Raw genomic sequence first — 196,165 nt, forward strand, 5'->3', positions numbered from 1 at the left:
AGAAAAACTTCTGCGGTGTATCGGTGAAAACCCACGCTCGCGAATCGCTTGCAGATGCTCGGCAGTCAGGTATCCTTTATTTTTATCAAAGAAATAGCCGGGAAAATCCTCTGAATAGCCGTACATCAACGCATCTCGTGAAGTCTTTGCGAGGATAGACGCCGCAGCGATTGAAAAAACATCCCGATCACCCTTGATAATGGAGACGCATGTGAAATTTCTTAGGTTCAAGAATTTTCCGTCGATCAGAACAACTTGCGGCTTGATCTTCAGCGACTCGATTGCTCTTAATACTGCAAGCCGCGTCGCATTTAAAATGTTTATCGAATCGATTGTTCCATTAGTGATATGAGCCACCGAGAAGTCAAGTGCGCTGTCTTTGATTATTGCCGCTACGGCTCCGCGTTGTCTCTCCGGAATTTGTTTGGAATCGCAAACGCTTCCGACAATCTCTCCGGACAAATTTTCGATCCGGGTCCTATGAAAAATTACGGCAGCTGCTGTTACTGGTCCTGCTACAGGTCCCCTTCCGGCTTCATCGACGCCCGCAACATATTCCACGCCCTCCCGTAAGAACATTCTTTCTAACTCGACCGTGGGGAATTGCTTCATTTCGCACCTAATTTAACTAATATTCCTGAGATTATTCCCCGGCATTTCTCAATCTACGGTTGATAATTGAGGCGCCGTTTGTTAAGATACTATCGTGAAAATGACACTGGCAGCGTGTCTGATATTTTTTTTCTTCTGCAGTGCTTATGGCAGCAGGAAAATTTTACTGATACGCGTCGATCGAACGATTAATCCTGCTACGGCAGAATATATAATCAACTCCATCTCGAAGGCTGAAGCTGAACATGTTAGTGCGTTGGTGATTGAAATGGATACCCCCGGCGGATTGCTCGAAGCTACAAGAAAAATCGTTCAGGGGATTCTCGGTTCGTCCGTTCCTGTAATTGTCTACGTTGCGCCGAGCGGTGCACGAGCGGGCTCTGCTGGTGTTTTCATTACCCTTTCCGCAAATATCGCTGCCATGGCGCCGGGCACCAACATAGGTGCAGCGCATCCTGTTGGTGCGGGAGCGGAGGACACATCCTCCGTGATGTCGGAGAAAGTGACGAATGACGCAGCGGCGTTTGTCAGGGCAATCGCGCAGAAGCGGCATAGAAACGTAACGTGGGCTGAACGCGCGGTCCGCCGCAGCATATCGAATTCAGAATCGGAAGCTCTCAAGCAGAAAGTTATCGATTTGATTTCGCCAAACTTGGACAGCCTCTTGAAAGGAATCGATGGGAAAATGGTCGAGACGAGTGAAGGCTCAATTAAACTGGAAACTGCGGATGCGCAAGTGGAATTTGTGCCTATGAATTGGCGCGAGAAATTCCTGGGAACGATAAGCGACCCGAATATCACTTATATTCTCATGATGATCGGCGTTTTCGGAATTATGTTCGAGCTTTTCAATCCGGGCGCCATATTACCCGGTGTCGTCGGCGCAATTTCCCTCATACTCGCGTTCTATTCTTTTCAGACGTTGCCTATAAATTATGCCGGCCTCGCATTGATAGTCCTGGCGATCATTCTTTTCATTGCCGAGGTCAAAGTGATGAGCCATGGTCTCCTTGCTATCGGAGGAATCATCTCATTATTTCTTGGTTCGGTGATGTTGATCAGCTCGCCGTTTGAAGTCGCAAGCGTTTCGCTAAGCGTTATAGTAACTACAGTCATCGTAGCTGCAGCCTTCTTCCTTGGAATAATCGGTCTCGGTTTAAAAGCCCAACGGAAGAAATCTGCAACGGGCATCGAAGGAATGATCGGCGAGGAAGGAGCAGTTATCTCGGAGATCAGACCCGGAACAGTCGGCCAGGTTCTCGTTCACGGAGAAATATGGAAAGCCTCTTCCGACGAAAAGCTGAAAGCTGGTGAGAAAGTTGAAGTCGAATCATTTTCAAGCTGGATCTTAAAAGTTAAACCAAAAAAGTAGAGGGTTGTATGGAGTCAAGTTCCCTGTTAACCATTGTAATAATAGTTGCAATTTTCTTGTTTTTCCTCGCAGTGAGTGCAATCAAAATTTTGAGAGAATACGAGCGCGCAGTGATTTTTAGACTCGGGAGGCTTCTGGGATCGAAAGGACCGGGCTTGATCATTCTCATACCGATAATCGATAAGATGGTACGCGTGAGTTTAAGAACCATCGCCTTAGATGTTCCGCCGCAGGATATCATTACGCGCGACAACGTTTCCATAAAAGTCAGCGCCGTAATTTATTTCAGAGTGATCGACGCAAAGAAAGCAATTGTCGAGGTGGAAGATTATCTGTTCGCCACGAGCCAGATGTCGCAGACAACTCTGCGCAGCATCCTCGGTCAGTCGGAACTCGACGATCTGCTGTCGCAGCGCGACAAGATAAACAAGGAGCTACAGGGAATTATCGACAGCCACACTGAGCCGTGGGGAATAAAAGTATCGAATGTCGAAGTCAAACAAATCGACCTGCCGCAGGAGATGCAGCGGGCGATGGCGAAACAAGCCGAAGCGGAGCGCGAGAGGCGCTCGAAAGTCATTGCGGCAGAAGGCGAATTCCAGGCTTCACAGCGTCTGGCGGATGCCGCAAAAATCCTGAGCGATCAGCCGAGTGCACTGACGCTTCGTTACCTCCAAACTTTACGAGAGATTGCAACGGAAAACAATTCAACCACGATTTTCCCCGTGCCGATAGATTTGCTCGCTCCATTTCTCGGGAAGAAATTGGATCCGAAGAAATAAATAATTTCTCGTCTTAATCTGCAGTAATAAAAAGCCCGTTCACGTAAAATGTGATCGGGCTTTTTGACGACACAAAATTATTTGCTTACGACCACGTTCCCGTGGCAATAACGTTAGTACCAGTATCGTCCCACTCCGTGTAATGTCCCGACCCGTTGGATAGCCACACTATGTCCGCGGTCTCCACCGTGCCTGTGTAAACTACTAACTCGCCGCTTTTATCCTTATTGTCCGTGAAAACATATTTTCCTTGTTGCGCACCTGTGTCGTCATTGAGGACAATCGTTCCGCTCATATTTCCACCGGCGTCCGTCGTCCAGGTAATTGTGAACTCGACCAGCGTGGTTCCTGGAAAATAAGCTGTCCAGTTGCCATTCTTACCGTCGCTGCTTTCATGTCCGCTTATTGCGGTCCAGTTACTCACGGTGACGTTTGTACCATTTGAGCTCCAGGTGCCACTGACAACAAGCTTCCAATCGTAACCGCTTGATCCTGCGGTGGCAGTCCAAGTCGCCGTCGTTCCATTGTTGGTCGCCGTCCATGTCCACGTACCGTTGTTTTGCGTGCTCGTTCCTGTCATAAATCCCAAATATGAAGCAGACGTCGCATTGAAAAGACCCGCGACGCTGACAGCGGTCTGTGCCCCGAAGCTTGTGTCTGCAGTCGGTGACGTCGAGCTCGGGCCGGCAAAAGTCGGTGCGGTAAGCGTAGGCGGTGTATTATTGCTCGATGTGCTGCTTTTCGAACAGCTTGCCACAAGCACCGCTAACATCAACACCAGTGTAACACGGGTTAAGTTTTTCAACATCAGAAGTTCCTCCTTCGTTTGTTTTAAGATTTGTTTAGACTCAGCTTCTCAATCTCTGTTGAGTAATAAGCTAAAACTTCTTGTCGTCATTGGCAAGGGATTTCCATCACAGCCCTGAAATTTATTATGCATTGTTCCTAACCGGCAACGGATGTTATTGATGTGTTTTACATCATGGTTATGCCGGAGATTTTTCGGCGTCCGGTTTTGAGACTGCGATCCACCCGGGGAGTGGGGCGACAAACTGGTTTAGTACCAATGGATTTGTATTCGATTCCTTATGAAGTTAAATTGCAAATGGAGAATGATCCTATGAAGCGGACGGTTTTACTCGTTTTTTTTGCGCTTATGTCCACTGCGATGGCGCAGGAAATAGATTGCACAGTTACACTGAATGCGGATGCGATGAATCCCTCCGACCGTGTTGACATCCAAAATCTCGGAACAGCTATTCAAAACTACATCAATAGCTACAGATGGACGGGTGAGGAATTCAAGGGACCGAAGATTAAAGTCACTCTGACGATTTATCTGATGTCCATCTCGACTCCAACCTCTACAACCGGAAAAGTCTACACCGCGCAGGCTTTTGTTGCGAGTCAGCGCCCGATTTACAGGTCGACCAATGTTTCCCCGATGGTACGTGTCATAGATAACTCGTGGCAATTTGTCTATCAGAAAGACCAGCCCATGCGCCATGATGAGTTCCACTTCGACCCGATGGCAGGATTCATAGATTATTACATGTTTGTGGTTCTCGGCTTCGATTACGATTCTTACGATCCGTTAGGAGGGTCGAAATTTTTCCAGCGTGCATCGAACATCGTGGCACAAGCACAGAACAGCGATTATTCGCAGGGATGGACGCCCGGGGGATCGGGTACTTACTCAAGGTATGCAGTCGTCAATGATGCGCTGTCCGGGCAATATGAGACTTTCAGAAAAGCATTCTACGATTACGAGTACAACGGCATCGATCTTCTCTCGACTCAAAAAGATTCGGCGCAGGCAACAGTCGCCAGAGCGTTGGACAAGATGGCTGATTTAGTTATCCAGTCAGGGACCCGCAGCGCTTTCGTCAAGGCCTTCTTCGATGCAAAGTACCTCGAAATCGCCGACGCTTTGAAAGATTACCCCGACAAGGCAATCCTCCAAAAGTTATCGATCGCCGACCAGGCACATCAATCTACCTACTCAAAATATTTGAACTGAATTATACTATAAATATTCTGTCACCGTAGGGCAGCCGGGCTGTCTATACTGGTTCCGAAGTTATATTCCGAAACAACAAGCGAAAAACAGCAGGAGTTGTTGTGAGGGAGGTAGGTTATGTGCCTCGGCATGATGTCGAAATAATAAAAGGATGTTGTTTCCCCCTTATTGCTTTCTCGCTGATCGTTGTTCTATCGTTTCACGATTCATTTGCCGGTTTTGAACGACGATATGCTGGAACACGCTCAATCGGCACAGCCGGGACTCTATGCTCCTTCGGCGAAGACCCGTGGTCATTTTATTACAACCCGGCACACGCCGCGGACATAAAAGAGCTAAGCGTTTTTTTCATTCCTTCCGTCTTAGGTATTCCGGAAATCAAATCGACGGGGATCGCTTACCGCAATAATTTTGAAGGGATGGATTTCAGCGGCGCTGCCCAAACTTTCGGATTCGACCTCTACCGTGAAAATATTTTTACACTCAATTTATCCGTACCGCTGTATGATTTTTTCTTCCTAGGCGGAAACATAAATGCGAATCACCTTTATATAAAAGACTACGGTACCGATTTATCCATCAGTATCGATGCGGGGGCAAAAATGTTTTTGTCGAGAAATTTCTCGCTGGGATTCAGTGTGACAAATCTAAATTCTGCTTCAGCGACACTTTCAAACGACAGGCTCCCGCAAACTCTTTCTGGCGGAATCGCATTCGTGTCCGATGAATTGAACGTTGGTTTAGAATACTTCAAAGAGCTTGGATTCCCTTCATCCGTAAGGATTGCTGCCGAATACTCACCAATAAAATTTGTCACCGTTAGGGGAGGATCGGCCAGCGGAACCAGCTCATTCAATACGGGAATTGCCGTGAAATTCCTGTCGTTTGAATTGGAATACGGAGCGGCTTTCCATCAAGTCCTCGGTGTCACCCAGTCTTTTGGTCTTTCATTTAACTTTTCCCATGATGGAAAGACGGAGTTTGAAAAGGTCGATGATTATCGCGAAGAAGTGAGAAGAAGGTGATAGAACCTCATACTGTAGATTCCCAATCCTGTTCCGGATTCCTGTCAGGAAATTCTTTATTGGACATTTGTAATTCAATGTTTGCCGCCCATTATTCTGTACAAGAAAATATCTGTGGTTGCCGCCTGGCATCACGCACACCTTATCCAGAATAATTGAGCGCGATAAATAATTTTTAGGGGGCAGTGAGAAACACTAGGAAAATTCGATATTTAAAATTTCTCAGGACTCTAATTCTCGCCATCGTGCTCATATTGAACCATAACTCGGTTCATGCACAAACCTTTTCCTCAGATACGACGTCCGGAGAAAATGAAACCGCAAAGGAAAATATCTTAGAATCTCTTGCGAGTTACTCGGACGACATTTCTGGAGTATTCGAAAAAATAAACTTAAACTCGGCCTCACCGGAAGAACTCCTTTCGATTCCGGGGATGACTACTATCTTTGCTTCGTCGATCATCACATACCGCAACAAGGTGAAACTCATCCGGGACATCGACGAGCTTTCAACTCTTGGTGGAGCAACCCCGGAACTAATACTGTCACTGAAAACCCGCACAGAAACTTCGCCGGCTGGATTTCAACTGTCCGGCTTACAGTCGAGACATAATGACAATCTTTCACTAAATCTCCTTTCATACGCAAGCTATTCGCCTCAAAAAGTTTCGCTTTACCGAACCTCGTACCATGATGAAGGGATAAGAAATTTTCAGAAATTTTCTCTCGATTATCATAACGCTGAATTAGATGCGATTTCCGACAAAGATCCCGGTCAAAACAACTATTTAAATTTTTACTCGCTCTCACTGTCGATAAGGGACATCTCGATTTTCTCCACGATAAATCTTGGAGACTACAACATCAGTCTTGGCAACGGTATGCTGTTCTCCGCTCCCGGCAATATATCGAAGTCTGCCGGACCGATTTCGCCGCTCTTCAGCAGACGAGCGTATTCGCTAAGACCCGATCGGTCGCTTTCCAAGAGCGGTTTTCTCAGAGGGGCAGCATTCGCAATTCCAATTAATGACTTTGAGTTCACGGGATTCGCATCAGAAAACAACCTCAATGTCCACATAGACCCCTTCGGAGAAGTGACATCGGTCGATTACTCGGGCTCCGATTTATCGACCGGCTACGCGAGTCTCGTGGAAAAAATTGGCGGCGGAATTCTGCGGTTTGATTCCCCCGGCGTCGACTGCGGAGCATCGGCGGTTTATTTCTCTTACGACAGACCTTTTGCGAATTATTATCTGCAGCACAGATTTCTCGAAGATATCTTCATGCGTACACAATCGGAAGGAGGAGCTTTCTCGGGTGAAATGCTGATCGATAAAGTGGTTTCGGTTTCAGCGAACGCGGACCTTGATTACAAGGTGGCACAGTTCGCAGTCGGGGTGCGTAACCTCAGATCGCAGAAAATTCCTAATTATTCCGGTGTGCTCTCTGAAAGTTTCCCGACCCTGCCGGAACAAGGAATCTATTTCGGCGCGACGTTTCATCCGGAGAAAATTGCAGAATTGGGCTTTTATTATGATCGTTTCATTATCGCTTCAATATCGGGCGGCCCGGATCGAAATGGCGAAGAGATTTTCATCGACTCCCGTGTTAGTATGAACCATGTGGAGGATCCGGTATACGGGGAGAAGTTGTTTGACGGCACGGCCACCGATATTTACCTCCGATACAGGTATAAGACAAAAGAAGATTTTTACGTCCCGGAATCAGAGTTTCCGACGGCGCAGTCGACGCTTGCCGGCTACAAGCAGAATTTCAGAGTCGATCTCAGACACAATTTCTCTTCAGCATTTTCGATCCGGGCTAGATTCGAGAAAAATTTTCTTTCTTCCGGTGAAACCGGCGAACTGTTCCTGTTGGACGCTGCATCAACAATCAAAAGTTTTTCAATCAATTCAAGAATTTGCTTTTACAGCACCGGCTCGTATAACTCGGCTTTCTATGAAGTGGAAGAAGACCTCCCGGGAATCGGAAAGTACTCGCTACTCTATGGAGATGGCGCACGTATCATGGCGCTGCTGAATTTGAAAATCATGCATTCCCTTTCAGTGGGGACAGAAGTCTCCAGAGATATTTACAGCCGGGTCAGACAAGTCACGGTCGGCTCAGCATTAGAGTCTTTTCCGGGAATTACTTATTTTAGCTTAGAGTTAAATTATTGCATGGATTGAGGTCCGTGCGGGGAATTCCCCATTATTTACATCGTTACCAGGAAGAATTCGTGAAGTAAAAACATGCAAAAATATTCCGTAATAGTTTTCGACTTAGGGAATGTTCTTTTACCCTTCGACTACGATAAAGTCATCAGAGGTTTTGACCAAATTGAAAACGGTCTGGGATCGAAATTTGCAGATTACTATAAAAACAATTACGACGTCCACAGAAAATTCGAGCGTGGAGAATACACGGTCGAGCAGTTTACCGAAATCATGCTCGACGTTCTCGAACATAAGGTGAGCAAAGAAACATTCTACGAGATTTATTCGAAGATATTTGAAGTTAATGAGAGGCTTGCCGCGGTTTTGCCGATACTGAAAAAGAATTACCGCCTGATACTTTTGTCAAATACAAATGCTATTCATAAGGAACATGGATGGGAAAACTATGGGTTCATCAGGTATTTTGACAAGATGGTCTTGTCCCACGAGGTGGGTGCTGTGAAGCCGGAAGAAAAAATTTACAGGGTCGTTGAAGCGTTTACGCAAAAGGCGCCTCGGGAACACTTTTATGTCGATGATATTTCAGAATATGTTTCGGCCGCAAAAAAATTGGGATGGACCGCCATTCAGTTTGTGGGTAATGAGAATCTCTTTGATGAATTTACACAAAAGGGGATCAAGTGGAATGATGGAATAGCAGGTTAATAAACCGATGGAGTGATGAATTGGAACTCCTGTAGGGTCATTTCAGCAACTCACCAAATTTTTTCCAGTCGAAATTCCACGGGTCCGTCTTCCTACCTGGAGCTATAGTGCTGTGGCCTAGCACATATCTTATCCGATATTCTTTCTCCAAACACCTGACAAGATTCGCAAGGGAATTGTATTGCTCCTCCGCGGGCGAACTGTTTTTGGAGTTAATTATTTCTATTCCGATAGAAACTTTGTTCACGTCAGAGGTTCCATCGGGCAGTCGACTCTTGCCCGCGTGATAAGCAATTTCTTGATCAGAAACCAACCTGTAAATCACCCCACTTCGGTCAATGATATAGTGGGGAGATACGTTTATCCGTCTGTACTCATCTAAGATTCCATTCATGTCAAATGAATCAGAGGTAAGCGCGTTGTATGACGAATGAATTATTATTGCCACGATTTTTCTCGGATGGCTCGCTTTCCCGTGACCCCAGGTGATAAAACTGTTCTTAATATCGATTTGGCTGCATGGTGACGTCGGTTTGTCCTGGGAGAACGTGATCAGCAGACTTAAGACGATAGCTAAAAACATCGACTTATCAAGATTGGAAATCGCAGTGAAATAAAAAAGCCGCCTCGAATTGGATAGGCGGCTTCGTTGTGATTTCCGGAACTTATCTCAGGAGCATCCACTCGTCGATCCGCAGTTCAGGCATTTATAGCATGCTCCATTTCTAATCATGATCGATCCACATTCATGGCACGGCGGCGCATCCGACTGCTCTTTAAACACCTTCTTCTCGGTTTGCTCGAGAGAGATGTTAAACTGAGTTTTCTGATCGGTTTTCGATTCGCCCGAAATTGAGTCCATGATTACCGACGCCGGCTGGTCTTCGCGTGGAAGGAATTTCAAACCCATCCACCTGAATATATAATCGAGAACCGACTTTGCGATCGGCACTTCTTTGCTGTTGGTGAAACCGGAAGGCTCGAATCTCATGTGGCTGAACTTATCGACCAGGACTTTCAGCGGCACGCCGTATTGAAGAGCGAGAGAAATTGCGGTGGCAAACCCGTCCATCAATCCGCTGATGGTCGAGCCTTCCTTGGACATCGTGATAAAAATTTCACCGGGTGCACCATCTTCGTAAAGTCCGACAGTGATATAACCCTCATGTCCACTGATGCTGAACTTGTGCGTGATCGCTTTTCGCTCGTCGGGAAGCCTGTGTCTGGAAACCCTTGGCGCTTCCTTTTCCGCATGGGTGGCGTTTCCCTCGTCTTTCTTTGTGCTCAGCGGCTGGGTTCTCTTCGAGCCGTCTCTATAGACCGCGATCGCTTTCAATCCCAATTTCCAGGCTTCGATGTACGCCTGCTCTATATCTTCAACGGTCGCGTCGGCCGGGAGGTTGACCGTCTTTGAAATTGCTCCCGATATGAACGGCTGGACTGCCGACATCATCTTTATATGGCCCATGTAATGAATTGAGCGAGTTCCGTTGATTGCCTTGAATGCACAGTCGAAGACAGGCAGATGATTATCCTTCAAATGCGGAGCACCTTCAATGGTCTCGTTCGCATCTATGTATTTGATAATTTCATCGATTTGTCTTTCGGAATAACCGAGAGTCTTTAATGCGAGTGGAACGGTGTTGTTGACGATCTTAAGATAGCCGCCGCCAACGAGTTTCTTGTATTTTACAAGCGCGATATCAGGCTCGACACCGGTCGTATCGCAATCCATCATGAACCCGATCGTACCAGTGGGAGCAAGTACAGAAATTTGTGAGTTTCTATAGCCGTATTCTTTTCCGATTGTCAGCGCATCATCCCACACTTTTCTCGCAGACTCAACAAGATACTTGGGCATCAGCTCCGAATTAACCTTGTCGACGTGAGCACGGTGCTTCCTTATCACTCCAAGCATCGGCTCACGGTTGACTTCATAACCGTCGAATGAACCAATCGTCTTCGCGATCAGAGCGCTCTGTCTGTACCCTTCGCCTGTCATCAGAGCGGTGATTGCTCCGGCGTAGGTTCTCCCCTCTTCACTGTCATAAGGGAGTCCGAGCGACATGAGAAGTGCGCCCAGGTTCGCGTATCCAATTCCAAGCGGACGGAAGGCAACGCTGTTCTTCTCAATTGCCTTCGTCGGATAGCTTGCGTTGCCGACTATGATCTCCTGAGCGGTTATTACGATCTCAACGGCATGCATGAACGAATCGACATCGAATGAACCATCTGCATTTCTGAATTTCATCAGGTTGAGCGAGGCAAGATTGCACGCGCTGTCGTCAAGGAACATATACTCGCTGCATGGGTTCGATGCGTTGATCGGCGATGTGTTCGGAGACGTATGCCAGTTATTCACGGTAGTATGGAATTGCATTCCCGGGTCACCGCTGATCCATGCTGCATCCGCGATTTCATGCATCATGTGGCGAGCCTTGTACGTACCGGCAGGCTTGCCATCTCGAACATTCTTAGTCACCCACTCTTTATCTTCCAGCACTGCGCGCATAAAATCATCGCTTGCGCGGACGCTGTGATTCGCATTTTGAAATTGGACTGAGTCATAAGCCCCGCCTTGCACATTAAAACCCGGGTCGTAGCCTGCCTCGATTAATGTCCAAGCTTTTTTCTCTTCATCAGATTTGCTCCTGATGAATTCAAGTATATCGGGATGATCCGCATTTAAGATAACCATCTTGGCGGCGCGGCGTGTTTTTCCGCCCGACTTAATTACTCCTGCAAACGAATCGAATCCTCGCAGAAATGAAACAGGGCCGGATGCTGTACCACCACCCGAAAGCTTTTCTTTAGATGATCGAAGAGTTGAAAAGTTCGTTCCTGTACCGCTCCCCCATTTGAACAACATGCCTTCGGTTTTTGCGAGATCGAGAATCGACTCCATGGTATCTTTCACTGAGTTGATGAAGCATGCTGAGCATTGCGGCTTTTCTTCAATACCCACGTTAAACCAAACGGGGCTGTTGAAGGAAACATATTGGTTGACAAGAAGGTATGTGAGTTCATCGTAAAATATCGAGGCATCTTCCTTAGATGCAAAGTATCCACCTTTGATTCCCCACTTCGTGAACGTTTTCGCAACACGATCTACAAGCTGCTTTACGCTGGTTTCCCTTTCAGGGGTCCCGAGTTGTCCGTGAAAATATTTTGAAACCACTACATTTGCCGCGGTCATGCTCCAGAAATCCGGAACCTCAACGTTCTCCTGCTGAAATATGGTTTCGCCCTTTTCGTTCGAGATCGATGCCGTTCGATTCTCCCAGCGAATTTCATCGAATGGATGCAGCCCCTCCTTCGTGAAACGACGCTGAACGGTCAGCCCCCCCCATTTGGATTGAGCCTTTGTATCTTCAGAAACGAAAACATCCGTATATCCCATATATATCACTCCTCCTCTTGCATTGAAATTTTAGCCATCAGCCAGATTCCGTTCAAGTCTCCGACGCTTCCAAACAACTGGCACTCATGTCAATAAGAACATTGTCAAGTAATTCCCTTCATCAATGAGAATCGGCGTTTAAGTTATCTTTGCAACTCAGCAAAGTCAAGCATTTAAGCTCAAGAATTGACTTTAGCTCAAATTTTGTTTGGTGTTTTAAGGGTTTTTCTTCCTCAAAATCAAAGGGGGGCTAGAATTTAGTTTAAGTGGGGGTATCCTCTTGAATTGCAACTTTTTGTCAAAACGCAGAGCTTTTCAAGATGTTTTCTACGGCGGCAACCAGCTCTCCAGTGCTGTATGGTTTCTGCAACAAACCTTCAGCATATGTTCCCAGAATTGTTTTGAGATCGGAAAGCTCACTGAACCCCGTGCATATCAAAACTTTCGGTGCGTTTTTCATCTTCTTTATTTCTACGCATGCTTCTTTGCCTGTCATCACTGGCATAATCATATCCAAGATTGCGAGTTGAATATCCGGGTTCTCTCTCAATTTCTCCAGCGCGTCTTGGCCATCGTTTGCCGTGATGACTTTGAATCCATGTTCTGTAAGGATATCGAATCCAAGCTGACGGACATTTTCCTCGTCGTCGACGATCAATATTTTGAGTTCTTTCAACTCGAGAGTCTCAGGAATTTTTTCCTTTGACGTGCGGACAATTTCCTCTGTGCAAACGGGGAGATATATCTTGAACTTCGTTCCAACGCCAGGCGCAGAATCAACCGCAATGGTGCCGCCGTGCTGTTTCACTATAACGTAAACCTGGCTTAAACTTAACCCCGTGTATTTTTTCTCGGGTTTGGTGGTGAAAAATGGCTCAAAGATTTTTCGTCTGATTTCCGCGTCCATCCCCGTACCATGGTCTTCAATTTCTATGAAACAGTCACTCGAATTTTCCGGCAAGCCGATCGAACACTTAATTGTCCCTCCGGTTTCCATAGAGTCTGCGGCGTTGTCCATAATTGCAACGATAACTTGCTTGAACTGCAAAGTACTTATCTTTACCGGAATCTGCCGTGATGCCATGGACACCCTAACATCGTATTTGCCCTTTCGGAGGACTTCGAAATCCCTAGTGACATTTTCTACAAATTGTCCCAGGTCGACCACCTCAACAGATTTGGTATCCAGGTGTGAAAAGCCGAGGACGTGTTTGACCAGTTCCGCCATTTGCTTGGATGAATTTTCAATTATTTCCGCATAATGAAATTCTTTCGAGTCTGGTTGAAGCTTCTTCTTCAGGAGTGAAGCATAGCCCATTATGTTCCCTACGATGTTGTTCAGGTCATGCGAAAGAGAAGACGCCAACTTAGCCAAAGTTTCTATCCCCTTCTCGTGAACCAAGGATGAATTATCAGAACCTGTTTTAACGCTGCCCGAGACCGATTTCTTATTTTCAGTTGATCTATCCAAAGAATTCTCAATACTCGAAGCGTGCTTTGATATCGGGCCACGAAGTCTGGACGACAACCTGGTTATCTTTGACCGCAGCAGATAATTGAGGACGGTTAGAAGAATGATGATCGCAACCAGAACGCCAATTACGTAGTACAGGTAGTAATGAACATTGAAATCCAAAAGCGACTTAACGTCACGGAACATGATGGTCCCAAAAGCCATGAGAGATCCCCCAGACGGGACATGCACCTTGAATGGCATCATGATATTCCCTTACCACCGAGCTCTTCACCGGACAGAAGATCGAGGACAGAATGAACTAGTTCTGCGGACGAAATTGGCTTAGCCAGCCACCGGTCTGCCCTCGACCTCTTGAGCCGTTCGATTGACTGCATGGTAAGATTACCGGAGAGGATAAGGACTTTCAAATCGTAACTTGATTTCCGGTCTGCAATCAGATCGAGAACCTTGAACCCGTCGATTCCCGGCATCATCAGATCCAGAACAACAAGGTCGGGCTTGAGTTCTCCTAACATTATGAGCCCGTCGTAACCATCCTGTGTTATCGCTATCTCACAGTTGGGTAGCTTATCGTGAAGCACTTCTCTAACCATTTCTGCATAAGCTTCATCGTCGTCCACGATAAGTACTCTCTTCGGTCGCTCCCCTCTGAAATCAAAAGTGATGTCCATATTGTGTGCTTTCAGAAATTTTTTAAGATCAGAGGGCCATATTCTGAAATGCCCGCCCGGGGTTGCATACGCCTTCAACTTACCCGCCCTGATCCAGTTATTTATGGTGCGTGTAGTTACCCGGCAAACCTGTGCAGCTTGCCCCACACCAAAGGGTCTAGCTACGGCTATTTTTTCAAGGAGCATTTCCTGTTTTTCCGATTTTTCTTGTTATTCTAATTTTAGCAAATTCGCTCAAGAATTCCAATTGATTGATATCACTTCTCGTCTTCGGAACAACGTCATCTTTCAAATGGTGAAATCCTCCGTTGCCTGATTTTGGAAAACAGCACCCTTCAACACCCGACTTGACTTATCATTTCATAAGCATTAAATTTCGGATAGAAATGTCTGATATATGTCGTTAATATTTAGCAGGCAATGCGAATATGCCCTTCAAGCTGTGCTTTACATGTCGGCACAGCCGAACGTAAAATATACAAACATAAACGAGATCAGTGAAAAGCTGGGAATTCCGATGCCATTTCTGGGCAAGACGCTTCAGCTTCTCGTGAAAGGAAAAGTGCTCTCCTCACTGAAGGGACCGAACGGTGGATTCAAACTTGCAAAGCATCCCGACGAAATTGCGCTCTTCCATGTTGTCGAAGCCATAGATGGGACCGATTTTCTGACCTCTTGTGTGCTTGGTTTTCCGGAATGTTCAAGCAAAAATCCCTGTCCGATGCACCCGGAATGGGGACCTCTTCGAGATCGCGTCTACCAAATGCTCGCGAATAAAACGATCGCAGATTTCTCCAGGGAAATCACCGAAAGCAAGCAGCTTCGATCCAAACTAAAGGTCGGCTAATTTTTTATGAGTGTATATAGGATAAAATCATCCGAAATATCGTGTGCCCATCGTAAACCTGCGGAAGATGGACCGGTCAATGTGGTGAAGCCGCAAGACGGAACAAGAATTAGGAAGCTCGCCGACAAGGGGCTCCTGCGAAGTCTGCCCGATCAAATGCACTCTCAAGGCGGCGCTTGCCCCGAACTCCAGCGGGTTGTCCCAGAAACAATACGCCACTTCACTGCTCGCAGCTTATTTCAGGACCATCGGCATTGCCATATTGTTCGGACTCTGGCAGAACAATATTTCAAACAGCGAGTATATCCGCCTTTCCAAGAACATTGATGTGACAAATCATGGATTCTGATCTTCGTCCCTCACATCCAATTGCAATCCTAAAATGGGAGCATAAGAAACTCGAAGAAAGATTTGACAAGCTACCCAGTATCGTGGCACGTTCCCTTAACGGAAACACGAGAGAGTTTTGTGACAAGTTAAATCTGGCTCTCAAGTTGCTCGAAGCTCATCAGGAAGCTGAGGAACGTTTTCTCTTTCCGCTAATTCCAAGAATGGAGGACTTCATATTATCGAATTTAAAGAAGGAACATCTCTCCATGCTTGACAGAGCGGATATCATTGTATCGTCAAACTCAATCGACGATTGGGCAAACTTGCACCGCGTGATCTTGAGCCTGAGTACCGATCTCAAAAGTCACTTCTTCAGCGAAGAGGCAACCGTATTCGCGGAAGCCGAAAAGAATTTAACCGTGGCGCAAACAGATATATTGAAAATTAAGTTTGCCACAAGAGGATTTATCCTGTGATGAAACTGAACGATCTCTTACCGCGCGAACATGGCACATGGGCAATGTGGATCGTACCGATGCTCTCGGCGGCACTTGTCACGCACCTTTCGGCGAGCTTCGTGCTTCTGTTCACCTGTTTCGCTCTTTTCTACATAGCTCACCGTCCGATCGCGGCCTTAACAAAAGATATGCGCCGTCCCGAGTTGAAGAAGTTTCTATTAATAATCGTCCCGCTGGCGATTTTTCTGGCCATTCTTCTCGTGGAGGTGTACAGACTACCGTGGTTGATCCTGTTTTGGGGAATTGAATTATCTTTGTTTGCCTTCAGCGTGAGGACGTTCCTCCATAAAGCGCAACGGAGTTTTATCAATGAACTGACGGTATTAGCGGCGCTAACTCTGTCCGCTCCTGCTGCCTACTACACAGTCACAGGCCGCGTCGACGTTATGGCAGTCTGGCTTTTTATCTTGAATTTCCTGTTTTTCGGGAGCAGCGTTTTCTACGTAAAGGCGAGAATTGAATTCCTGCGCTCAAACGGAAAATGGCTGAATGGCGCGCGAAAATCATTAACTATGGTAATTGCTTATCATATTATCTTGATTGCAGTGATAGTTTTGCTCGGCATCTTCAGTTCGATTGACATTCTGATTTTGCTGGGCTTCACCCCCATGATGGTACAGGTTGCAAGCGGCATTCTCTCAAAGGACACAAGAGTAAATTTTAGACTCGTCGGAGTTTTGCTGATTGCACAGTCATTCGCATTCCTTGTTGGAATAAAACTTTTCCTGAAATAACTACCCCATATTGTTTTGAATTAACCGTGATAGGCGTCGCAAAGGATATAGAAATATGAGCATCTCGAGTCTTCAAGCGGTTTGAATTTTTTCCGAGGATTTTTCGCCGGGCGATTACCACAAGCCAAGACAAATCTTTGAACTTCTACGTCTCCTTATTAAATTGAGTTTCGCGATTCATTCACAACGGAGAAACTATGAGTCTACTTGTCGTTGGGTCGATTGCGCTCGACACCATCGAAACACCTTTCGGACGCGCCGACCGCGTGGCCGGGGGAAGTGCCGTCTATATTTCGGCGGCGGCGTCCTATTTCACCGCTCCGATCAGACTTGTTGGGGTTGTCGGCTCGGACTTCCCGGATTCGGAACTCAAGTTTCTTGAATCCCGCGGAATAGATCTTGCCGGCATTCAGGTTGTTGAAGGAGGAAAAACATTTTTTTGGAGCGGCCGGTATCATTACGATCTGAACGAGCGCGACACTATAGATACCCAGCTGAACGTTTTTGAAAAATTCAATCCGGTTCTCCCAGAATCGTATCGGAAAAGCAAGTACCTCATCCTGGGCAACATTGATCCTGTTCTGCAGCTTCGAGTAATCGATTCAATGGAACAAAGGCCAGAGCTTATCGTCTGCGATACGATGAATTTCTGGATAAAGGGAAAAAACAAAGAGTTGATGGAAACATTAAAGAGAGTCGATGTCTTGATTGTGAACGACTCCGAGGCGAGACTGCTCGTCTCGGAACCAAACCTCGTCAAAGCAGCAAAGAAAATAACGAAACTCGGGCCGCCGATCGTAATTATCAAGAAAGGTGAGCATGGAGCGCTGTTGTTTACAAGCGAATCGGTTTTCGCTGCTCCGGCTTTCCCGCTCGAATTCATTTACGATCCTACGGGGGCGGGAGATACATTTGCGGGAGGATTTATCGGACACCTCGCTCGCACGGAAGACTTATCCGATCACAACCTAAGGAAAGCAACTGTTTACGGAAGTGTAATGGCGTCGTTCGGTGTAGGAAAGTTCGGCACGGAAGCATTGAAGAATTTATCGGATATGGATATTCACAGGCGCTACCGGGATTTCATAGAACTGTCGAGATTCGATGAGTGATCCACAACCAGATACTTCAAGAATGAGACAACTCCCCGACCCCATAAGATGGGACAAAGGAAATGTCGTGATCATCGACCAGACACTCCTCCCGCACAAAGAAAAATTCATCTCGTCAAAAAATTACAGAGAGGTCTGTGAGTGGATAAAGTCGCTCCGCATTCGCGGAGCACCTGCTATAGGAATAGCGGCCGCGTATGCAGCCACGCTTGCCGCATTTGAATTGAAGTCGAAAGATAAAATTGATTCCCGGCTGGACCAGGCCTTGAGCGAAATTCAAAAGACACGGCCGACGGCTGTCAATTTGAAAAATATTCTCGTTCGACTGAAGAAAATAAGTTTATCGGGAAATATCGCTGAGATCTTTCTAAACGAGTCAAACAAAATTCTGAACGAAGAAATCGAAGCGTGCAAAAAGATCGGTCAATTCGGGCTCGAGCTTGTTCCCGAAAAAGCCACGATTCTCACACATTGTCATACCGGCGGACTTGCCACCGGTGGTTATGGTACGGCGCTCGGAATCATCCGGGCCGCGCATGAAGCGGGCAAGGATATTCTCGTTCTTGCCGACGAGACGAGGCCGCTTCTTCAAGGCGCTCGGCTGACCGCCTATGAGCTTCAGAAATTAGGAATAAAATTTAAATTGATCGTTGACGGAGCCTCCGGAATTGCTATGAAGAGATTTAGAGTTGATCTCGTCGCCGTCGGCGCGGACAGGATCGCAGCGAATGGCGACACCGCAAACAAGATAGGTACCTATAATCTTTCCGTGCTCTGCAAAGAAAACAAGGTTCCATTTTACATTGCCGCGCCCAGCTCAAGTTTCGACTTGACTGCAAAATCCGGTCATGACATTCCGATTGAGGAGCGAAGCGCCGACGAGGTTACTAGTTTTCAAAGCTGCCGCTCGGCACCGGAGGGCGTTTCCGTTTACGCGCCGGCGTTCGATGTTACTCCCAGGGAAAATATAAGTGCGTTCGTGACGGAAAAGGGAATCATCAGGAATCCGTTCGAGGAGAATATTGGAAAGGCAATGGTATCTCCTTAGCTCGGCTTTGGACGTAACGACAGCTGCCGGACCACATCTGGAAATCTTATGAGATTGTGCTGGCATCATTGGGTGAAAGTATGACGATTCGTTCTTCCAAGAGTTCATATATCATGCTGTTTTGGACTTGGACGTTGCTTCCGATTATTAGAATAGCAACCATGATATTCAGGAATATCGACAAAGGGATATTTGAATCGCGCATCATGATAGTCGCTGCTTGGATCGTCGTCTTACTTTCGCTGTTTTGAGTGAGTTTGCCAGTTGAACATGGCATCATTACCTAAAGAAGTCTTTTGGGGACGAAGACCGTCAGAGTTGACGGCGTCAAGACCGCGAGAACCGAATCAAGAGGCGATAACTACAGCGAACGACGTCATTCTTTCCGCCCCCTCATAAGACTCGTGCTCGAGTCGGAATGGAATGAGCAAAAGATATACGTCAATATGAAAGTCTTTGACCTAAAAGACCTCAGGGAGTTATACGAAATTCTGCAAAAAGCAGGGATAGAAGTAAAGTAATTGTCGCGCGTTCGGCTAAGCACTCTGATGCGTGGCCGAGCGTGTTGCTGGACTCGATTGTAAGGAACGGACGATTGGCCTATTATTCGTGGAGAGAAGGCATCATGGCAGACCCCCAGTCTCTCCATGGGAGCGCTTGATGAACTTCATATCGACAAATTCAAAAAAGATCCCTTAAGCCGGTGAATGACCCTTTGTCTCCCTTTTACTTTTTGTTAAATTAAGTCGTGTCAATCGAAAAAACTGAAGCCATCGTACTTAGAGCGGTAAACTACCGCGATACGAGCAAGATCGTGACGTTTTATACGAAGCGTTACGGAAAGATGAGCGCGATCGCAAAAGGCGTTCGCAACCCCAAGAGCAAGTTCGGCTCCCTGTTTCAACCGCTCAACTACCTCCAGATAGTCTTCTACCACCGCGAGAGCCGCCAGCTTCAGTACGTCTCGTCCAGCGACTTCGTTAAGTACTTCAAGTCGTTGACGGCGAGCGTCGAGAAACTTTCTGTCGCGATGTCGCTAATCGAGATCGTAAATCTTGTCATGCATGACGAAGAGGAGAACGAACAACTTTTCGGACTTTTGGTGGATTCGCTGGCCGAACTCGACACGCTGGAGATGCCAGATGTTGCGTCCCCGCAGCGTGCATTGAATGTTTTCATACATTTCGGCCTTCATCTTGCAATTGAGCTTGGCTTCGCGCCGAATTTCGAAAATTGCCTGATATGCCGTAAACCTATCCGCATTGAGAAACAAACGAAAATTAATTACGTTATAGAAAAAGGCGGGCCTCTGTGTGAGGAGTGTTCCTCGAAAGTCAACGGCACTTTCCTGATATCAAGCCCGGGATTTCTAATCTTGCGCAGTTTCGCCCGTCTAAACTCAGAAGCAGCTGCGAAGTCGAAAATTGAACCGGCAGTTCGACATGAACTTTCAAATTTTATTTTTGTTTACTTAAGAAAGCACTCGGACAGCCTGAAGGATATAAAGTCTCTTAAATTCCTGTCTGCACTAAAATGATTTGGAGGAACTAATTATGCGGCGGAGAACAATAATCGGAGCGGCATTGCTTGTCGCCGTCGGAATCGTGTTCGGCGCGTTTCTCGTGATGAGTTTCAACGGCGTGGGCACAAGCTTAAGCTTTCAATCCGAGAAGATAAAACTCGGCGGCGCTCCTCCCCTCGTTAACACCGATATGAATTTGATGTCGACACAGCGGGCATTTGTTGCTGTATCAAAGGCCGTGACTCCGACCGTCGTCAGCGTTACCGTCACCACGAAACCGAAAAGCAGCATACCGTTCTTTCATAACTTTCAATTCAATTTTCCCGAGCCTGAGCCCGAACAAGGAATGGGATCGGGAGTCATCGTAACTTCGGATGGGTACATCATAACAAACAATCACGTCGTCGACGACGCGGAGAAAAACGGAATCAAGATTACGCTTCATGACAACCGGGAATTTAGCGGAAGAGTCGTTGGAAAAGACCCAACCACGGACGTCGCGGTAATCAAAATAGATGCGAACAGTCTTCCGATTGCGGCGCTCGGAAATTCTGACAGCATTGAAGTTGGGGAGTGGGTTCTTGCTATCGGAAATCCGCTCGGTCTAACCTCGACAGTAACTGCGGGCATTGTGAGCGCACTCGGCAGAAATATCGACGTCGCCACATCGCGGGAAAAATACGGTATCAGCAACTTCATCCAGACGGATGCTGCGATCAACCCCGGCAACAGCGGCGGTGCCCTCGTAAATATCCACGGTGAAGTTATCGGAATCAACGCCGCCATCGCAACGAGAACCGGTTACAATCAGGGATACGGCTTTGCGATCCCGATAAACCTGGTGAAGAAGATGGCTGAGGACCTGATCGCGTACGGGAAGGTGAGAAGACCATGGCTTGGTATCGCAATGAAATCCGATCTCGATGAAACCGACGCACATGCTCTTGGAATGTCAAAACCGTCCGGAGTATTGGTCCAGGACGTTTACCCGGGGACGCCGGCGGAGAAAGCCGGTATCAAGGCAGGCGACGTCATCCTCTCCGTCGACGGGAAAGACGTTAATGCCGCAAACGAAGTTCAGATAATAATCGCAGAACATAAACCGGGCGACATGGTCTCGGTGAAGGTTTTCAGAGACGGTGGAGCAGGAGAGAAGAAGGTCACCTTAAGTGAGTTGCCCGAACAAAACCTGGCAAGCGCCGATCAGAACGTCGATCAGGATGAGGAAGAAGAAAACCCGAACGAAACCGGGCAGATAAACGTTGCCAAGCTTGGAATATCCGTGCAACCTCTCGACGAGGGCACAAAGAGGCAGGCGAATGCCGAATCTGGAATTCTGGTCGCAAGCGTTGCTCCGAACGGACCTGCAGCGGATAGGACACTACTGCAAGGCGACATCATCACGGAAGTGGATCACCAGAAAATCAAATCACCCGGGGAATTCACAAGCGTTTTGAAAAATAAAAAGAGCGGGGATGCGGTGATGCTGAGAGTGCTCACAAGACAGGGGAACAGCTTCGTCTCAAGGTTCGTAGCTGTGGAAATAGGCGAGTAATTCAGGTAAATATTTTCAACAGAAAAAAGCCCACGACTCAAGGCGTGGGCTTTTTAGTTTTCACTCCGCCGCAATTTTTCTTATATTTAATCCGACATGTTAAGACTTCTTACCGCAGGTGAATCACACGGCAGGGCGCTCGTCGGAATAATAGAGGGTGTTCCATCAAATGTGGAGCTCGCCGCCGAATACATCAACCGCCAGCTTTACCGTCGTCAGCAGGGTTACGGCCGCGGCGCCAGGATGAAAATAGAGACCGACAAGGTTGAAATCCTGACCGGAGTCCGGCAAGGCAAGACCGTCGGTTCCCCGATCTCTCTCGTTATCTGGAACCGCGACTTCGAAAACTGGGGAGAGAAAATGGCGGTCGAATCCATAGAGAAAGAAATAGAAAGAGTTGTTATCGCGCGGCCGGGTCATGCGGATTTTGTGGGAAAGTACAAGTATGCATTCGATGACATCCGGAACGTGATCGAGCGCGCTAGTGCCCGCGAGACTGCCATGCGAGTTGCGCTCAGTGCGGTCGCGAGAAAACTTCTAGACGACCTCGAAATCAAAATCGGCAGCCACGTGTTTTCCATAGGTACCGCAGGTTACAAAAGCAGAGAGGCTCTCGATCCCATCCTGCTGAAGATGCTCGCCAGGAAAAACGGTGCCGAGGAGATTTCCAACGAGGCGGATAAATCCGAAGTAAGATGCCTCGACGATAATATTTCTGATAAGATGGTACAGCAGATCAAGCGCGCGAAAAAGTCGGGTGACACTCTCGGCGGAATTGTCGAAGTATATATCACGGGATTGCCCATCGGACTTGGGAGCTACGTTGAATTCGACAGGAAGCTTGACGGGCGGCTCGCGCAGGCGGTGATGTCCATACATGCGATAAAAGGTGTTGAGATTGGCGAAGGATTCAGGAATGCGACAAAATTCGGCTCTGAGGTTCACGATGAGATCTTGCTCAAAGGGAAACGAATTGTCAGGCCCACAAACCGTGCAGGCGGACTGGAAGGAGGCGTAACGAACGGTCAGCCGTTATGGATCCGAGCTGCCATGAAACCGATCTCGACTCTCATGAAACCGCTCCGAAGCATAGATCTTTCAAAGATGAAAGCCGTCCAGGCAAGAAGGGAGCGTTCCGACTTTTGTGCCGTACCGGCAGCCGCAGTGGTCGCGGAAAACATAGTAGCACCAGTGTTGGCTGACGCAATTTTAGAAAAATTCGGGGGCGACAATATGGGTGAACTAAAAGAAAGATTCTCCAGAGAAGCGTTCTTCGGTTGAAAACATAAAGTGGCTAAAGAACGCATCGGGTATATCGATCAATTCAGGGGGCTCGCAACGATATTCATGGTGGAGACGCACGTTGTCAATGCGCTTCTTCGCGATTCACTCAGGGGGAGTTTCATTTTCGGGACACTCGATTTCATAAATGGTTTCGTCGCTCCGTCTTTTCTTTTCGTCGCGGGTTTTTCTTTTACACTCGCTTTGAATAGAAAAGGAGATGCCTACCGGAGTTTTTCTCCGGAATTGTGGAAACATCTGAAGCGGCTTGTTTTCATCTGGGCCACCGGTTATCTCATGCACATTCCGTACTTCTCGCTTCTCAAAACCGTGCATGGCTCAACACCGGAAGATATGACGGCATTCTTCGCAATTGATATCCTTCAGTGCATTGCCGCCACCTTGATACTGGTACACCTGATTAGAACTATCGTAAAATCCGACCGGACATTTAATATAATCTTATGGGGACTCTTCTGGCTATTTATACTTGTCGCTCCTGTCTTCGGAATCTTCGATCCATATCAGGCCACACATGAGTTTATAGGGCAATACTTCAATAGACTTCACGGTTCACTCTTCCCGCTCTTCCCGTGGTCAAGCTTCCTGATCGCAGGAATTATCTCCTCGCAGAAAATCACTTTCGAGAAAGTTGTGGATGCCAAAAGCGGGAAACGCAGGTTTGGACAAAGGCTGCCCCTTATCGGCGGGATTCTTATAACAGCAGGAATCCTGCTCGTGCTCGTCCACAAAACTTTTCTCCCGCAGATAAACCTATACGACTATGCACCCGGGTGGTTCCTTCTCAGGCTCGGAGTGTTACTTTGGATTCTGAGTGCAATTATCTGGTACGAAACTAAACGGAATCATGGCTGGTCGTCGGTAAAAATATTCGGACGAGAATCGTTTCTGGTCTACGTCGCCCACATCCTTTTCGTTTACGGATCGAGCATGAGAAACATATCGCTCGTGGAATCAGTCGGTGAAACTTTGAACTATCTGCAATGTTTCGGGGTATTTGCAGGATTGACAATGGCCATGTTCCTTCTCGCGTATGCATGGTCAACTTTGAAGAAGCGAAACTACGATCTCTCGCGGCTTGTACAGTACGCGTTCGTCGCAAGCTTCTTCTATTTGTTCATAAAGAATTCGTACTAAATCAATGTTGAATTCTGAATTCCAATCTAGAATTCATTATCGGCAATTCTCATCCGCTTAGATATTATTGTCCTTCAAAAAACCCACCAGCGCCGAGTTGAACTCGCTGGCGTTCTCAAGATTTGAAAGATGCCCGGCACCACGAACCAATACGAACTTCGAGTTTTTTATCTTTGACCGCATCAACTCCGCATCCGCTTGAGGAGCCACTTTATCCTTTTCTCCCGTGATAATCAGCGTCGGCACGGATATTTTTTCGAGGCTCTCCGTCATGTCCATCCTCGCGGCCAGCGCGATCTGTGTGCCGATGAGGGCGGTTTCATCGGTCGACCTCATGATCGAAACAATTTTGTGAACTGCGGTCTTGTTTTTCCGGAAACTTTCCGGCGCGAAGAGAGCTTGTGCCATATCGTCGGCAAATTGGGATTTCCTTCGCGCGAGAATCATCCTTATCTGGTTCGCGCGATTTAATTTTGATGCATTTGTGTCGGCCGAGCTTTTCGTATTGCAGAGAATCAGCCCGGAAATCCGGGTTGGATCGCGATCTGTTGCCCTCATTGCCGCGTAACCGCCGATAGAAAGTCCGCAGACGACAGCTTTCTTCAAACCAACGTGATCCATGACTTCGAACAGGTCATCAACTATGAACTCGACGAGGTACTGTCCGCTTCCTACGTCGCTTTCGCCATGTCCTCTCAAATCGAACGCAACACCGAAATGGTCGTTTGAAATGAGTCTTCCCTGCTCGTGCCACATCGACTTGTCAAACGGGAAACCGTGGATGAAGACTATGCCGCGGTTTTTGTTCTCGCCATAAGTTTCATAGGCAATTTTTCCATGGGCGGTTTTTACAAACATCTTATCTCCTTTAAAATGCTTTACAAAATAATAACCTGGACGCAAAAAAATATAAAAGATTAGATGGTTTTAGAAAAGCATCGTAATTTTATCCGAGAGTGCACCGGCTGGTTCTCGCATTGAAAAAGAGCTGGAAGAAAATAGATATGGTGGAGCGTCTTGAATAAATCTATACCGCGTTTCTGGCAGAATAGCCTGAGCGCAATTCCTCAAGGAGAACGCCGCGAATTTCTGCAGGAAGCCTATTAGACAAACTGCTTCCGCGCAAGGATATTGGCGGTCGCAATATTTCTAATTCACCTTTTCCTTCTGTACGTCGACCTTCGGCACAAGGCCGCGGGCCTGTGGACGGCGATGCCGGGGTATCTGTATCTTTTTTATTCGCATATCGTACTGGAGACCGGTCTTCTCTTTTTCATATTAATCATGACAATTTCAAAACCTGCGTCCGCCAAAGATGTGCGCGTCTCCCACATGGCCGTTGCTGTATCGTTCATGCTTTTCTTTCTGGCATGGAGCGCCGCTTTATCCTCGGTTGATCAGATGATTCACGGATTGATTGCTGTCCATATCATGGCCGTATTCGGAATCGCTGTTGCATTTTACGTGACGGGAGCTACGAGCCTGATGATGTACGTTGCGGCGCACGTGTTTTTCGTTGTCGGCATCTCTCAAACACAACCAAACCACGATGTGTTGCTTGGACATTATATCAACGGGTCAGCGCTCGCAGTTGTAGCTTGGGTTCTGTCACGTTTGGTTTTCTCCGCAAGAGTACGTGAATTCCTGAACACGAAGACAATCGAGCGCCAGAAAATCGAGATCGAAGACACGAAGAAGAAAATAGAATCGATCCTTAAGAATATTTTGCCTGAAAATGTCGTGAAACAAATCGACGGCAGAGATTATCCGCCGCCGGAATATAACCCTTCCACGACCATCGTGTTTGCAGATTTTGTATCATTCTATAAAATCGCGGAAACCTCAGACGCGCGGGAGGTGCTTAAAATCCTGGAGGAGATGTCAAATGCGTTCGACGAGTCAGTGAGGAAGCACAGGCTTGAAAAATTAAGAACTATCGGCGATTGTTATATGTTCGCGGGCGGCCTCTCCACAGAAAATAACCAGCTTGTCGATACAGTGGAGGGAGCACTGGAAATTCGAGATATTGTATGCAAATTTGCGAAAGGTATTAAGACGAAAACGGGACATGAATGGGCGCTGAGGATCGGTGTCCATACGGGTCCCGCGATAACCGGAATAATCGGGACATGGCGGTTTATTTACGATGTGTGGGGTCCGACGGTAAATATCGCATCGCGGCTCGAAGCAGCATCCCTGCCGAACAAGATCAATGTTTCGCAGCGCGTGTTCGACCAGCTTCTCGAAACCGATCGTTATACACTTGAGCCGCGGGGTGCTCTAGCTATAAAAAATATGGAACCGGTCGATATGTATTTTGTCGAGAGAAAAGTTTAGCCCGGACGGGATCGAAACCCGGTCCTGCATCATTCCCTCTTTTTCTCAAAGAATTCCCTCAAAAGCAATTTTGCGTCGTCATCCATTATGCCGGAAATTATCTCCACTCGATGATTCAACCGTTCATCCTGCACGATGTTATACAAAGTGGAACATGCTCCCATCTTTGGATCGAACGATCCGAACACAATCCTGTCGAGTCGTGAAAGAACGATCGCTCCCGCGCACATCGGGCACGGCTCGAGCGTTACGTAGAGCGTGCACCCTTTCAATCTCCAGCTCCCGAGATGGTTTGCCGCGGCGCCGATCGCAATTATCTCCGCGTGAGCCGTCGGATCCTGAAGCCTTTCAACCTGGTTGTGCGCCCGCGCTATAATAGCATCGCTTTTGACTATCACCGCGCCTACCGGCACTTCGTTATTGCTGTAGGCTTCCTCCGCCTCTTTCAAGGCGGCAAACATGAAACGCTGATGGTTACTCAATAATTCTCAATCCTAATTTTTGGATTTCAGATTGAGTCTAAGGGTTCAGAATTCAATACCAAAAATTCAACCTTCAAAGTTTTTCATCATCCTGCTATTGAAACGTGTACGTCGACGCCGGCCTCATTTGTCGTCGTGCCGGGAACCTGCGAAGCCTGAACCGTCGGAATAATTTTCGTGTTCCGGTAATAAATCGATGCCGTCACTCGCTGGCTCACTTCGTACCTGAATCGAATCTCAAGCGTAGTCTGAGTGGTTCCACTGAGCGGACTGCCGCTCCCGCTAAAATTGTTCATGTCAAAGTTGAACTGCGTCGATGAGGCGGCTGAATAGCTTGCGCTTATGTCGACGTCATTTTGCAGATTTAATCCGAATAAGGGTATAGAAAACCCTCTCTTTGCATAGTCTGCCGTGATTGTGAGTTGTCCTGTATGCTGCTGTGCGATCGAAAAATTATTCGGATTCAAGCTATACTGGTCGGATGTGTTATACAGAATCGAACCCGATATTGTCGCGTCGCCTATGCTTTTGAATGCGATGTTGAGTCCGGCCAAGGGCTGAAAACCGTAAGACACCGTCTGTGCATCTGTGACCTGAGCAGCCCCGTTTGTGATGTGCCAGTTTTCTGAGTATGTCGATTGGTATGCATGATTGAAACTTACGTGAGTAGCAAAACTTTTGAACAGCGGAAACTGTTCGAGACCGTCCCAGGTAAACGAATAGTTCATTCGCGGCATGTACTGTCCGAATATTTTGTCAAGAATTGGAAGTGTTTCGAATCCTTTGACGAACGCCTGTGAAAGCTTCTGCTGGTCTGAGACCGTATTTGTCGGATCGTTTTTATTTGCTTGATAATCCGTCTCGACCTGATTTATTCCGCTCTTAAACGCGGAAAGGAACAGCACCGGCGGGATTGTAAAGAAGCTCCTGTTGATTTGCCCGGAAAGCGCAATGTTGGCAGTGGCGGAGTCATATATCGGATTACCGCGTGTGTCGGTCGCGTATTGGATGTTGCGATTATAACTCCACCCGACGTGCCACGAGAGATCTATTCTTGCGCCCTGCCATAAATTTCTCGAGGTCCTAATGTCCATTGAATTAGTATTTGTAAAGATATCATTGATGATAAATCTACTTGAATCGGACGGACTGGCAATTCTCACGGTCTGAGTCTCCCCGAAGCCAAAGAAGGGAAAGCCTTTCTTTGTGAAAAAGACGAGCTTGCTGTAAGGATCGGAAATAAGTCCGAGTTGATACAGTTGTGAGGGGCCGAGCGCCGGATTATTCTCCTGGATGAACGGTACTCTGAAAAAATTCGCCATACCCGGTCTTAGAGATGGCAGTCCGTTGTTCTGCGACATATCAGCGGAAGAGAAATTTATCGAGACGCTCTCGAAATTCAGGAACGGGACCTTTATCAGGATATTTGCAAGATTGCCGAGTTGGTTTCCTTTTCCGCCGCTTGCAGTGACCGTTGATGTCGTGTCTGCAGGAAGCTCGAATTCCTCGCGTCCATGGCCGCGTCCCCGTGCATTTGAGGAAGGTGGCTGTGGTTGAAGAGTATCGGGTGTGGTGGATATTGCCGCGCTCGTACTTCCACCGAACAAAGGATCGGTAAGCGCCTTCAAACGAATGGTTGAGCCTAACTGCAAAGTGCCATTGACGCCCGATGTTTTCGCAAGCTGTGCTTGTTGCAGGTTATTGCTCCAATGATATGCGGAGTTATAGCTCGCCTGCATATCAATATATTGCTGTATATTGAACGGAAGTTTCGGCTGTGTCGTGAGCGAAAATTGCTGAGAGTAATCGTAATCGGAGCCGAAGTTTATAAGCCCGTTGTTCAGGAATATCTGGCGGAACACATAAGAGTCCGGGCGCGGTATGCTTTTGCCACCGGCCGTATCTACGTCGATCAAATAAAGCGAGCTGTTTACTGAAAACCGATAGTCGATAGTAGGATTCAGTATTCCATTATTGGTCAGGCGCCAGTTGAAACCTCCCGATCTCGACGACGAGAAATTCGGCGTAATTCTAGGATTAATTTGCGTCCAGTAATCCTCCACCGCGAGCATCCTCGATGCACTCATAGACAAGTTAAACGAGCTCGGCAAATACCTGATCTGGAAATCCTGGCCTGGAGAATTTGTCGAAGGAATGTTCCCGGGAGGGTTAATATTTTCGGGACCTCCACTGGGAGGATTGAAACCTCGTGGATTTGGATTGGAAATCGGCGAGCTGCTTGTTGTTGTCTTGCTCTTCGACGGAAAAGGTGTAAACCATGCCGCAGGATCAAGCTGGACCGAATACCCGCTTGAAAAATTCCATGTCCATTGATTTCCGCTCTTGACCTGGGTGTCTCGATACTGTGAACCAGACCAGCTGTATCCCATAGTGATATTGTTGAGGATATCCTTGAAATACCATTTTGTGGAAGGAACGGCTATACGCAGCGTAGGAATCGACCAGGAATTCTGAACTCTCAGCACCTGCGAACTGGTCTGCAGGCTATCCGCCAGGGATGCGGCGGCTCCCGGTGCATATCCCAGGGTATCCAGGTACTGCTTCCTTTTTGCAACGGCTTCGCTGACGAGTATGTCGCTTCCGGCAAGGTACAACGGATTTGAAAAGCTTTCGCTGTGAGAATAAGCAAATGGTATGCTCGTCCCTTGCCATTCGCGCGGCAGGAGTCTCTCGAGACTGAGGGAAGCGTTTACTCCCCAGTTCTGCTGCGTATTCAACGATCCAAACTGGGTTGTAAGTCCGTGAAAGTACGGATCTGTCTTAGAGAAATTGAATGCAAGTGCGCCAAAGTCGGCGAGCTGGAGATTTGCGCTGAAACTATAAGCACCGCCTGGAGTATTGTCGGCGTCCGTGAGCCTGAGTTCATCGACCCAGACAGACCCGTGAAGCACTGTCGCGCTTCCAGCCCTCTTGTTCGTGATCCCGATCTGGAAATATGAAACACTCATCAACGACGGGTTCCCTTGAAGCCAGTAAGTCGAGCCGGGAATTCCATTGTCGGTGGGAAGAGGCACGACGTTTGGTTGATTTACAGAGTCCCGCCGCTGTTTGATCGCAGTGAGTTCCGCAAAATTGATAGTTATATCCTGCCAGCCGGCCCTTATGGGGGGCACAGGATTGTTTATGTACCTAAGAGGTTGTCTATATTCATAAAAGTTCAGCGAATCGCTGCCGAATCTTATGTAAATGTCCGCATCATGATCAGTGGAATCAACGTAACGGAAATTCGGATCTCCATGAACAAAGAACTTCATGTCTTTATAGTGGAAAACGTTTAGCGAAGTCGGAAGATACTTGAGCACATATCTCGAATCGCCACCATGCAAGCCATTGAGGATCAAATCCAGAGACTGCTCGTTGAGTGTAAGGGGAGTCGTCGGATTTGAATGATCGACCGGCTGAAGACCCGGAACAGGCGCATTATAACCGGGATTATCGAAGACATCGACGACGGAAGCTTGCATTGTCGTGTCCTTCACGTCCGGTGTCCGCCAATAGTTTCCGACGAGGTCCATCTCCGCTATATTTACCAGCATGGGTGAAGTCATTCCATCGAACCAGACTCTGACGGATTGCACCACGGAAAGGCTCGGCTGCCCGATAACTTTCGAAGTATCTTTAAGCGGGATCAGGTATTCGTACCATCCTTTCGAGCCAACACCGGCGACATACTTATTGTTCGTCGTGTCCAGCTTTACGTCGTACTCGTAATAACTGTTCGTCTGATCTAAGAATCGATTGTGGTTAAGATCCTCGCCATCTGGAAGAAGCCCAGTCGCGGAGACGGAATTATACTTTGTACCGTTGACTCTAAGATAATTATGACCGTTTATGTCTGCGAAGTAAGCACCTCCGTCGGGATCCGCACTGATGGAATCATTAACGTTCCACCATGGTCGGTCCGGCTTGTCTTTGATCCACGGAAATAATGAATTCTCCTCCGCAATCGAAAACTGGTCTATTCCAAGATCGTTATTGCGCACTCCTAAACCGGTAGTGTCCTCCGAGCGAAAGACTCCATCCCCAAAGACATCCTCTCCGATCTGCCCGATATCGACGTGCATAGTGCCGTGGGGATGCGTCGATGGATCGATCTGCATCCAAACCTCCAGGTAGTTTATGTTTTGCCCGACGAGGTCGCTGGCGTTGGACGAGAGATCCACCATCATGCCACCCCATGCCAGTTTTGCCAGGTTTGGATTGTTGTTCTTGGTATCCAAAGTCGTGTCTATGTCGCGGGCTCTATTGTATTGACCCCTCACGGTGTCGAGGAAACCAACATGGAGCACCGTCACCGTCTGCTGATCGACGGAAACCTGTTTGCTGGGCCATATATCCTTAGAAAGTGTAGTCGGCGGAATATCGTTGTACCAGTATGCCCATCCGCGATAGTCGTTCTTCGTTGAGTCAGGCACTTCCCGGTTTAACACCGAATCTATGGCGGTGTTCTTTGGCGGACTTGCTATCGACCATGAAGAGAAGTTTATCGGCAGAGGGATAGTTCTTTTCGCTCCCTCAAAGTCGTCAATGTACGCCACGCCCTGTCCGTTGTCATCCGGGATCGGGCTCGTCCTTGTGTTGGGATTCGGAAGCATGTAAGCGGCTTCACCGTGCAACGTTAACCTTGATGGAGCAGCCGTCTGGATCAAAGGAAGCGCATCGAGAGCTTTCGTAAGGAATGGAAGATCGGCGGAGGTTCCTCCATCGACTCCAAGTATCAAATTGCTCATCGGTTCTTCCCCAACCTGGACTTTATCGTTTGGCGACTGGAGCGAGTAGTTCATCAAGGTAAATCCAAGACCGGTCTGGTCGTTGATTTTCAAATCGCCCCTAAGACCGCTGAGCGATTTTGATGCGATTGTGAAAATGTCGTTCGTCTCGTATTGAATCTGGACGTTCGCACCCGGCTGGAGCGCCGCCTGATTTCTAATAGTCAGTTCACCGGTGAGATAATCGATGGAATAATCCTGGTCGGGGACCAGCGGCTGGCCGTTGTACAGAACTTTGACGCTTCCCTGGACGAGATTAAACCCGAGGGGAATTCTAGAAGTGCTCGAACCAACGTAGGAACCGGTTACCGAAAAGAGGTTGTGTGTATCCGAAGGATAAAAATCGTCCGTCGTATCATAAATAGACTCATATACAAAGGAATCTGGATTCGATATCGAATAACCGTTTCCAGATTGGTGGAACGCCTCCACGAAAGGCTCGATGAACGGGAAGATTAGCTCGCCGTGATATGAGTCTATGTCGACCCCGTCGTTATAATAAAAAGTATTCTGCGCGCCTGCAGTTCCCGTTCCGTCGATGCGAAACAAGTGTACGAGGCTTATCCCGTTTATATTATCCTGCGCCGTGGTGCCGGACGGCGTGTAAAGTATCTTAAGATCCTTTATGGAACTCGCGCTGAGATTCGTTCCTCCGACGGAGTAAATGTTCCGCAGCATCAATCGCCAGGCTTCCGCGTGACTGGCATCGTGGATTAGTTTATTTTTCGGCTTTACTAGCTTGAGAACCAGCCTGTCTTTTGCTGATGTATCGGCAAAAGAAAAGGTGCCGTAAGTATTGCCCCCTTGTGTGCTGTAGACGACTGCTATTATCTGCTCAGCGGTATAACTGGTATTGAGAGTCAGAACGCCGGTGTTCTTATCAATGCTGTACTGAGACGGATCAAGTTTTATAAAAAGGCCGTTTTCAACCTGCCCCGAGGAATCGGTGGCGCCTTTGGTTTGTAAATTTGAATAATAACTTTGGCTGGCTGTGTTATTGGGAGGCAGGTCCATCACGGTTACACAAGATCTAACATTAGGATTTCCCGCGGGATTAAAAATCGATTCGTAAACTTCGATCTGTGTAATGATGAGAGCCTGCTTATCTATTTGAGTACGGCCGCTTTGATAGTAGTCTTCATATTCCCCGATATAATTCGTATCGATGAAGAAATGGTTTTGCGAAAAATCGGTAGCACGGAAACTGATTGGCAGGGCAGAAGATCCGCCGCTGTAAGTCAGACTTTTCCCCTGTGCTTTCTGTTGACTTGCGAGTCCAGTAAGAGTGAGCGGACCGAATTGAGCAGTGGCTTTGATTCCGAACAGCGCCTGGCTGCTCCCGACAAATGAAGACGGCGTAGACATAGATACGTTTCCCGCCTCGACGCTCTTGATAATTTCGTCGTCGTAGCCCGTGTACTTTATATGCAGCTGGTTTTCATAGTCGAACTGGTTTTGAGTATCCCAGTTTGCTCCGATGCTCAGTTTGTCTCCCACCGTTCCGTCGACATTTATCTGGACATCCTGTTTGAAATCCGGCTGGTTCGTAACATTCCCGAGCGCGGAGAGAGTCTGCTGGTCGGTTTTTTGATTTCTCCATGCACCATGGACATCGACGGCTCCCGATATTTTTAAATTGATCCTTGGAGGACCAAAGATGCTGAGAACTGGATTCGAAGGAATCGGTATGTCTATGTTGGTTATCCCCGACATGAGAGAGCCAAGCTGGTTCACACCTGTTTTCGAGGTGTACGCATGAGCAAGATCTTCCCAATTTTTCTGGATAAAATAATTTTCCTCAAGCTTGACGTACTGGTTCAATGGAATCTGGATTGGAATTCTTATGTCTTTTCCCCACAGTGTTTCCTGAACGTCCACATCGTCCCCGGCACTGTCGATGGTGGCAGTTCTCTGCACCACGTCGGAATAGATGAAAAGCGGGTAACGATATCCGGGAAAGATCTGTGCCTGGGGATTGTCGTGCCTTATCCCCGACAGCCATTTGGAAAGTTTCAGCGAATCTAAAGAAATTGTGTCCGACTTTATCCCTGAAGAATCCGTGCGAGCCAGCATCGAGTCCGTTTTTCCTCTTGCAGAAAGAGTATCATAGGCGTGCTTTGACATCAGACTGTCGCCAACCTCCGGCCGGATGGATTGCTCCTTTCCGCGGGCAATGGAATCTATCGACGCGGATTTAACCGTATCGCGATTGGTAGAAACGTTTTGCGGTGATGGATGGCCTAACGAGGTCGTATCCCGTCGTGAGGAACCAGGCTGGTAATTTCCCGTCTTCGCAGCGTGTCCAAAGCATCCCGTGAAGATAAATGCCCACACTCCGGCATTAATTATGCAAACGGGGACGGCTGTCAGCGCGAAGCGGCTCGTATTAGCCTTAATAATTTCCACCTATACAGACTGCTTAATACTACTCGACGAATAATTTTATTGACACTTTAGCAATCTGTATGTATAAGGCTCCATGAGTTTAAGTGCTTATATGTGAAAAAAATATCAAAGCCCAGAGTAAATATCAAGCAAGGAAGGTATGCCTCTTTCGATGGGTCATCAAAAGCCGTCTGAACGAGAAGCCCGGCTGAATGTGTAAAAAACAACGAATTCAATGACGCTCTTCGTTCTTGGTTAAGTCTTTTCCCGGGGAATCTTTGCGAGGCTGGTGCGGTTAACTCAATAGAGAGTGCGTCTTTGAAAATATTCTTTAAGTTCCTCGTTCTGGTATGTCGCCGATAACTACAAATCTTTTGCCGAGAAGTGACGGACCGGAGGAAGGGAGGCAAATGGAATGCGTGATTCTTCCAGTGGTTGGGATAGAAAACGGGAGGGCGAAAAGATTCTCATTGCTGAAGACGAGCAAGCGATGAGGGAACTGGTCGTCGAGATTCTTGAGAGTGCCGGTTACACGGTTATCGCAGCGTCGAATGGAATCGAAGCTGTCGATGCTTTCAACAAAGAGAAAAACGAAATCTGTCTTGTGATTCTTGATAGAAATATGCCCGAGATGAACGGCGACGAGACCTTTCGCGCTCTGAAGAAAATCGGCTTGAACGTTCCCCTCCTCATCTCAAGCGGGTCCATTAAGGATGAGGGAAAGCTGGTTGGCGAGGGAGTCACGGGTCTTATTGGAAAGCCTTACAGCATTGAGGAGCTGCTTGAAAAGGTAAAGTCGACTTTGGAAAAACAGAAGAAGAGCTGAGCAAAAATCCCTGGTGGCGTTTAACCGTCCAGCATGCTTGTCTTCCTGAAAATCTTGTCGTCGGGCTCCCACAACTCGATCTTGTTCCCTTCAGGATCCATGATCCATCCAAACTTGCCGTAATCATATTTCTCTATGTCTCCGACAATTTCTACTCCCTCTTCCCTGAGTCTTTCGATCAGGGCTTCGAGGTTTTCTACGCGGTAGTTGATCATGAAATCTTTCGTCGATGGATGAAAATATTTCGTCACCCTCTCGAAAGGTCCCCATACCGTATGCCCGTATTCGCCCGCTTTTTCCTTCTGCATCCATTCAAAAACAGCGCTTTCCCCAACTGGAGAAATTCCCAGATGTTCGTTGTACCATCTCAAAATACTTTCCGGATTCTCGCATTTGAAGAAGATTCCACCTATTCCCGTTACGCGTTTCATAATTTCGCCTCCTCTTTGAACCAAAAACAGTTGTCAGTCAGAAGCAGTTCAGCTCCGAACTTCGATCTCCGTTTTTTTAAAACTATACCATCTTACTTGCGGGCGATAAAGAAAATTCTCTTGAACGGATAAAGTACTTTCCCGTTTTTTTGCACCGGATAAAGATTGGCGCATTTCGCAAGGACTTCGCTCTCAAATTCATCACGGCTCGTTTCATCGGGAAGCCTTTCTAAGAACGGCCTCATCCCGGTTCATTTGTACCACTCCACTAGCTCCGCATGAGAATTCAACACATGATAGTAAATAGTTTCCCAAATATCCAGCTTCCTGGAGATTTGTACCATGATGTTATAATAATATTCGCTGTCATGGTAGGTTATTTGTTTTTCTGCTCCGGTTATGAAGGCGACCATTTCCAGCTTGAAGAGACTGTGAGCAATGCCTGATGCAACGGCGACCCGTTATTCGCCGGAACCTGAACAGCCAGCGCGCCTCCATGATTCACATTTTCTAAAAGCCTCGGCAAGAGTGATCCATGGTCCGGCATCCACTGGATCGCCGCATTCGAAAACACGATGTCGAATTTTCCGTCGAAATTGAAATCTGTAGCATCGCCGATAAGCCACTCGTCGTCCGGGAAGTCCTCTTTGGCTTTCTTTATCATTTCGACCGAACTATCGTGGCCTGAAATTTTTGCGTTGGGCCATCTCTGACGGAGAACCTGAGTGCTGTTGCCCGAACCGCAACCGACGTCGATGATAGACTTCGGATTCCTTACGTCAATCCGTGCGGCGAGGTCTACAAATGGCTGCGTCCATTCGTCTGCAAATTTTAAATACTGATCAGGATTCCAGTTGGGCACGCTTACATAAAATTTCAAGCTGTAAATTGCGCATTGATTTTATTCCAGTTGGAGTCCTTTTCCTATTGCCATCTTGCCGACGAGTATCTTCTCTTGATCTCCGGCGATTTATCCACAAATGTATCCAAACCGATCCGTTTGATGGTACAAAGGCTGAACACTTTCAAATTATGCGGCAAAATCCCGGCCCTGTTTGCCGCGGGATCGAGTCTCTCGCAGGGGAACTTATCACAGTCAAAACAAAATTCCACTTTATTTTCAGAGGCGCACCCGTAAGTTTCACAGGCTCCTCCGATAACCGGGCAATTTCCTTTAACGGCCCTGCAGCCGTCGCAAGGCCTTTTGTCTTTCAGCATGCGCCGTTCAACCAGCCTGTTGAAGAGCTTATGGTTGTCCCTGCATGCATACGGTTCACATACTCCGCGGTCCATTCCGCAAGTTGCTACCGGATCATATCTCTCGTTCATCAACATATGAATTTGTCTTTGAAGTTTTTCCCGCTTAATCTTGATTTTCACTTTGCTTAAAACTCTGCATGAACTCAAGCATAATTTGCATTCCAAGATTTTTCAGTCGAGCTCTTCCAAAATTTTCGCCGCATCGCGAACGCACTGAGCACAAATCGTCTTCACCATGTTCTTTTCTTTGAACTCTTTCTGGCCTCCCTCGGTATTGAGGTCGATGCCCCCTAAGATTTCCTTGCATACAATTGTGCCGTGAAGTTCACGGAAGCGGTCGGCAAACTTCCTGACGTCCTGGTACGTTTTTCCCACCGATTGTCTGTCTGCAGCATCCACGTTTCCGTACTTTGCACCTATGACCATAAACGCTCCGGTCACCGCGCCGCAGACATCCTGCATTCGTGCCATGCCCGCACCAAATCCGGTTCCGATCTTCATCGCCTGTTTCTCATCTATTCCATAGAGCGGTCCATAGGTGGAGAACACAGCCTGCGAGCAAAGATATCCACCTAAAAATGTTTCTACTGCTTTTTCTATTTTGTCTGACATCGTTTGATCCTGATTTGTAGACCGATCAAAAGGGGAACGTTTTATTTTAATCTAAACGTGGCACAAATTCAAACGGAACGAGCATTGACCGCGATCATTTAACCCACTTTGCCGAAATATTTCAGGACCCGCAGTGCCCTCAATGTGTTCCACCGGCTTGGCTCCCCGGATTTCTCCATTTCGAAATGCGTGAAGCCCGGATGTCTCGCGCACTTCCATTGCCCCGCTTCACTCCTTCTTTCCAGGAGAGCATCGATGGCATCATTCATCCTTTTGTCATATTTCACTTCTGCCAGACGAAAATAATCGAGGGCTTTCAGAATATCGTAGCGCCAACGGCAGGGATAAGACAATCTTAAGAAATCAGACTTGATGATCCCGCCTGTTCGATGGGAGCGGAATAATTTATGCCGTAGAATGAACTCGTGTGAATCGTGCCGGACTTCGGGAAGCTCACTCAACCTGTATGTATAACCGTTTCTCTCGTATTCGAGAATTCCTTCGACAACGGAAAGCGTCGTGTGCAGAGAGCTGTGTACCGGTTTCTTCTCCTTCCTGTTGGAGTGACAATTGAAACCACCGTCAGGCATTTGCTCCGACAACAGGAAATCGACGATGGACTTCAGACGCTCTTCTTTAACTTGAAAATATGACGAGTAATCCAACGCCATCCCGTTCACACAGACGTCGCTGACCTTTACCGACTTCAATGGATTCAATCCGCCGTCCGGCCCCTTTTCCTTCTCAAAAACCATCTTGAGGGTTTCCGAGATAGTCTTGTTGCCGGGCGAAATACAAAGATACTTCAGGTCAAGGAGAGTATAATGGGTCGATGTCCATTTCGGCAGATAAAATGCTCCTCCCCAATGTCCGTTCGATTTACGGAACGAAAGAAACTTCGCTCCCCATCCTTCCCTCTCGATTCTTCTCCTGAGCTGCGGTTTATCAACGCCCCACAAATCTCTGTACGTCTGGTATTGTATCGACACATCGCCCTCAAGGAGCCATGATATGAGTTTGTCGTCTATCATCTATGCTACGAGTAGTGTCTTGCCGTGCCTTCTGCGATAACGTCTTATAAACCAAATAACGATTGCAGCAAAGGCGATTACTACAACGACAATTGCAGCGAGCGCAGCTTTTGCAATGAGCGCGAAGCCCCAGCTCACTCCGAAATTCATCGGTATGTATGAGTTCAACGACGTGTTCGGCACACCCTTGTCATAAAAACTCGTCAGGATGAGCCTGGTGTTTTCCACTTTAGCATACCATATATCGTTCACGTGACCGCATTCGGAAAGAATAATCTGTCTGCAATTTTTCAAGTAGGGGAGCAGCTCATTCGTTGCAAATTCAGGTGGCGTGGAAAAATCTACGCTTCCGCTCAAAAGCAATGTCTCTACATTGGATCGCTGTGCTTTCCGGAATTTCTCCGGCAAGTGCGTCATGGGCCAATGGCCATAGCTTAGTGGACCCCACAGCAGTTTGCCCATCGGAGAACCAAGAGGCAAATCACGAGGCTCCATATCGGCGGAATAGTTTCGCGTGGAATCGAAATCCGCACCGACGGCTTTCGAAGCGAGATCGCCCCATGTCACCAGCGAGGGCATGACATAATCATACGCGAGTGACATCAGGGCCAGTCCGCTTGGGTCTCCATGTTCTGCCGCGACGTACGCATCGAATGCCATTGCCGCGGTGCTGCGATGGAAGAGTAGAGCGAAGGTGACTACCTTCACTTTCCCGGGATTGATGGGAAAGACCAGCCAACGAGGCGGCATGTTGTTCAAAATGTTTCGCATGGTTCTATAAAGATCAGGACTCTTTCCGGTCATTGTGGAATCCCATGACCACAGATTCGCGTAGCGTTTCAATTGTTCGTCAACCGTCTGCGGCTCCCAGACAAAATGCCCGGGAGGATTGACCCCGATCATGGCTGACCGGAATATACGTTCAGGATGTTTAAGTCCGTAGAGATATGCGACGCGGGTGCCGTAACTCTCGCTCAAGAGATCGATGCGGTCGTAGCCTAATGCCGTGCGAACAGATTCATTGTCTTCGATGCACTCGATCATCGAGTATCCATCGAGATCGACACCCTGCGCTTTCAAACGCTCTGCACCTGCACCCCATGCACGTCCGATCATCTTCATCGATTCTTCGCTCAATGGATCGCTGGCTTTCTTGAATGCTTCGGTAACATCCGGGCAGTCGAGTACAGTTGAGCCATCGACACCTCTGTACCCGACGAGTACGAAATCGTGTTCAGGAAGAAAAGTCCACGCTTTCCCCCGGTCCCATGACATATTGCTCTGACCGGGTCCACCGGCGAGGCCGAATATCGGCTCTGCAGGATTTCTTGAATGAGAGTGAATACGAAGAAAGGGTATGTTGATTAAGCGGGATGCGGGTCTGCTTCTGTTTTCCGATACAGTGATCGTTCCGAAATCTGCATCATACTTTTCGGATCCTATTTCAAAAAGCCTGGTTTCTTTGACAAAGCTTTCTGCTCTAGAATTTGGTGGTGCAACGGGGTAGCGCTTGCTCCCGTCGCTACATCCGAATCCGGAGACAATCATGGTCAAGAAAAAGGCAAACTCAATTATTCTTTTTATAAGGCGCCTCGGCAACACGATAGGTACTCCTCTTATTAGAGATCTTATAGACTGGGGTGAGTCAATTTTAATTCCCTCGACTTCGGTCTTCCCACGCTTTGTTCCATCTATTTTAGACGAAACACCGAACAAATTCAAATCGAAGACCCGCTACGCAGCGCTGAGAAATAGTCCAGTCGGACATTTCCTGATCGCCGAGTCTGCGGGGTGCTTTATTTCCTTACCTGTCCGTTTCCCCGGACGACAAACTTCATGCTGGTCAGCTCGGCTAGCCCCATCGGTCCACGCGCATGAAGCTTCTGCGTGCTGATTCCGATTTCTGCACCGAGTCCGAATTCAAATCCGTCTGTGAACCGAGTCGATGCGTTGACATAAACAGCCGCCGAGTCGACTTCCCGCAAAAATTTTTCGCCGTTCGATTTGCTGCCGGTAACGATCGCGTCCGAATGATGCGAGCCATAACGATTTATGTGCTCGATCGCTTCGTCGAGGCCCTTCACCACCTTTATTCCGATAACGAGGTCTAGATATTCCCGGTACCAATCACCCTCGTTTGCCTGCACTGCATCATGGAGAATGGCCCGAGCGTATCTGTCGCCTCGAAGCTCGACGTTTGCCGACCTCAGTTTTTCTGCTACGCGCGGGAGAAAAGTTTTCGCAATTCTTTCATGCACCAGTAATTTTTCTGCCGCGTTGCACACCGACGGCCGTTGCACCTTCGCATTCACGACAATTTCCTCGGCCTGCCTCAGGTTTGCAGAGCTGTCGACGTACACGTGGCAGTTCCCCTCGCCATGCGCGATGACGGGAATACTGGAATTCGCCTGGATGTATTTGATCAGCTGCTGACTGCCGCGCGGTATGATGATATCGAGGCATCGATCTTGCTCGAGCATTTCCGCAACGGCTTTTCGATCAGTCGTATCTATGAACTCAACACAGCCAGCGGGAAGACCGACGCTCTTCAATGCCTTTTTGATGATCTCGACCAGTTTCCTGTTGGTGCGGATTGCCTCGGAACCGCCGCGAAGGAGGACGGCGTTTCCCGCTTTCAGACAGAGCACCGACGCATCCACGGTGACATTTGGACGCGCTTCATAAATAATCCCGACTGCACCGAGCGGCACGCGCACCTTCTCAATCGTGAGTCCATTTGGACGTTTCGTTCGTTCCAAAATTTCGCCGACGGGATCCGGCAGAGCTACAACATCGTGGACGCCGGCAATCATCTGGGCAATTCGCTTATCATTAAGCGTCAGCCGATCCAGAAGAACTTCCGATATTCCTGCTTTTTCAGCGGCAGCTAAATCCTTTTGATTGATTTTGCAGATCGCCTCCGTTTCGCGTTCAAGCTGCAATGCGATCGCATTCAGCAGGCCATTCTTTTCTGCAGTAGTCGCATTGTACAAAATGCCGCTCGCCTTTTTTACCGACTTGGCTTTCGTCTCTATCGTGGTCATTTCTTAAGAGCCCCTTTGTGATAATGATCCATTGCACCACTCAGTCTTCAATCACCGCGAGATTATCCCTATGCACCACTTCGGCCGGCGCCTTTCGTCGCAGGATCGCTTCTATATCCGCGCTCTTCTTCCCTTTGATCTTCATAAGCTCTGCTGAAGAATATCCGGTCACTCCTTTTCCAATTTCATTCCCGTCCGTATCCAGGATCGATATTATGTCCTTCACATTGAAACTGCCGTAGATTTTAACTATGCCGGAGGGAAGAAGGCTCTTATTGAGTTTCAGCAAGGCGCTCTTCGCTCCCTCGTCGACCACTATAGTTCCCGCAGTTGACGACACGAAACCTATCCACTGTTTCCGCATCGACAATTTCTTTTGCGCCGGCAGAAAAACCGTTCCGCGAAATTCCCCGGAGAAGATTTCATCGATGGCCTGCGGGTTTTTTCCGTTTGCTATAATCATGGCGATTCCCGATTTGACGCAGCGTTTCGCCGCTTGAATTTTCGTGATCATGCCTCCCGTGCTCAGATCGTTTTTATTTCTCTTTGCAAAGCGTTCGATCTCCGGAGTTATTTTTTCAACGATGCGAATCATTTCCGCATCATGGTTCAATGCGGGATCGTCGGAAAACAAGCCGTCAATGTCCGTCAGGACTATCATAATATTTGCTTCGACAAGAGTTGCGACCATGGCGGACAGATTATCGTTGTCGCCCAGTTTGATTTCTTCAACTGCGACCGTATCGTTTTCGTTGATGATCGGCACGACACCCTTGTCGAAAAGGACGGCGAAAGTATTCTTTGCATTCACATACCTGCTGCGGCTTATGAAGTCGTCCTTCGTGAGAAGAATTTGCGCGATAGCGAGGCGCTGTTTACGAAAAGCGTTTTCGTATGCTTCCATGAGGAGCGGCTGGCCGACGGCAGCGGTTGCCTGGCTTTCCGGAATGGATTTAGGACGACCCGAGAGTCTCATAGCAGCGACACCCGCACCAATTGCACCGGAAGTAACGATTGCGACATTCTTGCCGAGCGACCTGAGGTACGAAACGCTCTTTGCGATTGAATTGATCCGTTCGATATTGATACCGCGATCCTTTTCAGCAAGTAAGTTGGTTCCGATCTTGATAATAACGGTATTACGGTCTTGCAGAATATTTCTTAGTCGATGCATTGTCTTTTTGCTTTTTTGAAATATATAAGGAAATACCTCAAAATTCATGCGGAGCGCAAAAATTTATTCGGTCGACAGCTCTCTGTGAAGAACGCGAAAAAAGTTTTCGCTTCCTCTTTTCTCCTTCCGCGGATAGTGACCGCAATCTTTAAGCAATATAAACCTGAAGTTTTTCAGGACCGCTTTCAGCGGCTCCTCCACCCCTCCGGCCGGATGAGGGTCATAGTCTCCGTGGATTGCTACGACAGGACAACAAATCTCTCCTCCAAAATTCAGGAGTCTCCCGTCATGTCTAAGTCTCTCGGCTTCCGGCCAGACTGACTGAAATATCTCCGGTTGAAAGCGAAGATTTTCTCCTTCTGACTCGATCGGATCAAACGAATCTGTTTTCGACATCAATCCTTGAAACCTATTGAAGATCGACGAATCCACTCCTCCTTGAGCAGAATTGTTCATCAACCGCAGCGTCCTCTGCGCCTCGATCCGTTCAACGCCAGACAGACGACTCATCCTCAATTCGGTCACGCTGGTTCCTTCTTCAAACGCACCTGCCCCGATGAGAATAAGTTTGCGCACATCGTCCCGGTGTCTCGCGGAAACCATAAATGACAGCCAGGCCCCCCATGAATGGCCGATTAAGAAAACCGGCGAGCTGCAGTTTTCGTTCATAACCGAATGCAGTTCTTCGATTTGCCCGTCGACTGTTTGTGAAGTCTGAAATAGCTCGACGACTCCCCGCTTCTCCGACAGCTTCTTCGCAACGTAACCCATTCCACCCGGAGCGCCGGGCCCGCCATGGACGACTACGATCTAATAGGGCTTCTTGCCATGTTTGCGATAATTCAACTTGTTCATTTGAAGATGGTACAGCGGATTTTCATTCGACTCGCCGTGCTTAAAAATAAACCGATTCCTTGAAGATTCAAATTGATCTGTGACTCATTATCCGACGAATGTGGCAGGATCCCAGCATGTAAGTGCAAACATTGCACATCGAAAAGCTTTTCCTGCACAGTCCCAAGTATTGTTAAGCTCAAATAACCTGTATTTGAATCTTTCTCATGGCACGCTTTATGACCTAATTTAAAAAATGGATCGAAGGGCGGTTCGTATTTGCACCATTTAGAATTTATACTTGGTCCTGGTCTGAGAATGTATAACCTTCGGCGAATGAGTTCTTTCAAGGAACTTGCGCTATGGAAAGGATTAACAAAATTTTTGGGAGGCTGAAATGAAAAAGGTTCTAATTCTCGGATCAATTTTATTCGTATCGAATTCTCTGTTAGGTAATCCATTACCTGATCCGCATGCGACCATTTTAGAATTTAGATTCGATCCTGCTAACAAATGGGAATTGGAAATAGGCACACCGGTATTGTACGCCAATTACTACGACAGCATCTGTATTTCGACATCGGGCGGGATAGCACGAGTAAAAATTGACTCGACGGGATACGCGGCTTCAGTTTTAGTAATAACCCCTGATAGTCTTTTATCTCCCCTTTCCATTAATGATACCGGTGATTGCATTACGGTTTATTCATATATATCAAACAAGAGTTTTGGCGAAATATCGATGAAAGATACATTATCGTTCGGGAATTATCCTGGTTCAACGCTCGATTCAATACCGACAGGATACTCGATCTGCAGGTTCCATTTTTATTTTAATCCCGACAATAGCTATGACATTTTCTGTCTCAGGAAAAACTCTACTATCGGTGCTTCATATGATACCAGCGGTTGCTGTGCCACCATGACTGGAAACATGTACGATAAAAATAACAAAAAGATAACCGGTGGAGCTTTCACACTGGATTATCCGGTTACATTTAACGCGGAGAGCAGCTATTCGACAAGGGTACTCGCTCGAAAGTGTGCCATCTCCGGCATGTTTCAGGGAACAAGTGCTACCGGGTGGTACTGGTGGTGGACGGATACCGTGAGTATAGATGCGTACCCAGATTCTCTCATCCGAAGAGACCTTCATTTCACAGATCTCGTTGGAATAAAGGAGAGACCCGCACCATCCAATCACGACTTGTATGTCATCAATTATCCGAACCCGTTTAATCCGGCCACGAATTTCTATGTCAGAATACCGGATCAATTAAAGCGGAAGGAAGGGCGCATTGATATTTATAATTCCATCGGTCAGAAAGTCTTTGTCGTTCCGCTGTCGAACGCTTCGACTTACGAGTGGAATGGCGTCGACATGAGCGGGAAAGCCGTTGCATCAGGAGTCTATTACTACCGGCTTGTATTTGACTATGCTGTTTCCAAAACCGGCTCGATGATTCTATTGAAATGAGATTGACGAGAACGGTTCTAATATTCTTTCTGCTGCTTGGTTCAAACGCGCTGTGCCAGGGTGTTGTCTTTTCTAGAGAAGACATCACATTTCGACTGAGCAGCAAGCACTTCATCGTCGACGGTTATTATTGGTTTTACAATCTCACAGCCCATGAAGTGAATATGTCAATCTACTATCCGTTCCCCGCGACGGGAAATGCCGGCACGGTAGACTCTGTTGATATTTTTGATATCGCCCAAGAAAGTCAGCCAAAATTTCTTGGCAGGACAGAAACTGGATTCAGCTTCATTTTGACCATCGCGGGCCATGATACGACGCTGTACCATATCGCATACCGTCAGAAAGTGGCCGGCGACAGTGCGACATATATTTTGCGCTCCACTCATGCCTGGAATAGACCGCTCGACTATGCAGAGTATAAATTAATGATTGAGGATTCCATCCGCGTCTTCAAATTTTCTTACGATCCCGATACTCTTTATGATATCGGGGGAAAAAGAATCTACCTCTGGAGGCGCACCAACTTCATGCCCGAGAGGGACTTTGTGATCCACTTCAAACCCGAATAAACAGATTCGCGGAATTATTGCTCTGAGGTAAGTTTCCTGTAAGATCTGACGATCGCTTCGTCGGCTTCATACTTCTTTAGAAAAATCTCGAGCTGCCTCCTTGCACCGAACGATTTGTGGACCTGCGGGTTCTCTATTGCTTTCCGTATTATGTCATTGACCTGCCGACCGTTGTAGCTGCCAAAATCATTCAAGAGAGCGCTCGTGGCTTTGGCTTCGTCAAAACTGCGGCTGTGCCCGAGCAGCGTTATCAGTCCATCCAGAAATTTCCGTTGCAGCTTTCGATTTTTGTGTATCACCTTCGCTATGCCGGAGCAGGATCGGGGAATGTTCTCGATGCGGAAGTTAAACGCCTGATACTTCGACAAAAAACCGAAAGGATCTATCGACACCTTGAGCGAGACGATGAAGATTCCTCTGGCTACCGCCACACCGCATTCCTGAGAGGTCCACTTGGAGGTTATGAATTTCTCGGTGAGGAGAGGAAGGAAAGCGTCCGTCCGTTTGAGCTCCGACAGAATTCGTGCTTGCCATTCCTCGGTGGGCTGTATGTCCTCATGCGCGAGAAAAACGTCCATGCCGTAACGGTTCAGATTAAATTTGATTTCTCCGGCAAGCGTCCTGTCAGATGAATGATAACTTAAAAAAACCTTAAGCCCCGGTGTCATCTTCCCGTTCCACTTTCCGATGCGATAAGTTCCTCCAGACAAAGTAAACCGGAATCCCGAGCAGGACAATTATCATCCCGGGCCACGTGTAGCGTGGTTTGAAAACCAAAAGGTCAACGGAGATCGCAGCCGCTGCGAGGATGTATAGCGCCGGCACGATGGGATATCCAAATGCTCTATAGGGCCGGTCGACTTCAGGACGTTTTTTCCTCAGTATGAAAATTCCTGCTATGGTCATGATGTAGAAAATGAGAACAGCAAATATCACATAATCCAACAAATCACCGTATGTCCCAGACAAACACAACAAACTTGCCCAAATTCCCTGTACCACCAAGGCGGTGCCCGGTACGGCCTTGTCGTTCAATTTTCCCGCGCTCTGAAAAAAAACATTATCCTTCGCCATCGCATAATAAACTCGTGCGCCTGCAAGTATCAATCCGTTGTTGCAGCCGAACGTCGAAATCATTATCAGTATTGCCATAATGATGGCGGCGGGCGCGCCGAATATCATCGCCGCCCCGGCAGTTGCGACTCTATCGTCTGCTGCAAATTGGATCCCCCGGCTGACCACATCGCTGCCCGCAGGGCTGCCGCTCAGCGGGAGCACCAAGATATAAGAGACATTTGCGAGAAGATAAAGGATCGTGACCGTCATTGTTCCAAGTGCAAGACTCAGCGGGATGTTCCGTTTAGGATTGACGACCTCCCCCGCGGTGAATGTGATGTTGTTCCATGCGTCGCTGGAGAAAAGCGATCCTACCATGGCAACCCCGATCGCCGCAGCGAGCATCATTCCCGATAACGATTCGATCATGACGACTCTTCCGCCGGAAAGATGAATCCAAGATGCAGACCAGAATCGTGAAAAGTTCGCAGAGATCGCCGGCGCATTCCTGCCGATTAACATGCCGAGCAAAATTAATCCGACCAACGCGAGTGTCTTCGTAATTGTGAAAATATTTTGTACGATTTTTCCTTCGCGGAGTCCGCGCATGTTGACATAAGTGAGAGCTGCAATGCTTGCTATCGCTAGAACTTGCGCCGCGGAAATCCTCAGACCGAATACTGCGGCAATTATATTCGTCTCACCGAACCACGGGATGAGCACTGCGGTGAACTTTGCAAACGCTACGGCGACTGCGGCAATAGTGCCCGTTTGAATGACAAGAAAAAGTGTCCATCCATACAGAAAGCCCGCCAGCGGGTTGTACGCTTCGCGCAGGTAGGCATATTGTCCGCCGACATGCGGCATCATGCCGGCGAGCTCGCCGTAACTCAAAGCTGCAATCACAGTCACGGCTCCGGTAATCAGCCAAACCAGAAGCAAGTACCCCGGAGAGCCGACAGTTCTGGCAATATCTGCACTGACAATAAAAATTCCTGACCCGATCATCGAACCAATGACGATCATGGTCGAATCGAGCAGGCGAAGCTCCCGCTTGAACTCGGGTCTAGGCTCTGCACCAGAGGCGCCTCCACCTTTGGCGGAAAAACTACCGGCATTCATGTTGGACCTCGTTTTCGTTTCGACAAGACGAAACCATTTTACGGAGAAGAGTAGAATCTAAGTGAACACGTGTTGTCCGGCTGAGTCTTGCTATCGGGGGGACAAACTCCACGTAGCAAGTTGCAGTTCTCAGCCGTTTACCGGCCGTTACCGTGAAGGGCCGCTCTTATTTTACTATGATACCGTCCGTATCCAAAGTAAATCGCTAATCCGATAATCAGCCAGACAATCAAGCGCAGCCATGTGTCGAACGGCAGGCTCATCATCAGCAGCGCGGACACGAGAATGCCCATGATGGGCACGAATGGGACCCATGGTGTCTTAAACGGTCGAGACATTTCCGGCCTGCGTCTTCGGAGAATCCAAACGCCAGTGCTGACAATTACGAACGCAAGAAGTGTACCAATGCTTACCAGTTCGCCGAGAATGTCAATGGGGAGCGCCGCAGCGAATATCGCGACAAAAATTCCAACGGCTATTGTCGAAATCCATGGCGTGCGGAATTTTGGGTGGACTTTGCTGGCCCACTTCGGAAGCAGACCATCGTTCGACATCGAATAGAAAACACGCGATTGACCGAGCAACATCACCAACATAACCGTGGCGAGACCGAATATCGCTCCAATTTTCACGAGAAGGCTTCCCCACCTCACACCGGTTGCATCTATGCCCACCGCGACAGGATCTGCAACGTTCAGACTGGTGTACGGAACAATTGCTGTCAGAATTCCGGAAACGAGAATATACAGGATTGTGCAAATCAACAATGAGCCCATTATACCGATGGGCATGTCCTTCTGCGGGTTCTTGGCTTCCTGCGCGGCTGTCGACACCGCATCGAATCCGATATAGGCAAAGAAAATTACGCTTGCAGCCCTCGCAATGCCCGACCAGCCGTACTTGCCGAACTCACCTGTGTTCGGCGGAATGAATTGCTTCCAGTTTATTTTTATCGTCGTATCAGGATGCTGTACCACAAAAGCTCCTGCTATTATTATGAACACGAGCACGATTGTAACTTTTATTATGACGATCGCCGAATTGAAATTTGCAGATTCTTTTATGCCGATAACGAGCACGGTGGTGACTATGAAAATAGCGATTGCCGCAAGAAGATTGAACTGCGCAGTGAGATGCGGCAACGACGTCGGATCGATGTGCATCGTAGTCAGCGAGGCACTGATGCGAGCAAGCCGCTCCCAGTGACCGTTGAACTGTACCATCATTTCACCGTGTGCGCCGGAAAATTGCGGCGGAAGATATATCCCGAAGTCCTGGAGGAAGCTGAGCACATAGCCGCTCCAGCCGGAGGCAACGGTCGCCGCTCCGAACGCATATTCCAATATCAGATCCCACCCAATTATCCACGCGAAGATTTCGCCGAGCGTTGCATAGCCGTATGTATACGCCGAACCCGCGATGGGAATGAGCGATGCAAATTCGGCGTAGCACAATCCGGCAAACAAACAAGCCAGGCCGGCAAGCACGAACGACAGGACTATCGCAGGTCCCGCGTACTTTGCGGCAGCCGCTCCCGTTAATACAAAAATTCCCGCGCCGATAATTGCACCTACCCCAAGGGTGGTCAGGTTGAGCGCACCCAAAGAGCGTTTCAGGCCGTGGCCGGTGTCGGCAGTCTCTTTAAGTATTGCATCGATGGGCTTTGTACAAAGAAGTTCTGAAGACATTAATCCTCCGGTTAAATTTGTTGAGACGTGAGCATGTGCCGGAACGCCGCATTCCAGCGATTCTACGCCTCTACTGATTATGACTATGCATCACGAAACATTATGTCCGTTTGAGCGAGGCAAAAAGGCGCGGTATATTCCCACGGCGGCTGCAAGTTTGATCAGGTCCCAATAGGAAAAAATCAGGAATCCCTGTACCATGGAGATATGCCAATCGCGTACGTAGACGATATCCAAGTAAAACGCGCCGCACGCAAATATTACGACAAATCCAATGAACATCGACAGCAGGGTCCAAAGAATAGAATTATCAGCTTTGATGATCGCACCCACGATACCGGCAGCCAAAACGAAACCGAAAAGATAACCGGCGGTGGTCCCGAGAAGTATTGAGAAACCTGCGGTCGGTCCTGCGAATATCGGAACCCCGACGGCACCCAGAAAAAGGTATAAGAGCACACTAAGGATGCCGTTCCGCCATCCGAGGAATGCGCCGGCAAGAATCACGAAAAGTGTCTGAAGGGTGAATGGGACCGGCTCATGCGGAATATATATTTGTGCGCCTACAGAAATTAGTGCAGTAAACAACGCGATGCCTTTTAATTGATCCAGCACTCCTGCTGAGCTTACTGAACGAAGAGTGGCATCTTTCATTTTACCTCCAATCCCTTCCCGAATCTTAAATCCTGCGCCTATTGAAAAACATGTCCTGCGATGTACGGCTTCCCGAACTGGATGCTCAGGAAATGGTAAGTGTTTAACTACAATTAGTGACAAGAAATTTAGAATTCATGATTTCTTAAAGTGTCTTCATCAGAACCCAAAATATGACCCTGCACGATGAGAATCAAGATTTTCCGAGGAGTCGGAACCAGATTGTTGCCGCGAAGACATGCACATTTGCCATGGCAACTTGACCGGCGCAAGTTCAGGAATTATATTTTTACGAAATCGATCTTCTAGAACATGTGTTACTTTTAAATACCTAAGAATGGGGATATAAAATGCAAAAATGGATTTTGGCCTTCATCGTACTATTTGTCGTCAGCTTTCAGACACGGTCAACTGCACAGTCACCGTCAATCAGCTATAAAGTTGTCAACAAGATTTCTCTTCCAGGAGAGACCGGATGGGATTATCTGTCGATGGAATCTTCTACGGGAAGACTATTCGTCTCCCGGGGGACCATGGTACAGGTTGTCGACGTTAACAACGGCAAACTCCTCGGCACTATCCCGAACACTCCCGGCGTGCACGGCATAGCATTGGCGGAAGACCTCGGGAAGGGTTATATAAGTGACGGCGCCGATTCCTCTGTCACCGTTTTCGATTTGAAGACTCTCAACACTCTGACAAAAATCAGTGTGACTGGAAGAGATCCGGATGCAATTTTATATGACCCTTACACGCAAAGGGTTTTCACGTGCAACGGAAGAGCTGCCAACTCAACAGTTATCGACGCGCAGACCGACAAAGTCATCGGGACAATTCCGCTTACCGGAAGCCCGGAATTTTCCGCAACCGACGGAAACGGAAAAATCTATGTTAACATCGAAAGCAAAAGCGAGATTGATGAGATCAATCCAAAGGAGATGAAAGTTCTTAATGTGTGGCCGCTGTCACCTGGCGAAGGCCCGAGTGGTTTGGCAATTGATTCCAAGAATCATATCTTATTTTCGGTCTGTCACAATAAACTTATGGTCGTGATGGATGCCAACTCTGGGAAAATAAAAGCCACCCTTCCAATCGACGCACGCGTGGATGGTGCGGCTTATGATCCGGAGCTAATGCGGGTTTACAGCTCAAACGGGGCAGGCACATTGACAATCGTTCAGGAAGCAAATCCGGACAGTTTCATGGTTGCCCAAAATCTCGAGACCCAAGTCAGCGCGAGGACAGTCGCTCTGGACAGCAAGACACATCACTTGTACCTGTCGGCAGCAGAGTTCAATCCCCCTCCCCCAGCCACTCCGGATAATCCGCACCCGCGGCCTACGATCAAGCCGGGATCATTTGTCGTATTGGAGGTAGCTCCAATGAAATAGGTCACGCCCCATGATCTACCCGGCAAATCTGTAAATGTAGTCGTCTGCGAACCGGTCTATTTTCCTTGAGCCGTCCTAATAACCAGAACCACAGTGGTAACTATTGAAGCCGCCGCGCCGGCAACAGCAAGAATATCCTTGAACATATCCCAGGTATATAATTCCGGCTTCACGGTCACCTTGGGTATGAAAAGCAAATCACCGGCTTCAATCTTCGTATCGCTTTTGTCATACCAGATATGAGTTTCGCTCTTAATTATCTTCGTATCGCCCGTCTTCGCATCATCCCCCGCCCCCCCCGCTGCTTTGATGTAGTCCGCGTAATCCCAACCCTCATGATAATCCACATATCCCGGATTTCTCACTCGGCCGAAAACGTATATTGCATTAGGAGATTTCGGAACATAGATACTATCTCCACTCCGCAGAGTACAATCGTAATCCTCATCCTTATTCACAAAAACCTTTACGAAATCAGTGGACACAAGTTCCACGGTCGGGCGAAGAAGTATCTCGCTCGTTAGATACGAAAGATCTTCAAGGGAAACCCCGGTGGCCCTATAGGTGTAACTCAACGTATCCAGAATTACGGACTGCCTGGACGGAAATGAATGTGTCCTCCGATAGACGAAAGCGTTCGGTAGCGATGCCCATTTCGTAAATCCACCGGCCAGATTTATGATGGTGCTGAGCCTCGTCGAATCCCTTGATATCGGATAAATCCCCGGGGTTTGCACTTCTCCGCCTACCCACACGTAATAGTCATTTATTTTCGATCTGTCGGTAGGCACGATGACGCGCGAATTTACGGGCAGCGGTGCGTACACAGCGGATGAATCGTCGAGATTCAGATCACTTACATCATAGGTTTTCCCGTTCCAGCTTAATATCTTAGCATGTGCCGTATCGGCAAGAGACGTGTGGCCTGCACATAATTCAAGTAGATCCTTTATTCGATCTCCCGGAACATATTCATAATTCCCCGGCATTTTTACCGCCCCAGAAATGCTTATGCTTCCCGCTTCAAAATTCTCTTTCGGAACAACAATCGCATCGCCTTCCCTCAAGTAGGGGTCGTCGCTAAGATTTCCTGTCATGTAAAATTTTAAAAGATCCACATTTTCAGACGCACCATCCTTGTGCAACAACTCGATCCTGCGGAGAGAAAAATCTGGAAAGGGGGCGGCCGTGTCTGCCGTGCTTCTTGGCAAATTGGCAAGCACGAAGGCGCGGTCAACACGATCAAAGGCTGTCACGATGTAACGTCCGGGTGTATGAACTCTTCCTGAAATCATTACATAAAAACTCTTAGGATAAATTAACGTCAGTGTAATTGTCGATTTCTTGAACTGTGTGCCTAACCGCTCCCTTGCATAGGCCTTTGCCTTTGACAGAGTCATTCCCCCAATCCTTAATTCACCGAAGGTCGGAACGATCAGTGTTCCTTCGGGATTGACACTGAGACTCAACGAAAGCGGAGTCGCCCCCCAAATCCCCACGTTTACAATATCGCCAGGCCCCAAGATGTAGCTGTTGGTATCGACCGGCATATCGTAAGGCGGCGGCTGAACCAGCAGACTCTGAGTCTGGAGATTTCGAAAAAAATCCGCGCTGCTCGTGAACATGCTGGTTGTCAGCGATGGCATTTGAATGTTCTGCGTTGATTGAGACAACTGAGATTCAGATGTCTGTTGCTGCTGTTGTTGCGGAATCAACTGAGCGTGCAATGTTCCGGAAAGAAGGCAGTGGATAAGCCCTAACAAAAGAAGTTTTTTCATGTCACCAACGTTTTTTGATGTATTAATAATACTAATAAAGAAAATCCGTTTACTCAAGGTACATTTGACGCACGTTTCATCTATGAGTCCTCATTAGGTATATTTTTTCTCAAAAAAGGACCAACCATGTTTGAACACAGGAAGGAACCGCTTCTTCCAAGGCGCAAATATGTGCACAGAGTGACGGTGCACGGCTTTTTTGCTCTGGCAGTAATTCTCCTCTCCCTGACCATTGGAATACTCGGATATCATATTCTTGAGGGATTACGATGGATCGATGCGACAGTAAATGCTGCAATGATACTGGGAGGCATGGGACCGGTGAATGAGCTTCACACAAATGCAGGAAAACTATTCGCCTCAGCTTACGCTCTTTTTTCGGGAATGGTTTTCTTGGCCGCAGCCGGCATTCTCTTCGCACCGACGTTCCACCGGTTTCTGCATAAGTTTCATTTGGATGACGGAAGCAAATAAAAGAGCAAGAGTCGTCAGTTTATGCTCGTTGGGATGTTTGTGCGGGCTGCCCGGAATTTCTGAACTTCGCGAACATGAATTCGGGAGGTACTGAACTCACTTTTGAATTTTGAATCCTCTATTGTTTATATTGAATTGAAAATCAACGAAACTAACCCTGGAGAATAACAATGCAAAGTGGTTTGAATAAATATAGTTCACGATTAACGCAACGACTTTCTCAGGCCGCATCTCAAGCCATGCTGTACGGCACCGGCTTGAAAGAAGAAGACATGAACAAGCCGCAGGTCGGAATTGCCAGCATGGGTTGGGAGGGTAACACCTGCAATATGCATCTTAATGACCTGGCAAGAATTGTGAAGCAGGGTGTTGAGGATGCGGGGCTTGTCGGCCTGATTTTTCACACAATCGGCGTCAGCGATGGAATCTCGATGGGAACCGAAGGAATGAAATCGTCGCTCCCTTCGAGAGAGATTATCGCAGACTCCATCGAAGCCGTCATGCGTGCACAGTGGTACGATGCAAACGTTTCTATTCCTGGCTGCGACAAGAATATGCCGGGCTGCGTCATGGCAATGGCAAGACTCAACCGCCCAAGTCTGATGGTCTATGGTGGTACAATAAGGGCGGGCCATTGGAACGGAAGAAAACTAGATATTGTCTCCGTCTTTGAATCCTACGGCGAATATATCGCGGGAAACCTAAAAGAAAGCGAATTCAAAGAAGTGATCCAGCATGCATGCCCCGGTCCTGGGGCCTGCGGCGGAATGTATACAGCCAATACAATGGGGACGGCGATCGAAACGCTCGGCATGACTTTGCCATACAGCTCATCTCTTCCTGCGGACAGCGAAGCAAAAAAGAAGGAGTGTCTCGCTGCCGGAAGGGCGGTATTAAACTTGCTTGAAAAGGATCTCAAGCCCCGCGACATAATGACAAAGCGGTCGTTTATCAATGCAATCACCATGGTTACCGCGCTCGGCGGTTCGACGAATGCGGTGCTCCATCTTATCGCCATCGCGAAAAATGTTGGAGTGGGATTGACGATCAAAGATTTTCAGAAAGTCAGCGACCGTGTACCGTACATTGCCGAATTAAAGCCAAGCGGGAAGTTTGTGATGGAAGATGTGAACGATATAGGTGGAATTCCAGCTGTCCAGAAGATGCTTCTTAGGGAAGGACTCCTGGACGGGAATTGCATGACTGTCACCGGTAGAACATTAGGTGAAAACATAGAGAACGTCGCAGACCTGTCTGCAGGCCAGAAAATAATCCATACACTTTCAGACCCGATTAAGGAAAGCGGACACATCCAGATTCTCTACGGCAATCTCGCAGAGGAGGGCGCCGTCGCAAAAATTACGGGCAAGGAAGGGCTGAAATTCTCCGGACCCGCAAAAGTTTTCAATTCCGAAGAAGAAACCCTTGCGGCGCTCGAAAAGAAAAAAATCAAGCCTGGAGACGTGGTGGTCATCAGGTACGAAGGACCAAGGGGCGGGCCTGGAATGCGAGAGATGTTGACCGTTACTTCTGCCATCATGGGAGCCGGCCTCGGAAAAAGCGTCGCCTTGATAACCGACGGACGTTTCTCCGGCGGCACACACGGCTTCGTTGTGGGACACGTTTCGCCAGAGGCGCAGATGGGTGGCGGTATCGCAATCGTTAAAAATGGAGACCGCATAACCATTGACGCGCAGAAGAATGCAATCACGCTCGAAATTTCCAAGAAAGAGTTTGCAGCGCGAATGAGGAAATGGAAAGCGCCGCCGATCAAATTCAAGAGCGGAATGCTTTACAAATATATCAGGAGTGTTTCATCTGCATCGGAAGGATGTGTAACGGATCGCGACTGAGATAGGACGCAAGATCTAAACTATTTGCGGAGATTGTTAAGCCGGTCTCCGCTTTTTATGTTCGGACGTTCATCACGCCCTCTCACATATTTCTTCTCATGAATCTATTCCCCATCGGGGGTCTGACGGGCCTCGTTCTCTTGGCAACCGCGGGCTTCAGCAACAGTTCCTCCTGTGGCTTTTTGTTCATCAGATATTGCTGCCCTATCGATAACAGGTTAAAAACGAAGTAATACAGGTTGAGTCCCGACGGAAAATTATTGAACAGAAGCCAGAACATCACAGGCATGAACCACACCATGAATTGCTGCCTCGGATCCTTCATGCTCATCTTCTGCTGAACGAACATCGTGATTGCCATGAGCAGCGCGAGGCCACTTACCTGGCTTAGACCTACGAAGGGAATCGTGAAGGGAAGGTGCATTATCGTATCGGGAACAGATAAATCCTTGATCCACCATACGAAGTGAGATTGCCTCAGTGCAATGTTGCTTCGGAAAATCGCCCAGAGTGCGTACAGAATCGGCATCTGAAGTATCATCGGAAGACATCCGCCCATTGGGTTTATCTTATATTCCTTATAAAGATTCATCACTGCCTGATTCATCTTTTGCGGATCTTCCTTGTACTTTTCTTTGATCTCATTCATCATTGGTTGCAGCGCCTGCATCTTTCTCATCGACTTCATGCTGCTCGCGGTCAGCGGGTTCAAGAGGAGCTTCAATAGAATCGAGAAGATAATTATAGCAACCCCGTAGTTGGGAATGAATAAATGTATGAATTGAAATGCGGGCAACATCACATACTCGCCGATCGGTCGAATAATCCAGCGCCAGCCAAGCCCGACAGTCTCTTCAAGCCCGACATTATAGGATTTCAACAGTCGGTAGTCCAGCGGTCCGACGTAGACCATAAAGGAATCTGCCTGATAAGGTTGACCTTCAAATCTCATTTGAAGAGCCGTATAATAGCTCCTGACAAGTCCGTTGTCCGGCGCCTTTGCTGCCGTCCCCTGCAGGTAAGCGCCGTCTGCAGACTTACCCATTGGTACTATTGCGGCTGTGAAATACTTTGTCGTTTGAGAAACCCATCCCGTATTCCCGCTTAGCTCCTGTCTCGCGGTCTCATTCAGCTTCGACGCTTCCAGCGTCGATACGTCACCACCGATATAAGCATAAGACGTGGAGAAGCTCGACTCATCTACACTATTTGCCTCCGTATAATTCAGCCCGTGTTCCCATGTAACCTGGTACTCGTAATTTGCAATGTAGCGATCCATGTTACGAAACACAAAATCGGAGCCGAAATCATACACTCCGCCTTTAAACGAAAACTCGCGGACAATTTGTGCCGAGTCACCGACATTCGCACTGAACGAAATCCTGCACCGCTGGCTGTCAGAAAGCGTGACCACCTCTCCGTCACGGTGCGGAGAATCAAAATAAAGATCTTTTGTGTCAATGAGTTTGCCGTCCATCGTTTGGAATAGAAGGCTATAGTCACCATTATACAAATAATTAACCAGCTGGACCTGCTTCCCACGCCACGTATTGAACTTCGTCAACGACCAGCTCTTTAACATTCCCCCTTCAGCTGTCAGAACGGCAGTATAAAGACTTGTCTTGATCGTGATCGTCTTCGTTACCCCTTTCGTAAGGGGCGCAAATGTCTTTCCATAAACTCTCTGTGCGGCGGTGTCACTCGGCAAATTTGATTTCACTGTTGCGCCAGTTTCCTCAGATCGCTTTTCATACGAAGATCTTGGCGGCGATGCCGATTCTTTGTTGTTTCCTTGTGAGAGTTGAGTTTGGTCTGTCTGCTGCGCGGTCCGAGCCGGCTGCTTGGGTGTATTGAAATACATCCACACCAATAGTACTAATGTGATCAAAACGATACCGATAGTTTCTGTCTTGCCCATCTTGTTTCCTTTACTTCACCGGATCAAATCCGCCCCTGCCGAATGGATTGCATCGTACCACTCTCCATAAACTGAGTAACATTCCCCTGACAAAACCATGTGCACGGAAAGCGTCGATCGAATATGACGAGCAGCTCGGATAAAATCTACATGATGCCGGAAGGAGCGGTGAGACTAACTTCTTGTAGATTGAAATTCCACCGATCGCTGCCTTGCTAGGCAGACTGATTACCAATTCTAAGAAGGAATTCCTCGAAATCTTTTTCAACATCTTTCAATATTATGGTTGGCGTTGTATAATTGCCATTAAGTACTATATCAAGACCTAATTTCTTCCCACAGATTAACTGTCTTAATTTATCATAGTTCTGTCTGAAGACCTCTCTCATAAGTCGCTTCATGCGGTTTCGATCAACTGCCCTTCTTACCTTCTTCGATGTGGTGAAGGCAACTCTCACAAAATGCTTTTTGTGATTAAATATATATATGGCAGAAACATACTTCCCGGTTGAGCGCTTTCCGTTTTTAAGTATTTCTCCAATATCTCTCGATGACCGGATTATTATCTCCCCGCGAAGTGGTTTTTGCTTAAGTGTATCTACAATCGTTGCCTTATTTTTCGTCACTGACAGTGAGACGCCATCTGCCCTTCGCCCGTCTCCGCGCCAAAACCTTTCGGCCTGTTTTGCTTCGCATCTTAGCACGAAATCCGTGGGTTCTTTTCTTACGCGTGTTATGTGGTTGAAATGTCCTTTTCATTAAAGAGCTCCATAAATTTGTCCATTTGCCGTTTAAGATAGTTCGGTAATCTGTAAAATTCAAGGTTTTAGGGCAACGAGGGAGAAGATCAGGGGTTTTCCACAAAATATTTCCACTTTTCCACAACACCCTTCAATTCACGCAATTTTGCTCTGTTTTACGTGTTTAACCGTGATTCTGAAAACGCTGGCGACAAAATTGATCGTCCTCGTAATTCGCTGCTAATCAACACCTTACAGGAACAGCTAATCAGATGTGTCATCTTGTTTTTCCACATTCCCTTTATTATTATTGAGAGTAATATTCCTGCGTGGTTTGGTGTGGATAACATGTGGAGACCTTGAGTTTTTGCACTCTTTTTTAGCGTTGTTCATTAAGTCTTGAACTGAAAGGTTTTCCCCAGCCATGTTAAATAGATATTACTTGACGTGTAAGCGATTGACGAGTAAGGAGTTGAGAGATGTTTCCTATGTTGATAACGCTGTTAGTAATGTGGAAAATCTCAGAATTCTAACAAGAGGAGGGAGAGGTCTTTGATGGAGACGGCAACTGATGTTAGGGGGACGTGGGAAGAATGCATGAAGCTCATTCACGGACAAGTAAACAATCTGAGTTACAAGACGTGGTTCGAACCGGTGATCCCCGTGGCACTGAAGGAGAAGAATCTGATTCTGCGGGTTCCGAGCCAGTTCTTTCACGATTGGCTTGAAGAGCATTACGCTAGAGTCGTTTCTGAATCCGTGAGGACGGTGATTGGAGAAACCGCGAGGGTTGAGTATACAATTTCCGATGAGGATACAAGCGAGTCTGAGCCACAGTTTTATCGGCCATCAATGCCGAATCGTACAACCTTGCACGCGGAAAAAATCGGCCCCCAAAAGGTAAACATCCGTGCCGCATTTGAAAGCAATCTCAATGCGCGTTACACATTTGAGAATTTTATCAAAGGAGACAGCAACCAGTTCGCGCGCGCTGCAGCTTATGCGGTTGCGAACAACCCTGCTGGGACCTCCTTTAATCCACTGGTAGTTTACGGGGGTGTTGGGCTCGGCAAAACCCATCTCATTCAGGCAATTGGAAATTTCGCGCAGCAATCCGGCAAAGCAGAACGTGTTCTCTATGTTTCAAGCGAACGATTCACGGTTGACTTCGTTGACGCGATTCAGAAAGACAAGGCAAACGAATTTTCTAACTTCTACCGCAGCATGGATATCCTCATTGTTGACGACATTCAGTTCTTTGCGGGAAAAGAAAAGACACAAGACACATTCTTTCACACTTTCAATGCTCTCCATCAATCAGGGAAGCAGATCGTGTTATCCTCGGACAGACCGCCAAAGGAATTAAAAGGCGTTGATGACAGACTCGTCAGTAGATTCACGTGGGGATTAACCGTTGATATTCAACCCCCGGATCTGGAAACCAGGATCGCGATCCTGAGAAAGAAAAGTGAAGACGATGGCATCCAGATACCGGATGATGTTATCGAGTACGTGGCCGCAAATGTTACTTCAAACATCCGTGAACTTGAAGGTTGCTTGATCAGTATTCTGGCTAAGGCAAGCCTGAACAACCGCGAGATAAACGTTGAGTTGGGGAAGGAGGTCATTCGCAATCTCGCGGTTACAAGGAAAACCGCTGTTACCGTTGAAGATATTCAGAAAGTTGTTGCCTCCTTTTTCGATGTCAATGAAGAATCGCTTCGTGGGAAAACCAGAAAACAGGAGGTCGTAATTGCCCGCCAAACCGCAATGCACTTAACAAAGGAACTAACACAACTGCCGCTTAAGACAATAGGAAGTCACTTCGGTGGCAGGGATCATTCAACCGTAATTTATGCGTGCCAGGTTATCTCAGACTATCTCTCGAATGACAAAAAATTCAGGGAGAAGTACGATAGGATCAAGAAGAAAATTGAGATGATCGGAATGTGAATAACTTGTTTACTTGTATGTGAAGAAGTGCTCGACCGATGTCAATATCTAATTCTTTTCCACAATGAAAAATACAAATAATCCTCGATGTTGACTACTTCTCGTTAATCAACATTCTATACTCACATCTTCTTTAAAACATCTCTCATGCTGTGATCCGTTAAATGACCGTCTTAATTGTAATTATAGTAAACTAATTTTCTTTTCAACATCCTAACACTCTTTATTCTTATTATTCTTTTATATACATATAGATATATATTTATATTAATTGGGACTTTTCAACTGTCAGGTTGGATGACAGCATAACGGGTAAATTGAATTTTAGGCTCAAAAAGTGTAAATTTAAATAGAATTCGCAAGTTGCAATTGTCAATATTCTGTAAATAATGGAGGTGGAAATGAAGTTCAAAGTAAATAGTAGAGAACTCCGAGATGCAATAGGGAAGATCATAGGTGTTGTACCGATTAGAACCACCATCCCTGCGATTGAAAATTTGCTTCTCGACGCGACCAAGAAAAAGCTTTCCATTTCCGCGACAGACCTTGAAATTTCAATGACAACTCAACTCGACATCGTGGACGGTGTTGACGGAAAGGTGACTGTAAACGCGAAAGAATTTTTCGACATTATCCGCAATCTTGATGAATCGGAGATAGAAGTTTCCCTCGATGAAAATCTGAAGTTGTCCTTGAAAACGAAGTCGGGCTCCTACAGGTTTGCGTGCACGCCTGCGGAGGAATATCCGACGCTCCCTACAATCAGCGAAGGAGCAGAGACATCTTCGATTGCTACAGATATGTTGAGGAGCGTGATAGAAAAAACGATTTTTGCGGTATCCAAGGATGAACATCGTCGTTCAATGAACGGAGTGCTGTTTCTATTTTCTGGTAGGGGGGCAAAGATATACTCGACGGACGGGCACAGATTAGTTCGGATTGAGGACAAGGCACTTGTGGACAAACCACTGAAGAAAGAAGCGAACATTCAGGAGAAAGCACTTTCGCTGGCGGCAAAATGCTTCAGAGGAGCGAGCGTCGAGGTGACGATAGCGGATGAACACATCAAGCTAAAAGCAGGTGAGACAGAGCTGGTATCAAGGCTAATCAAGGAGCCTCACCCTGACTACGAGGCGGTCATACCCGGCGATATCGATAACAACAAGATAATGTCTGTCAGCAGGGGAGAGCTTCTCGAGAAAGTTAGACGGGTTGCGATACTTTCCGATTCCGTAAATCACCTCGTTAAGTTCACAATAGACAAAGACAACCTGACAATTTCTACGGAAGATACGGACAGAGGAGAAATGGGAGAAGAGCGGCTTCTAGTGCAATGGAATGGTGGCGAGCAGATGAACATCGGGTTCAATTCTACTTATGTGACAGATGCGATGAACAGCATCGATGCGCAGAAAGTGAAATTTGCGTTTTCGACATCGACGCGTGCCGCTACGATTAAGCCGATCTTGGAGAACGGAAAGGCTGGAGCGCAAGAGATGCTGGTTCTCGTAATGCCGTTGAGGTTGTCGTGAGGCTACCCAGGGGAGCCGATTAATGCGAGTAAAGAGAATTCAGCTTTCAAATTTTAGAAACCATGTCGACTCATCGCTTGAATTCAGCCCGGGAGTAAACTTTATAACAGGCGCAAACGCACAGGGGAAAACGAGTATCCTCGAGGCGCTTTCATATGTCTGTCTTACGAAGAGTTTTCTGCACCAGGCAGATGCAGCAATAGTAAAAATTGGCAGCGATTCATTCGCTGTGGATGCTATCCTGGAGAATGAAAAGGGGTTCGTCAACAATGCCCGCGTGGTCTACTCGATCGATGCGGGCAAGAGGATCTTCATCGACGGCAACGAGATCAAGAAAAGTGCGGACGTGATCGGGATGTTTCCCATCGTGGTGCTGTCGCCGGGGGACTTCGCGCTGACCACGGGCGCACCGAGCGAGCGGAGGATGTTTATGGACATGGTGCTCTCGCAGATATCACGTTCGTATCTGGAAGAATTGATAGAATACAGACGGGCGTTGAAGCAAAGAAATAAAATTCTTTTGGATGGCAAGTCGACGGGGTCGCTTGATACTGAGGTTATGATGGCCTGGACAGATGCACTGGTGTCCCACGGATCAAAAGTGATGATGAAAAGAACTGAATTTGTTGGTGAGTTTCAAGCGACGTTTTCGTCTGCCTATTCCACCTTGGTTGAATATGGCGAGGCGCCGGCGCTTAGGTATACGCCGTCGTTTGGGCTAAACGAACGTGGGACGAACGTCTCGGAGTCATTTTATGCATCACTCAGTCACTTGGCTAAGATGGAACGGATCCGTGGAGCAACCCTTTCTGGACCCCACCGCGACGATATCGCCTTTGTGTTGAACAATATGCCGATCCGTGAATTTGCGTCACAGGGTCAGCATAAGACCTTTCTCGTTGCGCTGAAGATTGCGGAGTTTCATTACATCAAGACAAAGCTAGCTGAAACGCCGGTTATGCTGTTGGACGACGTAATGACCGAGCTTGATTATTCGCGTGCGACAAAAACAATACAGGCTGTTTCTACTCTGGGTCAGGCATTCATAACCGCGACGGATATGATGAGTTTCGACGAAAATCTGATCGACATGAGAGAGACAAAATTCCACTTTGTCCGCGAAGGGAATATGGCTTATGACAACGTCCGACTTTAGACAAGATGCCCACCATGGCAGCCATGATGCGAGGCGGGTAGGAGATTTGATAAAAGAGTTCACGAGTCAGGATGGTATATCGGAGAAACTGCGGGCTTTCGAAGTCGTTGGTAACTGGGAGAAAATTGTCGGCGATATGATCGGGAAAAACACGGAGATCGTCCGAATTGAAAACGGCACGCTATACGTGCAGGCAAAAAACAGTGCATGGCGAAACGAACTGATCTTTGCGAAGGCGACAATATTGAAAAAGATAAGAGAGAACTATCCCGATTCTGGAGTTGAAAATGTATTTTTTATTTAGACGAGGTTGTTCATGCTAAAGAAGGATGCGGCGACCAAGGCGAGATCGAAAAAGCCGAAGAGCAAAGGTAAGCCGCCAAAAGATAAAGATAGAGCAGAAGAAAGAGTTCACACGGATATAGCGAACAGAAAACCGGAAAAAGACTTGGTGAACAAAGCGGAAAACGGCAGAGAGTACACGGCAGAAAGCATAACGGTCCTGAAAGGACTCGAAGCCGTCCGGAAACGTCCCGCTATGTATATCGGCGATATCGGGCAGAGGGGATTGCACCATTTGGTTTATGAGGTGGTTGACAACTCCATAGACGAAGCGCTCGCAGGGTACTGCAAGAACATTAGCGTAACCGTCAACAAAGACGGAAGCGTAACGGTTGAAGACGACGGCCGCGGCATTCCCACCGGCATCCATCCACAGGAAAAAAAGTCTGCACTCGAAGTAGTGATGACGATGCTGCACGCGGGCGGAAAATTCGACAAATCGACGTATAAGGTTTCCGGCGGTCTGCACGGAGTCGGCGTTTCGGTTGTCAATGCGCTCTCGGAGGTTATGGAGACTAAGGTGTACCGCGAAGGAAAAATCTTCTATCAAAAATATAAGCGTGGCGAGCCCGTCGAGCCAGTGAAAGTTATCGGGAAAGATTCGAGGACCGGCACAACTCAGACTTTTGTCCCCGACAGGGAGATTTTCAAGAATCGCAACTACAAGTTCGAGACTATTGCAGAAAGGATGCGAGAGCTCGCTTTCCTGAACCCGGAAATTAAAATAAAACTTGTGGACAAGCGTGATGGGAACGAAGAAGAGTTTCACTACGAAGGCGGTATTACTGAATTCGTCCGTTACATTGATGGTACAAGGAAAACGCTTACGAAAGAGCCGATTTTTATTTCCGGCGAGCGAGAAGGGGTAAGTGTTGAAATCGCGCTCGAATATTGCGACGATTATAGAGAGAATCTATTTTCGTATGTCAACGATATTAATACGGTTGAAGGCGGCACACACGTCAGCGGATTTAGGAGCGCCCTTACCAGGACATTGAAATCTTATGCCGACAAAAATAATCTGGTTAAGTCTGATAAGATTAACCTGACCGGCGACGACTTTAGAGAAGGATTGACGGTCGTTATCAGCACGAAGGTGCCGGAGCCGCAGTTTGAAGGCCAGACAAAGACGAAACTCGGCAACGGGGAAGTTGAAAGCATCGTCCAGACTATCGTGAACGATAAGCTGGGCGAGTACCTTGAAGGTAATCCGGGATCTGCAAAAAAAATCATTGAGAGAGCGGTAAACTCAGCCGAGGCGCGCGAGGCGGCTCGCAAGGCGCGCGATATTGTCCGCCGGAAAAATGCGCTTGAATCGTCGAACCTGCCGGGCAAACTTGCCGACTGCTCCATCAACGATCCGGAACATTGCGAGATATTCATCGTCGAAGGAGACTCCGCGGGTGGTTCGGCCAAGCAAGGAAGAGACCGTCAGTTCCAGGCGATACTTCCGTTGAAGGGAAAAATTCTGAATGTTGAAAAGGCCAGGATGAACAAGATTCTTGAAAACGATGAGATCCGTGCGATCGTGCAGGCAATCGGCGCTGGTATCGGCGATGGGGAGGAGTTTGATGCCTCGAAAGCCCGGTATGGAAAGATCATCCTGATGGCAGATGCCGACGTAGACGGAAGCCACATTAGAACTCTCCTTCTCACTTTTTTCTTCCGGTACATGAAGGAGCTTGTCGAGCTCGGAAAAGTTTACATAGCACAGCCGCCGTTATATAAAGTCAAGAAGGGAAAAGCCGAGGAGTATGCGTACAGCGAGGATGAGAGAGACGACCTGATCAAGAAAATAAAAAAGGGGGATGAAGGCGAGGTCGTTGTCTCGAGATTCAAAGGTCTCGGCGAGATGAATCCGGAACAACTCTGGGACACCACGATGGATCCGGCGAAAAGAACGCTGCTTCAAGTCAGCATCGAAAATGCAGCGGAAGCGGACAGAACGTTTTCGATTTTGATGGGCGAAGAAGTCGAGCCGCGCAAGAACTTCATCGAGAAAAATGCAAAGTATGTCCGGAACCTTGACGTTTAGAGATATTTCCACAGTTATCGTAAACTATCGTACGCCGGACCTTCTTGAAACTTCGGCGAGATCATTCAGGAAATTTTATCCGGATGTCGAATTGGTCATTGTGGACAACGGATCAAACGATCAGTCGGTTGAAGTAATTGAATCGTTTGTCAGATCTAATCCGTCAAGCACAAAGTCGATCATGCTGGAACAAAATTATTTCCATGGTCCGGCGATGGATAGAGCAGCAAGATCAATTGAAAAGGAAATCGTTTTCTTCCTGGACACCGATACGGAAACCAGGCGCGGCGGGTTCGTTGAGCTAATGTTGGACGAGTTCAATCAGAATGAAAAGGTGTATGGTGTGGGGAAGCTCGACAAGGTCAATAAAAGAGGCTTCGCCGCAGAAGATGGGACAATAACAGTTTTACTCTCACCATATATGATGTTGCGGCGAAAAGTGTATTTCGATCTTCCGCCTTTCAGGCACCACGGCATGCCGACGCTCGAAAATTTTTCTGCGGCGGAATCCATGGGATACTTGCTTCGGAATTTCGATATTTCCGATTACATTGAGCACTACGGGAGAGGGACGGCGTCGAAGTTTGGTTACAGCCTCGGATTCCGCGGAAAACTGGATTTCCTGTTGAATAAGGTGGGACTTTGACGCCTATGGCTAGACCGATGGAAGTATCGATGCGTGGAGAGGCTTTTCAATGGTGATCTTGTCATCCTCGCAGAATAGTCGGATACATTTGCTGTTGGTCCGAATGTCATTTTTCATTGCAGGGGTTAGCTCTCTCGCCATGGCACAGGAGAACCGATACCCGATTTTGGAGAACGGACGGTACGGATTCATCGATTCGGCCGGAAATATCATTGTACAACCGACTCTTGAGAGAGTACCACAGTTTTCGGAGGGACTAGCTCTGACTGAAGAGGATGTATTTCTATTAGGACCAAGATGGGGTTTCATGGACACGTCGGGACACGAAGTGATCTCTCATGATTATCCGAAAGCCGGTGATTTCCATTGTGGTAGAGCATGGGTGCTCAAGCATTCCTTTTTCCTTCCGTTCCTCAGCTCCGATAAGTATGGGTACATTGGCAGAGCTGGACATGTCGTCATAGATTTCAAGTACGACGTTGCAGGGGATTTTGCTGAGGGGCTTGCAAATGTTTCGCTGGAAGGAAGGTGCGGTTATCTGGACACGGCTGGCAATGTGGTTATTCCACTGCAATATGAGAGGGCAAGAGCTTTTTCCTGCGGCCTTGCGCCTGTAAAACAAAATGGGAAGTGGGGTTATATAAATTCAAGGGGCGAAGAGAGAATACCAGAGCGATTCGATGATGCAAGAAGTTTTTTCGACGGACGGGCTCTGGTAAGGGAAGACAGCGTTTGGAGGTTTATTACCAAAGACGGTGCCAACGCGTTTCAATTAGAGTTTGAAAATGCCCTTTGGTACACGGAAGGATTAGTTGCGGTGAAGGTCGGTGAGTTTTGGGGCTATGCGGACACCGCAGGCACCATGGTCATCAAACCGAGATTTGCAAGTGCCGCTCCTTTTTTTAAAGGCCTTGCTGAGGTCAAAACTCTTTATGAACACGGGTACATCAACCATGATGGGAATTTTATCTGGCGAGAACAGAACTAAGTGCAGATTGCCTGAATAGTTAGGATTATAAAATGTCATTAAATGAGAAATTAGTTCCAGTCGACATAGAGGACGAGATAAAGGGTTCGTACATAGACTACGCAATGTCGGTCATCGTGGCCCGTGCGCTACCCGACGTACGCGATGGACTCAAACCGGCACACAGGAGAGTCCTTTTCGGAATGTCGGAGCTCGGTCTCGATTACAACAAGCCGTACAAAAAATGCGCGAGAATAGTCGGCGAGGTTCTCGGTAAATATCATCCGCATGGAGATGTCGCGGTTTATGACACACTCGTCAGGATGGCGCAAGACTTTTCGATGCGCTACCCGCTCGTCGACGGACAGGGCAACTTCGGCTCGATAGACGGAGACTCGCCCGCGGCAATGCGTTATACCGAAGCGAGACTCTCGAGAATTGCAGGAGAAATGCTCCGCGATCTCGAGAAGAACACCGTCGACTTTGCACCTAACTTCGATGAATCACTCAAAGAGCCCCTTGTCCTTCCGTCGCTCCTTCCGAATCTTCTTCTCAACGGCGCAAGCGGAATTGCGGTCGGTATGGCAACGAACATCCCGCCGCACAATCTCTCCGACACCGTCGATGCAATTATTGCTTTGATAAAGGATAAGGACATTGCCATTGATAAGCTGATCAAAATCATAAAGGCGCCTGATTTTCCGACCGGCGGAATAATTTTCGGCTACGAGGGAGTCAAGGAAGCATACAAGACCGGACGCGGCAGAATCATCCTGCGTGCAAAAGCAAACATCGAGACCCAGAAAAGCGGAAGAGTAAACATCGTCATAACGGAAGTTCCTTATCAAGTCAACAAAGCGAATCTTATCGAGAAGATCGCTGACCTCGTGAGAGAGAAGAAAATTGAAGATATCTCTGATATCAGAGATGAATCGGACAGGGACGGAATTAGGGTAGTGATCGAGCTAAAACGCGACTCGGAGCCGCAAGTTGTTCTCAACAATCTCTACAAGCATACGCAGATGCAGACGACCTTCGGCGTGATAATGCTTTCCCTTGTCGCCGGCGTGCCGAAGGTACTTGATCTGAAGCAGATGATGGAATACTTCGTCGAGCACAGGCATGAGGTCGTTGTCCGTAGAACGAAGTTCGATCTGGATGCAGCAGAGAAGCGCGCGCATATTCTCGAGGGTTATAAAATAGCTCTCGATAACATTGACGAGGTGGTACAGCTTATAAAGAAATCGAAGGACCCAGAATCAGCGAAGACGGCTTTGATGAAGAGATTCAAACTCAGCGAAATTCAGGCAAAAGCTATTCTTGCTCTGACGCTGCAGAGGCTCACAGGACTGGAAAGAAAGAAGATCGAAGATGAATACCGCGAGACGATAAAGCTTATCGAAAAACTGAAGGCAATACTCGCCAGCAAAGCAATGCGGATGGAAATAATTCGCGATGAATTGATCGATCTCAAAAAGAATTATGGCGACGAGCGCCGGACGGAGATTATTGAAAAGGCATCTGAATTCAGCATCGAAGATATGATAGCTGAGGAGGATGTCGTCATTACGATCACGCACAATGGTTTCATCAAGCGGTATCCCGTCAGCGGTTACAGGCGCCAAAGCCGCGGCGGAAAAGGAGTCACGGCGCAGTCGACGCGCGAAGACGATTTCGTCGAACACATGTTTATTGCTTCTACACACCAGTACATACTTTTCTTCACAGATAAGGGGAGAGCTTACTGGCTGAAGGTGCATGAAGTTCCCGAGGGCGGTCGAGCATCGCGCGGAAGGTCCATCATCAACCTGATCGGGAAAATGCCGGATGAGCAAATCACGGCGTTCCTTCCGGTCAAAGACTTTGAAGAAGATATGTTTGTCACCATGGTGACAAAGCGCGGAACAGTAAAGAGAGTCGCGCTGAAGGAATTCTCGAATCCGCGGAAAGTCGGCATCATCGCGATCGGCCTTGATAGAGGCGACAGGCTTATTGATGCGTGGCTCACGGATGGAAAGCAAGACGTAATCATCGGAAGCAAGAATGGGCTTGCTTTAAGATTTAACGAGAGGGATGTCCGCGAGATGGGACGTAATGCACGCGGCGTCAGAGGCATGAAGATTGCAAAAGGCGACGAAGTAATCGGCATGATTGTAATCAGCAGGCCCGGAGCAAGCGTGCTCGTTGTTACCGACAGAGGTTTTGGAAAACGGAGCGAGGTTGGAGAATACTCTCCGCGCCGCCGTGGAGGTAAAGGACTCATCACCGTTAAGACCGGCGACAAGAATGGCAAACTGCTTTCGATAAAGGAAGTGATCGACAACGATGACATAATGATCGTGACGTCGAAAGGTTTCTTGATTCGTCAGCATGTGAAAGAGATCAAGCTCGCTGGAAGAAACACGATGGGCGTTCGCCTTATAAAGATCCAGCCGAGCGACAGTATTGCCGCTGTTGCAAGAGTTCTTGCTGAAGAAGGCGAAGAGGAAAGCGGTAACGGTAGGAACGGTAAAGAGCAAGCGGATTTGTTCGAGTAGAGAAGGCAGACCACACCAACACCTGTTGCCGATTGCAAACGGCGCAGTAAACAGAATAGGGTGTAAATCGCAGGAGGCGGCATGGCAGCATGCTGCCTCTTTCGTTTTAAGACGAAGGTGAAAAGCCTGGTTGTGGTGTTGACTTTCAATTTTACCCAGACTACCTTCTTGCGTATGCAGCATCATTACGTGGTTTGAATTTTGTTGCAAGGTGAATAGAGCCCTGCTCCAAAGTGGCAGAGACTCCTTTTGGAAAAATAAAAAAGGAGGGCAAAATGAAAACGCTGTTTCTTCATGGATTGTTGATATTGTCTGGTATTTGTGTAGGAATCGCGATTGCCGGCTGCAATTCACTCGGGAGCAAAGGGCACAACTCGATTCCTGAGTCAGCAACTTACGAGTATTGGATCACGGGCGGGGCTGCGGGGACGAGCCAGCACACCACCATCGACTCAACCGGGTCTGCTGAACTTGATTACAAATTTGTCAATGGATCAAATCAATCCAGCTACATGTACCAGCTGACCTCGAGCGAATTCGACACTTTCAAAGCTGCATTTCGATCCCTCAATCTTTTTTCACTTGCTGACGCTTATCCTGCCTCGCAACAGATCGCAAACGGCTATTCCTACAAGATAACCTGTAGGTTCGACGGCACCTCAAAGACTGTTACAACAGAGGACAACGCCTCTATACCTAGACCGCTCAGTCTATTTCTGCCGGTGATGTCACGGACTAACTCGATGATTAAGTTTAAGCAATAGGGGGAGGGGGAAAGTGAAGACACGGTTTGTTCTCAAGTTGGTTTTATCATCCATCTTAATGCTTTGTGCCGGTGAAGCATTCGCGCAATGGTCTGCAATCTCGGAGTTGCAGTATGTGCGCATATCCGGCATTCTCGTTATAAACGACAGTACTATCTTTATAGGTGGGTTCAACGGCGCATTTCTTCGATCAACAGACCGCGGGAACACCTGGTCGCGCGTCATACCGACCGGAATGGGAACCGATTCAATCTTTTCTCTAAACAAGTGCGGTGGATATCTTTTTGCCGGTACGAACGCTCCGGTCAGCCTTTATCGATCTTCTGACAACGGGAATTCATGGAGCGCAGCCGGGCAAGGATTACCCCCAAATACAAATGTCAACGGCATGACATATTTGAACGGGGTGACTTATGCAGCGACAACCAATGGTGTCCTGGGCTCTACGGACAATGGCACGTCGTGGACCGCCGACACCTTGGGATTAAACTTGGGACCGCCGCCGTTTCCTCCCGAGTATATGAACTACGGTACTGTCGGAATTACCTCTGCCGGATCGAATCTTTACGTTATCGAGGCCCTCAATGGGAAAGGTGCATATCGGACTTCGGCGGACAGTATATCCTGGACGCCGATCGGATTAGACTCGGTTTCAGAATCCGCGATAACATCCCTGGATACTAACGTCTTTGTGGCCACGACACGTGGAATATTCCTTTATAGTGGAGGTACCGCGTGGCTGGACAGAAGTGTTGGGCTTCCCTTTTCCGATTCAGCGAGCATTACGCTGTGTAGTTTCGCCACATCAGACACTCTATTATTTGCTTATATCGAAGTAAGTTCATCGACCTTTTACGGCCATGAGATTTACGTGACGCATGATTTAGGCAAAACATGGATCGATGTCAACGACAGTGCCTTTGCGGGAAGTTCCGTTACCGCCATGGTTGCAACCCCAAAGTACCTTTTTGTCGGCACGCAAAGTGGTGCATGGCAGATACCAATCTCAGATGTGATCACCTCTGTGAATGAAAACCTTCCTCCGGTGCCTTCCAAATATGTTTTATATCAAAACTATCCCAATCCATTCAACCCATCGACGGTCATCGGTTATCGCTTGCCAGCAGCCAGCCATGTCACGTTGAAAGTCTATGACGTGATGGGTCGCGAAGTAAAGACATTGGTGAATGAGCGGCAGTCCGCGGGTAGTCACTCTGCCAGATTTGATGCTGGCAGTCTGCCGAGTGGTCTGTACTTCTACAGAATTCAAGCGGGCAATTATTCTTCGACAAAGAAGGCACTGTTGGTGAAATAAAGGGGACACAGCAAACCATGTCAGAGTTGAAGATGGACGATGACAGTGTTATCAAAATCCTTATGATTGTTTCGTTCTAGGCGTTGGCAAGTTTGATTTCATTCTGCTTAAGAACCGGATGCATGCAGGGATTATCTTGGGAGGATGGGTGCGGTGATAATAGAAATTTCTATTTAATATTCTCGATTGCTATCTAACTTTTGTTAAATCATTGCCGTGATGGTGGATCATTCTTTCTCGAGATAAATCTCGCAAGATTCAAAGTTGATTTCCCATCTGTATCCAGGGCGGTTCTCCCACGAATAGTTTTTGCGCATGCCGTCCCACCAATTCTGGTAACGGACCGAAACGTCTCCCATGTCAGCTACTATTCGTTCGTATAACGAACTTTCATCAAGTGCAGTTTTGCTAAGGTTGCTAAGTGATTTGAATAATTCGGTGAGGCCGTTTTTTCGTTCGAAAAGTGCTCGTATCTCATCTCGTTCGGCGGGAGTCACTTTTCCAACTATTTTTTTCGTCGGCGTACCGGTAGAGTTCGGCTCAGGTTCGAGATTCGAATTTCCGTTATTTTTATTCGTGACCATTAATGGTTCGGCTCCTTTCTTCAATATTCCCAAAATCTCTTTCTGCGTATCAAGTACCATCTTTAAGACTTCTAGAACCGACATTTCGGCAAACCCTGTTTTCATAGGGGTAAATGTTCGGTCTGTCTCCTCGATTACAACGAATTCAGATTGTAGACCTTCGTTCATTTTGATGGGTATCGGATTTGGATAAATAGTCCCCGCGTGTGGCTCCTTAAAGCGATGCAGAACGGCTAAGGGATCCTCGTAATCTATCGACGATACATCGTTCACGGTTGCAAAAGCCGGGATGTCTCTTAGAATGCCGAGAAGCTTTCCGGTTGCCGTTCGCTCTTTGTGAGAAGCGACGCACTGTTGATTCGAAGGGGTGTTGACCTCGTACGTCAGTTTCTTGTTGAGATATATACAACGCAGGCATTGATATGCATCGCATTGTTTGCAAATCGGCGCGTGATCAAGGCGAAGAAGTTCAGAATTTGGAATATGTATTCCCTTTCCAAGGCTGCCCACAGAATCCTCGGGATTGTCATAGAGAAATCCAGCACAGAGATACAACCGGCCATCTGAGCCCACGGTGAGATGCTCGATACCAGCTTCGCAGTTCTTCATCTTGTTCAGAATCAGTCTGTCTGAAAGGAAGTTTAACTCAAAAATTTTTCCGTGACGATAATAATCTGACACCCTGTCTGCAATATTCAATAATTGTTGATCATAGAGGTTCAGATCAGCTTCGGTAGTTCTCTCCATCCCTACAATGCGTAAATTTAGTCGCTGGAAGACCCCCGATAAGCCGAATAAAATATCCTCTAATCGCGCAATCGATTCTATTGGCAAACGAACTATCACATTTCGTCCGGCATCAAGTCCGAAATCTGCGGCATGATCTATTTCGTCGGATTCAATGACTACGATGCCTTCGGGATATTTCTTGGCAAGCGCCAGAGGGACGATCTTTACATGATTCACGCTTTCAATGATGGATCTGTGTTGAGGCGGGGGGGCTGACTTTCCGTAGACAAACTGGACCGTCAAACCGTTGCTGCGGGCGAAATCTATCGTGGTCTGCACAGTTGCTTTAGGAATCGGCTCAGGGCTTGATGAGAGGTTTGGGTTGGTATAAAAGCAAAATGAAATGGATGATTTGTCGACTGGGAGAATTAGGAATCTCACTGTCAACGCAAATCAATTTGTTTGATATTTGCGGAGCGATCTTGTCCACCCGAAATTTTTCTGAATCGTTCCCAGTAATAATTATTTGCACGCACTCTCGCCTTGTGCATCTTACAAATGAACACTGCCCGCTGATAGATCGTATCTGAATCCGCTTCATCGTAGTTTAGCCCTTGACACCACGCACAACCCCTTGCAACCTCGCACTTGATGCATTCCTCCGAGCTCTGGCTCACCCTGTCAAGAGCAAGAAAGGGGCGAAGCTTATTTTGATCAATGCCTTCGAAACAATTTCCAATGCAGCGAGGCTTTTGTTTGGCCATGGAATACGGAGCAAACCTGATGCAGGGGTAGAAATCTCCTTTATAATCCACTGCGAGCATTTTGCCTGCCCCGCACCAATTCTGGTTGTCGCGTACACAATCTAATGGCTGACCGATCGAATCCGAAAAGAAAGTTGCGTTGGCTTTCGTGAAGAGTCTTTGCAAGAGCACATAGTCCGCGAGCTTGACTAATTGTTCTTCCAAGATCATGTCATCTCCTTCCTGCCAAACATTTTCGAATACGACATTGATGTATACGCTCTTGATCCCAAGGTCCCAAAGATGAAGAACGCTCTCGAAAATAAACGGCAGGTCGGCGTGGGAGACGGTGACTTTACTGCCCGATCCCGGAAACTGGGAGAGCCAAAGAGGAACGTTCCGTACCACGTCGGCGTATGAACCCCTCCCGTTCGGATACACTCTTTGCATATCGTGTTTGGGTTGGGAACCATCGATTGTAATCCCGATACTGAGATGCGTTTTATTCTTCTCAATATACTTTTGGACCTTCGGGTGGTCGTACAGTATGCCGTTGGTGGAGAAACTGAATCGATAACTGTTGAACCAGGGGTGAGATTCCTCATACATGCGGCGCTTGATATAGTCGCTGACCTGATCGATTAACTCAATTTCGAGGAAGGGTTCTCCGCCGATGAAATCCCAGATCACGGATTGTTCGGTGAATATTTGCCGCTCGCGAAGAAGATACTCAACGGTCTGACGGGCGATATCGAAACTCATCCTGTTTTGGTGATTCTTTCCGTGGAGATAACAGTAACGGCATCTGAGCTGGCAGTCTTCGGTCACAATAAGCGTGACGTTCTTGGCCACCGCTTCGCCCCACGTCTTCGGATTCTTGCCAAAAATGTAATCCATCATAAATCGAATTCTTCAACGACGACCCGATCAAAAATGGTCTGAAAAAAAACGAATACAAGCGACGTTAGCACATTCAATAACTTGCAAGCACGCAGCCGGCTGTGCATGTGTATGTGCAGTCAGACGCGCCGCAGCCACCCGAGCAGCCGCTTCCGCAAGACATACTACATGCATTCTTACAACCACCCGAGCAAGTGCTGCTGCACCCGACCGCACAACCTCTGCTGCACGTAGACCCGCAAGCGTACGCACAACCCGATACGCACCCACCCTCGCAAGTATCATAGCAACCTGTTGTACAATATTGGGAACAACTGCCGGTACAGCTGCCAGTACAGGTACTTCTACAACTGCCAGTACAGTTGCCAGTACAGGTGGTGGAACACGTGCCCGTACAACCGCCAGTACAAGTAGTGGAACAACCACCAGTACAGGTGGTGGAACAACCACCAGTACAGGTATTGTTACAACTGCCGGTACAGGTCCCGGTACAGGTAGTGGAACAACTGCCCGTGCACGTATTTTTGCATGCCCCAGTACAATCATTCGCACAAGTTGCCTTGCATGCCCCCGTGCAGGTTGTGGAGCATCCGGTTGTACATGAAGAGGCGCAATCGGCACAAGTGCTTACCGGATTATTTTTTTTGCATGAATCAACTAGAAAGGAAAGACCGAGCACAGCAATGCCTGGAAGCACGGTGCCGACAGTGGTGATAAATCGGCGTCGGTCGAGAGTTGAAGATTCGGTACTTTCTTCTGAAGACATAGGGGCATACCTCCTTTTGTCAGAATCAATTACCACATCAACAGGGAAAAGCCAGCGTAATTAATATAGGTAGTTCATAGTGCGTTGTCAAGTTAGATCTACATAGTCTGGTGAGGTTTCCCTGCCGATGACTCATCAGGGTAATTATCGTCAGAGGCGGAATGAAATCTGCACTTTCGTCTAATCATTCGACTTTAGATAGCACTTGTCAATTCTATCCGCGAGCGGTAAATTGTGCTGGAGGAACGAAGCACCATTTAATAACAGAGAGGAGATGCAGAGATGTTCCATTTTACGGGGAAAACTATGTACCTGGTTTTTTTTCTGACGATGTTCATATGCATACCTTGCGTGAATGCACAGCTCAAAGCAAGATATGCCGGTGTTACTTTCAGATTGTTGGGAACGGTGGGCTATAACACGGTCCGGATCAAGAGGGACCCCACCTCCGGGAATTTATATGTCCTTCAAAATAACGGCATCATCCAGCGTGTCAACTTCAATTCAGACACCACCGCAGCAACCCTTACCACGGTTTATCAAACATCGAATCATCATCTCAACGCACCGCTGGGAATGACATTTGGAAGCGACGGGACGATGTATCTGGTTGGAAACGACTCGACTACCGTTCTCGGAACGGCGAGCATAGTGAAAGGTATTCCGGTTTCGCCCGGTAGCGAGAATCGGACCTGGAGCATGATTGCGACAACCGTGCCGTACCCCTACGGCAATGTCTATAACCACAGGATGAGCGGAATTGTTTTGAATCCGACCGGAGATTCCATTTATGTTAATAGTGGAGCGGCCACGGATCATGGTGAAGTCGAGAACGGAGGTTACCGCGAATCGGGGTTGACTTCGATAGTATTGAGGCTTCCTATCGACGGAGACAATATCGTACTTCAGAACGACAGAGACTGGCTCCGATCCAACGGATATCTCTTGTGTGAGGGAATCAGAAATACCTTCGACCTTGCGTATGCAGGCAACGGCGATCTGTTTGGCGTTGAGAATTCCGGCGACCGCGACGATCCCGAAGAGTTGAACTGGATCAGAGCAGGACATCATTACGGATTTCCCTGGCGGATAAGTACCGACCTTACTCCACAGCAGTTTACACCTTATGATCCGCACACCGATCCACTGTTAAGTCCCAATGCGTGGGGAGGTGGAAATCTATATAAGACTTTTAGCAACGATACGGCTTATCCGCAAGCCCCCGACAGTATTACTTTCACCTATCCGATTCCGAGCTACGGGCCCGATGCGGATCACTTTCGCGATACGACGACAGGACAGGTGGAGGATGCGAGCCAGCTTGGCAAGAAGATATATACATTTACCCCTCATCGGTCGCCGGACGGTATCGTTTTCGATAGAGACTCGTTGCTCGCAGGGAATCTGCAAGGAGGCGGCTTGGTGATATGTCTTGAGAACTCTGCTCTCATCACAGCACTCGGAGACACGAGTCAGGATTTGCTTCTCGTCGAATTGACAAAAGACAGCGGCAACTATTCCGCACACGTGATAAGGCTGGTATCAGGCTTCCTCTCACCTCTTGGTGAGGAACTTGTCGGGAACAAATTGTTTGTCGTCGAAACAGGTTTGAACTACAACAACAATTCCCCTAGACTATGGGAAATAACTTTACCTCTGGCGAGTACGACGGCGGTTCGCAAGACCCACAATGCGCAAGAATCTTTTGAGCTGGATCAGAATTATCCGAATCCATTCAATCCTTCAACCGTGATAAAGTATCAGCTTCCACAAACCAGTTATGTTAGTCTTAAAGTCTACGATGTGCTTGGGAGAGAGAGGGAGACGTTGGTTAATGCTCGAGAAACCGCAGGAACACATTCGGTCGCATTCAACGCGGCCACCCTGCCGAGTGGAGTTTATTTCTACAAGTTGCAGGCTGGAGATTACTCATCCGTAAAGAAAGCGATATTGATGAAATAGAAACTGGAGTTTGGAGGCGTTCACTCTACCTCCTCTTCAACAAACATTCTCTCTTTAATTCTCCTGCGAAATATTCGCACTCGGAGCAGTGAGGCGTTGATGTCGGGAGACTGCCGTCATCAGCCGAAGGATAAGATCCATCGGCTGATTCGATTGCTTTAATTTTGCGAATCGTGTCTGCGATTTCATTTTCAAAAACTTCGATCTCTTTTCTGGAATATTTTCTTGTTAAGTATTTTCCGGCGCCGCGAGTAAAAATGATCGTCACGTCAAAGACGTTTTGCTCCGGTTTCAGTTTGCTGCAAAGCGACGCATAAAACCTCATCTGGATTTCGTATTCGGAGTAGATTCTGTCTAATCCCCTATCCAAACGGTTTGTCTTATAGTCGAAAATATGAAGGCCGTCTTCGTCCTCCGTCACCACGTCAAGCGTTCCCGTAAGATGGTCGTTTCCGAATCTTTCAGTTATCGTTTCCTCGAGGTAGAGTTTGCCGGGCCTTAGTATGTTCATTATAGTGTCAAGTCCATTTTTAGAATTCTCGACTATCTGAGCCAAAAAGTTTTGGGCTTCATCCTTGCGCAATGAACTACCCAGATGCCGGTTTATCGCCTGCTGAGAAACTCTGGTCAACTCGGTATCGTCATGATTATCTTTTGCCAGAAGGTCGCGCAGGACCGCATGAACCATCTCGCCCTTTACTGTCGAGAGGATCGAATCGTCGTGCTCATCAAGCTGGTTTCCAATCTCGTGCCTCCGCCCTTTCGTCTCCGGTGTCGGCATCCCGAGACGATATTTGAGAAAATATTTAGTCGGGCAGAGATTGAAGGTCTGCAAGACGGTGGCTGAATATATTTCGCTGTCGATATCAGCAGGAATAGAGGCAAGAAAAATTTCAACCGGTTTCGTAGTACTTAGAATTCCTCCGGCGCGGGTTTTTTTCATCACTGAAGAATTTATTTCCATGGGAAATTCCTGAGAGTGAACACGCACCTTACCGTTTGGGAATCCATAATAGCCGGACGGAGGCAAAGAGGAAACATCAAAGGATTTAGAGATTATCTCGGTAAATGAATATACGCCCTTTGAGTTTGGCTTCTTAGGAGCCGTAGTTAGAATGAGCCTGTCCATCGCGCGCGTGCAAGCGACGTAAAACAGCCGGGCGATTTCCGCCTGCTCATTTTGCCGCTCGAATCGCTGGTAAAGCGACATCTCAGGAGGAACTTCATTAGAAATGAACGGTAGCACACCTATCTGATCATTAGCGATAAGGCTCTGCCTTCGTGTGGTTGTCGCTTCACAAAACGGCACAATGACCACGGGAAATTCGAGCCCTTTCGCAGCGTGAACAGTCATTATTTTTACGACGTCCGCCGTCTCTTCAACGATAGCCTGTCCTTCGCGCACGGTTTCCTTCAGGTACTTCAACCTCTCGACAAAATCATAAAGGTTATTGAAACCTCTTCCCTCAAACTCACGTGCGACGCCAAGCAACTTTTTCATATTCGCAATTCGCTGCTCACCGGTCGCCGAAAGCCGGTAAGCCCCGAGCCATCCCGTCCGTTCGAGAATTCGATTGATTAACTGCGGAATAGTAAGACGGTGTGCAAGCTGGATCTCGTCGACCAGCACAGATGAGGCATATCTCACTTCATCGGAGGCACCTTCCGTTCGAGCAAATGATTCAAACCTCTCAAACAGCGTTTCCCCGTCGACCAAAGAAACCTTAAACAGTTCGTCATCCGATACCCCGAAGAAGGGTGAGCGGAGAACCGTCAACAGGCCGATATCCGAGTTGTTATCCAGGAGAAAAGTCAGGTAGTTCGTAAGATCGAAAATTTCCTGGGCGGAATAAAATCCGATTCCCGAGGTCACCGAATACGGTACGTTCTTTTTGTTAAGGGCCTCTTCGAGAATCTCGAGCCGCGAGCGGCTCCTCAGAAGTATGGCGATGTCTCCGTATTTGATTTTCCTGGTTTCTTCGTTCAGCTTGACATCTCTCACGGTTTCGTTTCTAACAATCATCTCATTAATTCGCGAGGCGACAAACAATGCCTGTTGCTCACTTGTGCTAAATTCAGAGGAGGAATCGACATTTGAGTCATCCTCGGACATTTCGTCCTTCTTGTTTTCACGTGCCAGGAAAATCTCAACGGCAGGTTCCGCTCCGTTCGGCCGTCCCGCAATTAGCGGTTTGTATTCCGTTTGAAAAGGCGAAGGCAATCCGATTGTACCGAGGACTCGATCTTGCGTTATGGCTTTTCCGGAAGGGATCCATTCGGACGAAAAGATTTTGTTCACGAAGGATGCAAGCTCGGTGTTCATGCGAAAACTCTCGAGAAGAGGAATCGCAGCACCTTTTTTTAGGCCAGAAATTTGTGTTTCCGCCCGGATCGAGACTTCGACCTGGGCATTGCGGAAGCGATAGATCGACTGTTTCGGATCGCCGACGACAAAGAGTTTCGTTTCGCCCGAGAAGTTGTCGATGAGATTCAGAAAAATATCGTACTGCAGAAAATTTGTGTCCTGGAATTCATCGACCATGATGTGTTTGAATCGCGATGTAAGTGTGGTGCGGACACTTTGATTCTCGCGCAGCAGGTGCATCGTCTTGATTTGCAGGTCGTCGAAGTCGAGAGCGCTTATGGCAAACTTCTTTCTGTCGTAATGCTCAACACTCTTCTCAAATAAGTCCAATAATGTCTGCAGAAGTTGAAAATAATCCTTGATTGTTTTTCGGTCTAAAGAGAATTGAGAGAGAGATTCTTGGGCGACTTTAAGAATCAAAATGGCGACATCCGATGAATAGGTCGGACCATCGACTATTGTTGCTTCTCGTTTTCGTGGATTGCCTTCTTTCGTCAGAATTTTCCGAAGGAGAACCGTGAGCGGGTTTAAAACATCTCCATCATCCCCGAAAGATCCCTCCATCTCTTTTATTTCAGCCGTGAGGTTGCCTTTTTTTAGCTTCACATTTTCTCTTGCGATCCTGGTGACTGCGTCAGACAGATTTCGCCAATGCTCACGGACGACGGCCTCGGTCATCAAGAGTTGGTGTCCCGTTATTTTTATATGCTCGATTTTTTCGCGACTGTTGAGCAAGTCGAATAAAAGTTTGAGTGTCCTTTTGTAACCGAGTCTCACGAGGATTTTATATGCATTTCCGTGGATCGTCCTTTCTTCAGCCAGTGCTTCCCTCACCGCTCGAGTGCATGATTCTTCTTTTAAGGTTGCCGAATCAAAATCCTCCAGCACTTTGAAGTTCGCATCTACACCGGCTTCCACCGGAAACTCTCTGAGCACCTGAGAACAGAACGAGTGAATTGTGCTGATGTTTGCCTCAAGCATTTTGCTTTTGGCATTTCTGAACTTGTTAGGATAGTTGCTATGTCCCCCCGAAATTTTCTCCCCTGCGATCTCTGAATTTATTCTTGCCCCGATTCTTTCCTTGAGTTCGAGGGCTGCTTTGTCGGTGAACGTAAGACAGAGAATCTGTTCAACGTCGGTGCCGTTCCTGACCGCCTCGACATACCGCTCTGTTAGGACGCGTGTCTTTCCCGAACCTGCATTCGCCGTAACAGAAATGTGGTCTTCTAAATTGAGAGCCTTATGCTGCTGTTCTGTCAGCCCTGCCATTTTGTCCCGGCGAGGAGTTCCTTCCATTTTACATATAATTGGGCGGTTGCTTTTACATCACCGAGGCAGTACTCTGCAATTTCGCAATATTTTTTTGCTCTGAAATAGTCGTTGATGTCATATCCGGTTATGCCATGCGACTTCGGGCTTTCTATGCCGAACGACTTACAGTAGAAATCGAGATTGAATTTTCTGGTCGTGCCATGGTATGTAAGCTCTTCCAGCAGATCAATATGGTGCGGCATCTGGTAGCGGGTCCCCACCATCAGATCACGGGTCGGTTTGATACCGAGGATCGCCGACCTTAGCATCAGGAAAGGACAGTCGAAGTTTCTACCGTTGAATGTGATGAAGTCGTCGAAGCGTGTTATGTATTCCCAGAATTTTGTCAGGATCTTTCTTTCGTCTCCGCTGACGTAAGTGAAAGACTTCTCCACGCCGCTTTGTGCAGGATCCGGAATCTTCTTTTCGGTCTCCGATTCTTCTTCGGCCACGTAAAGTGAAATTCCGTTTCCCGATTCGACGTTCAAGAGTGCGATTGCCACTACCCTTGCAGTCAGCGGCCATAGGTTCCACTGTTTTATCAGATCATCTTTCACTTGCTGCCGCTTCTCTTCGTTTTCTTCCTTATCTGCTCCCTTCATCAGGTATTCAACCTGTGCACTGTCAAACTCTTCAGGCGTGAAACCCGACGTCTCAATATCAAACACTACCGCTGCCATAATGCCTCCTAAATTATAGATTCTTTATTGTAAAAACCTATAGCGAACAAACAACAATTATACTTTATGCCATTGACACATATACTTTGCGATACTTCACGGCTATTCTTCTGCGCCTATTTCCAGCTGAATAATTTCGTAGCCCTTTCTTGATTCCAAAACTCCGAATACGACTCCGACAAAAACCATTATCATTCCGATCAAGAATGCTGCGGTTGAGATGTAATGGATTTCAACGAAACCCTGAAACAGAGCAAGTCCGATCAGCAGCGAACTTATCACGAAGAAAGCGGCGGCGATCGTGTAACTCATTACGCAATTCCGAACTAGTTTCGCACGCATATTCAAATGACTCAACTGCCTCGCTGTACTTTCAAGGCGCAGGCTTTCTTCAGGAGTAAAGTCACGATTGCCCGCCTTTGAGACAAGGCGCCTCTTCTCATCGTTGATCAGCCGTATCCGGTTTACAACGCTTGAATATTTGTTGTTCGCACCGAGCAGCAAAAGTCCGCATGCGCTGATCATCACCGCCGGCGAAATCATAAGCTGGATGATTCTGGAAGCGTCTACAGATTGATCTGCAAGGAACATGTTAAGTTTACGTTATCTTAGTCGGTGATTGGTTCGACGCTGCAATATAATACAAAACCTCGATAACACATTAGTTCCCGATATACTTACCGATCCAGGTGAGAACCGTATTGTACCACAGACGCGAATCCTGCGGCTTCGTGACAAAGTGATACTCGTTCGGGAAATACAACATCTCCGACGGTACGCCCTGCATTTGAAGTGCGGTGAATAATTGAAATCCCTGGCTTACGTCGAGGCGAAAATCGTTTTGACTGTGAATTACGAGCATCGGTGTTTTGAAATCGTTTACGTAACTGCTCGGAGACCATTTCTTGTAAAGATCAGGATTGGACCATGGTGTCCCTTTGAATTCCCAGATCGGAAACCATAACTCTTCCGTCGAGCCGAATGCGCTTGCTGCATCGTATAAACCATCATGGCTCACGAAACATTTGAATGTCCCCATGTCATTATGGCCTTCCATCCAGTTCATCATATAGCCGCCGTAGGAAGCACCGGCAGCTGCAATTTTGTTTTTGTCTATGAAAGAATAATGACTTGTGACGTATTCGACGCCGTCCATCAAATCCACGAAAACTTTTCCTCCCCAGTCGCCGCTGATCTCATCGGTGAACTTTTGTCCGTAGCCTGTCGAGCCGCGCGGGTTGATCATGACCGCGACGTAGCTTGGTGAAGCAAACAATTCAGCATTCCATCTGTAGTGAAATTCGTCCATCCACTGGCCCTGGGGACCACCGTGAACGAGAAAAACCATTGGATATTTCTTGTGCGGGTCAAAATTCGGCGGCTTGATCAGGAAACCTTCAACCTTTGTCTCGCCGGCGCCGTTGAACCAAAAAGATTCCCACGGATTCATGTCGAGTTGTGCAAGGAGCGAATCGTTGATATGGGTAAGCTGGGTTGCTTCGCGAGTTTCGAGATTCATCCTGTAAATCTCGTTCGGATGCGTCACCGATTGGCGAAGAAATATGAGGTACTTCGCGTCAGGGGTAATCGTAAGTTCGGTGTTTGTGGAGTTCTCGGTCATCTTCTGTATTTTGCCGTTTGCTGCATCGACTTCATAGATATTATGATAGCCTTCGTCATCGGAGTTGAAGTAAAGTCTCTTGCTGTCAGGCGACCAGACGACCTCATCAACAGAACGATCAAATTTTTCCGTGAGGTTTATTAATGTACTGTCTTTGCGGTCATAGAGCATCAACTGTGACCTATCTGACTCGAATCCCGGCACCAGCTGAGCCCTGTACGCGATGTAGCGTCCATCTGGGGAATAAAGCGGCTGGTTGTCGTTCGATTTGTTAGTGGTGATCCTCTTCGACTCCCCGCCATAAATGCTGACGGTAAACAAATCGTTATTCGTACTTACGGCGATCATCCTCGCCGTATTCTTTACGTAGCAGAGTTCTTTGGAGTCAGGTGAAAATGCGTAGTCCATTCTTCCGCCGAGGTCAATTGGCGGTGTATCGTAATCGCCCGGAGTCAAATCTCTTGTCGAGCCGCTGTCCACATTGACGAGGAATAAATGACTTCGTTTCCCGTCCTTCCAGTAATTCCAAATCCTGTAAGGAAGAGTCGTGAAGAATTTTGCCTTCACCTTTCCGTTTTCAAGTTCTGTCCCCCGCGCCTTGTTTGCTGAGTCGCTCTTCGAATCGGGAAAGACATCGGAGGCAAACGCTATGTGTTTTCCGTCCGGTGACCATAGGAGCCCGCTTGCACCGAGTGCGATGCTGGTTATCTTCTTGGCTGTTTCTCCCGTCGTGTCCTCAACGTAAACTTGAGAGACACCGTTCGTATCGTCGGCTACAAATGCAATTCTCTTCCCGTCCGGCGACCAGACCGGATCGCTGCTTGACTTCATTCCGGTATTGAACTCATGTCTTTCTTTTCCATCGATCGACACGAAAAAAATACTGCTTGCACCTTTGTTTTCATCCATGCTGTACCTGGTTATAACGCACACTATTGTCTTCCCGTCCGGAGAGACCTGCGGGTCGGAGACTCTTCCGACTTTCCACATATCTTCGACGGTGATGGGACGCTTCTGTTGCGCCACAGCTGCAGGCGCAAGAATTAGTGCCATGGTCAGGAAATAGTTGAGCATCTTTTGCATTAGGGACTCCTCCTTCGGTTCACGAGCTTAGTTGCAAAAATTAACGACACAATTTAATCGAGTACCTTGAAAATTTCCTCTTTCAGAAGTGAAAGGGCCTAAAATTTTTCTGCGGCCTTTTTTTCGTCGCGCGGTGCCGTTTCATTTCTATTTGGACTCACGTTTCACAATTCTGACGTCATATATGCCGCCGGCGGCACCTGTCTGAGGGCATTGGAACTTGACTGTGACGTCGGCCTTCCCTTTTACGAGCGAATCCGCCAGCGGGTATTCTATGCTGAAAAATCTTCCGAGTTTGATCATGGACGGCGTTTTCGTAGCCACCTTCTCCGCATCGACCATGATGTCGAACTTTCCTCTCAGCGGTTCACTCCCCCAATATGTCACGAGAAGATCATTTAATGTACCGGGGTTCACTTTCAATTTGAATGAAAACCATCCGCTCCAGGTTGCATCTACCCACGGTTTGCCCGCTGATTCTCCAGTTTCTGTGATATAGCCTGCAAATCCATGATTGTGCTCGTCCAGAGTGTCGCCAATCTTCACGGCGTCGATTGTTCTGGCATCGACGTTTTTCTTTTCCTCCAACTCTTTCTGTTCCTCAACTTGCTCCGCCTCCCAGTTTTTATTGGTGTAGAGATCCCAATAAACGGAATATCTCCGATCGTGGATCTGGTAAAAAGGAACCATCTGCACATCGCTGGGCTCCCCGATATTCTTCGTTCTGAATGTCAATGATTTGCCCTTCACAGGTTCAAGCCACTCCGATACGGGTTTCATGTTTGTTACAAGCGCTGGTATTCGAGAAGTGTCTCCAACGGGACCGAGATCGCCAGCGAGGAGGACTGGCCCGTAGAACACAGCAATTCGGTTTGGATTGTCGGGCATCGATTCCGTACGGAGCGACATTTTCCAATCTACCAGAACCGTGTCACCGGTTTTCCATACTCTGCTAAGAGAGACGTATGACTCTCGCATACTCTTAGGGTCTACCGGTCGACCGTTGACATCGATGAGGGAACCTCCATTCGCCCAGAATGGATGGCGAATCTTAAATGTCAGCATCACGGGTCTTTCACAAGTAAAAATATATTTCACTATCCCCGATTCTGGAAAATCCGTCTCCTGCCGAACGCGAACACTCTTTGACGACCAATTCAGTTCGGAGGCTATGAAAAGATTAACGTATATCGAGGAGCTGTCGTGAAAATAAATATTGTCGTTATACCTCGCATGGTTTTCCATTCCGGTCCCAGTGCAGCACCAAAAATCATTGAAAGGCGTATTATACGTTTTGTGACCTCCTGGCTCCAGCGGAATGTAGTAACACATCATACCATCTTCGGGATTTTGCGACCCGAGTATGTGATTCAATACTGCCCGCTCATAATAGTCCGCATATTTGGGTTGAGGATCGTGGCAAAACAGATATCGAGTCAACTTCAGCATATTGTAAGTGTTGCATGATTCGGTCGTGTTATAGTTGAGGTAGTCGTTAAGAGTGTCCGGCGGCCCGAATGTTTCTCCATCGCTGTTTCCGCCGGTGACATATGAATGATGGTACACGACGGTTTGCCAGAAAAATTTCGCCGTCGCGTCCAGCTCCGTGTCTCCGGTTAGTTCGTAGATTCTTTCGATGCCGATGATTTTTGGAAACTGCGTATTTGCATGAAAGCCGTTCAAATCGTCATGCCGTTTGGAAAGTGGTCCCAGCACGCGGTTGTCATAGAATTTTCTCGCTGCTTCAAGATATTTCTTATCACCCGTTATTGCGTAGGCATCCGCCATCACTTCGTTTATTCCACCGTATTCAACATTGAGCATTATTTGCCACTGATCATAGCTAAGATTCTTAGTCGTTTCGCAAACCCAGTCGGCGAGGCGTACCATGACCGTCTTCGCCTCTTCATTTCCACAATATAAATAACTGTCACGCAAACCGGCCATCAGCTTGTGTATGGTGTACCATGGTGCCCATCCGTCCATGCCGTGTGTTGAATCTATTTCGGCACGTGAAATTCCTCCAAAAATATTCTTACCGTCAGGTATCGCGGCGACATACCCGTTGCCGTTTGCTCTCTGGCATGAATCCAGCTGATTCACTATGTAATTCACGCGCTCAAGGAAATCTTTGTCATCTGTGTCGAGATACATTATCGAGCAAGCCGAGAGATAATGTCCGAGAGTATGACCAGCTAAACCTAACGATTCCCAGCCACCGTACACTGGAGCTTTCGGCAGCAGGCCCGCCTCTTTCCGGAACCAGCTGAGCAGCCGATCCGGGTCAAGACTGAGCATATATGCCGAATCCATTTCCATCGCATGTCTGAACGGCCCATCCAACAACTTCACCTCGTCAGGTAAGAATGGTTTAACTTTCGGAGGAACAACGGGATTCACTTTGTATGTTGTCTTGAGATTTTCTCCCGCTAAACCAAACGATACGATCGACAACAGGGCACCGATAACTATTGCCGCAGTCTCTGCGGAATAAGATCTCAATTTTTTCATGATTGTCTCTCTTAACTTTTTCGAATTTCTGATCCGAGTCTCATTATGCCGCCGCCGCTCAGTTGCTAAGTGTCGACACCGTCTATCTTACAACTCAAAAACTGGAAATTCAACTGGGCTTGGCCTTGGAAGAACGCAAAACACGTCCGAAAAGCCGAAAATCAATTGTTTTAATAAGTTTTTCAATCTTGACTTTAAAATCCAGATTAGTTAAAATATAAATACAATGATCATGAAACGAGTTCAAATCTAGAGACTGCCACAAAATGAGTAATGATATAGTCGAGAAGCTAGCAAACACCGAGTACAAATACGGTTTCGTCTCGGATGTCGAGGAAGAAAAAATTCCGAAGGGTCTGAATGAAAATGTCATCAGACTGATTTCGGAGAAGAAACATGAGCCAGACTGGATGCTTGAGTGGCGGTTGAAAGCATATCGCCATTGGCTGACCATGAAGGAGCCGCACTGGTCGAACGTGAAATACGGCCCGATCGATTATCAGGACATTGTTTATTATGCTGCTCCCAAGAAGAAACCAAAACTCGGCAGCCTCAGCGATGCCGATCCAACTCTCCTGCAGGCGTTCGAGAAATTGGGAATTCCTCTTGAAGAACAGAAGCAGCTCGCCGGAGTTGCAGTCGATGCGGTGTTCGACAGCGTCTCGGTCGCAACCACGTTCAAGGAAAAGTTGAGCGAGCTCGGAGTAATTTTCTGCTCGATGTCGGAAGCACTTCAAAATCATTCCGATCTTGTTAGGAAATACTTAGGTACGGTCGTTCCATACACCGATAACTTTTTCGCTTCCTTAAATTCGGCGGTCTTCAGTGACGGCTCGTTTGCCTTTGTTCCGAAAGGTGTTCGCTGCCCGATGGAGCTCTCGACTTACTTTCGGATCAACGCATCTGAGACCGGACAATTCGAGAGAACGCTCATCGTTGCAGAAGAAGGGAGTTACGTCAGTTACCTCGAGGGTTGCACCGCTCCGATTCGCGACACGAACCAGCTTCACGCTGCAGTCGTCGAGCTTGTCGCTCTCGATCGCGCCGAGATAAAATACTCGACAGTGCAGAACTGGTATCCGGGCGACAAAGACGGCAAAGGTGGAATCTATAATTTCGTGACAAAGCGCGGCGCTTGTCGCGGTGTGAATTCCAAAATATCCTGGACGCAGGTCGAGACCGGCTCCGCAATCACGTGGAAATATCCGAGCTGCATTCTACAGGGAGATAATTCCATCGGCGAGTTTTACTCCGTCGCGATGACAAATAACCTGCAGCAGGCGGATACAGGCACGAAGATGATCCATATCGGAAAAAACACAAAGAGCACGATTATCTCGAAAGGAATTTCTGCCGGCAGAAGTAACAACAGCTATCGTGGTCAAGTCAGAATCACAAAAAAGGCCGAGAACGCTCGAAACTATTCGCAGTGCGATTCTCTTCTTATCGGCGATAAATGCGGCGCGCATACGTTCCCGTACCTCGAAACAAACAACCCAACTGCGCAGGTAGAACACGAAGCTACCACGTCAAAGATCGGTGCGGATCAGATTTTTTACTTGAACCAAAGGGGAATATCGACCGAAGACGCGGTTCGATTGATCGTCAACGGTTATTGTAAGCAAGTATTCCAGCAGCTTCCCATGGAGTTTGCAGTGGAGGCGACACGGCTGCTCGGTATGAGCCTCGAGGGAAGTGTGGGATGATTGCTACAATCGGCTATTTGCTGTTGGCAATTATCATAGAGGAACTCAATGTTAGTAATTAAAAATCTGTTCGTATCTATCGAAGAAAAAGAAATTTTAAGAGGGATCGATCTAGAAGTAAACGCAGGCGAAGTCCATGCAATCATGGGACCTAACGGCTCAGGCAAAAGCACGCTTGCCAACGTTCTTGCGGGCCGCCCGGAATATCAGGTGACAAGAGGCGAGGTGATCTATGAAGGAAAAGATCTTTTAGCCATGTCGCCGGAAGTCAGGGCGCGAGAAGGAGTCTTTCTGGCGTTCCAGTATCCGGTCGAACTCCCGGGAGTCAACAACACAACTTTTCTTCGTGCCGCGTTGAATGAGGGTCGCAAGTACAGAAACCAACCCGAAATCGGTGCAGGACAATTCCTCTCGCTGCTTAAAAAGAAGATGCAGCTCGTCGAGATGACGGACACTTTATTGAGCCGCTCCGTTAACGAAGGATTCTCCGGTGGTGAAAAGAAACGCAACGAAATTCTGCAGATGGCGGTGCTCGAGCCGAAATTGTCGATACTTGACGAGACCGATTCCGGTCTCGATATCGACGCGCTTCGAATTGTCGCAAATGGTGTCAATAAACTTCGCTCGAAAGACAATGCGATTATTCTTGTGACACATTACCAGCGTCTTCTCAATTACATCGTGCCCGACTTCGTGCATGTCCTTTATAACGGCAAGATTGTAAAATCCGGCGGCAAAGGTCTGGCGCTCGAGCTCGAAGAAAAAGGCTACGATTGGTTGAAGGAAAAAGACGCAACGGTTGCCGCAGAATAATAATTTGATCGGACAATGGCTGACAGTAGTCAAATAAAAAACTGGTATATATCGCTCTTCAAGGATTTTGAAAACCATTTGAATGGAGAGAAGTCTTCCCGGTTTCACAAACTTCGCAAGGAAGCGATTACAAAGTTCGCTGAGCTTGATTTTCCCGATTTACACCAGGAAGATTGGCGGTTTACGGATGTGAGCCCGATCCTGAAATACAATTTCAACTATTCGACCAAAGGAATCCTTCCGTCGAAAGACGAATTCTTGAAATACACATTTGAAGGAATGGAAGCTCATATCGTTGTATTTGTAAACGGTTTTTATTCGCCTGAGCTTTCGATTCTTCATCCGCCGCCGGCTGGGACAATAATGGGAAGCCTTGCGGCGGCGATGAAGCAGGGCGATGAGAGAATTCAAGATTGCATTTTGAAACGTACTGCTTCAGATATAAATACCTTTACAGCCCTCAACACGGCGTTCGCAGTAGATGGTGCGTTCGTTTACATCCCGGAAAACACAGTGGTAGAAAAGCCCATCCATCTCATGTTCTTTTCGCACCTGGCAGACAAAACGATTTCGCAACCGAGAAATCTTATTGTCGCCGGTAAGAATTCTCAAGCGAGAATTATCGAGCATTACATCGGCACGGGCAAAGACGTTTATTTCACAAATACCGTGACTGAACTCTATCTGGGTGAGGGCTCAAACGTTGAAACTGTCAAGGTCCAGGTGGAAGGCATGAACGCTTACCACATTGCGACAACAGAAGCAGTATTGGAATCGAACAGCAATTATGAATCGCAGGCGGTATCTCTTGGTGCGAATATTTACAGGCACAATTTGAATGTTATTTTGAAGGGGGAAGGCGGAAATGCCGCGCTCGAAGGATTGTACCTCACTTCCGGCAGCCAGCTTTCCGATACCCACTCGCTGATCGATCACGCGGCTCCCCACTGCACGAGCCATGAAAATTACAAAGGCATCCTGGATGACAGCTCCCGCGGTGTCTTCAACGGAAAAATAATGGTACGGAAAGGTGCACAGCAGACAAATTCGTACCAGGAAAATAGGAACATAATTTTATCTAATGATGCAAAAGTAGACACCAAACCGCAGCTTGAAATTTTTGCCGATGATGTGAAGTGCTCGCATGGTGCGACCGTCGGTCAGCTCAACAAAGAATCGATTTTCTATCTGAGGTCGCGCGGAATTGGAGAAGAAGAGGCAAAATTGATTTTGATCTACGCATTTGCTAACGATGTGCTAAAAAATGTTAAGATTGAAGAAATCCGGAACTCGCTCGAAACGGTTTTGTCGAACAGGTTTTTGAAAGTCCAGCAGGCTAACAGGTGAAGAGGTAAAAATGTCTGAAGAGCCAAGCACGAAAGTCATAGATAAAAAAGGAATTGAAGATAAAGTCGTCGACGCCATAAAGGAGTGCTACGATCCTGAAATTCCCGTCAACATCTGGGAATTAGGGTTGGTATACGAGATAATTGTCAGCGACGATTTCGTCGTCCATGTAAAGATGACGCTTACTGCTCCCGGCTGTCCTGCGGCGCGGTCGCTGCCGATCGAGGTACACGAAAGGGTCGCACAGATACCTGAAGTCAAGGATGTCAATGTCGAGATTGTCTGGGAGCCGCCATGGACGCCTGAGATGATGTCACAGGAAGCGAAACTGGAATTAGGATTCATGTAAACGGAACGCTGTTCACTGAACGGCAATGAGGTTGAAGGATTATGAAAGTTAGTGCACAAGAAGAATATGGTTTGCGCTGTTTGCTGCGCATCGGGAGTGCGGATCAATCGGATGGTCTGACGATCCCGGAGATAAGCAGGATGGAAGGGTTGACTCCGGCAAACGTCGCAAAACTTCTCCGGATACTGCGTCTTGGCGGATTCATAGAGAGTGCACGCGGACGATCGGGTGGATACAAGCTGGCCCGGTCGGCAGATCGAATCATCGTCGGAGACGTTTTGACGCTGCTGGGCGGGAAGATTTACGAAGAAACGTTTTGCGGTTCACACACCGGCGCAATCGACGTGTGCAATCATATCATCGACTGCTCGATGCGCTCCCTCTGGCGATCTGTGCAAAGCGCGGTCAATGTCGTCCTGAAGAAAATAACGCTGAGAGATATGCTCGGGAACGAAAGAGTGGTGACGGAATTAGTTACGGCATTGAATAAGGAAATTGCAGAAAGTCAGACGGCTTAGCAAAAAGTCATTCAGGCGATTCGTTTCTTAAACAGCTCAACGATCGCCGGCGTGATGTCAACGATAGATTCTAATTTTCCCTTAAAAAAATCAACGTGCTCGCCTGCTACTGCGGTGAGCGATGAATTGAGTGTGTGAGTTCTCACGGAGAGGTCCTCTACGTTCCCGTGATCGCTCGATATCAGGATTGTCAGATTTCTCAGCCCGTCTTCCACGATTCCCCCGAGAAATTCGTCGAACGTTCTCAACACTTTTTCTGCCATCGCCTTGTTCTGATCGTGCCCCGCCTTGTCCGTCAGGAAGAATTCGAACATTGTAAAATCATGTTTGTCCGCAATCCGTCTAAGGATTTTTCCCGAATCGAAAGGCATCATCGGTTTGATGTCTGAATAGCCGAGATTTGAATCCCACCTTTCAGCAGTTATGTCGGCGGAAATTCCATCGCCGCTCCGAAGCGAGTCGGCCGTGCAAAGCGGAACGCCGCTCATAATGCATGAGAGCGTCGTAGCGCTAAGCCTTCGCTGGCCCGACTCGACATATTCGAAAAACTGTCTAGGGAATGCATTCGCAAAGTGAACCTCTGCGCCCAGACTCTTCAGTGACTTAAAAATATTCTTGTCTTCGAGAATCGGCCGAATCTGCGAATGCGGATAGGGGCCGAAGTGCATCCCGATAGCCTGGGCAGCGTTGACTCCCGTGAATAGCGTTACCTGTCCCGTGCCGCTTTGGGGCAATCCTTCAACGCCAAGGAGCGCATCACATGGCTGGATGAAAGTTGTGCCGTTCTGCATCGAAGGATTTCCCTTCGACGGGATGCCGCCAAAGATCTTTTTTATATGTTTGAGGTCAACGGAGAAGAATGGATTTGTTTCAGGATCGTCATCGCCGATTCCGACACCATCTAGAAAGAGAAAGAGGAAATGCGGTGCGCCGGTCACATACGCCTCAAGAGAAAGCAGTCCGCGCTTGCCTCACCGTCATTTGCCGTCAAGATCATTTTCTACAGTATCAATTATTATTGTCACCGGTCCGTCATTAACCAACTCAACATCCATCATCTCGCGAAAAATTCCTGTCGCGACTTTTTCTTTACCGAGAGATTTTTGGAGGCATCCGACAAAATAATTATATAATCGTTCCGCAGGCTCCGGTCTTGCCGCTCTCATGAAGTTCGGGCGATTTCCCCTCCTTGTTTCTCCGTAAAGAGTGAACTGGGATACAACCATCGCTGAGCCGCGGGTGTCCTTGACCGAAAGATTCATTTTTCCCGCAGAGTCCTCAAAAATCCGGAGCGCGGCAGACTTATCGGCAAGACTGCGCGCATCGGTTTCAGAATCTTCTTCATGCACGCCGAGGAAAATCAGAATGCCCGGACCTATTTCACTTTCAATTGCCCCATTTATTCTCACCGCGCATTTCCTGACCCGCTGGATAACGGCCTTCATTTAAAACCTTGCACTCACAACCCGATCAATATTGGAAAGATCTTTCCTGGTTTGAACTTCCTGACCGCCGGCTTCGATGAAAATTTTCTTGACATCTTTCGTCTGATCGAACGATGTCTCTACGAAAACCCATCCTTCCTGATTCAGAAAAACCCGAGACATTTGCGAGATTTTTTTGAAGAACGTCAAGCCATCGGCACCGTCACTCAGCGCATCAAGGGGTTCAAACTCTTTTATATCGGCGTCGAGGGTCTTAAATGCTGATTCGCAAACATACGGAGGATTTGAAACGATAATGTCAAATCGTCTATTGAAAACATTTTCTGTGATCGTCAAAAAATCCACCTCGACGAACTCGATCCGTTCTTCCGTCCCGGTCAGCTTCGCATTCTCGTGTGCCAAGCCTAGAGCATCTTTGCTCTTATCGAGCGAGGTGATTCGGGAGTTTGTCAAGAATTTTGCGAGTGCAACATCGATGCAGCCCGACCCCGTTCCGATGTCGAGAATATTCAGATTATCCTTCTGTGAAAGGCGAGTCCTGCAATGTTCGATGACGGTTTCGACGAGCGTTTCTGTCTCCGGCCGCGGGATGAGTGCACGGCGGTCGGTTTTCATCTCGATGGAATAGAAATTAGTCTTGCCGAGGATGTACTGTACCGGTTCATGAGCGAGCCTTCTCTTCAGCAGAGCTTTGAATCTTTCAAGTTCGTCTTTCTTCAAAGGCTGGTCATGCTTGACGTAAAGATCGAATCTTTTCATTCCGAGCGTTGTGGAGAGAAGGAGTTCGATGTTCAGTCGCGCTTCATCAAAACCTTTTTCGGTGAGATAGTCCGTCCCCCACTTGATCATTTCCAGAACTGTCCAGATTTTTTTCCCGCTCATCGAGTTTAAAATAATAGGATATGCGGGACGCCGCAAGGCGGCACTTGAACGGCCAATGCTACTCTCTAATCATAAGTTTTTACAGTAGATTCTTTTCGACCGGATTTATATCGTAGTCTGGACGACGTCAACCGAATGAGTTTCTGATAAACTCTCTACACCCGCTATTGAATTTAGTCCACGGGTATATCTGTAATAATCAAAGTACTTCGAGATGTCATCGGAATTTCTCTTTTCTCTGAGTCGTCTGCGAATCAGTTTTACGTTTTCAGGGTCAATGTCAATGCCTATCGAATTTCTTTTCAATTGCTGAGCAACGATGAGTGTCGTTCCAGTGCCGGCAAACGGGTCAAACACCGTGTCGCCGACCTTGCTTGACGACATGATTATCCTTAAAAGCAAAGCAATTGGAGATTGCTGCTTATGCCACCTCTTGCCATTTTCCATCCTTATGGCCTCATCGCCGGCAAAATAACCTGAAGTCAATTCACGAATATCGTCCCAGATGTCGGTAAGAAAAATTCCTGAGTCCCTATCGCGCCTATATTCAGGAGGAAGAGGAGGCGATATTCTAAGCCGGTTGAAGACTCTCGGCTTTTCACCTTTGACAGCGTAAGCGATTACCTGAAATTGCTTTCCATATCTATTCGTACCCGGAACCGCAGATGTTTTCTTTTTCCATATTATTAAGTTCTGGAATGACCATCCAGTTTTTCTCAGAGTACTAAGGACGAATTCGGTATTTTTCTCGCGCTGCATGAAATAGACAGCTCCGCCATTTACGGTGCGATTGAAGATTTCCCGCGAAGTTTTTTCCATCCACTCCCAATAATCTTCTTGCGGCAATCTATCATCGAAAAACTTGTATTCTTTTCCCTGATTGAACGGCGGATCCAAAAATGACAAGTGAAATTCTTTAGACGGATTTTGACTGAACCAATCAATTACGTCGGCATTCGATAACTCATAGCTGATGGTTGCTCGCCGATGGCTCATTCGTGATAATATACTTTACAGCCGAGTCTAATGCATTTCTTCCGTAGATTTGCTCTCGAGTATCTCCACAATGTTGTCGCCGATGTCTCCTTTGGGTTCCTCGACAATTCTGCCTATCTCTTTCCCATCATGATAGAAAATAAATGTCGGGACTTTTTCAATGTTGAGCCCGGCCGTCAGCTGGTCACGCCAGCCCTTGGAACGCGGCACCGTTATGAATCCGATTTTGCGTGCCAGTGCGGTACTGTCCATGATGCTGAGGAACATCGGAACCCACATGTGGCTGTCGGAGCACCACGAGCCTAAGACGATCAGCACTGAATCGCCTGCCTCAAGGGAGTCTATCTGATGAATCAACTTCACTTGCGGCTTGTATACAGAATAGTTTTCCCTGTACCATGATGAATCCTGAAATGCCGATCTTTCGACAGGACCGATCAGGATCCTCTCCTGAGAAATAGAATCCGTAGCAACGGTCTGAGCATCGGTCACATTGGAAAGCGCCGACGCAATCGCGATTGCCATGATTATTTTCATGTTCTTCCCCGGTCACCAAATGGAAAATTCGGGAAGGCAAGCATTGCGGAGGATTCTCATTGATCGGCTCTTATATCCACACCCCACATCAATTTTGTCCGCAGCAGGTTGAAGAAGCCGTTCTTACTCTTCCTGAGAAGTTTTATTCTGTATGGCGCAAGGGAGACTTTGAGTTCCGCAGGCTGTGTGAGGACTTGTGACGTCTGTCCGTCGGCGCTCACCATGATTTGTTTCTCCCCCATAGGCTGAGAGGCCGATCGTACCACGATGCGGATTTCGGAATCGTCGGGAACAATTACAGGACGCGCGGTGAGTGTGTGCGGCGATATCGGGCTTATCGCGATGACGCGGCTTTCCGGCGAGATTATCGGACCGCCCGTGGACAGCGAATAACCGGTCGAGCCGGTCGGCGTACTGATGACTATGCCGTCGGCACGATACGTAATCAGATATTCCGAATCGACATAGGTCTCCAAATCTATCATTCGCGAGGAGCCGGCTTTGTCGATGACGATATCGTTCAACGCAAATATCGTCGAAGACTTGCCATCTTTTTCAAACGAAGCCTGCAGGGTTGCCCGTTCCTCGAGATTGAACTTTCCCTTGAAGAGCTCATCGATGCTGTTTCTCAATTCATCGAAATTCAGCTCTGCCAAAAAACCCAGTTTGCCGAGATTAATTCCGAGGATCGGCTTGCCGCTCCCTCCGACGAGTTTTGCGGTTCGCAGGATTGTACCATCTCCGCCGAGGGAAACGATGATGTCCGAGCAGCTGGCGATCTCGGAATACTGCATACTGGATTTGCCTGCGTCGTAGTTGCACTTTGTCTTCATTTGTGCGGCGATTTCATGCTGAACCGTGAATTTTATCTTCCGTTCCTCGAGGATCCCGATCAACGCGCAGGCAGTTTCGCACGTCGAGGGTTTCGCAATGTTGCCCACGATTCCTATCAAAAGGTTTTTCGGCGGGACAAATTTACTTTTCATCTCCGGTCTGTGAGTTCAATCCTTGTTCATTTTATGTTAAACCCGATAAAATTTCAATTACTTAAGAAGCTTCAACCCGGCCTGCCAGATTGTTTTCTCGCGCGCTGCATCAGGGCCGTTTATTGTCGCCTTGCGAAATTGCTTCAAAATGTCTTCGACTTTGGGATTGTCGATCTTGGCGTTCTCCAGCCGTACCACTAAGATCGCGTCGATGATCGGAACCTGAATATTCTTCTCATCGACGTAGAATGAATCCAGCCGATCACGAATCTGACCGACGTCCATGCCGATAAAAACCCGGTTGAAATCGATCGCGTCAGCTTTCAGATCGGCGTGCTGCGACCAGAAGGAAGACATATTATCCAGTCCGTCGACGTAAAATGTTTTGCGGGACAGAGTCTCGGTGGGTGTGCCGATAACGAGGTTTTTCCATGTTATACCGTTCTGCGCACCGATCATCGGCTCCTGTGCTCGCGCAGTACAGATACCGCCGAGAAATGTCATCAACGCCAGCAGCAACGAGTTTCTTCTCATATTTTTCTTTTCAAGAATCCTCATTTGATACCTCTCATGAAATTACGGCGTCCTAATACTCTATACTCTCCAATTCTACCATTCTACAGCCGTAGCTTCTTCCATTTCTTCGCCGATTCGATTGCTGAAACTATCGTCTGGAAATCCATGTATGCTTTTTGGAATGTACTTAGGGGTTCCTTTCCATTGACAATGCAGTCGTAAAAATCTTCAAGCTGATGCTGGTATCCTCTCTCGGTCTCAATTCTTTCCTCGATTTCCTCCATGTGCTGACGTTTCAACGTGACAACATTTCCCTCCATTACAATCGTTCCTTTGTCGCCCAAGATCATAAGTCTGCTCTCGTTAACGCCCTGGGCACTGAAATACATATTGAATATTCCGTTTACTCCATTTTCAAAGACAAACTGGAACGACATGGAATCCATTCTTCCTATCGCCGGATTCACGCTTCGATTGAAGGCGATTCCGGATTTGATATCACCGAAGAGATCGCGAAGCACCGCGATGTTGTGAATTCCCGCATCCGTCACGAAACCGCCCGGGTATTTGTGGTCAATGCGCCACTTCGTCTTTGCGTATTTGTTGTCGGTGTCGGTCACTGTGAACTGATCCCAGAACACCGAGTAAGGCCCGCCGATCTTTCCATCATGGATCATTTGCTCTATTCGTTTGAATACGGGGTTATACCTGTAGTTCTCTGCGACCATCATGACCTGTTTGTATTTTCCGACAAGCTTGGTCATCATCCTGGCATCGTGAAGACTTGAAGCAATCGGCTTTTCGACAATCACGTGCTTTCCCGCTTCGAGAGAATCTTTTGTCGCGACAAAATTAAGTTCAACTGGAAGGATGATATCAACCGCTTCAACTTTCGGATTTCTCAACATCTCATGATAATCAAGGACGTACGGCACGCCGCCGACGAGTTGAGAGAATTCTTTCGCCTTTCCCTCGCTGTGATTGCACACCATAACGATCTCGAATTTATCCTTCAAATTTTGAAGAGCGGGAAGATGCAGGTCCTTCGCTGCGATTCCGGTGCCGATAATTCCGAGCTTAACTTTCACCAGCCAACTCCTTTTGTCTCTTACTAAATTTAGTTATGCGTGATAGCTTTTAAAAATTTTTCCTGTTATGGCTCGATTGACAACAGTCCAATCTTTTTCCCTCTGGTTTCGGGAAAGGTCCATATCCAAATTCCTGTCAACACCGCAAATAGCGCAGCAATGGAAATTCCTCCCGAAAGCCCGTAGGTTTTTGACGCGACGGCGATCGCAATCGGCGTGAAGAATTGGATGCCGCGGGCGAGATTGAAGGACGTTCCCATCGCGGTGTTCCTTATGCTTGTCGGAAATAGTTCGGTGCATAGCGGTCCAAAACCGCTGAACACACCTGTGCCGAATCCCACGAGGAACATGAACCCCAAAATGAAAACCGGATACGCGACGGCCATATTCCACAAAACTGTAATCATTAGCAATCCGACTGCCCAAAGAATTGAATAAATTGTGAATGCTGGACGGCGTCCTATCATGTCCGCAGTGAACCCAAAAGAAAAGTATCCCAGAACTCCGCCTCCCTGCGTCACGATCATCCACAAGGCCGATCGGGTCATCGTGAAATGTCGCTGCTCATGAAGGTATCCTGGCAGCCATGAATAAGTGAACCAGTATGCCGACATCAAGAAAACAGCGAGCAGCAGTGATCGCAGGAAAATCTTGAGGTAATCCTTCGATAGGAGGAGACGGAATTTTGCTCCGCGTTCACGCTCGAGATTCAATAAATCTCCCGAAGGGATCCATTCAGGCAACTTCCCGTCCGCGACGATTCGTCTATGCGCGAGCCAGATGTCCGACTCCGGGAGATGCTTTCGCACGAACACTACGAGAACGGCGGGAACTACCGAAACAAAGAAACATATCCTCCATCCGATTGCAGGTTCCAAGAATCCTCCGACGACCGATGCAAATATGATCCCTATCGGAGCCCCGGTCTGCATTATCGCACTGAAACGGCCGCGAATATTCGGTGGAAATGTTTCTCCTATTAGAGTTTGTCCGGTTGCCCACTCGCCTCCTACTCCAAGACCGGTGACGATGCGAAATACGAGTAGCGTTTCTATATCCGAGGCAAATCCGCTCAGAAACGTACCAACGCTGTACGTAACGATTGTCCACTGAAGGACACTTTTCCTGCCGAATTTGTCGGAGAGGAATCCGAAGATTATGCCGCCGAGCGCAGTTGCCGCTAGAGATGCCCCCATGATTAAGGAGACCGAGACATTTGAAAGCGCCAACTCTTTTCCTATGGGGATCAGCAGGAAGGTAAACAGGATCAGATCGTAAAAATCGAATACCCAGCCCGCCCAGCTGAGAGCGAGTATCCGGAAATGTTCTTTGGTCGGAGATTCCGATTCGTTAAGAAACTTCATCGGAATTCTCCATCGCTAACCTTTCTCGCATTCGCCATTATTCTAACAGGTAGTATAAGGTGTCACCGAACACCGAATAAAAATGTCCGAAGGTCAATGAGGTGTCATGAATTGCCACTCCAAACGAATCTGCAAACGCAGGGTCGCAGTAATAGCCAGTGTAATTTTGTTGGATATCGGATGCCAGTCCGTGCATATAATAGTGGCAGTTCCCTTTGTGCACATCTCCGGCATAGTAACCGCTCCAGTACCAGCCCAATGAGTCATTTGAACCCGAGTTAAGTCGCTTCATATAAAATGTGGATCCGAAAATAGTTTCGACGATGTCAAAAATATTGCTGCTGTAAAAAGTTGAATCGTAGGAGAATCCGTAACCACCGGCATAAACCTGCTGTTGAAAATTTTGGATCGTTGCCGGAGTCGTAGTCATTTTAATCAGAAGCGAATCGTAAAAACCATTGGATGACAAACCATAACGCCCCTGGCTTCTCACGGTAAACGCTATCTCTGTTGTGCTTATGGAGAGTAAAGGCGTGGTTCCGTTAAAAGTTAAGCTGCCTTGGATCAAGTTGAACAGCGGTCCATTTTCATAGGCTATGCCGTTAACGCCGACCGATATGTTTTTCAAGTAGGAATCTATGGAGAATAAATTGTACGGGATTGTATCTCCTGCATGAAAGCCCTCGAAATTTTGAGCAAAGTAAAACACCAGGTCAATCGAGTGACCGGAACCCCTGTAGGAATATACACCATCGTTGAAGCTGAGATTCCTGCTGGAGAGCGCGTTGAAATCTAGCCCGGTCTCTGCCATCCCTAAGATTAAGCCGCAAACGAGACGCTTTAATGTTGTACCATCTTCACAGTATCTTGCAACAACTACCATGTCCCCGTCAATGACATATGCAAGGCCATCTTTGGAAATAGTTGAGTTGCAGACCCTGATCGAATCCTTTTTCTGCGAGTTATTACCTCGTCCGTTATTATTGTCTGCAGGATTGGTACAGACGATGAGAGAGAGAGACAAACCAATCAATATCGGCAGCACCGTAGATTTCTTTGTAGATAGTTTCATGCCCTGCTCCTTCGATTTAGTTTACAGGAAACTCATTCAAGGTAAATGACGGTCCGCAGTTTTCCAAGATTCCGAATAAAAGGGTCTTAGCTGTTTGATTTTCGAACAGCTGCAAGCTCAGAAATATCCCCACTTTCCAAAATTTTTCCGGAATAACCCTTAGCAGATGCTGTTATCATTGAGATACCAACTTCCTCCAATGTGCAAATGTAATTTGGCAAAATCATTTTCAAAAAGGGATACAGTACTCCTACCGCTTTCGAAATAGTATAAGCATTTCTTAATCCTCTGATAGGTTTTATAAAGCCCGGCCTGAACATATATGTAGCTTTAAATGGAAGCTTCATGAGATCGTTTTCAGTTTTCCCTTTTACTCTTGCCCACATCAGCCTGCCTTTCTCCGTGCTATCCGTCCCCGCTCCTGAAACGTAGCAGAACGTCATATAAGGATTGAGTTTCGATAGTGCAGTTGCCGCCCGCATCGTGAGATCGTACGTGATGCGGGTATAATCCTTCTCATTCATTCCCACTGAAGAAATTCCGAGGCAGAAAAAGCAAGCGTTGTAACCGCTGAGACTTGCTTCGATTGATGTGTAATTGAAGAAATCATTATGGATGATCTCTTTCAGTTTTACATGCTCCACGTTGCACGACCTTCTGCCGATAACCAATACAGATTCGACATCGGGATGTTTCAGACTCTCATGGAGCGCTCCTTCTCCGACCATGCCTGTGGCGCCGAAAATTATGACTTTGAGTTTCATTTCGTGGCCCTATTCTTCGTGGACATGATTGAATCTCCTGATAAGCAAGTGTTGACCTCTTCTAATAATATGGAACGTCGGAGCACTGCCGTGTTTTCGTTCCGCTCACTCAGATATTAATGTGCCATGGCGATAAATAAAATGCCGCCGGCAGCCTTCTTTAAATCTAAAACATCGGGTGGCTGTTCGCAGCCTTTTCTGGAACGGCCTGGCCAACATCCCAGTGTTCCACAATCTTGCCGTTCTCTATTCGGAAAATATCGATTACTGAAAAAATCTTTGCGCCTTCGTGACTTCTTGTGTGAATGAAAACCAAGTTCCCATCCGCAGCGAGGTGCTGGATATCTATTTTCTCTTTGGGTGCATCCTTGAACCACTGTTTGCACGCATCGATCAAAGCTTGCTTTCCGTCGGCGACATAGGGATTATGCTGAATATAAACGTCGCCCATGTATTTATTAATCGATTCGATGTTTTTGTCGCCGAATAATTCCTGGTAAAAATCGGCAACCATCTTTTTGTTGTTTTCAAGCGCAAGTTTTTCTTTCTCGCAATCGGAAAGTTGTTGTCGCGGCACCAGGTAGCCTCCGTAAAACATTGCTGATGTCAGCACCAGAACGATGAAAGACATCTTCATTTTTCACTCCTCCTTTTGTTGTTCGACCAATCGATGAAAGACCTTGCTCGGAAAACTAAACGGCCCGCAACAAATTTTCAAGTTTTCGTAATAAACACCTTACAATTATTTGATTTTCAGGTCTCTCTTATCTAATTTATCAAGTGCACGGCAGAACTATTCTCAGGGATAAGTTTTTTTTCTACCTCGCACCGCCGCTGTCTTTAAACGAATCGCAATCTCCCGATATCTACCTCAAAACGAGAATCACATTCTCACTCGCCGGCATTTTTCTGACACTTGCATTTGTGACTCTTCTGACTTTCACGGGCCTGCGCACGTTCTTTGTGCATCTGTCTTCAATCAGCCCAAATGTTTACGTGCAATTCCTCCTTTTCGTTTTCGCGATTGAGATTCTCTTCTCAGTCATCAGGTTTCCCCTTGACTATTATTCGGATTTCTTAACAGAGCATCGCTTTGAACTTTCCAACCAGACATTTTCGAAATGGCTTTTCAGAAAATTGAAGGGTGCACTGGTAGGCAGCATCCTCGGCGTGATCCTGCTTTTTGCTTTCTATTATCTTTTGATTCATTTTCCGAGTGCGTGGTGGCTCCTTTTCGCCGCGTTCTTTTTCGTATTCCAGATCTTTGTAGCGCAGTTATTTCCGACGGTAATACTTCCGTTGTTTTATAAACTCAAACCCTTATCGAATGAAATATTGTGCGACAAGTTGAGCAGGCTTGTTGAAAAATTCGGGTATAGAATGAGCGGCGTTTTTTCTTTCGACCTGAGCCGTGAAACACGGAAGGCGAACGCCGCGCTCACCGGGCTCGGGAGATCGAGAAAGATCATCATAAGCGACACGTTGCTAGAAAATTTCTCCGAGGATGAAATTGAAGTTGTGCTTGCTCACGAACTCGGCCATTTGGTGAAGCACCATATGATGAAAGGAATAATCGTCAGCGCGGTCGTGAGCCTGATCGGATTTTATATCGTTGCACAAGTGTATTTTTCTTATACTGCCGCACTTCATGTCCCGTCTTACGATCTGATGGCAATTCCCTTTCTCGCACTCGCGTTGACTGTCTTAGGGATCATAGCGATGCCGCTCGGAAATTTCTTTTCTCGGAGAATAGAACACGAAGCGGACCTCTTTGCTCTGGATAACACCGGAATGCGAAAAGAATTTGCCGAATCGATGAGGAAACTCGGCAGGTTGAACCTCGTTCCTGAAAATCCTCCCGCATGGATCGAAAAGATTTTCTTCAGCCACCCGTCAATCGGTGCGCGAATAAAGGCCGCGGTTCCGGAAAGCCTGACGAGGGTGACGCAGTGAGATTCTTATTGGGAGCAATCACGGCCGGAATTTTGACGATAATTTTCTCCGCATTCTACCTCCTGACCATTCCGTTCGACAAAAAAAACCGAACATTCTCCTTCTTTGCTTATCATTGGTCAAATACGGTGCTTAAGGTTTCGGGAATTAAAGTCAGAGTCGTCGGTTTGGAAAAAATTGATTTATCCAAACCATATATCTATGTGTCAAACCATGCGAGCATGTTCGACATAACAGCAGTGGTGGTGGGTGTAAACAGGTACGTTCGGTTTCTCGTGAAGAGGGAGATCGGCAGGATCCCGATTTTCGGATGGGCGACTGCGAGAGCGCACATCATGGTCGATAGGAAAAGCGGGACAGACGCGGCGAGAGGTCTTGGAAGGGCCGCGCAGAGAATCGCGCTCGGAGAAAGCATGATCCTTTTCGCCGAAGGAACACGGACAAGAGACGGCAAAATGCAGCCTTTCAAGCGAGGCGCTTTCGCTCTCGCTATCGAGGCAGGAGTCCCGATCGTCCCGCTGACTATCCTAGGAAGTTTTGCGATCATGAAGAAAGGAAGCATCGGATTGCGCAAAGGCGAGATCACGATCATCGTTGACGCACCGGTCGACATTTCGGAGTATCACGACAAACGCGGGTCGATAGAATTGATGAATAAAGTTCATGGCATTATTGAGAGAAATTATTACGGAGAAAAAGGTATTAACAGTTAGCTGCTGGTTGCCGGCGGCTGAAAGGGAGTAGCACATGGCAGTAACGATAAAAGATGTTGAACATATCGCAAAACTTGCGAAGCTGGAATTCGATGAAGATGAAAAGGTGAAGTTCACGGAGCAATTCAACGAGATACTTGCATTCATGGAGAAGCTGAATGAACTGGATACCTCGAATGTCGAGCCGCTGTCTCATGTAATCGAGCTCCAAAATGTTTTCCGCGAAGATGAGGTTAAACCGTCCACTTCAACTGAAGAGGCGCTGAAAAATGCTCCGTCCAGGACGGACAGGTTCTTTAAGGTACCAAAAGTGATTGGATAAAATCTGATGGCCAAGAATTTAAAAACCGTCGCGATCATTCCCGCACGTTACGCATCGACCCGGTTTCCGGGTAAGCCTCTCACGCATATCGCAGGTACGCCGATGATCCAGCATGTGTACGAAAGGGTGAGCGCCGCGAAGAAAGTCGACGATGTTTTCGTTGCAACCGACGACAAACGGATTGCGGAATCGGTAAGCAATTTCGGCGGAAAGTTTGTCATGACTCCATCCGCACTGAAAAGTGGAACCGACCGATGTGCAGCAGCGGCAAAGAAAATCAAAGCAGACGTTGTAGTAAATGTCCAGGGAGATGAACCGGTCATATCGCCAAAGACGATCGATGCGGTAATCTCCGTTCTTCTTAAGTCGCGCGAAAACGTCGTGTCGACGGCCGCGGTGCCGATCCATAATAACGATGCGATTTTCTCCGAAAACACGGTTAAAGTTGTTGTTGATAGAAACGGAGATGCGCTGTACTTCAGCAGGAGCGCGATACCTTTTTTGCGGGGAGTGCATCAAGGAAATTATTCAAAGGGCTACAGATTCTTGAAGCATCTTGGCATATATGTTTATAGGAACAGTTTTCTCCAGAAGTTAACCGGACTTAAAGAAACGCCTCTTGAAACCGCGGAAAAATTGGAGCAGCTTCGTGTTTTAGAAAATGGTTATAAGATAAAAGTAGCCATTGTAGATGAGGACACGATTTCGGTCGATGTACCGTCCGATATAATTGCCGTGGAAGATTTTTTATCAAGTCAATCTCAAGACAGGGACATTTAAATTGGCTAAGCGGAACATAAAATATATTTTTGTCACGGGCGGCGTCGTTTCGTCGCTCGGAAAAGGAATCGCAGCCGCCTCGCTTGGCTTGCTTCTCAAGTCGAGAGGACTCAGCGTCGCAATGCAGAAGTTTGATCCGTACATAAACGTCGATGCCGGCACGATGAACCCGTTTCAGCACGGCGAAGTTTATGTTACTGACGACGGTGCCGAAACAGATTTGGACCTCGGTCACTATGAGCGTTTCCTGGACATAACTACAACGCGGGCGAACAACACCACAACGGGGCAAATCTATTATGAGGTGATCTCGAAAGAAAGGCGCGGCGATTATCTCGGAGCCTGCGTCCAGGTCGTTCCGCATGTCACGGACGAAATAGCGAGGCGTTTTTCCCAGCCGTATGAAAACGGGAATTTTGATGTAGTCATTACGGAGATAGGCGGCACGGTCGGCGACATCGAAGGGCTTCCGTTTCTCGAGGCGATGCGGCAATTCATGCTGAGAGTCGGGAGAAGAAATGCGATCAACATTCACGTTACTCTCGTTCCGTTCATCGAAGCCGCGGGCGAGATCAAAACGAAGCCGACGCAGCACAGCGTAAAAAATCTGCTGGAGATCGGGGTACAGCCGGAGATTTTGATCTGCAGAACGTCGAAGAAGATTACGCGGGAAGTGAAGGAAAAAATAGCGATGTTCACGAACATCGAAGCCGATTCGGTCATCGAAGGGAGAGATGTGGAGACGATTTACGAAATGCCTCTCATATTCAGAAAGCAGCATCTCGATCAAATAGTTCTCGACAAGTTTAACCTTAATGCCAGAGAGCCGAATTTGTCCGAATGGGAGGAGATGGTTGGCCGAATAAAAAATCCCAAATACAATGTTAAGATCGGAATCTGCGGAAAATATACCGATCTTCGCGATTCGTACAAGAGTATACTCGAAGCTTTCATTCACGCCGGGTCCGAGAACGATGCTAAGGTGGAACTGAAATGGGTTGCCGCGGAAGATATTGAGCGGGATGGCACCGAAGCTCATTTGTCTGACATCGACGGACTTCTTGTGCCCGGCGGATTCGGCGAGCGCGGAATCGAGGGGATGATTATCGCCATCAAGCACGCGCGTGAGAAGAAACTTCCCTATTTTGGAATTTGCCTGGGGATGCAGACGGCGATCATTGAGTTCGCGCGCAACGTCCTCGGATGGAAAGACGCGAACTCGTCTGAGTTCAAAAGGACGGCACACAACGTTATCGATATCATGCCTGGCCAGAAAACCGTGAAAGAAAAGGGAGGCACAATGCGTTTGGGTGCGTACATCTGCATGTTGCAGAAAGGCTCGAAGGCTTATCAGGCATATGGGACGGAAGTAATAAGCGAGCGTCATCGGCACCGGTTCGAAGTGAACAACAAATTCAGGAAGAGAATCACGGATGCCGGAATGCGATTCAGCGGTGTGTCACCGGACAACCAGCTCGTCGAGATGGCTGAACTGCCCGATCATCCGTGGTTCGTCGGCTGTCAATTCCATCCGGAACTGAAATCGCGTGCCACGAAAGCGCATCCGCTGTTCAGAGAATTTGTCAGAGCCGCGCTGGAAGAAAAGATCAAAGACTGATTCCGCCGAGAAATCAAGTAGCAGCACAACGGACACTTCTCAAATAGCAGGTGGATTCGACTAAGGCAATTTGGGCACCAACGGGCAGCTCAGGGCAAGATCTTGCACGTGCTGGTCAAGTTTCTCCTCCGGTAAACCTGCGTGTGACGGATTTCCTTTCAACTTTCACGCTTGTTTATTAATTTTTATTAAGACAATTGGCACAGAGCGAAGTACATTTACAGTAATTTTTTTGATAGTTTCGTTGTTTTACTATTAAACGAATGTTTTTGGGAGGTAATATAAAATGAAATTTTTCATAGACACTGCAAATCTCGATGAGATAAAAGAAGCCGCCGAACTTGGCGTCCTCGACGGAGTGACGACAAACCCGAGCTTGGTTGCAAAAGAGAAATATGACATCAACTTTAGAGAATTGATCGGCGAAATCTGCAAGATAGTCCCGGGTCCCGTGAGCGCAGAAGTTGTCTCGACGGATTTCCAGGGTATGATGAACGAAGCGCACGAACTCAGCAAGATTGCTGACAATGTTGTAATAAAAATTCCGCTTCTGAAAGAAGGGCTCAAGGCAGTCAAGCGCCTGAAAGCGGAAGAAATCAAAACGAACGTCACGCTCTGCTTTTCGCCGAACCAGGCTCTTCTTGCCGCCAAGGCTGGTGCATCATTTATCAGCCCGTTCATCGGAAGGCTCGACGACATCAGTCAGGAAGGAATGGAGCTTATCGAGCAGATACTAACCATATACAGGAATTACGACTTCAAAACCGAAGTTCTCGTTGCCAGTGTCAGGCATCCGATGCATGTCGCTCAGGCTGCGATGCTGGGCGCAGATATAGTTACCATGCCGTTCAAGGTCATCGATCAGCTTATAAAACATCCGCTGACCGATATCGGGCTTCAGAAGTTTTTATCGGACTGGAAAAAAGTCGGCGCGTCTCAGACGGCTGCAGTTTCGAAATGAAGAGGACCCCGTTCAACGAGATTCATAAGAAATTGGGTGCGAAGATGGTGGAGTTCGCCGGGTTCGAAATGCCGGTGCAGTATTCGAGCATCATGGCCGAGCACAAGTGCGTCCGGCAGAGTGTCGGTGTATTTGATGTTTCACACATGGGAGAGTTTCTCGTTCGAGGAAGGGATTCCGAAGCGTTTCTTCAGCGGAATACTTTAAACGATGTGACCAAGCTTGCTCCGGGACAAGCCCAGTATACTGCACTGGTAAATGAAAATGGTTTTCTTCTCGACGATCTCATCGTTTACAGGTTTAGCGGTACGTCCCTTCCGGTGGCTGAAGCCTCGCCGGCGTATATGATTGTTGCAAATGCTGCTAACATCGAAAAAGACTATAAGACGTTTTCTTCCCGACTTTTCCCGCAAACGGGATCTTCGACTGGCGACGTGAGACTCGAAGATGTGAGCGACCGTACGGCACTTCTGTCCGTGCAAGGGCCGAAATCTATTGCGACTCTGCAAAAGCTAACCGGAATAGAATTGAGCTCAATCCAATATTACCATTTTGTCGAAGGCAAGATTGACGGGACCGATGCGATAATCTCGAGGACAGGTTATACGGGCGAGTTAGGATTTGAAATTTTCTTCACGGTAAACGGAACGAACCACGAAGAATTGTGGAATGAAATTTTTGAATCGGGGAGAGAGTTCAATATCATGCCGATCGGGCTCGGTGCGAGGGATACACTGAGACTTGAAATGGGTTACTGTCTTTACGGGAACGATATTGACGAAACTACAAATCCCATAGAGGCAGGATTGGGTTGGATAACAAAAATAGATAAAGGAGATTTTGTAGGCAAACAGGCAATCATAAAGGCGAGACAGAATATTGCTCGGAAGCTAGTGGGGTTCGAGATGGAAGAGAGCGCCATACCACGCCACGGCTACGAGATTCACTCGGAGAGCGGGAAAACTCAATTCGCGGAACGAGTCGGCTGCGTCACGAGCGGAACTTTCTCGCCATCGCTCGAAACGGGAATCGGCATGGGTTATGTCGAAGCATCGAGGGCGGTGGAGAACAGCGACATTTTCATCGATGTTCGCGGAAAGAAAGCGCGGGCACGGGTCGTCAAACTTCCGTTTGTCGATAATCATTCGCGAGCTGGGATTCAACTGTCGCAAACGAAAAACTGAGGATAGCAATGAAAATCGAGGTTTTCTTTTCACCCGCCGGTGTGGATGAACTCGGTATGCGCGGCAAAAATGTCGTCATCATTGACGTGCTCCGGGCATCTACCACGATTTGTACAGCTCTAAGAAACGGAGCCCGCGAAGTTATTCCCGCTCCGGATATCGAAAGCGCAACGAAAATTTCAACAAACCTCAGCGGCGATTCGCATCTCCTCGGCGGAGAAAGGCAGGGTAAAAAAATCGACGGCTTCGATCTCGGTAATTCTCCGTTCGAATATACTCCGGAGAAAGTCGGCGGTAAGACGATAATTTTTACGACCACCAACGGTGCGGGAGCAATGTATAAATGCCGTTATGCATCCATGGCTCTGGTCGGGGGTTTCGTCAACGCCTCTGCGGTAGCTCAGACGGTTGTCGACATCGGCGGAACGTGGACAGTTCTTTGCTCTGGCAGACAGGGTGGCTTTTCAATTGAAGATGCAACATGCGCAGGAATGATAATAGCGAAAGTCAATGCTGTCGTTAAAGTGGAGACGGACGATGCCGGATTGACATCGGTTATTTTATATAATAAGTTCAAGAAGGGCATCCTCGGAATGATGAAGCAGTCTGCGCACGGAAAATATCTGGTGTCGATTGGCTTCGAGGAGGATCTGAAATTTTGTGCCGAGGTCGATAACGTTCCAGTAATACCCGTAATTGAAGGAACTGGAATCAAGCTCAAGCAAAATAAGCTGGTGGTAAACGGCTAATCTGAGATTGAAAAGCGAATCGCGAATCGCCAATTACTAATTGCAGTCGTGACATATGCCTGAACCAAGAGAGAGACTCGAGAAAAATTTGAATCATAAGGACGGCGAGGCCCGGCAGGTCGAAATCGCTTCGGGGCGGGAAAGAAAGCCGGTCAAAGATCAGGTTCGCGGGAAAAGATCACTCAGGTCGGAGGTCATGAATTTCTCGCTAATTATAATTTCAATCCTTGCCGGCTTAAGCATAGTTTCGTATTCGCCTGCCGACGATGCAAACTCCGAGATAGGTTTCTTCGACATGTTCAGGCTGTTCCTGGGCGACGAGGCATTGCGTGCAAAGGCAGACGCGATTCATAACTGGCTCGGAATTTTCGGAGCGTACATCGCCAACTTCTTCGTTAATTCAACTCTCGGATATTTTGCGATCGCGTTTCCGGTCATTCTCCTTATCTTCAGTTGGACTGCACTTCAAAAGAGAGATTATGTTAAAGCCGCCCGGATCAGTACCATGGTGCTGATATACGGCATCGTCATCGCTGTCCTTTCGGGATACCTGAAGGCGCTTTACGGCACGGATAAATTCGGAAAAGAATGGTATGGACTCATCGGGGAGTTTTCTGCACTCGCCTTGATCCGCGCACTCGGAGCGGTCGGCGGTGCAGCAGTAATTTTTCTCGTCCTATTCTCTTTGGTTGTTTTCACTTTGAAGATTTCGCCTCAAGAGCTGGTAAATGCATTCATATGGTTGTTCTCCTTAATTTTTAAATCGATCGGTTCGCTGTTCGCTTTCATTTTCTCACGAAGAAAACCCAAGGGGGAAGTTGTAATTTCAAGGGACGATGAGAAAAGGGTTTTTCCCGTAGAACCTGTCAAAATTGTGCGCGAAGACGCCAGGACCAAGCATGATGCGAATTTGATCGAGGAGGCGAAAGAATTGGTCAAGCGGTCGTTTACCAGAGCGGAGGAAGCCGAAGAGGAAATCTCTGATGAGGAGCCAGAAGAGGGTCGAGAGAAATTGCTCATCACGAGAAAAGTAATTCCGCCGCCCCGGTTTACTGACAGCGAAACAGCGGAGTCGGTAAATCAGGATGAAGAGATCGAGTATACGCCGCCGCCTCTGGACCTCCTCGATGTTCCGGTTCAGGTGGATAAGATTTCCGACGACGAGCTTCGCGCAAATGCGGAGCTGCTTCGTTCGAAGCTGCAAGTCTTCGACATTGAAATAGAAAATGTCAGCGTGATACCGGGCCCGGTAGTGACTTTGTACGAGCTCGTTCCGGCGAGCGGCGTGAAGATCAGTCGGATCACGAGTCTTGAAGACGATCTTGCGCTAGCACTTCAGGCGCGGGGGATAAGAATAATCGCCCCGATACCTGGCAAGGGAGCGGTCGGCGTTGAAATTCCAAACCACAAGCCGCAGATCGTCAACTTCCGCAGCGTCGTCTCGTCTGCTAAGTTTCAGGACCTGCGGTTCAATCTTCCTATCGCAATGGGAAAAACTATTACCGGCGAGATTTTTGTTGACGATCTTTCGAGGATGCCGCACCTTTTGATCGCCGGTGCGACGGGGTCAGGCAAGAGCGTCGGCATTAACACGATCATGATGAGCATGATCTACAAACTCAAACCGTGGGAGATAAAATTTGTAATCATCGATCCGAAGAAAATTGAGCTTTCGCTATATAAGAAGTTGAGCAAGCATTTCCTTGCAGTGTCGCCCGATGTCGATGAAGAAATAATAACGGACGCAGGCAATGCAGTTCTCGCCCTCAAATCTGTCGAATCCGAGATGGACGACCGGTATTCCCTTCTTGCGAAGGCCGGGGTGAGAAATATTCAGGATTATAACAAGAAACTCGCAGAAGGCAAACTAAAGGAGAATGAAGAAACGAAATTCGTCAGGCTTCCGTACATCGTCATCTTCATCGACGAACTTGCCGATCTGATGCTGACTGCCGCTCACGAGGTAGAAGATCCGATCACGCGATTGGCTCAGCTCGCGCGTGCTGTAGGAATCCATCTTGTGCTTGCGACGCAGCGCCCATCGGTCGATGTCATAACCGGGCTTATCAAGGCAAACTTCCCCGCGAGAATTGCTTACCAGGTTGCATCACGCATCGACTCACGTACGATACTTGACCAGAACGGTGCCGAACAGCTTCTCGGCAACGGCGACATGCTGTACTTGGCGGCCGGCAGTTCTAAGCCCGAAAGGATGCAGAACTCGTTCCTCTCCACCGAGGAAATCGAAAAGGTCGTTGACTTCATCTCGGCGCAGAAAGGTTATTCTCGGCCGTACCAGCTTCCATCTGTTCTTGTAAAAAAAGGTAATGGAGGTGCGGCAGTCGGAGAATATGACGAAATGTTCGAAGAGGCAGCACGCCTTGTTGTACGACACCAACAGGCATCGACCTCGTTTTTGCAGAGGAGGTTGAAGCTGGGCTATGGAAGAGCGGCGCGTGTGATCGACGAACTTGAAAATGCCGGAATCGTCGGACCTTTCGAGGGAAGCAAGGGGCGCGAAGTTCTTCTCGAGAGCGAAGCGGAACTGGATACCAGGCTGACTGAATTGGGAATGTGATGAGGATCGAAAACTTAGGATTCAAGGTTCACAATTACGCGCTTATCTGCGTCCTGCTTCTGGTGTCTTCCTTCGCTTTCGCGGGCGATACGCCGACTGCCGCTGAGATTGTCAAAAATATTCGGGAAAATTTCAATCAAACGCATGATGTGATTATTCATTTCACCCAAACAGTCGTCATGCCGCTATCGAAAATGTCGAAGGTGACTGATGGGACCCTTTATTTGAAGAAGGGAAACAAATACCGGATCGAGACGGAAGATAATGTTTTAGTGACCGATGGAAAAACATCGTGGACGTACGCGCCATCTTCCAAGCGGATTGTTGTCGATAATTATAAAGAAGACAAAAATACGATTTCACCCGACAAATTTCTTCTAAACGTTCCTTCGGATTTTTACGTCGTTCTCCTGTCGTCGAATTTCTCCGACGCCGATACGACTTACACGCTTCGGCTGACGCCGAAGAACGACAATTCGTTCATTCGTTCCATAAAGCTGGTTGTCTCCCGCAATTGGACCGTTCGCAGCGCGGAAATATCCGACATGAATGATACCCGGTATACATACACAGTGAAGGATTTAAAAATTAATTCCGGTCTTCCGGATTCTGAATTTGAATTCGATCCGCCGAAAGACGCGCAGATCGTTGATCTGCGCCAGCACTGAAGCGGCATTGTCCTGAATCTTTAGAGACTCCTTTTGAAATCCCACCAACAGCTTCTGCGCACGCTCATCGGCCTCCTGATCGCTGCTTTATTTGTCTTCCTCGCATTCAGAGGAATTTCTTTCGAGTCACTCCTGCATGACGCTCTCCACGCAAACTTTTTCATTCTTGCCGCGGCAACGATCGTGGGTCTGTTGAGCCTTTTCGTCCGCGGGCTTCGGTGGCGCGTTATTCTCCAGGAAATAAAACCCGAAATCTCCGTTGTCGAAACATACGGGAGCTTAATGGTCGGATATCTGATGAACAATTTCGTTCCGCGGCTCGGTGAGATCGTCCGTGCTTATGTGACCGGAAGATCAGAGGCCACAAGGGTCAGCGGCGTATTGGGAACAATCGTTCTCGAAAGACTTTTCGACATGCTTTCCTCGGGCATACTTTTCGGAATTGTCCTGGCGACCTATGGCGGAGGAATAGTTGCAGAATTTCCGTTTCTTCGTCTCGCCGGTATTATTTTGATCGTCGGTTCCGTCGCGATCGGTGCTGTCTTTTATATCTCATCAACGGTCAAGAAGGCTAACGATTTGCTGATGAGGTTCGTCCGGTTCGTCGTCCCGGGGAAATTTTCCGGGAGAGTCGAAGAAATCATCGGTTCATTTCTCTCTTCATTCTCGATTCTTCGTTCGCCGGAAAGCCTTCTTCGAGTTACAGTTTACACTGCACTGATTTGGATCGTCTACATTTTTCAAATCTATATTCCCTTCTTTGCATTCAAATCTACTTCCGTGCTTACCTTTTACGATTCGTTTGTCCTCGGTATGATAACCACCATGGCATGGGTGATACCGAGTCCGGGTGCTCTCGGCGTTTACCATCTTTTCGTTTCGCAGACTCTCGCCAGGCTGTTCGGAGTTTTGCCGGATGAAGCGCTGGCTTATGCCACGCTCACGCATCTCTTTGGATATATTGCAATCACGATTGTTGGAATAATTTTCGCCTTCATTTTTACACAGCGATTGAAAATCCGCTCGGTGGGAAAGCTGCTCGAAGTTGAAGAAAGAGAAACTTAGGGAACTCTTCCGGACCTTCTTTTTCGTGAAATCACCGACCGCATAGAAGTGAATTGCCGTTGTTGAACAGTGAGCCCAGTCAATATTAACGAAAACTTCATTATATCTCGCTTGACATTTTGCCGGCGAGTACCCAAATTATACCCGATGATTCACAGAGTGGTGGTGAGTTTAATAATCCAATCGTCACAAAAGTTTCTTCAAAGCGTCAGATGGAGGGTTCGCTGAGCAAGCGGCCTGCTACTGATTAGCGGATCGTGCTGACAAAACTCTCGCCATAATTTTCAAACAAAAAAATTGGAAGGGTGAAGTTATGAAGATTTCTTCGACACTTCTCTTTGTCGCACTTCTTACAATGAGTGCGCAAGCACAAAAATTATGGACAGGCAGCGGCGGTGATGGTTTGTGGACCACTGCAACAAACTGGAGCGGCGGAACAGTCCCCACAAGTGCAGATAGCGTTGTTCTGGATAACACAAATATTGCAGGAAGTTACACCGTCACAATACCTTTAGCCGGCACAGCTGTGGTAAAGGAGCTGCAGATCGGCTATCCGGGGAATACGAATATAATTACCCTTTATTTTGCCAGCAACGCGGCAACAGCCGGATTTAAGTTTGGGGACGGTGCAGCAGGCAATCTGGATTTCGACATCGACCAAGGCGGAGTTTTCATCAATGCTTCCAACGCGGCGAGTGGTTCAACGTATTTTCAGCGCGTAAACACCGGCGATTCACTTAGGGTAAAAAGCGGAGGAAAATTTGTTCAGGTAACCACGTTGTCATTCTCAACACCGTTTCCGGCCGCAACCACGAAATTCGATGAAGGAAGTACGTTCGAACTAAATGTCAGAGGTACGGGGCTGGCAACTCCGACCGTATCTGGCCGTACTTACGGAAATTATACTTTAGCCGCCGACTCTGCTGGTGGCACAAGGACTTATCAATCGACAAGCGGTGGTGGTGCTTTCAAAGTACTCGACACGTGGACAATAGAATCAGGAGTAACTCTTCTTCCCTGGGGTGGCACAGGGGTGGACAGCATAAATAATATTTCTAACAGCGGGGTGATGAGTTTTGCTCCAGCATCGGGTTCACTTTACATCTATGGCAGTCTCACGGTTAATGATTCCTTTATTGTATCAAGTGCAACCTTACCTTGCACATTCAGTGGTAGTTCGTATCAACTGATTAGTGGAACAGGGCTTATTGAATTCAAGGATTCAGTCATAATCGCAAACTCGGGATCAATAGTTGCACTGGGTGGGAATGTTGTTGATTCTGGTTCCGTTACTGTCACCGGAAATCTATCAGCGGGAATGAGCTCAATTACCGGTTCAGGTAGCTTTAGACTTTACCCGAACGCGACGCTGTTTCTTGGCGGAGCGAATGGCGTCAATGACTTGGTTAAACCAACTGGAATTATTTCTTTAAGCAAGAGTGCCAACTACTATTTTAACGGTGGCGGACCGCAGTACACAGGCACATTAATGCCGGACACAGTCCGAGAACTCAGAACGTATACCTCAACAGGTGTGACTTTAAGCAGAACTACAGTTGCAAATTTTGTTACCATGACCGGAGTAGGCAATATTACAACCACCGGAGATACTCTCATAGCGCCTAATGGAGTTTCCGGTTCATATGGTGGTGGAGCATACATTGACGGCAATCTTTCGTATAACGTCACCGCAACGGGAGCATGGATTTTCCCAGTCGGATCGGGATTAATCAGTTACTTACCGGTCGAAATTGATTTCTCAACGTTAACTGGAAGCGGCGCTGTGGTTGTTGGAGCAGTAGACAGCACGGTGACGGCTCCGACACTTTCCCTCGGTGACACCATCAAAATGCTGCGGCACTACTTCGTAATCGGAAATGCCGCCGGAATTACCGCGTTTACCGACAGCCTTATACTGACTTATACAGCCTCGGATCTGGCTAGACTGGGAATCACGAAGGACTCGTCGCTTCATGTCTACCAGAGCAGCGGCCCACATTGGATCGATCTTCCCATAACGGCAAGAGACGTCACGAACAAAACGATCAAGACCTCCAAAGTCTCATCATTCGGAACCTTTATTCTCGGAGTTCCCGTCTTCGGACCGAAGGAGGTAACTATCGCTCAAGCAAAAAAAGACGACAACCACGATTTCGTGCCGGACTACTCGGTCACCGGTGATACATTGATCGTGTACGGAGTAGTTACCTCTCCTAACGTGGGCTCCACTTACACTTCTTACTACATTCAAGATTCGACGGCTGGCATTGATGTCTACAAAGGTGGGACGATAATGCCCTTTAGCATTGGCGATTCTGTGTTTGTAATCGGAAAAATACTCCAGAACAAAGGGGTGGAGGAGATTAGCCCGCTGGCGGCGGATTCGGTTCATTTCGGCATTCTGAAACATAATGCAACAGTTCCCCAACCAAAACTTCTAACGCTCCATGGATATGTCTCAAATTCTGAAGATGTCGAGGGATCACTTATCGAGATAGATAGCCTATATAAAGTTTCTGGAACTTGGGCTGGAAACCAAAACATATACGTGACGAATGCAGCGCACACCGACACGACAATACTCTACATTAACCAGAATACAAATGTGGGGAGTCATGCGGAACCGATGTATCCAATAAACTTGGTTGGCATAGCCAGTCAATTCACTTCAAGTGTTCCGCCTAACAACGGCTATGAAATCATCCCTCGTGATACGAATGATGTGAAAAGCGTCGCAACTATACCGCCTGCAGCACCGACCATTCTGCTTCCAGCAAATGGCTCTGCATATCAGCGAGCAGATACTCTTGACTTCAAGTGGAACTCTAGTCCTACTGCAACGAAGTATCTGTTCCAGCTCTCCACGAATCGGCTGTTTTCTTCGTTTGTGGTGGCGGATTCCAATGTCGCCGACACCACAAGAAGGGTCACCGCACTTGCAAACTCGACGAAATATTTCTGGCGAGTCGGCGCATACAATGTGGGCGGTTTCGGTCCGTTCTCGGTAGTAGATTCTTTCACAACTATCATCGCGATCCCGGCTGTGCCAACTATCGTTTCGCCGAACGGATCAACCGGTGAACCGAGAAGGACGACCTTCAAGTGGAATTCAACGGCAAATGCCACGAGCTATCATCTACAGGTCGGGACTGACAACTCGTTCTCGTCCGTTGTCAGAGATGTAACAACGCCGGATACATCACTTCAAATATCTGATACATTGACGGCGAGCACGACGTACTACTGGCATGTGAGTGCAATCGACACGGGCGGTGCGAGTGCATACACGGCTGCCACAAGTTTCAAAACCGGCACGGGAGTCTTAGCCGTCGATGGACGTAGCGGAACTCCAAAGGAGTTCGCGCTGTATCAGAATTATCCGAACCCGTTCAACCCGTCAACCATGATCAACTATGATTTGCCGAAAAACTCATACGTGAAAGTCACGATTTACGACTTGCTCGGCAGAGTTGTAGCGGATTTAGTGGACGGGATGCAAAATGCAGATCGATACAGCATCGAATGGAATCCTTCAGGCTTAAGCAGCGGAATTTATTTCTGCCGGATCCAAGCTCAAAGTCAGGACGGAACAGCCAAATTTACATCGGTGAAGAAACTTCTCTATATGAAATAATCCGAAACGCGGAGCAAAGACTCATCTTTGAGTTGGGTCTCGATTAGACAAAAACGGGAGGAACTACACCTCCCGTTTTTCATATCTATTTACTTCCTTGTTGTATTTCCCTCGTCTTGAATACAAACCTATGTGCCGCTTCGTATGCGCCGAACATTAACGCGCTGTAGATCAAAGCGCTGTAAATCGTGTTGCCGATGAACGGTATCGCCATCACGTAGCACTCGACGAGTCCTGTAAAAGTTCTCGGATATATCGAGTTCGGAACGATCCAGACTCCGAAGTTGGTCAGTACGAAGAAAAGCGCCGCCCCCGCAAGAGAAAACCCGCCAATCTTAATCACCGACAGCTTGTTGTTCATTGTTAATCCGATTGCAACGATCAACAGCAGACTTCCGTATACAAATGCCATCGAGACCGGATTATAAAAACCGACAACAAGGTCGCTCACCAGCATCGCCGCGATGGGAACCAGGAATGCAAACCTCTTCTGCAGATATGCTCCCGCGAAAAGCGCGATCGAAATCACGGGCGTGAAATTAGGCGCGTGTGGAATGAGCCTTGAAAATGCAGCGAAGAGAACCAGGACGAGTGCAAATAGTATATTCATTGTTAACTCCAGCTTTTTAATTTAATCGAGAATCAGATCTCAGGTTTAGTCTAAACTTAATAACGGCGTTGTCATCAATCAAGTTTACTTACTTTGGTTGAATTGAATGCCGAGTTCGAGCCAGTATGTCCTCCCGGGTACCGGATATTCATATATCACTTCGTATCTGCGGTTGAAAAGATCGTCGACGGATATTTTAGGAAATAATTCCAGAGGGCCTGCTTCAATCCGGGCAGATGCTGAAGCGTAAGTTACAGCATAGGGCGGGAGCGAAGCGGTGTTATCGGAAGTATAGAACCGTCCACCAACATATCGGATCGCTGCCGTGAACGTAAAAATTCCGGGTGTCGCTTCCGCGACGAGCGAACTTTGCTGCTGCGGAATGTAGAGAAGCTGTTTTTTATAGGCTGCAGGATCGAGTGGATCTGAAACATCAAGTGATTTTCCAAAGAAATAATTTCCTTTCAAAGCAAATATAGAACTGTAACTAAAGCAGAGACTCAATTCGACTCCGCTTGATACAATCTCCTTAAGATTTTCCGGCGTCCAGGATGTATTTGTCAACTCCTGCCACACAATGCCGTCGCGAGTATCTATATGATAGTAATCTGCATCAAGATTGGCATAGAGCGGTGCCCGATTTCCTTCGAGCTCTGCGGCTGCTCCCAAATCAAAGTCTGTTGAACTCTCCGGTTTAAGGTTTTGATTGCCAAATTGATCGAAGATCGGATCGTAATAATAGAGCTCATTGAAAGTTGGAATTCTGAAGGAAGTCCCGATATTTGCACGCAAGTGTATGGGAATGTCCGCGAGAGGTTTGATGTTAATCCCGGCCTTTGGGTTAAACGTATTTCCGAACCGGGAGTAGCCATCATATCGTAACGCACCGAATAGCCGGGTCTCTATATCCAAGTCTTTCCTTAACTCATAGTCTCCGCTCGCGAAAGCTCCAATACGGTTTCTGTCTTTGATACTCGCCATCTTGTCGCTTTCACCTCGATCAAGTTCGGCATCGACACCCACTGCACCGGAAAATTTCGTATCCGAATAGGACAGCTGCGCGGCCGGCTGTGTCGATAATGTTTTGTAATAATCGTCTGTAGCGTAAGCAGGGTCAGTGTATTTGAGGTATGAATAAATGAAACCCGCGGAAGCAGAATAGTCGAAAGACCCGAAATTGCCTGCATTTTTGAGAACGGCCATGGTGTTCTCATCGGTTTCGCGTGAGGTTGTTTCAAATGTCGAATCGCTTATCGCGTACGGTGTTCCGCGGTCTGCGGAGACATTTTGGATCAAAAAAGATGTCATCCCAATTGACGAAGGAAGTGCAATCTTAAGTGATTGCATATCTTCAACATAGTCGCCACCCGTGTATCTCATTGGAAAATTTCTCGATCCACCGGTGAAAGTAAAATCGAAATCGTTCACTCCTCTTTTGCGCTGTACCATCAAATTAAATCTGGCGTCATTGATTCCTTCGCTCACCTCGGCATCCATCATTTGGTTTGCGTAGGACCCTCCTCCAAGATCAATTCTTACAAAGTTGTTGATTGGAGTTTTGCTTTGAAAATCTATGACTCCGCCGACCGCGTTAGCTCCGTATAATGCCGACGAACCGCCCTGAGAAATCTCGATTGATTGTAAATTACTTGAAGGCACAAGAAAGAGATCGAGCTGTCCGTTCTGGACATTATTCAAGCTTATGCCGTCAAATAGAAAAAGTGTTTGTTCGGCAGCCGTTCCCCTCAAGCTTACAGTACCGAGCTGTGCAGGCCCATTATCTTTTACGAATATGCCATCAACAAATGATAGCATGCTTTTCGTGTTGTCGAAACCGCTCCGTTGCATTTCATCGACGTCGACTTGTGTCACTCGAGATGGAGCGTCGATACTGTTGATTGGCGTGCGTGTCGCAGTTACAACCACTTCCGGCTGGGGATAGACTTGAGTGGTGTCCGTTTGATGCGAATAAAAAGTAAAATTAAGTAAGAATAGTACAAACATGTTTCCTCCACCGGTTCGCCGCGGCGAACCGGCAATAAAAAAGCCCGCTGGGAGGGCGGGCAAATAAAAAACTCATATCCTAACTTGTCTACGACAATTCGGGATTGAATTTAACCTCTCCCTCGAAGGTTGTTGATTCTAAAAAACTCTGGCAGGTCTCCTGGCTCACGGCGTTTTTTCCTTGCCTTCCCATCCGCATTCTTTTTCGAGAACTGGGGACAGTGACGAAGGAATTTTTCAATGCCGAATACAGTTGCGGGGCAGCTCCCGGTTTGAACGGGATTCCCTTTTAATACCAACACAAACACTTTGTGTCGGCAAACCAAAGCTTCAGTTTTATTAAAGAACGTGAGATGAAGTTAAGAGATTGCTTTCTCGAAAGCAAGAAAAAAATTTTACGAGACCCCGTGAATGAAGGTTACTTCCGCGAATATCTTCCCATCAATTGTGTCTGTGCCAAGATGTGTCCTTCCATGGCTTTGAGAAGCTGGGGCTTCGTGATCCCGGAAGAAAGTTTCAGCACTGCATCCAGCGCATAGAGTTTAAAGTAATAGCGATGCGTCCCACTGGGAGGGCTTGGACCATCGTAACCGATTTTGCGAGAATCATTTATGCCTTGTAGAGAGCCGTTTGTTAGAGAATCTTTCCTGGGAACGTTCTCGGATAGTCCGGTTGCTGCCGGCGGGATGTTGAATATTACCCAATGCACCCATGTTCCCATCGGAGCATCGGGATCGTCGGCAATCAGTGCAAAACTCTTCGCTTGAGCCGGGACTGATTCCCATTTAAGTGGTGGAGAAATATTCTGTCCATCGCCCGTATATTTCTGCGGAATCGTTTCCCCTTCCTTGAACGCGGTGCTCGTGATCGAGAAGCTTCCGGAGCTGGCTGTCATGGTATCCTCCTCATTTTGGTTTTCAGCCGACGGTGTTGTTTGTGGCGATTGGTTTTGGTCCTTTGTATTTCCGCAGCTCATCAAGAGAAAAACAATTAGAAACCACGCGGAATATTTTTCGATGTGCACGTTATGCAAATCTCCTTTCGGCTCTGGAAGTATTTTACAGCACAAAAAAGAACGTTGCAAGGTAAGTCAAGAGTAGGCATTAAGGGATCAAGAGCCGGGGTTTGAATCGTTTTTGCGGTACATTTCGCATCTTTCATTTGCGATTTTCTTGGACATAATTTTTCAGAAAATTTTCAATCGCATCGAATGCTCTTTCAAGTGTCTGCATGTCCGGCAGGAAGACGATCCTGAAATGGTCAGGATGAAACCAATTGAACCCCGTCCCCTGGACGACAAGGACATTTTCTCTTTTTAAGAGGTCGAAGGCGAATTTTTCGTCATCTTTTATTTGAAACTTCTTTGTGTCTATTCTGGGAAAAAAGTAAAATGTGCCCTGCGGCTTTGTGCAAGACAAACCAGGAATTCTATTGATGCGTTCATAACCGAAATCGCGCTGTGTTTTCAATCTACCGCCCTGAGCCGTGTGACTTCTGATCAGATTGTCCTTATCTAATGCGATAGGTATTGCATACTGGGCCGGGACGTTACTGCACAGTCGCATAGATGCCAGCATATTTACGCCTTCCAGATAATTTTCCGCCACCGAAAGGTTGCCGCTGAAAGTCATCCACCCAACCCTGTATCCGGTAATCAAGTGGGACTTTGAAAGTCCGTTTAATGTAACGCAGAGAATGTCATTTGTGAGGGAAGCGATTGAAGTATGACATGCGCCGTCATACAAAATCCTGTCGTAAATTTCATCGCTATAAATTATTAAACCGTGATTCGCCGCAAGTTCGACAATGCTGTTCAAGAGTTCTTTCGGATATACCGCACCGGTGGGGTTATTCGGGTTTATGACTACGATTCCCTTCGTCCGTTGTGAGATTTTCTTCTTTATGTCGGAAATATCTGGATACCAGCTTGAATCCTCATCGCATATGTAATGAACGGGTTTACCGCCGGCGAGAACGACCCCCGCAGTCCAGAGAGGATAATCGGGAGCAGGAATGAGAATCTCATCGCCGTTGTTCAAGAGGCCCTGCATCGCCATCACGATTAATTCGCTGACACCGTTTCCGATGAAAATATTTTCTACGTCAATCTTTCCTATTCCCTTTTTCGCGGAATAGATTGCGACTGCTTCTCTTGCCTCTATAAGTCCTTTCGAGTCGATGTAGCCTTCTGCTTTTGCGAGATTGGTGGCGATCTGTGCGACGACTTCATCCGGAGCCTTGAATCCAAACGGAGCTGGGTTGCCGATGTTCAACTTGAGGATTTTTTCGCCCGTGTCTTCCAATCTCTTAGCTTCATCGAGGACTGGTCCGCGTATATCATAACAAACGTTATCAAGCTTTGTTGATTTTTTCAGAGGATGCATGGATTTTTTTATTTTTAAGATCGAACTAAACAGGGAAATAAACAAGAAAATTGTTGGAAATTTGTCGGAGGAACTTGATCTTTGCAAGAGTTATATTTGGTGGAGGAGCGTTTGATTGAGCATTCTTTAATGGAGGAAATGCAAAGTTGCGAACCTATAAGATGACAGAGAATAATCCGGCAATATCTGCCATTGCGACACCGATCGGCGTAGGTGGAATAAGCGTAGTAAGAATTTCGGGCGAGGGTTCGTTCGCCATCGCGGATAAAATATTCCTTGGCAAGTCAAAACTGAACGAGGCTCCATCCCATACTGCCCACTTCGGGAAAATAGTTGATCATAACGGCGGTTTTGTAGATGAGGTGGTCGCGGTAGTGTACAGAAAGCCGAACAGCTACACCTGTGAGGACATAGTTGAGATCAGTTGCCACGGTGGATACCTTGTAACACAAAAAGTCCTTCAGCAAACGATCGATGCGGGTGCCCGCTTGGCAGAGCCGGGTGAATTTACGAAGCGCGCATTCTTGAACGGTAGAATAGATCTTTCTCAAGCGGAAGCGATTGGAGACCTGATTCATTCTCAAAGTGAGGCTGCATATCGCAGTTCGCTTAGGCAGCTCTCCGGCGACTTGTCTTGGAAAATCAAGTCAATCAGCGACGAGTTATTGAATTTGGCATCGCTCCTTGAACTTGAGTTGGATTTTTCGGAAGAGGATGTTGAATTCGCAAATCGTAAGTCGTTGGAGGATAGACTGCAAAAGGCAATTAATGTTGTTGACGAGCTCCTGTCAAGTTACGAGGTCGGGAGGATTTACCGGGAAGGTGTTCGTGTAGCCATCGCGGGTAAACCCAATGCTGGAAAGTCCAGTCTACTTAACGCGCTTCTTCAGGAGAACCGTGCAATCGTGAGTGAGACACCCGGAACGACTAGGGATACGATTTCAGAGAGCGTGTCGATAAATGGGATACTGTTTCGGTTGACCGATACCGCTGGCCTGAGGGAAGCGATGGATAACATTGAGCGTGAGGGCGTGGATAGAGCGCGAAAAGAAGCCGAGCAATCGGATGTGGTGCTACTAGTGATTGATTGCGAATCGCATGATTATAACGGCAGTGAACCCTCATACAAGGAACTTGCAGATGCCTGCACACGCAGGAATGTAAAGCTTATCAAAGTCTGGAATAAGATTGATATCTATAAAGGGACGGCCCCTCGAAAACAAGAAGATGGATTTTTTGTTTCGGCTTTGTGTGGAGATGGAATTGATTTCCTCAAAGATGGGTTATTTAAGATAGCACTCGGTCAGCAGATGAACGAAAGTTCAGTTGTCGTTACAAATACTCGCCATCGAGATTTGCTTTCGAGAGCTCAGCGAAACTTAAGGCTCGCTTTGGAAACCCTGAAAAGCGGCAAGTCAGGTGAATTCGTTGCTTTGGATCTCAGAGGTGGTTTGAATGCCCTTGGAGAGATTACTGGCGAAATTACAACAAACGATGTATTGAACAATATTTTTTCGAAATTTTGCATAGGGAAGTGACTGTTTCACGTGAAACAAATAGGAGTTCAAATTGGGTGAAGGGAATAGAGAGACTCGATCAGCGATTGTGGATGGTGACTTCAATGAATTTGACCGGGAGTTGTTGATTTTTTGAAATGAACAACGGGAGATATGACATAATTGTAGTTGGAGGCGGACACGCTGGAGTTGAGGCGTCGCTTGCTGCGGCGAGAATGGGATGCTCTGTCCTACTGTTGACGATGGACATAGCCGCGATTGGGCGGATGTCGTGTAACCCGGCAATAGGCGGAACGGCCAAGGGAAACTTGGTACGTGAAATTGATGCGCTTGGCGGCGAAATGGCCAAGATTGCTGATAAGACGGGAATTCAGTTCAGGATGTTAAACAAATCCAAGGGACCAGCCGTATGGTCACCCCGCTCACAGAATGACAGGGAATCTTATTCCATCGAAGCGCGAAAGCATGTTGAGTCCCAGGAGAACATACACATTCTCCAAGACATGGTCACGGAAGTCTTGGTTGAGGATGGAGCGATTATCGGAATCAAAACTTCAACAGGTGTAGGGATCGGTTGTAAGGGATTGGTGATTTCTTCTGGAACCTTTCTAAATGCCATCATGCACACGGGACTAAGGAGCCGCACAGGCGGACGATTTAACGAACCTCCGGCAGTTGGCTTAACAGCATCACTTGAAAAGCTTGGCTTTGTAAGCGGACGACTGAAGACCGGTACGCCTCCAAGAGTGGACAGCAGAACCATCGATTACAGCAAATGCGAGGAACAACCCGGGGACACCAATCCTGAGCCGTTCTCATTTCAGACCGAGGACCTGGCGAAAGACCAGATTAGTTGCTTCTTAACTTATACTAATCATCATACGCATGAGGTCCTCAAGACCGGCTTCGACGAGTCGCCGATGTTTACTGGATTGATAAAGGGAATAGGTCCGCGTTATTGTCCCTCCATAGAGGATAAGATAGTGAGATTTGCTGATAAGGAACGACACCAGATATTTCTTGAGCCTGAGGGCCGCAACACGAACGTGGTTTATGTCAATGGTTTTTCGACGAGCCTTCCGGCAGAAATTCAATACGAAGCGATGAGAACCGTTCCAGGACTCGAGTCGGTAAAGATGTTGCGGCCGGGCTATGCGGTGGAGTATGATTTCTTCCCGCCTCACCAGGTGAAGTTGACGCTCGAGACCCATACCGTCAGAGGCTTGTTCTTTGCTGGACAAATTAACGGGACCTCGGGATACGAAGAGGCTGGTGGGCAGGGAATTGTTGCCGGAATAAACGCGGCACTGAGAGCAAAGGGAGACGACCCGTTTGTTTTGAAAAGGTCCGAAGCTTACATCGGCGTTATGATCGACGATCTTGTGAACAAAGGGACGGATGAGCCGTATCGAATGTTCACATCGCGGGCCGAATACAGATTGATGCTCCGACAGGATAACGCCGACCGGAGGCTCATGAAGTACGGACACATATTTGGTTTGATTCCTGATGCTGTTTATGATTCGTTGGTCGAAAAGGAAAAACTTATTCGAATACTGTCGGATTACGTGGACCAGAAAAGTGTACCGCCATATGCGGTGAACTCATACCTTGAGTCGATAAACTCAACTCCTCTGTCGGAGAGCGAGAAACTCTCCAGCCTTGTGAAAAGACAAAATGTAAATCTATCTGATATGCTTGGACTCGATTTCTTCCGCTCGGATTCTTTACCTATCGAAGCCTCAACTCGAAAAGATGTTGTTCGACAAGTTGAGATAGAGACAAAATACGAGGGATACATTAAGAGACAGTTTGAAGAGATCGAGAGATTTGAGAAGATCGAATCTATGGAGGTACCGGAAGGGTTCGATTTCAAGAGAGTAAAGTCCTTATCCAGAGAGGCAACGGAGAAACTCGTTAAGGTTAAGCCGCGATCAATCGGTCAGGCAAGTAGAATCTCTGGAGTTTCACCCGCAGACATTTCAGTTTTGATGGTATACATGCGAGGCTGAAGCAAGTCGCCTCATTTTCCCCTTGAGTGTTTCACGTGAAACAGAGTAGAGAAACGGCCGGCTGAAAGATCGAAATAGACTTGACTTTCATGGACAAAAATGAATCTGGTGAAAATCAATCCCACGCCGTTAGACGTGTGATATTGAGAGAAACATTGCAATTGAGGTATTTAAATGACAGGTCAAAAAATTTTGTTCGAGCAACTCAAGACGCTCATTACTGAAGCCCGAAATCCGGCATCTATGGACATCGACTCGAAAAGCACATTCGAAATTCTGAAGGTCATTAATGATGAAGACAAGAAAGTTGCGTTCGCCATTGAACAAGAGCTTCCTTACATCGCCGATGCTGTTGATATCGTGGTGCATGCTCTGAAGGAGGGCGGCAGACTTTTTTATGTGGGAGCCGGCACGAGCGGGCGTATCGGCGTTCAAGATGCTGCCGAATGTCCGCCGACATTCGGAACAGATCCGGAGATGATTCAGGGAATGATTGCAGGTGGAAAACCCGCCATGTTCAAGGCTCAAGAGGGTGCCGAGGATCATGAAGAGAACGGTGCATGCGATATCGTGGCACACGGCGTCGCCGAAAGAGATGTGGTGTGCGGAATAGCGGCAAGTCGCCGTACACCTTATGTCATAGGCGCAGTCAGGAAAGCTCGCGAACTTGGCGCGAAGACGATTTTTGTCACGTCAAACCCTCGCTCGCAGTTTAACCTAGACGCCGATGTTGCAATTTGTCCTGAAGTCGGTCCTGAAATTATTATGGGTTCGACAAGAATGAAATCCGCCACTGCACAAAAAATGATTTTGAACATGCTCACAACTGCCGTTATGATAAAGCTGGGAAAGGTGTATGAGAACATGATGGTCGACCTCCAGATGACGAACAACAAACTCGAGGAGAGATCGAAACGGATCCTCATGACGATAACCGGACTTGATTATGAGAGGGCCGAGCGGGTTTTGAAAAGTGCAGCCGGGCATGTGAAAACGGCCGTGGTGATGGTCCGGGCGAATGTGGAAGCAAAAGAGGCGCGCAGGAGACTCGCAAAGTCGGATGGATTTGTCAGACTTGCGATAGGAAGCAAATTTGGAAAAGACAAAAACCACTAGAGGAACAGTCAACATCCCGCTCAACAAGTTTGTTTATGGATATCGGAGTGGCGTGCCTCTGATTCGAGCAATTCCAGTGCATACACACAACGTATCCGAAAACTCACACCAGATATATTAATTTATTCAGTGGTGGATTGTGAAAACGAACGCGAAAGAAAAATTTCTTATTTCATTCCTGTGCCATGATTCTTTCTGAAGAACTAAATCGACTCGATACCATAAAGAAAACAATGAACGTGACGGTCGATTCGAGGACGCTGAGCCTTCACTCGACAAGTATTCCATTTGTGGCATATATTATTTCTTTACTCGCTAAGAATGAATCGGCACTCCTCGTTATCAATGACTCCGATGTCAGCGAGAGAATTCAATCGGACGTAACGCTCTTTTCTGGACTTGCTCCTGTAGAACTAATCTCAGAAGAACAACCCAATCTCGCCGGCCTGTTTGCGCTTTATTCGGGGAGTAAGAATCTGTACATCTGCGATTACCAAAGCATTTTCAAAAATATGCCGGCACGCATTTCACTTCAACAAACTGCCGTTATAATCCACACAAATTCTGAAACCGATCACGACGATCTTATCAGCAAGCTCTCAAGATATGGATACCAAAAGAAGGATTACGTTGAGGAGGTCGGTGACTATGCAAGGCGCGGAAGCATTGTTGACATTTTTCCAGAGTCCAGTGAGCATCCGATCAGGATAGATTTCTTCGGCGACAACGTGGAATCGATGAGAGTTTTCGATCTGATAACACAGCGCTCCATTGAGAACATTGACGCGTTCACACTTCTTCCCTATGCCGATTCGGACAGACAGACACTGCCATTCGTGGATCAAATTCCGCAAGGCACAAGAATAATCTTATATGAACCATCCTTAATCCCCCGGGGATTACTCGTCGGTCTCAATAAATTTGTCAGAAAGGTATCTGATAACACGAGTCTAATTTACTGGAGAGTAACCGAGCGTAACCAGAACGACTTCGTCGTCAACGTGATTCCACAGCCGACGTTCAACGGTAAACTTCAGTTGGCAGCAAACAAAATCGCCGAACTTTTCTCCGACGGATATAAAATCATAGTTGCGTCCAGCACGAAGCATCTTGAAGAAAATTTCCTGAATTTGCTCAGCGAGTATGACGAGTTAAATGGAACGATGTTGAAGGAGGAGGTAAAGGTCATACAAGCGTCGCTGTCCAACGGTTTCATATTGCCGGACGATAAATTCGCTCTTTTTACTGAGCATGAAATATTCGGCAGGCGTTCCCCCCTTATCTCGCGGAAAGAAAAAGCAAAGAAGTTTATCGGGCTCTTGCGGAGAGATTTGAACTCTCTCAGGACCGGTGATTACGTAGTCCATGAAGGTTACGGAATCGGGAAATTCATCGGCATGGAGAAGTTGAAAATAATCGACAGTTTCCAAGAATGCGTGAAAATCGAGTACGCAGAAGGCGATATGCTTTATGTGAACATCGATTACATTGGCAGGCTTCAACGATATGCTTCCGAAGATGGATTCAAGCCCAAACTTTCGAAACTGGGGAGTTCCGAATGGCAGATGATGAAAATCCGCGCAAAGGGGAAGCTTAAAGACATTGCGAAAGATCTCATTAAGCTCTACGCGGAACGAAAAAAATCGAAGGGTTTTTCATTTCAAAGAGACAGCATCTGGCAGCATGAGCTTGAAGCCTCGTTTGTTTATGAAGACACAACCGATCAGGTTCGTGCAACCGCAGAAATAAAAAATGATATGGAACGCGAAAGCCCTATGGATAGACTCCTTTGCGGAGATGTCGGTTTCGGAAAGACTGAAGTAGCAGTTCGCACCGCCTTCAAGGCAGTCATGAGCGGGAAGCAGGTCGCCGTGCTTGTTCCAACCACTATTCTTGCCGAGCAGCATTTCAACACATTTCGAGACCGCCTCTCCAACTACGCCACAAAAGTGGAAGTCCTGTCGCGTTTCAAAAAAAAATCCGAGCAGAAAACGATTCTTGACAGTTTGAAGAATGGATCGGTGGATATTATCATTGGCACGCACAGGCTCCTTTCGAGCGATGTCGTGTTCCACGATCTCGGGCTCCTTATCATAGATGAGGAACACCGATTCGGCGTCCAGGCGAAAGAAAAAATACGGCAATTCAAGGCAAATGTCGACACACTCTACATGACGGCAACTCCGATTCCGCGGACGCTCTATATGTCATTGTCTTCTGCTATGGATATATCGGTTTTGCAGACCCCCCCCGCGAACAGACTCCCGATAGATACCTATGTTGTAGGCTTTGACGGAAAACTCCTTCAGTCGGTAATCGAGCGTGAGCTGCACCGGGGCGGCCAGGTCTATGTAGTCAGCGATACTATTAAGGACCTTGGCAAGCTTGCAGACTTTGTACATCGCCGCGCGGCCTCTGCAAAAGCCGGAGTCATTCACGGAAAAATGAAAGCGGCGGAGATCGAGCGCACCATGATACAGTTTCTTGAAAAGAAGCTGAACGTACTCATTGCAACGAAGATAATCGAATCGGGAATCGATATTCCGTCGGTCAACACACTGATCGTGAACAATGCCGACAGGTTTGGACTCGCCGAACTCTACCAGCTTCGAGGAAGGATCGGCCGTTCAAACATTCAGGCATACGCTTATCTGATTGCAAAAGAGTTCTCGAATCTTACGCGGGATGCCGTACGCAGGCTCACCGCGATCGAGGAGTTTACCGAGTTGGGTTCCGGCTTCAACCTTGCAATGCGTGACCTCGAGATACGCGGGGCAGGAAATCTCCTCGGCAAAGAGCAAAGCGGCTTCATTAACAATATGGGGCTTGATATGTACAACAAAGTTCTTGAGGAGGCGGTTGCAGAGGCAAAGTTCGAAGAAAACCTGACTGAACAGTTGGACATCCTTACGCGAAGAAAAATCGAGCCGCGGGTTACTGTCGATGTCGACGCCTTTATTCCGGACGACTATATCCCTCTCGACGCAGAAAGATTCGATTTCTACAAGCGGCTTTCGCGTGCGACCACAACCCCGGAAATTGACGACATAAGGGGAGAAATTGTGGACAGGTTCGGCAAGATTCCTGATCCGGCAGAAAACCTTTTGAGGGTAATAAAACTCAAGATAAAGCTCGAACCCCTGCGGATTCCAAAACTCGAGATGCGTGGATCCGTCGTGAAGCTGCAGTTGCCTTCTGACGATCAAGAATTCTATAAGGAGATTTTCCCGTCGATGATGAACTCGCTCGACAGGATAAAAGACATAAAACATGGTATTGCACGGGAGAAATCACTGGCGAATCTGGAAATCACGTTCACATCTACCATGGCACAAAATGACGCGGAGAAAGTCGAGAGATTAGAAAGACTTATCGAGGTGATAAAGATAAATGAACAATAAAGAAGTCGCGACGCTCGGTGGCGGATGCTTTTGGTGCACTGAGGCCATATTCGATAATCTAAAAGGCGTAACCAGCGTTGAGTCCGGCTATTCCGGAGGAACGACAGCAAACCCAAGCTACGAGCAGGTTTGCACGGGAAAGACCGGACACGCGGAGGTCGTCCAGGTCACGTTCGATCCGCAAATTATTTCTTATGAGGACATCTTGCGAATCTTCTTTACGGTCCACGATCCGACAACTCTGAATCGTCAGGGCAACGATGTGGGGACGCAGTATCGTTCGGTGATTTTCTATCATGATGAAAATCAAAAGCAGATTGCGCTGGAGGTGATAAAAGAAACTCAATCACGAAAAATCTGGGATGATCCCTTCGTGACTGAACTTTCACCGTTCGCAGCATTCTATGAGGCGGAAAGTTATCATCAGGAATATTTCGCGAACAATCCGAACCAAGGGTACTGCCGCGCCATAGTTGCACCGAAGGTAGCAAAATTTAAAAAAATGTATTACGATAGACTGAAGAAATAGAAGCAAGAGGCTGGAAATGACGGGTCGGAGTTCTTGCTTCTCGCGTCTTATTTTTTCTCCATTCTTCTTAGGATCCAGTCACCCATCACGGTCAGCGCTTCTGGAGAAAAAGTCTCTTCTATCTGCGCGTACTCGTTCGGCGAGCCTGTCTTCGCATCCTGGAACAGGTGGTTCAAACCCGGCATGAGCTTGATTGTGTAATCCGCGTTGCCGCCTTTCTTCAATGCTTTCTCAATTTCCTCCAGGTTCTCCTCTGGAGAAACCTGCAAGTCCAGCGTGCCATCCATTGCGAGAACAGGACATCTCACCTTCTCGAGTTCGCTTCTCGGATCATAGAAAATGAAAGAGCGGAACCACGGAGAAAGCAAGAACCCGACCTTTCCGTCAATCTCCTTTTCGTGATCACCGTCTCTTTGAATTTCACTGCCGGACAATTCAGGCATGGTGGTTCTCAGATATTCCTTTAGACTGTCGGCTATCGTGGCACTGTCACTCGATGATCTCATTATCCGATATTCATTTTCATCCTGGTTAATTTCCCTGTCAATATCCCCATCCGGCACGCCTTCCGATTTCTCGAGAACTCTTTTTTGTTCGGTTAAAACCTCATCGCTTCTCTCGCCGGTTCCTGCAAGCAGGACGACGAACGAAACGTCTTTCGATTGCGAGGCGACTATGGGTGCGATCATTCCGCCTTCACTGTGGCCGATGATTCCGATTTTGTTTGGGTTTATGTCGCCGCGGTTCTTAAGATACTCGATCTCGGCGATAACATCTTTTGCGTGGTCCACAGATGTGGATTGCATTTTGTTCCCGGTTGAGCCGCCGATTCCACGATCGTCCACCCTGAGTACGGCGATTCCTCTCCTCGTCAGATAATCCGCAATGACCAGGAACGGCTTGTGCTCGAAGACTTCTTCGTTTCGGTCGTGCATTCCCGATCCGGTAATCAGAATCGCGGCGGGAAACGGACCTCCTGAATCGGGAATCGTTACGGTTCCTGAGTACTTCATTCCGGTGGTCTTGCTTTCAAACGACACTTCTTCTGATTCATAAGGATAAGGCGGCTTCGGCTCCTGAGGCCTGTTGTATTTTATTTCCACGGTCGTGCGGATCATGGACAGCGGCAAGCTGGCCCCACTTTGGATCCATTTTCCGTCGATTGACGACCTGTCTGCCGAAAGTTTGCCGTCATATTCGCTGCCGATCGAGGTCATGAACAATTTTACCGAATCCATGTCGAGAATCACACTGCTGACGGCTATTCCCCTCGCTCCCTGGTCGGGGCTATCGAGCGAGGCGGTCCATGAGCCGCTGTCGCTTTTTGCGATATGAAAGATAATTCTTATTTTGCTCTCTCCGATTGCGAGGGATCCCTGCCACATTCCTACAATTGAGGAGTCCGGCTTTGTCTGACAGACAGATATTGAATGATCTGAAATTATGCAGATACCCATCAGCGACAAAGCATACATTAGTTTTCTTGTAAAATCGCGCGACATTTTACCTCCAATTTGTTTGTGTAACAAAAAATACGGCGCGAAGGATCAAAGGTTGCGATTGTACCGTGGATTCTTTCAATGTTGAGGACGGAATATATCCGTATCTCCTGCCAATTTGAATCTGCCAATGACAATTTTCTTGATGCACTGGCAATCACCGAACGATCGCCCGACAGACCAGCACAAAGTCACCGGAAACATCATGCGTTGCAAAATTACAACCGAAAGGCGAAATTAATCCTATGAACGACAAAGGAGGCTGAGAAAATGGCTGAAATTATTTCACGATGTGGCTTTCGCTGCGATCAATGTCCGGCCTTTAAGGGAAATAACAACACGCCTGCTGATCAGATAAAAACCGCCGCCGGCTGGTCGAGATTCTTTGGACTCAAAATGTCTCCTGACAAGATCATCTGTAATGGCTGTCTCTCTAATGAATGTGTCGGGCATGACCTGCCTGATAGCGAGTGCCCGATAAAACCGTGTGTTCTCGAACGCGGGATGAATACTTGCGCCGATTGTTTTGATTATCCATGCGAAAAATTAATGGAGAGAATAAGAGGCGTCGATGAGGTCATTTCCAAGTTCAAAGGCAAGATCTCACAAGAAGAATACGACACTTTCATAGCGCCTTATGATTCTCGCAAAACCCTAGACGAGATCCGGGACCGTCGAGTAGATCGAATCGATTAAAGTTCGTTTTTGTTATCACATTTTTCTTGAATCTTCAGGATATCGGTTCTACCTTGTAAAGTTGCTGGCTGATTTTCTGCGATTTATCCAATTGCGCCAGATTTCGTTTGAGGAGTCGATCATAAACCGAACTTGGAGGAGACAAGCGTGAACTGGAAACTTATTTTCTTGCTCAGCCTTTTTGGTATCGCCATGGCCTTCGCCGGAGTATTTGGGATATCCGGAAGAGTGCAGACACTTATCTGGCTCATCATCCTTATTTTCTACGCGGTCGTGATTGTCCGGCAGACAACCGGCAGATATTTTCTACATGCGTTTACCGTCAGCGTAGTAAACGGCATTTGGATCGGCATCATTCAGGCCGCTTTCATTTCAGCCTACTTGCGTAACCACCATATCATAAAAGGGATTTATAAGATGATGCCGCTGATCAGCCATCGCCGAGTATTGATGGTCATTATGGGACTGCTGACCGGAGCAATCATGGGACTCATTGCCGGACTGATCGCGTTTGCCGCCGGGAAGATAATGAAGAAGACGGAGCCGCCCTCTCAATCTTGAATTTAGCAATCACGCGCGAGTAACGTTGAATAAGCAATCTACGTAGAATTATTGGAAAGCTGGATTAGCGGAGTGTGTACGATTCCATGAAAAATGTTGCCATTTCAAAAACCAACTTCCGCGAGAAGTTGCGAATAAATCAGTCAGCGTTCGCGGCATGGAGAGAATTCAAGCGTGTATTTTCATTTACGGGTATCGAACCGATCGTGTGGTCTTTCGCCTTCGTCTTTTTTGCAATTCACAATCCGTATACCCAGAGTGAATTTTCAATTTGTCCTTTGAAGATTCTGGGTTTTCACTATTGTCCTGGCTGCGGGCTCGGAAGATCCATTTCGTTTCTTCTTCATGGCGACCCCGTCGAGTCGTTCCGGACTCACGTCCTTGGTATCCCTGCAACTATCACTCTGCTTATCCGTACGTTGACCTTGTTAGGTAAATCAATAAAAAGGAATAGACAACTCAATTTAAAGGAGTCACCATGGCAAACATTCTACAGTTAATGCCGATGCTTGAAGGCGAGGAATTGGTTTATGTCCAGGGAATTATCAAAGACATGACCGACAGCCAAGCGCAGCAGTTTGCAAATATTTATAATGTTCGGCGAAAAGATCCTCAGACGATTCTTCTCGTAACTCTGATAGGATTTCTCGGCGTCGCAGGTATACAGCGTTTCCTCACGAACCAGATAGGAATGGGTCTGCTGTATTTGTTCACCGGAGGGTTGTGCGTCATCGGAACCATAGTCGATCTCGTGAGTTATCGAAGGATTGCTTTTGAGTGTAATTACGGCGTCGCACAGGAAATCGCCGTTATGGTGAAGGCGTCCAGTTGAGTTCGTAATTCACAAGCTGAACTGAACTGAGCTAAAGGGCAAATTGGAGGTAGACGTTCGAGTGTCCGGTGGAGTTCGACGACCTTAACTCCCAACCTTGATTCTTGGCGGTTCTGAAACTATATTTTTCGGCTGGATCCCTTTCCTGAAGGGACTCCTTTGGAGCGGGACAGGCAATATTTCAACGAACATCAAGATTTATGGGAGTTTATGGCGACAACATCTGAGTTCAGACCAGGTCTGACAATTAGATACAATAATGATCTTTGGACGATTGTTGAATTTCAACATGTGAACCCCGGCAACTGGCGGGCTTTCGTCCGGGCCAAAATGAAAAACATCAAGACCGGCCGGGTAATCGAAAATCGATTCCGTGCGGGCGAAGAAATCGAGGTCATCAGGATTGAACAGCGCGCATACCAGTATCTCTACCGTGACGGAGACATGCTTGTCTTCATGGATAATGGTACTTACGACCAGATCCAGGTTCCTGAAGAAGTAGTTGGCGAAGGGAGCAAATTTCTTAAAGAGAATGAGACCATCCAGCTTTTTTTCAACGGTACGGAAATAACCGGAGTCGAGATTCCGATATTTGTCAGCCTCAAGGTCGTCGAGACTGAACCTGGAATGAAGGGCGACAGCGTCAACAATGTCATGAAATCGGCAAAGTTGGAGACCGGTGCGACGGTGAACGTTCCTATTTTCGTCAACGAAGGAGATATGCTGAAGATAGACACGCGCACCGGCGATTACGTGGAGCGAGTGAAGTAGATATCAGAAAGCCACTTTTTGGACATTATCAAATTGTCCCGATCAAAGCCGGGACTTTTTCATTTTAATACTTGTCCTCACGAAAGTGGGGATGGAATTAGTGGATCGGAGCCAATATGGACATTAGTTATATCAAAGAACTTATCAAACTTTTGGATGAAAGCGGAGTCGACGAAATTGAAATCGAGGAAGAGGGAAAGAAAGTCAGGGTTAGCAAGGCTCACCATAATTCTTCCATACCTCAGGCTTTTCTTCCGCAATTTGTTTTGCAGGCTCCGATGGTTCCGCAACCTCCTGCTTCACCGGGAGTCGATTCCGCTGCGGCAGCTGAGGCTGTATCGGCGTCGAAACCGGATGAGAAGAAATATCATGAAGTCCGGTCTCCGATTGTCGGAACGTTTTATCGTGCTCCCGCTCCCAACGCCGACCCATACGTGCAGGTTGGTTCCGTAGTACAACAGGGAACGGTCCTCTGCATCGTCGAAGCAATGAAGCTGATGAACGAGATTGAGTCTGACGCCGCCGGTAGAATTGTGCAGATTCTCGTTGAAAACGGGAAGCCTGTCGAGTACAACCAACCGCTTTTCCTGGTAGAGCCGGTGTGACCTGCCAGTGGCTGATCGCTAACAATCAAGAGAGAGCCGATTGTTCAATAAGATATTAATTGCGAATAGAGGCGAAATAGCACTTCGCGTAATTAGAAGCTGCAAAGAACTTGGTATCAAGTCTGTTGCGATCTATTCCGAGGCCGATCGCGACGCCCTTCACGTCAGGTTTGCCGACGAGGCTGTTTGTATCGGTCCGCCTCCGAGCCGTGAAAGTTATCTTAATATTCCGCGCATAATAGCCGCCGCGGAAATTACGAATGCTGATGCGATCCATCCGGGCTACGGTTTTCTCGCGGAGAACGCCCAGTTCTCCGAGATTTGTCAAAGCAGCGGAATAAAATTCATAGGTCCGAAACCGGAAATGATTACGGCCATGGGCGACAAGGCGTCTGCAAAAGAGACGATGCGCAAAGCTGGAGTGCCTGTCGTGCCGGGAAGCGATGGTACGATTGAGGACATCAAAAAGGCAAAGGAAGTTGCCGATGGGATCGGTTATCCCGTCATCATAAAGGCAACTGCAGGGGGGGGCGGAAAAGGAATGCGCCTTGCTTGGCAGCCCGATGAGTTTGAAAGACAATTTCAAATGGCACAGACGGAAGCGGAAGCCGCATTTGGAAACAAGAGCGTGTACATCGAAAAATATGTCGAGGAACCGCGTCATATTGAGATCCAGGTTCTTGGTGACCGCCACGGCGAAGTCATCCACCTCGGCGAGCGCGAGTGTTCCATTCAAAGGCGGCATCAAAAGCTGATCGAAGAATCTCCTTCCCCGGTTGTCGATGCCGAGCTACGTGAGAGGATGGGTGCAGCAGCCGTGAAAGGGGCCAAGAGTGTTAGATATGAAGGGGCCGGCACCATCGAATTTCTTATCGACAAGAATAAGAACTTCTATTTCATGGAAATGAACACGAGGATTCAGGTGGAGCATCCTGTGACGGAGCAAGTCACCGGCTTCGATCTCGTGAAGGAACAGATCAATATCGCTGCCGGTGCGAGGGTCAGCAAGAAAAAATTGAAGCAGGTCGGCCATGCAATCGAATGTAGAATTAATGCGGAAGACCCGTACAAGGATTTTCGTCCGAATCCGGGCGTGATTACCGGGTTCCATACGCCCGGCGGCTACGGCGTGCGTATCGATTCGCATGCGTACGTCGGCTATATGATTCCGCCGTATTATGATTCGCTTATCGCGAAACTCATAACATTCGCTTCGAATAGAGAAGAGGCGATAGACAGAATGTCGCGTGCGCTCGAAGAATTTATCGTCGAGGGAGTTGCGACCACGATACCTTTCCATATGAAAGTCATGAAAGACGAGCGGTTCAGGAAAGGCGAATTCGACACACACTTCCTGGACTCATTTAATTTTGCAGATTGAAGGAGAGAAAAATGGAATTCCCTGCAAACCTGAAGTACACGAAAGACCACGAGTGGATTCGAGTCGAAGATGGCACAGGCACGGTCGGAATAACCGACTATGCGCAGGGCGAACTGGGCGACGTGGTTTTTGTAGAACTCCCGGCCGTCGGCACGAAATTGCAGCAAGGCAAACAATTCGGAACAATCGAAGCGGTGAAAACCGTTTCGGATATTTTCGCGCCGGTCAGCGGAGAAATAATTGAGATCAATTCCGCATTGAAGGATTCACCCGAAATTGTAAACAAGGAGCCGTACAAGGGAGGGTGGATGGTGAAAATAAAAATCGAGAACAAATCCGAGCTTGACAACCTTCTCGATGCCGCAAAATATCAGGAAATGGTGGGAAAATAGCAGGCAGTAAGTAGCTAGCAGTCTGCCGGCTCCTGCTCACTGCGTGCCCTTTACTACCTGCCGTTCAAAGGAGAATTGAGAGTGCCCTATTATCCGAACACCGACGATGATCGTCACGGAATGCTGGAGGCGATCGGAGTCAAAAACTTTCACGATCTGATAAAAGATATCCCCGAAGAAATCAGACTCAAGGCTGATCTGAAGATTCCTCCGGCGATGAGTGAGCTTGAAGTAGTCAAACATCTTTCGGCTCTCGCCGACAAAAATGTTAGTACTCAGGATGCCGTATCGTTCCTCGGCGCGGGTGCATACGATCATTTCATTCCATCTGCTGTCGGCGCACTTCTGAGCCGCTCGGAGTTCTATACGGCATACACTCCATATCAGGCCGAAGTAAGCCAGGGGACACTTCAGGCAATCTATGAATACCAAACGATGATCTGCCGGTTGACGGGGATGGACATTTCAAACGCTTCTCTCTACGACGCCGGAAGCGGACTGGCTGAGGCGGCCCTGATGTCGGCGGTCCATACAGGGAGAAGAAAAATTGTCGCAGTTCATCCTATTCATCCGTTGTATTTGCAGGTCGTCAGGACTTACGTCCACGGTCAGGGATTTGAGATCGTCGAGATTCCCGCAAAAGATGGGGCCGCTGACGTCGATGCCGTGAAAAAGAATGTCGACGAGAGCGCGGCTGCCGTCATGGTACAGCAACCGTCGTTCTTCGGAACGTTGAGCGATGTCTTTGCCCTCGCCGAAATTGCGCGTTCGAAAAAAGCGCTGTTTGTCGTCGGCGTAAATCCTATATCGCTCGGGCTCCTCGTACCGCCGGGCGAGTACGGGGCCGACGTGGTTATCGGTGAAGGTCAGCCGCTGGGGATTCCGCAAAGTTTCGGCGGGCCGTTTCTGGGAATTTTTGCCGTCAGAGAAGAATTGATCAGACGTTTGCCGGGGAGATTAGCCGGGATAACGGTTGATGCAGAAGGGAACCGCGGATTCGTCCTGACACTTCAGACCCGCGAACAGCAAATCAGGCGTGAGAAGGCGACATCGAACATCTGCACTAACGAAGGCTTAATGATGCTCGCCTCGACGATTTACATGTCGCTCATGGGCAAACAGGGGATCCGTGAAGTTGCCGAGCAGTCGAGCGCGAAGGCGCACTATCTTGCGGAACAGATCGGAAAGATTCCCGGATTCAAATTGAAATATCGTGAGCCGTTCTTCAATGAATTTCTCGTTTCGACCCCGGTCCCCGCGGAGAAAATCATTGACGCCGGAGTAGGAAAGAAAATTCTTGCCGGTTTGGATGTCGGGCGCCTCATTCCCGATGAGGACGGACTTTTGATTGCTGTGACTGAAAAGCGGACGCGGGACGAACTTGACGGGTTCGTGGAATTTTTGAAAAGTTTTAAAAATGGATAAAGTCTTAATTCTAGACTTCGGCGCTCAGTACACGCAGCTCATCGCCAGGCGTGTCCGTGAACTGAATGTCCTCAGCCTTGTCGAGAATTTTGATTTCCCATTGAATAAGATCCGCGAACTCAATCCGAAAGGCATAATTCTCTCCGGCGGTCCTTCTAGCGTATATCAAAAAAAGGCTCCGCTCCCTAAGAGAGACGTTCTTGAATCGGGAATCCCGATACTTGGAATCTGCTACGGACTTCAGGTCGTGGCACACCTCCTTGGGGGTGAAGTGGATCGCTCGGCACATCAGGAATTTGGAAAGGCTCTTCTGGTTGTCGACGATTCGGGCGACCTTCTTTCAGGCATCGGCGATGTATCGAAAGTCTGGATGAGCCACGCCGACAAGGTCACCAAGCTCCCGACCGGGTTCAGCCCGATTGCTCACACGGACAATTCACCCGTTGCGGCGGTCAGGTCGGCATCGAAAAAAATTTACGGCGTGCAATTCCATCCCGAAGTTGTTCACACGGCCAAAGGGAGAGAGATCCTTTCAAATTTTCTTTTCAAAATCTGCGGATGCACGGGCGACTGGAAAGCAGGAAACTTCATCGAAGAAAAGATCCATGAAATACGAGAGAAAGTCGGAGACGGGAAAGTCATCTGCGCGTTGAGCGGCGGAGTCGATTCTGCCGTTGCAGCGGTTTTAATCCAGAAGGCCATCGGCGATAAGCTGCACGCGGTTCATATCGATAACGGCCTCATGCGCAAGGATGAAAGCAAGAAGGTGGTGAAGTACTTCAAAAATAATTTCAAGATGAATCTCCATTACATCGACGCGTCGAAGACATTCCTCAGGAAACTCCGCGGCGTTGTCGATCCCGAGAAGAAGAGGAAAATCATCGGGAACACTTTCATAGAGGTTTTCGAGAAAGCAGCACGTGAAATAAAAAAGGTAAAATTCCTCGCACAGGGAACGCTGTACCCCGACGTCATCGAATCACAGTCTCACAAGGGTCCTTCCGCAAAAATAAAAACGCATCACAACGTCGGCGGGCTGCCCGAAGTGATGAAGCTGAAACTGATCGAGCCGTTCAGGCTTCTCTTCAAAGACGAAGTGCGCAATGTCGGACGCGAGCTCGGAATCTCAGATGAGATAATCGAAAGGCATCCGTTCCCCGGGCCCGGACTTGCCGTCAGAATTTTGGGAGACGTTTCGCCGGAAAAATTGGAAATACTCCGCCAGGCAGACGATATTTTCATCGACGAAATCAAGAAGCATGGAATCTACACCGATATCTGGCAGGCATTCGCCGTGCTCCTGCCGGTTCAATCGGTCGGCGTAATGGGTGATGAGAGAACTTACGAATGCACAGTCGCACTCCGTGCCGTCACGAGCGAAGACGGAATGACCGCGGATTGGGCGCAGGTTCCTTACGACCTCCTCGCTAAAGTGTCGGGAAGGATAATCAACGAAGTACGCGGAGTCAACCGGGTAGTTTACGATATCAGCAGCAAACCTCCTGCGACCATCGAATGGGAGTGAAAGTTTGCCGGACTACGGTTATTATTCGTTTTATGAGCGAGTATAGAAAATGGCGCTGTCGGTGAACGCGCTCCTCGACGAGGCGGTCGATTTCCTGGGTGACAACAAACCGCTCCACGCCATCCAGATCCTGCGAAAAGTCATTTCGAAAAATTCCGATTGCACAGATGCCTATTTGAAGCTGGCCGAAATTTATGTCGGGATGAATAACTACAACGCGGCGGAAGAACTTCTTCTCGACGGCCTGCGTAAACTGTCGGAGGATTACAAATTAGTTTATGCGCTTGGAAGTCTTTATTACAATCTCGGAGAATTAGAGAGAGCGCTTCCGCTTTTGAGGAAGCTGAACTCGTGGCGCAATCCGAGCGTGCATCTTGCGCTCGCGACTATCTTTCTCGAGCAGAACGAATTTCTCGAAGCGATCGCGGAAGTAAGAAGAGTTTTGCGGGGAGATGCGAAGTATCCCGATGCCAACGGAATCCTCGGAAGAATTTATCTGAAGCAAAAGAATTTCCCGAATGCGATAAAATATCTGCGCAGGGAGCTCGCCTTGAATGAATCTTCGGTCGAATTCCGCCTCGACCTTGCCACCGCATTTTATATGCTCGGCGACCTGCGCACAGCGCTCGAAGAATTTACGCTTCTCATTGACACCGATCCTGATTTTTTCCCGGGATGGCTGATGTGCGGAAAGATTTTGCTGGAGCTCGGCAAAGCCGACGAGTCGGAATTTTACCTGCAGCGTGCGATGAACCTGAATCCGAAGAATGCGGAACTCCTGCAGACGCTGGCAAATCTTTACAATGCCTTCGGCGAGGTTGAAAAAGCGCGAGCCATATTCGATGAGCTCGCCGCGACAAATGCAGTAGTTGAGGACGATACCGATACACTGGAAAATTTTTCTGCAACTCGAAATTGTTCGCGCCGTGATCCCAACTGGCACAATTCGGCCGGGGCAAAAACAGCGAGGAAAAGACGCCGACGATGAGAATCGCCACTGCCTTCCTGATATTGGTTGTTGCGGGCAGCGCTTATGCGCAGATTCCCTTCCGTCAACCTGATGAAACGAATTACAATCTAGGCCTGCAGAGCTACAAGCAGGGCGACTACTCGACCGCTTATCAATACTTCCGGCAGGTGATCAACGACTCGATGAACCAGAGATCCGCGGAAGCTTTTTACTACGGGTCAAAAAGTCTCTTCAGTCTTCATCGGTACCAGGAAGCGATTTCAACGATAGATACTTTTCTTGCCCGTTTTCCCGGCGACGAACATAAATACGAGATGATGTACATACTCGGTGCGGATTATTATTCGCTGGGAAAATATCAATCTGCCGGCGCGCAATTCGTGGTGGCGATAGATTCGGCAGGCGATCAGATGGTGAAGGACCGCGCCGTCGCAAGCCTCCGGACTCTCGTGACCTTCAATTTGAGTTTCGATGACATCAGAAATTTGTTCGCACAGTGCCGCACGCGGGTTTCTGCACTGACAATTGCAATCCCATTCGCGCGAAGGGCTTACTTTTCCGACAGGGTCGCGGTTGCCGACAGTCTCCTGAGAGAATTCATGCAGCGTTATCCGGAGTCCGGGACCGGGAGCGGCGAGATATCGAAGTGGCTCGACAGAATATCTGCCGACAAGGATTTAAGTCAAGCTTCGACAAAGATCGGTGCCTTGCTTCCCCTACAATACGGCGGAAGCGTCGGCGACCGACTTCTTCTCGGTATCCAGCTTGCGCTTGACGATTATAACGCCGCCGCACAGACAAAAGTCGGCCTTGTTCTCGAGAATTACGGGAGCAACCTTGTCACCCTTTATTCCGATATGCGCTCGCTCGCCAAAAACGACGCGGTCAAGGCGATCATCGGTCCGGTATTCAGCAACGAAGTATCGACGATCGAGGACATCGCAAACTCGTCGAAGGTCCCCACGATAACCCCGACTGCCACTCAGACGGGACTCGTCGCGGGAAACACATACATGTTTCAAGCGAATCCAAATTTCAAGACGCGCGCACGGGCAATGGCGGACTATGCGGTCAACGTCCTCCACATTCAAAAAATCTCTGTCCTCTCTCCTTCGGATACTTACGGCAAAACTATCGCAGGCTTCTTCGTCGCCCGTCTGAACGAGCTCAACGTCAAGCCGATCTCAGTCGAGTATTTTGAAACGGGAACGACTGATCTTTCAAAGGAGATGGAGAAAATAAAAAGCGATGCCGCCGCGCTTGGCGAGCCCTACATCGACTTCGCAACGCTCAACAAGGACCAGCAGGCGATTCTGAAAAGCTACGGCATCGCGTCTTCTTTCGTCGATTCGCTCGACAAATCGAGAGGAATTGTCGATGCATACGATTTGCTGGGCGACAATCCCCAGAAGGTGGCAGACTCCATCAAAATTCCTATAACGAGCAGGACCGTTCTCGGAGATTTCGAGGCGCTTCGTTCGCTCGGCGCGATCTTCATTCCTTTGACTTCATCGAAAGATATCGGGGTCGTCGGTGCGCAGATAGCCTACTACAACGTGAGGGCCCAGCTCATCGGCACTGACGACTGGTACGACCTGAACCAGCTTTCGAACAACGACTTATACGACGACGGTGTAATTTTCTGCAGCGACACGTATTTCGACACAAACTCACCCGCTTACAAAGCCGCCAGCGACACGCTGTCGCGGATTTCCGACATAGATTTCGACAGGACCATTTCCTACGGATACGATTTGACGAACGCGCTCCTCGACGTGATGAAAACGAAAACCGACAGGCCGGATATAGAGAACGCGCTGAAGTCGGAAACGTACCATGGCCTGCACTCCACAATTTCATTTTCCAGCGATAACTCGAATCACTACATACACATTCTCCAGTTCAAGAAAGGAAGCATCATCGATCTCGGCGAAGTGAACGCCAACTGATTCAACTGCTATCGGAAGAGGAAAGCCGATAGGCGCTGGCTTCCAATTTTGCGTTAGGATTCAATGAAGATGGGAGGCTGAAATGACCGACAATATCAAACGCACACTTCGCGAATGGCCTGAAAGCGAAAAGCCGCGCGAAAAACTTTTGTCCCATGGCGCAACGAAACTCACCGACGTGGAGCTCCTCGCAATACTCCTCAGGACCGGAACTCGCACGAAGTCTCATTCGAAGACCGCGGTAGACATCGCGAGGGAAGTCATGATGACATTCGACGATTCACTGGAAGTCCTCTCGGCGAGGGATGCGCTCGAGCTGTCTGCGATTGCGGGAATCGGAAAAGTAAAAGCGGTGACACTTTCCGCGGCGTTCGAGCTCGGGAGGAGAATGCAGAGCAATCCCAGCCGCGACATGCCGCTCCTCAACAATCCCGACGCCGTTTACAAGTTCATCATGCGAGAATTTGCGGGAGAAAAACGGGAGATATTCAAAGTCATTGCGCTCTCCACGTCGGGAAGGGTCAAGCGCGTCAAAACGGTGACGGAAGGAACGCTGAGCGCAAGTCTCGTAGATGCAAGGGCCGTGTTCAAGTTTGCGATACTCGAAGAAGCGGCGAGCATCATCGTGGTACACAATCACCCGAGCGGGAAGCTCGATCCGAGCAAGGAGGACATACAGATCACCAAAGACCTCGTTACCTCCGGAAGATTCCTGGACATCTGCGTGCACGACCATCTGATTGTCGGGCCGACAGGATATTTGAGCATGAAGAATGGGGGATATATTTGAATGAGCTGATTCGTAGTGTTTTCAGAAAAGGGCACTCAAGGAAACCTGTGCGTTCAATGAGTTCCAGTTAAGCCGAGGGCCGCCATCGTAGTCAACCTCTTTTCCCCAACTCAGCGAACACTGAAGACGAAGTCTATCCAAGATGTTCCCTCTTATGCTGCCACCCCATGCCCAATTTTCGTAGGGACTGCTTCCGCCGGAGTATTTCCAGGTTTCATAAGTCAAATTAAATCCAGCGTCCAATTCCGTTATTATACCAAATCTGCCGATGAAATCGACCTGCAGATCCGGCACTCTCGGAGATCGATCGGATTCCACGTTCGAAAGCACAATATTTACAGTTGCCGAGTAGTCTCCCGCATTATCTATCATCCCGAAGAAGTAGTCGAAATCGTTTAGCTCTGTCCCGTTGAATCTTAAATTGTGAAAAGTAAGTCCCCCAATTAGTTGATCCGTCCAGAAACTGCCTTCTCGAAGCGGTGCGCCAAGACTACCAGCCAGTTCGAGTTGGAGAAAATCGAGAGTACCAATTACAAGACTGTCGGATAGAAGAATCTTTTTCGTCGACCCAACTGAAGATTCCGAAAACAAGGAATAATACTCGTCCGTTAAATAATCAATCCGAGCTTGATTGATAGTTTCACCCCGGCAAAGGTATGCCCCGGTATAGAGTAACCTCCTCAAATCGTATGTCGACAAGAATCGCTTCGTGGAAATTATGTTCCATGACGCCGACAGAATAGCAAAATTGTAGCGATCATTGATCTTCCTTTCTTCCCGGTACAGCCCCTGGTATTCATCATTAGTGCTGTCGAATAAGTTTTCGTTTTGCTCATGATAGTACCAATCTATTCCAAACTTGAGGAGATCACCATCATTAACCATATAGCTCAGATTAAAACCGGGCTTCACTTCCCAGCTATTGCCTTGATATGAGAATATTCCATTTGAAAAGATCAAGGAAGACTTGCCGGAAGAAAAATCAAAGTATCCATTCATCCCAATGGCAAAGCGATCAGACAGACCGTACGTCAAACGAACAGGTAAGCCAATGGAGTACCCATCCCCGATTGACTGGCCGGTAAGAGATTCGCTTAAGTATGTTGGTGAAAAGGAAAATGCAAATTGATCAGGATCAAGGAGCAAGTCGGAAAAATAATAATACTGCTTAAGTCTTTCCTCGCTAAAATTCATTCGACCACCGGAAAGGTAGGTAGCCGATAATCCCAAAGAAGTATGCTTAGTAGTACTTTCACCTTCGTACTCCTCATATTCAACTCGATATGGCTCATATTCCGCATGTCCTGCAAACTCCCAGCTACTTCCAGGTCTTAGAGCAATACCGATATTGTAAAATCGATCCCGATCATTTGGCCAGGAGTTTCGCAGGTCGCCGGCCACTTCATAGCTTGTCCGATTCCCCACCATAAAATTTGCTTCACCGGTATTGAAGTGGTCTACCAACCCGTCATATCTGGAAGAAATATCAACGCTCTCCTCGTAATAGGAATAACTCAAGGAAGACAAAGCTGCATACGGAAGCCGACCGTAGATATCTTCGAAACGGGCCGATAGGGAATCAACTGCAAACTCAGCGGGCATAGACTTCATGCTTGACGTGTCTTGCCGCGCAAATGCTACAGAAGAAAAAACAGCCACCACTCCTATAGAATTCAGAAATCTTTTCGTTCTTTGCTCATTCAATGCAATCTGTGAAAACAGCCTGCACACCAATCGCCTGATCGCGACAGCTCCCATTTAATCGTTATCGGTTTAAGCTGTTACTAATTTTCTTTTTACAGCCACGATAGAAAATTATACGGGGGGCTCCCAACTTTGTCAAGCCAGTCAAATATTATGTTTTCTTTGACCGATGATCTCAATTCTTCAAGGGATATTCAAAAATAAAATGAGCAGCCTCAGCTATAGCGCGTCCCGGGCCAGGGAGTCGATAAGAGTGGAAGAATATGCTTCTTTTTGATGATCGAATCAGCCAGGAAGAGATGCGGATGCGAACGATTGAACCCGACATCCATCAAATCCACCATCCGATCCGTCCGAACGCCGATTCAATGGCTCCGGATCGCAATCGAAGCCTTCCAAATGCCAATCCGATGCGTCCAAACGCGAATTCAATGGTTCCAAATGGAGTTCCGATGAGTCCGAATGGCCACTCGATGGCTCCAAACGGAGTTACGATGCGTCCGGAAGGCATTCAGATGTGCCACATTGGCAAATCGATGGATCATATTGAGACTCCGATATGTCATACAGCACACTCAATGGGCCATATCGGCGGTCGAATGCATAATATTTGTGATCGAACTGGCCGCTTTGACGGCTCGATGGAAATTATCGGCAGCTCGACGGGCCATATCGGGGACCGAATGCAAAATATTGGCGCGTCGATGGGCCCAATCAGACACCGCATGAGAAGAATCAGCTTTCACATCGGCCATATCAACGCTCGTATGCAAATAATCAGAGCTCACATGTGCCATATTGGCACGCGAAGCAGAGATATCGAGCGTCAAAGGCCGGCCGGAGATTGTCGGCGTCATGGAGTCAGGATTGTAATCTTTCCCCTGGTTTCCACTTGACATTCACTTCATGGTGTATTAAAATTTAGCCGCAGATATTGCCAGAGGGCAGAAAGAAGCAGGGAGCCCAAAGCACGAAGATTCACCTTACGATTGTTTCAGCTTGAAGCTGAGTAGTTTTGAAGCATTACTTGGCATCAAAGGAGTCTTTGAGATGAAGAATGGTGCAGCGGTTATTGCAATAACATTTCTAACAGTAGGATCACTTCTCGCGCAGGTGCACATACGTGAGAGCACGGTGATTACGCCAAGAGAGGGGAAGATAGCACAGGAGGTGAACAACCCGCACAAGTTCCATATTGAAGTTATCCAGACATATCCTACACCGATCCGATTCGAAGTGGCGGGGACGTGCACAGACACGGTCCTGGGGTCCGTCGGCTTGAGGCTCGTCGCCGATATCGGTCCTGTAAGGGCTGATGATTATTGGTTTGATGTTTCCGTTTGCGGTTCAACTTCGCTTGATAACCCTGACACTATGACTGTGGGTGTGTTCTTCGATGATTCCACGTTATTCGAGCAGACTCATCTCAGTCCGTACTGGATGGGAGGATGTTTCCCTATGTCCCAGTTCTGGGACTGCCGTTTCACGACTCCATATTTTTCAACATTCGATTTCACTTTGGCAAAGCATCAATTCATATCGGGAGATACGACGGGAATGAGTTTGAACGGCAGAAACGACTGTAGTGAGACAGCGTGGTCGACAACAGATCCGCTTACACTGACCATCGTTACAGGGAATCAATACGTATCATTTCATCAAAGAGATTCACAGACGGGAGGAGATACGAAATTAGGCTCAACCATATCCGCAACGGGAAATAGTATCGGACAGTACGTTCTCGTAGCCGACGGTGCTCCGCCGGATTCGATTAACAGTTGGGCAACGATACAGGCAGAGAGCAATGGCATGACAAGAGTAGACTCGGTGCAGATACTCCCATTTGTCGACCATTTTTACGTTTATGCACAACCCGATACGATCGATGATTCTGCCACCGCCAAGATATATGTTCAGGCTAAGGATGCTATCGACGAGGATATGGATTATGATGGGAATGTCCGGATCTCTGCTTCGCCGTCTCAATATGGAGACTTGAATGTAGAGATGTTAAGCGCGATGAAGAAAGGGGGCATGAACGGAAATCATAAGACGATGAGCATCTCGTCGGTCAAAGGAGCTTCCTCCAGGGGATCAGAAGATTCAAACATACCGGAGAGGAGATCACTTGCGGCGATGGATTCCGTGCTTGAGACAGATTATTGGACAGCTAACTGGGGTAGAGTGTTTTACACTGCCGACGGAACCGTCCCCGACAGCAACATGACCATCACTTTCACAGTTATGTCAGTGGATCAGACGAGTGTAACAGGAAAGGGGCAAGTGGTAATACTGTCTCCTTATCAATTAGACGTCAAATATCCAACCGATGCTCAGAAGATTACCGGCGATAATCCTCCGAAGATGCCCGAAGTGTCAGGGAAAATAAAAGCGCAGCTTCATGCAAAGAAAAACATTCCTGTGACTTACAATTGGGAAATGAAAATCAAATGGACGGGTAAGGGAGGATGGAAAACGCCGCAAAATGACGAAGCATATTCAGGCGATACAACTGGAGAGACCAATAAATGGACACCCTTGAACGTGAACTTGAGCAAGTATATTCGTGGAGGACAGATAGTCACGCTGAAGGTTGTGGCAGCTACCACAGATTACTCCACGACAAAAAGTTACGATACAACGTTTGCAATAAAAGGGACCAACCCAACTTTTGCAAATATGCTTGCGGCTCTTAACGGACTTCAATACGAAGCTATCGCCTCCTATGAGAGCAATTTCAACCAGTTTGCCAAAAGTAGGCGTGTTCAGTGTGATACAACTCCAAGTTACCCATTGCAGGGTGGTAAAACCCCAGCCGACTTTGGCATCATGCAAATCGATAGCCCACAAACCGACGACATTATCTGGAATTGGACCGTAAATGTGCAGACGGGGAAAGACATGTTTGACGCGCGCTATAATGCCGCAGCGACGTACCACGAGGATTTTGCTGGTTCGTCACCTTTGAATGAAGACGAAAAAATTGTAGAAGCATATTGTGAATACAACGGAGGACCCGGGGCTTGGTACTGGAAATGGATACAAGGGGACCCTTCACAAAATGGACCAGGCTATTGGGAAGAACAAACCCAATCCTTTATAACGGCAAAAGCATATGCAGATAATGTATTTGCATTGTACAAATCGCATCCATGGCGTTAAAATGAAAGAGGTTTATATGAAAAAGTGGAAATGTTTATTTCTGATTTTAGTAACATCGGTAAGCGGTACATTCCAAGTATTTGCCCAATCATATTACTATAACAACAGCAGCGAGGAATTACCCGTTTGGCGTTTAAATTTACAAAGCGGGACTAAAAGTTTGTTTTATTCCGATTCAATCAATCCTTACAGTAATGTATTATGGGACCCGACTCAACAGTGGATTTTTATCGAGCGTGATAATAGCTACATACCCCACATAGCTGCGGACCATTATTACATATCAACTACCGTTGTAAATGCAAATACACCATCAATAACTCATGTTTTTCCCGATCAGTATCCTCACCCGCCAGGCACATCACCCAATTCTTTTTTTATTTCAAGGATAGAATCACCCCTGGGGGCATACGATGGCATAGTCTATAACTCTGTTAAAAATGTTTTCTATGTCACGTGGTTTCTTCCGGCTCCAGATAGCTTGAAATGGTGGGGAGATTTATCTTCGTACCAAAGGACTGCGGCTTATGATGCATCGACATTTACATTCCTTGATACCCTGCCGGTTCCTCCGGGGTGGATTACTGGTCTTAGTTCTGTTTCAGATGACGGGAGTTATTTGTATTTAGAAAAATGGGGATACGGGAAAGTGGATGCAATCGGCAAATATTCGCTTCTGACAAAACAGTTAACAATCAACAGGAGCCTGTCTGACCTGAAAGTTCCAGACGTTTACACTGTAGAGGATAGTAAGAAAGGAAATTTTCTTTTGTGTCTTTTATATCCTCAACCACAGATGGAAGATAAAGAGTTTGGAGTATACAATGTAGATAAAGATACGATGTATAGTCTAATCCCTTTTCCATTACAAACTCACGAGTATTTATCAGGCGATGCGAAAGTTGTAATGATAGAGGAAACACCATTGGTTACTGAACAAAGGCCTTGGGGAACCGATTATGTGTACCAGCACACTGGCTGCATTTCCATCTTCGATGATATCTCGGGTACGCTTTTGCAGAAGCTCAAACTACCACAGGATGGGAAAGTCCTTGTTTTTGATAACTATCCCAATATGCTTTATTACTACTATGAGAAAAAACAAAGGTCTATCAACATCGATCTTAGCAAACTCCCAACCATCGGAACAATCAACGCACAGAATGTTCTTGTCGGCAGCGGAGCGTTTACTCTTTCCGTTACGGGCAAGAATTTCACACCTACCTCCAAAGTCCAGCTTAATGGTACAAACCGGGCGACGACATTTATTGCTGATACGCTTCTGCAAGCGACCATCCGCGCCGAGGATGTCGATACGGCAACGACGGCATACATTGCTGTCAGAGACAGCATTGCTCCATCATCGCATTCAACGACGGATTCATTAGCATTAAATATTATCTCTGTGCCACAACAATCGCTACAGCCAATTCTAGATTGTGTCACACAAACTAATGACACGACATACACAGCATGGTTCGGCTACGGGAACGACGACACAACTTCCATCTTTGTTCCTGTCGGTCCGCAGAATAAATTCTCTCCGACTCCTAACGACAGAAACCAGACGATCACCTTTGAGCCTGGAAGAAAGGATAAAGTCTTTAGCGTAATATTCAACGGTAAGAATCTGACATGGAAATTGAACGGGAGTGAAGTGGTTGCATCGAAGAAATCGCCGAGGTGCAACTGAAGCTGGAATGAAAGGTGTGAGCAAGAATGAGGCTGATGATCAGATAACTCAAACAAATGACCTGAAACCCCGCCCCATTTTGGCTAGGATAGTGTAGAAAAAATTCGGCAGTTAAGACTGAATCGACCGGGGTCTAATAACTCTTCTGAATTTCCTGCGGCTGCTTCTTCATGTACGTTCCAAACACGAAGTCCCACAGCGGCGAGCTGACTCCATAATTTCCATCCGGGTCCATGTAATGATGCCGCATGTGCTGCTGCTTCAGGTAGAGCGATATCCTTCCGCGCAGACTGAAATGATGGACCGCATAATGCGTCAGGTCATAAGCGAGGTAACCGAGTATGAATCCTGCGAAGAACGGCGGAAGGTAACGGGTACCGAGAATATTTTTGAATAAGAAATAAAAAAGAAATGCGAGAGGTATACTGACAATCGGCGGCATCACGAGGCGCGTGGAATCGCTGGGGTAATCGTGATGAACGCCATGGAACATAAAGTGAATCTGTTTTCCCCAGCCGCTCGTCGGCACGTAATGAAAGATAAATCTGTGAAGCGCGTACTCCGCGAGGCTCCATACCAGCAGGCCGAAAACAAACAGCGGGAAAGCATACGTGATACTTACGCCTGCGACAATGGTTTCGTAAAGCATGTATCCGATGACCGGGAAATAAATTATCGCCGGAATCGACGGATGGACGTGCGAAAAAAGTTCGAGGAAATCACTCTTGAACATCCTCGCGGATTCGTCTTTGTTTGAAACATATCGCTTCATAAAAATCCTCCATTTCTCGAAATCAGTTTTTCCCAAAGAAGCCGGCAAATATCAATGAGATAGTCTTCCAATTCTTGACCGGCTCCTCTATCTAAAACTGAAATAAGATTGAGAAAATTCCCGGAAGTTCATGCGGAAATGGAACAGACCTAATTTTGTGGGATGGATTCAGGCCGCCGATATCTCTGCGCGCGATCTGCGAGCTATTCTTTTTCCGATTTCGCGTTGTAGACGATCTTGCGGATAGTGTCAAATCGCAGGTATGGATATTCGTCCTGGATCTTTTCAATCGCGTCGCCTACGCTCATGTAGTTGCGCAGGTCCTTGAAACGCCGCTTGATCTGGTAATCTCTGACAGCCTTGTAGTCCAACAGGCTGTTTTCGATCAGCTTCTCGTAGATTTCATCAGGCAGAATATCGCTGAGCGGGTTTTCGATGTGCTTTTTTTGTATTTTCTTCTTCTCCGAGGGAATTGTCATCTTCTCCATGGTTTCCTCGCTATGCTTTTGTGAGACTTAGTTTTGACATACGATATCAAAGTCTCGCCTTTCCCTCCGACCCATTTATATTTTTGCTTTCCATAAGAATTAGATAAGAAATTACTTCGAAATTTTCCTTAAAAACTTGCGTGGGCGATAGAGGATTCGAACCTCTGACCTCTCGCGTGTGAAGCGAACGCTCTGAACCAGCTGAGCTAATCGCCCCAATTGCTGAATAATCTAACACTCTATAGCTTGCCATGCAAGAAAATCCTAATTTCGTTATTTCTTCTCCATCGAGTCTTCACTAAAAAGAACGTACTGCAACCTGATCCGGTTTCCTTAGAGACGGAAATGACCTCAAAAAGTTTAAGATTTGGACGATAAAGTGCGCTCGGACACACCATCATCCGGAAGCTGCCTATGTAGATGGATGACTTATGGACGAAGTCCTATATGCCAGCCGCTTCGAGGACTTTTATTGCCACCTCGTACTTCTTGAACGGCGGCAAGAGATATGCGCCTGCTACGGCCGACTTAATCTCGCGGAGAAACTCCGCTGAAATGTCGATTCCCACTTGGGCCGCGTTTTCCCCGGAGCGGAACATCTTCTCCCGTATCTTCTCCGGTATGTTTATTCCTGGTATTTCATGGTGGAGGAACTCGGCGTGCTTGTGACTCCGAAGCGGGAGGATTCCTATGACAACCGGTACGTGCAGCGGTTCAACCGCTTTGATGAATCTCTCAAACATGCCGACTTCGTAGATCGGCTGAGTGAAAATTACATCCGCTCCCGATTCCACCTTGCGGCCCAGTTTTTCCAATTCGTAATCGAAACTGTCCGCCGACGGATTGGCGGCACAAGCGATGAGAAACGATGTCGCTTCGCCGATAGGGTTTCCGACCGAATCCATTCCGCAATTCAGGTTCTTTACTATCTTGATGAGTCCGACGGAATCGACATCGAAGACCGACTTCGCTTGAGGAAGGTCGCCGACTTTCGCAGGGTCGCCCGTTATGACGAGGATATTTCTTAAGCCGAGTGCATGCGCTCCCAGGAGCTCGGCCTGAAGACCGATCATGTTCCTATCGCGCGCGGCAAGATGGGTCATGGCTTCAATCCCTGTTTCCTGCTGGATGATTTTCGAGATCGCGATCGAGCTCATTCTTATCCGTGCGCGCGCACCGTCGGTAATGTTGACCGCGTCGAATCCATTTTGCATGCAATAGCGTGCTCCTTCGATCACGCTGGAGATATCGAGGCCCCGGGGAATATCGAGCTCAAGAGTAGTGATGAATTTCTTTCCGGCGCCACTCTGCGTGAGCGCAAGTCTTTTTGAAAACTCCGATTGTGTCGAGCCTTTTCCCGCTGTCGATGGCTTGACCGCGGTCTTTCTCTTTACTGCAACGGCAGATTCCCGTGATTCCCCGGTTCGTTCGGATTTCAAGCCATGGACGGCTTCTGCAATTGCTTTGATGTGGGCGGGTGTCGAGCCGCAGCAGGCTCCGATGACGGTGACGCCGGCTTCGACAAGCTGCCTTGCATAGGTTGCGAGATATTCCGGCGTGGCGTGATAAATCGATCTTCCGTCGACCAGGGTCGGAATTCCCGCTGCGGGCTGGGCGGACAATATTACGTCTTCCGAATAAATGGACTTGATGATGCCGTACATTCTTTGCGGTCCGACCGTGCAGTTCGAGCCGACGACGTCGACGCCTTTGGATTTTATGTGTCTCACGACTTCGACCGGAAAGTCGGTGGCCAGGATCACGCCGTCCTCCGAAAAAGTTTTTTGTGCGATGATCGGAATCTCCGGAGAAATTTCTTTAGCGGCATCGATGGCTGCGTCAAGCTCATTCAGATCCAAAAATGTCTCGAGGATCAGAAGATCTACTCCGCCGCTGACGAGAATTTCTATCTGCTCTTTGAAAACCTTTCTTATATCCGCAATCTTTGTCTTGCCAAGAGGTTCAAGCAGCCTCCCGGTGGGTCCAACTGCGCCGGCAACGTAAACGGTTTCCCCTGCGGCGCGTTTGGCGATTTCGACGGCGGATTTATTTATCTCGTTTAATCTATCTGCAAGATGGTACACCTCGAGAAGCATCCGGTTTGCCGAGAAAGTATTTGTCTCGATAATTTCGGCGCCGGCCTGGATGTACTCCCGGTGTGCGCGCTCCACGATGTCGGGATTTTTTATGTTCTGTATTTCCGGCGGTTTCTCGTCATATTCATACAATTCGAGCAGCGTCCCCATCGCGCCGTCGCATACGATGACGCCGTCTTTAAGTCTCTCTCGGAAAGTTTTTTTCATATCTCTGGAAAATTTAAGACCTTGCATGCGCAAAAACCTCAGCAGGGTCGATTCAAGATATAAATTTTCCCGACTAATTCAAAAAGATGGGAGAAAAGTGCGGCGAAAATCTTAAGTGAAGCCAGTATGAGAATCATGGAGCAGATGATACAGCAGATGGTGACCACAATCACGTAAAACCATCACCCAAGTAACATCTGTCTCAGTGAACCAGTATATTAAATGAGTTGAGAAATAATGGTCGGCAGTTGTTTCAGGGTCACTACATTTTCTAATCATGATAAAACATTCTGAAATTTCAGGAGGGAAGATTATTTTGCGCGCTTATATCGGCAACGCACTTTTTATTTTAGTTTTATTCCTTTGTAAGTCGGCAGCATCCCAAGGCGTTTACACAATTTCAGGCCGGATCGTCGACGCCAAGACGGGATGTCCACTTCCGTCGGCGAACGTGAGAGTTTCCGGCTCGGCGAAGGGGACCATCACCAACCTCGACGGTTCCTATCTCATTTCTCTTCCGGCGGGGGAGTACACTTTATTTTATAGTTACGTCGGCTATCAAATGGATTCCGCGGTTGTTAGGCTTGCCGGAAATGTCCGTGAGGACGTCAAACTCCAGCCGGCAGACATTTTATTTCCGGAGGTTGTATCTATTGCCGAAGACCCGGCGTATGCGATCATTCGAAAGGCAATTGAAAAGAAACACGAATGGGCAAAGCTGCTTCGGTCATATGACTTCAAAGCCTTCACGAGGTTGACAATTTACCGTGACACGGCTCTTGCAGGCATCACCGAATCGTACACCGATGGCTATTGGCAGGAAGGGGATTCGCTCCGCGAGGTGGTCACCCAGAAACGTGAGACTAAGAATCTGCCGGAGGCGGGGCTCATACCTTTCGTGGGAGAAATAGTAAACTTCACTGACGACCTGATCGAATTTGCCGGCTATAAATTCGTCGGCCCGATCGCCGAAAACGCATTCGATTATTGTAAATACAGACTCCTCAGGACGTTCACTAAGAACAACGTCGCCGTTTACGAGATCGAAGTCATTCCAGATTCCCGAATCGTCCCGCTTTTCTCCGGCAAAATTTCAATTGCCGATTCGTCTTACGCCGTGATGGGAGTTGACTTCCGTCCGAACGAAGCATTCAATATTCCTTTTCTGACAGATCTGAAAGTAAATTTTGCCCAGCACTATTCTCTTTATGAAGGCAAGTTCTGGATGCCTGCCGACATAATCACCGATTTCGGAATGAAGATCCAATTCGCCGGCATTTCGCTTCCGAGAATCACGATCAACGAAACATCGGATATCTACGATTACAGACTGAATGATCAAATTGCCGATTCGATCCTTAAGAAACCTGTCCTTGTCATCGATTCGAGCGCGACAAAATTCGATTCGACATTCTGGAGCGCACACGAGGTTCTTCCGCTTACGTTGGCAGAAGAAAAAGCATATAACACGCTCGACAGCACTCAAACCCTGGCGAAGCAATTCAAGCCTACCGGCGTCGCTGCAAAACTCTTCGATAAAGGCGGACCTCTTTCGGTTTTGAAATATGTCGATGTGAGATTCAACAGAGTCGAAGGGTTGTTCCTCGGCGGGATTTATACGTACACGTCCGAAAGATCGTGGAGAATGGTCGGACTTTCCAACGAAGGATTCGTTGATACATCGGGGAGCGGAGGATGGAGCCTGAGTGCCGCAGCAGGGTATGGGATTTCAGACAAGATTTTCAAGTGGCGGGTTGGCGGCGACTACCCGTTTGCAGATCATGTCAAGAGCGGAGCCGGCGCGGAAGTCCATCGCGACATCGATCATTATCCCGAAGACAATTTTTTCTCGTCGTTTACGACCACGATAACTTCTTTGTTCGGATGCAACGATTACTACAACTATTACATGGCATACGGCTGGAGCGCGCACTATTCGATTGTGCCTATTGATCATCTTAATTTGACTGCGACTTATCTGTCCGAGGACGAGACGAGCGTGGTGAATCACACGGAGTTCAGCATCCTTGCGCTCGGAAACGCGTACCGTCCGAATCCGCCGATCATGTCGGGTGAGATGCGAAGCGCGAAAATTTCGATCCGTTATGGGGATGAGGAGGCGCCGCTCGGTATATTGCCGACGAATGCGGTGGAGTTAAATGCAGAGTACTCGTCGCCGTCGTTCCTCGCAAGCAATTTTCACTTCGGTCGTTACCACTTGACCGCGTCGTACCATTTCGACACGTTCTTGAAAAATTATCTTTTCCCGCCTCAGACGCAGGTGATGTTCGCTGGCGGCTATTCGACCGGGACTCTTCCCGTGCAGCGGGAGTTTGTCCTCGACTCACAGATCGGAGGACTCGCGCCTTTCGGGGTTCTGAAAACCGCGCGGCCGGTAGAGTTTGCAGGCGACAAGTTTGCGATGGTCTCAGTTGAGCAAAATTTCAGAAATGTTCCCTTCCTGCTCCTCGGCATCCCTTTTTTATACAAGAAAGGGATGGAGCTCCTGATCGACGCTTCTGCCGCACAGTCATGGCTCAATGGAGTATCGACGACAAACGGCTGGTATTACGAAGCCGGAGTCGGTTTAGGAAAAATTCTAGGACTTATTCGCATGGACTTGACTTACCGGCTCAGCAAGCCGAACGACGTTTACTTCAGCGTCGGGATGAGCAGCATACTGTGAGAGTTGCATCGCCGGCACTTATTTAATAATGGACCATTGGAAAGTTATATTATTCTGAAGAGAGTAAGTGAAGAGAAAGATATGGGATTCATTAATTCGTGGGGAAATCAGGTTAGGGCAGAGTCTTACTCCAAACTTGAATTTCCCAACACATACTATTTAGCCTACAGGGACCTTCCGGAAATAATCGCAGGACATGTTCGGGGCAACAGGGCTGTCGACTTCGGATGTGGAGCAGGTCGCTCCACTCGATTCTTGAAGAAGTTAGGCTTCGAAGTAATCGGAATCGACGTTGCCCTGGATATGCTCAAGAAGGCAAAAGAGATGGATGCCGAAGGTAATTACCAATTAGTGAGCAACGGAAGTTATAGCCACATCGGAGCAGGGAAGTTTGATCTGGTGCAGTCGATTTTCACGTTCGACAATATACCGGGTTGGGAGAGTCGCACATCTATCCTCGCTTCGTTGTGTGACTTGCTAAAACCGACAGGAAGAATGGTTGTTCTCGATGCGACACCTGAGTTGTACACAAACGAGTGGGCATCATTTAGTACAAAAGCTTTTCCCGAGAATTGGCATGCAAAGACGGGAGACATCGTACGCGATATCATGCTGGATGTGGAAGATAGAAGACCGGTTGAGGATATATTTTGGACTGAAAAAGATTATCTGAAGCAGTTCGGCATGGCAGGCCTGGAGATCGTGGCTACTTACAAACCGCTGGGTCGTGACGGCGAGCCGTTTGATTGGGTGACGGAAAAGGAGATCGCTCCATGGATGATCTTTGTGCTGAAGAAGACGAAAGTATGACATTTATAGCGGAATCATTTGGGATCTATATCAAACGCCGGCCGCGCATTGTGGCTGCAATTGCCTTTGGCTGCACGACAGCAGTCGCGACGCATTTTGCCTGGTACCCTGATGCGAGAACGAGCGGCTACATTCCGGTGTTGACTCTCGCGGTCGGTCTGTGCCATGCGCTTGCCGGTATCATCACGGGACGACGTCTGATGGACAGGACTCGCACGAAGACCTTGTTCCATTCCTGCTTAATCGGAGCGGGCACATCGCTTCTTGCGATGGCGTTTTTCACTCCGCCGTTTGCATTATGGATATCTGCCTCGAATGTCCGATCCGAAGGTATATTCTCGTACCTTTACCTGACATTGCTCATCGGCCTGTTTTCTTTTGTTGCTATCGGATGGGTTCTCCTTCTGGTGTCGATCTGGGTTGGGTGGATGCTCTATCGAGTGACGACTCCCGAGGCTGAGAGCTAAGCAGGCGTTGATGATATGAAGGTCCCGGAAGCTTGATTTTGCTAGGTATGACGATTAATATCGTTTGTAAGCGACTCAAGTAAGCTGGCTGTCAATAAAGGGAGCAGAAAGTTGGAGGATCATTATGTTCGAAATTCCGGAATACGTAACCATCGCAGGACAAATGGCGAAGAGCCTCACAGGCAAACATATTGCCGGAGGAAGTCTTGGAAATTCGCCGCATAAATTTGTCTGGTACAATCGTAAGCCGCGCGAATTTGAAAAAATAATCAAAGGAAAAACCGTCGGCAAAGCATACGCCAGGGGGAAATGGTTATTCATTCCGGTAGAGCCCGGTTACATTCTTGTCTTCGGAGAATGCGGCGGCAAAATCCTGCTGCATGAATCTGCGTCGGATTTGCCCGACAAGTACCACCTTTCTCTTCTCTTCGATGATAGTACAGCTCTTTCGGCAGCGACTCAAATGTGGGGCGCGATGGAGTTGTACGAAAAAGGCAAAGAACTAGAGCGGAAGTACATTTGTGGAATGCGAACTACGCCGCTCGAGCCGAAATTCACCGTTACATATTTGACAAAACTCATCGAGGAAAGTATGAAGGTGGGAGGGAAGAGCGTGAAAGCTCTCCTCACACAGAATCAATTGATCCCCGGTATCGGAAATTCCATTGCACAGGATATAATGTTCGTAGGCAGGTTGCATCCGAAGCAGCCTCTCGAAGTTTTAGAAAAAGATCAGATACGAAAACTTCACGGTGCGATTGTGCAGACTCTCAAAGGCGCGATAAGACTCGGCGGGAGAAACGATGAATTCGATCTCTACGGCAATCCCGGAAAATATGTACGCTTGATGGATAAGGATGCTGTCGGCCGGCCATGTCTGGAGTGCGGTACCAAGATCAAGAAGATAGCCTACTTGGGCGGGGTGTGCTATTTTTGTCCGAAGTGTCAGGGAGAGTCTTGAATTGAGCCAGGAGCGTTATCTAGAATTATAGTAAGATGACAATAATTAGGTTAAGCTAAAAGTATTCTATGTTCCGTCAAAATATGAAGGCAAAAATTCTTACAGATATTCCCTTAGTTGTTTGCTGCTCTCTAAGCTGGGTCCTATTTTCATTTATTCTGAGTATTGTTTCATGCCAATGGCTTTGGTTCAGTCGTTCGGGTTCTGTTATCACCCTTGCCGGAGGGATACTGGCAGTTCGACGTCTTCTTCGTCTCGGCGTTAAAGGATTTTTCCATAGTCAGCACACAATTGATGGTGGACATTATGTTCTGACACCTGATGAAATCGAGTCAAATAGGCAAGAACTTCTTGACGACCGGGCTACATATATAGGTGTTTGCTTTATCATCATCGGCACTATGATTTGGGCTTATGGCGATTTGCTCTAGTGATTCTTATTAGTCACATAGCTGTTAATAGGCCACTAAGAATGAGCAATGATATTAGTAGGGCAAAACCCGACCCCGCTTAAAAACTCCAGCCTATCCTTACCACCTGCTATTCATCCTCTTAAAACTCTCGTCCAACTCCGCTCTCGACGCTTTGATTGCTCCTTCGGTCATACCGTGACCGATTTCGAGTACGTCTGCTTTGAGACTCTTCATCACGGCCGCGACAAACTCTTCGGGTGTCAAACCTGCTTTGTAGTTTCCTCGCTTGGCTCTCCCTTCCGGATTTAATTCTGTGTCGACACCCGGCGGAACAACCTCGATAACTTTGATGCCGGTCTTTAAGAGTTGATGTCTCAGTGCCATGGAGAACGCATGAAGCGCAGCTTTGGTCGCGCTGTATACAGGCATTCGCGCCGCCGGTATGAAGCCTAATCCGGATGAAACATTGATGATGGCGGCATCTTTCTTTCCGGTCAGATATGGAATGACCATGCCCGACAAAATTATCGGAGCTTCCAGATTGATTTTGATTTCGCTTTCACCCGCAAGGAATTCGTCGACCCCTTTCGTGAAATCGACATCTCTTTGAATACCGGCGTTGTTGATCAAAATATTCAATTTTGGAAAACTTGAAGTGGCCCACTCTACAAGTGATTTGCGATCCGCCTCGTCAGCCACGTCGCAAACCCTAATGTGGACTTCCGGATGCTTCTTCTGAACTTCAAGAAGTCTTTCTTTCCGCCGGCCGCAGATTATGACTTCATTCTTCTCCGCCAGGAAAGATTCGGCGAACGCGTAACCTATTCCGGTAGCCCCGCCGGTAATTAATATTGTATTGCCTGATATATTCATTTGAAATTTTCTCCGTTACTTTTTTGCAGGATATCCGACCGTCTGGCCAAAGAGTGCCCGCTGCTCAGCGCGCAAATTTAATTTTTCCGCAAGCGCTGGCTTGTTGCAATTATGAAACCATACTGCCAGTCCTTGAGATGCAGCAAACAAATATACATTGCCCGCAATGAGCCCGGTGTCGACGAAGTAATATGACTTCTGAACTTCAGGATCCAACAAACCTGGTTCCTGGTAACCCGATGTGTGAGAAAGCCTGTGGATGTCCACGACGTAGATGAGTTGGACCGGCGCCTTCGCCATGAAGTCTGCCTGGCCGGCGCCAATTGCGAGGGATCGTAAATCACCCGTGAGAACCGGATCGAGCCTGTGACGAAACGGATCATAAAGGTAAGTACCTTCCTCCAAGGCGACGTAGATATCAATTTCTTGAGAGTTGCTCGCCGACGCGGCTGTTCTCCCCGGAATCTCGAACGGACCGACATTACGGTTCACTCCGCACGCCGCCCAGAGGAGATTCGAAAGCATCTGCAGCGAGAGTTTTCTATCGCTTATCTCGCGCGTGGTTTTCCTTCGCTGGAGCGCTTTTGTCACGGACATGTCACGACCCGCTGTCGGTTTCGGCAGCTTGATCGGCAACAGCTTCTGCGGGGAAGAATTGCCGGACATCGAAGCCGGTTGAGATTCCGTTTTCTTTCTTTTACGATTCATAAGATCCTCCTTATGCGGTTCAGTAAGTCAATCGTATTATAATAATTAATCATGAATTCTTTCAAATGCGAATTTTACTTTCATGATATTTATCAGTAAACTAACTCATACAGCATTCAGTTTTGAGTTTGGAATGCCCATTCACAGGACCAACATATAAGGACGATACGATGGCAACTGCACAGGACAAACCCTATACCGTCGAGTATTATTACAAGACGCGGTGGGGACATGCGGACGAGTTCCTCCAGCTATATAAGAAAAACCATCACCCGATCTTGAAGAAACGGATGGAGATGGGACACATACTGAAACTCACGTTGACGAAGCCGCGCTTCCATTCGACCGAAGACGGCAGATGGGATTTCAGAGTAACGATCGTCTGGAAGAATATTCAAACGACCGACGAGGGCTTCAGCGAAGCAGATCTTGCCCACCAGCTTTACCCAAATCAGGACATATTCAAGAAAGAAGAACAACGGCGGTTTGAAATCCTGGAGGCGCATTGGGATGTGCCGGTCGTCGAAATGGATCTGGAAAAATAGGAAACACAGGCTTCAGTGGTAGAAATCCGTTTTTGCAGTGAAAAAGATTTTGACGATGTAGTCAAATTGCTTCATCAGCTCTGGCCCGACAAGAAGATTGATCTTCTTTCTCTCAAAAAAGTTTTCGACAGGGCTCTCGTTTCCGACTCGCAAAAATATGTCTGTGCCGCTGAAGGTGGAAAAGTCGTCGGGTTCGGTTCGCTTACCATTAAAAACAATCTCTGGCAAGAGGGATATATCTGCCATGTCGACGAACTCGTCGTCGATTCAAACTTCCGGCACCATGGCATCGGCACAGGGATTCTCCGGCATCTCATAACTATTGCCAAAGAAAAAAATTGCCGCAGGATCGAGTTGGATTCAGCGTTTCACCGAAAAGATGCTCATAAGTTTTATGAGAATTTGGGTTTTGAGAACCGTGCCTTTCTTTTCTCGAAGATTCTATGATTCACCAGTCGGACAAAATATTCTCAAAATGGAAATGGAGGAATGCCACCGTGAAATTGTTTCTATCAATGACAGCCTTTTTATTGTTTTCAATCTGTGCCCTTGCCCAACAGTCTACGCTCAAAATCTGGAACGGACTTGCGCCGGGGACAGAAAATCGTAATAATGAAGAAAAAATCACCGGCGGCAGTATCTCCAACGTGTATCAACCGGAGCTGACGGTATTTCTTCCGCAAAACAAAATTGAAAATTGTCCGGCGGTCCTGGTTTTTCCTGGAGGTGGTTACACCCACTTAGCATTCAAGAAAGAAGGGATAAAGATCGGCGAGTGGCTGAGCTCGAACGGCATTGCTGCGTTCGTGTTGAAATACAGATTGAATCCTGCAGAAGCATTGCAGGACGCGCAGCGGGCGATGAGTCTTGTACGGGCAAGGGCAAAAGACTACAGCATCGATCCCGGGAAAATCGGGGTCATCGGATTCTCTGCCGGCGGACATCTCGCGGCCAACCTCGTCATTCACAATTCAAAAGCTTCTATGACGGATTATGTCGATTCAGTAAACTGTAAACCCAATTTTGCCATACTGATTTATCCATACCTGGGAGAGGTACCCGGATTTTCGACACTTCTTTACGAGTCTGTCGACAAGGATTTTCCCCCGACATTCATCGTGCATGCTTCCGACGACAACAAGGTTCCCGTGCAGCAAAGCATCGATTACTACACTGGTCTGCACAAAGCGGGCGTTTCATGTGAACTGCACATTTTTGAGAAGGGCGGTCATGGTTTCGCGCTTGAGGATGACCGCGGCCCGGTGAAGAGTTGGGCGCTGCTATGTATCGGTTGGCTGAAAATTAACGGGATACTTTTGGATTAATTTCTATTATCAGGTGGAGCTCTCCAAAGGCGCCTCGCGCATCACCGGCTTTTGAGTGTGGGCAGCTTCGGTCCGCGATAACATCGTTTTCTCCTGCAGGTCGTAACTCACTTTCCCGTTCTGCGCAGAAATGAGGGCATAAGATCCGTCGGACTTCAATTCCCGTGCGCGGAGTGAATCTGCAAGCGCAGTGTCTAACACTTCCTCTCTGATTTTTATCGCGAGCGATTCGTCTTCGACTGGAAACATGAGCTCAACTCTTCGCTCAAGATTGCGACCCATCAAATCTGCACTGCTCAGATAAAGCTCCGGCTGGCCTGCGTTGTAAAAGTAAAATACCCTGCTGTGTTCCAGATACCTGCCGACGATGCTGACGACGCGGATCGTCTCGCTGATCCCTTTCACACCCGGTCTTAATGAGCAAATTCCGCGGACGATCAAATCGATTTTCACTCCGGCTTTAGAGGCTTCGTAAATCTTTGCGATCATCTTAACGTCTGTGAGGGCGTTCATTTTAAGAATCATGTGGCCTGGCTTCCCGTTCTGTGCGTTCCGAATTTCCCGGTCGATAAGACTTTCAACCTTTTGCCGGAGCGTGACAGGTGCGACGGCCAGTTTCTTATATGAATCGCGGCGCGAATAGCCGGTCAGGTAATTGAAAACTTCCGTTATGTCTTCGGTTATATCTTCTCTGCAGGTGAAGTAGCTGAGGTCGGTATAGATTCTCGCGGTGATCGTATTGTAGTTGCCGGTGCCGAGATGGACATACCTGCGAAGGCCGTCGTTTTCTCTGCGCACCACCAAAGCCATCTTCGCATGGGTCTTGAGACCGACGAGTCCGTAGACGACATGGACACCGGCGCGCTCAAGCTGCTTGGCCCAGCCGATATTGTTTTCCTCATCAAAGCGGGCCTTAAGCTCGACGAGAACCGCAACCTGCTTTCCCTTCTCCGCGGCTTCGACGAAAAGAGGAATGAGCGGTGATTCTTTTCCTATCCGATAAAGCGTCTGCTTTATGGCGAGGACGTTCGGATCGTTTGCAGCGGACCTGATGAATTGAACGATCGGGTTGAAGGAATCATAAGGATGGTGGAGCAGAATGTCTCCGCGACGAATGCTGCTGAGAATATCTTCCCCGTCTTCTTCGGCCATGAAAGAAACGGGAACATAAGTCGGATCTTTCAATTCCGGCCGGGGAAGTTTCAAGAGAGTCATGAGCTGACTCGGATCGAGCGGTGGATCAAGCTCGTAAACATCGTCCGGCGTGACTTCCAGATTTTCGATCAGGATATCTTTAATTCGGGCCGGCATCTTGTTTTCTATGCTGACGCGAACCACTGAGCCGAAGCGCCGCTGCCGGATGGATTCTTCGATTGATTGTATCAAGTCGTCGGCCTCGTCTTCCTGAATTTCCATGTCGGCATTTCTTGTGACGCGAAAAGCGTAAGACTCTTCGACTGTCATTCCGGGAAAAAGAAGGTTGAGGTTGTTGGCGATGACGTCTTCCAGCCAGACGAAGCGCCACACTTTCTCAAGATCGTGCGATCCGCCGTTCGGAATCTGAACTATGCGCGGAAGAACGTCGGGAACTTTGACACGGGCAAATCTTTCTTCGCCGTTCGGAGTTTTCACGACGACTGCGAGACTGAGGCTGAGATTGGAAATGTAGGGGAAGGGATGTCCTGGATCGAACGCAAGCGGCGTCAGGACAGGATATATTTCACGGGCAAATAAATCTCCGAGCTTCTTGCGGTCTTCAACGGTGAGCTCATCCATCTTCACGATGTAAATTCCCTGAGCGGCCAAGTTAGGAAGCAAATCTTTCCGGTAGCAATCGCACATCTCTTTCAGCATTACAGAAACACGGTCATGGACTGCGTGAAGCTGCTGCGACGGCGTCAAGCCGTCGGGTGAATACTCCACGATATCCGCCAGGATAAGTTCCTTGATACCCGCAACACGTATCATGAAGAATTCATCGAGGTTCGTGCTTACGATAGAAAGAAATTTTACCCGCTCAAGGAGTGGATGCCGTTGATCACAAGCCTCCTGAAGAACCCGCTGATTGAATTCGAGCCAGCTCAACTCGCGATTGATATAAAGACCCGGTTCAACGAGCGGTTCGGCGTGACTTGATTTTTGATCGGTCGAGCGCCGCCGTTTCGTGCTACCCGTTCGTTTCAGTCTGCCGAAAATTGTTCCGGAAGAAGCCAATTCGATCTTTGAGTCTTGTCCCTTCATTTCCTCGCCTGGTGGATTTTCCATAATAGTCTTTTCTGAATCTGCTCATTCATAAGTTAGCCGTAATAAATTAACAAGACAAATTAAGGATTTGTTAAAGAAAACCGGGAAATAATCCGGGACTTGCAGAAAAACAGGGAAAAAGTAGAGTGATCGGGCCTAATTTTCTTTCAGCACCTGCGCCGGTGCCATCAGCCATTCCAGCGTCGCACAGCGGCCGTAGACAAGGGACGCGGTAGAAAGTTTACAGATGCCGCCTTTCTTCATGGTGATGGAAAGATCTTTTTTTCCGGAGATGAGCATCGATATCAGGGCGCTCAGGTATGGTTCATGACCGACGAGAACAATATTGTCGAATTTCTTGTAGGTTGTATTTATTTCATTAATTAGTGCGGCAGGATTGCCGCCGACTTTCAGGTGGGATGAAAACTTCAGGACATTTTCGCAATGGAATTCTTTTGCGACGATCGCGGCAGTCTCTTTCGCGCGGAGGAATGGACTCGTGAGAATTATGTCAAACCTGAGCTTCAGTTTCTTTAATTCTTCCGCGATATGCTTCATCTTTTTTGCGCCATCCTTCGTGAGCGGACGCTCCGAGTCAGGGCCGTTGAACGACTCGCTATCTCCAGCGATCGCGTGGCGAAGGATATAGAGGTCCATGCTTTTCATTCCTCTTATTCAACCTTACCTAATTTTTTCCAGAAGAGATTCAGTTCATCCACCGACGAAACGAACTCGAGCACAAGTTCTCTTCTTCGATTCATCAAATTATCAATCAATCTTCTGAACTGCTCCTGGTCGGCTCGCGGATGTTTCTTGGCATGATCGCGAATGCTGGCGATCAGCACATCGGTATCCTGGATGTTTCCCATCCGCACCTGGTATGCATTCATTGCTTTTTTCGTTCGCGTCGTGACGTTCGGCAGAATGGCTTCCAGCGCTTCGACGGTATATCGAAAGCGCTTAAAGGCTATGCGCAGCCGGTGTATTCTATTTCCTTTTCCCGAGAGAGCGGCCGGTTTCAATTGGACTGCACGGGAAAATGTCCTCGCCAGTTTGCCGACGACTATTGAGCGGGCAGCATCGCGTAAAAGCTGGTCTGCAAGAACGGTCTGGAGTCTCTCTTCTGTCCTGGCGATCCCATCGTCAATCTGTTTAAGCAGAAAACTGTGAAGCTCAGCGTGTGCGCGTCTGAGGAATTGCTTTTCGCGCACCATGAGCAGCGTCAGGAACAAATTCAACGCAGGGAATTCTCCGATAAAACTGCGCACGGTCATGATTTGGACCTGCACATCTCTGAGTTCGCTTAGCGCGCTCAACAATCGCTTCAATTGTTTCCGCGTCTTCGAGATATCCGTGCCGGGGATCATAATGCGAACAAGATCCGTGACTGCAATGAGCCTCCTTGTCGAAACTCTAAGGTCATGGACGGCCTTCTCGGTCGCCCGCTTTCTCGTCTTCGCGAGCTGGTTGGCAAAAATCTGGTGCCGTTCGCCGAATGAGCGAAGCAGAATCTGAATTGTATCCGGTTTAGGAATCCCGGCGATTCGGCCTCGATTGACCTTCGGAGCGAAGCCATTCGGTTTTGCTGCGGTAATCCCGGTAGTGATATCAGTCTTCGACAACGACTTTGACACCGAATACCTCCTCGAACATTTCCGCCTTTTTCATGAGTGCCCACTTCTCAAGTAAAAGGTCTCCTTGGCCCTTCAGATGAATCGCAAACTTCGGCTTTTTGTATTCGACGGAAAACGATTCGACTCTTGAAGCATGTTCGTTATCCATCGCGTCGGCGAGACGCAGTACCGCGGCAAGCTTAGTTACTGCGACCCTGTCTTTTGATGGAAGCGAGCTGTAAGCTTCGTGCTGCTGTTTAGGAAACGATTTTCTATGGTAGCGTGCGACGTTAGCGATGATTGCCATTTGCAACTGGCCGAGGCCGATGACGGGCGTCGCTGCCAGGAGATATTGCGCATGCTTGTGGTGGTCAGTCGCGCTGATAAAATTTCCGATATCATGGAGGAGTGCTGCCACTTCGAGAAGAAGCCTGTGCTCCAGACTGAGGTTATGGAGGTTCCTCGTTTGATCGAACAGCTCCACGGCATAACGCGCGACGCTCGTTCCATGCTGTTCATCGAAGAAATATTTCCTGCCGATCTCGAGCGCTGAGGCCATCACCTGATCGCGGTACGCATGCTTTGTCTCCTCGTAAAGATCGATCACCATATTGATAAGTATGCCCTCTTTCAATCCCACCTTCGGGATGAGAATTTCATCTACGTCTGCAAGTTTCGCGATCTGCTGCAGAATGATTGAGGCGGGGACGATCACATCGGCACGGTCGGGCCGCATTTTCAATTGCTGAATTCTCTCTTCGAAGGAGAGAGCCTGAAGTTTTTTCAAGATGGCGTCGAGCTCACCGAGCTCTATCGAAGTTTCCCGTTCTTTTCCGAGCAAGTCCTTCCGCAGTCCGCCGAGCGTTTCGATATTTCCGCCTGTCCCGACGCAGATGTTGATCTTTTTTCCGCCGATTTCCCGCTTCAACCGCCGCTGCGTCGATTCGACATATTCTCTTACAAGCTGATTGAATTCTTTTTCACCGTTCCTTTTTTCCTTTCCTGAAACCCCGGACGAGAGAAGCTGGAGCAGGCGCACGGCCCCCATCCTGTAGCTTTCGGTCGAGACGATGCTGCCGTCTGCCGTCAGCGTAACCTCCGTGCTTCCGCCGCCGATATCGATGAGCATCGCAGTCTTGTTCTTTAAATTCACCTTGCTCGCTATTGCAAGATGGATAAGCCGCGCCTCTTCTTCAGGTTCAATGACGACGATATCTATCCCGCATCGCTGGGCGACACTGTCTATAAACATGTCTCGGTTCGCCGCCTCACGGACTGCGCTTGTCGCTACTGCCTTCGACCAGTTTACTCCATTGCGGTCGATCGCTTCCTTAAATTTCTTGAAAGCATCGACGGCCTGTTCCAGCGTGTTGTCGGTTATCAAACCTTTTGCGAATACATCCTGGCCAAGGCGGACCGGCTCGCGGAGATTTTCGAGGCTGGAAAGTTTGCGTTCTCCATCGACGGAGGCGATGGAGAGTCTGATTGCGTTCGACCCGACATCTATGGCAGCAAGGTTAGGCATGTTTAGAGAATATATGGAATTGGCCGGAGGGGTTCAATTGGCAGAGTAAATGGATAAAGATGTTTTCCTCCCGAACATGAAGGAAATCCTGACAGGAATCAGCTAATCGCTGGAGCCTGCTAGCTATTTCAGTCTCTTCCTTTGATCAGTTCTTCTGCGATCTGAACTGCGTTGGTAGCAGCGCCTTTCCTGATGTTGTCTGAAACGATCCACATGTTGAGGCTGTTCGGCGCGCTCTCGTCGCGGCGGATTCTCCCGACGAATACCTCGTCTTTGTCGTAAGCATTCAGCGGCATCGGATAAATATTTTGTGACGGATCGTCTTCCACAATTATTCCCGGCGATTTTTTCAGCAGCTTGATTACATCTTCAAGTTCATAGCTGTGTTCCATCTCGATGTTCACAGCCTCGCTGTGTCCGCCGAACACAGGTACTCGAACGCAAGTCGGGCTGACCTTTATCGAGTCGTCTCCCATGATCTTCGTCGTTTCGAAAATCATCTTGAACTCTTCCTTGGTGTATCCGTCCTCACGGAACACGTCGATATGGGGAAGACAGTTGAACGCAATCTTGTGCGGAAACTTTTTAGTGTTGCCTTGTTTCTTGCCGAGCTCCTCGTCCAGCTGGTCGATGCCCTTTTGGCCCGCGCCGGTCACCGATTGATAGGTTGAAACGACGACGCGTTTGATCTTGTACTCATCATGAAGCGGCTTCAGAACGACCACCATCTGTATCGTAGAGCAGTTCGGGTTTGCGATGATTCCATGGTGCTTGAAAATGTCGTCCCTGTTCACTTCCGGAACGACGAGCGGAATTGCAGGATCCATTCTCCATGCGCTGGAGTTGTCGATCACCACCGTTCCCTCTTTTGCTGCGATCGGAGCAAACTCTTTGCTGACGGTCGCACCGGCAGAGAACAGTGCGATCTCGATTCCCCTGAAACTCTCCGGCATCAGCTTCCGGACTTTTATTTTCTCGCCTTTGAATGATATTTCTTTCCCGACCGACCTCTCCGAAGCCAATGGTGTCAAATTCTTCACGGGAAAATCGTGCTCTTCGAGAACCTGTGTCATCTTTCGTCCGACAAGGCCTGTCGCACCTACAACTGCTACATTATATGATTTCATCTGATCAACAATCCTGCTCAATAATTCTTTCCAATTAGTTCCTGTTTTTCAACCTCACCCTCTCCTTTTTCCAGGAGAAGGAATCGCGATACTTATCCCTTTAGAGGGGGATATGCAACGAGGTTTTCTGTATTTAAATAACAAAATTTTACGATTTAAACCAAATCCTCAAGGCTCTGTCTATCTCTGATCACGCGCGCATAGTCGTTATCAACGAGAACCTCTGCAGGTTTCGGACGGGAGTTGTAGTTTGAAGCAAGAGAAAATCCATACGCGCCGGTCGTCATAATTGCCAGCAGGTCTCCTCTTTTCACGCCCGGAAGCTTGCGCTGGAGCGCGAACGCGTCCGTCGACTCGCAAACCGGTCCGACAACATCGACGATCTCTATTTTGCTCCTCTGGACTTTCACGGGAACGATCTGGTGATATGCGGAATACAATGCGTGACGCATCATGTCGTTCATCGCCGCATCAACGACGATGAATATTCTTCCGGAAGAAACTTTCCGGTACAGAACTCTCGTCAGGAGAACACCGGCTTCCGCGACAATGAATCGACCCGGCTCAATCGTGATCTCGCAGCCAGGAAGAGTAAGATTCTCTTTGATTACCTTCGCGAGAGCACGCAGATCGATCACCGACTCTCCGTTTTTATCCGCCGGCAGAGATTTGTGCTTGAGTGCATTCTTGTATTGTACCCCGATGCCGCCGCCGAGATCGATTTGTTTCACACGGATACCCGATCTCTTCAGCCTTGTCACCAATTTGCGGAAAGATTCTGCCGCTTCGGCGAACGGCTCGATTTCCGTTATCTGCGATCCTATATGACAATGGAGTCCGGCGAATTCGACATTCTTCAGTTTTGTCGCCAACTCAGCCGCATCTTCAGCGTGGTCGATATCGATGCCGAACTTGTTCTCTTTGAGTCCCGTGGAGATATGCGGATGAGTGCGCGCATCGACATCGGGGTTTATTCTGAGGAGCACCTTTGCGGTCTTGTCCAGCGTGGATGCGCACTTTGAAATGGTCTTTAGTTCTTGAGTTGACTCGACGGTGAATGTCCCGACATTTCGCATCAACGCGAAGTTGATGTCCTGATCCGTCTTGCCGACGCCTGCGAGCGAGATGGATTCGGGCGGAAAGCCGCTTTTCAATGCGAGAAATACTTCGCCTGCCGAAACGGTGTCCGCGCCGGCACCGAGAGACCTGATGTGTTTCAGGATTTCTATATTCGAATTTGCTTTGAGAGCGTAGAGCAATTTGATATTCGGTACGCTATGAAATGCCTTACTCAGCATTTCAAATCTTTCGGTGATTCGATTTTTGCTGTAAACATAAAGCGGGGTCCCGTATCTCTCAGCGAGATCGGGGGCCTGAATGTTCTCAATATGGAGCAGATTTTTCCTGTAGGTTATTTGATCTGTCATTGCAATTATGTCCCTGACTTTCTTAATCGAATATCTCGCTTGAGAGACCGCGGGAATTCCCGAAAAGATCTTTGTGCAGAAGCTGGACCGCTCGTTCCAAGTCGTTTTCATCCACTACGAAGCCGATATTAATTTCCGAGGCGCCCTGGGAAATCATGTTCACTCTGATCCCATCCATCGCGGAAAAGATTTTGCCCACGATACCGGGACTGTGGCGGATATTCTCGCCGACTACGCAGACTATTGCCTTGCCGCTTGAAGAGGTGACTTCTGCGAATTCATCGAACTCCTTCTTCATTTCTTCCAATTTTGTCGTATCATCGATCGCGACGGAGATGCTGACTTCGCTGGTCGCCACTGCGTGAGCGATAGTCTTATATTTATTGAACACGGCAAAAACGGCTTCAAGGAAATCGTGCGCCATGAACATACGGCTTGAGACCAGGTTCAAGAGGGTTATGTGCTCCTTGTAAACGATGGATTTAACGATACACTCCTCGTGATTTTCGCTTCTCGATATGAGTGTGCCGCGATATGATGGATTGCGCGAATTCCTGACGTAGACCGGAATATTTTTTTCTATTGCAGGAAGTATCGTCATCGGGTGTAAAACTTTCGCCCCGAAATAAGCAAGCTCGGACGCCTCGTTGAACGACATCTTTTTTATCCGGCGGGCTTCGGTCACTATAGACGGATCGGCTGTGAGGACTCCGTCAACATCGGTCCAAATTTGAATTTCCTCGGCTCCGAGTAGTGCCCCGATGATAGCTGCCGAGTAATCCGATCCTCCTCTTCCGATTGTCGTGGTAATCCCTTTCTCGCTCGCACCGATGAAACCCTGTGTCACGACGACGTAACCGCCGTTCACCAAAGGCATCAAAGCCTTTTTAGTTTTCTCTCCGACGATTTCAAAGAGAGGAACAGCCTTGGTGTAAGTTTCGTTGGTTATCATGTACTCGCGCGCATCCACGAGAGCCGCCTTAATAGAGTTTTCTTCCATTGCCTGGGCGGTTATCATCGACGACAGCCGTTCTCCGTAGGAAGCGATTGCGTCGCGCGACCTGTTCGAAACTTCGCCGAGGACGGAGATCGCCTGGGAGAGGTTTCTCAGTTCATGCGCGTAAACGGAAATTTTCCCTTTGAGATAGTTCTTCGGAAGCTCGGAGCTCATCAGCTCATCGACCAGTTTATCATGTCTGGACCTGATTGCAGAAATGAGGTCGTTTGATTCCTCTTTTTTTCCTTCCGCCGATAGAGCCGCGATTTTCAAAAGCTGGTTTGTAACTCCGGCACACGCGGATACAACCACAATAGGTCTCCTCGGAATTTCCGACTCGACGATTTCGATCAATCTCAATATCGCAGCAGAATCCTCCACGGAGGTTCCGCCGAATTTCATTACAATCATTCGATAATCCTTTGAGTAATCATCATCCTGTTCTCGACTATGGGGAGATGGCCCGGAATGAGCCTATGCAAACGAAACAACAAGCTGGTACAGCGGTGCGTAAAAGAATTGTATCGTTGCATTAAAAGCCTCATGGAAAGCAGGGACTCTCATCAAAAAAATAATCAAAAGAATTCCTGCAAAGCCTACTCTGCTGTAGGTCTCAGCCGCTTCATCCGGCAAAAAAGCGCTTAACACGTGCGACCCGTCCAGCGGCGGAATCGGAATCAGGTTAAATATTCCAAGCATGACGTTGAGATAAATTCCGCCGGAGAACATCCTTAATAGAAACTCGATGAACTTTGGCGACACACCGCCGACAAGCGGAGAAATTTTCAGTAGAAAAATCGTTATGATGGAACAGGCGATCGCCATCATCAAATTCGAGATTGGGCCGACCGAAGAGACGATTACATTGTCGCGCCTGTAATTGGACAAATTCATGGGATTGACCGGAACGGGCTTCGCCCAGGCGATCAGTATTTGTCCCGCCATCAGAAGCGAAAAGAGCGGAACTATTATCGAGCCTACGAGATCGATATGGGGGATAGGGTTGAGTGTGAGCCGTCCCATGTCGCGGGCTGTCGGATCACCCAGCTTCAGCGCAGCATATCCGTGACAGATTTCGTGTACGATTACGGAAAAGAGCAAAATAGGTAGAATGTATAGTTCACTGAGCATGTCTTCCTCTTGGGTGAAACCTGTCGAGCACTGCTTTCAAATAGTTTCTGTCCAAATGTAAATATACCTGCGTTGTTCCGATGTCGCTGTGTCCCAGCATCTCCTGTACCGCGCGGATGTCCGCGCCGCCTTCCAGCAAGTGAGTAGCGAATGTGTGTCGCAAAGTGTGCGGGTGGATTTTTTTCTTGATGCTCGCATCACGAGCGTACTTCTGCAGAAATCTCCAGACGGAAATTCGCGAAATTTTTCCTCCTCTGAAATTTAAGAAAAGGAAATCGCCCGTGTTTGTTTTGTGTCGCATCAAATCGTTTCGTACCGTAGAATCATAACGCGCGATCCATTGGAGTGCGATGTCGCCGATCGGCACAATTCTCTCCTTGGAGCCTTTTCCGAAAACTCGGAGCACATTTTCGCTCTTAATTAAATCTCTTTTCTTGAGATTAACAAGCTCGCTCACCCTCATGCCTGTCGCGTAAAGGGTTTCTATGATAGCACGATCGCGGATGCCAAGTTTCTCGTTAGTATCGGGAGCCTTTATGAGTCTCTCAATTTCCGCTCTGTTTAAAACAACCGGAAGTCTTTTTGACGGTTTCGGTCGATCAAGATTTGTCGTCGGATCGATTTCCGAAATTTTCCTGAAGACTAAAAACCTGTGGAGATTCTTTACAGCGGAAAAGTTCCGTGCGATGCTGCTCTGTTTCAATCCGAGATCGAATAATGACTTAAAGTAGCTTCTCACTTCGGGTCTCGAAATTTCGTTGAGTCCAATGATGCCGTGGGTTTCAACATATCCGGCGTATCTATTCAGGTCGTTGCGGTAAGATGCAATGCTGTTATCCGACAACCCTTTTTCGAATTTCATGAATTCGAAAAACAGATCAAGCTGGTTGGATATTTTCTTGTTTAGTTCCGGTACAGACACGATAGGCAAATTCCCAATTTCTCAATGCTTTCGCTTGTTCCCTTTTGAACGTTTATCTGTACTATGATGTACGGAGTGAGGATGATGAGCTGTTCTCTTTTTTTTCTGCACAACCGGCGGGGCAAGGGCGTCGATCTCACTTTGCCTTAGCTCGCCGACAGGTTCGGGGATTCTGTCGGTGGATTCATCTTGGTAAAATCCGCCGGGAGATTTCTCGAGTCCGGATGGTTCGCCGGACTGATCGGGATACTCGATTCTCCTGTGGTAGATGCCGGATAGAACCGACAGAAAACTTTCCTTTATTCGCGTTAAATCGCTGAAGGTTAAATCGGTATTGTCGAGCTGTCCCTCTTCGTACCTGCTCTTGACAATGTCCTCCATCATGGCTTCAACGTTCTCCAGGCTCTTTTCCTGCAGCGAACGCGTGGCCGCTTCTACGGAATCGGCGAGCATCACTATGGCCGTTTCTTTCGAGCGCGGCTTTGGCCCATCGTAACGGTAATCTTCCTCGCTTACGTCGCCTGTCGCAAACGGCCTCCGGAGAGCCTTGCCATAAAAATAGGCGACGAGAGTCGTGCCATGATGCATCGGGATGAAATCTATGACTCGCTGCGGAAGGTGGTTCTCCTTTGCCAGGTCGATCCCATCGGTCACATGGGACACAACCATTTGAACGCTGACATCCGGGGGAAGCCACTCATGCTTTGATTTGTCGTGATCCATGGTGTTCTCGACGAAATATTCGGGGCGCAGAATTTTACCGATGTCATGGTAATAAGCGCCGACGCGTGCAAGTATCGGGTTTGCACCGACGGCTTCGGCCGCTTTTTCGGCAAGGGTTCCTACGATTATGGAATGGTGAAAAGTACCTGGCGCCTTCTGGGACAACTCCCGAAGAAGAGGCTGGTTAAAATCCGACAATTCCAGAAGCGTAAGGTCGGTTGCGATGTTGAATACCTTCTCGAAAAATATGAGGAGCCCGAACGTGATGATCGGCGATAGTATCGAGTTAACTGCTATGAGTGAAAATTCCGCAAGGATTGTCGAAGTATCTTCAACTTTCTGGAACGAAATGGCGAGCGTCGAGATGGAATAACCCACGAAAATAAAAACCAAGCTTCTGAAAATCTGCGTGCGATTCTTGATATCCCGCACGGTATATACGGCAAGCGCACCCGCAATAAGAGATGTGAATGCTGCGCCGAAGTCGTTGCCTTTCATCGCTCCAACGAGCAGAGCGACGGCGACGGTGGTCTGGAATGCTACGCGTGAGTCAAAGATAATCGCAACTATCATGGATGCGACAGGCACGAGCACAAGATATTCTACTGGCAGTGCGGTTTGAGCCGTGAATGCAAAATACATGAGTAGCGCTTCGAAGATCAAAAGCACTGCTATGATCGAGAGCAATTTGTTGTTGTAAAAAATTCTTTTTCTGAAAAGGAACAAGTAGATGCTCAACAGTCCGATTACCGCAAATACCAGAACGAATTTTCCTGCAAATTGGAGAAGGATGTCCGCGGCGTCGGTCCTTTCACGCATCGCCTTCTCGAGCGAGTCAAGCTTCAGCTTTGTATCACCGGTGATACGATCATGTTTGCTGATGATCCTTTCATTTTCCTTCACGAAGCCGACGGTACGCGGCACCAGATCGATTGCAGCATTGATTTCTCGCCGAGTCTGGGTGCTGTCGAAAATAAGATTCGGTTTTACTTGTGCCATGACAGCGGCTGCAACGATCTCCGATGCGGCCGTGTCGCCTCTGAGGATATCGTTCGCCTGTTGGTAAACCTGGCCGGCCACGTCCTGAATCGTCAGCACCTGGCCGATTGAGACCGGGGTTTCGGAGTTTTGCTCCCGGACCGATATCACGCTCGAGCCGGTTTGCTCGCGCGCTCTGTCTATGATACCTGTCATATAGGCGCTTGCGACGATCGAGTTTATGGGCGGTATCAGCTTTTCCAGCCTGTTGAGAAAAAGGGGATCTCTGATGCTGCTCATCATCAGCTGATGCCAGTCAGGATCGGAAAATTTATAAGGCAGTTCTTGAAAAAGATCTTGCAGTGCTACCGAATCGCGGCCGAAAGTTTTCCCTTTTCCCTCGCGCTCGAGTTTTTTCAAGAGCCCGACGGCGGCTCTTATCTTCATCAGCGTCGAAGCTGTTGAATCAATTTGATACACTCCGACAGTCATCTTGTTAAATACAGGATAGACGCGCGCCGCCGCCTGTCCGATCTCTTTCTCATACTCGCTGTCCTCTTTGTAAATCGCAAAAGAAAAAGGAGCGATTACATCCTCATGTGTCCATATTGTCCCGACATCGTAGTTAACCGTGATCTGGTTCTGTGATGGCGCTAATAAAGTAATAACCGCTACCACCGCTAGGAAAATCAAAATCTTAACCCATGCGCTGGTTTCCTTGTTTACGCCGGCAATTTTTTGAAGCAAACTCCCGATTTTCTGTCGCATATCAGGCATTGTAGACTATGAACCGTGGTCCATTCTCAATTTGAAAATTGTTTCGAAAAACTCAGCGGCTCCGTTTTGGTCGTTGGTGGCATGCGTGATCAAATCCGCACGTTCCTTGAGTTCCCAGACCGCATTTTTCATTGCCACACCTATCCCGGCCCGCTCGAAAGCCGCGATATCATTTTGAAAATCTCCGACGACGGCAACTTCCTTTTTCCCGATCCGCAGGTACTTCTCTAAATGTGACAGACCGGTGGCCTTTGAATGGTCCTTGTTTTTTATTTCAAGATACCATCGATCGTCATAGCGGGAGCTCTTATATACTTTCGTATCGGTTTTCGAAAAGAGATGGATTGAGCGACGGGCTATGGACGCTATGTTATGCTTCGAATCTGCTCCGACGATGATCTGAATCGTCTTGTCGGCCACGGAATTGAGATTTTCTATTTCCACTCTATCTAGTTTGAAGCTATCGATGTAGCTTGGGACCATGGTTTCAGTTTCATGGCAGACCATCTTGTCATCCACGAAAAGCACGACGCTTGCAAATTTTCTCTCGGCCTCGGAGATGATTTTTCTTACGACGGAAGACTTTATGTAGCTTGCAAAAATGTTTTCTTTGCTGTGCGGAAGCCTGATGAGTCCGCCATCGAGAGAAATTATCGGCATAGTCACATCGAGTTCGTCGGCGATTCGCTCGGCCGATGAATGCGCTCTTGCGGTCATAATTGCGAATTTTATCCCTAATCCCTTAAGTTTCCAAACGCTCTTCCGGGTTACGTCAGTGATTTTCCCTTCATCGTTCAATAATGTTCCATCAAGGTCAGACACAACGAGTCTGACCCGCTTCAATTTTCTTACAAGACGGGGCGTTAGTTCTTCCATCGCTATCTGATTAAGTCAGTTAAAATATAAAATACAAGTTTTAAGTCTCATCTTCTATGCCGTCTCGCTCATTATTGAAAAGATTTTGGACCCTTCAGTCGAAATTTATTTGCATATCGGGATGGTCAAAACGGCACTTTGCATTTTCTCGCCTTAAATGATAAATTTAATCCGTTTTTCTAACGAAGCGATCCCTTCGGGAAAAGGAGACAATGAGCAAAATCAAAAAAATCGGCGTTTATACGAGCGGCGGTGATGCACCCGGTATGAACGCCGCATTAAGAGCAATTGTAAGAACTGCGGTCTATCATAATGTCGAAGTAGTTGGGATACAACACGGCTATAACGGGATGCTGAAAGGCGATTTTGTCCCGCTCGGCCCACGCTCGGTGTCAAACATAATTCAGCGTGGTGGTACAATCTTAAAGACGGCGCGCTCTAAGGAATTCATGACCCGAGAAGGAAGAGCCAAGGCAGCTGCAAACCTCAGCGCACAGGGAATAGATGGACTTGTCGCAATCGGTGGGAACGGGACCTTCCAGGGGGCAACGCTTCTTTACGACGAACATATGATTCCGACGGTGGGTGTTCCAGGCACCATCGACAATGATCTCTACGGTACCGACCTCACGGTCGGGTACGATACCGCAATAAACACGGCAGTCGACGCGATAGACAAAATTCGCGATACCGCGGATGCTCACGATAGAGTGTTTTATGTTGAAGTGATGGGACGGGATGCCGGCTTTATCGCGCTCGACGTAGGTATAAGCACCGGTGCCGAGTACATCGCGATCCCGGAGATTGAAGAAAATTTCGAAGCAATCCGGCAGAAGTTGACCACCGGAGGACGCCAGCGAAGCAGCATCGTGGTCATTGCGGAAGGTTGCTTTAACGGAGGTGCGGTGGACCTCGCCAGAAGAATGAGTGAATTTGTTCATTTGCAGTACCGTGTAACAGTTCTCGGTCATATTCAGAGAGGCGGAAGCCCGACCGCGCGAGACCGGGTTCTGGCAGCGAAACTGGGTTCAGCAGCTGTTGATGCGCTGTTACATGGCGAGCTAAATGTCATGGCGGGCGAGATCAACGACAAGGTTGTCCTCACGCCGATGCGCGATACTTGGGAAAAAAGAAAAACAGTAGACAACAGCCTTATCGAACTGGCAAAAGTGTTGTCTATATGAGACTTAGTCAGGCTCGTCTGTAACGTGATGAAAGTAACGATCCTCGCATTGTTTATTCCTAGTGCATTGGCTCTTGCTCAATCAAACTGTACTGTCATTAACTTTGACCACGCCGTTCAGCTGAAAGAATGGGCTGCCATTGATACTGATGAAGCGGGACTGACGACGCATGAACGCTACAGCGCCGCTTACGAAGGAGGATGGTGGCACTGCATATATTGTTTTCAAAGGAATATTGATTATCGACCTGAAACCTCAGACGAGTCTATTCCGGGTTGGCCGTCTGAAACGTACGGGTATTTAAACGGTTTTGAAGATGCACTTCAAAGAATAAAATCTTGCTTACAAAGCCATGCGAAAGACGAAGTCAAAAATGCTTTGGCAAAACTCAGGATTCCCGACACGCTTCATTATGAGGTAAAAAGGTAGGTCTCGGCGGCGGACCTAACTCGTCGGCTCATGTTGATGGAGTGGACTTGGTTGGTTGTTAGTGATTTCAAAGGTTCGGCGTCGTAGACTGGCCTTGATCGACAGAAGTTCGGACCGGGCTGATATTTAAGGACAGGAGATAGAAGGATCTTAATGAATACTTCAAAGAAGATTTTATCTGGCGTCGTATTTTTCACAATGCTTGTCTTCTCGCTTCAAGGTTGTAGCTTTACGCAGCTTACTATCAGTGCCACGAGTGTCATAATCGAAGGTGGCTTCAAAGCAATGAACCAGGAGACCGACCTTCAGATTGCTTCACAGGCAATTCCGACCGATCTTAAGCTCTTGGATGGGCTGATCTTGGAATCGCCGAATAATGAGAGACTCCTTCTTCTCGGAGCACAGGGTTATTCGAGCTATGCGCTCGGCTTCGTAGAGGATTCGTCGAAGGTGCGTGCCAGCTTATTTTATCTTCGTGCACGCGACTACGGCCTGAGAATTCTTTTCAAAAACGATGACTTCAAAAAAGCTTTCGACGGGAACATCGAAGATTTCACAAAAGCGATGGATGAGTTTGGAAAGGATGACGTTCCCGCAATTTTCTGGTCGGCAAACGCGTGGGGCAGCTATATGAATATTAACCGCGACAATACCGATGCGCTTGCCGATCTTCCGAAAGTGGAAGCCATGATGAATTTCGTCTTGAAATATGATGAGACTTTTTTCTATGGCGGCTCTCATCTATTTTTCGGGACCATTTTATCGAGTCTTCCTGCGATGTTCGGTGGAGACACTGCTTCGGCAAGGGTTCACTTCGAGAAGGCGGTTCAAGCTTCAGAAGGAAAATTTCTGATGGTGTATTATTATTATGCTAAATCTTATGCGGTCATGACGCAGAACAAAGATATGTTCGAAACGTTCTTACATAAGGTTATTGATGCGCCTGAAAATTTGCTTCCTGAACAAAACCTTGCGAACGAGATCGCAAAGGTAAAAGCTGCCGAACTGCTGAAGCACGAGAGCGATTATTTCTAATTGGAAAAGGATGACTCACTGACAGCGCAGTCGGGTTGGGCTAAGTCGGATTTCCGTTTTTTCGTCCTAATCCGTGTTATCGACTTTGTCGGTGGTCAGTTCTCTTCCCACGAATTGTCTTACAAAATTTGGAATTAAGATGTCAAAAGTAACGAGAAAAATATTTTCAGCGATTTTGATTTTGGGTTCGGGGGCAATTACCGCTTCCGCGCAACAGTACATAATAAAATTCGCAACTGTTGCTCCTGAGGGAACAACCTGGATGAACGTGATGAGGGAATATGATGCAGCGGTCAGGAAAGAAAGCGGGGGCAGACTCGGTTTTAAATTTTATTCGGGCGGCGTGGATGGCGATGAAAAAGACGTCATTAGAAAAATTAGAATTGGACAACTGCAGGGCGGAGGATTCACCGGTGTCGGCATGGGCGAAATCGCTCCGGAAGAACGAATCTTAGATACACCGTTCCTGTTTCGTGATACTGCCGAGATCGATTACATTTATGACAAGTTCACACCGGAGTTTTCCAAAGCATTTGAGCAAGGCGGCTTTGTCTTTCTCGGCTGGGCTGAGGTCGGTTTCGTCTATGTCTTCACTCAAAAGCCGATCTATTCAGTCGATGACATGAAAGATGTCAAGGCATGGATGTGGGAAGGAGATCCCATAGCTGAAGCTTCGTTCAAAGTTTTGAAATTGGCCCCGATACCGCTTTCTTTCATCGATGTGAACTCTCAGCTTCAAACCGGGATGATCAATTGTGTTTACGCATCCCCGTATGCAATTATTCCGCTGCAATGGTACACGAAGATGAAATATATGCTCGATGTCCCTCTTGCGAATTCGTCCGGTGCGGCTCTTGTTTCAAAAAAATTCTTTGATTCCCTTCCACAAGACCTCCAGCAGATTCTCCTGAAGGATGGCCAGATCTATTTGTCTAAGCTGACTCAATTGAGCCGGGGCGACAATCAAAGGGCGTTGAAAACACTGGAATCGAAAGGAATCAAGATTACGCATCCTCGATCCGCCAGCGACCTTTCTTATTATTACCAGACCGGAGAAGAGGCTCGCCAGATGCTGGTCGGAAAACTCTATTCGGCCGACCTCTTGCATCAGGTGGAATCGGCGCTTCAGCAGTTTCGAAAGGATCACGCCGAGAAATGAAGATTGTCAAGGCGATCGAAAATATTCTAGGTTACATCGAGAATGGGCTGCTTGTGATTTTTTTGACCGTGACCGTTGTGATGGCTTTCTTGCAGGTCATACTTCGAGAATTCTGGTCGACCGGAATCTTGTGGGCTGATGTATTCCTGAGGCACCTGGTTTTATGGATCGGATTTCTGGGCGCTGCATTAGCGGCAAAAGAATCGCGCCACTTTTCGATCAATATTATTACAAAACGACTGTCTGACACACTGCGCCGGATTGTTCAGGTTCTCCTTGACCTCAGCGCATCTGTCGTCTGCTATTTTCTGTACGATGCAGGGATGACGTTCGTGCTGGATGAGATCAAGTATAATACTCAATCTCTCTTTTCATTTCTTGGCATTGACATCATGGCCTACCACTTTGAGATTATCATACCTGTCGGATTCGCATTGGTAGGGATTCATTTTTTATTCAGAGCAATTGAAACGGCGATCACCGGCCCTAAGGCTGTCGACCTCGTGTGATCTGCAGGGAAAAGGCTTTTGCTATTTATTCATAATTTTTAAATCAACCGATGACATACATAATTGTTGGAATCATCATTCTGTTACTTGTGCTTCTCGGCGAACCCGTCTTCGTATTGATCGGCGCGGGAGGGCTTTTGTTATTCAAGTTGAGCGGCACGGACACATCCGCGGTCATTGTTGAGCTTTACCGGCTCGCGAGTCTTCCAGCGCTAATAGCGATACCGCTCTTCACGTTTGCGGGCTACATCCTCGCGGAAAGCAATGCACCGAAGAGACTTGTTCGACTTGCGCTTGCATTCTTCGGCTGGATGCCGGGCGGCCTCGCGATAGTCTCACTCGTTTCGACGGCGATCTTCACGGCATTCACGGGAGCTTCCGGTGTGACGATCGTTGCGCTGGGCGGACTTCTCTTTCCGATCCTCGTCAAAGAATCTTATCCCGAAAGATTTTCCCTCGGCTTGATGACCACGTCCGGAAGCCTGGGGTTATTGTTCCCGCCGAGCTTGCCGATAATTCTTTACGGGATCGTCGCCGGAATAAGTGTAGATAAACTTTTTGCGGCCGGAGTAATTCCGGGAATATTGCTTATCATTCTTCTGTCCTTATTCAGCATTTATACGGGGGTTCGTTCAGGAGTGAGGCGTCAATCGTTTTCGGCTCGCGAAGCTCTCGGGGCCTTAAAGGAAGCAGCATGGGAAATTCCGCTGCCGATCATAATCATCGGCGGGATTTATGCGGGTCTGTTCACCGCAACCGAAGCAAGCGCCATTATGGCTTTCTATGTCTTCGTGGTGGAAGTTTTCATTCTCCGCGATGTAAAGCTTTTCAAAGATCTTCCCCGCATCGTGAAGAAAAGTATGATGCTGGTCGGTGCGATTTTCGTCGTGCTCGGCACAGCGCTCGGACTTACAAGCTATCTCATAGATGAACAAATCCCGATGCAATTATTCCAGCTTATTCATCAATTTGTTTCGAGCCAGCTTACATTTCTTGTTCTGCTGAATATTTTCCTTCTCGTGATAAACATGGTGGAAATCTTTTCGGCGATCATAATTGTCGTTCCCCTTATCGTTCCCATTGCCGCGCAGTACGGAATCGATCCGGTTCACCTCGGCGTAATTTTCCTGTTGAACCTTGAGATCGGATACATGCTTCCCCCGCTCGGGTTGAACTTATTCATATCGAGCCTGCGTTTTGAGAAAGACATCGTAAAAATTTACAGGGCAGTTCTCCCTTTTCTGGGTATAGCTCTGTTGGCATTGTTGATCGTCACATACTTACCGGACCTGAGTCTTTATCTCACGAGGATTATGAAAGTGCAATAGGCTCATGAAATTTGCCGTTATTTCGGATATTCATTCGAACTTTGAGGCGCTTGTCGCGGTGTTGAGGGAAATCGGAAAAAAAAAGGTAGACGAGATAATCTGTCTCGGCGACATTGTGGGGTACGGGGCAAATCCAGATGAAGTCGTGGAGCTTGTCCGCAACGAAGTGAAATATTCAGTTAGGGGAAACCACGACGATGCTCTGTTCAGCGACGAGACATTTCTGGCACTTAATTCATATGCAAAATCAGCGATCACATATACTGCTGAGATCGTTTCCGATAAGAACAAAGAATGGCTCAAGGAACTACCGAATATTCAGAAGCTTGATGACATCATGATGGTACACGCCTGTCCGTCGGCACCGCAAAGCTGGAAATATGTGTTCACGCAGGAGGACGCAGAAATAGAGCTGTCGTCATTCCAAGAAAGAATTTGCCTGATAGGACATACCCACGTGCCTGTGATTTTCAAGAATTCCTCCGGTTTGGGGGGAGCAGCTAAAATCAGAGAGTTGATAAACGTAGGGAGTGTCGGTCAGCCACGTGACGGCGACAATCGTGCTAGCTTCGGAATAATAGACACGAGAAATTTCACTTATGCAAATTTACGTATCGAATACAATTACCGCACGGCGGCTGATAAGATCATGGCTGCCGGATTACCAAGCATTCTGGGCGAACGCCTGCACAGGGGAAGATGACCACTGCATCGAGATAGATCTAAATCAACCGAGACCTTCTACGCATAAATGTCAGGGCAGATAAAATCCATTCTTTTGCTGCTAATATGCTTACCGGATCTCGATCCTTTGCTGGCCCAGAACGATACAGCAGATTTCATCAGTACGAACGAAGCGATGCACCATTATTTCTATCATGAGTTCGGCTACGGTTCCGAAGCAGACTACAATCCTATTTATTATGTCATCAACGGGGGATTCGATATTCTGCAAACCGAGAACCAATCACGGAACCTAGGAGGCATCCACTACACGACGGGAATCAAGAACGTGACTTACAACATGTCAAGTCCATTCGTATCGATCCGGGATTATGGTACACGTCAGTTTTTAAGAGATGAGATTATTCCGTCGAGCTTCGATGAGAGAAATATGCAGTGGTGGCCGAACTACCAGCTCCATCTCATCGGTGGAGGTATGGAATACCGGATGATCGCTGAGTGGTACGACTCCCACGGCTTCGAATTCCCAAAGGCAGCGTCGTTCATCACGATCGCAGTTCAGCATTTTTTAAATGAAGTAGTGGAGAACAACGGCTACGTCGGCAGGACAACTGATCCCATTGCTGATTTATACGTATTCGATCCGCTCGGCGTTCTCCTTTTCAGTTTTGATCCGGTCTGCCGGTTCTTCGGAGAGACTTTGAACATGGCCGATTGGTCTTACCAGCCCGCGTACGATCCGACTTCGGGAAATCTGGAAAATGCAGGGCAGAATTTCATATTCAAGTACAGATTCCCGTTTGCAGTAAGATACGCTCTGTTCTACGAATGCGGAATGAATGGACTTGCGGGATTCTCGCACGAGTTCGAGAAAGAGGAATGGATCAGCCTTGCCGCAGGATTGAGGAACAGCCAGAATGTTGTTGTCACAGATGAGACCGGCGGGAGAAAGCAAACCGCGACGATAAAATGGAACGCGGGACTTTTTTATGATAAAAACAATTCGCTTCTTTTTTCAATTCTTGCTTCAGGGCAGAGGGACTACCAGGTCGTGGCAAACATATATCCCGGTCTCTTTTCGATTTCGCGTTTCAGTCCGGGTCTCTTCGCGGCATTCACCGCGGGAAACAGAATTATTGTCGGGCTGAGCCTTTCATATTCACCGGTAGGGCTGGCGACAGGTTTTAAACGACCTTGATCGGAGAGATCACATGAAACTTTTAAAGCAGAGGTAACTTAGCGCAGAAAATCGGAAACGGTTTTTATAGACTTGTCAGGTTGGTCGGCGAAAGTCAACGTACTCGAGAGATTTCAGATTGCCATCGATCACGAACTCACCATTGGCCCCCCACATCTCACGATAAAGTGCCCAGGGTATATTTCCGCCAGCCGCCGGATCGTAATTAGGATCAGGCCTTCGCTGGTATAGACACGGGAAATATCCTTCTCCATCTTATCAATCCTCTTGCCGGGTTCGGAAGGCATGTTTTCTCTCGTTTTTTTGAAGACCTCGTTCATTTGAGACGTGCTTGGAAAGGTACTGCACAGTATGAGATGGCTCAAGTGCTGCTGGTACTTCAAGGCGTAAGCCTGTCCCAGGACACCGCCGTACGAGTGGCCTAGGAGAGAAATCTTGCCGAGATCGAGCCCCTTCGTATTGCCTCCACGTCCTCGACCATATTCTCCACGGAATATTGAGTCGAGTCCTCAAGTTGCTGCGATCGTCCCGATCCACTCTCATCGATAAAGATCAAGCGGTTGTCTCTGGCAAGGGGAATGAGATATGGAAGGAAATGATCGTGAGACGCACCGGGACCGCCACGGACTATCACCAGAGGCTTGCCTTTTCCGAACTCTTCATAGTAGATCATGACTCCGTTCGCATCGATGAACCCCTGGCTTATCTGATAAACGGAATTTGAATAGGTCGTTGATTTCTTTTGAGGATTCTGTTGTCCTAAAACGAAACTCGAAGCAATTACGGAACAAATGAAAGCAAGGGCAATTCGCTTCATACCGTATTCCCCTTCGTAAATATATCCTATTTTATGGAATCAGGAGGCAGGCTCAGCTTCATTTTTGGATTTCACAAAAAAATAGCGACGCAAAAGCAACCAGCCTGTTAAAGAACTGATGTCGATGCAATGTTGTCGGCGGTTTAAGATTTTTTATCCTACCGCAGTTTTCTTTCTCGCCTTGTAGCGCTCATCATGGTCGAGAATTTTTTCGCGGAGGCGGATCGATTTCGGGGTAAACTCGACATATTCATTCTCGTTGATCCATTCGATCGCCTTTTCGACAGTAATTACGACAGGAGGCTCAAGTCGGATTGCCTCGTCGGCACCCGACGCGCGCATGTTGGTCAAGTGTTTTGTTTTGCAGACATTGGCGACGATTATATCTTCGCGCGAATTTTCCCCGACTATCATTCCGGCATAGACTTCTGTCCCCGGCTCGATGAAGAATGTCATCCTCTCACCAAGCTTCCACATGGCATAAGCTACGGCAATCCCTGTTTCGAGGGCGACCACCGCACCTTTGTTCCGCATCTCGATCTCGCCTTTGTAGGGTGCGTATCCATGATAGTTGTGATGAAGAATTCCGTTACCCTTCGTTTGCGTCATAAATTCAGTTCGGAATCCGATCAATCCTCTTGCCGGCACGATAAATTCCAAACGAGTGTTACCGTGACCCGGCAGTAAACTTTTCATCTCGCCTTTTCGACGGCTGAGGTTATCGATTACCGTACCAACATACTCGTCCGGCACGTCTATAACGGCATGCTCCATAGGTTCGTGAAGCTCACCGTCGATTGTTTTGCAAATGACTTTCGGCTTGCTGACCTGGAATTCGAATCCTTCTCGGCGCATTGTTTCGATAAGGATAGCAAGATGAAGCTCTCCTCTTCCGCTTACGGTGAAAATATCCGGAGTATCTCCCGGTTCGACTCGAAGGCTGACGTTCGATCGAAGCTCACGCTGCAATCGCTCCGCTAAATTCCTTGTGGTAACATACTTGCCCTCTCTTCCCGCAAATGGCGAATTATTTACGATGAAGTTCATCGAGATAGTCGGTTCCTCGATGTTCACGAACGGGAGCGGTGTTACTTCAGCGGGATCGCAAATGGTCTCACCGATATCTACATCCTCCATCCCGGCCAGAGCGATAATTTCTCCGGCACTCGCTTCTAGCACCTCGTTTCGCTTCAGACCTTCGAATGTATAGATCTTCGCTATGCACGCTTCCTCAACTCTTCCATCCTTGTGAACGACGCGCATCGGCGCGCCGTCTCTTATCGTGCCACGAAAAATCCTTCCGATGCCGAGGCGGCCAATATAGTCGTTGTATTCGATGTTCATGACCAGCATTTGGAATGGCGATTCGGCATCATGCGGCGGCTCGGGAATATGTTTCAGTATCGTTTCAAATAGCGGCGAGAGATCCGCGCTTTCTTCTTCGAGTGAGTATTTTGCAACACCTCGCTTCGCAATTGTATAAATTACGGGAAAGCCTATTTGTTCGTCATTTGCACCGAGCGAAATGAAGAGATCATATACTTCATTCAACACCTCAGCCGGCCGAGCATCCTTTCTGTCAATTTTGTTTATGACTACGACAGGTTTCAAGTCCAATTCGAGCGCCTTGCGGAGGACAAACTTTGTCTGCGGAAGCGGGCCTTCCGCCGCGTCGACGAGCAAAAGTACCCCGTCGACCATCATGAGTGTTCGCTCGACTTCGCCGCCAAAATCGGAGTGACCGGGGGTGTCAACGATGTTTATTTTCACATCTTTATATTTTACCGATGTGTTTTTCGCAAGGATGGTGATCCCTTTCTCGCGCTCAAGATCGTTTGAGTCGAGAATTCGAGTCCCCATGTTTTGATTTTCGCGGAACGTGCCGGTTTGTTTAAGCATGTGGTCAACAAGCGTTGTCTTTCCATGATCGACGTGTGCAATTATGGCAATATTTCGGAGTTTAGAATTTCTCATTTAGAATTTTCTCTCAAAGGGATCCTTCACACACTCGGGTTAATTTACCGCGACAAGTTCACGCGCCTGAGCACATCAACGCGTTTGCGCATCGAAACGATTCGATGCACTGGCACACAGGTAGGATCGTACTATTCAAATTTAATTATCGAGATTAAGATAATACAAATTGAGGAGACAGAAAATGCCTGAAGGATGCCATTAGTCCCTTCTGACTCTTTTCTCATGGGAGGTGCCTCTGGCAGCGTTCTTCACAATTTGACAACTCCGATGTCAAAGCAGGGATGTCACACACTCCTATCAGCCATTACCAATCAGCGGACAACGTTTCCATGTTTTGGGTAGTAGTTTTGACCTCAATCTTGTGCCATGTTGAAACCAAACGGTCAAGAAATTGGTTCATATTCTTAAAGCTGGGCGGACGAAGAGATGCGTCAGAACAAGCCTTATGTGGTAAATTCCGCCCGGCTTTTCTTTTTATTCAACGGGTCGTCAATGCCTGGGTCTCGATTCGTATCCTTCTACGAATGATGAAGGCATTCAATATTGTGAAACCAATTGACGTGATATAGCAGGAAAAAATAAGCGGTATCACGGCGAGCTCCGTTATCACCGCAACGTAATTAGGATGGCGTAGAATCTTATAAGGCCCAGTCTTCAGTAAGGGACGACGCGGAGTGATAAGGACCTTCGTATTCCAGTATGTCCCAAGCGTGACCATTGCCCAATAACGCAGAATTTGTGCGGCACAAAAAATCATGAAGAGAATAATCCACCATTCGCTCAATGTCGTTCTGAAGATTGATTTTTCGAGAATGAGAGAAACGAAGAATGCTACGTGCATCCCCACGATGAAACGATACCCAACGTTGTCGATTTCAACAGCACCGATGCTTACTAAATTTTTTTCATGACGTTTAGCAAGTACCAGCTCGCAGGCTCTCTGCGCCATTATGACGAGAAGAAAAATCCAGAAGAAGTTCAATTTGTTTTAAATAATACCAATTCTGAACTGAAACCCGGACCCAGGGCGGATATCAGGCCGTATTCCCCCGGTTTAAACTCACGACTTTCGATGAACTCTTTTAGAACGTAAAGGACGGTCGGCGAAGACATGTTACCATGCTCGCGCAAAACTTTTCTTGAGAAGCGAAGTGCATCGCTTCGTAACCCCAGCGCATTCTCATAAGCATCCATGACCTTTGGTCCGCCAGGATGGACGGCAAAATGCTTTATGTCGGACAGATTGATGCCCGTCTCTTTTGCAAGCTCCTCCACATTTTGACGCACACATTTGTGCACAATCGTTGGAATATCCTTGCTGAAAATTACCTTCAAACCGTTGTCTGCTATATCCCAGCCCATCACATCCAACGAATTGTCGAATATTGTCGAAAGTGAATTCAAAAGACTGATGCCGACCGGATATCCGGTTGCCCCATCGTCTTTAGAAAGCGGGTGTTCGTCACCTACAATTACCGCCGCCGCCGCTCCGTCGGAGAATAGAGATGTACCCACCAGATTGTTTTTACTATAATCATCTTTTTGGAAAGTGAGTCCACAAAGCTCGACGGCGATCAAGAGTGCCGCGTGAGCAGGCATCGCGGTGGTGTATTCGAGAACGCGGCTCAATCCTGCTGCCCCTCCGGCGCATCCCAGACCCCAGATAGGAGTCCGCTTTATATGGGGATTGAATCTCATTGTGTTGAATAGTCTCGCGTCGATACTCGGCGTCGAAAGTCCGGTGCTCGAAATAAAAACAACATGGTGAATTTCTGAAGGTTTCAATCCGGCTCCATTGAGACATTTCGTGGAACATTCCTCCGACAATCGGACCGCACTGCGGATGTAAAGTTCATTCCTTTCCGCGAAACCATGTTCTTTGCCATACCACGACCTGTCCTCTGTAAAGTGACGCGAGGCAATGGAGGAATTTTCAAATACCTTCATCAATCGATCGATGTCATCGCGCCGCCGGGAGAACAATTCATGCACAAACTCGCGCACTTCTGTCTGTTCAACCTTCGTCGGTGGCTCTGCCGTAGAGATCGATATCAACTTTGGCATGATAAATAGTTTCCCCTCTTCTTTTTATCGAAAATCCACATAGAAGCCTAATTTTATAAGTTTTCAGGAAAAATTATCCCCTATATATTTTGTAAAATCAAATAAAATCGTTATTATATTAAGAAGTTTTTGCTTAATCTTTTCGCAGTGAAGCAGGCTTAGCTCAATGTCGTCCAAATGGAAAATTAAATAGTTAGTAATGGTGAAATAAGTATGAAGAATTATTATCTCCTCTTGGCAACAATGTTTGTTTTGTTTTTTTCCCAATCCGTTTCTGCTCAATCGGGCAATGTTCGTATCGCTCAAACTAACGCATCGCAAACAATTCAGCAAGTACCGGCATCACAGATCAACCCGGCTGACGCGGTGAGTTCAGGCGACACCGCATGGATGCTCGTGTCAACAGCTTTGGTAATGTTAATGACCCCCGGGCTTGCGTTATTCTATGGAGGAATGGTAAGGCGCAAAAATGTTTTAGGAACAATCATGCAGAGTTTCGTTGCTATCGGTATCATCACCGTGCAGTGGATACTCTTCGGCTATTCACTTGCCTTTGGACCAGACGTCGGACATGTGATTGGAAGTCTAAAATGGCTTGGACTCAATGGAGTCGGGCTTACACCTGACCCTGATTATGCTCCGACAATTCCACACCAGACATACATGATGTTCCAGATGATGTTTGCGGTGATTACTCCGGCATTGATTACCGGAGCATTTGCAGAACGCTTCAAGTTCAAGACATACATCGTATTTCTGCTTTTGTGGGCGACCCTTGTGTATGATCCGCTTGCACACTGGGTTTGGGGAATGGGCGGTTGGATAAAGAATCTCGGGGGGTTGGATTTTGCAGGGGGGCTGGTCGTTCACGTGAGTTCCGGCGTCTCTGCTCTCGCTGCAGCAATCATCATAGGAAAAAGGCGAGCCTATGGACAGGAACCGATGCCTCCACACAACATGACGATGACTTTGTTGGGGGCGGCGCTTCTGTGGTTCGGATGGTTTGGCTTTAACGCGGGAAGTGCGGTTGCCTCTGGTGCTCTCGCGACGTCTGCGTTTGTAGCCACTCATGTTGCTGCCGCCTCGGCCGCACTATCATGGATGTTCTCCGAGTGGGTCACGCGGGGAAAGCCCACAGTCCTCGGTGCAGCATCGGGTGCCGTCGCGGGTTTGGTTGCGATAACTCCAGCCTCTGGTTTTGTGAGTCCGCTTGCGGCCCTTGTGATAGGGATGATCGGTGGGATAGTCTGCTTTTGCGGCATAAGATTGAAAGATAAATTTAGATATGATGACTCGCTGGATACCGTCGGCGTGCATGGCATAGGGGGTTCCTGGGGTGCAATTGCTACGGGGCTGTTCGCTACGAAGCTCATCAATCCGGCTGGAGGCGACGGTCTGTTCTATGGCAACCTTTCGTTATTGGGAGTTCAGCTCTTGTGTGTCATTGTCGCGGTCGCCTATGCTTTTGCGGTATCGTGGGTTATTCTGAAGATCCTCGACAAAACGATGGGGCTGCGTGTTTTCGGTGACGATGAAATCGAAGGACTCGATCTCTCTCAACATGGTGAAAGTGGTTACGTTTTTGAGGAATTGTAAGATAAATAAATAAAATAGTGGTAATTTATTTGAATTATTTACCGAATTACATATATGACTTAATTTATTAAAGATTTGTTGGTCTTATTTTGAATTGACTATTGACTTATGCTATTTCGTCAAGTTATATTGAGATGTAAAAAGTAAAGGAGTGAGTTTGATGTTGCAGCAAGAATATCGGCATGATATAATCTGCGACTCATGCAATGGCACCCGATTTGTCGGTGTCACGAAAAATGGCGACGGTTTCGATTTCATTGAGTGCGAAAAATGCCAAGGCACCGGTCATCTTTCGGTGATTCAGTACGGATTTTCAGGCGAGGAAGAAGAGGAATAAGAGCAAAGGCTCATCCCGAGGTCACAGCTTGAATAACAATGGCCCTTTTGGGATCAATAAATAAGAATAGGCGGGGTTAAGAATTCGGACTCTTATTGGAGTCCAAAGATCCTACCTCGAAGCTAAACCGAGACAGCACGGGTAATCTCCCTACCGTGCTGTCTTTTTTTATTTGTGGAACTTAACAAAATTGGAATTACACTTGCAAAAATATTTACCTTTTAACACGATGAATCCTGGTTTTATTAAGGTATCGTCGCAACTGGTGATTCCATTTTCCGAAATAAGTTTCCGAAGTTCACGGAGCGGAGGACCCGGCGGGCAAAATGTGAACAAAGTGGAATCCCGCGTTGAACTGATTTTCAATGTGAACGATTCACAATCGCTTTCAGACGAACAGCGTTCGAAAATCTTGGTCTCGCTGAAAAACAAAATAGATTTGAAAGGGATTTTGCATCTGACTTCCCAGAAATCGAGAAGCCAATGGGAAAATAAAGAGACAATTATTGCGGAGTTTGTCAGAGTAATAAGAGCGGCAATCAATCCTGTCAAAAAAAGAATCCGCACGCGGCCATCGAATGCCGTAAAAGAGAAACGTCTGAGGGAAAAGAGAATGATTTCCGAAAAGAAAAGGATAAGAAAGACCTTCGATTCAGAATGATTCGAACGGGTCTAGAACCCCGAATTTGTTTTCTTCGATGGTCGATATCAGAATTTTGAGATTCATAAATAGTCTTCGCGCTTTTGCAGGTTCCACGGTGCATCACCGCGCATGAACCGCAGGATATTATCGAGAGCCATATCCAGCGCCGTCAGATGAATTTCCGGGATCAAATATGAATTGTGAGGTGATCCGAGGAAATTATTCAGATCGAAAAAAGGGAAGTGCACCTCAAATTTAGGATAGTTGAAGGGCTCGATCCACCATGCTTCGATCGCCGCCTTGAATTGAGAGCGCGATTTTAGATGATGGTACAGACTCTGTTCGTCTATCAGGTCGCCTCGTGCGACATTAACAAGAATTGCATCCGGTTTCATCATCTCGAGTTCGGTCTTGCCGATAAGGTTCTTGGTCTTCTTATTCAGCGCGATCGAAAGCAAAATGAAGTCCGACTTGCGCAGGACGAAATTCAGATCTGAAAGTGTTCCGACAAAATCTATTTTTTCATTTGTCGTGCCGCTTCTGTTTATGGCAAATATTTTCATGCCGAAGGCGCGCGCAATTTGCGCGGTCCTCCTCCCTATTCCGCCGAACCCGATTATTCCGAGCGTCGATCCGTTTAACATCTTATGGGCTGTCTTCTGATCGAAGACACCCCTGCCCAATCCGAGATGCAATGGCAGAAAGCTGCGTGCCAACGCTAGCATCATTCCTATCGCATGTTCTGCAATAGGTTTGCTGTATGCTCCCGAGTTGCTGCAGACCATGATGCGGGGATCCAGCTTGTCGAATGAGATTGCATCTGAACCCGCAAGGGTAATCTGAATAAGCCTCGTCCTCCCCAAGTATCGAAGTTCATCATCATGGATATCTCGCCTGAGGTTCATGGCCAGGACCAGATCCGCCTGTGTCAATAGTCCGACACGGTCTTTTTCGCTGGCGCCAAATAGAAAGTCGACCTCAAGACCGCCCCCAATTTTCCTCAGGATGAGGTCTCTCATCTGTTCATTAACTTTTTGCGCTACAAGTAATCTCATAAGGAGTCCGTTTCTGCCTGGAGCTGTCAAGATTCTGGTGAATAATATCCAAACGCCTCAAGATGAAAATGAAAGATTGGATTTTCAACGTAGCTTCAGAGAACAGATTTTCATATTCTGAAAAATGCTGCGACTTGCAGCTTAACGGTTTGTTCCGATCATAAGGTAATTTTTTTGCACAGACGGCAGGAGCGTGACGGCCTGGATTGCGAGCCCATAAAGAATGTAACCGAGATGTACTGCTGCCATGACGCCGATATAGAATGCCTCCAATGCGATCCAGATAACCAGGACAAAGCCGATGTAGAGTGAGAATGTCCAACCCCAATACATTTCTGGAAAAATGTTAAGGAGGTCTGCCATCCTCCATCGTCTCTTTGTGGTTAGTGCGTACGCGACCACAAGGGGAAGAATACCCACGATCAAGAAGAGTATGATTCCGGGTATTAGGAAGCTGTTAAAAGGGGAGTTCTTCAAAAACTCGACCGGCATTTTCATTAGCCTGCCGCTTGGATCGATGATGAACGTCAGTCCGCCAAACATGGCTCCCACTCCAAGAAGTATGTGCATCACGACGAGAATTTTTTCTGTCAATAGCCTATTGTGTTCCAGCATGAATGGCTCTCTTCCATTTCTTGTATTCTGTAGGCATCGCCGCGATCGAAAAGGAATGCGATAGTGTAACGTACCTCCGGTTACGAAATTTTTGTCTTTGTCATGCCTTTACCTTATATCCATCTCTCGGGACGGTGCGAACAAAGCATCCGAAATGTTTGGGCTCTTCGAGTCTGCAAGACCAAACGAGCTTCCCATCGAGTACGGTGATGTCAGGGCAACCGTCACACATATTTTGTCCTCCATCGTCCATTACGTCAATCGGTTGAATGATCATCACTGACTGGAAATAAACGCGCTTGAACGCTCTTAGAGGGTTTTTCAGAATCCACTGAATTCCGTTCGCAAACGCCTTTCGTGCGCCATGGTCGATCAGCGAACCTGCCATGAGTCCGGATCTTCCGGTTTTCAACGTTGAAGGGCTGCTATATGCGAGATATTTTCCGTATTTGAAATGGTTAATCGTTTGAACGAACTCTATGAATTTATTTTTCATGTAGCCAAAGATCTTGTCTTTGGTTCCGGCGCGGACGGACAGGAGCCATTTGAATGAATCGGGTTTTTCTGTGCCATTGAGATATCCACATGGACTAAATTCGGGAAAGCGTTTACGGAGCTCGAGTACGACATCGGTCGACATGATGTCTATCTTACGCTGTTCTACCGTAGAGTAGACAAGTCCGCTCATGTCGATCTTAGTTCCGCCGGCATACCAGTCCATCGGAATCTGCGGCACAGCCTGTCGAAACGCGATAAAAACCATGACGTGGACAATGTCGATATGCTTCGCTGCCCACTCAACCATTTCCGGGACATACTGAATTGTATCTTCATAAACGGTCGAGTTGAACGAGCATGAAATGCCGCCCACCTCGGCAAGCATTTCTGCATATTGCAGTCTCAGATCGTTAAGCTCGATTTCGTTTTTATTTTTCCAGCCCGGGCGGTTCTGCTTGCTGTCTATGTGAAAGGTGAATCCGAAAACGCCTGCATTTCTCAGTTCATGTAAGAGTTCTTTTGTGAGAGCGAGACCGTTCGTGTTAATGATCGGCTTCATGTCGCGCGCGGCAACTTCCTTGACGATGTCGATAATCTGCGGGTGCATAAGCGGGTCACCTCCCGCTATTGAAATTCCATCTGTGTTTCTAAGCCTTGCAAACGTGTCGATCTCACTTTTTACTAATTCGAGTGGTTTGTGGGAAGAAACGACGTTCTCCCTGTAGCATCCGTCGCAAGCAAGATTACATTGTGAAGTCGGTTCCAGCCATGCAATTGCGTTGTCCGGTAATGTCCAAGGGAGACGATAAAGCTGTCGATGATCAACTACCATGGTCTCCATTTCACTCTCCTCTGATTTTGCTCTCTGTAAGAAATATCGCTCGAAATAACACCTTGTATTCGGCGAGATGATAGCCCGCCTGAAATTGGTACCTAAGTCTGTGTGGGAACTCGGAATTAGCTCCAACGATAATTGATTTTACAATCGAGTCGGAAGAAAAGCAAGGAAAATTTCGGGTAAAATTAGAATTCCAGGTCTTAGTGCGGATGTTGGATATCTGCGATTCACCCTCAAAGTGAGTCGCAGTTTCGCAAATTCTACTTCGTCAGCAATAGTTTTTTCACCGACACAAATTTGTCGCCGTTAATTGTATTGGCGGTCATCCGGCAGAAGTAAACCCCGCTGGAAAGTTTTCCAGCATCAAAAGCAATACTATAGTATCCGGCATCCTGTTTCTGTTTATTAGAGATAAAAGCTTACTGTATCAGTAGTCTCCAGGATTCGTATTGGTATAAGAAAGTGACCACCACCTGTTGGGCAGTGGTCACTGGTTTTTCCTGTCTTATTTTATAAGCATGAGCTTCTTCATCGATGTGAACTTCACACCGTCGATCCCAATAGCATCGATCCTGTAGAAGTAGAGTCCGCTCGA

At 47.7% G+C, this 196,165-nt stretch carries 167 protein-coding genes, 1 tRNA gene and 1 riboswitch (1 of these 169 cut by a window edge); of the genes, 90 read left to right on the plus strand and 78 right to left on the minus strand.

Annotated features, from left to right (window positions below; translation table 11 throughout):
- Positions 1-612, minus strand: the 5' portion of a protein-coding gene (locus VLX91_14595) for a ribonuclease HII (GenBank protein ID HUI31435.1). Its footprint begins 12 nt before the window's first position; the window shows 612 of its 624 coding nt (coding positions 1-612); the start codon lies at positions 610-612; its stop codon lies off the left edge, out of view.
- 100 nt (positions 613-712) lie between these two features.
- Between VLX91_14595 and VLX91_14600 the strand changes: the two genes are divergently transcribed.
- Together VLX91_14600 and VLX91_14605 are read left to right on the plus strand one after the other, a co-directional pair.
- Complete coding sequence (locus tag VLX91_14600) at positions 713-1,984, plus strand: nodulation protein NfeD (protein ID HUI31436.1); 1,272 nt, start codon at positions 713-715, stop codon at positions 1,982-1,984.
- Positions 1,985-1,992: 8 nt separating this feature from the next.
- Positions 1,993-2,766 (plus strand): slipin family protein, encoded by a 774-nt coding sequence (locus tag VLX91_14605; GenBank protein HUI31437.1) that lies wholly within the window; start codon positions 1,993-1,995, stop codon positions 2,764-2,766.
- An 85-nt stretch (positions 2,767-2,851) separates the two neighbouring features.
- Here the strand turns inward: VLX91_14605 and VLX91_14610 are convergent, their stop codons facing one another.
- Positions 2,852-3,574, minus strand: a complete 723-nt coding sequence (locus VLX91_14610) for a hypothetical protein (GenBank protein ID HUI31438.1) — start codon at positions 3,572-3,574, stop codon at positions 2,852-2,854.
- A gap of 312 nt (positions 3,575-3,886) precedes the next feature.
- Here VLX91_14610 and VLX91_14615 point away from each other — a divergent pair, with 312 nt between their 5' ends.
- The 4 genes from VLX91_14615 to VLX91_14630 all read left to right on the plus strand — a co-directional run bounded on the left by VLX91_14615 (position 3,887) and on the right by VLX91_14630 (position 8,693).
- On the plus strand, positions 3,887-4,786 hold the full coding sequence (locus VLX91_14615) for a DUF4835 family protein (protein HUI31439.1): 900 nt from the start codon (positions 3,887-3,889) through the stop codon (positions 4,784-4,786).
- Positions 4,787-4,887: 101 nt separating this feature from the next.
- Positions 4,888-5,811, plus strand: a complete 924-nt coding sequence (locus tag VLX91_14620) for a hypothetical protein (protein ID HUI31440.1) — start codon at positions 4,888-4,890, stop codon at positions 5,809-5,811.
- 185 nt (positions 5,812-5,996) lie between these two features.
- Positions 5,997-8,000 carry a helix-hairpin-helix domain-containing protein gene (locus tag VLX91_14625; GenBank protein HUI31441.1) on the plus strand — a complete coding sequence of 668 codons (2,004 nt, stop codon included), beginning with the start codon at positions 5,997-5,999 and terminating at the stop codon, positions 7,998-8,000.
- A 63-nt stretch (positions 8,001-8,063) separates the two neighbouring features.
- A complete protein-coding gene (locus VLX91_14630) occupies positions 8,064-8,693 on the plus strand; it encodes an HAD family phosphatase (GenBank protein HUI31442.1) in 630 nt (209 codons plus the stop codon).
- 37 nt (positions 8,694-8,730) lie between these two features.
- Here VLX91_14630 and VLX91_14635 read toward each other — a convergent pair whose 3' ends face one another.
- From VLX91_14635 to VLX91_14650, 4 genes are all read right to left on the minus strand, one after another.
- The gene (locus VLX91_14635) at positions 8,731-9,276 is read right to left on the minus strand and encodes an N-acetylmuramoyl-L-alanine amidase (GenBank protein ID HUI31443.1); all 546 of its coding nucleotides are present in this window, start codon (positions 9,274-9,276) and stop codon (positions 8,731-8,733) included.
- An 87-nt stretch (positions 9,277-9,363) separates the two neighbouring features.
- The gene (locus VLX91_14640) at positions 9,364-12,093 is read right to left on the minus strand and encodes a vitamin B12-dependent ribonucleotide reductase (protein HUI31444.1); all 2,730 of its coding nucleotides are present in this window, start codon (positions 12,091-12,093) and stop codon (positions 9,364-9,366) included.
- Positions 12,094-12,391: 298 nt separating this feature from the next.
- Positions 12,392-13,771, minus strand: coding sequence for a response regulator (locus VLX91_14645; GenBank protein HUI31445.1), 1,380 nt, complete (start codon positions 13,769-13,771; stop codon positions 12,392-12,394).
- Positions 13,772-13,809: 38 nt separating this feature from the next.
- A complete protein-coding gene (locus VLX91_14650) occupies positions 13,810-14,427 on the minus strand; it encodes a response regulator (protein HUI31446.1) in 618 nt (205 codons plus the stop codon).
- A 211-nt stretch (positions 14,428-14,638) separates the two neighbouring features.
- Here VLX91_14650 and VLX91_14655 point away from each other — a divergent pair, with 211 nt between their 5' ends.
- Positions 14,639-15,088, plus strand: coding sequence for an Rrf2 family transcriptional regulator (locus tag VLX91_14655; GenBank protein HUI31447.1), 450 nt, complete (start codon positions 14,639-14,641; stop codon positions 15,086-15,088).
- Between the two features lie 27 nt (positions 15,089-15,115).
- On the opposite strand, the gene VLX91_14660 is transcribed toward VLX91_14655, so the two are convergent.
- On the minus strand, positions 15,116-15,307 hold the full coding sequence (locus tag VLX91_14660; GenBank protein ID HUI31448.1) for a hypothetical protein: 192 nt from the start codon (positions 15,305-15,307) through the stop codon (positions 15,116-15,118).
- Positions 15,308-15,426: 119 nt separating this feature from the next.
- On the opposite strand from VLX91_14660, the gene VLX91_14665 reads away from it, so the two are divergent.
- The 9 genes from VLX91_14665 (at position 15,427) to VLX91_14705 (ending at position 24,346) form a co-directional block, all read left to right on the plus strand.
- Positions 15,427-15,894 carry a hemerythrin domain-containing protein gene (locus VLX91_14665; protein ID HUI31449.1) on the plus strand — a complete coding sequence of 156 codons (468 nt, stop codon included), beginning with the start codon at positions 15,427-15,429 and terminating at the stop codon, positions 15,892-15,894.
- Positions 15,894-16,670 (plus strand): YwiC-like family protein, encoded by a 777-nt coding sequence (locus VLX91_14670; protein ID HUI31450.1) that lies wholly within the window; start codon positions 15,894-15,896, stop codon positions 16,668-16,670. Before VLX91_14665 ends, VLX91_14670 begins: the two co-directional genes overlap by 1 nt.
- A 197-nt stretch (positions 16,671-16,867) precedes the next feature.
- Complete coding sequence (locus VLX91_14675) at positions 16,868-17,782, plus strand: PfkB family carbohydrate kinase (protein ID HUI31451.1); 915 nt, start codon at positions 16,868-16,870, stop codon at positions 17,780-17,782.
- Positions 17,775-18,830: an S-methyl-5-thioribose-1-phosphate isomerase gene (mtnA, locus tag VLX91_14680; GenBank protein HUI31452.1), complete on the plus strand. Its 1,056-nt coding sequence runs from the start codon at positions 17,775-17,777 to the stop codon at positions 18,828-18,830. Before VLX91_14675 ends, mtnA begins: the two co-directional genes overlap by 8 nt.
- A 296-nt stretch (positions 18,831-19,126) precedes the next feature.
- Positions 19,127-19,351 carry a hypothetical protein gene (locus tag VLX91_14685; GenBank protein HUI31453.1) on the plus strand — a complete coding sequence of 75 codons (225 nt, stop codon included), beginning with the start codon at positions 19,127-19,129 and terminating at the stop codon, positions 19,349-19,351.
- 227 nt (positions 19,352-19,578) lie between these two features.
- Positions 19,579-20,367: a DNA repair protein RecO gene (gene recO / locus VLX91_14690; protein HUI31454.1), complete on the plus strand. Its 789-nt coding sequence runs from the start codon at positions 19,579-19,581 to the stop codon at positions 20,365-20,367.
- A gap of 16 nt (positions 20,368-20,383) precedes the next feature.
- The gene (locus tag VLX91_14695; protein ID HUI31455.1) at positions 20,384-21,907 is read left to right on the plus strand and encodes a Do family serine endopeptidase; all 1,524 of its coding nucleotides are present in this window, start codon (positions 20,384-20,386) and stop codon (positions 21,905-21,907) included.
- 96 nt (positions 21,908-22,003) lie between these two features.
- On the plus strand, positions 22,004-23,188 hold the full coding sequence (aroC, locus tag VLX91_14700) for a chorismate synthase (protein HUI31456.1): 1,185 nt from the start codon (positions 22,004-22,006) through the stop codon (positions 23,186-23,188).
- 9 nt (positions 23,189-23,197) lie between these two features.
- The gene (locus VLX91_14705) at positions 23,198-24,346 is read left to right on the plus strand and encodes a heparan-alpha-glucosaminide N-acetyltransferase domain-containing protein (GenBank protein ID HUI31457.1); all 1,149 of its coding nucleotides are present in this window, start codon (positions 23,198-23,200) and stop codon (positions 24,344-24,346) included.
- A gap of 57 nt (positions 24,347-24,403) precedes the next feature.
- On the opposite strand, the gene VLX91_14710 is transcribed toward VLX91_14705, so the two are convergent.
- Positions 24,404-25,204 (minus strand): alpha/beta fold hydrolase, encoded by an 801-nt coding sequence (locus tag VLX91_14710; protein HUI31458.1) that lies wholly within the window; start codon positions 25,202-25,204, stop codon positions 24,404-24,406.
- 273 nt (positions 25,205-25,477) lie between these two features.
- On the opposite strand from VLX91_14710, the gene VLX91_14715 reads away from it, so the two are divergent.
- Positions 25,478-26,683: an adenylate/guanylate cyclase domain-containing protein gene (locus VLX91_14715; protein ID HUI31459.1), complete on the plus strand. Its 1,206-nt coding sequence runs from the start codon at positions 25,478-25,480 to the stop codon at positions 26,681-26,683.
- A gap of 29 nt (positions 26,684-26,712) precedes the next feature.
- On the opposite strand, the gene tadA is transcribed toward VLX91_14715, so the two are convergent.
- Positions 26,713-27,165: a tRNA adenosine(34) deaminase TadA gene (gene tadA / locus VLX91_14720; protein ID HUI31460.1), complete on the minus strand. Its 453-nt coding sequence runs from the start codon at positions 27,163-27,165 to the stop codon at positions 26,713-26,715.
- Positions 27,166-27,251: 86 nt separating this feature from the next.
- Positions 27,252-34,361, minus strand: a complete 7,110-nt coding sequence (sprA, locus tag VLX91_14725; protein HUI31461.1) for a cell surface protein SprA — start codon at positions 34,359-34,361, stop codon at positions 27,252-27,254.
- A gap of 394 nt (positions 34,362-34,755) precedes the next feature.
- On the opposite strand from sprA, the gene VLX91_14730 reads away from it, so the two are divergent.
- Positions 34,756-35,166, plus strand: a complete 411-nt coding sequence (locus VLX91_14730; protein ID HUI31462.1) for a response regulator — start codon at positions 34,756-34,758, stop codon at positions 35,164-35,166.
- 20 nt (positions 35,167-35,186) lie between these two features.
- Here the strand turns inward: VLX91_14730 and VLX91_14735 are convergent, their stop codons facing one another.
- The 10 genes from VLX91_14735 to VLX91_14780 all read right to left on the minus strand — a co-directional run bounded on the left by VLX91_14735 (position 35,187) and on the right by VLX91_14780 (position 43,489).
- On the minus strand, positions 35,187-35,597 hold the full coding sequence (locus VLX91_14735) for a VOC family protein (protein HUI31463.1): 411 nt from the start codon (positions 35,595-35,597) through the stop codon (positions 35,187-35,189).
- Between the two features lie 251 nt (positions 35,598-35,848).
- A complete protein-coding gene (locus VLX91_14740; GenBank protein HUI31464.1) occupies positions 35,849-36,010 on the minus strand; it encodes a hypothetical protein in 162 nt (53 codons plus the stop codon).
- Entirely contained in the window at positions 35,995-36,477 is a 483-nt protein-coding gene (locus tag VLX91_14745) for a methyltransferase domain-containing protein (protein ID HUI31465.1), read from the minus strand. Before VLX91_14745 ends, VLX91_14740 begins: the two co-directional genes overlap by 16 nt.
- A gap of 44 nt (positions 36,478-36,521) precedes the next feature.
- Positions 36,522-36,977 carry a DUF3795 domain-containing protein gene (locus VLX91_14750; GenBank protein ID HUI31466.1) on the minus strand — a complete coding sequence of 152 codons (456 nt, stop codon included), beginning with the start codon at positions 36,975-36,977 and terminating at the stop codon, positions 36,522-36,524.
- Between the two features lie 51 nt (positions 36,978-37,028).
- Positions 37,029-37,469 (minus strand): C-GCAxxG-C-C family protein, encoded by a 441-nt coding sequence (locus tag VLX91_14755; GenBank protein ID HUI31467.1) that lies wholly within the window; start codon positions 37,467-37,469, stop codon positions 37,029-37,031.
- A gap of 98 nt (positions 37,470-37,567) precedes the next feature.
- On the minus strand, positions 37,568-38,500 hold the full coding sequence (locus VLX91_14760) for a hypothetical protein (protein ID HUI31468.1): 933 nt from the start codon (positions 38,498-38,500) through the stop codon (positions 37,568-37,570).
- The gene (locus VLX91_14765; protein ID HUI31469.1) at positions 38,501-40,102 is read right to left on the minus strand and encodes an alpha/beta hydrolase; all 1,602 of its coding nucleotides are present in this window, start codon (positions 40,100-40,102) and stop codon (positions 38,501-38,503) included.
- A gap of 194 nt (positions 40,103-40,296) precedes the next feature.
- Positions 40,297-41,544 carry a glutamate-5-semialdehyde dehydrogenase gene (locus VLX91_14770; GenBank protein HUI31470.1) on the minus strand — a complete coding sequence of 416 codons (1,248 nt, stop codon included), beginning with the start codon at positions 41,542-41,544 and terminating at the stop codon, positions 40,297-40,299.
- Positions 41,545-41,584: 40 nt separating this feature from the next.
- Positions 41,585-42,718 (minus strand): glutamate 5-kinase, encoded by a 1,134-nt coding sequence (gene proB / locus VLX91_14775; GenBank protein ID HUI31471.1) that lies wholly within the window; start codon positions 42,716-42,718, stop codon positions 41,585-41,587.
- Between the two features lie 63 nt (positions 42,719-42,781).
- Positions 42,782-43,489 carry an alpha/beta hydrolase gene (locus VLX91_14780; protein ID HUI31472.1) on the minus strand — a complete coding sequence of 236 codons (708 nt, stop codon included), beginning with the start codon at positions 43,487-43,489 and terminating at the stop codon, positions 42,782-42,784.
- A gap of 24 nt (positions 43,490-43,513) precedes the next feature.
- On the opposite strand from VLX91_14780, the gene VLX91_14785 reads away from it, so the two are divergent.
- The 3 genes from VLX91_14785 (at position 43,514) to VLX91_14795 (ending at position 45,601) form a co-directional block, all read left to right on the plus strand.
- A complete protein-coding gene (locus VLX91_14785; protein ID HUI31473.1) occupies positions 43,514-43,636 on the plus strand; it encodes a hypothetical protein in 123 nt (40 codons plus the stop codon).
- A gap of 313 nt (positions 43,637-43,949) precedes the next feature.
- Positions 43,950-45,029, plus strand: a complete 1,080-nt coding sequence (locus VLX91_14790; GenBank protein HUI31474.1) for a gliding motility-associated C-terminal domain-containing protein — start codon at positions 43,950-43,952, stop codon at positions 45,027-45,029.
- Positions 45,026-45,601 carry a hypothetical protein gene (locus tag VLX91_14795; GenBank protein ID HUI31475.1) on the plus strand — a complete coding sequence of 192 codons (576 nt, stop codon included), beginning with the start codon at positions 45,026-45,028 and terminating at the stop codon, positions 45,599-45,601. The genes VLX91_14790 and VLX91_14795 overlap by 4 nt, the downstream gene beginning before the upstream one ends.
- 14 nt (positions 45,602-45,615) lie before the next feature.
- Here VLX91_14795 and VLX91_14800 read toward each other — a convergent pair whose 3' ends face one another.
- The 4 genes from VLX91_14800 to VLX91_14815 all read right to left on the minus strand — a co-directional run bounded on the left by VLX91_14800 (position 45,616) and on the right by VLX91_14815 (position 50,121).
- Positions 45,616-46,269, minus strand: a complete 654-nt coding sequence (locus VLX91_14800) for a toll/interleukin-1 receptor domain-containing protein (GenBank protein ID HUI31476.1) — start codon at positions 46,267-46,269, stop codon at positions 45,616-45,618.
- Positions 46,253-47,779, minus strand: a complete 1,527-nt coding sequence (locus tag VLX91_14805) for an amino acid permease (GenBank protein HUI31477.1) — start codon at positions 47,777-47,779, stop codon at positions 46,253-46,255. The genes VLX91_14800 and VLX91_14805 overlap by 17 nt, the downstream gene beginning before the upstream one ends.
- A gap of 137 nt (positions 47,780-47,916) precedes the next feature.
- Entirely contained in the window at positions 47,917-49,467 is a 1,551-nt protein-coding gene (locus VLX91_14810; GenBank protein HUI31478.1) for an amino acid permease, read from the minus strand.
- A 90-nt stretch (positions 49,468-49,557) separates the two neighbouring features.
- The gene (locus VLX91_14815; protein ID HUI31479.1) at positions 49,558-50,121 is read right to left on the minus strand and encodes a biotin transporter BioY; all 564 of its coding nucleotides are present in this window, start codon (positions 50,119-50,121) and stop codon (positions 49,558-49,560) included.
- A gap of 350 nt (positions 50,122-50,471) precedes the next feature.
- On the opposite strand from VLX91_14815, the gene VLX91_14820 reads away from it, so the two are divergent.
- Positions 50,472-51,512 (plus strand): hypothetical protein, encoded by a 1,041-nt coding sequence (locus tag VLX91_14820; GenBank protein ID HUI31480.1) that lies wholly within the window; start codon positions 50,472-50,474, stop codon positions 51,510-51,512.
- 56 nt (positions 51,513-51,568) lie between these two features.
- Here the strand turns inward: VLX91_14820 and VLX91_14825 are convergent, their stop codons facing one another.
- Positions 51,569-53,290, minus strand: a complete 1,722-nt coding sequence (locus tag VLX91_14825) for an SLBB domain-containing protein (protein ID HUI31481.1) — start codon at positions 53,288-53,290, stop codon at positions 51,569-51,571.
- A 126-nt stretch (positions 53,291-53,416) separates the two neighbouring features.
- Between VLX91_14825 and VLX91_14830 the strand changes: the two genes are divergently transcribed.
- Positions 53,417-53,764, plus strand: coding sequence for a hypothetical protein (locus VLX91_14830; GenBank protein ID HUI31482.1), 348 nt, complete (start codon positions 53,417-53,419; stop codon positions 53,762-53,764).
- Positions 53,765-53,934: 170 nt separating this feature from the next.
- Positions 53,935-55,617, plus strand: a complete 1,683-nt coding sequence (gene ilvD / locus VLX91_14835) for a dihydroxy-acid dehydratase (GenBank protein HUI31483.1) — start codon at positions 53,935-53,937, stop codon at positions 55,615-55,617.
- Between the two features lie 82 nt (positions 55,618-55,699).
- Here the strand turns inward: ilvD and yidC are convergent, their stop codons facing one another.
- The gene (gene yidC, locus VLX91_14840) at positions 55,700-57,535 is read right to left on the minus strand and encodes a membrane protein insertase YidC (GenBank protein ID HUI31484.1); all 1,836 of its coding nucleotides are present in this window, start codon (positions 57,533-57,535) and stop codon (positions 55,700-55,702) included.
- Positions 57,536-57,750: 215 nt separating this feature from the next.
- Positions 57,751-58,239 (minus strand): ribonuclease P protein component, encoded by a 489-nt coding sequence (rnpA, locus tag VLX91_14845; protein ID HUI31485.1) that lies wholly within the window; start codon positions 58,237-58,239, stop codon positions 57,751-57,753.
- Between the two features lie 591 nt (positions 58,240-58,830).
- Here rnpA and dnaA point away from each other — a divergent pair.
- The 10 genes from dnaA (at position 58,831) to VLX91_14895 (ending at position 71,522) form a co-directional block, all read left to right on the plus strand.
- Positions 58,831-60,228: a chromosomal replication initiator protein DnaA gene (gene dnaA / locus VLX91_14850; GenBank protein ID HUI31486.1), complete on the plus strand. Its 1,398-nt coding sequence runs from the start codon at positions 58,831-58,833 to the stop codon at positions 60,226-60,228.
- A 401-nt stretch (positions 60,229-60,629) separates the two neighbouring features.
- On the plus strand, positions 60,630-61,760 hold the full coding sequence (dnaN, locus tag VLX91_14855) for a DNA polymerase III subunit beta (GenBank protein ID HUI31487.1): 1,131 nt from the start codon (positions 60,630-60,632) through the stop codon (positions 61,758-61,760).
- Between the two features lie 22 nt (positions 61,761-61,782).
- Complete coding sequence (gene recF / locus VLX91_14860) at positions 61,783-62,916, plus strand: DNA replication/repair protein RecF (protein HUI31488.1); 1,134 nt, start codon at positions 61,783-61,785, stop codon at positions 62,914-62,916.
- Entirely contained in the window at positions 62,897-63,220 is a 324-nt protein-coding gene (locus tag VLX91_14865; GenBank protein HUI31489.1) for a DUF721 domain-containing protein, read from the plus strand. Before recF ends, VLX91_14865 begins: the two co-directional genes overlap by 20 nt.
- A gap of 12 nt (positions 63,221-63,232) precedes the next feature.
- Positions 63,233-65,293: a DNA topoisomerase (ATP-hydrolyzing) subunit B gene (gyrB, locus tag VLX91_14870; GenBank protein ID HUI31490.1), complete on the plus strand. Its 2,061-nt coding sequence runs from the start codon at positions 63,233-63,235 to the stop codon at positions 65,291-65,293.
- On the plus strand, positions 65,271-65,939 hold the full coding sequence (locus VLX91_14875; GenBank protein ID HUI31491.1) for a glycosyltransferase: 669 nt from the start codon (positions 65,271-65,273) through the stop codon (positions 65,937-65,939). Before gyrB ends, VLX91_14875 begins: the two co-directional genes overlap by 23 nt.
- 103 nt (positions 65,940-66,042) lie before the next feature.
- Positions 66,043-66,927 carry a WG repeat-containing protein gene (locus VLX91_14880; GenBank protein HUI31492.1) on the plus strand — a complete coding sequence of 295 codons (885 nt, stop codon included), beginning with the start codon at positions 66,043-66,045 and terminating at the stop codon, positions 66,925-66,927.
- Between the two features lie 32 nt (positions 66,928-66,959).
- Positions 66,960-69,443 (plus strand): DNA gyrase subunit A, encoded by a 2,484-nt coding sequence (gyrA, locus tag VLX91_14885; protein HUI31493.1) that lies wholly within the window; start codon positions 66,960-66,962, stop codon positions 69,441-69,443.
- A gap of 275 nt (positions 69,444-69,718) precedes the next feature.
- Positions 69,719-70,207 carry a hypothetical protein gene (locus VLX91_14890; GenBank protein HUI31494.1) on the plus strand — a complete coding sequence of 163 codons (489 nt, stop codon included), beginning with the start codon at positions 69,719-69,721 and terminating at the stop codon, positions 70,205-70,207.
- A 13-nt stretch (positions 70,208-70,220) separates the two neighbouring features.
- Entirely contained in the window at positions 70,221-71,522 is a 1,302-nt protein-coding gene (locus tag VLX91_14895) for a T9SS type A sorting domain-containing protein (GenBank protein HUI31495.1), read from the plus strand.
- A gap of 227 nt (positions 71,523-71,749) precedes the next feature.
- Here VLX91_14895 and VLX91_14900 read toward each other — a convergent pair whose 3' ends face one another.
- A complete protein-coding gene (locus tag VLX91_14900; GenBank protein ID HUI31496.1) occupies positions 71,750-73,276 on the minus strand; it encodes a CXXX repeat peptide maturase in 1,527 nt (508 codons plus the stop codon).
- Between the two features lie 2 nt (positions 73,277-73,278).
- On the minus strand, positions 73,279-74,475 hold the full coding sequence (locus tag VLX91_14905; GenBank protein ID HUI31497.1) for a radical SAM peptide maturase, CXXX-repeat target family: 1,197 nt from the start codon (positions 74,473-74,475) through the stop codon (positions 73,279-73,281).
- Positions 74,476-75,526: 1,051 nt separating this feature from the next.
- On the opposite strand from VLX91_14905, the gene VLX91_14910 reads away from it, so the two are divergent.
- Positions 75,527-77,206: a T9SS type A sorting domain-containing protein gene (locus tag VLX91_14910; protein ID HUI31498.1), complete on the plus strand. Its 1,680-nt coding sequence runs from the start codon at positions 75,527-75,529 to the stop codon at positions 77,204-77,206.
- A gap of 25 nt (positions 77,207-77,231) precedes the next feature.
- Here VLX91_14910 and VLX91_14915 read toward each other — a convergent pair whose 3' ends face one another.
- The 5 genes from VLX91_14915 to VLX91_14935 form a co-directional block, all read right to left on the minus strand.
- Positions 77,232-80,840 carry a UvrD-helicase domain-containing protein gene (locus VLX91_14915; protein ID HUI31499.1) on the minus strand — a complete coding sequence of 1,203 codons (3,609 nt, stop codon included), beginning with the start codon at positions 80,838-80,840 and terminating at the stop codon, positions 77,232-77,234.
- A complete protein-coding gene (locus VLX91_14920) occupies positions 80,828-81,562 on the minus strand; it encodes a ribonuclease H-like domain-containing protein (protein ID HUI31500.1) in 735 nt (244 codons plus the stop codon). Before VLX91_14920 ends, VLX91_14915 begins: the two co-directional genes overlap by 13 nt.
- 102 nt (positions 81,563-81,664) lie before the next feature.
- On the minus strand, positions 81,665-82,153 hold the full coding sequence (locus VLX91_14925) for a DUF2721 domain-containing protein (GenBank protein ID HUI31501.1): 489 nt from the start codon (positions 82,151-82,153) through the stop codon (positions 81,665-81,667).
- A 70-nt stretch (positions 82,154-82,223) separates the two neighbouring features.
- A complete protein-coding gene (locus VLX91_14930) occupies positions 82,224-84,266 on the minus strand; it encodes a S9 family peptidase (protein ID HUI31502.1) in 2,043 nt (680 codons plus the stop codon).
- A 147-nt stretch (positions 84,267-84,413) separates the two neighbouring features.
- Entirely contained in the window at positions 84,414-86,777 is a 2,364-nt protein-coding gene (locus VLX91_14935) for a beta-L-arabinofuranosidase domain-containing protein (protein ID HUI31503.1), read from the minus strand.
- 266 nt (positions 86,778-87,043) lie between these two features.
- Between VLX91_14935 and sufB the strand changes: the two genes are divergently transcribed.
- Genes sufB through VLX91_14960 form a run of 5 tightly spaced genes read left to right on the plus strand, consistent with a single transcriptional unit; the run spans position 87,044 to position 91,510 of the window.
- Positions 87,044-88,483, plus strand: a complete 1,440-nt coding sequence (gene sufB / locus VLX91_14940; protein HUI31504.1) for a Fe-S cluster assembly protein SufB — start codon at positions 87,044-87,046, stop codon at positions 88,481-88,483.
- A gap of 48 nt (positions 88,484-88,531) precedes the next feature.
- Entirely contained in the window at positions 88,532-89,296 is a 765-nt protein-coding gene (gene sufC, locus VLX91_14945; protein HUI31505.1) for a Fe-S cluster assembly ATPase SufC, read from the plus strand.
- Between the two features lie 15 nt (positions 89,297-89,311).
- Positions 89,312-90,643: a Fe-S cluster assembly protein SufD gene (gene sufD, locus VLX91_14950; GenBank protein ID HUI31506.1), complete on the plus strand. Its 1,332-nt coding sequence runs from the start codon at positions 89,312-89,314 to the stop codon at positions 90,641-90,643.
- Positions 90,644-90,653: 10 nt separating this feature from the next.
- A complete protein-coding gene (locus VLX91_14955) occupies positions 90,654-90,992 on the plus strand; it encodes an iron-sulfur cluster assembly protein (protein ID HUI31507.1) in 339 nt (112 codons plus the stop codon).
- Positions 90,993-91,033: 41 nt separating this feature from the next.
- Positions 91,034-91,510: an Rrf2 family transcriptional regulator gene (locus VLX91_14960; protein ID HUI31508.1), complete on the plus strand. Its 477-nt coding sequence runs from the start codon at positions 91,034-91,036 to the stop codon at positions 91,508-91,510.
- Positions 91,511-91,521: 11 nt separating this feature from the next.
- On the opposite strand, the gene VLX91_14965 is transcribed toward VLX91_14960, so the two are convergent.
- From VLX91_14965 to VLX91_15020, 12 genes are all read right to left on the minus strand, one after another.
- Positions 91,522-92,448 carry a hypothetical protein gene (locus VLX91_14965; protein ID HUI31509.1) on the minus strand — a complete coding sequence of 309 codons (927 nt, stop codon included), beginning with the start codon at positions 92,446-92,448 and terminating at the stop codon, positions 91,522-91,524.
- 39 nt (positions 92,449-92,487) lie between these two features.
- The gene (dtd, locus tag VLX91_14970; protein HUI31510.1) at positions 92,488-92,955 is read right to left on the minus strand and encodes a D-aminoacyl-tRNA deacylase; all 468 of its coding nucleotides are present in this window, start codon (positions 92,953-92,955) and stop codon (positions 92,488-92,490) included.
- On the minus strand, positions 92,956-93,837 hold the full coding sequence (prmC, locus tag VLX91_14975) for a peptide chain release factor N(5)-glutamine methyltransferase (GenBank protein ID HUI31511.1): 882 nt from the start codon (positions 93,835-93,837) through the stop codon (positions 92,956-92,958).
- A 105-nt stretch (positions 93,838-93,942) separates the two neighbouring features.
- Positions 93,943-94,833, minus strand: coding sequence for a site-specific DNA-methyltransferase (locus tag VLX91_14980; protein ID HUI31512.1), 891 nt, complete (start codon positions 94,831-94,833; stop codon positions 93,943-93,945).
- Positions 94,834-94,860: 27 nt separating this feature from the next.
- Complete coding sequence (locus VLX91_14985; protein ID HUI31513.1) at positions 94,861-95,370, minus strand: thioredoxin family protein; 510 nt, start codon at positions 95,368-95,370, stop codon at positions 94,861-94,863.
- A gap of 56 nt (positions 95,371-95,426) precedes the next feature.
- Positions 95,427-96,356 carry an NAD(+)/NADH kinase gene (locus VLX91_14990; GenBank protein HUI31514.1) on the minus strand — a complete coding sequence of 310 codons (930 nt, stop codon included), beginning with the start codon at positions 96,354-96,356 and terminating at the stop codon, positions 95,427-95,429.
- A gap of 57 nt (positions 96,357-96,413) precedes the next feature.
- Complete coding sequence (locus tag VLX91_14995; GenBank protein HUI31515.1) at positions 96,414-96,914, minus strand: hypothetical protein; 501 nt, start codon at positions 96,912-96,914, stop codon at positions 96,414-96,416.
- Between the two features lie 59 nt (positions 96,915-96,973).
- Positions 96,974-97,960 (minus strand): Gfo/Idh/MocA family oxidoreductase, encoded by a 987-nt coding sequence (locus VLX91_15000; protein HUI31516.1) that lies wholly within the window; start codon positions 97,958-97,960, stop codon positions 96,974-96,976.
- Positions 97,961-98,025: 65 nt separating this feature from the next.
- Complete coding sequence (locus VLX91_15005) at positions 98,026-99,324, minus strand: MFS transporter (protein HUI31517.1); 1,299 nt, start codon at positions 99,322-99,324, stop codon at positions 98,026-98,028.
- A gap of 37 nt (positions 99,325-99,361) precedes the next feature.
- Positions 99,362-100,396, minus strand: a complete 1,035-nt coding sequence (locus VLX91_15010) for a hypothetical protein (GenBank protein HUI31518.1) — start codon at positions 100,394-100,396, stop codon at positions 99,362-99,364.
- An 86-nt stretch (positions 100,397-100,482) separates the two neighbouring features.
- A complete protein-coding gene (locus VLX91_15015) occupies positions 100,483-101,160 on the minus strand; it encodes an NAD-dependent epimerase/dehydratase family protein (GenBank protein ID HUI31519.1) in 678 nt (225 codons plus the stop codon).
- A 166-nt stretch (positions 101,161-101,326) separates the two neighbouring features.
- A complete protein-coding gene (locus tag VLX91_15020) occupies positions 101,327-101,797 on the minus strand; it encodes an ester cyclase (GenBank protein HUI31520.1) in 471 nt (156 codons plus the stop codon).
- 143 nt (positions 101,798-101,940) lie between these two features.
- On the opposite strand from VLX91_15020, the gene VLX91_15025 reads away from it, so the two are divergent.
- The 12 genes from VLX91_15025 (at position 101,941) to VLX91_15080 (ending at position 117,385) form a co-directional block, all read left to right on the plus strand.
- Entirely contained in the window at positions 101,941-103,113 is a 1,173-nt protein-coding gene (locus tag VLX91_15025; protein ID HUI31521.1) for a M48 family metallopeptidase, read from the plus strand.
- Positions 103,110-103,826: a lysophospholipid acyltransferase family protein gene (locus tag VLX91_15030; GenBank protein HUI31522.1), complete on the plus strand. Its 717-nt coding sequence runs from the start codon at positions 103,110-103,112 to the stop codon at positions 103,824-103,826. Before VLX91_15025 ends, VLX91_15030 begins: the two co-directional genes overlap by 4 nt.
- A 34-nt stretch (positions 103,827-103,860) precedes the next feature.
- On the plus strand, positions 103,861-104,148 hold the full coding sequence (gene gatC, locus VLX91_15035; GenBank protein ID HUI31523.1) for an Asp-tRNA(Asn)/Glu-tRNA(Gln) amidotransferase subunit GatC: 288 nt from the start codon (positions 103,861-103,863) through the stop codon (positions 104,146-104,148).
- 6 nt (positions 104,149-104,154) lie between these two features.
- Entirely contained in the window at positions 104,155-104,928 is a 774-nt protein-coding gene (kdsB, locus tag VLX91_15040; GenBank protein HUI31524.1) for a 3-deoxy-manno-octulosonate cytidylyltransferase, read from the plus strand.
- A 1-nt stretch (position 104,929) separates the two neighbouring features.
- Complete coding sequence (locus VLX91_15045; GenBank protein ID HUI31525.1) at positions 104,930-106,546, plus strand: CTP synthase; 1,617 nt, start codon at positions 104,930-104,932, stop codon at positions 106,544-106,546.
- A gap of 286 nt (positions 106,547-106,832) precedes the next feature.
- On the plus strand, positions 106,833-107,507 hold the full coding sequence (gene fsa, locus VLX91_15050; protein HUI31526.1) for a fructose-6-phosphate aldolase: 675 nt from the start codon (positions 106,833-106,835) through the stop codon (positions 107,505-107,507).
- On the plus strand, positions 107,504-108,691 hold the full coding sequence (gene gcvT, locus VLX91_15055; protein HUI31527.1) for a glycine cleavage system aminomethyltransferase GcvT: 1,188 nt from the start codon (positions 107,504-107,506) through the stop codon (positions 108,689-108,691). Before fsa ends, gcvT begins: the two co-directional genes overlap by 4 nt.
- A gap of 8 nt (positions 108,692-108,699) precedes the next feature.
- Positions 108,700-109,440 carry a 2-phosphosulfolactate phosphatase gene (locus VLX91_15060; GenBank protein HUI31528.1) on the plus strand — a complete coding sequence of 247 codons (741 nt, stop codon included), beginning with the start codon at positions 108,700-108,702 and terminating at the stop codon, positions 109,438-109,440.
- A gap of 55 nt (positions 109,441-109,495) precedes the next feature.
- Entirely contained in the window at positions 109,496-112,018 is a 2,523-nt protein-coding gene (locus tag VLX91_15065; protein HUI31529.1) for a DNA translocase FtsK 4TM domain-containing protein, read from the plus strand.
- A complete protein-coding gene (lolA, locus tag VLX91_15070; protein ID HUI31530.1) occupies positions 112,018-112,686 on the plus strand; it encodes an outer membrane lipoprotein chaperone LolA in 669 nt (222 codons plus the stop codon). The genes VLX91_15065 and lolA overlap by 1 nt, the downstream gene beginning before the upstream one ends.
- Before the next feature lie 33 nt (positions 112,687-112,719).
- Positions 112,720-113,751: a lysylphosphatidylglycerol synthase transmembrane domain-containing protein gene (locus VLX91_15075; protein HUI31531.1), complete on the plus strand. Its 1,032-nt coding sequence runs from the start codon at positions 112,720-112,722 to the stop codon at positions 113,749-113,751.
- A 313-nt stretch (positions 113,752-114,064) separates the two neighbouring features.
- The gene (locus tag VLX91_15080) at positions 114,065-117,385 is read left to right on the plus strand and encodes a T9SS type A sorting domain-containing protein (GenBank protein ID HUI31532.1); all 3,321 of its coding nucleotides are present in this window, start codon (positions 114,065-114,067) and stop codon (positions 117,383-117,385) included.
- 85 nt (positions 117,386-117,470) lie between these two features.
- Here VLX91_15080 and VLX91_15085 read toward each other — a convergent pair whose 3' ends face one another.
- The 4 genes from VLX91_15085 to VLX91_15100 form a co-directional block, all read right to left on the minus strand.
- Positions 117,471-117,995: a DUF6580 family putative transport protein gene (locus VLX91_15085; GenBank protein ID HUI31533.1), complete on the minus strand. Its 525-nt coding sequence runs from the start codon at positions 117,993-117,995 to the stop codon at positions 117,471-117,473.
- A gap of 84 nt (positions 117,996-118,079) precedes the next feature.
- On the minus strand, positions 118,080-119,999 hold the full coding sequence (locus VLX91_15090) for a TonB-dependent receptor (protein HUI31534.1): 1,920 nt from the start codon (positions 119,997-119,999) through the stop codon (positions 118,080-118,082).
- Between the two features lie 132 nt (positions 120,000-120,131).
- Positions 120,132-120,341, minus strand: a riboswitch (cobalamin riboswitch).
- Between the two features lie 76 nt (positions 120,342-120,417).
- Positions 120,418-120,894 carry a YbhB/YbcL family Raf kinase inhibitor-like protein gene (locus tag VLX91_15095; GenBank protein HUI31535.1) on the minus strand — a complete coding sequence of 159 codons (477 nt, stop codon included), beginning with the start codon at positions 120,892-120,894 and terminating at the stop codon, positions 120,418-120,420.
- Positions 120,895-121,156: 262 nt separating this feature from the next.
- Positions 121,157-122,383, minus strand: coding sequence for a pyridoxal phosphate-dependent aminotransferase (locus VLX91_15100; GenBank protein ID HUI31536.1), 1,227 nt, complete (start codon positions 122,381-122,383; stop codon positions 121,157-121,159).
- A gap of 161 nt (positions 122,384-122,544) precedes the next feature.
- On the opposite strand from VLX91_15100, the gene mnmE reads away from it, so the two are divergent.
- The 5 genes from mnmE (at position 122,545) to msrA (ending at position 130,958) form a co-directional block, all read left to right on the plus strand.
- Positions 122,545-123,921, plus strand: a complete 1,377-nt coding sequence (mnmE, locus tag VLX91_15105) for a tRNA uridine-5-carboxymethylaminomethyl(34) synthesis GTPase MnmE (protein ID HUI31537.1) — start codon at positions 122,545-122,547, stop codon at positions 123,919-123,921.
- A gap of 116 nt (positions 123,922-124,037) precedes the next feature.
- Positions 124,038-125,912 carry a tRNA uridine-5-carboxymethylaminomethyl(34) synthesis enzyme MnmG gene (gene mnmG / locus VLX91_15110; GenBank protein HUI31538.1) on the plus strand — a complete coding sequence of 625 codons (1,875 nt, stop codon included), beginning with the start codon at positions 124,038-124,040 and terminating at the stop codon, positions 125,910-125,912.
- 174 nt (positions 125,913-126,086) lie between these two features.
- Positions 126,087-127,028, plus strand: a complete 942-nt coding sequence (murQ, locus tag VLX91_15115; GenBank protein ID HUI31539.1) for an N-acetylmuramic acid 6-phosphate etherase — start codon at positions 126,087-126,089, stop codon at positions 127,026-127,028.
- Positions 127,029-127,213: 185 nt separating this feature from the next.
- The gene (gene mfd / locus VLX91_15120; GenBank protein ID HUI31540.1) at positions 127,214-130,429 is read left to right on the plus strand and encodes a transcription-repair coupling factor; all 3,216 of its coding nucleotides are present in this window, start codon (positions 127,214-127,216) and stop codon (positions 130,427-130,429) included.
- A complete protein-coding gene (msrA, locus tag VLX91_15125; protein ID HUI31541.1) occupies positions 130,419-130,958 on the plus strand; it encodes a peptide-methionine (S)-S-oxide reductase MsrA in 540 nt (179 codons plus the stop codon). The genes mfd and msrA overlap by 11 nt, the downstream gene beginning before the upstream one ends.
- Before the next feature lie 47 nt (positions 130,959-131,005).
- Here msrA and VLX91_15130 read toward each other — a convergent pair whose 3' ends face one another.
- Positions 131,006-132,460 (minus strand): alpha/beta fold hydrolase, encoded by a 1,455-nt coding sequence (locus VLX91_15130; protein ID HUI31542.1) that lies wholly within the window; start codon positions 132,458-132,460, stop codon positions 131,006-131,008.
- Between the two features lie 267 nt (positions 132,461-132,727).
- Between VLX91_15130 and VLX91_15135 the strand changes: the two genes are divergently transcribed.
- The 12 genes from VLX91_15135 (at position 132,728) to radC (ending at position 144,354) form a co-directional block, all read left to right on the plus strand.
- The gene (locus VLX91_15135) at positions 132,728-133,153 is read left to right on the plus strand and encodes a DUF3795 domain-containing protein (protein ID HUI31543.1); all 426 of its coding nucleotides are present in this window, start codon (positions 132,728-132,730) and stop codon (positions 133,151-133,153) included.
- Positions 133,154-133,300: 147 nt separating this feature from the next.
- A complete protein-coding gene (locus tag VLX91_15140) occupies positions 133,301-133,714 on the plus strand; it encodes a hypothetical protein (GenBank protein ID HUI31544.1) in 414 nt (137 codons plus the stop codon).
- 478 nt (positions 133,715-134,192) lie between these two features.
- Positions 134,193-134,546, plus strand: coding sequence for a TM2 domain-containing protein (locus tag VLX91_15145; GenBank protein ID HUI31545.1), 354 nt, complete (start codon positions 134,193-134,195; stop codon positions 134,544-134,546).
- A 210-nt stretch (positions 134,547-134,756) separates the two neighbouring features.
- Positions 134,757-135,317, plus strand: coding sequence for an elongation factor P (gene efp, locus VLX91_15150; GenBank protein ID HUI31546.1), 561 nt, complete (start codon positions 134,757-134,759; stop codon positions 135,315-135,317).
- Between the two features lie 116 nt (positions 135,318-135,433).
- A complete protein-coding gene (accB, locus tag VLX91_15155) occupies positions 135,434-135,922 on the plus strand; it encodes an acetyl-CoA carboxylase biotin carboxyl carrier protein (GenBank protein ID HUI31547.1) in 489 nt (162 codons plus the stop codon).
- Positions 135,923-135,962: 40 nt separating this feature from the next.
- Positions 135,963-137,303 carry an acetyl-CoA carboxylase biotin carboxylase subunit gene (gene accC, locus VLX91_15160; protein ID HUI31548.1) on the plus strand — a complete coding sequence of 447 codons (1,341 nt, stop codon included), beginning with the start codon at positions 135,963-135,965 and terminating at the stop codon, positions 137,301-137,303.
- Positions 137,304-137,314: 11 nt separating this feature from the next.
- Entirely contained in the window at positions 137,315-137,695 is a 381-nt protein-coding gene (gene gcvH / locus VLX91_15165; protein HUI31549.1) for a glycine cleavage system protein GcvH, read from the plus strand.
- 81 nt (positions 137,696-137,776) lie between these two features.
- Positions 137,777-139,120 carry an aminomethyl-transferring glycine dehydrogenase subunit GcvPA gene (gene gcvPA / locus VLX91_15170; GenBank protein HUI31550.1) on the plus strand — a complete coding sequence of 448 codons (1,344 nt, stop codon included), beginning with the start codon at positions 137,777-137,779 and terminating at the stop codon, positions 139,118-139,120.
- Positions 139,113-140,645 (plus strand): glutamine-hydrolyzing GMP synthase, encoded by a 1,533-nt coding sequence (gene guaA / locus VLX91_15175; GenBank protein HUI31551.1) that lies wholly within the window; start codon positions 139,113-139,115, stop codon positions 140,643-140,645. The genes gcvPA and guaA overlap by 8 nt, the downstream gene beginning before the upstream one ends.
- Before the next feature lie 49 nt (positions 140,646-140,694).
- Entirely contained in the window at positions 140,695-141,633 is a 939-nt protein-coding gene (locus VLX91_15180) for a tetratricopeptide repeat protein (GenBank protein ID HUI31552.1), read from the plus strand.
- On the plus strand, positions 141,630-143,564 hold the full coding sequence (locus VLX91_15185) for an ABC transporter substrate-binding protein (GenBank protein ID HUI31553.1): 1,935 nt from the start codon (positions 141,630-141,632) through the stop codon (positions 143,562-143,564). Before VLX91_15180 ends, VLX91_15185 begins: the two co-directional genes overlap by 4 nt.
- Positions 143,565-143,646: 82 nt before the next feature.
- The gene (gene radC, locus VLX91_15190; GenBank protein HUI31554.1) at positions 143,647-144,354 is read left to right on the plus strand and encodes a DNA repair protein RadC; all 708 of its coding nucleotides are present in this window, start codon (positions 143,647-143,649) and stop codon (positions 144,352-144,354) included.
- Between the two features lie 21 nt (positions 144,355-144,375).
- On the opposite strand, the gene VLX91_15195 is transcribed toward radC, so the two are convergent.
- The 3 genes from VLX91_15195 to VLX91_15205 form a co-directional block, all read right to left on the minus strand.
- Complete coding sequence (locus tag VLX91_15195) at positions 144,376-146,112, minus strand: hypothetical protein (protein HUI31555.1); 1,737 nt, start codon at positions 146,110-146,112, stop codon at positions 144,376-144,378.
- Between the two features lie 277 nt (positions 146,113-146,389).
- Positions 146,390-146,569 (minus strand): hypothetical protein, encoded by a 180-nt coding sequence (locus tag VLX91_15200; protein HUI31556.1) that lies wholly within the window; start codon positions 146,567-146,569, stop codon positions 146,390-146,392.
- A 64-nt stretch (positions 146,570-146,633) separates the two neighbouring features.
- Positions 146,634-146,957 (minus strand): hypothetical protein, encoded by a 324-nt coding sequence (locus VLX91_15205; protein ID HUI31557.1) that lies wholly within the window; start codon positions 146,955-146,957, stop codon positions 146,634-146,636.
- Between the two features lie 151 nt (positions 146,958-147,108).
- Between VLX91_15205 and VLX91_15210 the strand changes: the two genes are divergently transcribed.
- Positions 147,109-149,220, plus strand: coding sequence for a hypothetical protein (locus VLX91_15210; GenBank protein HUI31558.1), 2,112 nt, complete (start codon positions 147,109-147,111; stop codon positions 149,218-149,220).
- Between the two features lie 16 nt (positions 149,221-149,236).
- The gene (locus VLX91_15215) at positions 149,237-150,913 is read left to right on the plus strand and encodes a hypothetical protein (GenBank protein HUI31559.1); all 1,677 of its coding nucleotides are present in this window, start codon (positions 149,237-149,239) and stop codon (positions 150,911-150,913) included.
- Between the two features lie 133 nt (positions 150,914-151,046).
- Here VLX91_15215 and VLX91_15220 read toward each other — a convergent pair whose 3' ends face one another.
- The 4 genes from VLX91_15220 to VLX91_15235 all read right to left on the minus strand — a co-directional run bounded on the left by VLX91_15220 (position 151,047) and on the right by VLX91_15235 (position 154,476).
- Positions 151,047-151,685 carry a sterol desaturase family protein gene (locus tag VLX91_15220; protein HUI31560.1) on the minus strand — a complete coding sequence of 213 codons (639 nt, stop codon included), beginning with the start codon at positions 151,683-151,685 and terminating at the stop codon, positions 151,047-151,049.
- 203 nt (positions 151,686-151,888) lie between these two features.
- Positions 151,889-152,173: a hypothetical protein gene (locus VLX91_15225; protein HUI31561.1), complete on the minus strand. Its 285-nt coding sequence runs from the start codon at positions 152,171-152,173 to the stop codon at positions 151,889-151,891.
- Positions 152,174-152,314: 141 nt separating this feature from the next.
- Positions 152,315-152,389 (minus strand) — tRNA-Val (locus tag VLX91_15230).
- 227 nt (positions 152,390-152,616) lie between these two features.
- Complete coding sequence (locus VLX91_15235; protein HUI31562.1) at positions 152,617-154,476, minus strand: bifunctional homocysteine S-methyltransferase/methylenetetrahydrofolate reductase; 1,860 nt, start codon at positions 154,474-154,476, stop codon at positions 152,617-152,619.
- A gap of 277 nt (positions 154,477-154,753) precedes the next feature.
- Between VLX91_15235 and VLX91_15240 the strand changes: the two genes are divergently transcribed.
- The 5 genes from VLX91_15240 to VLX91_15260 all read left to right on the plus strand — a co-directional run bounded on the left by VLX91_15240 (position 154,754) and on the right by VLX91_15260 (position 159,831).
- The gene (locus VLX91_15240; GenBank protein ID HUI31563.1) at positions 154,754-157,162 is read left to right on the plus strand and encodes a DUF5686 family protein; all 2,409 of its coding nucleotides are present in this window, start codon (positions 154,754-154,756) and stop codon (positions 157,160-157,162) included.
- Between the two features lie 81 nt (positions 157,163-157,243).
- A complete protein-coding gene (locus VLX91_15245; protein HUI31564.1) occupies positions 157,244-157,972 on the plus strand; it encodes a class I SAM-dependent methyltransferase in 729 nt (242 codons plus the stop codon).
- Complete coding sequence (locus VLX91_15250) at positions 157,936-158,439, plus strand: hypothetical protein (GenBank protein HUI31565.1); 504 nt, start codon at positions 157,936-157,938, stop codon at positions 158,437-158,439. The genes VLX91_15245 and VLX91_15250 overlap by 37 nt, the downstream gene beginning before the upstream one ends.
- Before the next feature lie 124 nt (positions 158,440-158,563).
- On the plus strand, positions 158,564-159,400 hold the full coding sequence (locus VLX91_15255; protein ID HUI31566.1) for a DNA-formamidopyrimidine glycosylase family protein: 837 nt from the start codon (positions 158,564-158,566) through the stop codon (positions 159,398-159,400).
- An 83-nt stretch (positions 159,401-159,483) separates the two neighbouring features.
- Positions 159,484-159,831 (plus strand): hypothetical protein, encoded by a 348-nt coding sequence (locus tag VLX91_15260; GenBank protein HUI31567.1) that lies wholly within the window; start codon positions 159,484-159,486, stop codon positions 159,829-159,831.
- Between the two features lie 99 nt (positions 159,832-159,930).
- Here VLX91_15260 and VLX91_15265 read toward each other — a convergent pair whose 3' ends face one another.
- Together VLX91_15265 and VLX91_15270 are read right to left on the minus strand one after the other, a co-directional pair.
- On the minus strand, positions 159,931-160,686 hold the full coding sequence (locus tag VLX91_15265; protein HUI31568.1) for an SDR family NAD(P)-dependent oxidoreductase: 756 nt from the start codon (positions 160,684-160,686) through the stop codon (positions 159,931-159,933).
- A gap of 15 nt (positions 160,687-160,701) precedes the next feature.
- Positions 160,702-161,394 carry a SagB/ThcOx family dehydrogenase gene (locus VLX91_15270; protein ID HUI31569.1) on the minus strand — a complete coding sequence of 231 codons (693 nt, stop codon included), beginning with the start codon at positions 161,392-161,394 and terminating at the stop codon, positions 160,702-160,704.
- A gap of 170 nt (positions 161,395-161,564) precedes the next feature.
- Here VLX91_15270 and VLX91_15275 point away from each other — a divergent pair, with 170 nt between their 5' ends.
- From VLX91_15275 to VLX91_15285, 3 genes are read left to right on the plus strand one after another with little or no spacing between them, the layout of a single operon-like run.
- A complete protein-coding gene (locus VLX91_15275; protein ID HUI31570.1) occupies positions 161,565-161,939 on the plus strand; it encodes a hypothetical protein in 375 nt (124 codons plus the stop codon).
- A 15-nt stretch (positions 161,940-161,954) separates the two neighbouring features.
- Positions 161,955-162,386 carry a GNAT family N-acetyltransferase gene (locus VLX91_15280; GenBank protein HUI31571.1) on the plus strand — a complete coding sequence of 144 codons (432 nt, stop codon included), beginning with the start codon at positions 161,955-161,957 and terminating at the stop codon, positions 162,384-162,386.
- A gap of 50 nt (positions 162,387-162,436) precedes the next feature.
- Complete coding sequence (locus VLX91_15285; protein ID HUI31572.1) at positions 162,437-163,264, plus strand: alpha/beta hydrolase; 828 nt, start codon at positions 162,437-162,439, stop codon at positions 163,262-163,264.
- A 9-nt stretch (positions 163,265-163,273) separates the two neighbouring features.
- On the opposite strand, the gene ppk1 is transcribed toward VLX91_15285, so the two are convergent.
- From ppk1 to VLX91_15340, 11 genes are all read right to left on the minus strand, one after another.
- Positions 163,274-165,529, minus strand: coding sequence for a polyphosphate kinase 1 (ppk1, locus tag VLX91_15290; GenBank protein ID HUI31573.1), 2,256 nt, complete (start codon positions 165,527-165,529; stop codon positions 163,274-163,276).
- 135 nt (positions 165,530-165,664) lie between these two features.
- Positions 165,665-166,165, minus strand: coding sequence for a phosphohistidine phosphatase SixA (sixA, locus tag VLX91_15295; protein ID HUI31574.1), 501 nt, complete (start codon positions 166,163-166,165; stop codon positions 165,665-165,667).
- A gap of 14 nt (positions 166,166-166,179) precedes the next feature.
- Complete coding sequence (locus VLX91_15300; GenBank protein ID HUI31575.1) at positions 166,180-167,142, minus strand: CHAD domain-containing protein; 963 nt, start codon at positions 167,140-167,142, stop codon at positions 166,180-166,182.
- Positions 167,117-168,646, minus strand: a complete 1,530-nt coding sequence (locus VLX91_15305) for a Ppx/GppA phosphatase family protein (protein HUI31576.1) — start codon at positions 168,644-168,646, stop codon at positions 167,117-167,119. Before VLX91_15305 ends, VLX91_15300 begins: the two co-directional genes overlap by 26 nt.
- A gap of 128 nt (positions 168,647-168,774) precedes the next feature.
- Positions 168,775-169,773: an aspartate-semialdehyde dehydrogenase gene (locus VLX91_15310; protein HUI31577.1), complete on the minus strand. Its 999-nt coding sequence runs from the start codon at positions 169,771-169,773 to the stop codon at positions 168,775-168,777.
- Between the two features lie 155 nt (positions 169,774-169,928).
- A complete protein-coding gene (lysA, locus tag VLX91_15315; GenBank protein HUI31578.1) occupies positions 169,929-171,311 on the minus strand; it encodes a diaminopimelate decarboxylase in 1,383 nt (460 codons plus the stop codon).
- Positions 171,223-172,608, minus strand: a complete 1,386-nt coding sequence (gene lysC, locus VLX91_15320; protein ID HUI31579.1) for a lysine-sensitive aspartokinase 3 — start codon at positions 172,606-172,608, stop codon at positions 171,223-171,225. The genes lysA and lysC overlap by 89 nt, the downstream gene beginning before the upstream one ends.
- Before the next feature lie 63 nt (positions 172,609-172,671).
- Entirely contained in the window at positions 172,672-173,328 is a 657-nt protein-coding gene (locus VLX91_15325; GenBank protein HUI31580.1) for a site-2 protease family protein, read from the minus strand.
- A complete protein-coding gene (gene xerD, locus VLX91_15330) occupies positions 173,318-174,250 on the minus strand; it encodes a site-specific tyrosine recombinase XerD (protein ID HUI31581.1) in 933 nt (310 codons plus the stop codon). The genes VLX91_15325 and xerD overlap by 11 nt, the downstream gene beginning before the upstream one ends.
- 21 nt (positions 174,251-174,271) lie before the next feature.
- On the minus strand, positions 174,272-176,728 hold the full coding sequence (locus VLX91_15335) for an HDIG domain-containing protein (GenBank protein ID HUI31582.1): 2,457 nt from the start codon (positions 176,726-176,728) through the stop codon (positions 174,272-174,274).
- A gap of 6 nt (positions 176,729-176,734) precedes the next feature.
- Positions 176,735-177,604 (minus strand): HAD family hydrolase, encoded by an 870-nt coding sequence (locus VLX91_15340; protein ID HUI31583.1) that lies wholly within the window; start codon positions 177,602-177,604, stop codon positions 176,735-176,737.
- Positions 177,605-177,816: 212 nt separating this feature from the next.
- Here VLX91_15340 and pfkA point away from each other — a divergent pair, with 212 nt between their 5' ends.
- The 8 genes from pfkA to VLX91_15380 all read left to right on the plus strand — a co-directional run bounded on the left by pfkA (position 177,817) and on the right by VLX91_15380 (position 185,130).
- Positions 177,817-178,788: a 6-phosphofructokinase gene (pfkA, locus tag VLX91_15345; GenBank protein ID HUI31584.1), complete on the plus strand. Its 972-nt coding sequence runs from the start codon at positions 177,817-177,819 to the stop codon at positions 178,786-178,788.
- Positions 178,789-178,815: 27 nt separating this feature from the next.
- A complete protein-coding gene (locus VLX91_15350) occupies positions 178,816-179,217 on the plus strand; it encodes a hypothetical protein (protein HUI31585.1) in 402 nt (133 codons plus the stop codon).
- A gap of 153 nt (positions 179,218-179,370) precedes the next feature.
- A complete protein-coding gene (locus VLX91_15355; GenBank protein ID HUI31586.1) occupies positions 179,371-180,252 on the plus strand; it encodes a TRAP transporter TatT component family protein in 882 nt (293 codons plus the stop codon).
- Between the two features lie 139 nt (positions 180,253-180,391).
- Complete coding sequence (gene dctP, locus VLX91_15360) at positions 180,392-181,411, plus strand: TRAP transporter substrate-binding protein DctP (protein HUI31587.1); 1,020 nt, start codon at positions 180,392-180,394, stop codon at positions 181,409-181,411.
- Positions 181,408-181,920: a TRAP transporter small permease subunit gene (locus VLX91_15365; GenBank protein ID HUI31588.1), complete on the plus strand. Its 513-nt coding sequence runs from the start codon at positions 181,408-181,410 to the stop codon at positions 181,918-181,920. The genes dctP and VLX91_15365 overlap by 4 nt, the downstream gene beginning before the upstream one ends.
- Positions 181,921-181,970: 50 nt before the next feature.
- Positions 181,971-183,248, plus strand: coding sequence for a TRAP transporter large permease (locus tag VLX91_15370; protein HUI31589.1), 1,278 nt, complete (start codon positions 181,971-181,973; stop codon positions 183,246-183,248).
- Between the two features lie 4 nt (positions 183,249-183,252).
- Positions 183,253-183,951: a metallophosphoesterase family protein gene (locus VLX91_15375; protein ID HUI31590.1), complete on the plus strand. Its 699-nt coding sequence runs from the start codon at positions 183,253-183,255 to the stop codon at positions 183,949-183,951.
- Positions 183,952-183,999: 48 nt separating this feature from the next.
- Positions 184,000-185,130: a hypothetical protein gene (locus tag VLX91_15380; GenBank protein HUI31591.1), complete on the plus strand. Its 1,131-nt coding sequence runs from the start codon at positions 184,000-184,002 to the stop codon at positions 185,128-185,130.
- 421 nt (positions 185,131-185,551) lie between these two features.
- On the opposite strand, the gene VLX91_15385 is transcribed toward VLX91_15380, so the two are convergent.
- The 4 genes from VLX91_15385 to VLX91_15400 form a co-directional block, all read right to left on the minus strand.
- Positions 185,552-185,947: an alpha/beta hydrolase gene (locus VLX91_15385; GenBank protein HUI31592.1), complete on the minus strand. Its 396-nt coding sequence runs from the start codon at positions 185,945-185,947 to the stop codon at positions 185,552-185,554.
- A gap of 153 nt (positions 185,948-186,100) precedes the next feature.
- Positions 186,101-187,921, minus strand: coding sequence for a translational GTPase TypA (gene typA, locus VLX91_15390; protein ID HUI31593.1), 1,821 nt, complete (start codon positions 187,919-187,921; stop codon positions 186,101-186,103).
- Positions 187,922-188,402: 481 nt separating this feature from the next.
- Positions 188,403-188,873 carry an isoprenylcysteine carboxylmethyltransferase family protein gene (locus VLX91_15395; GenBank protein ID HUI31594.1) on the minus strand — a complete coding sequence of 157 codons (471 nt, stop codon included), beginning with the start codon at positions 188,871-188,873 and terminating at the stop codon, positions 188,403-188,405.
- A 29-nt stretch (positions 188,874-188,902) separates the two neighbouring features.
- A complete protein-coding gene (locus VLX91_15400; protein HUI31595.1) occupies positions 188,903-189,988 on the minus strand; it encodes a 3-oxoacyl-[acyl-carrier-protein] synthase III C-terminal domain-containing protein in 1,086 nt (361 codons plus the stop codon).
- A 213-nt stretch (positions 189,989-190,201) separates the two neighbouring features.
- Here VLX91_15400 and VLX91_15405 point away from each other — a divergent pair, with 213 nt between their 5' ends.
- The 3 genes from VLX91_15405 to arfB all read left to right on the plus strand — a co-directional run bounded on the left by VLX91_15405 (position 190,202) and on the right by arfB (position 192,582).
- Positions 190,202-191,584: an ammonium transporter gene (locus VLX91_15405; GenBank protein ID HUI31596.1), complete on the plus strand. Its 1,383-nt coding sequence runs from the start codon at positions 190,202-190,204 to the stop codon at positions 191,582-191,584.
- 160 nt (positions 191,585-191,744) lie between these two features.
- Positions 191,745-191,921, plus strand: a complete 177-nt coding sequence (locus VLX91_15410; protein ID HUI31597.1) for a hypothetical protein — start codon at positions 191,745-191,747, stop codon at positions 191,919-191,921.
- 229 nt (positions 191,922-192,150) lie between these two features.
- Positions 192,151-192,582, plus strand: coding sequence for an alternative ribosome rescue aminoacyl-tRNA hydrolase ArfB (arfB, locus tag VLX91_15415; GenBank protein ID HUI31598.1), 432 nt, complete (start codon positions 192,151-192,153; stop codon positions 192,580-192,582).
- Positions 192,583-192,644: 62 nt separating this feature from the next.
- Here the strand turns inward: arfB and VLX91_15420 are convergent, their stop codons facing one another.
- The 3 genes from VLX91_15420 to VLX91_15430 form a co-directional block, all read right to left on the minus strand.
- Positions 192,645-193,619 (minus strand): 2-hydroxyacid dehydrogenase, encoded by a 975-nt coding sequence (locus VLX91_15420; GenBank protein ID HUI31599.1) that lies wholly within the window; start codon positions 193,617-193,619, stop codon positions 192,645-192,647.
- Between the two features lie 141 nt (positions 193,620-193,760).
- Positions 193,761-194,234, minus strand: a complete 474-nt coding sequence (locus tag VLX91_15425) for a hypothetical protein (GenBank protein ID HUI31600.1) — start codon at positions 194,232-194,234, stop codon at positions 193,761-193,763.
- 100 nt (positions 194,235-194,334) lie between these two features.
- Positions 194,335-195,573, minus strand: a complete 1,239-nt coding sequence (locus tag VLX91_15430) for a radical SAM protein (protein HUI31601.1) — start codon at positions 195,571-195,573, stop codon at positions 194,335-194,337.
- Positions 195,574-196,165: the final 592 nt, after the last annotated feature.

The sequence above is a fragment of the Candidatus Acidiferrales bacterium genome (assembly GCA_035515795.1).
In the GTDB taxonomy this organism is placed as follows: Bacteria; Bacteroidota; Ignavibacteria; order Kryptoniales; family JAKASW01; genus JAKASW01.

Coding starts and splice junctions, on each gene's coding strand:
- VLX91_14785 (HUI31473.1), top strand. CDS start 43,514: ATGGACGACTACGATCTAATAGGGCTTCTTGCCATGTTTGCGATAATT.
- VLX91_15310 (HUI31577.1), bottom strand. CDS start 169,773: ATGAAATCATATAATGTAGCAGTTGTAGGTGCGACAGGCCTTGTCGGA.
- VLX91_15205 (HUI31557.1), bottom strand. CDS start 146,957: ATGTCAAGTGGAAACCAGGGGAAAGATTACAATCCTGACTCCATGACG.
- VLX91_15135 (HUI31543.1), top strand. CDS start 132,728: ATGGCTGAAATTATTTCACGATGTGGCTTTCGCTGCGATCAATGTCCG.
- VLX91_15060 (HUI31528.1), top strand. CDS start 108,700: ATGAAAATCGAGGTTTTCTTTTCACCCGCCGGTGTGGATGAACTCGGT.
- mnmG (HUI31538.1), top strand. CDS start 124,038: ATGAACAACGGGAGATATGACATAATTGTAGTTGGAGGCGGACACGCT.
- VLX91_15085 (HUI31533.1), bottom strand. CDS start 117,995: ATGAATATACTATTTGCACTCGTCCTGGTTCTCTTCGCTGCATTTTCA.
- VLX91_15325 (HUI31580.1), bottom strand. CDS start 173,328: ATGCTCAGTGAACTATACATTCTACCTATTTTGCTCTTTTCCGTAATC.
- typA (HUI31593.1), bottom strand. CDS start 187,921: ATGAGAAATTCTAAACTCCGAAATATTGCCATAATTGCACACGTCGAT.
- VLX91_14920 (HUI31500.1), bottom strand. CDS start 81,562: ATGGCAGCGGTAGTGTTTGATATTGAGACGTCGGGTTTCACGCCTGAA.
- proB (HUI31471.1), bottom strand. CDS start 42,718: ATGCATCGACTAAGAAATATTCTGCAAGACCGTAATACCGTTATTATC.
- VLX91_14800 (HUI31476.1), bottom strand. CDS start 46,269: ATGACACCGGGGCTTAAGGTTTTTTTAAGTTATCATTCATCTGACAGG.
- aroC (HUI31456.1), top strand. CDS start 22,004: ATGTTAAGACTTCTTACCGCAGGTGAATCACACGGCAGGGCGCTCGTC.
- VLX91_14790 (HUI31474.1), top strand. CDS start 43,950: ATGAAAAAGGTTCTAATTCTCGGATCAATTTTATTCGTATCGAATTCT.
- ppk1 (HUI31573.1), bottom strand. CDS start 165,529: ATGGAAAATCCACCAGGCGAGGAAATGAAGGGACAAGACTCAAAGATC.
- VLX91_15350 (HUI31585.1), top strand. CDS start 178,816: ATGAAAGTAACGATCCTCGCATTGTTTATTCCTAGTGCATTGGCTCTT.
- lolA (HUI31530.1), top strand. CDS start 112,018: ATGAGGATCGAAAACTTAGGATTCAAGGTTCACAATTACGCGCTTATC.
- VLX91_14935 (HUI31503.1), bottom strand. CDS start 86,777: ATGAAAAAATTGAGATCTTATTCCGCAGAGACTGCGGCAATAGTTATC.
- VLX91_15420 (HUI31599.1), bottom strand. CDS start 193,619: ATGAGATTACTTGTAGCGCAAAAAGTTAATGAACAGATGAGAGACCTC.
- sufB (HUI31504.1), top strand. CDS start 87,044: ATGAGTAATGATATAGTCGAGAAGCTAGCAAACACCGAGTACAAATAC.
- VLX91_15195 (HUI31555.1), bottom strand. CDS start 146,112: ATGGGAGCTGTCGCGATCAGGCGATTGGTGTGCAGGCTGTTTTCACAG.
- VLX91_14890 (HUI31494.1), top strand. CDS start 69,719: ATGAAAACGCTGTTTCTTCATGGATTGTTGATATTGTCTGGTATTTGT.
- VLX91_14655 (HUI31447.1), top strand. CDS start 14,639: ATGTCGTTAATATTTAGCAGGCAATGCGAATATGCCCTTCAAGCTGTG.
- VLX91_14645 (HUI31445.1), bottom strand. CDS start 13,771: ATGGCTTTTGGGACCATCATGTTCCGTGACGTTAAGTCGCTTTTGGAT.
- sufD (HUI31506.1), top strand. CDS start 89,312: ATGGCTGACAGTAGTCAAATAAAAAACTGGTATATATCGCTCTTCAAG.
- VLX91_14995 (HUI31515.1), bottom strand. CDS start 96,914: ATGAGGATTCTTGAAAAGAAAAATATGAGAAGAAACTCGTTGCTGCTG.
- VLX91_14665 (HUI31449.1), top strand. CDS start 15,427: ATGGATTCTGATCTTCGTCCCTCACATCCAATTGCAATCCTAAAATGG.
- mtnA (HUI31452.1), top strand. CDS start 17,775: ATGAGTGATCCACAACCAGATACTTCAAGAATGAGACAACTCCCCGAC.
- murQ (HUI31539.1), top strand. CDS start 126,087: ATGACAGGTCAAAAAATTTTGTTCGAGCAACTCAAGACGCTCATTACT.
- msrA (HUI31541.1), top strand. CDS start 130,419: ATGAACAATAAAGAAGTCGCGACGCTCGGTGGCGGATGCTTTTGGTGC.
- VLX91_15100 (HUI31536.1), bottom strand. CDS start 122,383: ATGCATCCTCTGAAAAAATCAACAAAGCTTGATAACGTTTGTTATGAT.
- dnaA (HUI31486.1), top strand. CDS start 58,831: ATGGAGACGGCAACTGATGTTAGGGGGACGTGGGAAGAATGCATGAAG.
- VLX91_15340 (HUI31583.1), bottom strand. CDS start 177,604: ATGGAAGAACTAACGCCCCGTCTTGTAAGAAAATTGAAGCGGGTCAGA.
- VLX91_15220 (HUI31560.1), bottom strand. CDS start 151,685: ATGAAGCGATATGTTTCAAACAAAGACGAATCCGCGAGGATGTTCAAG.
- VLX91_14905 (HUI31497.1), bottom strand. CDS start 74,475: ATGGATTACATTTTTGGCAAGAATCCGAAGACGTGGGGCGAAGCGGTG.
- dnaN (HUI31487.1), top strand. CDS start 60,630: ATGAAGTTCAAAGTAAATAGTAGAGAACTCCGAGATGCAATAGGGAAG.
- VLX91_14805 (HUI31477.1), bottom strand. CDS start 47,779: ATGAATGCCGGTAGTTTTTCCGCCAAAGGTGGAGGCGCCTCTGGTGCA.
- VLX91_15010 (HUI31518.1), bottom strand. CDS start 100,396: ATGAAACTATCTACAAAGAAATCTACGGTGCTGCCGATATTGATTGGT.
- prmC (HUI31511.1), bottom strand. CDS start 93,837: ATGAGCGGGAAAAAAATCTGGACAGTTCTGGAAATGATCAAGTGGGGG.
- sixA (HUI31574.1), bottom strand. CDS start 166,165: ATGGACCTCTATATCCTTCGCCACGCGATCGCTGGAGATAGCGAGTCG.
- VLX91_15225 (HUI31561.1), bottom strand. CDS start 152,173: ATGGAGAAGATGACAATTCCCTCGGAGAAGAAGAAAATACAAAAAAAG.
- dtd (HUI31510.1), bottom strand. CDS start 92,955: ATGAAGGCCGTTATCCAGCGGGTCAGGAAATGCGCGGTGAGAATAAAT.
- VLX91_14760 (HUI31468.1), bottom strand. CDS start 38,500: ATGATAGACGACAAACTCATATCATGGCTCCTTGAGGGCGATGTGTCG.
- VLX91_15380 (HUI31591.1), top strand. CDS start 184,000: ATGTCAGGGCAGATAAAATCCATTCTTTTGCTGCTAATATGCTTACCG.
- VLX91_15240 (HUI31563.1), top strand. CDS start 154,754: ATGATAAAACATTCTGAAATTTCAGGAGGGAAGATTATTTTGCGCGCT.
- VLX91_14770 (HUI31470.1), bottom strand. CDS start 41,544: ATGACCACGATAGAGACGAAAGCCAAGTCGGTAAAAAAGGCGAGCGGC.
- VLX91_15410 (HUI31597.1), top strand. CDS start 191,745: ATGTTGCAGCAAGAATATCGGCATGATATAATCTGCGACTCATGCAAT.
- dctP (HUI31587.1), top strand. CDS start 180,392: ATGTCAAAAGTAACGAGAAAAATATTTTCAGCGATTTTGATTTTGGGT.
- gcvT (HUI31527.1), top strand. CDS start 107,504: ATGAAGAGGACCCCGTTCAACGAGATTCATAAGAAATTGGGTGCGAAG.
- VLX91_14865 (HUI31489.1), top strand. CDS start 62,897: ATGACAACGTCCGACTTTAGACAAGATGCCCACCATGGCAGCCATGAT.
- VLX91_15365 (HUI31588.1), top strand. CDS start 181,408: ATGAAGATTGTCAAGGCGATCGAAAATATTCTAGGTTACATCGAGAAT.
- VLX91_15250 (HUI31565.1), top strand. CDS start 157,936: ATGGATGATCTTTGTGCTGAAGAAGACGAAAGTATGACATTTATAGCG.
- VLX91_15235 (HUI31562.1), bottom strand. CDS start 154,476: ATGAAAAAAACTTTCCGAGAGAGACTTAAAGACGGCGTCATCGTATGC.
- VLX91_14730 (HUI31462.1), top strand. CDS start 34,756: ATGCGTGATTCTTCCAGTGGTTGGGATAGAAAACGGGAGGGCGAAAAG.
- guaA (HUI31551.1), top strand. CDS start 139,113: ATGGATAAAGTCTTAATTCTAGACTTCGGCGCTCAGTACACGCAGCTC.
- VLX91_15255 (HUI31566.1), top strand. CDS start 158,564: ATGTTCGAAATTCCGGAATACGTAACCATCGCAGGACAAATGGCGAAG.
- sufC (HUI31505.1), top strand. CDS start 88,532: ATGTTAGTAATTAAAAATCTGTTCGTATCTATCGAAGAAAAAGAAATT.
- VLX91_14875 (HUI31491.1), top strand. CDS start 65,271: ATGTCCGGAACCTTGACGTTTAGAGATATTTCCACAGTTATCGTAAAC.
- VLX91_14980 (HUI31512.1), bottom strand. CDS start 94,833: ATGAGCCATCGGCGAGCAACCATCAGCTATGAGTTATCGAATGCCGAC.
- VLX91_14915 (HUI31499.1), bottom strand. CDS start 80,840: ATGGCAGGGCTGACAGAACAGCAGCATAAGGCTCTCAATTTAGAAGAC.
- VLX91_15005 (HUI31517.1), bottom strand. CDS start 99,324: ATGAAGTTTCTTAACGAATCGGAATCTCCGACCAAAGAACATTTCCGG.
- VLX91_14650 (HUI31446.1), bottom strand. CDS start 14,427: ATGCTCCTTGAAAAAATAGCCGTAGCTAGACCCTTTGGTGTGGGGCAA.
- VLX91_15090 (HUI31534.1), bottom strand. CDS start 119,999: ATGTTTGTACTATTCTTACTTAATTTTACTTTTTATTCGCATCAAACG.
- VLX91_14610 (HUI31438.1), bottom strand. CDS start 3,574: ATGTTGAAAAACTTAACCCGTGTTACACTGGTGTTGATGTTAGCGGTG.
- VLX91_14600 (HUI31436.1), top strand. CDS start 713: ATGACACTGGCAGCGTGTCTGATATTTTTTTTCTTCTGCAGTGCTTAT.
- VLX91_15395 (HUI31594.1), bottom strand. CDS start 188,873: ATGGCGCAGAGAGCCTGCGAGCTGGTACTTGCTAAACGTCATGAAAAA.
- VLX91_14810 (HUI31478.1), bottom strand. CDS start 49,467: ATGTCTTCAGAACTTCTTTGTACAAAGCCCATCGATGCAATACTTAAA.
- VLX91_15265 (HUI31568.1), bottom strand. CDS start 160,686: ATGAATATATCAGGCAATACAATATTAATTACCGGCGGGGCTACCGGA.
- VLX91_14985 (HUI31513.1), bottom strand. CDS start 95,370: ATGAAAATAATCATGGCAATCGCGATTGCGTCGGCGCTTTCCAATGTG.
- VLX91_14740 (HUI31464.1), bottom strand. CDS start 36,010: ATGGTCGCCTTCATAACCGGAGCAGAAAAACAAATAACCTACCATGAC.
- VLX91_14670 (HUI31450.1), top strand. CDS start 15,894: ATGAAACTGAACGATCTCTTACCGCGCGAACATGGCACATGGGCAATG.
- VLX91_15185 (HUI31553.1), top strand. CDS start 141,630: ATGAGAATCGCCACTGCCTTCCTGATATTGGTTGTTGCGGGCAGCGCT.
- VLX91_14910 (HUI31498.1), top strand. CDS start 75,527: ATGTTCCATTTTACGGGGAAAACTATGTACCTGGTTTTTTTTCTGACG.
- VLX91_15180 (HUI31552.1), top strand. CDS start 140,695: ATGGCGCTGTCGGTGAACGCGCTCCTCGACGAGGCGGTCGATTTCCTG.
- VLX91_15020 (HUI31520.1), bottom strand. CDS start 101,797: ATGAAGATGTCTTTCATCGTTCTGGTGCTGACATCAGCAATGTTTTAC.
- VLX91_14880 (HUI31492.1), top strand. CDS start 66,043: ATGTCATTTTTCATTGCAGGGGTTAGCTCTCTCGCCATGGCACAGGAG.
- VLX91_15015 (HUI31519.1), bottom strand. CDS start 101,160: ATGAAACTCAAAGTCATAATTTTCGGCGCCACAGGCATGGTCGGAGAA.
- lysA (HUI31578.1), bottom strand. CDS start 171,311: ATGAAAACGACTTGGAACGAGCGGTCCAGCTTCTGCACAAAGATCTTT.
- gyrA (HUI31493.1), top strand. CDS start 66,960: ATGTCATTAAATGAGAAATTAGTTCCAGTCGACATAGAGGACGAGATA.
- VLX91_15065 (HUI31529.1), top strand. CDS start 109,496: ATGCCTGAACCAAGAGAGAGACTCGAGAAAAATTTGAATCATAAGGAC.
- VLX91_14925 (HUI31501.1), bottom strand. CDS start 82,153: ATGTTCCTTGCAGATCAATCTGTAGACGCTTCCAGAATCATCCAGCTT.
- mfd (HUI31540.1), top strand. CDS start 127,214: ATGATTCTTTCTGAAGAACTAAATCGACTCGATACCATAAAGAAAACA.
- VLX91_14820 (HUI31480.1), top strand. CDS start 50,472: ATGCAAAAATGGATTTTGGCCTTCATCGTACTATTTGTCGTCAGCTTT.
- arfB (HUI31598.1), top strand. CDS start 192,151: ATGAATCCTGGTTTTATTAAGGTATCGTCGCAACTGGTGATTCCATTT.
- VLX91_15145 (HUI31545.1), top strand. CDS start 134,193: ATGGCAAACATTCTACAGTTAATGCCGATGCTTGAAGGCGAGGAATTG.
- VLX91_14675 (HUI31451.1), top strand. CDS start 16,868: ATGAGTCTACTTGTCGTTGGGTCGATTGCGCTCGACACCATCGAAACA.
- VLX91_14955 (HUI31507.1), top strand. CDS start 90,654: ATGTCTGAAGAGCCAAGCACGAAAGTCATAGATAAAAAAGGAATTGAA.
- VLX91_14815 (HUI31479.1), bottom strand. CDS start 50,121: ATGAAAGATGCCACTCTTCGTTCAGTAAGCTCAGCAGGAGTGCTGGAT.
- VLX91_14735 (HUI31463.1), bottom strand. CDS start 35,597: ATGAAACGCGTAACGGGAATAGGTGGAATCTTCTTCAAATGCGAGAAT.
- VLX91_15385 (HUI31592.1), bottom strand. CDS start 185,947: ATGAAGCGAATTGCCCTTGCTTTCATTTGTTCCGTAATTGCTTCGAGT.
- VLX91_15080 (HUI31532.1), top strand. CDS start 114,065: ATGAAGATTTCTTCGACACTTCTCTTTGTCGCACTTCTTACAATGAGT.
- VLX91_15215 (HUI31559.1), top strand. CDS start 149,237: ATGAAAAAGTGGAAATGTTTATTTCTGATTTTAGTAACATCGGTAAGC.
- yidC (HUI31484.1), bottom strand. CDS start 57,535: ATGGGCAAGACAGAAACTATCGGTATCGTTTTGATCACATTAGTACTA.
- gyrB (HUI31490.1), top strand. CDS start 63,233: ATGCTAAAGAAGGATGCGGCGACCAAGGCGAGATCGAAAAAGCCGAAG.
- VLX91_15400 (HUI31595.1), bottom strand. CDS start 189,988: ATGCCAAAGTTGATATCGATCTCTACGGCAGAGCCACCGACGAAGGTT.
- VLX91_15370 (HUI31589.1), top strand. CDS start 181,971: ATGACATACATAATTGTTGGAATCATCATTCTGTTACTTGTGCTTCTC.
- VLX91_14990 (HUI31514.1), bottom strand. CDS start 96,356: ATGAAAAGTAAATTTGTCCCGCCGAAAAACCTTTTGATAGGAATCGTG.
- VLX91_15245 (HUI31564.1), top strand. CDS start 157,244: ATGGGATTCATTAATTCGTGGGGAAATCAGGTTAGGGCAGAGTCTTAC.
- VLX91_15335 (HUI31582.1), bottom strand. CDS start 176,728: ATGCCTGATATGCGACAGAAAATCGGGAGTTTGCTTCAAAAAATTGCC.
- VLX91_14830 (HUI31482.1), top strand. CDS start 53,417: ATGTTTGAACACAGGAAGGAACCGCTTCTTCCAAGGCGCAAATATGTG.
- fsa (HUI31526.1), top strand. CDS start 106,833: ATGAAATTTTTCATAGACACTGCAAATCTCGATGAGATAAAAGAAGCC.
- VLX91_14710 (HUI31458.1), bottom strand. CDS start 25,204: ATGTTTGTAAAAACCGCCCATGGAAAAATTGCCTATGAAACTTATGGC.
- efp (HUI31546.1), top strand. CDS start 134,757: ATGGCGACAACATCTGAGTTCAGACCAGGTCTGACAATTAGATACAAT.
- lysC (HUI31579.1), bottom strand. CDS start 172,608: ATGATTGTAATGAAATTCGGCGGAACCTCCGTGGAGGATTCTGCTGCG.
- VLX91_15425 (HUI31600.1), bottom strand. CDS start 194,234: ATGCTGGAACACAATAGGCTATTGACAGAAAAAATTCTCGTCGTGATG.
- VLX91_15095 (HUI31535.1), bottom strand. CDS start 120,894: ATGACAGCCAGCTCCGGAAGCTTCTCGATCACGAGCACCGCGTTCAAG.
- VLX91_14630 (HUI31442.1), top strand. CDS start 8,064: ATGCAAAAATATTCCGTAATAGTTTTCGACTTAGGGAATGTTCTTTTA.
- VLX91_14930 (HUI31502.1), bottom strand. CDS start 84,266: ATGCAAAAGATGCTCAACTATTTCCTGACCATGGCACTAATTCTTGCG.
- VLX91_14615 (HUI31439.1), top strand. CDS start 3,887: ATGAAGCGGACGGTTTTACTCGTTTTTTTTGCGCTTATGTCCACTGCG.
- ilvD (HUI31483.1), top strand. CDS start 53,935: ATGCAAAGTGGTTTGAATAAATATAGTTCACGATTAACGCAACGACTT.
- VLX91_14605 (HUI31437.1), top strand. CDS start 1,993: ATGGAGTCAAGTTCCCTGTTAACCATTGTAATAATAGTTGCAATTTTC.
- VLX91_15305 (HUI31576.1), bottom strand. CDS start 168,646: ATGCCTAACCTTGCTGCCATAGATGTCGGGTCGAACGCAATCAGACTC.
- VLX91_15430 (HUI31601.1), bottom strand. CDS start 195,573: ATGGAGACCATGGTAGTTGATCATCGACAGCTTTATCGTCTCCCTTGG.
- VLX91_15270 (HUI31569.1), bottom strand. CDS start 161,394: ATGAATCGTAAAAGAAAGAAAACGGAATCTCAACCGGCTTCGATGTCC.
- VLX91_14640 (HUI31444.1), bottom strand. CDS start 12,093: ATGGGATATACGGATGTTTTCGTTTCTGAAGATACAAAGGCTCAATCC.
- mnmE (HUI31537.1), top strand. CDS start 122,545: ATGACAGAGAATAATCCGGCAATATCTGCCATTGCGACACCGATCGGC.
- VLX91_15275 (HUI31570.1), top strand. CDS start 161,565: ATGGCAACTGCACAGGACAAACCCTATACCGTCGAGTATTATTACAAG.
- gcvH (HUI31549.1), top strand. CDS start 137,315: ATGGAATTCCCTGCAAACCTGAAGTACACGAAAGACCACGAGTGGATT.
- VLX91_14960 (HUI31508.1), top strand. CDS start 91,034: ATGAAAGTTAGTGCACAAGAAGAATATGGTTTGCGCTGTTTGCTGCGC.
- VLX91_14795 (HUI31475.1), top strand. CDS start 45,026: ATGAGATTGACGAGAACGGTTCTAATATTCTTTCTGCTGCTTGGTTCA.
- VLX91_15210 (HUI31558.1), top strand. CDS start 147,109: ATGAAGAATGGTGCAGCGGTTATTGCAATAACATTTCTAACAGTAGGA.
- VLX91_15375 (HUI31590.1), top strand. CDS start 183,253: ATGAAATTTGCCGTTATTTCGGATATTCATTCGAACTTTGAGGCGCTT.
- kdsB (HUI31524.1), top strand. CDS start 104,155: ATGGCCAAGAATTTAAAAACCGTCGCGATCATTCCCGCACGTTACGCA.
- VLX91_14825 (HUI31481.1), bottom strand. CDS start 53,290: ATGAAAAAACTTCTTTTGTTAGGGCTTATCCACTGCCTTCTTTCCGGA.
- VLX91_15200 (HUI31556.1), bottom strand. CDS start 146,569: ATGCCTTCCGGACGCATCGTAACTCCGTTTGGAGCCATCGAGTGGCCA.
- VLX91_14695 (HUI31455.1), top strand. CDS start 20,384: ATGCGGCGGAGAACAATAATCGGAGCGGCATTGCTTGTCGCCGTCGGA.
- VLX91_15260 (HUI31567.1), top strand. CDS start 159,484: ATGAAGGCAAAAATTCTTACAGATATTCCCTTAGTTGTTTGCTGCTCT.
- radC (HUI31554.1), top strand. CDS start 143,647: ATGACCGACAATATCAAACGCACACTTCGCGAATGGCCTGAAAGCGAA.
- recF (HUI31488.1), top strand. CDS start 61,783: ATGCGAGTAAAGAGAATTCAGCTTTCAAATTTTAGAAACCATGTCGAC.
- VLX91_14635 (HUI31443.1), bottom strand. CDS start 9,276: ATGTTTTTAGCTATCGTCTTAAGTCTGCTGATCACGTTCTCCCAGGAC.
- pfkA (HUI31584.1), top strand. CDS start 177,817: ATGAGCAAAATCAAAAAAATCGGCGTTTATACGAGCGGCGGTGATGCA.
- VLX91_15355 (HUI31586.1), top strand. CDS start 179,371: ATGAATACTTCAAAGAAGATTTTATCTGGCGTCGTATTTTTCACAATG.
- VLX91_14755 (HUI31467.1), bottom strand. CDS start 37,469: ATGTCAGACAAAATAGAAAAAGCAGTAGAAACATTTTTAGGTGGATAT.
- VLX91_15130 (HUI31542.1), bottom strand. CDS start 132,460: ATGTCGCGCGATTTTACAAGAAAACTAATGTATGCTTTGTCGCTGATG.
- VLX91_15405 (HUI31596.1), top strand. CDS start 190,202: ATGAAGAATTATTATCTCCTCTTGGCAACAATGTTTGTTTTGTTTTTT.
- accB (HUI31547.1), top strand. CDS start 135,434: ATGGACATTAGTTATATCAAAGAACTTATCAAACTTTTGGATGAAAGC.
- VLX91_14780 (HUI31472.1), bottom strand. CDS start 43,489: ATGGGTTACGTTGCGAAGAAGCTGTCGGAGAAGCGGGGAGTCGTCGAG.
- gatC (HUI31523.1), top strand. CDS start 103,861: ATGGCAGTAACGATAAAAGATGTTGAACATATCGCAAAACTTGCGAAG.